The organism is Klebsiella sp. WP3-W18-ESBL-02, from assembly GCF_014168815.1.
In the GTDB taxonomy this organism is placed as follows: Bacteria; Pseudomonadota; Gammaproteobacteria; order Enterobacterales; family Enterobacteriaceae; genus Kluyvera; species Kluyvera ascorbata_B.
In genome coordinates this window covers 1-228434 of record NZ_AP021972.1, presented here as the reverse complement: position 1 = coordinate 228434, position 228434 = coordinate 1, and the positions used below count along the sequence as shown (strand labels likewise).

At 56.2% G+C, this 228434-nt stretch carries 215 protein-coding genes, 2 tRNA genes, 5 pseudogenes and 1 other annotated feature (1 of these 223 running past the window's edge); of the genes and pseudogenes, 103 read left to right on the top strand and 119 right to left on the bottom strand.

Going from position 1 to position 228434, the window contains the following annotated elements; genetic code table 11:
• The 12 genes from H7R56_RS01100 to H7R56_RS01045 form a co-directional block, all read left to right on the top strand.
• Positions 1–841: the 3' portion of a phage tail sheath subtilisin-like domain-containing protein gene (locus tag H7R56_RS01100; RefSeq protein ID WP_182928462.1), read on the top strand. 638 nt of this gene lie to the left of the window's left edge; 841 of the gene's 1479 nt are visible here — the last part of the coding sequence; its start codon lies off the left edge, out of view; its stop codon occupies positions 839–841.
• A 10-nt stretch (positions 842–851) separates the two neighbouring features.
• Positions 852–1205 (top strand): phage tail tube protein, encoded by a 354-nt coding sequence (locus H7R56_RS01095; RefSeq protein ID WP_182928461.1) that lies wholly within the window; start codon positions 852–854, stop codon positions 1203–1205.
• Positions 1206–1208: 3 nt separating this feature from the next.
• A complete protein-coding gene (locus tag H7R56_RS01090; RefSeq protein ID WP_182928460.1) occupies positions 1209–1592 on the top strand; it encodes a phage tail assembly protein in 384 nt (127 codons plus the stop codon).
• 98 nt (positions 1593–1690) lie between these two features.
• Positions 1691–3466, top strand: a complete 1776-nt coding sequence (locus H7R56_RS01085) for a phage tail tape measure protein (RefSeq protein ID WP_182928459.1) — start codon at positions 1691–1693, stop codon at positions 3464–3466.
• The gene (locus tag H7R56_RS01080) at positions 3466–4734 is read left to right on the top strand and encodes a DNA circularization protein (RefSeq protein WP_182928458.1); all 1269 of its coding nucleotides are present in this window, start codon (positions 3466–3468) and stop codon (positions 4732–4734) included. Before H7R56_RS01085 ends, H7R56_RS01080 begins: the two co-directional genes overlap by 1 nt.
• Positions 4734–5807 carry a phage baseplate assembly protein gene (locus tag H7R56_RS01075; protein WP_182928457.1) on the top strand — a complete coding sequence of 358 codons (1074 nt, stop codon included), beginning with the start codon at positions 4734–4736 and terminating at the stop codon, positions 5805–5807. The genes H7R56_RS01080 and H7R56_RS01075 overlap by 1 nt, the downstream gene beginning before the upstream one ends.
• Before the next feature lie 2 nt (positions 5808–5809).
• Positions 5810–6340, top strand: a complete 531-nt coding sequence (locus H7R56_RS01070) for a phage baseplate assembly protein V (RefSeq protein WP_182928456.1) — start codon at positions 5810–5812, stop codon at positions 6338–6340.
• Complete coding sequence (locus tag H7R56_RS01065) at positions 6337–6789, top strand: phage GP46 family protein (RefSeq protein ID WP_182928455.1); 453 nt, start codon at positions 6337–6339, stop codon at positions 6787–6789. Before H7R56_RS01070 ends, H7R56_RS01065 begins: the two co-directional genes overlap by 4 nt.
• Positions 6779–7855, top strand: a complete 1077-nt coding sequence (locus H7R56_RS01060) for a baseplate J/gp47 family protein (protein WP_182928454.1) — start codon at positions 6779–6781, stop codon at positions 7853–7855. Before H7R56_RS01065 ends, H7R56_RS01060 begins: the two co-directional genes overlap by 11 nt.
• Complete coding sequence (locus tag H7R56_RS01055) at positions 7840–8415, top strand: YmfQ family protein (RefSeq protein WP_182928453.1); 576 nt, start codon at positions 7840–7842, stop codon at positions 8413–8415. The genes H7R56_RS01060 and H7R56_RS01055 overlap by 16 nt, the downstream gene beginning before the upstream one ends.
• An 11-nt stretch (positions 8416–8426) precedes the next feature.
• The gene (locus tag H7R56_RS01050; protein WP_182928452.1) at positions 8427–10376 is read left to right on the top strand and encodes a hypothetical protein; all 1950 of its coding nucleotides are present in this window, start codon (positions 8427–8429) and stop codon (positions 10374–10376) included.
• Entirely contained in the window at positions 10373–10588 is a 216-nt protein-coding gene (locus H7R56_RS01045) for a hypothetical protein (RefSeq protein WP_182928451.1), read from the top strand. Before H7R56_RS01050 ends, H7R56_RS01045 begins: the two co-directional genes overlap by 4 nt.
• Positions 10589–10811: 223 nt before the next feature.
• On the opposite strand, the gene H7R56_RS01040 is transcribed toward H7R56_RS01045, so the two are convergent.
• Both H7R56_RS01040 and H7R56_RS01035 read right to left on the bottom strand, forming a co-directional pair.
• Positions 10812–11420 carry a glutathione S-transferase gene (locus H7R56_RS01040; RefSeq protein WP_106924982.1) on the bottom strand — a complete coding sequence of 203 codons (609 nt, stop codon included), beginning with the start codon at positions 11418–11420 and terminating at the stop codon, positions 10812–10814.
• 107 nt (positions 11421–11527) lie between these two features.
• Positions 11528–11737: a hypothetical protein gene (locus tag H7R56_RS01035; protein ID WP_106924981.1), complete on the bottom strand. Its 210-nt coding sequence runs from the start codon at positions 11735–11737 to the stop codon at positions 11528–11530.
• 274 nt (positions 11738–12011) lie between these two features.
• On the opposite strand from H7R56_RS01035, the gene H7R56_RS01030 reads away from it, so the two are divergent.
• The 5 genes from H7R56_RS01030 (at position 12012) to trmL (ending at position 16903) form a co-directional block, all read left to right on the top strand.
• Entirely contained in the window at positions 12012–12374 is a 363-nt protein-coding gene (locus H7R56_RS01030) for a YibL family ribosome-associated protein (protein ID WP_106924980.1), read from the top strand.
• 286 nt (positions 12375–12660) lie between these two features.
• Entirely contained in the window at positions 12661–14316 is a 1656-nt protein-coding gene (gene lldP, locus H7R56_RS01025) for an L-lactate permease (RefSeq protein ID WP_106924979.1), read from the top strand.
• Entirely contained in the window at positions 14313–15089 is a 777-nt protein-coding gene (gene lldR, locus H7R56_RS01020; RefSeq protein WP_106924978.1) for a transcriptional regulator LldR, read from the top strand. The genes lldP and lldR overlap by 4 nt, the downstream gene beginning before the upstream one ends.
• Positions 15086–16270 (top strand): FMN-dependent L-lactate dehydrogenase LldD, encoded by a 1185-nt coding sequence (gene lldD, locus H7R56_RS01015; protein WP_106924977.1) that lies wholly within the window; start codon positions 15086–15088, stop codon positions 16268–16270. Before lldR ends, lldD begins: the two co-directional genes overlap by 4 nt.
• A 159-nt stretch (positions 16271–16429) precedes the next feature.
• A complete protein-coding gene (gene trmL, locus H7R56_RS01010; protein WP_106924976.1) occupies positions 16430–16903 on the top strand; it encodes a tRNA (uridine(34)/cytosine(34)/5-carboxymethylaminomethyluridine(34)-2'-O)-methyltransferase TrmL in 474 nt (157 codons plus the stop codon).
• Positions 16904–16961: 58 nt separating this feature from the next.
• On the opposite strand, the gene cysE is transcribed toward trmL, so the two are convergent.
• The 5 genes from cysE to H7R56_RS00985 all read right to left on the bottom strand — a co-directional run bounded on the left by cysE (position 16962) and on the right by H7R56_RS00985 (position 20145).
• Positions 16962–17783, bottom strand: coding sequence for a serine O-acetyltransferase (gene cysE / locus H7R56_RS01005; protein ID WP_035894708.1), 822 nt, complete (start codon positions 17781–17783; stop codon positions 16962–16964).
• A gap of 77 nt (positions 17784–17860) precedes the next feature.
• Positions 17861–18880: an NAD(P)H-dependent glycerol-3-phosphate dehydrogenase gene (gpsA, locus tag H7R56_RS01000; RefSeq protein ID WP_106924975.1), complete on the bottom strand. Its 1020-nt coding sequence runs from the start codon at positions 18878–18880 to the stop codon at positions 17861–17863.
• A complete protein-coding gene (gene secB, locus H7R56_RS00995; protein WP_106924974.1) occupies positions 18880–19347 on the bottom strand; it encodes a protein-export chaperone SecB in 468 nt (155 codons plus the stop codon). The genes gpsA and secB overlap by 1 nt, the downstream gene beginning before the upstream one ends.
• An 84-nt stretch (positions 19348–19431) precedes the next feature.
• Complete coding sequence (gene grxC / locus H7R56_RS00990) at positions 19432–19683, bottom strand: glutaredoxin 3 (RefSeq protein ID WP_106924973.1); 252 nt, start codon at positions 19681–19683, stop codon at positions 19432–19434.
• A 30-nt stretch (positions 19684–19713) separates the two neighbouring features.
• Positions 19714–20145 carry a rhodanese-like domain-containing protein gene (locus H7R56_RS00985; RefSeq protein ID WP_106924972.1) on the bottom strand — a complete coding sequence of 144 codons (432 nt, stop codon included), beginning with the start codon at positions 20143–20145 and terminating at the stop codon, positions 19714–19716.
• A gap of 248 nt (positions 20146–20393) precedes the next feature.
• On the opposite strand from H7R56_RS00985, the gene gpmM reads away from it, so the two are divergent.
• From gpmM to H7R56_RS00970, 3 genes are read left to right on the top strand one after another with little or no spacing between them, the layout of a single operon-like run.
• Entirely contained in the window at positions 20394–21941 is a 1548-nt protein-coding gene (gpmM, locus tag H7R56_RS00980) for a 2,3-bisphosphoglycerate-independent phosphoglycerate mutase (protein WP_106924971.1), read from the top strand.
• Positions 21942–21950: 9 nt separating this feature from the next.
• Positions 21951–23222 carry a murein hydrolase activator EnvC gene (gene envC, locus H7R56_RS00975; RefSeq protein WP_106924970.1) on the top strand — a complete coding sequence of 424 codons (1272 nt, stop codon included), beginning with the start codon at positions 21951–21953 and terminating at the stop codon, positions 23220–23222.
• A 3-nt stretch (positions 23223–23225) separates the two neighbouring features.
• Positions 23226–24158 carry a divergent polysaccharide deacetylase family protein gene (locus H7R56_RS00970; protein WP_106924969.1) on the top strand — a complete coding sequence of 311 codons (933 nt, stop codon included), beginning with the start codon at positions 23226–23228 and terminating at the stop codon, positions 24156–24158.
• On the opposite strand, the gene H7R56_RS00965 is transcribed toward H7R56_RS00970, so the two are convergent.
• The 3 genes from H7R56_RS00965 to kbl form a co-directional block, all read right to left on the bottom strand.
• On the bottom strand, positions 24155–25192 hold the full coding sequence (locus H7R56_RS00965) for a glycosyltransferase (protein WP_106924968.1): 1038 nt from the start codon (positions 25190–25192) through the stop codon (positions 24155–24157). The genes H7R56_RS00970 and H7R56_RS00965 overlap by 4 nt on opposite strands.
• 158 nt (positions 25193–25350) lie before the next feature.
• Positions 25351–26376 carry an L-threonine 3-dehydrogenase gene (gene tdh, locus H7R56_RS00960; protein ID WP_106924967.1) on the bottom strand — a complete coding sequence of 342 codons (1026 nt, stop codon included), beginning with the start codon at positions 26374–26376 and terminating at the stop codon, positions 25351–25353.
• 9 nt (positions 26377–26385) lie between these two features.
• Positions 26386–27582, bottom strand: a complete 1197-nt coding sequence (gene kbl / locus H7R56_RS00955; RefSeq protein ID WP_106924966.1) for a glycine C-acetyltransferase — start codon at positions 27580–27582, stop codon at positions 26386–26388.
• Positions 27583–27798: 216 nt separating this feature from the next.
• Between kbl and rfaD the strand changes: the two genes are divergently transcribed.
• Genes rfaD through rfaL form a run of 4 tightly spaced genes read left to right on the top strand, consistent with a single transcriptional unit; the run spans position 27799 to position 31998 of the window.
• Positions 27799–28731 carry an ADP-glyceromanno-heptose 6-epimerase gene (gene rfaD, locus H7R56_RS00950; RefSeq protein WP_106924965.1) on the top strand — a complete coding sequence of 311 codons (933 nt, stop codon included), beginning with the start codon at positions 27799–27801 and terminating at the stop codon, positions 28729–28731.
• 9 nt (positions 28732–28740) lie between these two features.
• The gene (gene rfaF, locus H7R56_RS00945) at positions 28741–29787 is read left to right on the top strand and encodes an ADP-heptose--LPS heptosyltransferase RfaF (RefSeq protein WP_106924964.1); all 1047 of its coding nucleotides are present in this window, start codon (positions 28741–28743) and stop codon (positions 29785–29787) included.
• A gap of 3 nt (positions 29788–29790) precedes the next feature.
• Positions 29791–30759, top strand: a complete 969-nt coding sequence (gene rfaC / locus H7R56_RS00940; protein WP_106924963.1) for a lipopolysaccharide heptosyltransferase RfaC — start codon at positions 29791–29793, stop codon at positions 30757–30759.
• Between the two features lie 18 nt (positions 30760–30777).
• On the top strand, positions 30778–31998 hold the full coding sequence (gene rfaL, locus H7R56_RS00935) for an O-antigen ligase RfaL (RefSeq protein WP_106924962.1): 1221 nt from the start codon (positions 30778–30780) through the stop codon (positions 31996–31998).
• 45 nt (positions 31999–32043) lie between these two features.
• On the opposite strand, the gene waaZ is transcribed toward rfaL, so the two are convergent.
• From waaZ to rfaQ, 5 genes are all read right to left on the bottom strand, one after another.
• A complete protein-coding gene (gene waaZ / locus H7R56_RS00930) occupies positions 32044–32826 on the bottom strand; it encodes a 3-deoxy-D-manno-oct-2-ulosonate III transferase WaaZ (RefSeq protein ID WP_106924961.1) in 783 nt (260 codons plus the stop codon).
• A gap of 77 nt (positions 32827–32903) precedes the next feature.
• Positions 32904–33926 (bottom strand): lipopolysaccharide 3-alpha-galactosyltransferase, encoded by a 1023-nt coding sequence (gene waaO, locus H7R56_RS00925; protein ID WP_106924960.1) that lies wholly within the window; start codon positions 33924–33926, stop codon positions 32904–32906.
• 15 nt (positions 33927–33941) lie between these two features.
• Positions 33942–34739, bottom strand: coding sequence for a lipopolysaccharide core heptose(I) kinase RfaP (rfaP, locus tag H7R56_RS00920; RefSeq protein WP_106924959.1), 798 nt, complete (start codon positions 34737–34739; stop codon positions 33942–33944).
• The gene (locus H7R56_RS00915; RefSeq protein ID WP_106924958.1) at positions 34732–35856 is read right to left on the bottom strand and encodes a glycosyltransferase family 4 protein; all 1125 of its coding nucleotides are present in this window, start codon (positions 35854–35856) and stop codon (positions 34732–34734) included. Before H7R56_RS00915 ends, rfaP begins: the two co-directional genes overlap by 8 nt.
• Positions 35853–36923, bottom strand: a complete 1071-nt coding sequence (rfaQ, locus tag H7R56_RS00910; protein ID WP_106924957.1) for a lipopolysaccharide core heptosyltransferase RfaQ — start codon at positions 36921–36923, stop codon at positions 35853–35855. The genes H7R56_RS00915 and rfaQ overlap by 4 nt, the downstream gene beginning before the upstream one ends.
• A gap of 387 nt (positions 36924–37310) precedes the next feature.
• Here rfaQ and waaA point away from each other — a divergent pair, with 387 nt between their 5' ends.
• Positions 37311–38588: a lipid IV(A) 3-deoxy-D-manno-octulosonic acid transferase gene (waaA, locus tag H7R56_RS00905; protein WP_106924956.1), complete on the top strand. Its 1278-nt coding sequence runs from the start codon at positions 37311–37313 to the stop codon at positions 38586–38588.
• 8 nt (positions 38589–38596) lie between these two features.
• Positions 38597–39076, top strand: coding sequence for a pantetheine-phosphate adenylyltransferase (gene coaD, locus H7R56_RS00900; protein WP_106925183.1), 480 nt, complete (start codon positions 38597–38599; stop codon positions 39074–39076).
• 39 nt (positions 39077–39115) lie between these two features.
• Here the strand turns inward: coaD and mutM are convergent, their stop codons facing one another.
• From mutM to radC, 4 genes are all read right to left on the bottom strand, one after another.
• Complete coding sequence (gene mutM / locus H7R56_RS00895) at positions 39116–39925, bottom strand: bifunctional DNA-formamidopyrimidine glycosylase/DNA-(apurinic or apyrimidinic site) lyase (protein WP_106924955.1); 810 nt, start codon at positions 39923–39925, stop codon at positions 39116–39118.
• A gap of 98 nt (positions 39926–40023) precedes the next feature.
• Positions 40024–40191: a 50S ribosomal protein L33 gene (gene rpmG, locus H7R56_RS00890; RefSeq protein ID WP_003024094.1), complete on the bottom strand. Its 168-nt coding sequence runs from the start codon at positions 40189–40191 to the stop codon at positions 40024–40026.
• A 20-nt stretch (positions 40192–40211) separates the two neighbouring features.
• On the bottom strand, positions 40212–40448 hold the full coding sequence (rpmB, locus tag H7R56_RS00885; protein WP_106924954.1) for a 50S ribosomal protein L28: 237 nt from the start codon (positions 40446–40448) through the stop codon (positions 40212–40214).
• 217 nt (positions 40449–40665) lie between these two features.
• Entirely contained in the window at positions 40666–41313 is a 648-nt protein-coding gene (gene radC, locus H7R56_RS00880; protein WP_106924953.1) for a RadC family protein, read from the bottom strand.
• Positions 41314–41497: 184 nt separating this feature from the next.
• Between radC and coaBC the strand changes: the two genes are divergently transcribed.
• The 3 genes from coaBC (at position 41498) to slmA (ending at position 43904) form a co-directional block, all read left to right on the top strand.
• Positions 41498–42718 (top strand): bifunctional phosphopantothenoylcysteine decarboxylase/phosphopantothenate--cysteine ligase CoaBC, encoded by a 1221-nt coding sequence (gene coaBC, locus H7R56_RS00875; protein ID WP_182928669.1) that lies wholly within the window; start codon positions 41498–41500, stop codon positions 42716–42718.
• A complete protein-coding gene (dut, locus tag H7R56_RS00870) occupies positions 42696–43154 on the top strand; it encodes a dUTP diphosphatase (RefSeq protein WP_035895829.1) in 459 nt (152 codons plus the stop codon). The genes coaBC and dut overlap by 23 nt, the downstream gene beginning before the upstream one ends.
• A 153-nt stretch (positions 43155–43307) precedes the next feature.
• Complete coding sequence (gene slmA, locus H7R56_RS00865; RefSeq protein ID WP_106924952.1) at positions 43308–43904, top strand: nucleoid occlusion factor SlmA; 597 nt, start codon at positions 43308–43310, stop codon at positions 43902–43904.
• 178 nt (positions 43905–44082) lie between these two features.
• Here the strand turns inward: slmA and pyrE are convergent, their stop codons facing one another.
• Entirely contained in the window at positions 44083–44724 is a 642-nt protein-coding gene (gene pyrE / locus H7R56_RS00860) for an orotate phosphoribosyltransferase (protein WP_106924951.1), read from the bottom strand.
• A 63-nt stretch (positions 44725–44787) separates the two neighbouring features.
• Positions 44788–45504 (bottom strand): ribonuclease PH, encoded by a 717-nt coding sequence (gene rph / locus H7R56_RS00855; RefSeq protein ID WP_106925181.1) that lies wholly within the window; start codon positions 45502–45504, stop codon positions 44788–44790.
• A 230-nt stretch (positions 45505–45734) separates the two neighbouring features.
• Here rph and H7R56_RS00850 point away from each other — a divergent pair, with 230 nt between their 5' ends.
• The 3 genes from H7R56_RS00850 (at position 45735) to H7R56_RS00840 (ending at position 49467) form a co-directional block, all read left to right on the top strand.
• Positions 45735–46598 carry a YicC/YloC family endoribonuclease gene (locus H7R56_RS00850; protein WP_106924950.1) on the top strand — a complete coding sequence of 288 codons (864 nt, stop codon included), beginning with the start codon at positions 45735–45737 and terminating at the stop codon, positions 46596–46598.
• 284 nt (positions 46599–46882) lie between these two features.
• Positions 46883–48616: a phosphoethanolamine transferase CptA gene (locus tag H7R56_RS00845; RefSeq protein ID WP_106925180.1), complete on the top strand. Its 1734-nt coding sequence runs from the start codon at positions 46883–46885 to the stop codon at positions 48614–48616.
• A gap of 233 nt (positions 48617–48849) precedes the next feature.
• On the top strand, positions 48850–49467 hold the full coding sequence (locus H7R56_RS00840) for a trimeric intracellular cation channel family protein (RefSeq protein ID WP_106924949.1): 618 nt from the start codon (positions 48850–48852) through the stop codon (positions 49465–49467).
• Here H7R56_RS00840 and ligB read toward each other — a convergent pair.
• Positions 49464–51140, bottom strand: a complete 1677-nt coding sequence (gene ligB / locus H7R56_RS00835; protein ID WP_106924948.1) for an NAD-dependent DNA ligase LigB — start codon at positions 51138–51140, stop codon at positions 49464–49466. The two genes, H7R56_RS00840 and ligB, sit on opposite strands and share 4 nt — an antisense overlap.
• A 258-nt stretch (positions 51141–51398) precedes the next feature.
• Between ligB and gmk the strand changes: the two genes are divergently transcribed.
• The 7 genes from gmk to fpr all read left to right on the top strand — a co-directional run bounded on the left by gmk (position 51399) and on the right by fpr (position 59184).
• Positions 51399–52022 carry a guanylate kinase gene (gmk, locus tag H7R56_RS00830; RefSeq protein ID WP_106924947.1) on the top strand — a complete coding sequence of 208 codons (624 nt, stop codon included), beginning with the start codon at positions 51399–51401 and terminating at the stop codon, positions 52020–52022.
• Positions 52023–52076: 54 nt separating this feature from the next.
• Entirely contained in the window at positions 52077–52352 is a 276-nt protein-coding gene (rpoZ, locus tag H7R56_RS00825; protein ID WP_000135058.1) for a DNA-directed RNA polymerase subunit omega, read from the top strand.
• Between the two features lie 18 nt (positions 52353–52370).
• Entirely contained in the window at positions 52371–54485 is a 2115-nt protein-coding gene (gene spoT, locus H7R56_RS00820) for a bifunctional GTP diphosphokinase/guanosine-3',5'-bis pyrophosphate 3'-pyrophosphohydrolase (protein ID WP_106924946.1), read from the top strand.
• Positions 54486–54489: 4 nt separating this feature from the next.
• The gene (gene trmH / locus H7R56_RS00815) at positions 54490–55176 is read left to right on the top strand and encodes a tRNA (guanosine(18)-2'-O)-methyltransferase TrmH (protein ID WP_106924945.1); all 687 of its coding nucleotides are present in this window, start codon (positions 54490–54492) and stop codon (positions 55174–55176) included.
• 5 nt (positions 55177–55181) lie between these two features.
• Positions 55182–57263 carry an ATP-dependent DNA helicase RecG gene (recG, locus tag H7R56_RS00810; RefSeq protein ID WP_106924944.1) on the top strand — a complete coding sequence of 694 codons (2082 nt, stop codon included), beginning with the start codon at positions 55182–55184 and terminating at the stop codon, positions 57261–57263.
• Positions 57264–57331: 68 nt separating this feature from the next.
• Positions 57332–58342, top strand: a complete 1011-nt coding sequence (gene glpX / locus H7R56_RS00805; protein ID WP_106924943.1) for a class II fructose-bisphosphatase — start codon at positions 57332–57334, stop codon at positions 58340–58342.
• 95 nt (positions 58343–58437) lie between these two features.
• Positions 58438–59184, top strand: coding sequence for a ferredoxin--NADP(+) reductase (gene fpr / locus H7R56_RS00800; protein WP_106924942.1), 747 nt, complete (start codon positions 58438–58440; stop codon positions 59182–59184).
• On the opposite strand, the gene H7R56_RS00795 is transcribed toward fpr, so the two are convergent.
• Positions 59175–59606: a DUF805 domain-containing protein gene (locus H7R56_RS00795; protein ID WP_106924941.1), complete on the bottom strand. Its 432-nt coding sequence runs from the start codon at positions 59604–59606 to the stop codon at positions 59175–59177. The genes fpr and H7R56_RS00795 overlap by 10 nt on opposite strands.
• 111 nt (positions 59607–59717) lie before the next feature.
• Between H7R56_RS00795 and H7R56_RS00790 the strand changes: the two genes are divergently transcribed.
• Both H7R56_RS00790 and tpiA read left to right on the top strand, forming a co-directional pair.
• A complete protein-coding gene (locus H7R56_RS00790) occupies positions 59718–60314 on the top strand; it encodes a DUF1454 family protein (RefSeq protein ID WP_106924940.1) in 597 nt (198 codons plus the stop codon).
• 108 nt (positions 60315–60422) lie between these two features.
• On the top strand, positions 60423–61190 hold the full coding sequence (gene tpiA / locus H7R56_RS00785) for a triose-phosphate isomerase (RefSeq protein ID WP_106924939.1): 768 nt from the start codon (positions 60423–60425) through the stop codon (positions 61188–61190).
• Positions 61191–61286: 96 nt separating this feature from the next.
• Here tpiA and H7R56_RS00780 read toward each other — a convergent pair whose 3' ends face one another.
• From H7R56_RS00780 to zapB, 4 genes are all read right to left on the bottom strand, one after another.
• Positions 61287–62591 carry an SLC13 family permease gene (locus H7R56_RS00780; RefSeq protein WP_106924938.1) on the bottom strand — a complete coding sequence of 435 codons (1305 nt, stop codon included), beginning with the start codon at positions 62589–62591 and terminating at the stop codon, positions 61287–61289.
• Positions 62592–62664: 73 nt separating this feature from the next.
• Positions 62665–63420, bottom strand: coding sequence for a CDP-diacylglycerol diphosphatase (locus H7R56_RS00775; RefSeq protein ID WP_106924937.1), 756 nt, complete (start codon positions 63418–63420; stop codon positions 62665–62667).
• Positions 63421–63581: 161 nt separating this feature from the next.
• Entirely contained in the window at positions 63582–64571 is a 990-nt protein-coding gene (locus H7R56_RS00770) for a sulfate ABC transporter substrate-binding protein (protein ID WP_106924936.1), read from the bottom strand.
• Positions 64572–64776: 205 nt separating this feature from the next.
• Entirely contained in the window at positions 64777–65022 is a 246-nt protein-coding gene (gene zapB, locus H7R56_RS00765) for a septal ring assembly protein ZapB (protein WP_106924935.1), read from the bottom strand.
• A gap of 420 nt (positions 65023–65442) precedes the next feature.
• On the opposite strand from zapB, the gene H7R56_RS00760 reads away from it, so the two are divergent.
• Positions 65443–66291 (top strand): MIP/aquaporin family protein, encoded by an 849-nt coding sequence (locus tag H7R56_RS00760; protein WP_106924934.1) that lies wholly within the window; start codon positions 65443–65445, stop codon positions 66289–66291.
• A gap of 21 nt (positions 66292–66312) precedes the next feature.
• Positions 66313–67821, top strand: a complete 1509-nt coding sequence (gene glpK / locus H7R56_RS00755) for a glycerol kinase GlpK (protein WP_106924933.1) — start codon at positions 66313–66315, stop codon at positions 67819–67821.
• Between the two features lie 84 nt (positions 67822–67905).
• Here the strand turns inward: glpK and gltS are convergent, their stop codons facing one another.
• Entirely contained in the window at positions 67906–69108 is a 1203-nt protein-coding gene (gene gltS / locus H7R56_RS00750) for a sodium/glutamate symporter (protein WP_106924932.1), read from the bottom strand.
• 282 nt (positions 69109–69390) lie between these two features.
• Here gltS and H7R56_RS00745 point away from each other — a divergent pair, with 282 nt between their 5' ends.
• The 3 genes from H7R56_RS00745 (at position 69391) to H7R56_RS00735 (ending at position 74254) form a co-directional block, all read left to right on the top strand.
• Positions 69391–70782 (top strand): nucleobase:cation symporter-2 family protein, encoded by a 1392-nt coding sequence (locus H7R56_RS00745; RefSeq protein ID WP_106924931.1) that lies wholly within the window; start codon positions 69391–69393, stop codon positions 70780–70782.
• A 121-nt stretch (positions 70783–70903) separates the two neighbouring features.
• A complete protein-coding gene (locus H7R56_RS00740) occupies positions 70904–72607 on the top strand; it encodes an AsmA family protein (protein ID WP_182928450.1) in 1704 nt (567 codons plus the stop codon).
• 330 nt (positions 72608–72937) lie between these two features.
• The gene (locus H7R56_RS00735) at positions 72938–74254 is read left to right on the top strand and encodes an OprD family outer membrane porin (protein ID WP_106924929.1); all 1317 of its coding nucleotides are present in this window, start codon (positions 72938–72940) and stop codon (positions 74252–74254) included.
• A 56-nt stretch (positions 74255–74310) separates the two neighbouring features.
• Here H7R56_RS00735 and yicI read toward each other — a convergent pair whose 3' ends face one another.
• Positions 74311–76629, bottom strand: a complete 2319-nt coding sequence (gene yicI / locus H7R56_RS00730; RefSeq protein ID WP_106924928.1) for an alpha-xylosidase — start codon at positions 76627–76629, stop codon at positions 74311–74313.
• A gap of 326 nt (positions 76630–76955) precedes the next feature.
• On the opposite strand from yicI, the gene H7R56_RS00725 reads away from it, so the two are divergent.
• The 9 genes from H7R56_RS00725 (at position 76956) to H7R56_RS00685 (ending at position 87413) form a co-directional block, all read left to right on the top strand.
• A tRNA-Sec gene (locus tag H7R56_RS00725) sits at positions 76956–77049 on the top strand.
• Positions 77050–77432: 383 nt separating this feature from the next.
• Positions 77433–77527 (top strand) — tRNA-Sec (locus H7R56_RS00720).
• Between the two features lie 300 nt (positions 77528–77827).
• A complete protein-coding gene (locus tag H7R56_RS00715; RefSeq protein ID WP_032170224.1) occupies positions 77828–79042 on the top strand; it encodes a tyrosine-type recombinase/integrase in 1215 nt (404 codons plus the stop codon).
• A 194-nt stretch (positions 79043–79236) separates the two neighbouring features.
• On the top strand, positions 79237–81630 hold the full coding sequence (locus tag H7R56_RS00710) for a DNA methyltransferase (protein ID WP_182928449.1): 2394 nt from the start codon (positions 79237–79239) through the stop codon (positions 81628–81630).
• Between the two features lie 45 nt (positions 81631–81675).
• A complete protein-coding gene (locus H7R56_RS00705; RefSeq protein ID WP_000019402.1) occupies positions 81676–82656 on the top strand; it encodes an IS5-like element IS5 family transposase in 981 nt (326 codons plus the stop codon).
• A gap of 182 nt (positions 82657–82838) precedes the next feature.
• The gene (locus tag H7R56_RS00700) at positions 82839–83348 is read left to right on the top strand and encodes a Csu type fimbrial protein (RefSeq protein WP_106924924.1); all 510 of its coding nucleotides are present in this window, start codon (positions 82839–82841) and stop codon (positions 83346–83348) included.
• Positions 83349–83362: 14 nt separating this feature from the next.
• On the top strand, positions 83363–84070 hold the full coding sequence (locus H7R56_RS00695; RefSeq protein WP_106924923.1) for a fimbrial biogenesis chaperone: 708 nt from the start codon (positions 83363–83365) through the stop codon (positions 84068–84070).
• Positions 84071–84140: 70 nt separating this feature from the next.
• Positions 84141–86420, top strand: coding sequence for a fimbria/pilus outer membrane usher protein (locus H7R56_RS00690; RefSeq protein WP_223878914.1), 2280 nt, complete (start codon positions 84141–84143; stop codon positions 86418–86420).
• A 12-nt stretch (positions 86421–86432) separates the two neighbouring features.
• On the top strand, positions 86433–87413 hold the full coding sequence (locus H7R56_RS00685) for a Csu type fimbrial protein (RefSeq protein WP_106924921.1): 981 nt from the start codon (positions 86433–86435) through the stop codon (positions 87411–87413).
• 57 nt (positions 87414–87470) lie between these two features.
• On the opposite strand, the gene H7R56_RS00680 is transcribed toward H7R56_RS00685, so the two are convergent.
• The 17 genes from H7R56_RS00680 to H7R56_RS00600 all read right to left on the bottom strand — a co-directional run bounded on the left by H7R56_RS00680 (position 87471) and on the right by H7R56_RS00600 (position 102929).
• Positions 87471–88571, bottom strand: coding sequence for an alkene reductase (locus H7R56_RS00680; RefSeq protein ID WP_106924920.1), 1101 nt, complete (start codon positions 88569–88571; stop codon positions 87471–87473).
• A gap of 16 nt (positions 88572–88587) precedes the next feature.
• Complete coding sequence (locus H7R56_RS00675) at positions 88588–88800, bottom strand: YdgH/BhsA/McbA family protein (protein WP_106924919.1); 213 nt, start codon at positions 88798–88800, stop codon at positions 88588–88590.
• 196 nt (positions 88801–88996) lie between these two features.
• Positions 88997–90589 carry an EAL domain-containing protein gene (locus H7R56_RS00670; protein ID WP_106924918.1) on the bottom strand — a complete coding sequence of 531 codons (1593 nt, stop codon included), beginning with the start codon at positions 90587–90589 and terminating at the stop codon, positions 88997–88999.
• A 24-nt stretch (positions 90590–90613) separates the two neighbouring features.
• On the bottom strand, positions 90614–91405 hold the full coding sequence (locus tag H7R56_RS00665; protein WP_106924917.1) for an EAL domain-containing protein: 792 nt from the start codon (positions 91403–91405) through the stop codon (positions 90614–90616).
• A gap of 111 nt (positions 91406–91516) precedes the next feature.
• A complete protein-coding gene (locus H7R56_RS00660) occupies positions 91517–92179 on the bottom strand; it encodes a hypothetical protein (RefSeq protein WP_106924916.1) in 663 nt (220 codons plus the stop codon).
• Complete coding sequence (gene parM / locus H7R56_RS00655) at positions 92172–93206, bottom strand: plasmid segregation protein ParM domain-containing protein (RefSeq protein ID WP_197974859.1); 1035 nt, start codon at positions 93204–93206, stop codon at positions 92172–92174. The genes H7R56_RS00660 and parM overlap by 8 nt, the downstream gene beginning before the upstream one ends.
• Before the next feature lie 55 nt (positions 93207–93261).
• Positions 93262–93963 (bottom strand): C40 family peptidase, encoded by a 702-nt coding sequence (locus tag H7R56_RS00650; RefSeq protein WP_106924914.1) that lies wholly within the window; start codon positions 93961–93963, stop codon positions 93262–93264.
• 110 nt (positions 93964–94073) lie between these two features.
• A complete protein-coding gene (lafU, locus tag H7R56_RS00645) occupies positions 94074–95000 on the bottom strand; it encodes a putative lateral flagellar export/assembly protein LafU (protein ID WP_106924913.1) in 927 nt (308 codons plus the stop codon).
• Complete coding sequence (motA, locus tag H7R56_RS00640; RefSeq protein WP_106924912.1) at positions 95000–95863, bottom strand: flagellar motor stator protein MotA; 864 nt, start codon at positions 95861–95863, stop codon at positions 95000–95002. The genes lafU and motA overlap by 1 nt, the downstream gene beginning before the upstream one ends.
• Before the next feature lie 7 nt (positions 95864–95870).
• Complete coding sequence (locus H7R56_RS00635) at positions 95871–96566, bottom strand: FliA/WhiG family RNA polymerase sigma factor (RefSeq protein WP_106925179.1); 696 nt, start codon at positions 96564–96566, stop codon at positions 95871–95873.
• Positions 96567–96585: 19 nt separating this feature from the next.
• Positions 96586–97056, bottom strand: a complete 471-nt coding sequence (locus H7R56_RS00630; protein WP_106924911.1) for a flagellar basal body-associated FliL family protein — start codon at positions 97054–97056, stop codon at positions 96586–96588.
• Positions 97057–97069: 13 nt separating this feature from the next.
• Positions 97070–98122 carry a flagellar hook-length control protein FliK gene (locus H7R56_RS00625; RefSeq protein ID WP_223878913.1) on the bottom strand — a complete coding sequence of 351 codons (1053 nt, stop codon included), beginning with the start codon at positions 98120–98122 and terminating at the stop codon, positions 97070–97072.
• Entirely contained in the window at positions 98122–98427 is a 306-nt protein-coding gene (locus H7R56_RS00620; protein WP_106924910.1) for a hypothetical protein, read from the bottom strand. Before H7R56_RS00620 ends, H7R56_RS00625 begins: the two co-directional genes overlap by 1 nt.
• On the bottom strand, positions 98424–98816 hold the full coding sequence (fliS, locus tag H7R56_RS00615; RefSeq protein ID WP_106924909.1) for a flagellar export chaperone FliS: 393 nt from the start codon (positions 98814–98816) through the stop codon (positions 98424–98426). Before fliS ends, H7R56_RS00620 begins: the two co-directional genes overlap by 4 nt.
• Positions 98817–98839: 23 nt before the next feature.
• Positions 98840–100168 carry a flagellar filament capping protein FliD gene (fliD, locus tag H7R56_RS00610; RefSeq protein WP_106924908.1) on the bottom strand — a complete coding sequence of 443 codons (1329 nt, stop codon included), beginning with the start codon at positions 100166–100168 and terminating at the stop codon, positions 98840–98842.
• A gap of 203 nt (positions 100169–100371) precedes the next feature.
• Positions 100372–101229 (bottom strand): flagellin N-terminal helical domain-containing protein, encoded by an 858-nt coding sequence (locus H7R56_RS00605; RefSeq protein ID WP_106924907.1) that lies wholly within the window; start codon positions 101227–101229, stop codon positions 100372–100374.
• Between the two features lie 674 nt (positions 101230–101903).
• Complete coding sequence (locus tag H7R56_RS00600) at positions 101904–102929, bottom strand: IS630 family transposase (protein ID WP_040118421.1); 1026 nt, start codon at positions 102927–102929, stop codon at positions 101904–101906.
• A 264-nt stretch (positions 102930–103193) separates the two neighbouring features.
• Here H7R56_RS00600 and H7R56_RS00595 point away from each other — a divergent pair, with 264 nt between their 5' ends.
• Positions 103194–104135 (top strand): winged helix-turn-helix domain-containing protein, encoded by a 942-nt coding sequence (locus tag H7R56_RS00595; RefSeq protein WP_106924906.1) that lies wholly within the window; start codon positions 103194–103196, stop codon positions 104133–104135.
• Positions 104107–104577, top strand: a complete 471-nt coding sequence (locus tag H7R56_RS00590) for a hypothetical protein (protein ID WP_106924905.1) — start codon at positions 104107–104109, stop codon at positions 104575–104577. Before H7R56_RS00595 ends, H7R56_RS00590 begins: the two co-directional genes overlap by 29 nt.
• A 7-nt stretch (positions 104578–104584) precedes the next feature.
• Here H7R56_RS00590 and H7R56_RS00585 read toward each other — a convergent pair whose 3' ends face one another.
• The 12 genes from H7R56_RS00585 to flgB are packed head-to-tail and all read right to left on the bottom strand — an operon-like array spanning position 104585 to position 114343.
• On the bottom strand, positions 104585–105592 hold the full coding sequence (locus H7R56_RS00585; RefSeq protein ID WP_106924904.1) for a hypothetical protein: 1008 nt from the start codon (positions 105590–105592) through the stop codon (positions 104585–104587).
• A gap of 6 nt (positions 105593–105598) precedes the next feature.
• Complete coding sequence (flgL, locus tag H7R56_RS00580) at positions 105599–106510, bottom strand: flagellar hook-associated protein FlgL (protein WP_106924903.1); 912 nt, start codon at positions 106508–106510, stop codon at positions 105599–105601.
• Positions 106511–106532: 22 nt separating this feature from the next.
• Entirely contained in the window at positions 106533–107900 is a 1368-nt protein-coding gene (gene flgK, locus H7R56_RS00575) for a flagellar hook-associated protein FlgK (protein ID WP_106924902.1), read from the bottom strand.
• Entirely contained in the window at positions 107887–108294 is a 408-nt protein-coding gene (locus tag H7R56_RS00570) for a rod-binding protein (RefSeq protein ID WP_106924901.1), read from the bottom strand. The genes flgK and H7R56_RS00570 overlap by 14 nt, the downstream gene beginning before the upstream one ends.
• The gene (locus tag H7R56_RS00565; protein ID WP_106924900.1) at positions 108294–109385 is read right to left on the bottom strand and encodes a flagellar basal body P-ring protein FlgI; all 1092 of its coding nucleotides are present in this window, start codon (positions 109383–109385) and stop codon (positions 108294–108296) included. Before H7R56_RS00565 ends, H7R56_RS00570 begins: the two co-directional genes overlap by 1 nt.
• An 11-nt stretch (positions 109386–109396) precedes the next feature.
• The gene (gene flgH, locus H7R56_RS00560; RefSeq protein ID WP_106924899.1) at positions 109397–110062 is read right to left on the bottom strand and encodes a flagellar basal body L-ring protein FlgH; all 666 of its coding nucleotides are present in this window, start codon (positions 110060–110062) and stop codon (positions 109397–109399) included.
• Positions 110063–110086: 24 nt separating this feature from the next.
• Positions 110087–110872, bottom strand: coding sequence for a flagellar basal-body rod protein FlgG (gene flgG / locus H7R56_RS00555; protein WP_106924898.1), 786 nt, complete (start codon positions 110870–110872; stop codon positions 110087–110089).
• Between the two features lie 22 nt (positions 110873–110894).
• On the bottom strand, positions 110895–111626 hold the full coding sequence (locus H7R56_RS00550; RefSeq protein WP_106924897.1) for a flagellar basal body rod protein FlgF: 732 nt from the start codon (positions 111624–111626) through the stop codon (positions 110895–110897).
• 3 nt (positions 111627–111629) lie between these two features.
• Entirely contained in the window at positions 111630–112832 is a 1203-nt protein-coding gene (gene flgE, locus H7R56_RS00545; RefSeq protein WP_106924896.1) for a flagellar hook protein FlgE, read from the bottom strand.
• A gap of 34 nt (positions 112833–112866) precedes the next feature.
• The gene (gene flgD, locus H7R56_RS00540) at positions 112867–113541 is read right to left on the bottom strand and encodes a flagellar hook assembly protein FlgD (RefSeq protein WP_106924895.1); all 675 of its coding nucleotides are present in this window, start codon (positions 113539–113541) and stop codon (positions 112867–112869) included.
• A 2-nt stretch (positions 113542–113543) separates the two neighbouring features.
• Positions 113544–113969: a flagellar basal body rod protein FlgC gene (flgC, locus tag H7R56_RS00535; RefSeq protein ID WP_106924894.1), complete on the bottom strand. Its 426-nt coding sequence runs from the start codon at positions 113967–113969 to the stop codon at positions 113544–113546.
• 23 nt (positions 113970–113992) lie between these two features.
• A complete protein-coding gene (gene flgB / locus H7R56_RS00530) occupies positions 113993–114343 on the bottom strand; it encodes a flagellar basal body rod protein FlgB (protein WP_106924893.1) in 351 nt (116 codons plus the stop codon).
• 78 nt (positions 114344–114421) lie between these two features.
• On the opposite strand from flgB, the gene flgA reads away from it, so the two are divergent.
• The 3 genes from flgA to H7R56_RS00515 all read left to right on the top strand — a co-directional run bounded on the left by flgA (position 114422) and on the right by H7R56_RS00515 (position 116049).
• Positions 114422–115204 (top strand): flagellar basal body P-ring formation chaperone FlgA, encoded by a 783-nt coding sequence (gene flgA, locus H7R56_RS00525; protein WP_106924892.1) that lies wholly within the window; start codon positions 114422–114424, stop codon positions 115202–115204.
• Between the two features lie 104 nt (positions 115205–115308).
• Positions 115309–115608, top strand: a complete 300-nt coding sequence (flgM, locus tag H7R56_RS00520; RefSeq protein WP_223878915.1) for a flagellar biosynthesis anti-sigma factor FlgM — start codon at positions 115309–115311, stop codon at positions 115606–115608.
• 3 nt (positions 115609–115611) lie between these two features.
• Positions 115612–116049: a flagellar protein FlgN gene (locus tag H7R56_RS00515; protein WP_106924890.1), complete on the top strand. Its 438-nt coding sequence runs from the start codon at positions 115612–115614 to the stop codon at positions 116047–116049.
• A 45-nt stretch (positions 116050–116094) separates the two neighbouring features.
• On the opposite strand, the gene H7R56_RS00510 is transcribed toward H7R56_RS00515, so the two are convergent.
• From H7R56_RS00510 to H7R56_RS00460, 12 genes and pseudogenes are all read right to left on the bottom strand, one after another.
• Positions 116095–117495 carry a hypothetical protein gene (locus H7R56_RS00510; protein ID WP_106924889.1) on the bottom strand — a complete coding sequence of 467 codons (1401 nt, stop codon included), beginning with the start codon at positions 117493–117495 and terminating at the stop codon, positions 116095–116097.
• Between the two features lie 20 nt (positions 117496–117515).
• Complete coding sequence (locus tag H7R56_RS00505; RefSeq protein ID WP_182928448.1) at positions 117516–118640, bottom strand: capsular polysaccharide export protein, LipB/KpsS family; 1125 nt, start codon at positions 118638–118640, stop codon at positions 117516–117518.
• An 83-nt stretch (positions 118641–118723) separates the two neighbouring features.
• A complete protein-coding gene (locus tag H7R56_RS00500) occupies positions 118724–119665 on the bottom strand; it encodes a hypothetical protein (RefSeq protein ID WP_106924887.1) in 942 nt (313 codons plus the stop codon).
• Entirely contained in the window at positions 119652–121085 is a 1434-nt protein-coding gene (locus H7R56_RS00495) for a glycosyltransferase family 2 protein (protein WP_223878912.1), read from the bottom strand. Before H7R56_RS00495 ends, H7R56_RS00500 begins: the two co-directional genes overlap by 14 nt.
• A gap of 5 nt (positions 121086–121090) precedes the next feature.
• Positions 121091–121537: a flagellar export protein FliJ gene (gene fliJ / locus H7R56_RS00490; RefSeq protein WP_106924886.1), complete on the bottom strand. Its 447-nt coding sequence runs from the start codon at positions 121535–121537 to the stop codon at positions 121091–121093.
• Positions 121538–121543: 6 nt separating this feature from the next.
• Positions 121544–122863, bottom strand: a complete 1320-nt coding sequence (gene fliI, locus H7R56_RS00485; RefSeq protein WP_106924885.1) for a flagellar protein export ATPase FliI — start codon at positions 122861–122863, stop codon at positions 121544–121546.
• A complete protein-coding gene (gene fliH / locus H7R56_RS00480) occupies positions 122850–123599 on the bottom strand; it encodes a flagellar assembly protein FliH (RefSeq protein WP_106924884.1) in 750 nt (249 codons plus the stop codon). Before fliH ends, fliI begins: the two co-directional genes overlap by 14 nt.
• A gap of 3 nt (positions 123600–123602) precedes the next feature.
• Positions 123603–124628, bottom strand: coding sequence for a flagellar motor switch protein FliG (locus H7R56_RS00475; RefSeq protein WP_106924883.1), 1026 nt, complete (start codon positions 124626–124628; stop codon positions 123603–123605).
• Positions 124600–126288: a flagellar basal-body MS-ring/collar protein FliF gene (gene fliF / locus H7R56_RS00470; protein WP_106924882.1), complete on the bottom strand. Its 1689-nt coding sequence runs from the start codon at positions 126286–126288 to the stop codon at positions 124600–124602. The genes H7R56_RS00475 and fliF overlap by 29 nt, the downstream gene beginning before the upstream one ends.
• Positions 126289–126298: 10 nt before the next feature.
• The gene (locus H7R56_RS00465; protein ID WP_106924881.1) at positions 126299–126667 is read right to left on the bottom strand and encodes a flagellar hook-basal body complex protein FliE; all 369 of its coding nucleotides are present in this window, start codon (positions 126665–126667) and stop codon (positions 126299–126301) included.
• 19 nt (positions 126668–126686) lie between these two features.
• Positions 126687–126854 (bottom strand): annotated as a pseudogene (locus tag H7R56_RS27995) (helix-turn-helix domain-containing protein); the annotation flags it as partial.
• A gap of 93 nt (positions 126855–126947) precedes the next feature.
• Positions 126948–127718 (bottom strand): annotated as a pseudogene (locus H7R56_RS00460) (sigma-54 interaction domain-containing protein); the annotation flags it as partial.
• 514 nt (positions 127719–128232) lie between these two features.
• Between H7R56_RS00460 and H7R56_RS00455 the strand changes: the two are divergent.
• Genes H7R56_RS00455 through H7R56_RS00425 form a run of 7 tightly spaced genes read left to right on the top strand, consistent with a single transcriptional unit; the run spans position 128233 to position 134516 of the window.
• The gene (locus H7R56_RS00455) at positions 128233–129117 is read left to right on the top strand and encodes a FliM/FliN family flagellar motor switch protein (protein ID WP_106924879.1); all 885 of its coding nucleotides are present in this window, start codon (positions 128233–128235) and stop codon (positions 129115–129117) included.
• Positions 129110–129508 (top strand): flagellar motor switch protein FliN, encoded by a 399-nt coding sequence (gene fliN, locus H7R56_RS00450; RefSeq protein ID WP_106924878.1) that lies wholly within the window; start codon positions 129110–129112, stop codon positions 129506–129508. Before H7R56_RS00455 ends, fliN begins: the two co-directional genes overlap by 8 nt.
• On the top strand, positions 129505–130245 hold the full coding sequence (fliP, locus tag H7R56_RS00445; RefSeq protein WP_106924877.1) for a flagellar type III secretion system pore protein FliP: 741 nt from the start codon (positions 129505–129507) through the stop codon (positions 130243–130245). The genes fliN and fliP overlap by 4 nt, the downstream gene beginning before the upstream one ends.
• Before the next feature lie 2 nt (positions 130246–130247).
• On the top strand, positions 130248–130520 hold the full coding sequence (gene fliQ / locus H7R56_RS00440; protein WP_061280600.1) for a flagellar biosynthesis protein FliQ: 273 nt from the start codon (positions 130248–130250) through the stop codon (positions 130518–130520).
• A 6-nt stretch (positions 130521–130526) separates the two neighbouring features.
• Positions 130527–131300 carry a flagellar biosynthetic protein FliR gene (locus H7R56_RS00435; protein WP_106924876.1) on the top strand — a complete coding sequence of 258 codons (774 nt, stop codon included), beginning with the start codon at positions 130527–130529 and terminating at the stop codon, positions 131298–131300.
• The gene (flhB, locus tag H7R56_RS00430) at positions 131300–132433 is read left to right on the top strand and encodes a flagellar biosynthesis protein FlhB (RefSeq protein WP_106924875.1); all 1134 of its coding nucleotides are present in this window, start codon (positions 131300–131302) and stop codon (positions 132431–132433) included. Before H7R56_RS00435 ends, flhB begins: the two co-directional genes overlap by 1 nt.
• On the top strand, positions 132420–134516 hold the full coding sequence (locus tag H7R56_RS00425) for a flagellar biosynthesis protein FlhA (RefSeq protein WP_106924874.1): 2097 nt from the start codon (positions 132420–132422) through the stop codon (positions 134514–134516). Before flhB ends, H7R56_RS00425 begins: the two co-directional genes overlap by 14 nt.
• Positions 134517–134557: 41 nt before the next feature.
• On the opposite strand, the gene H7R56_RS00420 is transcribed toward H7R56_RS00425, so the two are convergent.
• The gene (locus H7R56_RS00420; protein ID WP_106924873.1) at positions 134558–135547 is read right to left on the bottom strand and encodes a lysozyme inhibitor LprI family protein; all 990 of its coding nucleotides are present in this window, start codon (positions 135545–135547) and stop codon (positions 134558–134560) included.
• A gap of 168 nt (positions 135548–135715) precedes the next feature.
• On the opposite strand from H7R56_RS00420, the gene H7R56_RS00415 reads away from it, so the two are divergent.
• On the top strand, positions 135716–135973 hold the full coding sequence (locus H7R56_RS00415; protein WP_106924872.1) for a hypothetical protein: 258 nt from the start codon (positions 135716–135718) through the stop codon (positions 135971–135973).
• A gap of 101 nt (positions 135974–136074) precedes the next feature.
• Here H7R56_RS00415 and H7R56_RS00410 read toward each other — a convergent pair whose 3' ends face one another.
• The 4 genes and pseudogenes from H7R56_RS00410 to H7R56_RS00395 all read right to left on the bottom strand — a co-directional run bounded on the left by H7R56_RS00410 (position 136075) and on the right by H7R56_RS00395 (position 139116).
• Entirely contained in the window at positions 136075–137037 is a 963-nt protein-coding gene (locus tag H7R56_RS00410) for a LacI family DNA-binding transcriptional regulator (RefSeq protein WP_106924871.1), read from the bottom strand.
• A gap of 95 nt (positions 137038–137132) precedes the next feature.
• Positions 137133–137441 (bottom strand): annotated as a pseudogene (locus H7R56_RS00405) (PTS lactose/cellobiose transporter subunit IIA); the annotation flags it as partial.
• A gap of 24 nt (positions 137442–137465) precedes the next feature.
• Positions 137466–138791 carry a PTS sugar transporter subunit IIC gene (locus H7R56_RS00400; protein WP_106924869.1) on the bottom strand — a complete coding sequence of 442 codons (1326 nt, stop codon included), beginning with the start codon at positions 138789–138791 and terminating at the stop codon, positions 137466–137468.
• A gap of 10 nt (positions 138792–138801) precedes the next feature.
• Positions 138802–139116: a PTS sugar transporter subunit IIB gene (locus H7R56_RS00395; protein ID WP_106924868.1), complete on the bottom strand. Its 315-nt coding sequence runs from the start codon at positions 139114–139116 to the stop codon at positions 138802–138804.
• Positions 139117–139292: 176 nt separating this feature from the next.
• Here H7R56_RS00395 and H7R56_RS00390 point away from each other — a divergent pair, with 176 nt between their 5' ends.
• From H7R56_RS00390 to H7R56_RS00375, 4 genes are all read left to right on the top strand, one after another.
• Complete coding sequence (locus H7R56_RS00390) at positions 139293–140552, top strand: PTS sugar transporter subunit IIC (RefSeq protein ID WP_106924867.1); 1260 nt, start codon at positions 139293–139295, stop codon at positions 140550–140552.
• Between the two features lie 245 nt (positions 140553–140797).
• Entirely contained in the window at positions 140798–142132 is a 1335-nt protein-coding gene (locus tag H7R56_RS00385) for a maltoporin (RefSeq protein WP_106924866.1), read from the top strand.
• An 11-nt stretch (positions 142133–142143) separates the two neighbouring features.
• Positions 142144–144336 carry a CBM35 domain-containing protein gene (locus tag H7R56_RS00380; RefSeq protein WP_106924865.1) on the top strand — a complete coding sequence of 731 codons (2193 nt, stop codon included), beginning with the start codon at positions 142144–142146 and terminating at the stop codon, positions 144334–144336.
• 50 nt (positions 144337–144386) lie between these two features.
• Complete coding sequence (locus H7R56_RS00375; protein WP_106924864.1) at positions 144387–145784, top strand: glycoside hydrolase family 1 protein; 1398 nt, start codon at positions 144387–144389, stop codon at positions 145782–145784.
• A 63-nt stretch (positions 145785–145847) separates the two neighbouring features.
• Here the strand turns inward: H7R56_RS00375 and H7R56_RS00370 are convergent, their stop codons facing one another.
• Entirely contained in the window at positions 145848–146519 is a 672-nt protein-coding gene (locus tag H7R56_RS00370) for a TetR/AcrR family transcriptional regulator (protein ID WP_182928447.1), read from the bottom strand.
• A 79-nt stretch (positions 146520–146598) separates the two neighbouring features.
• On the opposite strand from H7R56_RS00370, the gene H7R56_RS00365 reads away from it, so the two are divergent.
• Positions 146599–148113: an MDR family MFS transporter gene (locus H7R56_RS00365; RefSeq protein WP_106925175.1), complete on the top strand. Its 1515-nt coding sequence runs from the start codon at positions 146599–146601 to the stop codon at positions 148111–148113.
• A 116-nt stretch (positions 148114–148229) separates the two neighbouring features.
• Here the strand turns inward: H7R56_RS00365 and H7R56_RS00360 are convergent, their stop codons facing one another.
• Positions 148230–148646, bottom strand: coding sequence for a GNAT family N-acetyltransferase (locus H7R56_RS00360; RefSeq protein WP_106924862.1), 417 nt, complete (start codon positions 148644–148646; stop codon positions 148230–148232).
• 190 nt (positions 148647–148836) lie between these two features.
• Here H7R56_RS00360 and H7R56_RS00355 point away from each other — a divergent pair, with 190 nt between their 5' ends.
• The 8 genes from H7R56_RS00355 (at position 148837) to H7R56_RS00320 (ending at position 160058) form a co-directional block, all read left to right on the top strand.
• A complete protein-coding gene (locus tag H7R56_RS00355; RefSeq protein ID WP_106924861.1) occupies positions 148837–149406 on the top strand; it encodes a TetR/AcrR family transcriptional regulator in 570 nt (189 codons plus the stop codon).
• A gap of 135 nt (positions 149407–149541) precedes the next feature.
• A complete protein-coding gene (locus H7R56_RS00350) occupies positions 149542–150663 on the top strand; it encodes an efflux RND transporter periplasmic adaptor subunit (protein WP_106924860.1) in 1122 nt (373 codons plus the stop codon).
• Positions 150663–153770, top strand: a complete 3108-nt coding sequence (locus H7R56_RS00345) for an efflux RND transporter permease subunit (RefSeq protein WP_182928446.1) — start codon at positions 150663–150665, stop codon at positions 153768–153770. The genes H7R56_RS00350 and H7R56_RS00345 overlap by 1 nt, the downstream gene beginning before the upstream one ends.
• A 3-nt stretch (positions 153771–153773) precedes the next feature.
• Positions 153774–155144 carry an efflux transporter outer membrane subunit gene (locus tag H7R56_RS00340; protein WP_106924859.1) on the top strand — a complete coding sequence of 457 codons (1371 nt, stop codon included), beginning with the start codon at positions 153774–153776 and terminating at the stop codon, positions 155142–155144.
• Between the two features lie 219 nt (positions 155145–155363).
• Complete coding sequence (locus H7R56_RS00335; RefSeq protein WP_106924858.1) at positions 155364–156527, top strand: multidrug effflux MFS transporter; 1164 nt, start codon at positions 155364–155366, stop codon at positions 156525–156527.
• A gap of 160 nt (positions 156528–156687) precedes the next feature.
• Positions 156688–157596 carry an N-acetylmuramic acid 6-phosphate etherase gene (murQ, locus tag H7R56_RS00330; RefSeq protein WP_106924857.1) on the top strand — a complete coding sequence of 303 codons (909 nt, stop codon included), beginning with the start codon at positions 156688–156690 and terminating at the stop codon, positions 157594–157596.
• A 14-nt stretch (positions 157597–157610) separates the two neighbouring features.
• Positions 157611–159065 (top strand): PTS N-acetylmuramic acid transporter subunit IIBC, encoded by a 1455-nt coding sequence (gene murP, locus H7R56_RS00325; protein WP_106924856.1) that lies wholly within the window; start codon positions 157611–157613, stop codon positions 159063–159065.
• A gap of 90 nt (positions 159066–159155) precedes the next feature.
• Entirely contained in the window at positions 159156–160058 is a 903-nt protein-coding gene (locus tag H7R56_RS00320; protein ID WP_106924855.1) for an EamA family transporter, read from the top strand.
• Positions 160059–160095: 37 nt separating this feature from the next.
• On the opposite strand, the gene H7R56_RS00315 is transcribed toward H7R56_RS00320, so the two are convergent.
• The gene (locus H7R56_RS00315; RefSeq protein WP_106924854.1) at positions 160096–161010 is read right to left on the bottom strand and encodes an Rpn family recombination-promoting nuclease/putative transposase; all 915 of its coding nucleotides are present in this window, start codon (positions 161008–161010) and stop codon (positions 160096–160098) included.
• Between the two features lie 203 nt (positions 161011–161213).
• On the opposite strand from H7R56_RS00315, the gene H7R56_RS00310 reads away from it, so the two are divergent.
• A complete protein-coding gene (locus H7R56_RS00310; protein WP_106924853.1) occupies positions 161214–161501 on the top strand; it encodes a YicS family protein in 288 nt (95 codons plus the stop codon).
• A gap of 96 nt (positions 161502–161597) precedes the next feature.
• On the opposite strand, the gene H7R56_RS00305 is transcribed toward H7R56_RS00310, so the two are convergent.
• The 4 genes from H7R56_RS00305 to galB are packed head-to-tail and all read right to left on the bottom strand — an operon-like array spanning position 161598 to position 164998.
• Positions 161598–162470 carry an NAD(P)-dependent oxidoreductase gene (locus H7R56_RS00305; protein WP_106924852.1) on the bottom strand — a complete coding sequence of 291 codons (873 nt, stop codon included), beginning with the start codon at positions 162468–162470 and terminating at the stop codon, positions 161598–161600.
• Between the two features lie 2 nt (positions 162471–162472).
• The gene (locus tag H7R56_RS00300) at positions 162473–163546 is read right to left on the bottom strand and encodes a 4-oxalomesaconate tautomerase (RefSeq protein ID WP_106924851.1); all 1074 of its coding nucleotides are present in this window, start codon (positions 163544–163546) and stop codon (positions 162473–162475) included.
• Between the two features lies 1 nt (position 163547).
• Positions 163548–164261 carry a 4-carboxy-4-hydroxy-2-oxoadipate aldolase/oxaloacetate decarboxylase gene (locus tag H7R56_RS00295; RefSeq protein ID WP_106924850.1) on the bottom strand — a complete coding sequence of 238 codons (714 nt, stop codon included), beginning with the start codon at positions 164259–164261 and terminating at the stop codon, positions 163548–163550.
• The gene (gene galB, locus H7R56_RS00290) at positions 164258–164998 is read right to left on the bottom strand and encodes a 4-oxalmesaconate hydratase (RefSeq protein WP_106924849.1); all 741 of its coding nucleotides are present in this window, start codon (positions 164996–164998) and stop codon (positions 164258–164260) included. The genes H7R56_RS00295 and galB overlap by 4 nt, the downstream gene beginning before the upstream one ends.
• 132 nt (positions 164999–165130) lie before the next feature.
• Here galB and H7R56_RS00285 point away from each other — a divergent pair, with 132 nt between their 5' ends.
• The gene (locus H7R56_RS00285; protein ID WP_181357969.1) at positions 165131–166402 is read left to right on the top strand and encodes a LysR family transcriptional regulator; all 1272 of its coding nucleotides are present in this window, start codon (positions 165131–165133) and stop codon (positions 166400–166402) included.
• A gap of 36 nt (positions 166403–166438) precedes the next feature.
• Here H7R56_RS00285 and H7R56_RS00280 read toward each other — a convergent pair whose 3' ends face one another.
• From H7R56_RS00280 to H7R56_RS00270, 3 genes are all read right to left on the bottom strand, one after another.
• Positions 166439–167710 carry a gallate dioxygenase gene (locus tag H7R56_RS00280; protein ID WP_106924848.1) on the bottom strand — a complete coding sequence of 424 codons (1272 nt, stop codon included), beginning with the start codon at positions 167708–167710 and terminating at the stop codon, positions 166439–166441.
• A 12-nt stretch (positions 167711–167722) separates the two neighbouring features.
• On the bottom strand, positions 167723–169099 hold the full coding sequence (locus H7R56_RS00275) for an MFS transporter (protein WP_106924847.1): 1377 nt from the start codon (positions 169097–169099) through the stop codon (positions 167723–167725).
• Positions 169100–169301: 202 nt separating this feature from the next.
• On the bottom strand, positions 169302–170252 hold the full coding sequence (locus H7R56_RS00270; protein WP_106924846.1) for a LacI family DNA-binding transcriptional regulator: 951 nt from the start codon (positions 170250–170252) through the stop codon (positions 169302–169304).
• A gap of 296 nt (positions 170253–170548) precedes the next feature.
• Between H7R56_RS00270 and H7R56_RS00265 the strand changes: the two genes are divergently transcribed.
• The 4 genes from H7R56_RS00265 to H7R56_RS00250 all read left to right on the top strand — a co-directional run bounded on the left by H7R56_RS00265 (position 170549) and on the right by H7R56_RS00250 (position 174133).
• Positions 170549–170863: a PTS sugar transporter subunit IIB gene (locus H7R56_RS00265; RefSeq protein WP_106924845.1), complete on the top strand. Its 315-nt coding sequence runs from the start codon at positions 170549–170551 to the stop codon at positions 170861–170863.
• A 12-nt stretch (positions 170864–170875) separates the two neighbouring features.
• Positions 170876–172198, top strand: coding sequence for a PTS sugar transporter subunit IIC (locus tag H7R56_RS00260; protein WP_182928445.1), 1323 nt, complete (start codon positions 170876–170878; stop codon positions 172196–172198).
• 82 nt (positions 172199–172280) lie between these two features.
• Entirely contained in the window at positions 172281–172583 is a 303-nt protein-coding gene (locus H7R56_RS00255) for a PTS lactose/cellobiose transporter subunit IIA (RefSeq protein ID WP_181357968.1), read from the top strand.
• Positions 172584–172744: 161 nt separating this feature from the next.
• A complete protein-coding gene (locus H7R56_RS00250; RefSeq protein ID WP_106924842.1) occupies positions 172745–174133 on the top strand; it encodes a carbohydrate porin in 1389 nt (462 codons plus the stop codon).
• Between the two features lie 136 nt (positions 174134–174269).
• Here H7R56_RS00250 and phnV read toward each other — a convergent pair whose 3' ends face one another.
• The 5 genes from phnV to phnR all read right to left on the bottom strand — a co-directional run bounded on the left by phnV (position 174270) and on the right by phnR (position 178903).
• Entirely contained in the window at positions 174270–175067 is a 798-nt protein-coding gene (phnV, locus tag H7R56_RS00245; RefSeq protein ID WP_106924841.1) for a 2-aminoethylphosphonate ABC transport system, membrane component PhnV, read from the bottom strand.
• A gap of 2 nt (positions 175068–175069) precedes the next feature.
• Positions 175070–175930: a 2-aminoethylphosphonate ABC transporter permease subunit gene (gene phnU, locus H7R56_RS00240; protein WP_106924840.1), complete on the bottom strand. Its 861-nt coding sequence runs from the start codon at positions 175928–175930 to the stop codon at positions 175070–175072.
• A 2-nt stretch (positions 175931–175932) separates the two neighbouring features.
• The gene (phnT, locus tag H7R56_RS00235) at positions 175933–177042 is read right to left on the bottom strand and encodes a 2-aminoethylphosphonate ABC transport system ATP-binding subunit PhnT (protein ID WP_106924839.1); all 1110 of its coding nucleotides are present in this window, start codon (positions 177040–177042) and stop codon (positions 175933–175935) included.
• 5 nt (positions 177043–177047) lie between these two features.
• Complete coding sequence (gene phnS / locus H7R56_RS00230; protein ID WP_106924838.1) at positions 177048–178061, bottom strand: 2-aminoethylphosphonate ABC transporter substrate-binding protein; 1014 nt, start codon at positions 178059–178061, stop codon at positions 177048–177050.
• Positions 178062–178183: 122 nt separating this feature from the next.
• Positions 178184–178903, bottom strand: coding sequence for a phosphonate utilization transcriptional regulator PhnR (phnR, locus tag H7R56_RS00225; RefSeq protein ID WP_106924837.1), 720 nt, complete (start codon positions 178901–178903; stop codon positions 178184–178186).
• Between the two features lie 140 nt (positions 178904–179043).
• On the opposite strand from phnR, the gene phnW reads away from it, so the two are divergent.
• The gene (gene phnW, locus H7R56_RS00220; RefSeq protein WP_182928444.1) at positions 179044–180147 is read left to right on the top strand and encodes a 2-aminoethylphosphonate--pyruvate transaminase; all 1104 of its coding nucleotides are present in this window, start codon (positions 179044–179046) and stop codon (positions 180145–180147) included.
• A 9-nt stretch (positions 180148–180156) separates the two neighbouring features.
• The gene (phnX, locus tag H7R56_RS00215) at positions 180157–180966 is read left to right on the top strand and encodes a phosphonoacetaldehyde hydrolase (protein ID WP_106924835.1); all 810 of its coding nucleotides are present in this window, start codon (positions 180157–180159) and stop codon (positions 180964–180966) included.
• A gap of 337 nt (positions 180967–181303) precedes the next feature.
• On the opposite strand, the gene nepI is transcribed toward phnX, so the two are convergent.
• From nepI to H7R56_RS00195, 4 genes and pseudogenes are all read right to left on the bottom strand, one after another.
• Positions 181304–182488 (bottom strand): purine ribonucleoside efflux pump NepI, encoded by a 1185-nt coding sequence (gene nepI, locus H7R56_RS00210; protein ID WP_106924834.1) that lies wholly within the window; start codon positions 182486–182488, stop codon positions 181304–181306.
• A gap of 202 nt (positions 182489–182690) precedes the next feature.
• Positions 182691–182777, bottom strand: a pseudogene (locus tag H7R56_RS27575) (type II toxin-antitoxin system RelE/ParE family toxin); the annotation flags it as partial.
• Between the two features lie 84 nt (positions 182778–182861).
• Positions 182862–183374 (bottom strand): SRPBCC family protein, encoded by a 513-nt coding sequence (locus H7R56_RS00200; RefSeq protein ID WP_181357973.1) that lies wholly within the window; start codon positions 183372–183374, stop codon positions 182862–182864.
• 114 nt (positions 183375–183488) lie between these two features.
• Positions 183489–183941 (bottom strand): DUF1198 domain-containing protein, encoded by a 453-nt coding sequence (locus tag H7R56_RS00195; protein WP_106924832.1) that lies wholly within the window; start codon positions 183939–183941, stop codon positions 183489–183491.
• A 104-nt stretch (positions 183942–184045) separates the two neighbouring features.
• Between H7R56_RS00195 and H7R56_RS00190 the strand changes: the two genes are divergently transcribed.
• Complete coding sequence (locus tag H7R56_RS00190) at positions 184046–184948, top strand: LysR family transcriptional regulator (protein WP_106924831.1); 903 nt, start codon at positions 184046–184048, stop codon at positions 184946–184948.
• A 43-nt stretch (positions 184949–184991) separates the two neighbouring features.
• Here H7R56_RS00190 and uhpT read toward each other — a convergent pair whose 3' ends face one another.
• The 4 genes from uhpT to uhpA all read right to left on the bottom strand — a co-directional run bounded on the left by uhpT (position 184992) and on the right by uhpA (position 189945).
• The gene (gene uhpT / locus H7R56_RS00185; protein WP_106924830.1) at positions 184992–186383 is read right to left on the bottom strand and encodes a hexose-6-phosphate:phosphate antiporter; all 1392 of its coding nucleotides are present in this window, start codon (positions 186381–186383) and stop codon (positions 184992–184994) included.
• 140 nt (positions 186384–186523) lie between these two features.
• Entirely contained in the window at positions 186524–187843 is a 1320-nt protein-coding gene (locus H7R56_RS00180; protein ID WP_106924829.1) for an MFS transporter, read from the bottom strand.
• A 9-nt stretch (positions 187844–187852) separates the two neighbouring features.
• The gene (gene uhpB / locus H7R56_RS00175; protein ID WP_182928443.1) at positions 187853–189355 is read right to left on the bottom strand and encodes a signal transduction histidine-protein kinase/phosphatase UhpB; all 1503 of its coding nucleotides are present in this window, start codon (positions 189353–189355) and stop codon (positions 187853–187855) included.
• Entirely contained in the window at positions 189352–189945 is a 594-nt protein-coding gene (gene uhpA / locus H7R56_RS00170) for a transcriptional regulator UhpA (RefSeq protein WP_106924827.1), read from the bottom strand. Before uhpA ends, uhpB begins: the two co-directional genes overlap by 4 nt.
• Before the next feature lie 23 nt (positions 189946–189968).
• On the opposite strand from uhpA, the pseudogene H7R56_RS27990 reads away from it, so the two are divergent.
• Positions 189969–190064, top strand: a pseudogene (locus tag H7R56_RS27990) (hypothetical protein); the annotation flags it as partial.
• A 36-nt stretch (positions 190065–190100) separates the two neighbouring features.
• Here H7R56_RS27990 and ilvN read toward each other — a convergent pair.
• The 3 genes from ilvN to ivbL all read right to left on the bottom strand — a co-directional run bounded on the left by ilvN (position 190101) and on the right by ivbL (position 192285).
• Positions 190101–190391, bottom strand: a complete 291-nt coding sequence (ilvN, locus tag H7R56_RS00165) for an acetolactate synthase small subunit (RefSeq protein ID WP_065357373.1) — start codon at positions 190389–190391, stop codon at positions 190101–190103.
• A gap of 3 nt (positions 190392–190394) precedes the next feature.
• Complete coding sequence (gene ilvB / locus H7R56_RS00160) at positions 190395–192083, bottom strand: acetolactate synthase large subunit (RefSeq protein ID WP_106924826.1); 1689 nt, start codon at positions 192081–192083, stop codon at positions 190395–190397.
• Positions 192084–192186: 103 nt separating this feature from the next.
• A complete protein-coding gene (gene ivbL / locus H7R56_RS00155) occupies positions 192187–192285 on the bottom strand; it encodes an ilvB operon leader peptide IvbL (RefSeq protein WP_072011409.1) in 99 nt (32 codons plus the stop codon).
• A 220-nt stretch (positions 192286–192505) separates the two neighbouring features.
• Here ivbL and H7R56_RS00150 point away from each other — a divergent pair, with 220 nt between their 5' ends.
• Together H7R56_RS00150 and emrD are read left to right on the top strand one after the other, a co-directional pair.
• A complete protein-coding gene (locus H7R56_RS00150) occupies positions 192506–193339 on the top strand; it encodes a DMT family transporter (RefSeq protein WP_106924824.1) in 834 nt (277 codons plus the stop codon).
• Positions 193340–193513: 174 nt separating this feature from the next.
• A complete protein-coding gene (emrD, locus tag H7R56_RS00145) occupies positions 193514–194698 on the top strand; it encodes a multidrug efflux MFS transporter EmrD (protein WP_106925173.1) in 1185 nt (394 codons plus the stop codon).
• Between the two features lie 97 nt (positions 194699–194795).
• Here the strand turns inward: emrD and dsdC are convergent, their stop codons facing one another.
• Positions 194796–195722 carry a DNA-binding transcriptional regulator DsdC gene (gene dsdC, locus H7R56_RS00140; protein WP_035895021.1) on the bottom strand — a complete coding sequence of 309 codons (927 nt, stop codon included), beginning with the start codon at positions 195720–195722 and terminating at the stop codon, positions 194796–194798.
• Positions 195723–195948: 226 nt separating this feature from the next.
• On the opposite strand from dsdC, the gene dsdX reads away from it, so the two are divergent.
• The 4 genes from dsdX (at position 195949) to H7R56_RS00120 (ending at position 201362) form a co-directional block, all read left to right on the top strand.
• On the top strand, positions 195949–197286 hold the full coding sequence (gene dsdX / locus H7R56_RS00135; RefSeq protein WP_035895020.1) for a D-serine transporter DsdX: 1338 nt from the start codon (positions 195949–195951) through the stop codon (positions 197284–197286).
• A gap of 17 nt (positions 197287–197303) precedes the next feature.
• A complete protein-coding gene (gene dsdA / locus H7R56_RS00130) occupies positions 197304–198626 on the top strand; it encodes a D-serine ammonia-lyase (RefSeq protein WP_106924823.1) in 1323 nt (440 codons plus the stop codon).
• A 169-nt stretch (positions 198627–198795) separates the two neighbouring features.
• Positions 198796–200067: an MFS transporter gene (locus tag H7R56_RS00125; RefSeq protein ID WP_181357967.1), complete on the top strand. Its 1272-nt coding sequence runs from the start codon at positions 198796–198798 to the stop codon at positions 200065–200067.
• On the top strand, positions 200067–201362 hold the full coding sequence (locus tag H7R56_RS00120) for a BNR repeat-containing protein (RefSeq protein ID WP_106924821.1): 1296 nt from the start codon (positions 200067–200069) through the stop codon (positions 201360–201362). The genes H7R56_RS00125 and H7R56_RS00120 overlap by 1 nt, the downstream gene beginning before the upstream one ends.
• Positions 201363–201469: 107 nt before the next feature.
• Here the strand turns inward: H7R56_RS00120 and H7R56_RS00115 are convergent, their stop codons facing one another.
• From H7R56_RS00115 to H7R56_RS00095, 5 genes are all read right to left on the bottom strand, one after another.
• Entirely contained in the window at positions 201470–202282 is an 813-nt protein-coding gene (locus H7R56_RS00115) for a helix-turn-helix domain-containing protein (RefSeq protein ID WP_106924820.1), read from the bottom strand.
• A gap of 108 nt (positions 202283–202390) precedes the next feature.
• A complete protein-coding gene (locus H7R56_RS00110; RefSeq protein WP_181357966.1) occupies positions 202391–203512 on the bottom strand; it encodes an anaerobic sulfatase maturase in 1122 nt (373 codons plus the stop codon).
• Positions 203509–203871: a DUF202 domain-containing protein gene (locus H7R56_RS00105; RefSeq protein ID WP_106924818.1), complete on the bottom strand. Its 363-nt coding sequence runs from the start codon at positions 203869–203871 to the stop codon at positions 203509–203511. The genes H7R56_RS00110 and H7R56_RS00105 overlap by 4 nt, the downstream gene beginning before the upstream one ends.
• Complete coding sequence (locus H7R56_RS00100; protein ID WP_106924817.1) at positions 203861–204208, bottom strand: YidH family protein; 348 nt, start codon at positions 204206–204208, stop codon at positions 203861–203863. Before H7R56_RS00100 ends, H7R56_RS00105 begins: the two co-directional genes overlap by 11 nt.
• 32 nt (positions 204209–204240) lie before the next feature.
• Positions 204241–205590, bottom strand: a complete 1350-nt coding sequence (locus tag H7R56_RS00095; RefSeq protein WP_106924816.1) for a glycoside-pentoside-hexuronide (GPH):cation symporter — start codon at positions 205588–205590, stop codon at positions 204241–204243.
• 414 nt (positions 205591–206004) lie between these two features.
• Here H7R56_RS00095 and H7R56_RS00090 point away from each other — a divergent pair, with 414 nt between their 5' ends.
• Both H7R56_RS00090 and H7R56_RS00085 read left to right on the top strand, forming a co-directional pair.
• Positions 206005–207462: a sulfatase gene (locus H7R56_RS00090; protein WP_182928442.1), complete on the top strand. Its 1458-nt coding sequence runs from the start codon at positions 206005–206007 to the stop codon at positions 207460–207462.
• A gap of 6 nt (positions 207463–207468) precedes the next feature.
• A complete protein-coding gene (locus tag H7R56_RS00085) occupies positions 207469–208935 on the top strand; it encodes a sulfatase (RefSeq protein ID WP_106930195.1) in 1467 nt (488 codons plus the stop codon).
• Between the two features lie 37 nt (positions 208936–208972).
• Here H7R56_RS00085 and H7R56_RS00080 read toward each other — a convergent pair whose 3' ends face one another.
• Positions 208973–210295 (bottom strand): 6-phospho-alpha-glucosidase, encoded by a 1323-nt coding sequence (locus H7R56_RS00080; RefSeq protein WP_106930192.1) that lies wholly within the window; start codon positions 210293–210295, stop codon positions 208973–208975.
• On the bottom strand, positions 210292–211914 hold the full coding sequence (locus H7R56_RS00075; protein ID WP_106930189.1) for an alpha-glucoside-specific PTS transporter subunit IIBC: 1623 nt from the start codon (positions 211912–211914) through the stop codon (positions 210292–210294). Before H7R56_RS00075 ends, H7R56_RS00080 begins: the two co-directional genes overlap by 4 nt.
• Positions 211915–212212: 298 nt before the next feature.
• Here H7R56_RS00075 and H7R56_RS00070 point away from each other — a divergent pair, with 298 nt between their 5' ends.
• Positions 212213–212923, top strand: coding sequence for a GntR family transcriptional regulator (locus tag H7R56_RS00070; RefSeq protein WP_106930186.1), 711 nt, complete (start codon positions 212213–212215; stop codon positions 212921–212923).
• Here the strand turns inward: H7R56_RS00070 and H7R56_RS00065 are convergent.
• From H7R56_RS00065 to ibpA, 3 genes are all read right to left on the bottom strand, one after another.
• On the bottom strand, positions 212920–214581 hold the full coding sequence (locus H7R56_RS00065) for a putative transporter (RefSeq protein WP_106930183.1): 1662 nt from the start codon (positions 214579–214581) through the stop codon (positions 212920–212922). The two genes, H7R56_RS00070 and H7R56_RS00065, sit on opposite strands and share 4 nt — an antisense overlap.
• A gap of 156 nt (positions 214582–214737) precedes the next feature.
• On the bottom strand, positions 214738–215166 hold the full coding sequence (gene ibpB / locus H7R56_RS00060; RefSeq protein ID WP_106930181.1) for a small heat shock chaperone IbpB: 429 nt from the start codon (positions 215164–215166) through the stop codon (positions 214738–214740).
• Between the two features lie 113 nt (positions 215167–215279).
• Positions 215280–215693: a small heat shock chaperone IbpA gene (gene ibpA, locus H7R56_RS00055; protein WP_015343937.1), complete on the bottom strand. Its 414-nt coding sequence runs from the start codon at positions 215691–215693 to the stop codon at positions 215280–215282.
• Positions 215687–215762 (bottom strand) — a sequence feature (ROSE (Repression Of Heat Shock gene Expression) occurs in the 5'-region of heat shock genes and acts as an RNA thermometer to modulate expression.). Its footprint overlaps the gene before it by 7 nt.
• Positions 215763–216002: 240 nt before the next feature.
• Between ibpA and H7R56_RS00050 the strand changes: the two genes are divergently transcribed.
• Positions 216003–216335: a YceK/YidQ family lipoprotein gene (locus H7R56_RS00050; RefSeq protein ID WP_181358042.1), complete on the top strand. Its 333-nt coding sequence runs from the start codon at positions 216003–216005 to the stop codon at positions 216333–216335.
• A gap of 1 nt (position 216336) precedes the next feature.
• Here the strand turns inward: H7R56_RS00050 and H7R56_RS00045 are convergent, their stop codons facing one another.
• The 3 genes from H7R56_RS00045 to H7R56_RS00035 all read right to left on the bottom strand — a co-directional run bounded on the left by H7R56_RS00045 (position 216337) and on the right by H7R56_RS00035 (position 218990).
• Positions 216337–217563: a DUF3748 domain-containing protein gene (locus H7R56_RS00045; protein WP_106930179.1), complete on the bottom strand. Its 1227-nt coding sequence runs from the start codon at positions 217561–217563 to the stop codon at positions 216337–216339.
• A gap of 91 nt (positions 217564–217654) precedes the next feature.
• Positions 217655–218467 (bottom strand): sugar-phosphatase, encoded by an 813-nt coding sequence (yidA, locus tag H7R56_RS00040; RefSeq protein ID WP_106930177.1) that lies wholly within the window; start codon positions 218465–218467, stop codon positions 217655–217657.
• 121 nt (positions 218468–218588) lie between these two features.
• Positions 218589–218990, bottom strand: coding sequence for a YidB family protein (locus H7R56_RS00035; RefSeq protein WP_106930175.1), 402 nt, complete (start codon positions 218988–218990; stop codon positions 218589–218591).
• Positions 218991–219263: 273 nt separating this feature from the next.
• On the opposite strand from H7R56_RS00035, the gene H7R56_RS00030 reads away from it, so the two are divergent.
• Together H7R56_RS00030 and H7R56_RS00025 are read left to right on the top strand one after the other, a co-directional pair.
• Complete coding sequence (locus H7R56_RS00030; RefSeq protein WP_106930173.1) at positions 219264–220898, top strand: PTS transporter subunit EIIC; 1635 nt, start codon at positions 219264–219266, stop codon at positions 220896–220898.
• Entirely contained in the window at positions 220861–222153 is a 1293-nt protein-coding gene (locus H7R56_RS00025; protein ID WP_223878964.1) for an FAD-dependent oxidoreductase, read from the top strand. Before H7R56_RS00030 ends, H7R56_RS00025 begins: the two co-directional genes overlap by 38 nt.
• A gap of 54 nt (positions 222154–222207) precedes the next feature.
• Here H7R56_RS00025 and gyrB read toward each other — a convergent pair whose 3' ends face one another.
• Genes gyrB through dnaA form a run of 4 tightly spaced genes read right to left on the bottom strand, consistent with a single transcriptional unit; the run spans position 222208 to position 228226 of the window.
• Entirely contained in the window at positions 222208–224622 is a 2415-nt protein-coding gene (gene gyrB / locus H7R56_RS00020) for a DNA topoisomerase (ATP-hydrolyzing) subunit B (RefSeq protein ID WP_106930169.1), read from the bottom strand.
• A 28-nt stretch (positions 224623–224650) separates the two neighbouring features.
• A complete protein-coding gene (gene recF, locus H7R56_RS00015; RefSeq protein WP_106930167.1) occupies positions 224651–225724 on the bottom strand; it encodes a DNA replication/repair protein RecF in 1074 nt (357 codons plus the stop codon).
• The gene (gene dnaN / locus H7R56_RS00010; protein ID WP_182928441.1) at positions 225724–226824 is read right to left on the bottom strand and encodes a DNA polymerase III subunit beta; all 1101 of its coding nucleotides are present in this window, start codon (positions 226822–226824) and stop codon (positions 225724–225726) included. The genes recF and dnaN overlap by 1 nt, the downstream gene beginning before the upstream one ends.
• 4 nt (positions 226825–226828) lie before the next feature.
• On the bottom strand, positions 226829–228226 hold the full coding sequence (dnaA, locus tag H7R56_RS00005; protein ID WP_106930201.1) for a chromosomal replication initiator protein DnaA: 1398 nt from the start codon (positions 228224–228226) through the stop codon (positions 226829–226831).
• Positions 228227–228434: the final 208 nt, after the last annotated feature.

The following is a 228434-nucleotide window of genomic DNA, read 5'->3' as shown; positions in this document are numbered from 1 at the left end:
TTCGGCGGTTGTCGCGTCGCTGGGTGATGACTGGTACACCGATATCATTTTTCCCTATAACGACACCCAGAGTCTCAACACCATCCGTGACGAACTGGTGACCCGCTGGGGCCCGCTCAAGATGATGGAGGCACAGCTCTGGACGGCATTTCGCGGCACCCATGCGGCGAGCGGTACGTTCGGTAATACCCGTAATGACTGGCTGATTTCCTGCATGGGGACAAATATTGCGCCCCAGCCATCATGGCAGTGGGCGGCTTCCTATGGCGGTGTGGCCGCGTACTATCTGGCGAATGACCCGGCGCGACCGCTCCAGACTCTGGTGATGACCGGCATCCTGCCACCGGCCAAAGGTGTGCGCTGGGATATGACTGAGCGCAACCTGCTATTGCATGACGGCATTGCCACCCATTATGTCGATGCCAGCAGCAACGTCTGTATCGAGCGTGAAATCACCATGTATCGCGTTAACCAGTACGGTGATGCTGATACGTCTTACCTCGATGTGCAGTCACCGGCCACGTTGGGCCGTATCCGCTACATCATCAAAAACCGTTTCACCACCCGCTACCCGCGTCACAAGCTGGCGGGTGATGACGTGCTGGATTTGCTCGACCCCGGCCAGGCAGTGATGACGCCGAAGATTGCCCGCGCTGAACTGCTGGACATTGCGCTGACCGAACTGGTGCCAGCGGGTCTGGTGGAAGACTTCGACGATTACAAAGACACGCTGGACGTCACTATCGACAGCAGCGATGCCAACCGCCTGAACTTCATTGCGCATCCTAACCTGGTCAATCAGTTGCGCGTTCTGGCTGGCCTCATCCAGTTCAAACTCTAAGGGGAAAATCATGTCAGTTCTGGGTCAAGCGTCGATTCGTATCAACGGTCGCGAAATCAAAACCGAAGGCAAGTCCACCCTTAATCCGGGGGGCGTGTCCCGCACGGCTCACATGGGTGGCGGTAAGGTCTGGGGCCTGTCCGGGAAGATGGCCGGGCCTTCCATCTCCCTGACCATCGCCGCAGCGGAAGACATGGACGTTGTCGAAATTAGCGGCTGGGAAGGCGTCACCGTCATGTTCGAAGGCGATAACGGCCTGAGCTATATGATGACCGGCGCGGCCACCGAAGGTCCGGCCACGCTGGAGGAGGACGGCGGCACCATCTCTGCAACCTTTATTGGCACCAAACTGGTGAAGGTGTAAGACATGGCGCAGACCATTATTCAACTTAAGCATGGTTATGTGACGGGGAAAGGGACAGCTGATGAGACCCGTCACACAGAGGTCACGCTGCGCGAGCTGGACTCGCGTGATGTGGTGGAGTCACAGCTTGCCGCCGAACGCGTGGTGATTGGTGATAACGGTAAGGCCGTGGCGTACTGCTCCGAGGTGCTGATGGGGCTTGAGCTATTACGCCGGCAGATTTTAAAGGTGGGTGAAATCCCCGGCCCGCTGTCCCAGAAGCAGCTCTACAGCTTCCACCCCGAAGACCTGGAATTGTTGTCCAGCAAGGCCAGTAGCCTGGACGATATGCTCGCGGGGACGACGTCACGGGGGCGAACTGATGCCGCTGGCGACGGCAGTCAATAGTCTTATCGTCAACCTTTCGCAGCGCTTCGATGCGCAGTACCTCCAGCAGTTGCCCTTGCGGCAGCTGCTTCGCCTCACTGAGCAACTGAGGAAGCAACATGGCCGACCGCCTCACCACTGAAATCCTGATTAACCTGGCCGGGAACCTGACGGCCAAAGCCCGCCAGTACGGTGCCAATATGTCGGAGTTCGCCCGCACCAATGAGCGGGCCATGTCCGTTGTCAGGGCGTCGACGGCGGCAGCGGGTCGCGGGCTGGATGCTCTCGGCAATCGCTATACGGGGATGATTGCGGGTTTTGCGGGTGGTGCCATGCTGAGAGAGTTTGCTCAGACTGACCGTCGTATCACGCGTATGGGCCTCGCGGCCGAGAAAACCCGGTCAGAAATGTCGCAGATGTTCAACGGTATGCAGGATGCGGCAATCAAGTTCAGGGTTGATGATAGCGAGGTTATTGGCGCCGTCGAAAAAATAGGCACAGTAACCGGTGATATCGACTTTGGTTTCAAAAATAAAGATAACCTTGCTGCTTCAATCGCAGCATCCGGTGGTTCCGGAGAGTCTATCGGTGGGCTGTTCGCGCAGTTCCCTAAATATCAGGTGACGTCAGAAAAGCAAACCCTGGAAGCGATGGACACCCTCAACAAGCTGGGTAAAGAAGGTGCTTTCGAATTAAAAGATATTGCAGAGAAAGGTGTCAGAGCACTGTCGATGTATTCTGCTGCCGGTGGTAAAGGCGTTGCAGGAATCAAGGACGTGGGCGTCGCGCTTGAGTCAGCGATCAGCGCTACCGGTGACAGGGACACAGCGGCAACTGCAGTTGAAAACCTTATTCGTGATTTACAAGCGCCAAAAGTAGTCAAGGAGCTTGGACGTAATGGTATTGACGTCTTTGGTAAAGATGGGCGGATGCGTGCTCTGCCTAAGTTAATGGAGGAAATTGCCAAACGGTCAGGCAATAAAGGTGCCAAAGAACAAAATAAACGTCTTGTAGAAGCAGGTTTTAATCAGGACAGTATCCTGCTTCTGAGCAGCGTAACGTCTGGAAAAGGGGCTGATGACCTACGTCGGTATAACGGGATTGTTGCAGACGGTTCAGGAATCTTGGCTGATGCGAAATATGCAGCCCAGGACTTCACCTCTGCGATGTCCAGCCTGAATGTGACCTGGACGAAGTTTACCAACAATAATCTTGCTAAACCCGTTCAGGAATTAGCTGACGCATTAAATTCAGTGGATCAGGAGACCGTTCAGAACTGGCTTGAAGTCGGCAAAAATATTGCCATCGCGACGGGGGGCATTATCGCTGCCCGTAAAGTCTTTCAGGTCGGTAAAGGTGCATGGGATTTATTCGGCGGTGGCAAATCAAAAGGTATTCCTAAAGGTGTGGCTGATGTTTTTGGCTCCGGCGTGATGCCCGTATATGTCGTTAATATGGGGGCCGGTGGCTTTGGCAGCGGACCGGATGTTATTCCAACTGGTGCGCCACAAGGGAGCTGGTTTACTCGCGCATTACCCTTTCTGAAAACTGCCGCAATGGGGGCGACAATACCATTTCTTGATGCATCCCCCAATCTGAGTGATGAACAAAAAGCGGAGATGGTGCAATGGGCGAAGGACCGCGCTAACGGACCTTCCGTCTGGTCTCAGATTGCTGATTTCTTTACTTCTGCAAGTAGTGACCCGCAAGTTGTCGACCCTAGACCGTGGGCATCTTCTCAACAGTCACCACAATATCCTTTTGTCCCGCAGCAGCTGCGTGGCGAGATTCGCGTGGTGGTGGAAGGCGATGCCCGAGTGAAAAGCGTCTCAACTAACCAGCCGGGCGTGACCCTGAGCGCCTCTGCTGGCAAAACCAGTGTGGGGCAAAACTGATGGCGAACAATTACTGGGCGTCCCTGCGCGAGGCATCCTTTCGTAACGCGCCGTTTTACCTGGTCGATGATGAGGGGGTCAGTGGTCGTCGTGCTATCCCCCGCGCGTATCCCAAGAAAGAAACCGGCTGGACGGAAGATAACGGCGCAATACTCACCCAGCAGCAGATTAACGCCAAGCTGGTCGGCGATGATTTTCAGAGCGCATTAGACGCCCTTTTAAACGCGCTTAATCAGCCAGGTCCAGGCGAGCTTGTACACCCGTGGTATGGCATCCAGAAAGTCCAGATTGGCCGCGTCACGCACCGCCTGTCGACCGAAGAAGGCGGCGTTGCCTACGTCAGCTTTGAGGTATTCGAAGCGGGCGAACGGCTCTATCCGGTATCTAAGGAAAACACCAGTCTCACCACGCTGTCGGCAGCGGATAAGGTCAAAGCGGCGCTGGAGGATGGCGACTATTTTGCAGCCCTCGACGGCCTTGGCGATATGGTGGACACATGGCTCGGGGATATGGAGTCGCTGGTCGCAAACCTGCCGACAATCCCGACCGCCATCACTGACTGGATTGACCGGGCCAGCCGTTTCAAAGACCTTGCCAGCGTCATCATCGCTAAACCCGGCGAGCTGGCCCGGCAGGTTCTCAGTCTGACCAGTACAGTGCGCGATATCGTCAGCGAATCGCCCTGGGCGCTCCGGGTCTATGACCAGCTCCGCAACCAGTGGGCGAATGACCGTGCAGAGAAAGCGGCCACCCGAACCCGTGATTCAGACATGGTGGTCACCCCCTCATCGCCGGAGGCCGGGGTCTTTGGTGTGGCGACCAGCGTTCCCGCATCCACCATCGCCATCACCGATGAGATGCAGGCCAACATTGATGATTTTCGCCAACTGGTGACGCTGGCCGCGCTGGTTGCGCAGGCCGAAGCGATAGCGACCACCGAATTTGAAACCAGTGCTGACGCTCTCGATGCCGGAGACCGCCTTGCTGGCTGGTTGTCTGATGCTGCGATCAGCGCAGTTGAGGCCGGGCGGCGTGAGTTGTGGCGCACGCTTCGTGATCTGCGTTTTGCGGTGGTCAACGACGTCCGCGTTCGTGGTGCTCAGTTGCCTGACCTTCGCCAGCTCGTCCCCACGGAAACCTCGACAGTGGCCCTTCTGGCCTGGCGTGAAACCGGTGATACCGAAAACCGGGACGCCATCGTACTGCGTAACCGTCTGCGTGATCCGTCCTTCATCCTGCCGTCATCCACCATTGAGGTTATCGAATAATGGAGAGCGTCACTCTGACCGTCGACGGTCAGGCCTGGGAAGGCTGGACCGATATGTCGTTTACCCGGTCGCTGGAAGCGATTGCCGGTGAGTTTGATCTCACGGTGACAACGCAGTGGTCTGAGGCAGCGCCGCGCGTCATCAAAGAGGGGCTGGCCTGCACCATCAGCATCGGCAGCGAAACGATTCTGACAGGCTACATCGACGATTTTATCCCGTCCTATGATGCCGAGAACGTCAGTATTCGTGTGATGGGCCGTGACAAGACCGGTGACCTTGTGGACAGCTCCGTCGTCCATAAGTCCGGGCAGTGGAAAGGCGTGAAGCTGGAAGCGCTGGCCGCAGAGATTGCACAGCCCTATGGCATCACCGTCGTTAATGAAACAGATACCGGCGAGGCGTTCGGCAGCGTTGTGCTTGAACAGGGTGAGACCGGCTTCGAGCTGCTGGAGCGCCTGGCGAAACAACGTGGCGTTCTGCTGACCTCGGACGCGCAGGGGCGACTGGTTATTACCCGCGCCTCGACGCAGCGGGTCAGTGTGGCACTGGTGCTGGGTGAGAACATCCTCGCGGCGCGTGGCCGTTTCAGCTGGCGTGAGCGGGCCAGTGAATACATCGTCAAAGGTTCGGCCAGTGCCGGAGGTGCGACGTGGGGGGCTCAGCCAGTTCAGGCCGTTGGTGGACGAGCCGCCACAGTGACGGACCCGACCATCACCCGCTACCGCCCGAAGATACTCGTCAACGAGGACAACCTGACCGTTGGTGGCGCATCCATCCGGGGCGACTGGTATAAATCCAGGATGCTGGGCGAGGCCAATACCAGCGAAGTCACGGTAGCGGGCTGGCGCGAGAATGGTGATACCGGCGCGTTGTGGCAGACCAACCGGCTGGCAGAGATTCGGGACCCGATTCAGAACCTCGACACCACCTGGCTCATCAAGAGCGTCACTTTTACCGAGGGTGACGGCGGTCGCATTACCGTGCTGGCACTTGTGCCGCCTGAATCCCTTGACCTGCCGGAGACAAAAGCGAAATCCAAGGGTAAGAAAAAAGCGGTGGCAACATGGAATTGAGAATGCTTGAACAACTCGCCCGTCGTCTTCGCCTGCTTGTTGATCGTGCCGTGGTACGTATCGTCACCGACAGTCTGGGTCGCCAGAACTTGCAGGTTCAGACTCTGGCGGATGCGACGAACGACGATGTCGAGCGTTTCCAGCAGTACGGATTTACCTCTTTCCCACCTGCGGGCTCAGAGGCGATTGTCCTCGCGGTCGGCGGCAGGCGTGAAGGTATGGTGGCGATTGCCGTTGAAGATAAGCGCTGTCGACCAACCGGTCTTGATGAGGGTGACGTCTGTCTTTATCATGGCGACGGCCAGTCCCGTATTATTCTCAAGGCGGATGGCGTAATTCAAATAACAGGGAAAACGGTAAATTACACCGCCAGCGAATTATTTGAGATTAATACGGCTCAATTAAAAATCGCTGGCCCTGCTGAATTTTCTGAGGACGTTACTGTTCGTGGTGATATTAACGCGAAAGGTAAATCCTTCATTGAACATATTCATAAGGACGGCGACGGTGAAAACACTACTGAGCCCTTATGACTATCGGACTGAGCTGGAACAATCGCTTATCACAGGGTGATATCACCTTCACACATGACGGCCTGTCGCTCGACGACGGGCTTGTCACTTTAGTCCTTATCTGCCTTTTCACCGATGCCCGCGCTGATGCCGACGATGAACTGCCTGACGGCTCAGATGACCCTCGTGGCTGGCCGGGTGACACGTTCAGCGATTTACCCTGGGGCTCAAAGCTCTGGTTACTCGACCGTCAGAAGCTGACCGAATCCGTGCGCCAGCGTGTCGAGGATTACGCCACGCTCTCGATGCAGCCGTTGCTTCGCGAGGGATATGCGCGTACCGCCGCAGTGACGGCCACCATCGCCAGCCGTGAGCGTATCGACTTTACCGTCATCCTGACCCGCCCGGACAAATCCACCCTGACGATTGAAATCAGCAAACGCTGGGAGGCAACTGCCAATGCCATTTAGTACCCCGACATTACGCAAGCTGATTCAGGACGGTGAAGCGGATATTGCGATTGAACTCGATATCCAGAAATTACCGCCTGTCGGTGTCGAAAAGGCGGTTAATATTTCCGTCAGTAGCCAGTTACGTGATTTATATGACCACCAGAGCTGGATTGCCGACCAGATAATTCCCACCACGAAATCAGATGACCAGACCATTATTGATACGGCGGTCACTGAGGGGGTTATTCGCAAGCAGGCAACGTTTGCCACCGGCCCTGTTACGTTCACTGGCTCAGCCACTATTCCCGCCGATACCGAAATGCAGAGCGCTGACAATATCGTCTGGCGTGTAACAGCAGATGCGCTGCCATCCGGTGGTCAGATAACGGCAAATGTTCAGGCCGATGAGGCCGGGGTGGATGGCAATCTGGCCGCAGGCGAAACGCTGACGCTACTGTCTCCCATTGCTGGTGTCGGTAGCACCGGCGCGGTCGCTTCCGGCAGCATCACTGGAGGCTCCGATATCGAGCCCATTTCAGAGCTGCTTGACCGTCTGCTGTTCCGCAAGCGCAATCCCCCGGTCGGCGGGGCGCTGCATGATTACGTTATCTGGGCTCGCGAACTGGCAGGCGTGACCCGCGCATGGGCTTATGACTGCTGGCACGGCACCGGCACAGTGGGGTTAGCCTGGCTCTATGATGACCGTGACGACATTATCCCGACCGATGCCGACAAGGTGACGATGGAGAACTACCTGTTTCGTCACGCCGACCCGGCCACGGGTAACTACGTCGGCAAGCCCGGTGGCATTGAGTGCTGGCCCGTCATTATCAGTCTGCACCCGGTCGATATGTCCATCAAGCTGACGCCTGACACTACCGCGACCCGCTCAGCGGTGCAGGCCAGCCTGCTGGCGCTCCAGAAGCAAATGTCACCGGGTAAGACCCTGCAAATATCGGCCTTACGCACGGCCATTGGTTCATCGTCCGGCGTGACCGACTACACCCTTTCAGTCAACGCTGATATCACCGTTCCTTCGGACGAACTCGTCACCATTGGAGTGCTCACATGGCTCACAACGTAGACGACTGGCTCCATGCACTCCAGCAGGTCATGCCCCGTGGTAAAGCATGGCCCCGCGATTTAAACGTCAATTTAACGAAGTTTTTACGGGCCTTTGCAGCCCGTTTAAGTCGTGTGGAAGGTGACGCGGATTCGCTACTGGCTGAAATGCGCCCGGAAACGACGACGCAGATGCTGACCGACTGGGAAGCGTATCTGGGGTTACCTGAATGTCTGCCGTTGTCTTCCACCATTTCGGCACGACGTCGTGACGCAGCAGAGAAACACCATCGCAAAGGTGGGCTTGCTCCCTGGCAGATAGAGGTCGTTGCGGCAAAACTGGGCTTCAAAATTAAGGTCAACGTCATTCTGCCGCATCACTGCCTGCGCAGTTGCACCTATCCGTTATGGCCCGCCCGTTACCGCTGGCTTCTGCAAATTGTTGTGCTGGATATAGAGGATGGTCGTTTCACCTGTATTGATAACGTCCTTGTCCCTTTGCTCACCGGACGGGCTCGCAATCTTGAGTGTGTATTAAATCAATATCGCCTGGCTGGTTCAGGTTATGAATTCATCTATTAAGGGAAACCGTTATGTTTCATCTCGATAACAGCTCCGGCGTCTCAGTAATGCCGACTCTGAAACCAGAAACGAGCAGTGAGCCTTTATTTTTTACAGAAGGTGGCGCTGGTATTCCTCCATCATATCCTGGTGCTGACTGGTTCAATATTGTCCAGAGTGAGCTATTGAATATTGTTCAGCAAAGTGGGATGGAACCAGATAAATTCAAACTGAATCAGCTCTTTGAAGCAATGAGCGTACTCTTTATGAGTAGGTTAGACCCTGACATTAGCGACGAAAAACTGAAGGTGTCTCTTCCATACACTGATGCGATTCAACAGGTTCAGCACGATCTGAATCTGGAAAAAGTGTATGTAAAAACCTTTGGTGCAAAGGGCAATTACAACCCTGTCGATGGTTCCGGGCAAGATGATACTTTGGCGTTCCGGCGTGCTACTGCGTATTGCGGTGCAGATGCAAGACGCAAGCTTTGTCTCGGTCATGGTACGTTTTTGATCACTGATACGGTACTTAGTAAACCTCTACTTGTTGAGGGGGAGCATGGTAATTCTCGTATTGTTGCGAAAAACATGACGGGTAAGGCTGTCTTCGATATGACAACCCCTACAGAGGATGTGGGGCGGGTTATTGGATCGAAGGATATTGAGTGGATTGTGGAAGGTGCTGATATTGATTGCGCCGTGCTGGGTCCAAAGGATGAAACGCAATACTTTACGAAATACCTGCGTTATGTAATTAGTGGCAACTATTGCCATGGGGCTAACCGCAACCTGGATGCATACAGTTTTGCCTGGGATCACAGCGCCAGCCGTTGGTTCAGGGTTGGTGATTGTGTCGGCGCACTTGTCGCATTTAACTGCATCCAGGGGAAGTTTGATATTCAACAAAATTTCGACACACAATTCAGTGATGTGGGGGTTGAGTTTGATGCTGCCGGGGGCGTTTTATCGGCTCGCGTCCATTACAACAATATTGGTCCAATCAAAACAGGTATTAAAATTTTAAATAATACCTTTGCTTCAATCCATGATAACGACTTGATCGGAACGATGGATGGCATCGACTGGGCGGGTTTAGTCCCATTCAACGAACCGAAAGTACATCACAACAACATCAATTCCCAAAAGCAGGGTATCGTTTTCTCAGGTCCAGATACCATGTCATTTGTCGATAATACTGTTCGCCGTCATGCCATGGGCTGGAAAGATAGCCCCTATGACTGGTATGGATTCAGAATCAGTAATAGCTTTGATATCAAGCTTATAGGTAACACAGTTCAGCCTGATACGAGTCTGGGGGCCTTTCCCAAAACAAATTATGGCTATGCCATGAGCACTTGCTCACTCAGCACGCTTACTGGTAATCATGTTGGTGTTGGTTGTAATCAAGGTATCAGCCTTGCTGATTGCACCGGGATAAATATTTCAGACACCGTTTCAACACAAAACGCCACGACTGACATTTTGTTCCGTCTTACTCAAAACGCCCGAAATATCAATATTGGATTGTATTCTCTCGTGTCCTCTTACGTCGGTACAGTCCTGTCCAAAGACTCCACTATCACCTTCCCTGTTAGTATGTTTAACAACCAGTTTGACCTGCAAAGCACGGGTAACGTTGTTTCTGAAAAAACCAGAGTCACCGCGCCTACTGACAGTAAAAAATGGCGACAAACAATTGGTAACACTCAACTGAGTAAGTCAATTGTGAACGATGCCGGGGTCGCGTTGAATTACCAAGTTATCACCAGGAATACTGCCGCTTCGGTAGCGCTATACGAAATCAGAGCGGAGCGAATCCGGGTGAACAATGGCCCTGACATCATCACTGGAACGGGAAATCCCGAAGGTGTAGTAACCGCCACCAAAGCCTCTCAATTCTGGCGTGTTGACTCAGGGGCCACGGCGTCACTTTACGTTAAAGAAACAACCACTGGAAATACAGGATGGGTAGCTAAATGAAAATGAAAGTTTTTCGTGATGACACCGGGCGGGTAGTTAACATTGGTGAATGGGACTACCTCATAAGTATTGAAATGGATGCTAACGGAGAAGAAATCGAGGTTGCCAGAAACCCTATGCCTGATGGTCTGATTGAGTCAGAAGAGGAAGTCGTAGTCGGATGGGATGGCGGGTTATATGTGGAAGGAGACCCAAGAGCTACCCAGCCTTAATTCGCACACAATTAAATGACACTTAAATTTGGATCATATGAAGCGATCTAAAGATAAGTGTCATAGTTTCGCGATTTATGTGCCGCGCTACACTGGCTGTAAAGCGAACGGGTATCGGTAGTCATGAATAGGCCTGACGGTTAAATGTTACCCCTCCCGACGGGAGAGGGAGTCATGGGAAGGGATTGTACAACGGACTGCGGTTAGGCGTTATAGCGTTCAATCAAGCCTTTGGCGGTTCGGTGCGCGCAAAGCTCTCGCGCAGGAACAGCGTTTCGGCCAGCTTCACCAGACGTGGGCGATCGACACACCAACCTGGCGCAATGCGGCGAAAGTTCAGGTAGCCAATCGCGCAGGCAATGGCGATGGTCGCCAGATTGAGGGTGTCAGCCTTCAGCGTGCCGTCGGCTAAATAGCCTTCCAGCGCGTCAAGGCTGCGGGCAATTTTTTCGCGCTGGCGCAGGACTTCCGCTTCCGACTGCTGCGCTGCCGGACGGGCGAGCTCACGCACCGAGGCCAGGCCGGCGTCCATAATGCCGTCGGCCAGCGCTTCCATCTGGCGTACCTTTAACGCTTCATGGGGATCGTTCGGCACCATTTCCGGTGCAATATTCAGTTGCTCAATGTACTGAGCAATAATCGGCGAATCGAACCAGCATTCTCCGCTATCGGTGACTAGCGCAGGCACTTTCCCTAACGGGTTAAATTGCGCCACACCGTTTTCAGCGTTATAGGGCTGCTCGTTGATAAATTCGAAGGCGATCCCCTTTTCCAGTAAGAGGATCGAGATTTTTCGGACAAATGGACTCGTGTAGCTGCCAACCAGTTTCATGTTCAACTCCTTTGCGCCAACAAAGCTATCAGTATGGCTCAGGCAGCCGCATTCGCCCTCTGGTTTTTATCCATTGAGCGATCGGGATAAAATAAAGAGCAGACAGACTACTTATGCAAAGTCTCCACGGGCCTGTACAGCTGACGGTAGTACGCCAGTCTTTCGAGAAACATCTCCGCTTTTTCTTCGGGGATATCGGTAGGAACCCGATCCGAACGCGACCGTTTGTTCAGATACTCCATGAACGCCTGGCTTGAAGCCATAAAGTCCACTGCTTTATCAATAAGTTGTGGAACATTTTCTCCGATCTTTCTCATCGTGCGCTCCTTCTCTTAAAAACCCTCTTATAAGAATGGATACTTAATCAAAAGCCCGTTGAGGAAAACGTGCGCATTTTGCGTAGAAATTTTAGAAAATGTGGCCTGGAGGAGAAATTACAAAAATAATCATAACAATCAAATTATTATGAAAATAATAAACGTATTGTCACGCAAAGAAACTACCGCATTTTGTATAATTAACTACCAGAAATGAGCGACAACGCGCATACTAGAAGCTATTACGCCTATTTTGTTATCAGATATCAGCAAGATGAAAGAAATCGAAAAAAATGAAATTAAGCGCCTGAGCGACCTGCTCGACGCTATTCGCCACCAGCAGGCAGCTCTGTCCCTGGTTGAAAGCGCAGAAAAATATGCCGAGCTGGAAGCAGAAAAAGCTAAGCTCGAAACTGAAATCGCGCGCCTGCGCGAAGTCCATACCCAGAAGCTCAGCAAAGAAGCGAAGAAGCTGGTCAAAATGGGTTTCAGCCGCCCTATCACGAAAAAAGAACAGGCCGACATGGGCAAGCTGAAGAAAAGCGTGCGCGGTCTGGTTGTTGTTCACCCAATGACGGCGCTAGGCCGTGAAATGGGTCTGCAGGTCATGACCGGGTTCGCAAAGAGCGAATTCTGATGCGACCCCCCTGAACCTTCTCCCGCCCGGGGGAAGGTTTTGTTCTACGCCTTCCATTGCTACCCCTCTGAATTGGCCCAACCAATTTCACAACCAAATTGCTATTGGTTCACAATTCCATCATTAAACATCACATTCGCATTGCTAACGCATAACATTTAGTTAACCATTCATTGTCATTAACCCTACACCACCCTATTGGCAGGGCCAATTTTACACAAACTGTGACGCAGAGATGAGCACAGACTCACCGCCGAGCAGCGCGTATGGCCCCCTGGAGACCTGCATGAGCCTCTGGCAACAAAACTACGATCCGGCCGGGAATATCTGGCTATCGAGCCTGATCGCATCGCTCCCGATCCTGTTCTTCTTCTTCGCGCTGATTAAGCTCAAGCTGAAAGGCTATGTGGCGGCTAGCTGGACAGTAGCTATCGCCCTGGGCGTCGCGCTGCTGTTCTATAAGATGCCCGTCGATCGCGCGCTGGCGTCGGTGGTTTACGGCTTCTTCTACGGCCTGTGGCCGATTGCCTGGATTATTATCGCTGCCGTTTTCGTCTACAAAATTTCGGTGAAAACCGGGCAGTTCGATATTATTCGTGCGTCGATTCTTTCGATCACCCCGGACCAGCGTTTGCAGATGCTGATTGTCGGTTTCTCCTTCGGGGCCTTCCTCGAAGGGGCGGCGGGCTTCGGCGCACCGGTGGCGATTACCGCAGCGCTGTTGGTCGGCCTGGGCTTTAACCCACTGTATGCCGCAGGGCTATGTCTGATTGTCAACACCGCGCCGGTCGCCTTTGGCGCGATGGGTATTCCGATTCTGGTTGCCGGTCAGGTTACCGGGCTGGACAGCTTCCACATTGGCCAGATGGTCGGCCGCCAGCTACCGTTCCTGACCATTATCGTGCTGTTCTGGATCATGGCGATTATGGACGGCTGGCGCGGTATCAAAGAGACCTGGCCTGCGGTTATGGTGGCGGGAGGATCGTTCGCTATCGCCCAGTACCTCAGCTCCAACTTCCTCGGCCCAGAGCTGCCGGACATCATCTCCTCGCTGGTGTCGCTGGTGTGCCTGACGCTGTTCCTCAAGCGCTGGCAGCCGGTACGCATTTTCCGCTTTGCCGACATGGGCGCGTCACAGGTCGATATGAATCTGGCACGCACCGGTTATACCGCCGGCCAGGTTATCCGCGCCTGGTCACCGTTCCTGTTCCTGACTGCGACCGTTACGCTGTGGAGCATTCCGCCGTTTAAAGCGTTATTCGCCCCGGGTGGCGCAATGTACGATCTGGTGATCAACATCTCGGTACCGTTCCTCGACAAAATGGTTGCGCGCATGCCACCGGTTGTTAGCCAGGCGACCGCCTACGCGGCGGTGTATAAGTTCGACTGGCTTTCTGCCACCGGCACCGCAATTCTGTTTGCCGCCCTGCTGTCTATTGTCTGGCTGCGCATGAAGCCAAAAGATGCCATCAGCACCTTCGGCTCCACGCTGAAAGAGCTGGCGTTACCGATTTACTCCATCGGTATGGTGTTGGCGTTCGCTTTTATCTCGAACTATTCCGGCCTGTCATCGACGCTGGCACTGGCGCTGGCGCATACCGGCCATGCCTTTACCTTCTTCTCACCGTTCCTGGGTTGGCTTGGCGTGTTCCTGACCGGTTCAGACACCTCTTCCAACGCCCTGTTCGCCGCGCTTCAGGCCACCGCCGCGCAGCAGATTGGGGTATCGGACGTGCTGCTGGTTGCCGCGAATACGACCGGCGGCGTCACCGGCAAGATGATTTCACCACAGTCCATCGCAATTGCCTGTGCGGCGGTGGGCCTGGTGGGTAAAGAGTCCGATCTGTTCCGCTTTACGGTCAAACACAGCCTGATTTTCACCTGTATGGTGGGCGTCATCACCACGCTGCAGGCTTATGTCTTAACCTGGATGATTCCGTGATAACACTGCCCAAACGTCTGTCAGACGATGTCGCCTGCCGCGTGCGGGCGCTGATTGAAGAACAACAGCTGGAGGCGGGCATGCGATTGCCCGCTGAACGCAAGCTGGCAAGCCAGCTCGGCGTGTCGCGCAACTCACTGCGCGAAGCGCTGGCGAAATTGGTTAGCGAAGGTTTGCTCCTGAGCCGCCGCGGCGGCGGCACCTTCGTGCGCTGGCAGCATGAGGGCTGGTCCGAACAAAATATTGTCCAGCCGCTGAGAACGCTGCTGGCCGATGATCCGGGCTACAGCTTCGATATTCTGGAAGCTCGCCACGCCATCGAAGCCAGCACCGCGTGGTACGCCGCGATGCGCGCCACCGATGCCGACAAAGAAAAAATCCGCCTCTGCTTTGAAGCCACCCAGAGCGACGACCCGGACCTTGCCTCACAGGCCGACGTGCGTTTCCACCTGGCCATTGCCGAGGCATCCCACAACGTGGTGCTGCTGCAAACCATGCGCGGATTTTTCGATCTGCTGCAATCTTCGGTTATCCAGAGCCGCGAACGCATGTATCTGGTGCCGCCGGTGTTTGCGAAATTGACCGAACAGCATCTGGCCATCCTCAACGCCATTACCCACGGTGACGCTGAAGGCGCTCGCCAGGCGATGATGGCGCATCTCGGGTTTGTCCACACCACGATTAAACGTTTTGACGAAGACCTGGCCCGCCAGGCGCGGATCACCCGCCTGCCCGACGACCACACTGATATTTCCAGGGAGAAAAAAGCATGATTATTTCCGCCGCGAGTGACTATCGCGCTGCTGCCCAGCGCATTCTGCCGCCGTTTCTGTTCCACTACATCGACGGCGGCGCCTACGCCGAGCACACCCTGCGCCGTAACGTAGAAGACCTGTCCGACGTGGCCCTGCGCCAGCGCGTGCTGAAGAATATGTCTGACCTGAGCCTGGAAACCACGTTGTTTAAAGAGCAGCTGTCGATGCCGGTGGCGCTGGCACCGGTTGGGCTGTGCGGCATGTACGCCCGTCGCGGTGAGGTGCAGGCCGCCGCCGCCGCCGATGCTAAAGGTATTCCGTTTACCCTTTCCACCGTGTCAGTCTGCCCGATTGAAGAGGTCGCACCGACCATTAAGCGCCCGATGTGGTTCCAGCTGTACGTCCTGCGCGATCGCGGCTTTATGCGCAACGCGCTGGAGCGCGCCAAAGCGGCGGGTTGCTCAACGCTGGTCTTTACCGTTGATATGCCGACGCCGGGCGCGCGCTACCGCGATGCCCACTCCGGTATGAGCGGCCCGAACGCTGCGATACGCCGCTACTGGCAGGCCGCCACCCATCCGCAGTGGGCGTGGGATGTGGGCCTGAATGGTCGCCCACACGACTTAGGCAATATTTCCACCTACCTCGGTAAACCAACCGGGTTAGAAGATTACATCGGCTGGCTGGCGAATAACTTCGATCCGTCTATTTCGTGGAAAGACCTCGAGTGGATCCGTGAGTTCTGGGATGGTCCGATGGTGATCAAAGGGATCCTCGATCCAGAGGATGCGCGGGACGCGGTGCGCTTTGGCGCCGACGGGATTGTGGTTTCGAACCACGGTGGCCGTCAGCTTGACGGCGTACTCTCCTCCGCCCGCGCGCTGCCGGCAATTGCTGACGCAGTAAAAGGCGATATTACGATCCTTGCCGATAGCGGCATTCGTAACGGTCTGGACGTGGTGCGCATGATTGCGCTGGGCGCAGATAGCGTGCTGCTGGGACGTGCATATTTGTATGCGCTGGCGACTCACGGCCAGGCGGGTGTGGCTAACCTGCTGAATCTGGTTGAGAAAGAGATGAAGGTGGCGATGACGCTGACCGGAGCGAAAACCATTAAGGATATTAGCGGTGATTCGCTGGTGCAGCAGGCGGACGTGGCGCAGACGTTCCGTGCGATTCAGCGCGGCGACGCGGCGTAGCACGCTCTGGCTGTTCAGCAATGTAGGCCGGATAAGGCGTTTACGCCGCCATCCGGCAACGTGCTCAATATTGCCTGATGGCGCTACGCTTATCAGTCCTACAGGATGAGGGTGACTGCGTTTTCTGCTATCCTGCCCCCCGCAATCCAAGGGGGCAGCATGCTTAACATCGTTTTATTCGAACCAGAAATCCCACCCAATACCGGCAATATCATCCGCCTGTGCGCCAATACCGGTTTCAATCTCCATATCATCGAACCAATGGGCTTTGCCTGGGACGATAAGCGCCTGCGTCGCGCCGGGCTGGATTACCATGAGTTTACCGCCGTTCAGCGCCATGCCGACTATGCGGCGTTTCTCGAAAGCGCCAAACCGCAGCGGCTGTTTGCCCTCACGACCAAAGGCACGCCTGCGCACAGCGCGGTGAGCTATCAGGACGGTGATTTTCTGATGTTTGGCCCAGAAACGCGCGGGCTGCCCGCGACCATTCTGGACGCGCTGCCGCCCGAGCAAAAAATTCGTATTCCTATGATGCCGGACAGCCGCAGCATGAACCTGTCGAACGCGGTGTCGGTGGTGGTGTATGAAGCATGGCGCCAGTTGGGGTATCCGGGCGCGGTATTACGGAGCTGATAGATTGCCGGATGGCGGCTCCGCCTTATCCGGCCTACGTCTGGCAACGTGAATGCCGTTAAATCCCGTCGCCGTACTCAAACCCGTGATTGATACCGTTAAAGTGCTGGTCCATATCCATCGCCGGTTTATCTGACTCCGGCTTGCCGACGATGCGCGCCGGAACACCTGCAGCCGTGGTATGCGGCGGAACGGGTTGTAAAACCACGGAGCCCGCGCCAATCTTCGCGCCGCGCCCCACTTCGATGTTGCCGAGAATTTTAGCACCCGCGCCAATCATGACGCCTTCGCGAATTTTCGGGTGACGGTCGCCGCTGGTTTTCCCGGTCCCCCCCAGGGTGACGGATTGCAGGATGGAGACATCGTTTTCAATGACCGCCGTTTCGCCCACCACGATGCCGGTCGCGTGGTCAAGCATGATGCCGCGGCCAATCTTCGCCGCCGGGTGGATGTCCACCTGGAACGATACCGACACCTGGTTTTGCAGGAAAATCGCCAGCGCGCGACGCCCTTGCCCCCACAGCCAATGGCCGATGCGGTAAGCCTGCAGCGCGTGGAAACCTTTCAGATACAGCAACGGGGTTGAATATTTGTCGACCGCCGGGTCACGGGTGCGAACGGCCTGAATATCACAGGCGGCGGAGGCGATCATTTCCGGATCGGCGGCGTAGGCTTCTTCCACCACTTCACGAATAGCGATAGCAGGCATAATGGGTGAAGCCAGCTTATTCGCCAGCATATAGCTTAATGCGCTGCCAAGATTTTCATGTTTGAGTAGCGTGGCGTGATAGAAACTGGCGAGCATTGGCTCACAGTCGGCCAGAGCCCTGGCTTCCGCTTTAATGTTGTTCCAGACAATTTCCAGTTCTTCACACGACATTGCATACTCCAGACGTATTGGAACGATCGGCCAGTCTCTGCTAGCCGGATCGTCGGGATGACAAAGGTTTCCTGCGATTAGTTGCCGCTATGCTCATCCTTGCGTGCACGACCTAACAAGGTCAATGCTGCCTCGCGCGCACTTTTTCCGCAATATAATACCTGATAAATTTCCTCGGTTATTGGCATTTCGACACCTACACGGTGCGCCAACTCGCGGACTTCTTTGGTATTACGGTAACCCTCAACCACCTGGCCAATAGCGTCCTGCGCTTCCTGCACCTGCGCCCCTTTCCCCAGCGCCATACCGAAACGACGGTTACGCGACTGGTTGTCGGTACAGGTCAGCACTAAGTCTCCCAGCCCCGCCATGCCCATAAAGGTCACCGGGTCAGCGCCCAGCGCCACGCCCAGGCGTGACATTTCGGTCAACCCACGGGTAATCAGCGCCGTACGCGCGTTCGCGCCAAAGCCGATGCCGTCGGAGATACCCGCGCCAATCGCAATCACGTTTTTCACCGCACCGCCCAGCTGGACGCCGATGAAGTCAGGATTACTGTAAACGCGGAAACTTTTGCCACAGTGCAGCAGCTGCTGTAAATCGTCGGCAAAGGTCGGGTCGGTGGCCGCCAGTGAAATCGCCGTTGGCAGACCTGCCGCCAGTTCTTTAGCGAACGTCGGGCCAGAGATCACCGCCAGCGGGATTTCATCACCCAGCGCTTCGCGCGCCACATCCTGCAGCAGACGACCGGTTTCTGCTTCCAGCCCTTTTGTCGCCCAGACCAGGCGCGCATCAGGACGAAGCAACGGTTTCATCTGACGAAGTACGTCGCCGAACACGTGGCTTGGCACCACCACCAGAATATCGCGGCTGGCAGCCAGCGCGGTCGCAAGGTCGCTTTCCAGGTGCAGCGTATCGGGGAACGGAACGTCGGGAAGGAATGCCGCGTTGCAGCGATCGTGCTGCAAGGTTGCGACATGCTTGGGATCGTGGCCCCACAGTACAACCGGGTGGCCGTTTCTTGCCACGGTGATGGCAAGAGCGGTGCCGTACGAGCCGGCACCGATCACAGTCATTGAAGCATTAAGTGCGTTCATCAGGCATCCTGATGTTGTTCTGCACCTTCGCCAGACTGCTGTTGCAGATAGTTCATGAACAGCGCATCAAAGTTAACCGGCGCAAGGTTCAGCTGTGGGAAGGTCCCACGGGAAACCAGGCTGGTGATGCATTCACGCGCATACGGGAACAGGATGTTCGGGCAGTAGGCACCCAGGCAATGAGCCATCTGGGTTCCTTCGATACCTTCGATAGAGAAGATACCCGCCTGCTGAGTTTCGCACAGGAACGCAGTTTCTTCGCCCAGCGTCGCCGTTACGGTGACACGCAGCACCACTTCATACACGCCTTCAGCCAGCTGGTTGGAAGCGGTATCAAGATCAAGTTTAACCTCTGGCTGCCAATCTTTCTGGAAAACATGCGGTGCATTCGGCGCTTCGAAGGAAACGTCTTTGGTGTAGATGCGCTGAATCTGGAAAGCCATTTCTGCGTTGTTTTGTTCTGACATGTGTAAAAACCCTTTCGTGTTGTCCTTAAAAAAAGCGGTACGCTTCACGCCCGCCGAAGTCAGGCGTGAACGCTTCGCAAAGCATTAGCGCAGCAGGGGATCAAGTCCACCACGCGCATCAAGCGCATACAAGTCGTCGCAGCCGCCAATGTGCTGTGCATCAATAAAAATCTGCGGCACCGTGGTGCGGCCGCTGCGCTGAATCATCTCTTCACGCTTTTCCGCGTTGCCGTCGATAGGCAGTTCCTGGAAGGTGACGCCTTTTTCAGACAGCAGCGCTTTTGCACGGTGGCAATAAGGGCACGTCGCTTTGGTGTAAATCTCAATCTTCGCCATGACAGCTCTCCTGACTTTACCCGAGAAATCTTATTTGCCGCGAACCAGCGGCAGGTTTTCACCGCTCCAGCCAGCAATACCTTCTTTCAGTACGAAAACTTTTTCAAAACCCGCTTTCAGCAGCGCGTTGGCAGACTCGCTCGCCTGCATACCGGAGCCATCGGCAACGATAATCGGTTTGTCTTTGTGCTTTTCCAGCTCGCCGACGTTGTTGGCTTTGATTTCGCTCGCCAGCAGATTCACAGAACCGGCAATGTGGCCTTTACGGAAATCGTCGCGCTGGCGCAGGTCAACGACCACGGCGTCTTCTTTGTTAATCAGGCGCGTCGCTTCGCCACGGTTGATGACCTTAACTTTCGACATCAGCCCTTTAAAGGTGGTGAACAGCACGGCCGCCAGCAGCGCGATCCACGCGATGCTCAGGACAGGGTGACGACCAACAAATTGCATAATCTCTTGCATGGGGGGTAACAGCTCCCGACGTGTAATGTTTAAAAACCAGGGAAGGAGTATACCTGCGGCGTGGCGCAAATACAGCCAGCGCGCGCGATGTAATGCGTTTTCTGCGGAGTGCCACGGAAAAAAGGGCGAAAATGTGCGTATTTCCTCGTGCATCTCCCCGCTTTCTTTGATCTCTCATTGTTATTTTATCGATTCAGCTGTAGTAAAATTACGCAAATTTTCTGTCTTTAGAGCATGAGGTTGTCGCAATGTCGGTTTCTAAAAAACCTATGGTACTGGTGATCCTGGATGGCTACGGCTACCGCGAAGAGCAGCAGGATAACGCTATTTTCAGTGCAAAAACCCCGGTAATGGATGCGCTGTGGGCAAAACGTCCGCACACCCTGATTCACGCATCTGGCCTCGAAGTGGGCCTGCCGGACGGTCAGATGGGTAACTCCGAAGTGGGTCACGTTAACCTGGGCGCAGGTCGTATCGTGTATCAGGACCTGACCCGTCTTGACGTGGAAATCAAAGATCGCCAGTTCTTCGCTAACCCGGTGCTGTCCGGCGCGGTAGACAAAGCGGTTGCCGCCGGTAAAGCGGTACACATCATGGGCCTGCTGTCCGCCGGTGGCGTTCACAGCCACGAAGATCACATCATGGCAATGGTAGAGCTGGCCGCTGAACGCGGTGCAGAAAAAATCTACCTGCACGCGTTCCTCGACGGTCGCGACACCCCACCGCGCAGCGCCAACGGCTCCCTGCAGAAGTTTGAAGAGAAATTTGCCGCGCTGGGCAAAGGCCGCGTCGCCTCCATCATTGGTCGTTACTATGCGATGGACCGTGACAACCGTTGGGATCGCGTTGAACAAGCTTACAACCTGCTGGTTGAAGCCAAAGGCGAGTTCCAGGCTGACACCGCGGTTGCCGCATTGGAAGCAGCCTACGCTCGCGATGAAAACGATGAATTCGTCAAAGCCACCGTTATCCGTGCAGCCGGCCAGGCCGATGCCGCAATGGAAGACGGCGATGCGCTGATCTTCATGAACTTCCGTGCTGACCGTGCGCGTGAAATCACCCGTGCATTCGTGAACGCTGACTTCGACGGCTTCAAACGCCACAAAGAAGTCAAACTGGGTGACTTCATCATGCTGACCGAATACGCAGCAGACATCAAAGCACCGTGCGCTTATCCACCAGCCTCCCTGGAAAATACTTTCGGTGAGTGGATGGCGAAGCATGACAAAACGCAGCTGCGCATCTCCGAAACTGAAAAATATGCACACGTGACCTTCTTCTTTAACGGCGGCGTAGAAGAGCCGTTCAAAGGTGAAGATCGCATTCTGATCAACTCCCCGAAAGTGGCGACCTACGACCTGCAACCGGAAATGAGCTCCGCCGAGCTGACCGAAAAACTGGTTGCCGCCATCGAAAGCGGTAAGTACGACACCATCATCTGTAACTACCCGAACGGCGATATGGTTGGCCATACTGGCGTGATGGAAGCCGCGGTGAAAGCCGTTGAAGCCCTGGACCACTGCCTGGATGAAGTGACCCGTGCGGTTGAAAAAGTGGGCGGCCAGATGCTGGTCACCGCTGACCACGGCAACGCCGAGCAGATGCGCGATCCGGCTACCGGCCAGGCACACACCGCACACACCAGCCTGCCGGTTCCGCTGATCTACGTTGGCGACAAAACCGTCAAAGCGGTGGAAGGCGGCAAGCTTTCCGACCTCGCGCCGACCATGCTGTCGCTGATGGGCATGGAAATCCCGCAACAGATGACTGGTAAGCCGCTGTTCATCGTGGAATAATCCTTCCCCATGAGGGGAAAGGCGATTTATTCCATTAAATGGGCCGGGGCAACGCTTCGGTCCACGTTGTACGCCAGCGCACTCAGCGCTGGCGTATTGCTGTGCGCGGCATCCGCCCATGCGGACGACCGCTCGCAGCTGCAATCTATTCAGGCCGATATCGCCGCCAAAGAGCGCGCGGTACGTCAGCAGCAGCAGCAGCGCGCTACCCTTCTCGCCCAGCTCAAAGCGCAGGAACAGGCCATTGCCGCCGCCGCGCGCCAGCTGCGCGAAACGCAGAACTCGCTGGCGCAGCTTAACGCGCAAATCGCCGAGATGAACGCCAATATTGCGAAGCTGGAAAAACAGCGCGCCATGCAGGAGCGTAACCTCGCAGCCCAGCTCGATGCCGCGTTTCGTCAGGGCGAACATACCGGTATTCAGCTCATTCTCAGCGGCGAAGAGAGCCAGCGCGGCCAGCGCCTTCAGGCCTATTTTGGCTACCTGAACCAGGCGCGCCAGGAAACTATCGCCGAACTCAAACAAACGCGCGAAGACGTCGCAGCGCAAAAATCCGAGCTGGAAGAGAAGCAGAGCCAACAGCAAACGCTGCTTTATGAGCAAAAGGCGCAGCAGGCTAAGCTCGAAGCGGCGCGCAATGAACGTCAGAAAACAATCTCCGGGCTGGAATCTTCGATTCAGCAGGGCCAGCAGCAGCTCAGCGAGCTGCGGGCCAACGAATCCCGCCTGCGCAACAGCATTGCCCGTGCCGAAGCCGCTGCGAAAGCCCGCGCCGAACGCGAAGCCAAAGAGGCTGACGCGGTGCGCAACCGCCAGCAGGAGGCCACCCGTAAAGGCACCACCTATAAACCTTCCGAAAGCGAACGCTCGCTGATGGCGCGCACCGGCGGCCTGGGCGCACCGCGCGGCCAGGCGTACTGGCCGGTTCGCGGGACGACGCTGCATCGCTATGGCGAACAGCTGCAAGGTGAGCTACGTTGGAAGGGGATGGTCATCAGCGCATCGGAAGGGACCGAAGTCAAAGCCATTGCCGATGGGCGCGTCATCCTGGCCGACTGGCTACAGGGCTATGGTCTCGTGGTGGTCGTCGAGCACGGTAAAGGTGATATGAGCCTTTACGGTTATAACCAGAGCGCGCTGGTCAGCGTCGGCACTCAGGTCCGCGCCGGGCAGCCCATCGCCCTGGTGGGCAACAGCGGCGGTCAGGGCCGACCATCGCTCTATTTCGAAATTCGCCGCCAGGGTCAGGCGGTCAATCCACTGCCGTGGTTGGGAAGATAAGTTTTGCTTCAATTTCGTCAGGTTGTACTACTTGGTGCGCTGGCATTAACCGCACCAGGCTATGCCGGTAAGCTCGCCATTGTTATCGATGACTTCGGTTATCGCCCACAGCAGGAAAATCAAGTGCTGGCGATGCCGTCCACGATTTCCGTTGCGGTGCTCCCTAACGCGCCTCACGCCCGTGAAATGGCCACCAAGGCCCATAACGCAGGGCACGAGGTGCTGATTCACCTGCCGATGGCCCCCATCAGCAAGCAGCCGCTGGAAAAAGACACGCTGCGCCCGGATATGAGCAGCGATGAGATCGAGCGCATTATCCGTGAAGCGGTAGAGAAAGTGCCGTACGCCGTGGGCCTGAACAACCATATGGGCAGCGCCATGACCTCCAGCCTGTTCGGCATGCAGAAAGTGATGCAGGCGCTCAGCCGCTACAACCTTTACTTCCTCGACAGCATGACCATCGGCAACAGCCAGGCCATGCGCGCCGCCAACGGCACCGGCGTGAAGGTGATTAAACGCAGAGTGTTCCTCGACGATACCCAGAACGAAGCGGATATTCGCCGCCAGTTTAACCGGGCTATCGATCTGGCGCGCCGCAACGGTTCCGCCATTGCTATCGGCCACCCGCATCCCACCACCGTGCGCGTGCTGCAGCAAATGGTTTATAGCCTGCCGCCGGATATTACGCTGGTCCGCCCGAGCAGCCTGCTCAATGAGCCGCAGACTGATACCTCTACGCCAAACCGGGGAATGCCGTCCTCCGTTGAGCCGACGTCACCGCGCAATCCGTTCCGCGGCGTGAAGCTCTGCAAGCCGAAGAAACCGCTGGAGCCGGTCTACGCCAGCCGCTTCTTCAACGTGTTAAGCGAGAGCATCACCCACAGCACGCTGGTGCAGTATATGCAGCTGCAGTGGCAGGGGTGGCAGAACGGTTAGTCTTTCAGATCTAACGTCAGATGGGCCAGACGGCGTGGCGTCAGCGATTTATCGCGCCACTTATTGAAGCGAATGGCCCACAGCATGACCTGATACGCCAGCTTCACGCTGCAAATATTGCTTACCATCCGTTTAAACATGCCGGAGACTTCCGCTTCGGCAATCATCCGCTCGCGAATCTTTTGGTCCGGTTCTTTACGAATGCAGTGGCAGACGCGCAGCGCTTCGTAAATCACCTGCTGCTTAAACTCAGGATAAATCGGAATACGCCCGGCGTAGTCGCGGTTCATCTTGTCGAGCAGACGGGTAATTTTGATGTAATGGCGCTGGTAGATAAGGTTCTTCAGCCCGGTGCGCGGCAGGCGGCTGACGGACGCGCCGTGCAGGAAGTATTTATACAACGGCACTTCCGTATAACGCGCGCGTTTGGCGTTAAACATAAACTCGGTCGACCAGATGATATCCTGGTGATGCAGGCCGGGGATAAAGCTCAGCCCCGCATCACGGATGGTCTGATGGCGGTAAACGCCCATCCACACGACATGGCGCCAGCGGCGGCTGGCGAGCCCTTTACGTAGCCATTCCGGCCCGGTCATGACCTCCGTAGAACGAATCCGGTCGACGGGGATTGAAGCCCAGGTCTTGCCCGTCTCGGCAATACACCAGTCGGCGTTGCACTGCGCCACGTCCAGGTTATCCTTCAGCGCCATCGTCATCAGCGTTTCGTACATTTCCGGGTAGGCAATATCGTCGCCGTCAACGTAGGCAATGTATTCGCCTTTCGCCACCTTCATGCCGGTATTGCGCGCCGCCGAGACGCCCCCGTTACGCTGATGCAGCAGGTGAACATGCGGGTAGCGATCGACGTAAGACTGCGCCAACTCCGCTGAGTTATCCGTCGACCCATCGTTAACAATGATAATCTCGATGTTCTTCCAGGTTTGCGCGATCAGCGAATCCATACAGGCGATGAACGGTTCGCCCGTGTTGTAAAGCGGCATAATGACGCTCAGGAGACCGGGGGTATAGGTCATATAAAATCCTGCCAGACTGTGTAATTAACGGCAATTTTTAACATAGATAGCCATAAAAGGTCAGCGAAAGTTATTGCTGACTGCGCTGCGTAAGGGCAAAAAAAATCCCCGGGTATTTAACGCTAATAAATACCCGGGGACAACTTACGTGAAGCCGATTAATCCCAACTCAGTACGACTTTACCGGACTGGCCGGAACGCATCGCATCAAAGCCTTTCTGGAAGTCATCAATGCCAAAGCGGTGGGTGATAATCGGGGACAGATCCAGCCCGGACTGAATCAGCGCGGCCATCTTGTACCAGGTTTCGAACATTTCACGACCATAGATACCTTTAATAAACAGCCCCTTAAAGATAACTTTGGTCCAATCGATGGACATATCCGACGGAGGGATCCCCAGCATGGCAATGCGCCCACCGTGGTTCATGGTGTCGAGCATTGAGCGGAAGGCTGGCGGCGCGCCGGACATTTCCAGCCCCACGTCGAAGCCTTCGGTCATGCCCAACTCTGCCATGACGTCGTTGAGATTTTCTTTCGCGACGTTAACCGCGCGGGTAACGCCCATTTTGCGCGCCAGCTCCAGACGGTATTCATTCACGTCGGTAATAACCACGTTACGCGCGCCGACGTGTTTCGCCACCGCTGCGGCCATGACGCCGATCGGGCCCGCACCGGACACCAGCACATCCTCGCCAACCAGGTCGAAGGACAGCGCGGTGTGTACCGCGTTGCCGAACGGATCGAAGATGGAGGCCAGATCGTCGGAAATATTATCCGGAATTTTGAAGGCGTTGAACGCCGGGATCACCAGCTGTTCCGCAAAACAGCCCTGACGGTTCACGCCGACGCCAATCGTGTTACGGCACAGGTGCGTACGACCCGCGCGACAGTTACGGCAGTGCCCGCAGGTGATGTGGCCTTCACCGGAGACGCGGTCACCGATCTTAAAGCCACGCACTTCCTGACCGATGCCGATAACTTCGCCAACGTATTCGTGCCCAACGACCATCGGTACCGGGATGGTCTTCTGCGACCATTCATCCCAGTTATAAATATGCACGTCGGTGCCGCAAATCGCGGTTTTGCGAATCTTAATCAGCAGGTCGTTATGGCCGAGCTCCGGTTCTGGAACGTCGGTCATCCAGATCCCTTCTTCCGCTTTCAGTTTGGATAACGCTTTCATCTCACACCCTTAGGCAATGACGCCCAGTTGTTTACCGATGCGGGTAAAGGCTTCCACCGCACGTTCAATTTGTTCCGTCGTATGCGCCGCCGACATCTGGGTGCGAATACGCGCCTGGCCTTTTGGTACCACCGGGAAGAAGAACCCGGTCACGTAGATGCCTTCTTTTTGCAGTTCACGTGCGAAGTTTTGCGCCACCACCGCGTCGCCCAGCATGACCGGGATAATCGCGTGATCGGCACCCGCCAGCGTAAAGCCTGCGGCGGTCATTTTTTCACGGAACAGGCGAGCGTTGGCCCACAGTTGGTCGCGCAACGCCGCGCCAGACTCGACCATCTCCAGCACTTTGATGGACGCCGCCACAATTGCGGGTGCCAGCGAGTTGGAGAACAGGTAAGGGCGCGAGCGCTGACGCAGCCACTCCACCACTTCTTTACGCGCGGCGGTATAGCCGCCGGACGCCCCGCCGAGCGCTTTGCCCAGAGTACCGGTAATGATATCCACGCGGCCCATCACATCGCAGTATTCATGGGAGCCACGGCCGTTTTCGCCGACAAAACCGACGGCGTGGGAGTCATCGACCATCACCAGCGCATCGTATTTATCCGCCAGATCGCACACGCCTTTCAGGTTGGCAATCACGCCGTCCATGGAGAACACGCCGTCGGTGGCGATCAGGACATGACGAGCACCGGCCGCGCGCGCTTCTTTCAAGCGTTCTTCCAGTTCAGCCATATCGTTGTTGGCATAGCGGAAACGCTTCGCTTTGCACAGGCGCACACCGTCAATGATGGAGGCATGGTTCAGCGCATCGGAAATAATCGCATCTTCAGCGCCCAGCAGCGTTTCAAACAGGCCGCCGTTGGCATCGAAACAGGAGGAGTACAGAATGGCATCTTCCATACCGAGGAAGCTCGCCAGCTTTTTCTCCAGCGCTTTGTGGCTGTCCTGAGTCCCGCAGATGAAACGCACCGACGCCATACCAAAACCGTGGCTGTCCATACCCGCTTTCGCGGCGTTAATCAGCGCTGGATGGTTCGCCAGACCCAGATAGTTGTTGGCGCAGAAGTTGATAACGTGGCTGCCATCGCCCACGGTGATATCCGCCTGCTGAGCGGAGGTGATGATACGTTCTTCTTTAAACAACCCTTCCGCACGAGCGGTGTCCAGGTCGCTGGTTAACTGTTTGTAGAAATCACCACGCATTGCAACTCTCCAGATTCGGTAAAATTTGGCACATATTACCCAAAGCTATACGCTGATACGAGATGATGCATGTCTGAATGAATTATTTGCAGCATAAATCACGCGCCCCCGTCTCGCTACGCGGTGAAAGGCTGAAGGCTGGCAAATGTGATGGTATGATAAGAGGTATTCGTGCCCGGGATACTCCAGGGCCCACCTATCTCAAAGGTTACAGTTATGATTATCGTTACCGGCGGCGCTGGCTTTATCGGCAGCAACATCGTGAAAGCGCTTAATGACAAAGGCATTACCGACATTCTGGTAGTGGACAACCTGAAAGACGGCACCAAGTTCGTGAACCTGGTTGACCTTGATATCACCGACTATATGGATAAAGAAGATTTTCTGATCCAGATTCTGGCCGGTGAAGAGTTCGGTGATATTGAAGCCGTGTTCCATGAAGGCGCCTGCTCCTCCACCACCGAGTGGGACGGTAAGTACGTGATGGACAACAACTATCAGTACTCCAAAGAGCTGCTGCACTACTGCCTGGAGCGTGAAATCCCGTTCCTGTACGCCTCTTCCGCCGCCACCTACGGCGGCCGTACCAGCGACTTCATCGAGTCCCGCGAGTTTGAAAAACCGCTGAACGTCTACGGCTACTCTAAATTCCTGTTTGACGAGTACGTGCGCCGCATCATGCCGGAAGCCAACTCGCCGATCGTCGGTTTTCGCTACTTCAACGTCTACGGCCCGCGCGAAGGGCATAAAGGCAGCATGGCGAGCGTCGCGTTCCACCTGAACACTCAGTTGAACAACGGCGAAAGCCCGAAACTGTTTGAAGGCAGCGACGGCTTTAAGCGCGACTTCGTCTACGTCGGCGACGTGGCAGCGGTAAACCTGTGGTTCTGGGAAAACGGTAAATCCGGCATCTTCAACCTCGGTACCGGCCGTGCGGAATCCTTCCAGGCGGTGGCAGATGCCACGCTGGCGTTCCACAAAAAAGGCAGCATTGAGTACATTCCGTTCCCGGATAAATTGAAAGGTCGCTACCAGGCGTTTACTCAGGCCGACCTGACGAATCTGCGCGCCGCTGGCTACGATAAGCCGTTCAAGACCGTCGCCGAAGGCGTAACGGAATATATGGCCTGGTTGAACCGCGACGCGTAAGAAGTCAGCATGAAAATTCTGGTGGTCGGCCCGTCATGGGTGGGCGACATGATGATGTCGCAAAGTCTCTATCGCACGCTCAAGGCGCGCTATCCCCAGGCGATAATCGACGTGATGGCACCCGCGTGGTGCCGTCCGCTGTTATCGCGGATGCCGGAAGTCAATGAAGCGATCGCCATGCCGCTCGGGCACGGCGCGCTGGAAATTGGCGAACGGCGCAAGCTCGGTCATAGCCTGCGCGAACGGCGCTATGACCGCGCTTATGTTCTGCCTAACTCCTTTAAATCGGCACTGGTGCCGTTCTTTGCCGGCATCCCGCTGCGCACCGGCTGGCGCGGCGAGATGCGCTATGGCCTGCTGAACGATGCACGGGTACTGGACAAAGCGGCCTGGCCGCTGATGGTCGAGCGCTACGTGGCGCTGGCCTATGACAAAGGCGTAATGCGCTGCGCGAAAGATCTGCCACAGCCGCTGCTGTGGCCACAATTACAGGTGAATGAGGGCGAGAAATCGCTGGCCTGTAACGCATTTTCGCTCTCCGGCGATCGCCCGATGATCGGTTTTTGTCCCGGCGCCGAGTTTGGCCCGGCTAAACGCTGGCCGCACTATCACTACGCCTCGCTGGCAAAACAGCTGATTGACGAAGGCAATCAGATTGTCCTGTTCGGCTCGGCGAAAGATCACGACGCGGGTAATGAGATTATCGCCGCGCTGAGCGACGAACAAAAAGGCTGGTGCCGCAATCTGGCCGGGGAAACCCAGCTGGAGCAGGCCGTGGTGCTGATTGCCGCCTGTAAGGCGATCGTGACCAACGACTCAGGCCTGATGCACGTGGCCGCAGCGCTTAACCGCCCGCTGGTCGCGCTGTACGGCCCCAGCAGCCCGGACTTTACGCCGCCGTTGTCTAACAAAGCGCGCGTCATCCGACTCATTACCGGCTACCACAAGGTGCGTAAAGGCGACGCTGCGCAGGGTTATCATCAGAGCCTGATCGATATCACCCCGGCGCGCGTTCGCGAAGAGCTCAACGCGCTGCTGTCGAGTGAGGAAGCCTGACGCATGCGGGTGTTGATTGTCAAAACCTCTTCGATGGGCGACGTCCTGCACACGCTACCGGCGTTAACCGACGCGCAGCACGCCATTCCCGGCATCCGCTTTGACTGGGTCGTGGAAGAAGGCTTCGCCCAAATCCCTTCCTGGCACGATGCCGTCGACCGCGTGATTCCGGTCGCCATTCGCCGCTGGCGTAAAGCGTGGTTCTCTGCCCCCATCAAGGCCGAGCGCAAAGCCTTTCGCGACGCCGTTCAGGCGGTGAATTATGACGCCATCATCGATGCCCAAGGGCTGGTAAAAAGCGCCGCGCTGGTCACCCGGCTGGCGCACGGCGTGAAGCACGGCATGGACTGGAGCAGCGCCCGCGAACCGCTGGCCAGCCTGTTCTATAACCGTCGTCACCCTATTGCCAAACAGCAGCACGCCGTAGAGCGCACCCGCGAGCTGTTTGCCAAAAGCCTCGGTTATGCCAAGCCCGATACGCAGGGTGACTACGCGATCGCCCAGCATTTTCTGGCAACGCTTGCGCCAGCAGAAGCGCCTTACTGCGTCTTCCTGCACGCCACCACTCGCGACGATAAACACTGGCCGGAGAGCCACTGGCGCGAACTGATTGGCCTGTTAAAAGAGAGCGGGCTGCGCATCAAGCTCCCCTGGGGCGCGCCGCACGAGGAAGCTCGCGCAAAACGCCTGGCAGAGGGATTTGATTATGTAGAAGTCCTGCCGCGCCTGAGCCTGGAGAAAGTGGCACACGAGCTGGCAGGGGCAGAATTTGTTGTCTCAGTGGATACCGGATTAAGCCACTTAACCGCGGCGCTGGATCGCCCAAATATCACGCTGTATGGGCCAACCGACCCTGGATTAATTGGGGGATACGGTAAGAACCAGGTGGCGTGCTGTTCAGCATCACAAGATTTAACAACGCTTGACGCGCTCGCGGTACTTCACGAGCTGCGGAAAATACAGTCCTGGTGATCTTTTTAGGGTATTTTGATGAATTTTTTAGCATTCGTTAAGCATAAGGAAGCATGCTGGCAATCCATATGGAATCGTGGGTTAGTTTCATTATTTATTATAATGAACTTTTTTGACCATATTACCCGTTATAAGCATGCAGTCACCGGGTTAATGCTGATTACTGCACTATATTATGTAGCTAAGAAAAAAACACAGCTGCTAAGTATTTTTAAAAATAACCTGACCTATGCCCTTCTGTGCTTTGTGGCCGTGTGTGTCTATGCCGTGGCAATTTCCGTCGATCCGGCCTACAGCTTGAGTAAATTTGCCAATACCGTGCTGGAAAAACTGCTGCTGATGACGCTGCTTATCCCCATCCTGCTGCATGAGGAAAGTAAAGAGAATGTCGCCAGGACCCTGATTTACTCGCTGATCGTCGGCATTCTGCCGCTGGCGATAGCCGACGGCTGGCAGTACTACCGCGAATATCAGCAAGGGATTATGCCGTTAACCGACTTTGCGCATAAGTACCGCTCAGATATTTTAATCTTTATGGCTCCCGCATTTTTATTCCTCTGGAATTTCAAAACGACCAAAGCCAGAGTACTGTTCTTTGCGATCGCCTGCGTGATGGGCTTTATGATTGTGGGTACGCTGCAGCGTGGTACCTGGTTAGCCATCCTAATCCCAGCATTTATCTGGTGCGTCATTAAGCGAGAATGGAAACTACCGCTGCTTGCCGCCGTGCTGCTCGGTGGCGTGCTGGTCACCGGCTATCTGAAAGATCGGGACGCCTTTAAGTTGTTGTTCCATAAGATGCAGCAAACCTCCAGCTCCTACCGCTACGGCGGCGGTACGCAGGGTTCGGCGCTGGATCTCATTATGGAAAACCCAATAAAGGGCTACGGCTACGGTGAAGATATCTTCTACCGGGTATATAACAGCCGGGTCCACGACTATCCGCAGTGGTTCTTTAAACAGTCCATCGGGCCGCACAACCTGACGCTGTCGATGTGGTATGCCGGTGGTTTATTGGGCCTGTTTGCCGTTTGGTATTTGCTGATCTCACTGCTGACGGAAGCAGTCAAAGGCTACCGGGCAAGCCAGGGCATTATTAAAGAGGCGTGGCTCCTGATCGGGTTAATCCTGGTCGGCAACCTGTTCGTCCGCGGTGCCTTTGAGACCGTCAGCATAGAGAACCTGACGATGCTGTTGGGCATTGCGCTCACGCTGAAGGCGCGAAGCCAACAGCACTAAATAAAAAAGGCTGCGAATGCAGCCTTTTTTATTTTTCTGACCCGGCTACACCTCTTCCGGCGTAATAAAAGGCACCAGATCATAGCTGACGGCGGTGTTGTCAGAGAGGTTGTAGACGTTAATATCCGGCACCTTCTCCCGCATAAAGGCATAAAATGGCAGGATTTTACCTAAATCACGGCTCAACTCCGACGGCTGCGGGTTATGTTCTTCGTCATAAAAACGCGTGCAGGTATCCACTAAATCCAGCCCGGAGTGAACGATTTTCTTATAGCCCAGGCTGTAGGCAACCTGCAGCGCAGCAAACGCCACCGTATGGCACGAGCAATAGCCGTGAGAGATATCGCGGCTAAAGCCCACCAGACGTTTCTTTTTCGACATGGGGACCGAAATCAGGATGTTTTCATCCAGCTTCGCCATCAGCGTAAATTTCAGTTTCTTAAAGAAGCCGCCTTTCTCCCGCTGATATAAAGAGCGAATCACGAAACCGCGATCGTCAATGAAGCGCTTATCCTCCGCGGAGGCGTTATCGTAAACCTCGCCATTGACAATGGTGTATTTACTCTTTTGCACAAACTCGCGGAAATCATCGTTACGCTGCAGAGAAAAACGCGAATCCGTCAGCACATAAATAAACGGCTGAATATTGTTATCCAGCAGGTAGCGGGCCGAACCGTTGACCGAAATAACGTCTGATGCCGCCAGTAGGCTCAATGGCGTTTTCAGTGAGGAGGGACCAGAAAGGAAAATAATGCTGCTTTCAGCGGTCCTGTGACGTTTGATTTCGTTAATGTCTTCGGTTGTGATGCCGTGCAATTTGCCGCTCATAAGACTGCCACCAAAATAGGATTATGACCCAACTGCCAATGTGCTGATTTACCCCTGCCAGGCGTGCGCTACGTAGCCTAACGCGACTTCACCAGCCGCAGATAAAAATAGTAAATGTAGTTCATAACGCCAGCAACAGGCTGATTATTCTTGAAATTATGCTTAGCACAATAGCGCGCGTAGTTTGCGTTATTCGGCTTGAGCAACGGCGTAGATTGCCACGGCGAAGCCGCCTTTGCCTTGAGGAACGGCGTTGCGCTGGGGTAGTTAGCCCAGTTATGCCACGGCTTGGTGGGCCCAACGTAGTGGATCAACACGGTGCCATCGTTAATGGGGTTAACAAAGGCCGTCTTCAGCTCATAGTTAAGGCTGAACTGCGTGTTGTATTTCCCCTCGATAAAAGTCACTTTCCCGGCCAGAATGATGTTCAGAATATCCTGATCCATAAAGCTCAGCTTGCGCGTCACGTTTTTATCGGACAGCAGCGACATAGCCTTGCTGGATACTGACTCGCTGGCCCATGCCGGAATATTCAGCAGCAACACGCCCGAGTTAAAATAACCGTTCTCAATCGCCGGGCATTCCAGACTCTGGCTGCGTGACCGCCACCACTTTTTATCACGTTCCGGTACCACGCCCGCTACGCTATCGCCTAATAACAGCGTAGCCAGCGGCTTAATGCTTCCCTGGCACACAATATCGGCATCCAGATACAGCACGCGCGGCTGCTGACCGATGAAATAGTCGCCGATGATAAAGCGGAAATACATCGCCACGGACCAGTTCTTGGTGGTCGGAAAAGCCTTCAGACGATCGCAGTTGACAATATGAATCTGAATGCAGGTTTTATAGTCCTTCGCCAACTGGGCAAAATGCTGCTTTTCGGCTTCCGGAACGGTGTCGATAAAGACATGGAAAATAAAATCGCTGTCGCGGTTATGCAGCAGAACGGAAGCAATCGAGACGCCGCAGCCAAAAAGAAAGTTCTTATCAATCCCGTAAGCAACCGGCAGCGGTGACGTGCCCTCTGCCGTTTCGCGCTCATCAAAGATGATGCTTTCTTTGATCATCTCCTGCGCATTTAAATACGTATTTGCCATGCTCTGCCTCAGCGTTTACAACGACTTTCTTATCGTTCTTTCTTTGATTTTATTCGCGTTTTCTTCGGTTTTAGCCAGAAGCGCCTGCTCTTCTCGCAGCGCCTCTCTCAGCGGCTTAGCAAAATACACCCGCATAAAGCGCAGAACATCGCGCTGGGTCAGCCCGATATTCATTGACGAAAAATAGAGCCCGATAAGATCTTTATCGCGCCAGCGGCGCGGCACACGATCGCGAATTTGCGCACGGTGCAGGTCAATCACCGAAATCTTTAACGTTTCTTCGGCGCCGCTAAACGGCAGGTGCAGCAGAAAATGGCAGATATAGCAGTCGCGATGGTTAATGCCGCTCAGATGCATTTTTCGCACCATCGTCGCCACACGCTTAATCAGCATGCGTTTCAGCGCGGGCGCAGGCGGATTCGCTAACCAGTCGGCGCAGTAATCCTCAAGGCTGATGGTGGGCGTCAGGTCTTCGGTAATGATAAATGAGGTGCGGGTCAGAGGATTCAACCCTTTCTCCCCAAAACCAACGCCGTGCATAGTATCAACCCCCACGTCGTGCAGGCGATGAATCGCGTTCCACTCGCGATCGGCGCCCAGCACCGGCATACGCAGCGAAATCAGGTTCTTCACGATCTCTTTAAGGGAGGTGCCGCGGTGCCATTTCAGAAAATAGCTGCCGCCCGCCAGCTCGAAGCGCAGCGTACGGCGCGTTTCCAGCTCGCGGAAGACTTCACCCTGCAGGTGTTTCACTTCCTCAAAGGCATCTTTTCCGCGCCACAGCGTGGCCAGCGGTTCATTCAGCTCAACCATCCAAATCACCTATTATGATATCTGCCGCTTTGTCCGCCAGACTGTACAAATCTTGTGTATCGGCATAATTGCGCGCATTTTCCGCCCATGCTGCGCGCAGCGCCGGCTGGGTTAACGCCTTGAGGAGAACCTCATTTAAGGCTTCCTGGCGGAAAGGCTCATCCATTACCGCGCCGCAGTTGGCGTCCGCAATGTAGTGGGCATAGCCGCATACGCGGGTTGTTAATACCGGCAGGCCGGCCGTCACGGCCTCCAGCAGCACAATTCCCGCGGCTTCCTGATAGGCCGGATGCAACAGCAAATCAGCTGCCGCCATCAGCTCCGCCACGTCGTTGCGGCCGGAAAAGAAATGCACATTGCGCTGAATACCGTATTTTTCGGCCTGCGCGGCAAATTTCCCCGGTTTGTCCTGCCCGACAATAAACAGCTGCGTGTTATGGCGCACGCTTTCCGGCAGCGAGGCCATCGCGGCCAGCGTACGATCAACGCCTTTACGCGTGAAGTCCGAACCCACCTGTAACAGCACGTTTTGCGACTCGGTCAGACCATTCTTCTGCCGGTACACCTGACGGGCGTCCGGGATCTGCTGGCTGTATTTTCTGTCTGGATAGATGCCCGGCGGCAGAATATGAAAGCGTGCTGACTCGGTCTGATAGTGTTTCTGGAAATCGGCAATTTGCTTGTCCGTCAGCATCAACAGCTGCGTGTTTTTGCCGTGCTCGAACGTTGCCCGCTCAAAGGCCGCATAGTGACGATAGCGCGAAGTCAGGCGATAAAAGAACCCTTTTTCCTGCGCGACTTTTTCGGCATAGCACACGTCGGCGGCGTAATAGACGTCCAGACCGGGCATTTTATTGAAGCCCACGACTCTACTCACCGGATGTTCACGCAGATGGTTTTGCACCCACGTATAATATTGCGCGTTACGGCCGTGGTTAGTATGGGATTTGACCGGAACCTTGATGAGCTCAAACGCCTGCGGGCACTCTCCCTCCCAGGATTGCGTATATACGCGCACCTGATGACCGCGGGCCGCCACGGTCTGCGCAATGCGCATAAAATCGCGCTGCAGGCCGCCGAAGGGGAAATACTTATACAAACAGAAAGCAACGATCATAATTCCTCGCCGGTTACAGGCTCGCCGTGACCCGCGAGCAGTATTTTATCAATCGCGGCAATCACATCTTCTGCCGGGATAACCGAAAGGTACATTTCATTACGGTCACGCTGCTCACGCGGCGGCATAGGGCGATAGTCGCCGGCCCAGAACTGGATCATATTGTCCGACCACGGGCGCCAGAAGATATGATTAGTGGCACCAAATAGCGCAATCAACGGCGTTTTTACCGCCGCCGCAATATGGCCCGGCGCGGAGTCAACGCCGATAAACAGCGCCGCATGGTCGATAAGCGCCCCCAGTTCGGGAAACGTCATTTTTCCGGCTAAAGCGGTGACCGGCGGCCGCTCGCAGCCCTGTGCGATCGCCTTGATACAGGCTAAATCCTCGGCGCTCGGGCCCGACGTCAGCACTACCTCAACGCCGCGCTGATGAAGTGCATCCACCACCTTTGCGAACTTCTCATTTTCCCAGCATTTAAAAATCTGCCGTGCCGTCGGTTGGATCACCACGTAGCGCTCGCCAACGCCGGCCTTATCCAGCTCGCCGCGCACGCGCGTCCAGCACGCCGGGTTGTAGCTCATGGTCGTTTCGGCAACAGACGAATCAAGCCCCAGCGGTGCCAGCACTGACAGATTCGCTTCCACGACATTCTCGCCCTTCTGCGGGGCCAGGTGAGTAAAACTGTTGCGCCAGAACGCCGACTGCCGATGCTGATAATTCTGCGAAATGCTCATCGGGACATTCAGCAAGCGCACCAGCACGGCCACCATCCATTGGTCGGCCATATTGACGACCAGATCGTATTTATTCGACCGCAGTACTCTGATTAAACTGACGAAGTTGGTAATTTTCTCTGTCGTTTTTGCTTTCTTGTTTTTAATACCATACAGCGCGTTAATTTCAGGGTTTTCAGACAAAATAGGGATCGTATCCTGATACAACAGGACGTCGATTTTCGCCTCAGGATAATGGCGCTTCAGCGTGCTAATAACGGGGGTCGTTAATAACATATCCCCGTGAAAACGCATTTTAATGACCAGTATTTTTCGAAATGGCTTATCCACACGCGACTCTTTGGTTGAGGTTTTCCGCTAAAAACAGGCACAAAGCGCGCTTACGGCCAATGACCGGAAATGCACGCTTTTTGCCGCGCTAGTGTACCACTTCTTGCGCCGCAATCCGAACCGGATGCATTTTGCCTTTATAAAGTCATTTTTCTTTATAAATCATGGCAGTAATACCTTATCCATCGCGATAACTTCCGCGACGTTCATCCCCACATATCCAGAGGCGTTAACCGCAATGAACAGCATAAAAAAGGGTGATAAGTAGTGATATCCACGGCAAGCCCCTGCACTGTGGATAATTTAGACCAAAAACAGCAAAAGTAATGGTAAAGCCTCAGTTAAATACTTAGAATCCACAGCACATTCATAACTCAGCTATTTATTATGCTTGAACTGCTTTACACCGCCCTTCTCTACCTTATTCAGCCCCTTATCTGGATACGGCTTTGGGTGCGCGGACGTAAGGCTCCGGCCTACCGAAAACGCTGGGGTGAACGTTACGGTTTTTATCGCCAGCCGCTTAAGCCCGGCGGGATTATGCTGCACTCCGTTTCCGTAGGTGAAACGCTGGCGGCCATTCCGCTCGTGCGCGCGCTGCGCCACCGTTACCCCGATTTGCCGATTACTGTGACCACGATGACCCCCACCGGTTCCGAGCGCGTCCAGTCAGCATTTGGCAAAGACGTGCAGCACGTTTATCTGCCGTACGATTTACCCGATGCCCTTAACCGTTTCCTCGATAAAATCGACCCTAAGCTGGTGCTGATTATGGAAACGGAGCTGTGGCCAAACCTGATTGCCGCACTGCATCGCCGCCATATTCCGCTGGTGATCGCCAACGCGCGCCTTTCCGAGCGCTCGGCTGCCGGGTACGCCAAATTAGGGTCATTCGTGCGGACGCTGCTGCAGCGTATTACGCTGATTGCGGCGCAGAATGAAGAAGACGGCCAGCGTTTTGTGGCGCTGGGCGCGAAAAATAATCAGGTCACCATCACTGGCAGCCTGAAGTTTGATATTTCCGTCACGCCGCAGCTGGCTGCCAAAGCGGTAACGCTGCGCCGCCAGTGGGCACCGCGCCGGCCGGTGTGGATTGCCACCAGCACGCATGAAGGCGAAGAGAGTATCGTCATTGCCGCCCACAAAGCGCTGCTGAAGCACTACCCGGATCTGCTGCTGATTCTGGTGCCGCGCCATCCGGAACGTTTTCCGGACGCCATCAATCTCACCCGTCAGGCTGGCCTGAGCTACACAACCCGTTCCTCCGGCGAAGTCCCTTCCGCCGCGACGCAGGTGGTAATTGGCGATACTATGGGCGAGCTGATGCTGCTGTACGGAATTGCCGACCTGGCGTTCGTTGGCGGCTCGCTGGTCGAACGCGGCGGCCATAACCCGCTGGAAGCCGCAGCGCACGCCATTCCCGTGCTGATGGGGCCGCATACGTTTAACTTCAAAGACATTTGCGCGCGTCTGGAACAGGCGAGCGGTCTTATCACCGTTACCGATGCCGAAAGCCTTGAAAAAGAGGTTTCCTCTTTGCTGGGCGACGCGGATTACCGCAGTTTCTATGGCCGTCATGCCGTTGAGGTCCTGTATCAGAACCAGGGCGCGCTGCAGCGCTTGCTACAACTCCTGGAGCCGTACCTGCCACCGAAAACGCATTGAGGATGATTATGCAAAAACGGGCAATTTATCCGGGCACTTTCGATCCCTTCACTAACGGTCACCTTGATATCGTGACCCGCGCAGCCTGCATGTTCGATCGGGTGATCCTCGCCATTGCGGCCAGCCCCAGCAAAAAACCGATGTTCGACTTAAACGAACGCGTTGCCCTGGCCCAGCAGGCTACCGCGCACCTGGGCAACGTCGAGGTACTCGGGTTCAGCGATTTGATGGCCAATTTTGCCCGCAGCCAGCAGGCCAATATTCTGATTCGCGGCCTGCGCGCCGTGGCCGACTTTGAATACGAAATGCAGCTAGCGCACATGAACCGCCACCTGATGCCTGAACTGGAAAGCGTCTTCCTGATGCCGTCAAAAGAGTGGTCGTTTATTTCATCGTCGCTGGTGAAAGAGGTCGCGCGCCACGCCGGTGACGTGACGCACTTCCTGCCACAGCACGTGCATCAGGCGCTGATGGAAAAGCTTAAGTAACAACGCGTCAACGCTGGCCGGGCATCGCCCCGGCGGGCGCTACTTCTGACACTGTCGACAATAAAACGTCGCCCGCTGCGCATGTTTACTGGCAATAATTGGCGTACCGCACACCCGACACGGCTCGCCTTTCCGTCCGTACACCTGTAGCTCCTGTGCAAAATAGCCCGGCTTACCGTCGCTTTGCAGGAAATCCTTCAGCGTGGTTCCGCCCTGCTCAATCGATCGTTGCAGCACGGCTTTGATCGCCGCGACCAGCCGCTCGCACTCTTCCGCCGATAACGAACAGGCCAGCCGATCAGGATGGATCCGTGCGGCAAACAGCGATTCGCTGGCGTAAATATTACCCACGCCCACCACCAGCTTGTTATCCATCAGCCAGGGCTTAATCGCCGTTTTCTTCTTCGCGCACTTCGCCAGCAGGTAGCCCGCGTTAAATTCGTCGCTGAGCGGCTCAGGGCCCAGATGAGCGAGCGCGCTGTGGCCTTCCAGCACCGGCGTCCATAGCCAGGCGCCAAAACGGCGCGGGTCGGTGTAACGCAGCACTTTGCCGTTACTCAACACCAGGTCTACATGATCGTGTTTTTCTGCCGGTAGCTCGTGCGTCAAAATTCGCAGGCTCCCCGACATCCCCAGATGGATAATAATCCAGCCGTCAGGCAACTCCAGCAGCAGGTACTTGGCGCGTCGCTGGACGCTGAGTACGGGTTTATCGCTCAGGCGGTAGATTTCATCGGAGACGGGCCAGCGCAGGCGACCGTTGCGAATGACAGCATACTGGATGGTCGCACCGACCAGGTGAGGCTCAATACCCCGGCGGCTGGTTTCTACTTCGGGTAATTCAGGCATAGCGTCTCCGTCACAAATACAGATGCTTCTATTATGGGGACGCGCAGAAAACAAAAAACCCCGCCGAAGCGAGGTTTTTCGTGACATCGAAACTAAAATTATTTGATTTTAGCTTCTTTGTACAGAACGTGCTGACGGACAACTGGATCGAACTTTTTCAGTTCCAGTTTTTCCGGTTTAGTACGTTTGTTCTTCGTGGTGGTATAGAAGTGACCAGTACCAGCAGAAGAAACCAGCTTGATTTTCTCACGAATACCTTTAGCCATGATTTATTTCCTCTAAGTACTTAGTACTTTTCGCCACGGGCACGCAGTTCAGCCAGGACTGAATCGATGCCTTTTTTATCGATTACACGCATACCTTTAGCAGATACGCGCAGGGTGACAAAACGCTTCTCGCTCTCAACCCAGAAACGGTGAGAGTGCAGGTTCGGCAGGAAACGGCGTTTAGTCGCGTTCAGTGCGTGGGAACGGTTGTTACCGGTCACCGGACGCTTGCCAGTAACTTGGCAGACTCGGGACATGTCTATTCTCCAAAAATCAAATTAGCTCGAGCTTCGTATGGGGTATCGGCGCCTCGTCAGGCTGTAAAGCCCGGTCACGACGGTTCTAAGTGAACCCCCGATTGCCAGGCCCAAATGCCAAACCCGAGATTCTCAAAGGTGGCGTAGTATACGCTGACCCGGCGATATGCTCAAGTCCCGAACAGACAAAGATCCCGGTGGATCGCGTAATAATCCGCTAAATCCAGCCGCGTTCGGCAAAAGAAACGTATTCACCGCGGCCAATAACCAGATGGTCCAGCACACGTACATCCATGAATTGGCAACATTTTACCACCCTTTCGGTAATAAGTCTGTCTGATTTACTGGGTTCTGCATTACCCGATGGATGATTATGTGCAAGGATCACCGCCGCCGCGTTCACTTTGATGGCTTCTCGTACAATTTCGCGCGGATGCACCTCAACATGGCTCAAGGTGCCAGAAAAAAGTCGGCAGTGCTTGAGCACCTTATGCTGGTTATCGAGGAAGATAACCACAAAAATTTCTCGTTCTTCGTCGGCAAGCTGGCTTTGCAGAAACTCGCGGGTCATCTCCGGGCTCAACAGCGACTCCTCTGACAGCACGCGTAGGCTAAAGTAGCGGCGCGCCAGTTCGGCAATGCCCTTCAACTGAGCATACTTGGCAATCCCCATACCATCGATATGCGTTATCTCTTTTTCCGACGCCGAAAGCAGGCCGTACAGCGATCCAAAATGGCGCAGCAGGTCATGAGAGTAGCGCATGACGCTTTTTTCACGCGTGCCGGTGCGTAAAAAAAGCGCTAATAATTCAACATCCGTCAGCGTCTCAATACCGTATCGCTGCATTTTCTCGCGCGGCATCATGGTCGTAAGCTCTCCATTTCAATAGGGCTGCCTTCATCCTGACATTGCAGGGCCAACGCGGCGAGGCGCAGATTCCGGCCTTGCGTAACGCCTCGCAAAGTGTCGTTGCCGTAAGCGCACGACCCCGCCAGGATTGTGATAAAATGCGCGAATTCTGGTGTCCCTCTAACAGGAAAGAATCATGATGAGCCTGGCCGGTAAGAAAATTGTTCTTGGCGTCAGCGGCGGTATTGCTGCTTATAAAACGCCAGAGCTGGTGCGTCGCCTGCGCGAACGCGGCGCAGATGTGCGCGTTGCCATGACCGACGCGGCGAAAGCCTTCATCACCCCGCTGAGCCTGCAGGCGGTTTCCGGCTACCCGGTCTCCGACAGCCTGCTCGATACGGCCGCAGAAGCCGCAATGGGCCATATTGAGCTGGGCAAATGGGCGGACCTCGTCATCCTCGCCCCCGCCACGGCCGACCTGATTGCCCGCGTCGCCGCCGGGATGGCGAACGACCTGGTATCGACCATCTGCCTTGCCACGCCATCGCCGGTGGCGGTAGTGCCGGCAATGAACCAGCAGATGTACCGCGCCGCAGCGACGCAGCACAACCTTAGCGTACTCGCCTCGCGCAATTTGCTTATCTGGGGGCCGGACAGCGGCAGCCAGGCCTGTGGTGATATCGGCCCCGGCCGAATGCTCGACCCGATGACCATCGTCGACATGACCGCCGCCCATTTTGCCCCCGTCAAAGATCTGCAACATCTGCATATCATGATTACCGCCGGCCCGACTCGCGAGCCGCTGGACCCGGTGCGATACATCACCAACCACAGCTCCGGCAAGATGGGGTTTGCGATTGCCGAGGCCGCCGCCCAACGCGGGGCGAACGTTACGCTGGTCAGCGGGCCGGTGTCGCTGCCGACGCCAGCCTTCGTGCAACGTATTGATGTGACAACGGCTGAAGAGATGAACGCCGCCGTCCAGGCTGGCGTTACGCAGCAGCAGATTTTTATCGGCTGTGCCGCCGTTGCAGACTATCGTGCGGCGGTCATTGCAGAAGAAAAAATTAAGAAACAAGATACCCAGGGTGATGAATTCACAATAAAAATGGTGAAAAACCCGGATATCGTCGCCGGCGTTGCAGCGCTGAAAGAGCACCGTCCCTATGTCGTAGGGTTTGCCGCCGAAACGCATAATGTGGAAGAATATGCGCGGCAAAAGCGTAGCCGCAAAAACCTTGATCTGATTTGCGCCAATGATGTATCGCAGTCAAATCAAGGCTTTAATAGCGATAACAATGCATTGCACCTTTTCTGGCAGGACGGCGAGAAGCGTTTACCGCTCGCCAGTAAGTCACTCCTGGGCCAACTATTATTGGACGAGATCGTTACCCGTTATGATGAAAAAAATCGACGTTAAGATTCTGGACTCGCGTATTGGCCAGCAGTTCCCGCTGCCGACCTATGCCACCGCTGGCTCAGCAGGCCTCGACCTGCGCGCCTGTCTTGATGACGCCGTAGAGCTGGCGCCGGGTGAAACCACCTTACTGCCGACCGGTCTGGCGATTCATATTGCCGACCCGTCTCTGGCAGCAGTAATGCTGCCGCGCTCCGGCCTGGGCCACAAGCACGGTATCGTGCTGGGTAACCTGGTGGGGCTTATTGACTCTGACTACCAGGGTCAGCTGATGGTGTCTATCTGGAACCGCGGTCAGACGACCTTCACCATCGAGCCGGGCGAGCGCGTCGCGCAAATGGTATTTGTTCCTGTCGTACAGGCCGAGTTTAATCTGGTCGAATCGTTTGAAGCCACCGACCGTGGCGAAGGTGGCTTCGGCCACTCCGGGCGTCAGTAAACCGCCCTCAGGCGCATCACGCAGGATGTGATGCGCCCGTTTTTTACGTATCTCACGGCGTCATAATGTAAAAACAACACTGCACGTTATGGTTGCGGTCACCGTGTGGATGCTCGCCTGACAAGTGTTTTATTTTCAGGGGTATTTTAGAACATGGCAGAAAAGCAAACTGCGAAAAGGAATCGTCGCGAGGAAATACTTCAATCCCTGGCGTTGATGCTGGAGTCCAGCGATGGTAGCCAGCGCATCACGACGGCAAAACTGGCCGCTTCCGTAGGCGTTTCCGAAGCGGCGCTATACCGGCATTTCCCAAGCAAGACCCGCATGTTCGATAGCCTTATCGAGTTTATCGAAGATAGCCTGATTACCCGTATCAACCTGATTCTGAAAGATGAAAAAGACACCACTGCGCGCTTGCGGCTGATTGTGCTGTTGATTCTGGGCTTCGGTGAACGCAACCCTGGACTCACCCGCATCCTGACCGGCCACGCGCTCATGTTCGAGCAGGATCGCTTACAGGGCCGCATTAATCAGCTCTTTGAGCGCATTGAGGCGCAGCTGCGCCAGGTACTGCGCGAGCGGAGAATGCGCGAAGGTGAAGGCTATGAAACCGATGAAACGCTGCTGGCAAGCCAGCTGCTGGCCTTCTGTGAAGGGATGCTGTCGCGCTTTGTGCGCAGCGAATTTAAATACCGGCCCACGGATGATTTTGACGCCCGCTGGCCGCTGATTGTCGCTCAGCTGCAATAGCGCAAAATGGCCCGCGCAGTGCCGGATGACGTCGCAAGCGACTTATTCGGCCTACAAAGGATGTCGATTTCAATCAGTTAGGCAGTCCGCGTAGGCCCGATAAGCGTAGCGCCATCGGGCATTTCGGGCTTTGTCATCAGTCTCAAAAAAATAGCCCGGCCTGCGCCGGGCTATTTTTTTACACGCCGTATGCTTCGCGATAGGCGCGCACGGACGCCAGATGCGCCGCCATTTCTGGCTTCTCTTCCAGATAGGCAATCAGATCTTTCAGGGTGATTATCGAGATGACCTCACAGCCATAGTCGCGCTCCACTTCCTGAATGGCTGAAATGTCGCCGCGGCCGCGTTCCTGACGATCTAACGAGATCAGCACGCCAGCGAGCTGCGCACCGTTAGCCTGAATAATTTCCATCGATTCGCGGATTGCCGTCCCGGCGGTGATCACGTCATCCACCAGCATCACGCGGCCGGTCAGCGTGCTGCCCACCAGATTGCCGCCTTCACCGTGGTCTTTGGCCTCTTTACGATTGAAGCAGTACGGATAATCACGATCGTGGTGTTCCGCCAGCGCGACGGCGGTCGTGGTGGCAATCGGAATGCCTTTATACGCCGGTCCAAACAGCAGATCGAACTCGATACCGGAATCCACCAGCGCTTCGGCATAAAAACGGCCTAACAGTGCCAGATCGCGCCCGGTATTAAACAGCCCGGCGTTGAAGAAATAGGGGCTCTTGCGCCCGGATTTCAGCGTAAATTCGCCAAACTTAAGTACCTGCTTGTTAAGCGCAAACTCAATAAACTGGCGCTGATACGGTTTCATGGATTCGCTCCTCATCTCACTTATTTCAGACAAAAAAAAGGGCGACTACGTCGCCCTTAAAAATCAGTTTTCTAACGCCGCCTTCTGCGTCGCAATAATAGATTCGATTCCCCCTCTGGCGAGGGCCAATAGGGTGAGTAGCTCTTCGTGGCTGAACGGCTCGCCTTCGGCGGTGCCCTGCACTTCAATAATGCGGCCGTCTTCGGTCATCACCACGTTCATGTCGGTTTCTGCCGCAGAATCTTCGACGTATTCCAGGTCACACAGCGCTTCACCACCCACAATGCCCACGGAAACCGCCGCGACCATCCCTTTCATCGGATTGGTTTTCAGCTTGCCAGCAGCAACCAGTTTACCCAACGCATCCGCCAGCGCCACGCAGGCACCGGTAATGGACGCGGTGCGGGTGCCGCCGTCGGCCTGAATAACGTCACAATCCAGCGTAATGGTGAATTCGCCCAGCGCTTTCAGGTCAACTGCGGCGCGCAGCGCGCGCGCAATCAGGCGCTGAATCTCCATGGTGCGGCCGCCCTGCTTGCCTTTTGCCGCTTCGCGGGCGTTACGGGTGTGAGTCGCGCGCGGCAGCATGCCGTATTCCGCGGTGATCCAGCCCTGGCCCTGGCCTTTCAGGAAACGCGGTACGCCTTCGTCAATCGAGGCGGTGCACAGCACTTTGGTATCACCAAATTCGACCAGCACGGAGCCTTCAGCGTGTTTTGTATAATTACGGGTCAGGGTGACGGGACGCACCTGGTTGGCACTACGACCTGCTGGACGCATGATAGAAATCTCCGGCTTGAAACGAATGTGGCTGCGCATTATACACAAAATCATTCCCGCTGTATCAGGGCAGCAGGGGAGCAACGAATTCATCGGGCGCGAGCCGTGCGAAGCGTGCAGGAATGGTGAAAAGGATGGCGCATCACGGGTATTAAAGGTGCTTATTCCTATCCTGATAAGCCCTCGAAGGCTATAATCCCCCCATCTCTCCTTTAGAAACAGGAACGTCTATGATCCGCAGTATGACCGCCTATGCCCGCCGTGAAATCAAGGGCTCGTGGGGCAGCGCCGCCTGGGAACTGCGCTCGGTTAACCAGCGTTATCTCGAAACTTATTTTCGTCTGCCGGAACAGTTTCGCAGCCTCGAGCCTGTTGTGCGCGAGCGCCTGCGTACCCGTCTTACGCGCGGGAAAGTAGAGTGTACTTTGCGCTTTGAGCCCGATGCGAGCGCGCAGGGCGAGATGATCCTTAACGAAACGCTGGCTAAACAGCTGGTTAATGCCGCGAACTGGGTCAAAATGCAAAGCGACGAAGGTGAAATTAATCCGGTCGATATTCTGCGCTGGCCGGGCGTCATGGCCGCTCAGGAACAAGATCTGGACGCCATTGCTGCCGAAATCCTGACCGCGCTCGATGCGACGCTGGACGACTTTATCGTTGCTCGCGAAACCGAAGGCCAGGCGCTGAAAGCGCTGATTGAGCAGCGCCTCGCAGGCGTCAGCGATGAAGTAGCGAAAGTGCGCGCACATATGCCGGAAATTCTGCAATGGCAGCGCGACCGCCTTGTCGCCAAGCTGGAAGACGCAGAGGTACAGCTGGAAAACAACCGTCTGGAACAAGAGCTGGTGCTGATGGCGCAGCGTATCGACGTGGCCGAAGAGCTGGACCGCCTGGAAGCTCATGTAAAAGAAACCTATAACATCCTGAAGAAAAAAGAGGCTGTGGGTCGCCGTCTGGACTTCATGATGCAGGAATTTAACCGTGAGTCGAACACCCTGGCATCAAAATCGATCAATGCCGATGTCACAAATTCCGCCATTGAGCTGAAGGTGTTGATCGAGCAAATGCGCGAACAGATTCAGAATATCGAATAAAAGCAGACGGTTAAACTGAAACACCATGCCCGCCACGTTGCGGGCATTTTTATATCAGGTAGTTTCTTTTTTTTCACCGTCATTGCATGATGAGCCACCCTTCCAGGAAGGGCGATTATGGAAAAGATACGATATTGCAGAACGGTATTGCTCAGATAATTTCGCCGCACCTTTATCCCTTTAGATAATGGGCTTATCTGTTTTTACGCCCTGATATCGATCTAATTATATCTTAAGCATTGGTCGCTAAACTGGCCGCCTTTACTGCAAATAAAGTTAAACTTATGCAATTCACGACTACTCAGAGTACGCCAGCTTTCAGTTGGAAAGCCCTTGGCTGGGCCGTATTGTATTTTTGCTTCTTTTCTACCGCCTTACAGGTTGTCATCTATGCCACAGGCTACAGCGGTTCCACCGGCCTGAGAGATTCCATTCTCTTTAGCCTGTTATGGCTGGCGCCGGTATTCCTCTTCCCGAATAAAACCCGCCTTATTGGTGCGGTTATTGGCGTCGTACTGTGGGCCGCATCACTTGCCGCAATCAGCTATTACGTCATTTATGGGCAGGAGTTCTCGCAAAGCGTTTTATTTGTGATGTTTGAAACCAACACCAATGAAGCCGGAGAATTCTTCAGCCAGTATTTCAGCCTCAAGATTGTGCTGGTTGCGCTGGTGTATACGGCGGCTGCCATTTTGCTTTGGACACGTCTGCGCCCGGTGTACATCCCAACGCCCTGGCGCTGGCTGGTCTCCTTTGCACTGGTGTATGGTCTGATTCTGAACCCCATTGTTAACGGGGTCGTGATGAAAGATAAGCCCCTTGCCGACGTTCTGGACGGCGTATCAACGCGTCTGGCACCTGCTGCACCGTGGCAATTTATTACCGGCTACTATCAGTATCGCCATCAGTTGAATAGCCTGACGCAGTTGCTGAACGACAACCACGCTCTGCCGCCGCTGGCAAATTTAAAAGACAGCACCGGCGATGCGCCGCGTACGCTGGTATTGGTGATTGGCGAATCAACACAGCGTGGCCATATGAGCCTTTACGGCTATCCTCGTGAAACCACGCCGGAGCTGGATGCGCTGCATAAATCAGATCCGAACTTCACGGTCTTCAATGACGTCGTGACGTCTCGTCCTTATACCATTGAGATTCTGCAACAGGCACTGACCTTCGCTAACGAGCAGAACCCGGATCTGTACCTGACTAAACCGTCGCTGATGAACCTGATGAAACAAGCGGGCTATAAGACCTTCTGGATCACCAACCAGCAGACGATGACCTCGCGCAATACCATGCTGACGGTCTTCTCACGGCAGACGGATCAGCAGTTCTACATGAACCAGCAGCGTACCCAGAGCGCCCGCGAATACGATACCAACGTCCTGGCACCGTTCAAGCAGGTACTGGCCGACCCGGCACCGAAGAAGTTTATTATCGTTCACCTGCTGGGCACGCATATTAACTACGAGTACCGCTACCCTGAAAGCTGGAACAAGTTCGCGGGTCGAACTGACGGCATGCCGGCTGGGTTGAGTAAGGATCAGCAAGATACCTACAACAACTACGACAACGCCAACTTGTATAATGACTTTGTCGTTTCCAGCCTGATTAAGGACTACAAGGCGACAGATCCAAACGGCTTCCTGCTGTACTTCTCCGATCACGGGGAAGAGGTTTACGACACGCCGCCGCATAAAACGCAGGGTCGTAATGAGCAAGATCCTACGCGCCACATGTACACCATTCCGTTCCTGCTGTGGACATCAGAAAAGTGGCATGCCGCGCACCCGCGTGATTTCTCACAGGACGTCAACCGCAAATACAGCAGTTCAGAGCTGATCCACACCTGGTCCGATCTGGCCGGTCTGAGCTACGACGGTTTTGATCCAACCCGCGCGCTGACCAGCCCGCAATTTGTAGAAAGCACCCGCTGGATTGGCAACCCTTACAACAAGAAAGCGTTGACGGATTACGACAAGCTGCCGTACGGCGAGCAAACCGGTAATCAGTAATCTTCATTCAGGCCACTTCAACAGAAGTGGCCTTTTCATCTCGCCGGCGTAATGGAGACTTATATTTTCTAATGATGAAAATCATCATCTAAGAACACAAAACCCCATACCACAACGCCAATTAAGCCAGCATAAATTAGTTTTACTAATCTAAATCAACTCACCTTAGAAAATCTCAATCGTGACCAAGCGCACAAATCGCTACTCTCCGCTCGTTCATTTTGGGAGCCTCTATGTTACTGCATATCCTTTATTTGATTGGCATCACCGCCGAAGCCATGACCGGCGCACTGGCTGCCGGACGTCGCCGCATGGACACGTTTGGCGTCATTATCATTGCCACAGCCACCGCTCTGGGCGGCGGGTCGGTACGCGATATGCTGCTGGGGCACTATCCGCTCGGCTGGGTACAACACCCTGAATACATCATCATCGTTGCCGTCGCCGCGGTGCTCACCACTATCGTCGCGCCAGTGATGCCGCACCTGCGCCGCCTGTTCCTGGTGCTCGACGCCGTCGGGCTGATTGTCTTTTCGATCATTGGGGCGCAAATCGCGCTGGATATGGGCGAAGGCCCGATTATCGCCGTGATTGCCGCCGTTGTTACCGGCGTATTCGGTGGCGTACTGCGCGATATGTTCTGCAAGCGTATCCCGCTGGTGTTCCAGAAAGAGCTCTATGCGGGCATTTCCTTCGCCGCCGCCGTGCTCTACGTGGCGCTACAGCATTATGTCAGCAACCACGACGTGGTGGTGATTTCTACGCTTCTGTTCGGCTTTACCGCCCGTATGCTGGCGCTGAGATTACGTCTTGGCCTACCGGTATTTTACTACCGGCACGAACCACACTAATCAAACCCCGCTACGCCCAGCGCACGCAGTTTCGCCGCCAGCGACACGATGGTGGGATGATGAAGAAAAGCCACCAGGCTACGCGCTTTCTCCCAGCCAACGCCGGGTAGCGTTTGCCAGCTCAGTTCATCCCGCGCGATGAGCTGCCGCCATGAGGCGTCGCCAGACGCCCTGAGCGCCGCCTCAGGCAACGGTACACCCAGCGCCCTCACCCACTGGCGAAAGGGCTGGCGACGAGCCATATCAAAACGGTGCCACAGCATACCGGCACGTTCCGGCGTCATTCCCGGCGTCGCCTTGAGCTCCGCAACCGTCAGCTCAAGCCATGAAAACAGGTGGCTGAACGGCTGCGCTATCATCAGCCGACGCCATGCCGACTCGCCCATCCCTGGGAAATTAAGCGCCTGTGGAGAAGACAGCCAGCCCAGGCGAGCGAGAAACTGCGCTCGGCAGCTGTCCGTCAGGAAATAACAGGTTAGCGAATGATATTCCCCCGTCGGCGGCTCGGGTTTGGTGCGATCCAGCCCGCGCCAGACCACGCGATCCAGCCGTGGAATGCCCTGCCCGGCCAGACTGACCAGCAGTTGATCGCCGACGGTGAAATCGAGGCCTCGCCAGCGCGATACCGAACCCACATTCACCCTCCGTACCCATTTATCATCCAGCAGCACCGGTTCCAGCGTTGCCACTACCGAGACTTTCCCGCTGCGCCCAATGGCAAAACGGATGCCGTTAACCTGCGCGACCTGGCCAACCGGCGAGTATTTCCACGCCGCGACCCAACTCCCCTTTGTGGGCTGCCATTGAACGCCGGCCGGCTCTTTGTCCGTGCGCAGTACAATACCGTCGGTAGCGAACGGCAGCGGCGTGGTTACCCAGCGTGCACGCCAGTCCACCGCGTCCTGAGCGCGGGCAAGGGGATGAGAATAACGCTGAGCTAGTTCGAATCCGGACTCGGCCAGCAACCTCAGGCGCTCGGACATCGCCGTGGGGCCGTCTGGCCACGCCCAGATAAACAGCGACAGCATGGAAAGTGGCGTATCCTGCCCACGGCGCATCAGCAAACCGGCGACCTTCGCGCGCGCGTTCATCCCGCCCATTTGTTGCTGCACATGCCCTTCGGCGCGTAAAAATATCTCGCCCTGTAAAACGCTGTTTGCCAGCGCCCCTTGAACCCGCTTCGGTAACGATGGGATACGCCTGGCCTGCGGCGTCCAGTCCTCACCCGCCAGACCGTCTCCCCGGCTGATGGCCTGATATAGCAGCCCATCGCGATAAACCAGCGTCACCGCCACGCCGTCGACCTTAGGCTGCACCCACAGCCCCGTTTTACCCTGCATCCACTGCTTTACCGCACGCTCATCGGCCAGCTTACGCACGCCCGTATGGGCAACGGGGTGTCTCAGCGTTCCGTTCAACGGCGATAGCGTGCCGCTTTCCGGTGGCCCTGCGCCAAAACAGCGCTGCCACTGCGCCAGACGCGCCGCAAGCTGATCGTAAACGTCGTCGCTTACCTCACTGGCGCCTTGCCGCCAGTATGCCTCGTTCCAGCGCGCAATTTGCCCCTGTAGCAGGGCGATTTCCTGCCCGGCTCGCGCGGGCGACCAGGCGGGACAGACGGCCTGCGCCGGTCCCATTAACAGCATAACCAGACCCATAATCCATGGCTTCATATGTGTTCTCCGTCGATACGAACGCGCCGTTTGTAGCGCAGCCGTTTTCAGGGAGCGAGCGTCCGTGCGCCGTTTTCCGAGCAGGCTTCAGAGAAAATGGGTTTATTGCTGCAACGCAGGGATAATTCAGGAAAGCAACGCGCAAAATGAAAGAAACTGGCGCAAAAAGTGTGACAAAGGCTACGTCGTGCAGCGCCACCGTGTATAATAGGCCCGTATGTAAGTTCTCTTTCGATAATCACATACAAAAGACACACCATGGCTCAAGGCACGCTCTATATTGTTTCCGCCCCAAGTGGCGCGGGTAAATCCAGCCTGATTCAGGCTTTATTAAAAACCCAACCGTTGTACGACTCCCAGGTTTCTGTTTCACATACCACGCGCGCGCCGCGTCCGGGTGAAGTGCACGGTGAACACTATTTCTTTGTTAATCACGACGAATTCCGTTCGATGATTGGCGAAGGTGCGTTTCTGGAACACGCGGAAGTTTTTGGCAACTATTACGGCACCTCGCGTCAGGCTATCGAGCAGGTACTGGCGACCGGCGTTGATGTCTTCCTCGACATCGACTGGCAGGGCGCGCAGCAAATCCGTAAAAGCATGCCGGGCGCGCGCAGCATCTTTATTCTGCCGCCGTCTAAACTTGAGCTGGACCGTCGCCTGCGTGGCCGTGGCCAGGACAGCGAAGAAGTCATCGCAAAACGTATGGCTCAGGCAGTTGCAGAAATGAGCCATTACGCGGAATATGATTACCTTATCGTCAATGATGATTTCGATACCGCGCTGGGTGATTTTAAGACCATCCTTCGCGCTGAACGTCTGCGTATGAGCCGCCAAAAGCAGCGACATGACGCTTTAATCAGCAAATTATTGGCAGACTGAACCCACTTTCAGTATCATGCCCAGTCATTTCTTCACCTGTGGAGCATTTAAAGTATGGCACGCGTAACTGTTCAGGACGCTGTAGAGAAAATTGGTAACCGTTTTGACCTGGTACTGGTCGCCGCGCGTCGCGCTCGTCAGATGCAGGTAGGCGGCAAAGATCCGCTGGTACCGGAAGAAAACGATAAAACCACCGTAATCGCACTGCGCGAAATCGAAGAAGGTCTGATCAACAACCAGATCCTCGACGTGCGCGAGCGCCAGGAACAGCAAGAGCAGGAAGCCGCTGAATTACAAGCTGTTACCGCTATTGCTGAAGGTCGTCGTTAATTACATAGCGGGTCGCCCTTGTATCTGTTTGAGAGCCTGAATCAGCTGATTCAAAACTACCTGCCGGAAGACCAGATTAAGCGTCTTCGGCAGGCCTATCTCGTTGCACGTGACGCTCACGAGGGGCAAACACGTTCAAGCGGTGAACCCTATATCACGCACCCGGTAGCGGTAGCCTGCATTCTGGCCGAGATGAAACTCGACTATGAAACGCTGATGGCCGCCCTGCTGCACGACGTGATAGAAGATACCCCTGCCACCTACCAGGACATGGAGCAGCTCTTTGGTAAGAGCGTTGCTGAACTGGTAGAAGGGGTGTCTAAACTTGATAAGCTCAAGTTCCGCGATAAGAAAGAGGCGCAGGCCGAAAACTTTCGCAAAATGATTATGGCGATGGTGCAGGATATCCGCGTCATCCTCATCAAGCTTGCCGACCGTACCCACAACATGCGCACGTTGGGCTCATTGCGCCCGGACAAACGTCGCCGCATCGCCCGTGAAACGCTCGAAATCTACAGCCCGCTGGCGCACCGTTTAGGTATCCACCACATCAAAACCGAGCTCGAAGAGCTGGGCTTTGAAGCGCTGTACCCTAACCGTTATCGCGTCATCAAAGAAGTGGTGAAAGCCGCGCGCGGTAACCGTAAAGAGATGATTCAGAAGATCCTTTCTGAAATTGAAGGGCGTTTGCAGGAAGCGGGCATCCCGTGTCGCGTCAGCGGTCGCGAGAAACATCTGTACTCCATCTACTGCAAAATGGTGCTGAAAGAGCAGCGTTTTCACTCGATCATGGATATTTACGCGTTCCGCGTAATTGTCAACGATCTGGACACCTGCTACCGCGTGCTGGGCCAGATGCACAGCCTGTATAAGCCGCGTCCGGGTCGCGTAAAAGACTACATCGCGATTCCAAAGGCGAACGGCTATCAATCGCTGCACACCTCCATGATTGGGCCGCATGGCGTCCCGGTTGAAGTCCAGATCCGTACCGAAGACATGGATCAAATGGCAGAGATGGGGGTGGCCGCGCACTGGGCCTACAAAGAGCATGGCGGCGAAAGCAGCACTACCGCGCAAATCCGCGCTCAGCGCTGGATGCAGAGCCTGCTGGAACTGCAGCAGAGCGCCGGCAGCTCGTTTGAATTTATTGAGAGCGTTAAATCCGATCTCTTCCCGGATGAGATTTACGTTTTCACCCCGGAAGGCCGTATTGTCGAACTGCCCGCTGGCGCTACGCCGGTGGACTTTGCCTACGCCGTGCATACCGATATCGGCCATGCCTGCGTCGGCGCGCGCGTCGACCGCCAGCCTTACCCGCTGTCGCAGCCGCTTTCCAGCGGCCAGACGGTAGAAATCATCACCGCGCCGGGCGCTCGCCCGAACGCCGCGTGGCTCAACTTTGTCGTCAGCTCGAAAGCGCGCGCCAAAATTCGCCAGATGCTGAAAAACCTCAAGCGCGACGATTCCGTCAGCCTGGGTCGCCGTCTGCTGAACCACGCGCTGGGCGGCAGCCGTAAGCTTGCGGAAATCCCGCCGGATCATGTTCAGCGCGAACTTGACCGCATGCGTCTTGCCACCCTTGACGATCTGCTGGCTGAAATCGGCCTCGGCAACGCCATGAGCGTGGTCGTGGCGAAAAATCTCCAGCAGGGGGAAGCCACGCCATCGGCACCGGGCGCCTCCGGGCACACCCATCTGCCAATAAAAGGCGCTGACGGCGTACTGATCACCTTTGCCAAATGCTGTCGTCCTATCCCCGGCGACCCGATCATCGCCCACGTCAGCCCGGGTAAAGGGCTGGTTATCCACCATGAATCGTGCCGCAACATTCGCGGCTATCAGAAAGAACCTGAGAAGTTCATGGCAGTCGAGTGGGACAAAGAGACGGCGCAGGAATTTATCACCGAAATTAAGGTCGATATGTTCAACCACCAGGGGGCGCTGGCCAACCTGACGGCAGCCATCAATACCGCGACGTCCAACATTCAGAGCCTGAATACGGAAGAGAAAGACGGCCGCGTTTACAGCGCCTTTATCCGCCTGACCGCGCGCGACCGTGTGCATCTGGCGAATATCATGCGCAAAATCCGCGTAATGCCGGACGTTATCAAAGTCACCCGTAACCGAAACTAGCTTTATGAATCTACAGCGTTATGCGCGTATCCGTGAGATGCTCGCCAGGCGTCAGCCCGATCTGACCGTCTGCATGGAAGAGGTCCACAAACCTCATAATGTTTCGGCGATCGTCCGTACCGCTGATGCTGTAGGCGTTCATGAAGTTCACGCGGTCTGGCCCAGCACCCGAATGCGCCCTATGGCATCGGCAGCGGGCAGCAACAGCTGGGTACAGGTGATAACCCATCCCACTATTGGCGATGCGGTCGGCCATTTAAAGGGCCAGGGCATGCAAATCCTGGCAACACACCTGTCAGACAAATCGGTCGATTTCCGTGAAATCGACTACACCCGCCCGACCTGTATTCTGATGGGGCAGGAAAAAACCGGTATCACCCAGGAAGCGTTAGCGCTCGCAGACCAGGACATCATTATTCCAATGATCGGCATGGTGCAGTCGCTCAACGTCTCCGTCGCCTCCGCCCTCATTCTTTACGAAGCTCAGCGCCAGCGTCAAAACGCGGGCATGTACAGCCGCGATAACAGCATGCTGGCTGACGAAGAGCAGCAGCGTCTGCTGTTTGAAGGCGGCTATCCGGTGCTGGCGAACGTCGCCAAACGCAAAGGCCTTCCCTACCCCCACGTTAACGAGCAGGGCGAAATCGAAGCCGATGCTGCGTGGTGGTCCACTATGCAGGCCACGGAGTAACCGCTATGCAAAGCCGTCTGCTGGATGCCGTTCCGCTCAACACGTTGACCGGCGTAGGCGCCGCGCAGAGCAGCCGGCTGGCAAAAATTGGCCTGCACACGGTGCAGGATTTGCTCCTGCACCTGCCGCTGCGCTACGAAGACCGCACCCAGCTTTATCCTATCGGTGAACTGCTTCCCGGCATCTACGTGACCGTGGAAGGCGAAGTCCTGAACTGCAATATCACCTTCGGCGGCCGCCGGATGATGACCTGCCAGATTAGCGACGGCACCGGCATCCTGACGATGCGCTTTTTCAACTTCAACGCGGCGATGAAAAACAGCCTCGCCACCGGGCGACGCGTGCTGGCCTACGGCGAAGCGAAGCGCGGTAAGTACGGCGCGGAGATGATCCACCCGGAATATCGGGTGCAGGGTGACCTCAGCACGCCGGATTTACAGGAGACCTTAACGCCGGTCTATCCCACCACCGAAGGCATCAAACAGGCCACGCTGCGTAAACTGACCGATCAAGCGCTGGATTTACTCGATACCTGCGCCATCAGCGAGCTGCTGCCGCCGGAACTGGCACAGGGGATGATGAGCCTGCCGGAAGCGCTGCGCACGCTGCACCGCCCGCCGCCGACGCTCCAGCTCGCCGATTTAGAAACCGGTAAACACCCGGCGCAGCAGCGTTTAATCCTGGAAGAGCTGCTGGCGCACAATCTCAGCATGCTGGCCTTGCGCGCGGGCGCGCAGCGTTTTCACGCTCAGCCTCTCAGCGCAAGCCGCGAGCTGAAAGATAAGTTTCTGGCTAATTTGCCGTTTAAGCCTACCGGTGCGCAGGCGCGGGTGACGGCTGAAATTGAACACGATATGGCGCTGGATATACCGATGATGCGCCTGGTGCAGGGTGACGTCGGATCCGGTAAAACGCTGGTTGCCGCGCTGGCGGCGCTGCGCGCGATTGCCCACGGCAAGCAGGTCGCGCTGATGGCGCCGACCGAGCTGCTCGCCGAACAGCACGCTAATAACTTCCGCAGCTGGTTTGCGCCACTCGGCATTGAAGTCGGCTGGTTAGCGGGCAAGCAGAAAGGTAAAGCCCGTCAGGCACAGCAGGAGGCCATTTCCAGCGGCCAGGTGCAGATGATTGTCGGCACCCACGCCATTTTCCAGGAACAGGTGCAGTTTAACGGCCTGGCACTGGTCATCATCGATGAACAGCACCGCTTCGGCGTGCATCAGCGTCTGGCGCTGTGGGAAAAAGGCCAGCAGCAGGGCTTCCACCCACATCAGCTGATCATGACCGCTACGCCAATCCCGCGTACGCTGGCAATGACCGCCTACGCCGATCTCGACACGTCAGTCATTGATGAGCTACCGCCTGGCCGAACGCCGGTCACCACCGTCGCCATCCCGGATACCCGCCGTCATGACATTATCGACCGCGTACGCAACGCCTGCACCAGCGAAGGCCGCCAGGCCTACTGGGTGTGTACGCTGATTGAAGAGTCGGATCTACTGGAAGCCCAGGCGGCGGAAGCCACCTGTGAAGAGCTGAAGCTGGCGCTGCCGGAGCTGAATATTGGCCTCGTCCACGGGCGCATGAAGCCCGCCGAAAAGCAGGCCGTCATGCAGGCCTTCAAGCAAGGTGAACTGCATCTGCTGATTGCCACCACCGTCATTGAAGTGGGCGTGGATGTCCCCAACGCCAGCCTGATGATTATTGAAAACCCGGAGCGCCTGGGTCTGGCGCAGCTCCATCAGCTGCGTGGCCGCGTCGGCCGTGGTGCGGTGGCATCCCACTGCGTACTGCTGTATAAAGCGCCGCTGTCGAAAACCGCGCAAATGCGTCTGCAGGTGTTGCGCGACAGCAACGACGGCTTCGTGATCGCCCAGAAGGATCTCGAGATTCGCGGCCCCGGCGAGCTGCTCGGCACCCGCCAGACCGGCAATGCCGAATTTAAGGTGGCTGACCTGCTGCGCGATCAGGCGATGATCCCCGAAGTTCAGCGCCTGGCACGCCATATTCACGACCGTTATCCGCAGCAGGCGAACGCGCTTATTGAGCGCTGGATGCCGGAAACCGAACGTTATTCCAACGCGTAGCGATACCCACAGCCCGTTAAGGGCTGTGCTAAACTTCGCACAATTTCACTTCCCTGGACGAGTTTGTAATGAGACGAGAACTGGCTATCGAATTTTCGCGCGTCACCGAAGCGGCGGCGCTGGCAGGCTATAAATGGCTGGGCCGCGGCGACAAGAACACCGCCGACGGCGCGGCGGTCAACGCCATGCGTATTATGCTCAACAAGGTCAACATTGACGGCACCATCGTCATTGGCGAAGGCGAAATCGATGAAGCGCCAATGCTCTACATCGGCGAGTCCGTCGGTACCGGGAACGGCGATGCGGTAGATATCGCCGTTGACCCCATCGAAGGCACCCGCATGACGGCGATGGGTCAGGCCAACGCGCTGGCGGTGCTGGCGGTAGGCGATAAAGGCTGCTTCCTCAACGCGCCGGACATGTACATGGAAAAGCTGATTGTCGGCCCTGGCGCGAAAGGGACTATCGACCTCAACAAACCGTTGGAAGAAAACCTGCGTAATATCGCCCGCGCGCTGGATAAGCCGCTGAGCGAACTGACGGTCACCATTCTGGCGAAACCACGCCACGATGGCGTGATTGCCGATCTGCAAAAACTGGGCGTGCGCGTGTTCGCTATTCCGGACGGTGACGTTGCGGCCTCGATTCTGACCTGCATGCCGGACAGCGAAGTCGACGTGATGTACGGTATCGGCGGTGCGCCGGAAGGCGTTGTCTCCGCCGCGGTCATTCGCGCACTGGACGGCGACATGCACGGCCGCCTGCTGGCCCGCCATCACGTCAAAGGCGATAGCGAAGAGAACCGCCGCATTGGTGAAAACGAACTGGAGCGTTGTAAAGCGATGGGCATTGAGGCCGGTATCGTACTGACGCTGGACGACATGGCGCGCAGCGACAACGTGATTTTCTCCGCGACCGGCATTACCAAAGGTGACCTGCTGGACGGCATTACCCGCAAGGGCAATATCGCCACCACCGAGACGCTGCTGATTCGCGGTAAATCCCGCACCATCCGCCGCATTCAGTCGATTCACTACCTCGATCGCAAAGACACTGAAATCCAGCGTCACATTCTTTAACCCGTTTGATCAATTGAGCTTTCCAGCCTTTTCGGGCTGGAAATCTTCTCTCGTCGCGGTGAAGATAAGATAACGAGAATGAGAGGAGATTCGCCATGGCAGATTGGGTTACGGGCAAAGTCGTTAAAGTACAGAACTGGACCGACGCACTGTTTAGCCTTACCGTCCACGCGCCGGTTCACCCGTTTACCGCCGGACAGTTCGCCAAGCTGGGGCTCGACATCGACGGCGAGCGGGTACAACGCGCCTACTCTTACGTTAACGCCCCCAGCAATCCCGATCTTGAGTTCTATCTGGTCACCGTTCCGGACGGCAAGCTCAGCCCACGCCTGGCCGCGTTAAAGCCGGGTGATGAAGTGCAGGTCGTCAGTGAAGCCGCAGGATTTTTCGTGCTGGAAGAGGTGCCCGACTGCGAAACCCTGTGGATGCTGGCAACCGGTACGGCGATTGGCCCCTACCTCTCGATTCTCGAAGAAGGGAAAGACCTGGAACGCTTTAAAAATCTGGTGCTGGTCCACGCCGCGCGCTACGCCGCCGACCTCAGCTACCTGCCGCAGATGCGAGCGCTGGCAGAGCGCTATGCCGGAAAGCTACGCATTCAGACGGTCGTCAGCCGCGAAACAACGCCGGGGATGCTGACCGGGCGCGTTCCCGCGCTGATTGAAAGCGGTGCGCTGGAAGCCGCCGTTGGTTTACCGATGAATGCGCAGACCAGCCATGTGATGCTGTGCGGTAACCCGCAGATGGTGCGCGATACCCAACAGCTGCTGAAAGAGACCCGCCAGATGACCAAGCACCTGCGCCGTCGGCCGGGCCACATGACCGCCGAACACTACTGGTGATCGGCGCGGTACTTCACGGCCTGCGTGTCTTTACCGTATTTATTTTCGCCCTGGGTGCCAACAAATGCGCCCAGGTCTATCAGCATCATGACGATAATCAGCGTAGGAATAAACCGCCCTACGCCCCACTGCCATACGCCGGGCAGCATTGACCAATTACCCGCCAGCAGCATCCACGCCAGCACCATCAGTAGCGCCCAGAGGCCTGATTTCCCGCGGTCATGCAGACGCTTAATCGTCACCGCCGCTGTCGGCCACAGCAGACACACCAGCATAAATGCCGCCGTTTGCAGATCGACCAGCCCGCCGCCGGCAAGGCTGAACAGCGCCACCATCGTGACGGCCCATATGGCAATCCAAATCCAGAAGTCGCGGCGCCCAATACGCCCTTTAATGGAAAACAACCATTGCTGTAGAGTCATGTAGCCTTTCCTTTATCGTTGTGCCGCGTAGTTTACCCCGAAGTGGGCACATTTTGACAAGCGAGGCGGTTCCCGTTTTAATCGTCATCTGCAAAGAAGAGGACAATTGGCATGAAACACTGGATCACGCTCTGTCTGGCAGGGCTCATCACGCTGAGCTTCAGCCAGGCTTCGCTGTCGGCGGAAAAGCCCGCCGCCGTTGCCCCATACCTGTTGGCGGGCGCTCCGGCGTTTGACCTCTCCATCAGCCAGTTCCGGGAACAATTCAATACGCAGAATCCCGGCCTGCCGCTCGGTGAATTTCGCTCGATTGCCTCCAGCCGGGACCAGCTCACGATTACCCGCGCCGCCAGCAAGATAAATGAAAACCTCTACGCCTCAACGGCGCTGGAGCGCGGCACCCTGAAGATTAAATCTATCCAGATAACCTGGCTGCCCATTCAGGGGCCGGAGCAGAAGGCGGCAAAAAACAAAGCGCTGGAGTACATGAGCGCCCTGATGCGCGCGGTCCTCCCGACGCTAACCAAACCGCAAAGCCAGCAAAAACTGCAAAAGCTGCTATCGCAGGGGAAGGGAAAACATTACTTCGCCAGCACTGAAGGCGCCGTGCGCTATGTTGTCGCAGATAATGGCGAAAAAGGGCTGACCTTCGCCGTTGAACCGATTAAGCTGGCGCTATCTGAAAATCTTGAAGGGGACAATAAATGATAAAAAGCAAAGCCTTCAAAGCGATCAATCTCTATACTGTTTCACAGACCATGCTGCCCTGACGGGCGGCCATATTCCTTAATTCGCTGACAAGCGTGGAGAATCGAAATGCGACATCCTTTAGTGATGGGTAACTGGAAACTGAACGGCAGCCGCCACATGGTACACGAGCTGATTGCTAACCTGCGTACCGAGCTGGCCGGCGTAGCTGGCTGCGGCGTGGCTATCGCGCCGCCGGAAATGTATATCGATATGGCTAAGCATGCCGCTGCCGGCAGCCACATCCACCTGGGCGCGCAAAACGTTGACCTGAACCTGTCCGGCGCATTCACCGGTGAAACCTCCGCTGAAATGCTGAAAGATGTTGGCGCAACCTACATCATCATCGGTCACTCTGAGCGTCGTACCTACCACAAAGAATCTGACGAGCTGATCGCGAAGAAATTTGCCGTGCTGAAAGAACAGGGTCTGATCCCGGTTCTGTGCATCGGTGAAACCGAAGCTGAAAACGAAGCGGGCAAAACTGAAGAAGTGTGCGCACGTCAGATCGACGCTGTGCTGAAAACTCAGGGCGCTGCGGCCTTCGAAGGCGCGGTTATTGCTTACGAACCGGTATGGGCTATCGGTACCGGCAAATCTGCTACCCCAGCTCAGGCTCAGGCGGTTCACAAATTCATTCGTGACCACATCGCGAAAGCTGACGCGAAAATCGCTGAACAGGTTATCATCCAGTACGGCGGTTCCGTGAACGCGGGCAACGCAGCAGAACTGTTCACCCAGCCGGACATCGACGGCGCGCTGGTTGGCGGCGCATCCCTGAAAGCAGACGCTTTCGCGGTGATCGTTAAAGCAGCAGAAGCAGCGAAAAACGCGTAAGATTTTGAACCTGGCCACCGCGCCAGGTTTTAATAAACCGGCCCTATGGCCGGTTTTTTTGTAGGCCGGATAAGCGCAGCGCCATCCGGCAGATGCTCATAGCTTGCCCAGCACCTGATACCACACATAGTCCAGCGGCAACAGCAGCAGATAACTCACCGCTGCCAGCGCCAGACACAGCAACATCCCCGCGCGCGCGGGCACTTTCCCTAGCGCCATCGCCACCACAATCGGTGATGCCTGATACGGCAGCAGCGGCGTCGAGTAGCCCAGTACCTGAATCATGATCACGCTCAGCAGCGGGAAGCCGGTGGCATCCGAGAAGCTCTGAGCAAAGGTGGTATACAGCGCCGGTACGCCGTTGGCGGTCATAATAAAGTTCAGCGCGCTGGTAATGCCGGTCAACGCCAGGAAGCTGGTAAACGGCGCATCCTCACTCAGCGGCATAATATGCAGCAGCGCATTGCCCACCTCATCGCCAATTCCCGTTTGGGTAACGGTGATCGCCAGCCCAAGGATCCCGGCCACATAAATACAGGTACGCATATTCACGCCGCTGGCAAATTCATCGCCGGAAATAAACCCAACGCGCGGCAACAGCGTGACAACCGCCGCCACCAGCCCCGTCCAGGCGGGCCCAATGCCGTGCCAGCTCTCCGTCACCCACAACGTCAGCACCACCGCCAGCAGCCACGCCAGACGCTTCTCCTCACCGCTCATCGGCGGCAGTGGGTCAAGATCGCGGGGCGGATGCGGTTTACCGGGAAACAGCCAGCAGATCAGGCCAATCAGCACCGCGCCTTTCAGCCAGCCCAGCACCGGAGTATGCAGCAGCAGATAAGGTACATAGTTCAGGTGGATCCCATAGGCCCCTTCCGCCGCCCCGCTCATCACCAGGTTAGGTACGTTGGCGGGCAAAATAGTGGCCGAAAGCTGGAAAGTACCGAAACCGACCGCCAGCGCCAGGCCGTACCACGCACGGGTACCGTCCTCAATACCGGCGCGTTTCGCCATCGCCGCCACAATCGGCATCAGCAGCGCGATACGTCCCATATTGGAAGGCATCACAAACGCCAGCGCATAGCTCAGCAGCACGACGCTCGCGACCATCAGTGGCCAGGAGTCCGTCAGCCGCGCCGACAACGCCCGCGCCGCCCGGTCGGCCAGCCCCGTCTTGCGGATGGCAATGCCGAGCACAAACCCGCTAAAAACTAGCCAGAAGGCCGAAGAGGCAAAGCCGCCAAAAATAACGTCCGGCGGGGCAATTTTCGCCGTCATCGCTGCCGCGAAAAACAGCAGCGCGGTAATAAACTCCGGCAGCAGCGACGTCGCCCACAGCAGGATAGTCACGCCAACGATCAGTGAAGGGAGGAAAAGAGGGTGAGAAAACCAGAGCGACATACCTGTCTCCTGTCGTTTTTTTCAGCAAGCATACGACGACAGGCCAGACAGGTAAACGCCAGATTAGGTGGGGTTATTGCAGAATCTCGCAGCGATGATCCTGGATTTCTTCGGCGGAGGCGCGGTTCAGCGTCAGCAGGTTGCGCTCGGTTGCCAGCAGCAACAGCGAGTCATCGCTTTGCTTAACCAACGCCAGCGCAAAACGCCCCATATGATCACGTGCTTCCGGTACTTCTTCCGCCAGCATCAGGAACGGGCTACGCTGCGCCAGCTCATTTTCGGTGACGCGACGCGCCAGATATTCATGCCCCATCAACCCACCCGGCAGCGGTAGCCAGCGGCTGCTAATGGCGGCGATATCACCGTCTAACTGCTCACGAACGTCTTTGCGCAGGCAGGAAATATGGATATGAAAATGGTTTTGCGTCCGCCCGGTACGGGAGTTTATGGTCAGAGAGATCGCGCTATCGGGGACTTCCGCGCCCCGCTTGTCGCTCATGATCATACGACGCTGCCACGCTTGCCAGAAAAAGTTCGGCGTCAGCGGGTCAAGCAGCAGCGGGCTTTCAGTACCATTGATACGGTAGGTTGGCATCAGCAGATACTGCAACGGACCGTTGCGATCTTTAAACAGCACGTAGCCACCCTTCGGGTTCACGTCAGCGCACGGCTTCGGGGTCTGATGCTCGAGCTGGTTGGGTACGCACTGCTCCAGCACAATCTGGCGTAGGGCGTCCGGGTTGCCGGCGTTCAGCCAGTACCAGCCGCCGGCGCCTGCCGCAATGGCCATCACCAGCAGCGCGGCCAGCAGGTATTTTAACCTTGTCATGTGTTCTCCCCATGTTAAACCGAGGGGGAAGAGTAACGCAGTTTTGTGACCAACAGAACATTGGCAGTCTGGCGTGCATTGCCGAATGGCGGCGTAAACGCCTTATCCGGCCTACGAGGCACAAAAAAATGCCCGGCAGATTAGCCGGGCGTTTTTCGAGATTAACGCTTACTGATTTGGTCGAAGGTGCCGCCGTTGGAGAAATGCTCTTTCTGCGCTTTCGTCCAGCCGCCGAACTCATCGTCGATGGTAAACAGCTTCAGTTTCGGGAACGCGTTTTCATACTTCTTCGCCACCGCCGGGTCACGCGGACGGTAGAAGTTCTTCGCCGCAATCTCCTGGCCTTCAGGCGAGTAGAGGTACTTCAGGTAGGCTTCCGCCACCGCGGTCGTGCCTTTTTTCTCCGCCACTTTGTCGACCACGGAAACGGTCGGCTCGGCGAGAATCGACTCGCTCGGGGTGACTATCTCGAACTTGTCTTTACCCAGCTCGGTTGTCGCCAGCAGCGCTTCGTTTTCCCACGCAATCAGCACGTCGCCAATGCCGCGTTCTACGAAGGTGTTGGTGGAGCCGCGCGCGCCGGAGTCCAGCACTTCCACGTTCTTATACAGCGCCTTCACGAAGTCCTGCGCTTTAGCCTGGTCGTTGTTGTTGTGGTGCAGGGCGTAGCCCCAGGCCGCCAGGTAGTTCCAGCGAGCGCCGCCGGAGCTTTTCGGGTTCGGGGTAATCACGGAAACGCCCGGTTTGATCAGATCGTTCCAGTCATGAATCTGTTTCGGGTTGCCTTTACGCACCAGGAACACGATGGTGGAGGTGTACGGCGCAGAGTTATCCGGCAGGCGTTTGATCCAGTTTTTGTCAATACGCCCGCGCTCGGCGATGGCGTCAACGTCATAGGCCAGCGCCAGGGTCACCACGTCGGCATCAATACCGTTGATGACGGAGGTCGCCTGCTTACCGGAGCCACCGTGGGACTGACGAATCAGCACGTTATCAGCGGTTTCTTTTTTCCAGTGCGCGCTGAACGCCTTGTTATATTGCTCATACAGTTCACGCGTCGGATCGTAAGACACGTTCAGTAATTGAATATCCTTAGCCAGTACGCTGGTGGAAGCCAGCAAAAGAGTCAACCCTACGCCCCACTTGTTCATCGCCCGCTCTCTTATCTGTTGTGTTGTAATGGGGCTAGCCTGCCAGAAATCTAACCAATGATTAAAGAATAAAAAAAGATTGATTATGCAGTTTTGAAATATATGAAAGCGGACTCAGCGCGGATGCGCGAAATCACTCAGCGGGGGAAAATCAGAAGGGAAAAGCTTCCCCAGGAAGTTAGCAACCGCCCGGGGAGAGGTGGAATCAGACTTCTTCCATGCGGCCCAGCAGCGCCTGCAGACGATCCTGCCAGCCGCTCTGCTGTTCTTTCAGCTGGTTGTTTTCACGTTCCAGCTCTTCACGGCTATGCTGTGCAGCCTGTACATCCTGCGCCAGCGTGTTGTTCTTTTCTTTCAGCTCTTCGATTTCCATCTGCAACAGCGTGATGGTATCAATCGCCTGCTGAACTTTCGCTTCCAGTTTCTCAAACACTTCTAATGACATCGTCATACCTCTCCTGATCTTGCAAGGCGTTGATATCGTCCCGGAACCCCGGTGACGCCTTAACGTAAATAAGCGCACGGCTTGTGGTCGATTGTATGAAGCCCAGTAGCCCCTGTCCAGCGCCAGAGCCTGTAGATTGCGGTTCTCCGCAATTTTCGGTCTAGACCTGGAGCATAGACATCAATACTCATTAAATTGTTTACTGTTTAACAAGCGAAATGTTCCCTTCCTCACACTTTTCGTTCCAAAACTGTGCGTTTTTTGGCGCGAAAACGCTCATTTCTTGACGTGACACACACATTTCAATTTCGATATTTCTCGTTTACGCTCGTTAACGATAAATTAACACTATGCCTACAAGGCAACATGAGCGTCGCGAACGCTTATGCACACAATAATCATCAATTAGTCTTCAGGATTCCGATTATGAGCCAGACATCAACCTTAAAAGGCCAGTGCATCGCAGAGTTTCTCGGTACCGGGTTGTTGATATTTTTCGGCGTGGGATGTGTTGCTGCGCTGAAGGTCGCCGGTGCGAGCTTCGGCCAGTGGGAAATCAGTATCATCTGGGGTCTGGGCGTGGCGATGGCCATCTACCTGACCGCTGGGGTTTCCGGCGCGCATCTTAATCCGGCAGTGACCATTGCCCTGTGGCTGTTCGCCTGCTTCGACGGCCGCAAAGTCGTGCCGTTTATCGTTGCCCAGTTTGCTGGCGCCTTCTGCGCCGCCGCGCTGGTCTACGGTCTGTACTACAACCTTTTCATCGACTTCGAACACACGCACAATATGGTGCGCGGCAGCGTAGAAAGCCTTGAGCTGGCGGGTATTTTCTCCACCTATCCAAACCCGCATATCAATTTTGTGCAGGCATTCGCGGTAGAAATGGTGATTACCGCTATCCTGATGGGCGTTATCCTGGCGCTGACCGACGATGGCAACGGTATTCCGCGTGGGCCGCTGGCACCGCTGCTGATTGGCCTACTGATTGCAGTTATCGGCGCCTCCATGGGCCCGTTGACCGGCTTTGCGATGAACCCGGCGCGTGACATTGGGCCAAAAGCCTTCGCCTGGCTGGCAGGCTGGGGCGACGTCGCCTTCACCGGCGGCAAAGATATCCCGTATTTCCTGGTGCCGCTGTGTGCGCCAATCGTGGGCGCGGCGCTGGGCGCATTCAGCTACCGCAAGCTGATTGGCCGTCACCTGCCCTGCGACACCTGCGAGGTTGAAGAGCCGAAAGCGGCCTCCAGCCAGAATCAACACAATGCTTCGCTGTAATCTGACTACGGAACGTTCATTATGACTGACAAAAAATATATCGTTGCGCTCGACCAGGGCACCACCAGCTCCCGCGCCGTCGTTATGGATCATGACGCCAATATCATCAGTGTTTCACAGCGCGAATTTGAACAAATTTATCCAAAGCCAGGCTGGGTTGAGCATGACCCTATGGAGATTTGGGCGACCCAGAGCTCCACGCTCGTCGAAGTGCTGGCAAAAGCCGACATTAGCTCTGACCAGATTGCCGCTATCGGTATTACCAACCAGCGTGAAACGACCGTCGTGTGGGAACGCGAAACCGGTAAGCCGATTTACAACGCCATCGTCTGGCAGTGCCGCCGTACGGCGGATATCTGCGAGCAGCTCAAGCGCGACGGTATGGAAGAGTACGTGCGTAGCGCCACCGGCCTGGTGGTCGACCCGTACTTCTCCGGAACCAAAGTGAAGTGGATCCTCGACCACGTTGAAGGCTCCCGCGAGCGCGCAAGACGCGGCGAACTGTTGTTCGGCACCGTCGACACCTGGCTTATCTGGAAAATGACCCAGGGCCGCGTGCACGTTACCGATTACACCAACGCTTCGCGCACCATGCTGTTCAACATCAACACCCTTGAGTGGGATGACAAAATGCTGGACGCGCTGGATATTCCGCGCGCCATGCTGCCGGAAGTGCGCAAGTCATCCGAAGTGTACGGCCAGACCAACATCGGCGGCAAAGGCGGTACCCGTATTCCTATCGCCGGGATTGCCGGTGACCAGCAGGCGGCGCTGTTCGGCCAGCTGTGCGTGAAGGAAGGGATGGCGAAAAACACCTACGGCACCGGCTGCTTTATGCTGATGAACACCGGTGAAAAAGCGGTGGCTTCCAGCCACGGCCTGCTAACCACCATCGCCTGCGGCCCGCGCGGTGAGGTGAACTACGCGCTGGAAGGTGCGGTGTTTATGGCTGGCGCTTCTATTCAGTGGCTGCGCGACGAGATGAAGCTGATTAGCGACGCCTTCGACTCCGAATACTTCGCCACCAAAGTGAAGGACACCAACGGCGTGTACGTGGTACCTGCGTTTACCGGCCTCGGCGCACCGTACTGGGACCCGTACGCTCGCGGTGCCATCTTCGGTCTGACCCGCGGCGTGAACTCGAATCACATTATCCGCGCGACGCTGGAGTCTATCGCCTACCAGACGCGTGACGTGCTGGAGGCAATGCAGGCCGACTCCGGCATTCGTCTGCACGCCCTGCGCGTCGACGGCGGTGCGGTTGCCAACAACTTCCTGATGCAGTTCCAGTCCGACATTCTGGGCACCCGCGTAGAACGCCCGGAAGTCCGTGAAGTCACGGCGCTGGGCGCGGCCTACCTTGCTGGCCTGGCGGTCGGCTTCTGGCAGAATCTGGATGAGCTGCAGGAGAAAGCGGTCATTGAGCGCGAATTCCGCCCGGGCATTGAGACAACCGAGCGTAACTTCCGCTACAGCGGCTGGAAAAAAGCGGTGAAACGCGCGCTGGCGTGGGAAGAGCACGAAGAATAAGACAACGTGCAGAGGTATGTAGGCCTGATAAGCGAAGCGCCATCAGGCAAAAAAATGCCGGAGCCGACCTCCGGCATTTTCACATTAAGCAAACATCGGCAGCATCAAATACAGCTTAATCACCAGGGCATTGACGATATCAATAAAGAACGCGCCGACCATCGGCACCACCAGGAACGCCGTATGCGACGGTCCAAAACGCTCGGTAATAGCCTGCATATTGGCAATCGCCGTAGGCGTCGCGCCTAAACCAAAACCACAGTGCCCCGCGGCCAGCACCGCCGCATCGTAGTTTTTGCCCATCATCCGGTAGGTCACGAAAATGGCGTACAGCCCCATTGCCATTGCCTGCGTGGCCAGAATCACCAGCATCGGCAGCGCCAGCGACGCCAGCTCCCACAGCTTCAGGCTCATCAGCGCCATCGCCAGAAACAGCGACAGGCTCACGTTGCCCATCACCGAAACCGCGCGTTCAAACACGCGATAAAAGCCCAAAAGCGCCATCCCGTTGCTGAGGATCACCCCCACAAACAGCACGCAGACGAAGGTTGGCAGCTCCAGCGCCGTGCCTGCCAGCAGTTGCGCAATGACTTTACCTGCCGTCAGACAAATAGCGATCATGGCGATCGTTTCAATCAGCACCAGCGAGGTAATGCTGCGCCCGACGTCCGGTTTTTCAAACGCCGTCGGTACGGCCTGGTCATCCGGCGTTCCATTCGGCGACGACGAATGCTTCACCAGATAACGCGCCACCGGGCCGCCAATCAGGCCGCCGAGCACCAGACCAAACGTGGCACAGGCCATCGCCACTTCGGTAGCATTGGCAAACCCGTAGCGCTCGATAAACAGTTTACTCCACGCCGCGCCGGTACCATGACCGCCGGAGAGAGTAATAGAACCGGCCAGCAGACCCATCAGCGGGTCCAGCCCCAGCAGCTTCGCCATACCGATGCCCAGCGCGTTTTGCAGCAGCAGCAGCCCGACCACCACGATCAGGAACGTACCCAGCACTTTGCCGCCCGCGCGCAGGCTGGCGATATTAGCATTCAGGCCAATGGTGGCGAAGAACGCCAGCATAAGCGGGTCCTTCAGGCTCATGTCGAAGTCAATCTCCCAGCCGATACTCTGCTTTAATACCAGCAGCGCGAGCGCGACCAGCAGGCCGCCCGCAACGGGCTCGGGGATAGTGTATTTTTTGAGAAGGGGGACACTCTGGACCAGCTTGCGTCCGAGCAGCAACACCAGCGTTGCGGCAACGAGCGTCGATAAGGTATCAAGATGAAACATAATTACAGCTCCTTACTAAACGCATGATCCATTCATACGCGACCAATTTCCGATGTCGAGATCGCCTCCTCATGAGACGTCGGCCCAAAGTTTAAGCTCGAAAAGCGCGAAAGTGATAGAAAAAGGTACGATTTGTCCTCATTTTCGTTAAGCGACCCGATTAAGCCCTGCTTTTTGTCCGCCTATTTTCCGCAATTTTTCATGGTTACTGAATGCAACCGTTTGCTTTTACCAACCAGTCGGCTAAAATCGCCACTTTTCCACCACGAGATAGCCTCTGAGATGTCCTCTAACACACTCGATCAAGCCAATGCGCAACCGATTGCGCATAAGCAAACCAGCGAACTGATTTACCGCCTGGAAGACCGTCCGCCGCTTCCGCAAACCCTGTTTGCCGCGCTCCAGCACCTGCTGGCGATGTTTGTGGCGGTGATCACCCCAGCGCTGCTGATCTGCCAGGCTCTCGGCCTCCCGGCTCAGGATACCCAGCACATTATCAGCATGTCGTTATTCGCTTCCGGTGTGGCATCTATCATTCAGATTAAAGCCTGGGGCCCGGTGGGTTCCGGTCTGCTGTCGATTCAGGGCACCAGCTTCAACTTCGTGGCGCCGCTGATTATGGGCGGCACGGCGCTGAAAACCGGCGGTGCGGACGTGCCAACCATGATGGCAGCGCTGTTCGGTACCCTGATGCTGGCCAGCTGTACAGAGATGGTGTTATCTCGCGTACTGCATCTGGCACGTCGCGTGATTACGCCGCTGGTCTCCGGCGTGGTGGTAATGATTATCGGCCTGTCGCTGATTCAGGTCGGCCTGACCTCCATCGGCGGCGGCTACGCGGCGATGGCCAACAATACCTTCGGCGCGCCGAAAAACCTGCTGCTGGCGGGCGTGGTGCTGGGCATGATTATTCTGCTTAACCGTCAGCGTAACCCGTACCTGCGCATCGCCTCACTGGTCATCGCCATGGCGGCGGGCTACCTGCTGGCATGGTTCCTCGGCATGCTGCCGGAAAACACCACGCCGTCGAACACCAGCCTGATTATGGTACCGACGCCGTTGTACTATGGCTTAGGCATCGACTGGAACCTGCTGCTGCCGCTGATGCTGGTGTTTATGATCACCTCGCTGGAAACTATCGGCGACATTACCGCCACCTCTGACGTTTCCGAGCAGCCGGTCTCAGGCCCGGTCTATATGAAACGCCTGAAGGGCGGCGTGCTGGCAAACGGCCTCAATTCCTGCGTCTCTGCGGTGTTCAATACCTTCCCGAACTCCTGCTTTGGCCAGAATAACGGTGTGATTCAGCTAACCGGCGTCGCCAGCCGCTATGTGGGCTTCGTGGTGGCGCTGATGCTGATCGTCCTCGGCCTGTTCCCGGCGGTCAGCGGCTTTGTGCAGCACATTCCGGAACCGGTACTCGGCGGGGCAACGCTGGTGATGTTCGGCACGATCGCCGCGTCGGGCGTGCGCATTGTCTCGCGCGAACCGCTGAACCGCCGCGCCATCCTGATTATTGCGCTGTCGCTGGCCGTGGGTCTGGGCGTTTCTCAGCAGCCGCAGATCCTGCAGTTCGCCCCGGACTGGCTGAAAAACCTGCTTTCTTCCGGCATCGCAGCCGGCGGTATCACCGCTATTATCCTGAACCTGATCTTCCCGGCCGAAAAAGAGTAACCCTCTGCGCGGCAGTGGCAACGCCCACTGCCGCCGACATCGAATAATACGATTCCCGCCTTGAGGATTGCGCATAAATCATGCATAACAGGTTTATGTGCCCTTCTCAGGACGGAAGATCATGAAATTTCTTGGAAAGCTCATTATCTGGCTGCTTATCGCCCTGCTGCTGGTGATTCTGGCCTTCTACTTTCTGCTGCAAACGCGCTGGGGCGCGCGCCATATCAGCCAGTGGCTAAGCGACAACACGGCATGGCAGGTGACGTTCGACGCCATGGATCACCGCTTCTCCTCCCCTTCGCACATCCTGCTGCAAAACGTCACCTTTGGCCGCGACGGTAAACCCGCCACGCTGGTCGCGAAAAGCGTGGATATTGGCCTGAGCTCACGGCAGATTACCGATCCGCTGCACGTCGACACCATTCTGTTACAGGACGGTACGCTGAACCTGCCGCCCGCCGCCGCGCCGCTGCCGTTTGCCGCCGATCGCCTACAGCTCAGTAATATGGCGCTAAACAGCCCGGAAACCGGCTGGGCGCTCAGCGCACAGCGCGTTTCGGGCGGCGTGATGCCGTGGGCGCCAGAAGCGGGTAACGTGCTGGGGAAAAAAGCGCGGATTCAAATGAGCGCCGGTTCGCTATCGCTGAACGGCGTGCCCGCCACCCAGGTACTGATTGAAGGCGAGATTAACGGCGGCGAAGTCACCCTGACCACCGTCGGCGCGGATATTGCGCGCGGTTCACTCACCGGCAACGCCCGCCGTAGCGCCGACGGCAGCTGGGTCGTGGACAATCTGCGCCTCAACGACATCCGCATGCAAAGCGATAAACCGCTGCGCGACTTCCTTGCTCCCCTGGCCACCGTGCCATCGCTACAGATTGGCCGCCTCGACGTCACCGATGCCCGCCTGCAGGGGCCAGACTGGGCGGTGACCGACCTCGACCTGAACCTGCGCAACCTGACGCTCAGCCAGGGCAGCTGGCAGAGCACCGACGGTAAAATATCACTCAACGCCAGCGAATTCATTTACGGCTCGCTGCACCTGTTCGACCCGATCCTCAACGCCGAATTCTCGCCGCAGGGCATTGACCTGCGCCAGTTTACCTCACGCTGGGAGGGCGGCATGGTGCGCAGCGCTGGCCACTGGTACCGTAACGCCAATGCGCTGGTGCTGGATGACGCGGTGTTCGCCGGGCTGGAGTACACGCTGCCGGAAAACTGGAAAACGCTGTGGATGGAACAGCTGCCGCCGTGGCTGGAGAGCGTCACGCTGAAAAAATTTGGCGCCAGCCGCAACCTGGTGATTGATATCGACCCTGACTTTCCATGGCAGGTGACCGCATTAGACGGCTACGGCGCCAATCTGCAGCTGGTGAAGGGCCACCGGTGGGGCGTATGGGGCGGTAGCGCAACGCTCAACGGCGCGGCGGCAACCTTCAACCGCATTGACGTGCGTCGCCCGTCAATGCGGTTGAACGCCGATGCGTCGAACGTGAATATCAGCGAACTGAGCGCCTTTACCGAGAAAGGGATTCTGGAAGCCACCGCCACGGTATCACAGCAGCCGCAGCGCCAGACAAGTATCACGCTCAACGGCCGCGGCGTACCGCTGAATATTCTCCAGCTGTGGGGGTGGCCTGCGCTGCCTATCGACGGCGATGGCAATATTCAGCTTACCGCCAGCGGCAGCGTACAGGCGGACGCGCCGCTGAAACCCACGGTGAACGCAAAGCTGCATGCGGTGAATATGGCGAAGCAGGAAGTTACCCAGCAGATGCAGGGTGGCGTGGTTTCGGTCGCTGCCGGCGCGCCGGTTACGCCATAACCTAAGGGGGCGGAAACGTCCCCACCCTGCACGATTGACTATCCAATCAGTGCGGTTTAGCGCTAGCGCGGCAATCAGTGCTATCTTTCGCTAATAAGCCACATAGATAGCACTTTCCTCTTTATTTTAATCGCCCTTATCGTGGTTAAACCAACATCAATCACGAATCCAGTGTCAACCGCCAACACAGAAAAGCAAACGTTTGCTTTTGGGTCTGGATCACAACCATCCCGATGACGATAATCGCAGCCCTGCACGCTGCCGCCGCGTCTACCAACCCGCGGCGCACGCGCACTTTTCTTTTTTTATCTCTGTAGACAAGGTATTAGCATGAAGACGTATCGGGCAGCAGGTGCCGTCAAACCATCACGATTCGCCGGTGGTCTCACCGCCCTGGCCGCACTTGCCGCACTGGCGCTTCCCGCCAGCGCAGAAGCCGCCCTCTCATTTAAGCCCGACAGCGCCTGTTTTGATGCCGAAGGCAACGTCAGCAGCCTGAGCGACGCATTCAGCTGCGGTAAAGTCAGCGGCAGCGTTCGTGCACTGTATTACACCACCCACAATGCGTACTTCGCCAAAGGGTTTAACCAGGACACCGTGAGTTACGGCGGCTTCGTGAAGTATGAAACGGCCCCGCTGTATGGCTTCAACGTTGGCGTTAGCGGTCTGTTCCTGCGAGGGATCGACCACCCGCCGGAAGATCGCGTCATCAGCGATATCGGCGACAACCAGACCAACATCGGTGAAGCCTACCTCAACTGGCGCTACGGTGATTTTCGTCTCACCGGCGGCAACCAGCGCCTGGATTTACCGTTCGTCGGCGATTACGACTGGCGCATCACGCCAATTCTCTATCAGGCGCTGGATATGCAGTACGGTAGCGGCGACGACTTCCTGCACGCCACCAAAATCTGGCGTTACAAGGGCTGGGGGAGCGACCAGGTTCAGCGCACCACCGCCTACAGCGACGTGACCGAAGAAACCAACGGCATGTGGGCCGTCGGCGCGGGCCGTCACCTGATGTGGGATGACAAAAAGCTGACCGGCCAGATGTGGTACGAAAGCTACGCCGACTTCTCCAACATCTTCTACGCCGAAGGCCACCTCCAGTGGCAGCAGGCGCTGTTTACGCCGGACGTGGCGCTGCAATACATTCGCGGCACCAGCGAAGGCAAAGCGCTGGCGGGCGAAGTAGACAACCATTCTTACGGTGCGCAGCTGTCGCTGAACTTTACGCCTTCACTCTCCTGGGCGGCGGGTTATAACCACATTGCCGCCAGCGGTGACAGCTATGGTAACGGCTCGCTGGTGACGCCCTATGCCCACAACAGTTCATCCGGTCCGTACTTTGCACAGCCGTACTTCACCAGCACCCAGGACCTGGGCAGCGGCGATGCCTATGCCACCAACGTGAACTGGAATGCGAACGACAACCTGACGCTGGGCGCACGCTACTCCTGGATGGATCTGACGCCAACGGTGAATTCCGGCAGCCTGCGCCAGTCCGAGTACGTGATGTACTTTATCTGGAATTTCCAGGGCGCGCTGAAAGGGCTGAGCCTGAACGATTTCGTCGGCGTGCAGACGTCGCCGCTGTATGAGAAGGATTTCTGGCAGAACCGCTTAACGCTGCAATATGACTTCTAACCGGCGCTAAACAATCCCCTCTCCCCACCGGGGAGAGGGTTAGGGGGCTCACAGAATTAGAGCGTAATCACCAGCTCATTGCCCTGCGCGGTCACCACCACGCCCAGCTCGCTGCCTGCCGGGCTTCCGCCCTGCACGCCCGCTACCTGCTGGATATTGCGCAGGCACAGCGTCCAGCCGCTGGCTTTGCCGTTGCCTTTCACCGTTATCACCTTACCCTGACGTCTCGCGCTCAGCGTATACACCACGGTGCCATCGGCCGCAGGCACTTCACATACCGCTTCATGCCCGTCCTCAAGGTGGAACAGCTGGAACGCGGTGCCTTCATGCCATGCGTAGTTCGGCACCTGGCTGTTATTACCCAGCGCCAGCAGGGTGTTGTCGCGCACATAGACCGGCAGGCTCATAAAATCATGCTGCTGTTTATGCCAGCGGCTGCCCTGCACTTCGTCGTTGTGCCACAGGTGCGTCCAGCGGCCTTCCGGCAGGTAGAACTGCACGTCGCCCGCCTCCGAGAACACCGGCGCCACCGCCAGCGAGTCGCCGAGCATGTACTGGCGGTCGAGGTAATCGCACGCCGGGTCGTCCGGGAACTCCAGCATCATCGCACGCAGCATTGGCGTGCCCTGCTCGTTGGCCAGCGCCGCCTGACGATACAGGTACGGCATCATGCGGCACTTCATTTCGGTAAAGTAGCGCACCACATCGCAGGACTCTTCGTCATACGCCCACGGCACACGATAGGATTTGCTGCCGTGCAGGCGGCTGTGGCTGGAGAACAGGCCGAAGGCGCACCAGCGTTTATAGACATCCGCCGGGGCAGTGTTTTCGAAGCCGCCAATATCGTGGCTCCAGAAACCGAAACCGGACAGGCCAATCGACAGGCCACCGCGCAGGCTTTCCGCCATCGATTCGTAGTTGGCGTAGCAGTCGCCGCCCCAGTGCACCGGGAACTGTTGCGCGCCCACGGAAGCGGAACGGGCGAACAGCACAGCCTCTTCCACACCGACGGTCTCTTTGAGCACGTTCCACACCAGTTCGTTGTAGATATAGGCATAGTGGTTGTGCATTTTCTGCGGGTCGGCGTCGTTGAACCATCGCACATCGGTCGGGATACGCTCGCCGAAGTCGGTTTTAAAGCAGTCGACGCCCATCGCCACCAGGCCTTTCAGCTTGTCGGCATACCACCGGCAGGCTTCCGGGTTGGTGAAGTCATAAATCGCCAGCCCCGGCTGCCATTTGTCCCACTGCCAGACGGAACCGTCCGGGCGCTTGAGCAGATAGCCTTTCTCTTTCAGCTCTTTGAATATTGGCGATTTCTGGCCAATATACGGGTTAATCCACACGCAGACCTTCAGCCCTTTGTCTTTCAGGCGCTGAATCATGCCTTTCGGGTCCGGGAAGGTCACCGGGTCCCACTCGAAGTCGCACCACTGGAAGGCCTTCATCCAGAAGCAGTCAAAGTGGAAGACGTGCAGCGGCAGGTTGCGCTCGGCCATACCATCGATAAAGCTGTTGACCGTCGCTTCGTCGTAGTTGGTGGTGAACGAGGTGGTCAGCCACAGGCCGAAAGACCACGCCGGCGGCAGCGCCGGGCGGCCGGTGAACTGGGTATAGCGGTTCAACACCTCTTTCGGGGTTGGGCCGTCGATGACAAAGTATTCCAGATACTCGCCTTCGACGCTGAACTGCACTTTGGACACCTTCTCTGAGCCAATCTCAAAGGAGACGTTTTCCGGGTGATTCACCAGCACGCCGTAGCCGCGGTTGGTCAGGTAGAACGGGATGTTTTTATAGGACTGTTCGGTGCTGGTGCCACCGTCTTTATTCCAGGTTTCAACGTTCTGGCCGTTGCGCACCAGCGCGGTAAAGCGCTCGCCCAGGCCATACACGGTTTCGCCGACGCCCAGATCCAGACGCTCGAACATGTAGTTGCGATTGTCATTGCTGTCCTGCACATAGCCGTTGTTTTTCAGCTGGCTGCCGGTGATCCGCACGCCGTTGCGCAGGAAATCCAGCGACCAGAACTCACCTTTGGTCACGCGCACGCTGAGGTTGCCGCTTTTCAGCTCGGCAAACCCGGCGGTGTTTTGCATCTGTACCTTCACGTCTTTCAGCACGTTCAGCGGGTAGTGCGGGCCGTTATCCAGCACGCCCTGGAAATGCTCGATGCGTACGCCCACCACGCCCTCTTGCGGTGAGAAAAAACGCAGGGTAAACATCGGTGTATCCAGTTGCCACGTGCGCTCGCGGACGTCGCGCGGCGCCACGTAGACCACCATTTCATTCCCTTGCTGTTCAACATCAAACACCTGAACAGGATGAATTAAATTCAGACCCGGCTGGGTCAACCAGTTTCCATCACTGATCTTCATGGTTCGTCCTCTTAATTGCCTGTGTTCTGATTTGTAGGTACGCGCCATTGCTGCCGTTCGCGGCGCGCTGATACCGGTTACTCTTTTGTAAACCATCCGCTCAGCAAGGTGAATTGCGATATCTCGTTATCAAATTACGTTTCTTGATTTATGTGATCTGGGTTGGCGAGAAGAGTATGTACAGGTGTAACTCACGGATTTATCAGATATTTCTCACGCTAACGCACGCAGGTGAGTAAAAAGATGCTGAAAAATGTAAGTAAAGATGTGGTAAGCGGTTGAAAGTAGCTATAATGCGCCCCGCCTCCATGTAGCAATCGAGGCGCGGAAGATCGTCGTCTCCGGTGAGACGATTGGACTTCATTTCCAGTGGTAGCCGCCTGCGGCTCCCGGCAGGTTCGACTCCTGCGGTCTCCGCCAAAATTCACGCGTATCTCCCCCAAATCATCTCCCCGTTTTATCTATACGCTTTCTTAGCGATGCCCTTTGTGACTGATACTGTCCCGGTTCGTTTACGCCGTAAGCCTGCGCGTCCAGCGGTCTATAAACACGAGGCTAAATGCCCGCCAGAGGGTCAAATATTCGGTCATCGTGATGTTTTTTACGCCATTCAACGGGCAAGACGTGCGGTAAAGCGCGCGCTGCGCGGCAGACGAAAAATGTAACCATAGGAAAAATAATGGTTTTATCTGGAATGCCAGAGAGCGCAACGGCAACAGGGCGAAAAATGTGCCCTTGGGGGATGTGGTAAATGATTGAAAGTAGATATAATGCGCCCCGCCTCCATGTAGCAATGTAGGCGCGGAAGATCGTCGTCTCCGGTGAGGCGGCTGGACTTCAAATCCAGTTGGGGCCGCCAGCGGTCCCGGGCAGGTTCGACTCCTGTGATCTTCCGCCAGTTTGCCTCTACTGAAATCTCCCGACGTCAACAAAACCCCTTGTAATCCCTTATATATCAAGCCTTCTTTGTATCCTGAGGTCAACCAGCTTCAACCTGCATCAAGCGGTTTTTGGGGGTGCATTCGGGGGTGTCATTTCCCTCTTAAAATATCGGCACCCCCATAATGGTAAAAATGTGAGATATAACAAGGGGTTTTAAAGACATCTTTGCTATACAAGGGGTGCATTGGGGGTATCAGGTCGGTTACTGGCGGAAATCCCCCCAGGAAGATGGATTCATCAAAAGCCGGAGGATGTCATGGCGCTGACCGATGTTAAAGTGAAAACTGCGAAGCCAAAAGAAAAGCCCTATAAGCTGGCTGATGGCGGCGGTATGTATCTGCTGATTAACGCTAATGGTTCCAAATACTGGCGAATGAAGTACCGCTTCGCCGGTAAAGAAAAGATGCTGTCTATTGGCGTCTACCCCGATGTTTCACTGGCCGACGCGCGCGAGAAACGCAGCGAAGCCAGAAAAATTCTCACTGCTGGAGGCGATCCGGGTGAAGTAAAGAAAGAAGAGAAAGTGGCCCAGCAAATGAGTTTGAAAAACACTTTCGAGGCCGTTGCTCGCGAGTGGCATCAGACTAAAGCCGATCGCTGGTCATTACGCTATCGTGATGAAATCATCGACACCTTTGAGAAAGATATCTTCCCCTATATCGGTAAACGTCCTATAGCCGAAATCAAACCAATGGAGCTACTGGAAGCACTGCGTAAGATGGAGAAACGTGGAGCGCTGGAGAAAATGCGCAAAGTCCGCCAGCGCTGTGGCGAGGTATATCGATATGCAATTGTCACTGGTAGGGCTGACTACAACCCCGCCCCCGATCTTGCCAGCGCTTTAGCTACGCCGAAAAAAGTACACTTCCCCTTCCTTACTGCCAATGAACTTCCTCACTTCCTCAACGATCTGGCGGGTTATACCGGCAGTATCATCACGAAGACAGCCACTCAAATCATTATGTTAACCGGTGTACGCACGCAAGAACTGCGTTTCGCACGCTGGGATGATATCGATTTTGAGACAAAATTGTGGGAGATCCCGGCGGAAGTAATGAAAATGAAGCGGCCCCATATTGTACCGCTATCAGAGCAAGTCATTGCGCTATTTAAGCAACTTGAGCCGATATCAAAACATCACCCCCTGGTGTTTATTGGCAGGAATGATCCTCGCAAGCCGATCAGTAAAGAAAGCATTAACCAAGTCATTGAGTTGCTGGGGTATAAAGGCAGACTGACGGGGCATGGTTTCCGCCACACAATGAGTACTATTCTGCATGAGCAGGGCTTTAACTCAGCGTGGATTGAAACGCAGCTTGCGCATGTTGATAAGAACGCCATTCGCGGAACATACAACCATGCACAATATCTTGATGGCCGTAGGGAGATGATGCAGTGGTATGCAGATTATATAGGTGAGTTGCATAAAAGCCGGGAAGTAATCAAAGAGTCGATTAGGCAAACAGCATAGATCAAGATAGCAGCCACCTAGATGTAAAGATGGCTGATTTAAGCCTACCACCGTAAGGTGGTAGGAGGATAGCAAGAGTTTTTTTATTTTTTTGATATATTTTGGGTAATGTATTGGAACTGCTTGATAAAGTTTCCTTCGGGTAGAATGAGTGCATAATCCTTTACGGGCACTTTAGTTTTTAAGGAATAGCAATGGCAGTTAATCAGGCGAAGATTTTTGAACAGCTCGAACAACTTGTTGAAAATCCTGAGCAAGGCGAATTTATTTACGGCTTTTTAACTGCCTTTGAGTTCCCTAAAGCTACGCTGAGTCAGATTCGGCAAGGTGGGGCACGTAATGTTGCGAAAGAGCCAGCACACGTTGCATTAAAAAATAAACTCTACTACCAGCCAGTGGCGGATACTGATGATCTTGAATCTGCTTTTGAGCAACGTGTTGCCGACGCGGCTGTTGCAAAAAATAAGATCCGCTTTGTTCTAGTAACAAATTTTGTTCGCTTTTTAGCCTGGGACACACTGACACAGGAACGTCTCGATATTGAGTTTGAAGAGTTACCACGTAACTACGGTTTTTTCTTACCGCTGGTAGGGTTGGAGAAGGCTATTCTCAATAGTGAAAACCCGGCCGATGTGAAAGCCGCTGAGAAGATGGGAAAGCTGTTTGATCTTATCAAGGAGCGTAATGATTTAAGTAAAGCAGAAGATATTCACGCGCTTAATGTTTTCCTCACTCGTTTGTTGTTTTGCTTTTTTGCCGAAGACACAGGCATCTTTGAAAAAGGTCAGTTTACTTCCGCAGTTAAGAGCTACACCGCCGAAGATGGCAGTGATTTAGATCAGTTTCTGACAGACCTGTTTGCCGTGATGAACAGCAAACCGAATAGTAAATTACGCCTGTCACTTCCGATTCATTTAACCGCATTCCCGTATGTTAATGGTGGCTTATTCGCCAGTGATGAGCCTGTTCCAGAGTTGGGGTTGAAAGGTAGACGTATCTTACTTGAATGCAGTGCAATGGACTGGAGCGAGATTAACCCTGACATTTTCGGCAGCATGTTCCAAGCTGTGATAGATGTGGAGCAGCGTAGCCGCTTAGGACAGCATTACACTTCATACAGCAATATCATGAAGGTTATACAACCATTATTTCTGGAGCCATTGCGTTCAGAGCTTGAAAAACAACGCACAAACACGAATGGTCTCAAACGGTTGCTTCTCCGTCTGGGGAAAATGAAAGTTTTTGATCCTGCGTGTGGTTCAGGGAACTTCTTGATTGTCGCCTATAAAGAACTGCGTCTTTTGGAGATGGATGTTATTCAAGCACTTTTAGAAAGTGATCCGCAATCGATCTTTATGAGTAGTATCCATCTTGATCAGTTCTATGGTATTGAAATTGATGATTTTGCCTGTGAGATAGCACGTCTATCTCTCTGGCTTGCGGAGCATCAGTTAAATAAACAATGGGAAGAACACATTGGTTCAGCACCACCAGCATTACCGTTGCGTTCATCAGGTAAAATTTGGAGCGGTAACAGTCTGCAAAAAGACTGGCAGGAAGTATGTCCAAAAAAGGTTGATGATGAAGTTTATGTGATTGGTAATCCTCCCTTTTTAGGGACGGTTGGTCGTTCGGAGCTACAGCGTTCTGATATGCAGAAAGTGTTTAGCAATTTCAAAACAATAGGTGGTTTGGATTTTGTTGCATGTTGGTTCTGGAAGGGTGCGCAATATATCCAAAATAGCCACGCTGAACTAGCTTTAGTGGCCACTAATTCTCTTTGTCAAGGGGAGCAAGTTGCAACTCTATGGCCACCGATTTTCGCGCTAGGGTTACATATTCATATTGCGTATCAGACATTTACTTGGGCGAACAATGCACGTGATAAGGCCGCAGTGCACGTAGTTGTTATTGGTTTATCAGGAAAAAGTAAAACGCGCCAACTTTACCAATTAGTGGATGCTAATTGGCACAGTAAACTGGTCGGTAATATAAGCCCTTATCTTGTTGAAGGAAGCAATATCGTTGTGGAGCCGAAATCCAAACCAATAATAAAAGATGTTCCTCAATTATTATTTGGAAATAAACCTACTGACGGTGGTCATTTGCTGATGAATAGTCACGAACGGGATAAGCTTCTTGAAGTGGAGCCACAAGCTGCCCGTTGGATAAAGAAGGTTCTGGGAGCTGATGAATTTCTAAATGCGAAAGAGCGTTGGTGCTTATGGCTAGCAGACATAACGGATGCTGAGCTTAGAGCTATGCCGCACGTTTTCAACCGGGTTCAAAAGGTGGCTGAAGCTCGACGGAAAAGCCCTGATAAAGGAGCTCAAAAAATGGCTGAGCGTCCTCATCAATTCAGGGATTTAAACAATCCTGATGATTATATATTGATTCCAAGTGTTTCATCGGAGAGAAGAACATATATACCTATAGGTTTTTATGATGCAAATGTGATTTCAACTAATGCAAACTACATTATTCCTAATGGTACATTGTACGAATTTTCCATCCTCACCTCTTTAATACACAACGACTGGATGCGGTTAGTCGCCGGGCGTCTAAGGAAGGTGCGAACAAGTCCCTGATATGAGATCATGTTTGTCATCTGGAGCCATGGAACAGGGTTCATCATGAGTCATCAACTCACCTTCGCCGACAGTGAATTCAGCAGTAAGCGCCGTCAGACCAGAAAAGAGATTTTCTTGTCCCGCATGGAGCAGATTCTGCCATGGCAAAACATGGTGGAAGTCATCGAGCCGTTTTACCCCAAGGCTGGTAATGGCCGGCGACCTTATCCGCTGGAAACCATGCTACGCATTCACTGCATGCAGCATTGGTACAACCTGAGCGATGGCGCGATGGAAGATGCTCTGTACGAAATCGCCTCCATGCGTCTGTTTGCCCGGTTATCCCTGGATAGCGCCTTGCCTGACCGCACCACCATCATGAATTTCCGCCACCTGCTGGAGCAGCATCAACTGGCCCGCCAATTGTTCAAGACCATCAATCGCTGGCTGGCCGAAGCAGGCGTCATGATGACTCAAGGCACCTTGGTCGATGCCACCATCATTGAGGCACCCAGCTCGACCAAGAACAAAGAGCAGCAACGCGATCCGGAGATGCATCAGACCAAGAAAGGCAATCAGTGGCACTTTGGCATGAAGGCCCACATTGGTGTCGATGCCAAGAGTGGCCTGACCCACAGCCTGGTCACCACCGCGGCCAACGAGCATGACCTCAATCAGCTGGGTAATCTGCTTCATGGAGAGGAGCAATTTGTCTCAGCCGATGCCGGCTACCAAGGGGCGCCACAGCGCGAGGAGCTGGCCGAGGTGGATGTGGACTGGCTGATCGCCGAGCGCCCCGGCAAGGTAAGAACCTTGAAACAGCATCCACGCAAGAACAAAACGGCCATCAACATCGAATACATGAAAGCCAGCATCCGGGCCAAGGTGGAGCACCCATTTCGCATCATCAAGCGACAGTTCGGCTTCGTGAAAGCCAGATACAAGGGGTTGCTGAAAAACGATAACCAACTGGCGATGTTATTCACGCTGGCCAACCTGTTTCGGGCGGACCAAATGATACGTCAGTGGGAGAGATCTCACTAAAAACTGGGAATAACGCCTTAAATGGCGAAGAAACGGTCTAAATAGGCTGATTCAAGGCATTTACGGGAGAAAAAATCGGCTCAAACATGAAGAAATGAAATGGCTGAGTCAGCCGAGAAGAATTTCCCCGCTTATTCGCACCTTCCCTAGGGAAAAATAATACCTGCGTAGAGGTCAATACGATGAACACATCTATTAGGTTCATTTTATTCAATCTGGCAGCCGCACTTATTCCATCGGCGAATGCGGCGGTAGCCACAAATACATTTCAGGTGCAGATTATTATTCAAAGTACCTGCTCCGTCACGCAGCCTGCACTGCTAAACCTGGGTACCGTATTATCCAGCGCGACGAATACCAGCGGCTCTACCGTCATGGCCGTAACCTGTTCCAAATCGACGCCTTACAATATTGGCCTGTCGCCATCCAGCGCTAACGGCGGAACGACCACCGGCTCTGGTTCCATGTCGGGCACCACCGGAAATACCGATAAAGTCCCTTACCAGCTCAACCAGGACTCAGCCGGTACTAAACCGTGGGGCAATACCGCAACGTCCATCAGCGAGGGGAACGGGGTCGCCGGGATCGGAACGGGCGCGGCGCAGAACGTCACCGTTTACGCCGTGGCCGCTAACGCCAACTTCAAGCCCGATACCTATACCGATACGGTCACCATCAACGTTAACTACTAGTTCAAGGATGACGCATGAATGGGAAAACGTGTGCGCTTGCCTTTGTCTGCGGTTTAGCCCTTGCCAGCGGTAATGCCGCCGCAAGTGGCCTGCAGGTCACGCCGGTCAGTCTGACGCTGCAGCAAACTCAGCGCGCGGAAGGGATCTGGCTGAGTAATTCAGGAAGCCTGCCAATCAACGCGCAGGTGCGCGTGTTTCGCTGGAGCCAAAGCGGCTATAACGACCAGCTCTCAGCATCGCAAGGGCTGGTGATTAGCCCACCGATGCTGACGTTGCCCCCCGGCGGGCGGCAGCTTATTCGCGTTATTCGTACCGGCTCAACGGCCAACGTTGAAGACGCTTACCGCCTATCAATCAATGAATTGCCGCCAACTTCCGGACAAAAAAATGCGCTGCAGTTTGTCCTGCATTACTCCGTTCCCGTCTTTATCCAGCCGCCCGGTGTGACGGACACCTTTGCCAAATTGCAATGGCAAATCCATCGCAGCGACGGCAAGGTCTTTCTGGAAGCAAACAATCAGGGGGACGGGCACGCTCAGCTCTCTGAAGTCAGCGTGATTACGGCGGCAGGTAGCCGAAAACAGATTACCCCCGGGTTACTGGGCTATGTCCTTCCCGGCTCGACCATGCGCTGGGCTATCCCCGCGGGCGCAGGTGACGTAGGCCTGGGAGGGCAGCTTGAAGTCACGGTCAATGGAAAAAAAACGCGACAAGCGCTATAACGGGCCTAACCGTCTTATTATTTTATTACTATTCAACGTGTTATTTGTAGCAAGGGAGACGTCTGCGGAAATGAAAAGCACCGATTCATCGCAGGATGAGGTGATTTCTGACGGCAAACCGCTGGTCGGCGTCGATCTCTATCTCGATGTCACCCTCAACCAGACGCACATCGGGCTGGCGCACTTTGGCTACGATAACAATACGCTGTACGCCAGCGCCGATAGCCTGCGCAGGATTGGTTTACGGATCGACCCGAAAACCCCAGACCCGGTTAGCCTCAGCGCCATTCCGCAGCTGCGTGTCGACTACGATGCGAAGCTGCAAACATTAGGGCTGACGGCACCGCTCGCGCTGCTGGACATGGGCACCACGCAGCTCAATGAGAAGGATACCACCAACCCGCAGGCTACCACCTCGCGCGGGCTGGTGCTCAATTATGACCTCTATGCCTCACAGGAAAAAAGTACGCAAAATAGCGCCAGCGCCTACAGCGAACTGCGCGCGTTTAGCGGCCTTGGCGTGCTCAGCTCCACGCAAATAGCGCGCTATACCAACAATAACGAAGACTACGACCAGCACAATGGCGTCACCCGGCTGGACACCAGCTGGCGCTCCTCTTTCCCTGACAAGGTGCTCTCGGTCACCGTGGGTGATACGTTCACCAGCTCGCTGAACTGGTCGCGGCCCACTCGTATCGCCGGTCTGCAGATCGGTACCGATTACAGCCTCCAGCCGTACACCCCGACTACGCCGCTGCCCTCGTTTTTCGGCTCCGCAACGCTGCCGTCCAGCGTTGAGCTGTATATGAACGGCGTGAAGTATTACAACGGTGAAGTCCCGGCGGGGAATTTTGAAATCAATACGCTGCCGAATATTAACGGCGTCGGCACCGGGCAGGTCGCCATGACCGATGCGCTAGGTAAAACCACGCTCCAGAGCTTCTCGTTTTATAACGACCAATCGTTGCTGCGTAAGGGGATCACCGAATGGTCCGCAGAAGTGGGCGTGGTGCGCAACGACTACGGCTATTCGTCCTTCGATTACGCCAGCACGCCCGCCTTGAGCGGAACCTGGCGGCACGGTTTTACAAACGGTTTTACCGCCGGGGCACACGCTGAGGCCACCGACAGCCTGGTAAACGGTGGCTTCAGCACCGATTGGGTGCCAGGCACGCGCAGCGGTACCTTCTCAGCGGCGCTGGCAATGAGCGCCGACTCGGGGAAACATGGCCTTCTCTACAGCCTGGGCTATCGCTGGAGCGATAACCGCTTTAGCTTCAGCACATCAACCATTGCCACGATCAATGACTACCACGACGTTGCCACCCGCTACGGCCAGGCGCCCCCCGCCCTTAACCAAAGCACCGTGGTGGGCTACAGCACCGACGCCTTCGGCAGCTTTAGCGTGGGTTATTTGCAATTTCGTACGCCCGGCGAAAGCACCCAGCGTTATAGCAACGCAAGCTGGTATAAACCATTGACGGATAACATCTATCTCAACGCGGGACTCAATCAGAACATTGACCGTAGCCGCGATCGCAGCCTGTATTTGATGGTGAGCATCTCGCTTGAAAATGGCATCAACGCCAGCAGCACCGTGCAGCAAAACAATGACCAGATGAGCTACACGCTCAACGCCAGCAAAACGCAGCCGTCCGAAGGCGGATGGGGGTGGAACATGGCGCTCAACCGGCAGGAATCTCAGCAAAATGGTCAGGGCGAGCTGGGCTATCTGGGCCGCTATGGAAAAGTGTACGGCGGGTACAGCCGTTTGTCAGACAACCAGACGGCCTACGCGGGCGCCGATGGCGCGTTGGTGCTGATGGGCGGCGGCCTGTTTGCGTCGCGAAACATCACCAATGGTTTTGCGGTGGTCTCCACCGACGGTATCCCGGATGTCCCGGTGTTATTGCAAAACAACCCTATTGGCACCAGCAATAGCAGCGGCCTGCTGCTGGTTACGCCGCTGAACAGCTATCAGGAAAATGAGATCAGCATTAACCCGCTGAATCTGCCCGCAAACATGCGGATCGATCCGGTCAATGCGATCGCGATCCCCGCCGATCGATCCGGTGCGATGGTGAACTTTACGGTTAAAACCGTGCGTTCAGCGCTGATCGTCGTGAAAGATGCAAAAGGGAGTGTTATCCCGGAAGGTTCAACCGCCATCGTCAACGGCGATCGCGCGCAGCAGGCGATGGTGGGCTTTGATGGCATGGTCTATTTCGACACCCTTAAAGCGCACAACACGCTGAATGTCACCACCAGCGCGGGCGTGTGCACAGCCCAATTCGACTATCCGGATAAGGCGCGGGACATTCCGCAAATCGGACCGTTAACGTGCCAGTAAGGAGCTGAAACCATGTGGCTAAGAGTGCTGATTTTATTCGCGGGGCTCTGTTTTTTCCCGCTGAAAAGCTTCGCCGTGAGCTGCACGGTGAATGCGGTCTCCAGCGTCAATTTCAGCGCGGTTAACCCGATAGCCAATACCGATGCCACCACCTCCATGACCTTTAACTATACCTGCACCAAGGTCCTGATTGTGGATACGCTGGCCGGCTACACCATTTGCTTTAACGTCGGCGCAAACGGCACCAATACCATCAATACTCGCAAAATGACGGGGCCCGGCGGCGGAACGCTCAATTATCAGCTCTATTACCAGGACTCCGGCGGCGCAAAAATTATCTGGGGAAATGAGTCAGCAGGAAGCGGCACCTCGCCGAAGGATTACATGAACCTGTTAAACCTTGTCACCATTACCGGTAGCCTGACCGTTTACGCCACGATTCCGTCCGGGCAAACCAGCGTAGTTCCAGGAACCTACACCGATACCTACAGCGCCGCAACGGCCAGCATTACCGTCAACGGCTCACTGATCGCCGCGCCGACGACCTGTGGTCAAACCATTATCGGCAGTTTCCCGTTTACCGTCACTGCCACCGTCAACAAGCAGTGCAACGTCAGCGCAACCAACACCATAAACATGGGATCGGTGCTGTTTAACCAAACCAACGTGCCCGGGCAAAACGTCTTCACCATGGCCTGCACTAACACCACGCCTTACACTATCGGTCTTTCACCGTCGAATGGCAGCGCCACCGGCAGCGGCGTGATGAAAAGCCAAACGTCCTCCACAACCAATACCGACCTTGTCCCCTATCAGCTAAATTCAACGGCGAGTGTACCGGGCACCGCATGGGGGAATATCACATCATCAAATACGATTGCGGGAACCGGCACCGGCCAGTCGGTCAACCAGAAGGTATACGCCGTGGTGCCGAGCGCCAACTATCGCCCGGACACCTATACCGACACGGTGACCATCAACGTGACCTACTAAAGAGAATCTGTCCCGAGCGCACCGCGTAGAAAAACTCTCCTGGGCTGCTGAGCCCCCTCACCCCACCGTCGGGTAATCTACATACCCCGCCTTCCCACCGCCGAAGAACTGCTCCTTCACCGGCGCATTCAGCGGCAAATCATGCTGCAGACGATACGGTAAATCCGGGTTGGCGATAAACGGGCGGCCAAAGCCAATCAGGTCCGCCCAGCCCTTCGCCAGCGCCTCTTCCGCGCGGGCTTTGGTGTATTTAGCGGAATAGATCAGCGTGCCGTGGAAGATAATGCGCAGCGCTTCTTTAAACGCCGCCGGCATCACCGGCGCATCTTCCCAGTCGGCTTCGGCGATATGAATATAGGCGATGCCCATCTCGCTCAGCACGCTGGCGGCGGCCAGATAGGTGGCTTCCGGCGTGTCGTCACGCGAGCCCATCAGCGTGGTGAGCGGTGCCAGGCGGATCCCCACCCGCTCTTTACCAATCGCCTCGGATACCGCGGCCACCACCTCTTTCATAAAGCGCAGGCGATTTTGCAGCGAGCCGCCGTATTCGTCGTCGCGCAGGTTAGCCTGTGAATCGATAAACTGGTTGATCAGATAGCCGTTGGCACCGTGCAGCTCAATGCCGTCAAAACCAGCAGCAATCGCATTACGCGCCGCCTGCGCATAGTCGTTGACGATAGCGGGGATCTCATCGGTACGCAGCGCGCGCGGCATATCATGCTGAAGCATCGCGCCCACGCCGCTTTGCGGGCCGCGGCCTTCTACGTCCACGAAGACCTTCACGCCTTCGGCCTGAATGGCGGACGAAGACACCGGCTGTGCGCCGTTCGGCTGTAATGCCGCATGTGAAACGCGGCCCACATGCCACAGCTGGGCAAAGATTTTACCGCCCGCCCGGTGTACCGCGTCGGTCACTTTTTTCCAGCCGGCAATCTGCGCCTCGGAGTACATGCCCGGCGTCCAGGCGTAGCCCTGGCCCTGCGGGCTAATCTGCGTGCCTTCGCTGATGATGAGCCCCGCGCTGGCGCGCTGGGCATAGTAGTCGGCCATCATGTCGGTGGCGACATCGCCGTCACCGGCGCGTGAGCGGGTCATCGGCGGCATCACGATGCGGTTGGCCAGCGACAGGTCATTAAGTGCGTATTGATTGAATAACATGCTGTTGTCCCCCCTCTTATTGATACAGTTCAGCGCTCATGGTCACGGTGTTGCCCATGCGGGCGCTGGTGATTTTGTATTCAGAGGCGTGCATCTGTTTTGCTTTCTGGGCAATCACCGCTTCGGCGGAGTCCAGCGTGGAGCCCGTGGCGGTGACGCTTTGCGCCGAGGCGCTAAAAGCAGTGGCAGACAGCAGAGAGGCAGCAAAAATCGCGGTAAGCATTTTCATCATCATATCCTGTTCGGTTTAGGGCGTTACGCTCGGTAACGTGATGCGAAGAAGGATACGACCGCTGACTAATTACATAAATGGTATAAATAGCAATAGACTGTTATCAATAAAGCAATAATAGGCAGGCACCTCCCGGCTGCCCCGCGGATGCATTTTGCGGGCCCAGCCGGAGAGGTTGGCGACGCCGACGGCCTCAGGCCTGGTGCGGCAAAGAGGTGTCGTGCGGATGCGGCGGCATTCGCAGATGCTGAGTCATCACGTCATGGCGGAAATAGTCGATAAATGCCGTAAAGGTGAGCGGTCTGGAATAGAAATATCCCTGGAAACAATCGATGTTGTTTTCCTGTAGCCACGAGACCTGATAGTCGTGTTCAACCCCTTCCGCCACCGTCTGAATGCCCATCTGCTTGGCCATGTCGATCACACAGTTAATCAGCGGCGTGGAGGCATCCGGCGAAATCTGGTTGATAAACATGCGGTCAATCTTGATGCTGTCCGGGTTCAGGCTGGCAATCCACGACAGATTCGAGAACCCGGTCCCAAAGTCATCCAGCGAGATAGCGATACCGCTATCGCGGATCACCTTGATCTTATTGAGCAAATCGCCGTTAAGATCGAGCTGCTCGTTTTCCGTAAACTCAAACGCCAGCCGCAGCCCCAGCCGCTTAAAGCGCGCGGCAAACGCCCGGGTAAATGCGCCGAAATCTTCCGCTGCCAGGTGCGTGTGGCTGATATTGACGTTAAAGATAAACCCGTCCGGCAGCATGCTATCCGGGCGCTGGTAGTCGGCAAGCACCCGTTTGAGCAGGTTTTCGGTCATCAGGCCAATCATCTGGGTCTTTTCGGCGACCGGGATGAAAATATCCGGCGGCACAAAACCAATCTCAGGGTGATCCCAGCGGGCCAAAACTTCTGCGCCAATCACCCGGTTACTGTGGGCACAAATAATCGGCTGATAGTAAGGCATGATGCGGTCTTCGTGCACCGCGTTAATCAAATACTGGTACAGCGAACGGCGACGCGTCAGCAGCGACCAGACCAGCGCCGTCAATAATAGCGGCGTGGCGATGATAACCAACAAATAGAACCAGGAACCCAGAATTTCACGCCAGACCTCTTGCGCGCTGGGCATGCGCCAGACCAGCGTATAGTCTTCGCCGGTCAGGCGCTGCTGATAGTCCAGTGCGCCGCGCTGCGCCTCAGAACCGGCAAAAATGCCCTTATTGGTGAGCAGCTTGTTATTGACCAACAGCGCAAAACGCTCATCGCGGTTGCTGTTGCCGGTGATGCCCCACAGGTAGCGCAGATCTGCAGCAACCACGATACCTTCACCGTTGAGGCCACGTTGATAGATTGAAAAAACCGGGATGCCTGCCGATGCCACGGAATCATCAATCTTCACCCCCTGCGCGCTGAAGCCGTTGAGGTCTATGCGTACGCCCTGATTTGCCAGCAGTGAAGAACAGGTGATGCGGTTACCGTCCAGCAGGTTGATCGCCAGCATGCTCAACTCACGCGTCTGTAACCCATTCAGGCGGCTTTCCATCTGCCGATTACAGCTTTTGCCCATCCATCCCTTCGCTTCGAGCACGACGCTGCGCGTCTCGCCCAGCAGGTTTTCCACCGCGCTACGAATAGGCATTGCCTGGCGTCCAATCTGCGCGTTCAGCTGCTGCTGCGCAATAGAGAACGTCATCCAGATGGCCAGGGCCACGGCGGCCACAAAAACCAAAATCACCAGCACAGTATTTCTGTGCTCGGCTTTACCGGCGTACGTTTTGTTCATCGCTCGTTAATTCCATCCGCACGCTTAACGCTGCGCGTGAGCAGCGCGCGTTTGCGCCTGCTGGTGCTGCATGTATTCACGCTGGAAGCTCTCTTTGCTGATCGGCCGGGAAAACAGGTATCCCTGCCCATATTTCACGCCCTGCTTCAGCATGCTGGATATTTGCGTATAGTTTTCAACGCCTTCAATAATGACGTCGATATCATGCTGGGCAATCAGCTGGAGGATGCTCGCGGTTTCCTCTTGCCGGTTGCAGGCCAGACAGCTGCGATCGAGCTTGATATAGTCTGGCTCCCAGCAGGCCAACCGCTCGCGCAGGATCTCCAGCGAACCGACGCCGTCCCAGGCAATGTTGATACCTTCATCCTGCAATGCCTGTAGATTCTTCAATCCCGCCTCGTTTAGCGCGATCGGGCCAGGCGTAATTTCAAAGACCAACTGTGCCGCGTGCAGCTGGCGCGTTTCGACAATGCCCAGCGCGTGGTCGGCAAACTCGGGGTCGTTAAGCTGCACGGCGGAAATGTTCAGCGTGTACATAAACGCTTCGTGCGCGTCCGCCTGCTTCTGCGCGATAAACGACAACGCTTTTTCCATCACGTAGTAGCCCATCTCAACGATGGTGCCGTTCTCTTCAAGGTGCTGAATAAAAGCGACCGGCGGCACGACGTTGCGGCGGTGCGTACCGCGAACCAGCACTTCGCCGCCGATGCAGGCCACCCGGGATAAATCGAAGATAGGCTGAATGACAAAATCAATCCCCACATCGAATTTGGCGTTCTCTACGCAGCGCACCACATAATTTGCACTCTTTTCCATACCGGCCTCATACCGCGATAACTGTCCAGAAAAGGCGACGCCTGCACCGAATAACTTAAGCCTCGCCGGCAATAAAACCCTGCGAACCCGCTTCTGACGTGCCTTTGTGTCTTAAAAAATGCCTTTCTGGCGGATTTGCTTCATCTTTTGCGCCGGGGCCGCGAGGGTGCTCAGGTCCACTTCTTCGGTGAGACCGTTTTTCACATTCTCCGCCGCCGGCGCGGTGCGGCCGGACAGGCGCAGCTGCTGTAGCAACAGGTGCTGCTGGTTCAGCAGCGCTTTTAGCTGGGCGACTTCACTGCGCAGCTGGCCGAGCGTTTCGTGCATGCCGTCATCCGGTTCGGCCGGCGCTGGAGCCGGCTGGCGCTGGAGCGCGTCCGACATCAGCGCGCGCATCTGCCGCAGCTGCTGCTTGCTGAAATCGACGCTGGGCGCAGGCGCGTCTGCTACCGATTCAGCGGCGACGCTGGCGGGCAGCAGCTGTGCCGCGGTCAGCTCGCTGCACAGCGCGTCCAGGGTCAGCGTTTCACGCCCCATGGATTCGGCCACGTGGCTGCACAGCTGCGGGTTCAGCAGCTGCAATTGCAGCCCGGCAAGATAGACGTTGCGGTGAAAACGGCGCATTTCCATACTCGCATCGCCCGGGTTGTTGCCCGCCTGGCTCAACGTCTGATGCCACTTTTTCAGTTGCAGCATGGCGCGCAGATCCGCGCGCGAATGTTCCGGCGACAAATGCAGCGAGAGATTAACGCGGCGAATGTGCCTGTTACTCATCGTCGCCCACCTCGGCCATGTGCGGTGCCGCTACCGTCTCCACGCTGGTATCCGCGTGATAGAGGCAAATCTCGCGCGACAGCGCGCTCTGCGGAGCGTCGATGGTAATCACGCGATCGCCGAGGGTGGCGTAGGTTTCGCGCACCGCGCTCTCAATCAGATGTGCGCCGCCGCCCACCAGGTACACGCGGTTCGGGTTCTTGGCAAACTTCTTCGCCTCATAGGCCACCTGGTCGCCCAACTCCTGAATTTTAATCTCGATACGCTCGAGAATGTCGGCAATGCGCGATTCATCGTTAATCACGCTTTTCACAAATTCATCGTCATGGCGGCGTTTAATCAGCTCATTAGCCACCAGATAGCTGGAGTCGCTGTCAGCAGCGGCCAGCAGTTTACGCGTGGCGTCGGTCACCATAGCTACGCCGATTTCGTTATTGCCGTAAATCGCGGAGACATCGTCAAATTCGCCGACAATCACCCCCATATCCAGCGTGGTGCCGCCGCAGTCGATCACCAGTGATTTGGTGAATTCGGTCACGTTGGAGTTCAGCAGATGCGACAGCGCGGCCGGCAGGCTTTCCGGCATGACCTGCACGTCGACGATACGGAACAGTTCACCTTTGTTCAGCGCGATATCACGCATCAGGTTGCGGCGCTTGGCTTCAATGCGGCTTTCGTTGCGCTGGCAGTCGTCCGGGTTGTAGTACTGGGTAATCGGCAGCGTCACAATCACTTCAACATCGCACGGCGTCATGCCGGTCAGCAGCAGCGCGTGGTGCACCGCCAGCAGATTGAGATCGTCATACTGATAATCGATGTGGGTCGTCGATAGCGCCTTATCGGAGGTTGCATCGTAGGTGTATTTGGTGGTGCCGATGGTGTAGTTATACACCGCCTGGCCGCGCAGCAGCGCCGCGCTCTTCCAGTCTTTACGGAACGAGTTCGGCGACACCACGGTTTTCAGAGTGCCATTTTCAATCCAGCTAATTTTTACGTTGGTCGAGCCATCATCAATGGCAAATTTCATACGCGTCATGGTCAAAGTCTCAGTTCAGAAGGTGTTTTTAACGCGCCACGCCGTTCTACAGAACGCGGCGGGCGCCAAGATAATGGGACTGCCAGAAATCGTCCGACAGCTTGCTGATACGGATATTCAGCCCGGTGCGCGGCGCTTCAATAAAGCGCCCATCGCCGAGATAGACGCCGACATGATCGGCGCCAGGTCGCTGATTAATGTTGAAGAACACCAAATCGCCCTGCTTCAGGCTGCCCCGGTGAATCGACTTCAGATGGTTATCCTGATACATGCCGTTAGCGGTGCGCGGCAGCTTGCGGTCCAGCACGTGGTTAAAGGCGTAGAACACCAGCCCGCTACAGTCGAAGCCCTCGGTCGGGCTCTTACCGCCCCACAGATAGGGTTTACCGAGCTGGCTTTGCAGACGATGCAACACCGTGCGCAGGCGGAAACTGCCGTGTGGAAGCGCGGTTTTTTTCGCCACTTTACCTTCCTGCACGTCATCCCACAGCGCTTGCGATCCCCCCAGCTGGCCCGGCGTCCAGCGGCCATGCATCGCCAGCACTTCGCGGTTTTTGGCGCGCTCGGCGATTCTTTTCGCTATCTCACGTCGCTTTTGCTCCGGCATCGGCGGCACCGCTACGGCGCGCTTTTTGGCCTTCGCCAGCAGCCGTTCGCGGTTCAGCTTGCGCTTTTGCGCTTCGCTGACGGATTTTGCCTGCGCGGTCTTTGCGGGCTGCGGCTTGGCATTGGCGTAACCTGACGCCATCAGTAGCGCCAGCAAAAAAAGGGAAAAAAAGCGTACCTGTCGGGACAGGGTCGCCCGAGCAGGTACAAAGGGGATGGTAATCAGGAAACGTTTCACGGCGTTATATCGGGTTATCGGTTGTGACTGATCTTATCGACCAGCGGCTTAATCACCTTCTCGCCATGCTGGCCAAAGAACTGGTACAACGAATCGCTCGCGGAATTCGTCAGCACCATAATCTCAATGCGGCGGTTCGCGGAGCTCAGCGGATTTTCCGGGTCCAGCAGCATCTGATCGGCCATGCCGCTGACCTGTAAAATCTTGCTGGCATCCAGTCCGCTGCGGGTCAGCACGCTACGCGCCTGCATTGCACGCTCGCCGGAGAGATTCCAGTTGTTGTACAGCTCCTGGTCGCGGAAGCGGGTGGCATCGGTATGCCCGGTGATGATGATCTTGTTATCTATCTTGTTCAGTTCAGGCGCGAACTCGGTCAGCAGACGGCGGAAAAACGGCGTCAGAATGGCGCTGCTGCGCTGGAACATCTCACGCTTCTGGTCGTCGGTGACCAGAATACGCAGCCCCTGCGGCACAATTTCCATCTTCAGGTTGGCCTGGGCATCGTAGGCCGAAGTGATCTTCATGATCGTGCGCGCCAGATCCTCAATCTCGCTCTGCGAGCGGGCCTTAACGTCGCTCAGGCTCTCGGCACCGTTCATTTGACTCGCCAACGCGGCGTCTTTCTGCGCCTGTTCTTTCAACGCGTCTTTCTTTGCATGCCGCGTGTCCAGCAGCGCTATCTTGCCGCCGTTGCCCTCTTTCTGGGTCACCGGCGTCAACGCGTTTCCTTCAAAAATCGACTCGCCGTGCAGCAGCGAAACAATCTCTTTACGCTCTTCTTCCGTCACCGCACCCATAATCCACAGCACCATAAACAGCGCCATCATCGCCAGCGTAAAGTCGGCAAAAGCCACCTTCCACGCGCCGCCATGAAAGGCATCATGGCTTTTGCGCGAGGAGCGTTTGATGATCGTGGTATGTTCTTTGTTGCGGCTGCGCATCAGACTTCACCAATCATCTGGTTAACCCAGCCGTCCAGGGTGGCGAAGGTCGGCTTGGTGTCCATCGGCAGCATTTTGCGACCGGCATCCACCGCCAGCAGCGTGGGTTTGCCCGCAACGTGGTTAACCAGCACCGTACGCACGCACTCCAGCACCGCCAGCTGTTTCTTGGTGCGCTGTTCCATGGCGTTCGCCACCGGGTCCATTAAGCAGTAGCAGAAGAAAACGCCGAGGAAGGTGCCGACCAGCGCAGCGGCGACCTTCACGCCGATCACCGCAATCGAGCCGTCGATCGATTGCATGGTAATGATGATCCCCAGTACCGCCGCGCAGATCCCGAAGCCCGGCATCGCTTCTGCCGTACGCTGGAGCGAGCGAGACGGCTGCAGCAGGTTCTCTTCCATCGCCACCAGCTCCTGCTCCAGGATGCCTTCCAGCTCGTGTTCGTTAATCTTGCCCATCGCCATCAGGCGGAAGTTATCGGAGATAAACGTCACCAGCGCTTTGTCGCGCAGCATCAGCGGGTATTTCTGGAACAGCGCGCTGTTTTCCGGCGCTTCAATGTGTTCGTCCAGCACCTTCAGGCCGCCGTCCTGCACCAGTTCAAGCAGTTCATACAGCAGCATCAGCAACTGGCGCTGGTATTCGTTGGTGTATTCGTTTTTGCGCATAATGCCGCGAAACTGGCGGTACATTTCCGCCAGCACGGCGCGGGGGTTGGCGAGCACCATCGCCCCCAGGCCAGCACCCAGAATGATGATAATTTCACCCGGCTGCCAGAAAGAAGAGAGCTGGCCGCCGGACATAAGAAAGCCGCCAACCACGCACCCCATGATGATCACGATACCGAAGAATTTCTGCATAAACCTTTCACTTCCGGAAAAAAGACTGAATTTTTTGGGCGATTTTTTTATTGAGCTGGCAGACCCTGGCCTCGGTTAACTCGAGAACCAGCGCGATTTCTTTCAGGCTCATTTCATGCTGGTAATACAGCGTCAGGATCAGCTGCTCGCGTTCATCCAGCGAGGCGAGCGCGCTGCGCAGCGTCCGACTCACCACGACTTCATCCTCCAGCGGGCGGCTGTTCAGCGCCCCGGTGTGAACATCGTTGCCTAACAGCTCATCCAGGCTCTCTATCGTTTTGGCGCAGTCCAGCAATAAATATTCCTGGTACTCCTCCGCCGTAATCGACAGGTGGCGGTTGATATCCTCGAAGCTGGGCGTCCGCCCCAGTTGGCGCGCAATTTCTCGGATACCGTCATTCAGTTTGTGGGTCTTCTGCCGCAGGCGGCGAGGACGCCAGTCCAGCAGGCGCAGTTCGTCCAGTACCGCACCGCGAATACGCTGTACGGCATAGGCAGCAAACTGTTCGTCCGGATGCCCATAGCGGCGCAGCGACGAGAGCAGACCCATCAGGGCTATCTGCTCCATGTCTTCCCGGTCGATGACGCTGCTGGTCTGGTAGGCGAGCTGCTTAACCACCCTGTTAACCAGCGGCAGGTAGGCGCGTACATAGCGCGCCTCATCAACCGGGCTCAGGGTGTCACTCGCGATAAAGTCCATCATTTCCATTGCGGCGTATCTATCACTGGAAGACCATTTTGCTGATGATGACGTCATCAAACGGGACGCTCATCTTCAGGCTGCTGAAACGGTCGGCGTAGGCCGCCATCAGCTTGTCGTGCAGCGTATTCACGCTCATTGCGCGCACGTCGTCGTAATCCATGTCGGACAGCAGGCTGACCGTCGCACCGCGTACCGCCGGGATCATGTCCTGCGCTTTACGCGCATTTTCCGCACCTTTGGCCGCCAGGTTCAGCTCCAGCAGCAAATAGCGTTCGGTCTGCCCTTTACCTTTGAGCGTGATCACCACGTTTTTAATCTCCACGAACTCCACGGACTCCTTAGATGAGCTGGAGAACATCCCCGATAAGAAGCTGCTGCCCGTGGCTTCATCCATACGCAGCAAATGCGTGCCCACGACCGTCATACCGGCCGCCAGCATGGCGGTGACGAGCGCGATAATGAGCCCGAAAGAGAGAGTTTTTGCGTTCATAATGTTGTGTGCCTTACACCGTCATCAGGACCGAGTCATCGCTGCGGGAGTCCTGCGCGGTCAATGCATCGGCCGTCAGCTCCGCGCCCGCCTGAATGGCATCGCGCTGCTCGGTGAAAGAGTGTCCTCTGCCCTGCTGCTGTCCACCCGACTGGGAGGACACCTGCACGTTGACCTGGACAAAATTCTGCTCGGTCAGACTCTGGCGGAGGTCGTTACTGGTCTGCTGAAGCGCGCGATAAACGTCGGCGTGGCTGGCGTTGATCTGCACCTGCACGCGGCCGTTATCGACCTGCATCGAAATATCAATTTTGCCCATATCCGGTGGATCGAGTCGGATGGTGGCATGCTGAATCTGCTGCTTAACCTGCACCTGCAAACGCTCACCTAGCGCACTTTGCAGCTGTTCACTCCAGCGGGAAGGCTCGGGATCCATTTTCAGCGTGGCGCTCAGCGTTGCCGCGCTTGAGGTCGTCACAGAAGAAACACCGTGGCTGCTTTCCAGCGTCGGCGCTGGCGTAACCGGCGCCATCACGGTCATCAGCGTCGGCGACAGCGGCTGCGCGCTCGGCTGTAGGCTGACCGCCGTTTCCGGCGTGGCAATGTTCGTGTTCGTCGCGGCTACGGGCTGCTGCTGCAGCGACGGGGTAAAGCTCATCGCCAGCGTCTGCGGCGCCAGTATCGGCTGTGCGCTCACCCTAAGTGCGTCATCAGCAGGCTGCGCCACGTGGATATAGCTGGGGGCTTGCACCGGCATTTGGCTGGTCATCAGCAGCGTTTCCAGCAGCTGTTGCTGGGCGTCATCTTTCAACAGCGCACCGCTCAACTGCTGCGTATCGGCGCCGTCTTCATCGTCGTCCAGCGAAAGCGGCTGCGCGCTCACGGCCAGATCGCCCGGCAGCGTCTGCCCGGCCATCATCGAGTCGATCACGTTAAGGAGCGCATCGCTGAAGGCGGTCGGCGTCTGCGCCGTGCCGTTCTCACCCATCGATCCCACCATCGGCTCCGCCTGAGCTGGCAGGCCGGAGCCGTTCAGCGCACCCTGAGAGAGATTCAGAATATCCATCAGCGCATCCCCTCGGCGTCCATAAATTGCGCGTACGCCGTCGCCCCTTCGCGGTTGCGCGCGGCCAGGTTCATTTTGGCGGCCAGCATATCGCTCTGCCCCTGACAGTAGTCACGCGCCTGCTGGTGCACCTTCTTCAGATTGTCCAGCGCCTGGCGTTCTGCTTGCGTCAGCGTGTTGCCCTGCATAGCGGTCAACAGCTCAGCAATCTGGCCGTCAACGTTAGCCACAGAAGGCCAGTTATGATCTTCCGTGGCCTGCCGAAGCGCCTGCGTCAGCGTCTGAATGGCATGTTGCATACTCATGCCGCCTGACCCATTTTTTCCCAGCCGTCCTGAATGTTGCCGAGGATCACTTCCACCTCTTCAATGTGCTCAGCAGAGAGCTGGTTGCTGGCGTCATACAGACGATAGACGCAGTAGTCGTACAAATTCGCCAGGCTCAGCGCCAGTTCGCCACCCTTGTCAAAATCCAGTGAGCTGGTCAGCGCATTGAGGATATCGATGCACTTATTAATGCTCTGCGCCTTTCGCTCGTAGCGACGCGCCGCAATGTGGCTTTTGGCTCTGACCAGTTCATCCATCAGGCCACGAAACAGCATCAGCACCAGCTGGTGCGGGTTGGCGGCGGCGGCCTGAATGGCCAGATCGGATTGTTGATACAGGCCGAAGCCTTCCTGCTCATTCCCGTACATTGAACGTCGGTTCCCTTAAAAAATTAGCTAAACATACTCATGGTGTTGTTCATCTGCGTCATGAGCTTCTGCAACTGCGTGAACTGCTTGAGGTAGCGGTTGTAGGCAGACTCATAGCGCGTTTCCATTTTTGCGGTTTTGTTATCGATATCAGTCTGCTGGCGGTCGAGAGTCTCCTGACGCCCTTTCAGCAGCCCGGTAGAGGTGCTGAGGTATTTATCCAGCGACTTGTCCATCGCTTTGATCAGGCCGTCGTTGCCGTTAAAGAACTGCGCCACGGTCTGCGGGTCCTTTTTGAGCTGCTCTTCCATCTTTTCGGCGTCAAAGGAGAATTTGCCGTCTTTATCCGCGGTGATGCCGAACTTGCTCATGTTCTGATCGCCAAACGTGCCGCGCAGCAGATTGCTGAGCTCGGTATTTAACGCGGTAATGTTGGCATCACCGGCGAAAGCACCGCGATCGGAGGAACTGGTGCCGGTAGCGGTCAAGCCTGAGATGGTGTCACGTAAGGTGTTGTAGGCATCCAGGAACGCCTGGACCTGGTTCTTCGTTTCGGTGACGTCGGTGTCAACGCTGATAATCAGCGGCTTGCCGCCTTCGGTGGGGCTGGTCAGCTTGATGGACACGCCGTCAACCAGATCGTCCAGGTCATTGGAGCTGCTGTAATATTTCGCTGACGAGTCGCCCAGGGTGAAGATGGCATCTTTACCCTGGGTGATGACGTCTTGCGTATCGAAGATATTCTGGCCGCTGGTCATACCGCTGGTATCCATCTGGATATCGTATTTCACGCCGCTCTGATCGCTGTTGAGAATCAGCGAAACTTCACCGTTGATGCGCATCAGCGAAGCGGTAATGCCGTTCTGCCCGCTGGCCGTCGAGCTGGCGTTAGAAGCGCTCGGGAAATCGGTTTTGTTAATCTCGGCGGCAAAATCAGACAGGCTGTTAAGACCGTCCATCTCGATTTCGATATCTTCGCCATTCAGGCTGATCTTTAGCGTACCGGTGGCGCTTTTAATGGCGTCATCGTCCAGCCCGCCAAACGACTTCTGCTGCGCGGTGGCCAGCTGTTCCACGTGCAGGCTGTAAGTCCCTTTCCGCGCGCTGGCGCTGGCAGTGACGGTCGCGATGCCTTCCTGATTCAGGGTAGCGGTGTTTTTCAGCACGCTCGCCGTACTGGAGTTCAGCGCGGTAATGGAGCTGCGGAAGGTCGTCATTGCGGTCCGCAGCGAGGCCAGCGCTTTGTTTTGCGCTTCCAGCGACGAGGTTTGTTTGGCGATCGAGTTTTGCAGCGCAAGGATGTCATAGCTCGCCAGTTGGCTCGCCAGTGAGGTCGGGTCAAAATCAGACATAGTAGGTTCTCCAGGCACGCAAGCCACGATCGATATGCAATAGGTTTAGCAACTATTGTGCCAACTTTTAAGTTGTTATTTATCAATAGATTAATAAAAGGCAGGAACAAGGATTTCCGCATTTTCCGGCAGGGGGAAGGAGGGGCCGGATGCAAAAACACCGCCATACAGCGGTGTTTTTTCCTGCATGAATCCGCGAGGGATTAACCCAGCAGGGACATGACCATGCTGGACATGCTGTTGGACTGCTTCAGCATGGACATGCTGGTCTGCGCCAGCAGCTGGTTGCGGGTCATGGTGGACGCTTCGGTTGCGTAGTCAGCATCCTGGATGTTGCTCAGCGCCAGATCGGTGTTGTCTTTCATGTTCGCCAGGTTAGCCGCAGTGTGGCCCAGACGGTTGATGTTGGCACCCAGGGAAGAACGCAGCGTACCGACGTTGCCAATGGCGGTTTCCAGGTCGCTAATCATGCTCTGTGCGCTGTCGAAATCGTCAACGGAACCGCCAGACAGGGTCGTCAGGTCAGTTTTGATTGTCGCCAGGTCAGCTGCCACGTTCACCGTCAGCTTCTCATCAACGGAGGAGCCAATCTGGAAGTTCATGCTAGCAGTGAACTTCGCGCTCGCCGTGGAACCGCTGGCTGGCTCGAACAGGTTCTCACCCGCATACTTGGTGTTGCCCATGATGTTGTTGAGTTCGCTGTTCAGCTCTTTCATTTCAGCAGAGATTGCTGCGCGGTCTTCAGTACCGTTGGTGTCGTTCGCTGCCTGAGTCGCCAGGTCTTTCATGCGGTACATGATGTTGCTCACTTCATCGAACGCGCCTTCCGCCGTCTGCAGCAGAGCAGTCGCGTCAGAGATGTTGCGTTGCGCAACGGTCATACCGTTGGTCTGGCCCTGCAGACGGGTAGCAATCTGCAGACCGGCCGCATCGTCAGCCGCAGAGTTAATACGTTTACCGGTACCCAGACGTTCCATCGCGGTGGACAGCAGGTTGTTGGATTTGTTCATCGCATTGGTGGATGCCATGGAGGATGCGCTGGTAAAAATAGAAAGAGACATAAGGATTCCTTTTTTTCGTCCTGGTGATTCAGATGTTGTAATAACTCAAGACGACACGGCTGAAACAAAGATTAAATCCGCAAACATCGACCGCCTGTTTTTTCAGCATAAAAAATCGCAACACACTGATTTTTATCAGTATAAAAATTAATAAAAATCGCTTCACCTACCCTTAGGCTTATCCTGCGTTGCGCAAACCAGCAATAAAAACGGTTCACGGGGCCTTTTTGATTCTGCCTTAGCAAAAAAATCTCACTTTTTCCTTTTTATTTTCATCACTGACCATTCTTTACATTTCACTTATTTAATAAGCACTATTAACCCTTCACATATTATTACTAGAACATTATTACTGGTATTATCGATTTAAAATAAACCTGTTTTCAGGCGACCATGATTAATTAAAAATTAAGCCCCACTTTATATTTATTTTTTCAGCCCGCGCAAACAATAAACATCCGCATTTAGATCACAGCAATAACACATATAATTCACCAAACGATCACCTAATTAACATTAGTTTTATTTAACGATAGCTGTTAACTTCCCGTAAAACAGACACTGTTTATGCCGCCACTATTGTTAAAAAGCCTGTTGCGCATCACACTTTTATCGCGTAAAAAGGACGCAGGAAAAAATTATTCCTTCCTATTGGCGTATATACCCAATAAACCTCAAGATGCAGGTTTGAGCACCTGAAAATGATCGTTAATTCGGGACGTCAGAAAACCCGCTATCCCCGGTAACGTATGGCTGAAAAATTCAGATATTGCATCCCTGAACTCCCTGCTGTTGCTGAAGTAGCGGTTATTCCGGGCATGTTCGTTCATTAACTTCCACATTCGTTCTATCGGATTCAGGTTCGGGCTGTACGGCGGGAGGTAATGAAGTTTTATATTTACCACCTCCGCCCAGTCTTTCACTAACTGTGAACGGTGATAACCAGCACCATCCAGAATAACATGAACTTTCTGCTGATAATCTGGATAAATTTTACGTATCTCATTGAAAAAACGAGATACGTTGTATTCATTAACCGTTTTATATTCGCAGATTAGCGGATGTTCCGGGGCCTTCAGATTCAGCGCCCCCATGATATTCAGCCGTGTACGACTACCTGTTGTTTTTACCGCTTTTCTCTGGCCTTTACGTATCCAGCCATAACCTATTTTGGTGGCCTGAGTCGGATGGACAGCATCAATAAAAAGAACCGGTTCATCACCTGCGGTGGCTTTGAGTTCCTCATAATATTCAATGAATTGCTTTTGTTTCTCTTCACTGAATTTATGCGGGACGCCTGACGGTTTTTTATAGGTGAAGCCGTTCCGGTGCAGCCACTTATTCATTCCCGGAATGCTGAAAACGATGTTCCATGTCCGCGCGACAAACGCGACAATATCACGGGTATGGTAAAATAAATTGTCGGATAAGTGGCTGATTAAAAAAGCCGTTTGTTCAGCGCTGAGTTTGCTGTCTGAGCCGCCATTTTCGGGCTTCAGCTTGCCTTTGTTCAGAAACTCGCTGATATGGTGGTCAACAGTAGTCTGATGCAGGCGTAAAGCCTGAGCGATCATGGCCGAACTCCAGCCCTCGGAGGCCAGAAGAATGGCTTTAATGCGATCGCAAACGCGCTTATCACGACTGGAGTCATGAAGACGCTCAAGTTCAGCTTTTTGTTGGTCAGTGATAAAGATTTTCATGGGGACAGCATGATCTCCTGTTGCTGAAAAATCAAGCGTCTTCAATGATCACGGGTATATTACGGACGAAAAATTTTCCCAATACCGGTAATATTGACACCTCATCAGGAAGAAAATAACGTCCTCTTTTATCTCCCGCAGGCACGCGGCATTCATTAAGAATTCTAAATGGAGTTATCAACTCAATCAGATAATCGCTGAGGGTTTCAGGTACTCGCAGGATTATCACGGTATGGCTGGAGTGGTTGAATCCATAACGTATAAATGAATAAACGCTATTGCTCCGTAAACAACTGGCTGGTTGACGTCGCCTCAGGCTCGATTCTCCATTTAACCACCGGGGAACGTAAACGCCTGGGGGAATACCAGCTCAAGCTGCTGGATATCCTGGTTCAGGGCGCGGGTAAAATCTTCACCCGCGAAGAGCTGACGACCCTGGTCTGGGAGCGTCGGGTCATCGGCAATAACAGCCTGCCTAACGCCATCCACGCGCTGCGTACGGCGCTGGAAGACGATGGGAAAAACCAGAGAATTATCAAAACTATTCCGCGCAAAGGCTATCTGCTTGAGGCCGAGTATTGCTGCGTCGTGGAGAAAGATGAAGATGAGGTCAACGAGCCTGAAGAAGCCGTCGATGAGCAGGACGCACATCTGCCGCTTTCTGGTTCCGAAGAACCTGTCGCCGCATCCAGCCCGCTAGAGGCTGGCGTTGAAGACGCCCCGGCCGTGCAGACGGTGGCCCCCCGGGTCCCCCACAAACGCCGCTATGGTGTCATGCTCTTTGTGCTGGCGCTGCTGATCACCGCCAGCGCAACGGCAGGCTTCTGCTGGCAGCTGTTTGGCGGCTACAGCGAACGTCTGGTCGCGCGTGAAGTTCAGCCCGGGGTATACGGCAATATCCGTATCTATGCGGTTGAGGCAATAGGCGATCCAAGCTATATGTCGACCAATCTATACAGCAAGCTCAAGGACTCGCTGTATGCGCTAAACCAACAGATAAAAATGCAGTCCGCGACGATGAACGTGTACTTTCACAGCAATAACTCATCGTTAAACTACAGCTTCATGGTGAGCAACGGCTGCGACAAAAAGCAGCTATCCATGGCGATTTACCACTGGCGTACCGATACGGTGCAGCTGAACGATCTTATCCTGCGCGAGACCCGGAGAAAGCTCAATGAACTGGCGACATGCAAATCGAGTTAATCTGCTGATTGTATTGATAATCGCACTGACGGCGCTGGGCGGTCTGGCGTATAGCATGCTGGCGACAACCTCCGCACTCCCCACCGGGCCAGTGACGGGCGGCTTCCAGATGGGGTTTTACGATCTGATGTCGCAGCGTAAAGAGGTTTACAACGTCAATCTGAAAACCACCCGCAACGTGCTGATGGCAACCATCACTAACCCGGACGACAATCGTTTCGTGTTGAAGGGTAAATTCACCCCTACGCAGAAAAAGCAGGGGAGAATCTACTTTAACCTGACGCCCATCTTCTACAGCGCGGAGCAAAAGGGGCTCATGATTGAGGGGCTTGTCGACCAACTGATGTACTCCAACTACTGGATGGAGCCGATCTCACTGAACAACCAATCGCTGGTGGTCGGGCAAAACGGTTCGATTTTCCTCTACCCGATGCCGAAATAACGCGGGCCTATCCCAACAGGTTTTTGACCGTCGCCAGGCGCACGTTGGCCTGCGTTGCCAGCGCCTGCGACAACGCCGTATAGCTGCTGCCGCTGCGCGCCAGCGCCTCACCGAGGCCGCGCGAGGTTTCCAGCGCCTGCTTCGGGCTATAGGTCGTCGCCATGTCGTTTATCCGCGCGCTGACCCGTTCTTGCTGCTGACGCAGACGACTTCGCTGCCCGGTAATATGGTCGAGGGTGTGCTGTAGCTTCACCTGCCCTTCGCGCTCGCGGCGCGTTGACAGCGCCAGCATCTCGTCGCTGCTGGCGCTTTCCGCCTGCGGCGCAAGGAGCGTAAACGCATCCGCCGGATAATGTTTGCCCTCACCACGTACCGTAAGCTGCTGGCTGACCCGCTCCCAGCGGCTTTCGTCAACGCTGAAGGTCAGCTGGCCGCCGGCCTGAGTCGCGTGAATCCCCAACCGCCCGAGCCCCACGTTCAGCTTAATCAACGTCTGGCGCGGCGTCGCGTCTTCCGGCAAGGCAACGGCCACCATCTCACGCTGGCGGCCACCGAGCGAGAACACCAGCGTTTCGCCCCCCGGCTGACTCAGCAGTTTTTCGCTGCCCGGCAGGGTAAAATTGACCGTACTTTTCTGCTCCAGCGACGCCGTCATATGCCGATCGACCGTTCCGCCCGAAAGCTGGGTTCGGCGTGCCAGATGCGTTTGCAGCGCCTGAGCCTGCGCGCTGGCGTCACCGCCGCGCGCGGTGGACTGACGTAGCTGAAGCAGCTGCGTTTCGGTCTTGGCCAGATAGCTATCGGCCTGCTGCACCGCCGTGAGCTGCTGGTTGAGCTGCACGTTATAGCGCATCGGACGGCGCGAAAGCAGCGCCGCCTCGGGAAATGCGCTGCTTCTGGAAACGGCGTCAGGGGCGCTGACGCGGCCAACGCTGTGCGGAGCGTCAATACCGCCGCGCCCGGCGCTTGCCGGGGCGGAGGTGGTCAGAGAGGCTGTTTTTAAACCAACTTGCATAACCGATTACAACATGCTGAAGAGATTAAGCTGGCTGACCATGCTGTACGCCTTATTGGTGATCTGCATTGATGTCATGTACAGCTGAAGATTGATGGTGGTTGTGGCCGAGTCCGCTGCGTTAAGGTCGGTTTCCACCTGCGCATTCGACAGGCTAACGTCGGTGTGCGCATCGCCAATCAGCGTCAGGCGATTCTGACGGCCGCCAAGATCGGTAAACAGCGCGCCCAGGCTATCGCTGGTCGTTTGGGTCATACCGATCATCGCCGAAATATCATCCTGATAATCCGCATAGTTCATATTCGGATCCTGCATATTCTGGCTCAACTCTTTCAGCATATTCAGCATCTTGAGATCGTCGCCAGCGCCGGAAAATGCCTGCGCAACATGGGTGTTTTCCGTAATGGCCACGCCGTTGGCCACCAGAGTTTCACGCGATTGATCGTTCCCGCCAAAAACGTACTGACCGTCCACCAGCTCAACGGCCTTCGTGCCGGTCATGGTGCCGGAAAACAGATAGCTGCCGTTCTCATTTTTGCTATTCATTGTCGCGACCAGTGAGTCCAGCATCGACTCCAGCTCGGCGCCGTAGCTCGCCAGATCTTTCTGGCTCAGCGTACTGTTGTTCGCCAGCTTGAGCTTATCGCTTACCGCCAGCACCTGATTGCTCATTGCCGTAATGTGCGATTCCTGCACCGACAGCGCGCCGCTCAGGCTCGTGATATTGCTTTGATACTGCTTAATTGCCGACTGTTCGCGGCTCAGCTGCACCAGGCGGCTAGCCGCCACCGGGTCATCTGACGGGACGTTGACGCGCTTTTGCGTCGACAGCTGTTCCATCAGTTTGGCGACGCGATTGCCGTTTACGCCGAGCTGCGCCAGCATGGCGTTAGAATTGTTAAGACCGCTAATACGCATGGGTTAGTGCTCCTGATGGCGTTTAGAAAATACCGAGCAGATCGCTGAAGACCTGGTTCCCTGCGGCGATCACCTTCATGTTCGCCTGATAGGCCTGCATATAAACCTGCAGATTGATCGCCTCTTCATCCTGGTTTACCGCGCTCAGGTTGTCGCGCTGCGTCTGGGCTTCTGCGCTGACCGACGTCGCCGCTTCCATCTCGGTCTGGCTCTGTTTGCTGGCAATACCAATGGTGGAAATAATCGCCGCCGCGCCTTCGCTCAGGCTCATATTGCCGAGCCCCGGTATATCGGTTTTTTCGTTTTTCAGTTCGATCAGCGCGTTAAGGTTGTCGCCGTTACCCGGCTCCAGCGGATCGCCGGACAGCGCCAGCTCGTCCGGCGAGAGATCGTTAACCTGAAGCATCCCGGCCGGGTTTGACGGATCGAAGGTAAACAGCGGTTTACCGCTCTGCCCATTCAGATCGAAGCCATCAGCCAACTGATTGTTAAACATGTCGGCCACGGCGGATGCCATCCCCTGAACGGCGTCACTCATCTGCTTTAGCGTGCCCACTTCGTAATCGTAAAGCGCGCCCAGTTGGCCACCGGCCGACGGGTTGAGCGAAAATTCGCTGGTCGAGAACTTCAGCGTCAGCGTTGAGTTGCCGTTGCCGTCCGTGCCAACGCTCAGCTGACCGGCGGTTTTACCGCTGACCAGCGGCTGACCGTTGCTCAGCGCCACGGTGTAGCCGCTGCTGTCGTCGCTCACCTTCACGTCCGCCAGCGAGCTCAGCTGTTTCACCAGCTCATCGCGCTGATCGCGCAGCACGCTACTGTTGCCGCCGGTCGCATCCATCTCAACAATTTTCTTGTTGTAGTCGGCAATACCGCCGCTCAGCGTGTTGATCTGATCGACCATCGCCCCGCGCTGGGTGCCGATTGACGTTTTCTGGCTGGAGATAAAGTCGTTCATGCTGTTGAAGCGGGTCGCCAGGGAATTGGCCTGGTTCAGCAGCTGCTGGCGCAGCGCCTGAGACTCCGGCTGCTGCGTCAGCGCGCTCATGGCGCTGACAAATTCATCCAGACCGGCACCAAGACTGGTGGAGTCCGTACCGATCACCTTTTCCAGCGCGCCAATATACTGGTTGCCCATGCTGTAGTAGTTGGCCTTGGTATTGGTCTGCCACACCTGATTAACCAGATACTGGCTGGAGATACGGCGAATGCTATCCACCTGCACGCCGCTGCCGGGCGAAATGCCGGCTTCGCCCATTGGGCCAACGGCGCTCTGAATAATGCCCTGACGGCTATAGCCGGAGGTCAGATAGTTAGCCGTGTTCATCGACGTTACGTTCATGCCCAACTGGGCCGCCTGTAGACCACTATAGGCGATATTAATCATACTCATGGCTTACTCCTGCCCTTCGGGTCACGGGAACGACGGGCGTATTAAGTTCTTGCGGTTGCCCCTGTAAAGCGGCCACCTGCGCGTCATTCTTAAGCGGTGCCGCGGTTTGCGGCGTCAGTTGGTTTATGATCATCTGCGCGATACCGGTGCTGCGCTGAGAGGCCAGCTCGGACGCCATCTTGTCATCATAAAAATCACGCATCATGCGCTGCTGCTTACTGTTAAACGGGTTATCTTCTCCCAGCACGTCAGCGGCTTTACGCATCTGCGATAGCATCGATTTCAGCATCAGCGCTTCAAACTGTTCGGCCGCCTGCTCAAGATTCTGCGGCTTTACCTGCCCGGTCATATCGCCGGGCAGAATTGCGGTCTGGCGGTTAATGGCATCCAGCATTACATCACCACCAGTTCAGCATCCAGCGCGCCCGCTTCATGCAGCGCCTGCAAAATGGCCATGGTGTCATCCGGCGCGGCGCCCAGGCTGTTTAAGGTATTCACAATGCTGCGCAGGCTGGTACCGGCAGAAATGGTCACCATCTGGCCGCGACCGCGATTAACGCTGACGTCGCTCTCCGGCGTGACCACCGTCTGGCCCTGGCCGAACGCGTTCGGCTGGCTGACGTTGGAAGACTCGCGAATAGTGACCGTCAGGTTGCCGTGGGAGACCGCAGCGGCGCGCACGATCACGCCATCGCCAATCACCACCGTGCCGGTGCGGGCGTTAAACACCACGCGCGGCGGCTGCTTACCGGCGTTAATCTGCACGTCTTCCAGCGCCGACATAAAGGCGACGCGCGCACCGGCGCCCATCGGCGCGCGTACCGCGACGTTGGTCGCGCTCTGCGCCGTCGCCGTGCCCGAGCCAAAGGCGTTATTCAGCGCCACGGCAACGGTGTTGGCGGTTTTAAAGCTTGGCCGTTTGAGGTTAAGCATCACCATCGGCTCCTGCTGGAAGTCACTGGCGATTTCACGCTCAACGGAACCGCCGTTCGGCACGCGGCCTACGGTCGGGGTGTTAATCGTCACGCTGGAACCGCTGTTGCCCTCGGCCTTCACGCCGCCGACCACCACGTTCCCCTGCGCTAACGCGTACACTTCGCCATCGGCGCCGCGCAGTTGGGTAAGCAGCAGCGTACCGCCGCGCAGGCTTTTGGCATCGCCGATTGACGAGACGGTCACGTCAATACTCTGACCGAGGGAGTAGCCCGGCGGTAGCGTGGCGCTGATCGCCACCGCCGCCACGTTCTTCACCTTCGGATCGATTTTGGCCGGCAGCTGCACGCCGAACTGGCGCAGCATATTGGTGACCGATTGACTGGTGAACTTCACCTGGTTTTTATCACCGGTACCGTCAAGGCCGACCACCAGGCTGTAGCCAATCAGCTGGTTGCCGCGTACGCCCTGGATATCCACCACGTCACGCAGCGGCTGCGCCACGGCGCCCGCGCTGAAAAGACACAGCAAAAAGAGGATCCGTTTCAACATTATGGCCTCCGTCAGATAGGGAACAGCGGGTGGTTGAAGAAGCGCACCAGCCAGCCAGCGGCGTTGGCATCGCTCAACGCGCCGCGCCCGGCGTAGGAGATGCGCGCGTTGGCAATGCGCTGCGACGATACCGAGTTATCGCGCTCAATATCATCAGCGCGCACCAGCCCGGTGACGCGCATATACTCGTCGCCCTGGTTGAGGGTGAGCCACTTTTCACCGCGAATCGCCAGCACGCCGTTAGGCAGCACTTTATAGACCGCCACGGTGATCGCGCCGCGCAGGCTGTTTTGCTGCTGCGACGTGGCGCTGCCGTTGAAGTTACGGTTGCCGTCTACTGAACCAGAGAGCTTATCGACCGAGTGGCCGAAGGCTTCCGGCACCCCAAGGGAGACGTCGTTCTTCTTGCCGAAGTTGGTCCGCGCCTGCTTGCTGGCCTGCGTGGATTCGTCCAGCTTCACGGTCAGAATGTCACCCACGCGATAGGCGCGGCGATCCTGAATCAGCGACCAGTTATAGCCACTGTTGTAGACGCCGCCGCTGCGTACTTTGGTTTCCGGCATGGCAAAATCTTCCGGCGGCGCATACGCCGCGTCGTCTTTGTGCACCAGCAATGCCGGGCTTTCACAGCCCGACAGCAACAGTGCCAGCAAAACGACTACTACCTGCTTTTTCATTGCGTTCTCTTTACTGCCCTGCCGTTACATCGACTGCGTGACAAACTTCAGCATGTCGTCTGCGGCAGAGACCATTTTGGCGTTCATTTCATAGGCGCGCTGTACGGTGATCATGTCGACCATCTCTTCAACGACCTGCACGTTTGAGCCTTCCAGCGACCCCTGCTCCAACTGGCCAAACGCCTCTTCACCCGGCACGCCCTCTACCGCTTCACCGCTGGCGGCGGTTTCGAGATACAGGTTGCCGCCGATGGCTTCCAGGCCGGCCGGATTGACGAAATTCACCAGCGTTAGCTGGCCCAGCTCAACCGGATCGGCCTCGCCCGCAACGGTGGCAGTAATGGTGCCGTCTTTGCCAATCTGGATATCTTTGACGTTGTCCGGCAGCTCAATCTGCGGGATCAGCGGCAGGCCCTGGGCGTTGGTCAGCACGCCTTCCGGCGTTTTTTGCAGGTTGCCGGCGCGGGTATAGGCGATATCGCCGTTGGCAGTCTCGACCTGGAAAAAGCCCTGTCCGGAAATGGCAACGTCAAGGCTCTGCCCGGTGTTCTGAATGCTGCCAACGGTGAACTCTTTCTGGGTGCCGACAATCTTGACCCCGGTACCGTACTGAATACCGGTCGGGGAGACGTTGTTCTGATCGAGCTGGCCGCCCGGCGTACGCTGGTTCTGATAGAACAGATCGGCGAACATCGCACGGTCGCGTTTAAAACTGGTGGTGTTAACGTTCGCCAGGTTGTTGGAGATGGCGGTCATTTTGGCGTCCTGCGCCGCTAAACCAGTTTTACTAATCCATAAAGCGGGATTCATCTGTATTCCTTAATTCGTCTTCTTAGGTGCCGCGAATCAGGCGGTTGCCTGCGGTTGCCAAATCTTCTGCAGCCTTCATCATCTTGATCTGCGCTTCGAACTGACGGTTGAGCGCAATGCTGGAAACCATCTCACCGATAGCCGACACGTTGGCCGCCTCCAGATGTCCGGCGGCCACCGTGACGTCTTCATCACGGGGGGTGAACGCGGCGTTGCTGACCAGAAAACCGGCGTCGTTCTTACTGAGCTGGCTGGCCGGAATATTCACCAGCTTGACGCGGTCAACCTCCATCGGCGCGGCAATGTCGCCATCTTCCGGGACAATGGTGATGACCCCATCCTCGGCAATCGACACGGAAGAGAACGGCGGCAGCACGATAGGGCCATTGTCGCCCTCCAGCGGCAGGCCGCTTACCGACAACTCGCCGTCGGCGTTGACGTCAATCTGGCCGTTACGGGTGTAGACCTCACGCGGGCCGCTGCGCAGCGCAATCAGCCCGTCGCCTTTGACGGCAATGTCCAGATCGCGGCCGGTTTCCCGTACCGCGCCCGGCGCTAAATCCACGCCGCCCTGGGTAGGCTGCGCCAGATAGCGGGAGGCATACCCCTCGCCGCTGACCTGCTGGGTCAGCGCCTTATCGAGATCGCTGCGAAAGCCCTGGGTATTGACGTTTGCCAGGTTGTTAGCGTGAATCTCCTGCTGCGACAGGCTGCGCGAGGCGCCGCTGACCGCGGTGAAAAGTAGGCGATCCATCGATTACACCGCCTGGAACAGCGCGCTCATCATGCTGTCGTTGGTGCTGATAACTTTGGTGTTCGCCTGGTAGTTGCGCTGGGCGGTCATCAGCCCCACCAGCTCAGAGGTCAGGTCGACGTTGGAAGATTCCAGCGCGCCGGACACGATGGAGCCCAGCAGACCGGAACCCGGCGTGCCGGTCAGCGGTGTGCCGGAACTGGCGGTTTGCGCCCAGGTAGTGCCGTCCTGCGATTGCAGACCGTTCGGGTTGGTAAAGTTCGCCAGCACCAGCTGACCTTGCAGCAGGCGCTCCCCGTTGGAGAAGGTGGCGTAGACGCTGCCGTCTTCGTCAATCGCCTGGCCGGTACGCTCGCCGGAGGCATAGCCGTCGCCTTTATTTTTACTGACCGAGAAGTCGGAGCCGTACTGCGTGGTGCCGCTGTAGCTCATGTCCAGAGTAATCGCGTCAGCGCCCGCAATATCGGCGGTCAGGGCAACCGAGCCGCTCGGGTCCGTCAGAATACCCTGGCTGTTGAACGTCAGGTTTTGCACCTGATTCACACCACCGCTGGTCACCGGCTGATCGTCCATGTAGTAGTGCACTTGCCATTCGTTCTCGCCGGTTTTGACGAAGTACTGGTTCAGCGTGTGTTCACGGCCCAGCGAATCATAAACCTGCGTGGTGTAGGAGTTGTTGTAGGAGGTATTGTCTTTATAGTCGAACGGCGAGGTGGCCGGGACTTCCGCTCGCGCATCAATATTGGCGGTAAAGTCGATGCTCTCGGTGGCTTTTGCCGGAATGGAACCGCTGCTGATGGTCAGGTTGCTGATGGAACCCACCTGCAGCGTGCCGCTGGCGTCGACCGGATAGCCCTGAAGGTACATGCCCAGGTTATTCACCAGGTTGCCGTTGCTATCGGTACCGAAGTAGCCCGCACGGGTATAGGCGGTCGTCCCCGCGCTATCGCGAACCATAAAGAAACCGTTGCCGTTAATCGCCAGATCCAGCGCGGTGCCGGTAGAGGTGATGCTGCCCCCTTTGGTGATGCTCTGGGTCACGGCAGAGACGCCCACGCCCAGCGGCTGGCTTTCGGCGTACAGCGCGGAAAACTCAGCGCGGCCGGACTTAAAGCCCACGGTGCCGGAGTTGGCAATGTTGTTCGAGATAGCGTTCAGCTGTTCGGTAACGGCATTCAGACCGGAAGTTGCAATACTAAAGCTCATAATCGTTCCTGTTTAATTCGCTGCCTGATTCACTTCAGGCTGTATTTTTTGCGGTGGTGCCAAACTGGGTAATGTTGTTGTAGGCAATCTCGCCCAGACCGTTGATGTTCAGTACGGTCGAGCTGCCGTCGAGCGGAATGCGCACGTTGCTGACCACGCCGCCGACTTCAATCGGCACGTTCTCTTCGCCGGTATCGGTCACCACGCTCAGGGTGTATTTCCCCTCGCTCAGGCCCAGTTCTTCCGGGTCGATGGTAAAGTCCACCTGGCCCGCTTCCTGTTTGCCCAGCTCAATCTTGTGCTCCACGCCGGCAGAGTCTTTCACGATCACCGTCACCACGTTGGCGGCGTGCTCCAGGGTCAGACGGCCGTCGAGGACCGTTTCGCCGTCGCTTTCAATCGAGCCGGTCTGCACCATCACGTGCTGCCCGACCAGATTGCCGGTGGTGAGAGTCTGCAGGTTGTCCATCAGCACGGAGCTGTTGGCCATCAGCTGCGACATGGTTTCCATCGACTGCACCTGGGTGAGCTGCGCCAGCTGGCTGACGTACTCGGTGCCGTCAGTGGGGTTCAGCGGATCCTGATTCTGGATCTGCGCCACCAGCAGCTGCATAAACATGGTATTCATGCCGGAAGCGGTATTGCTGCTGACGACGCCGTCCGTACTGCTGGACGCGCGGCTGTCGGTGTAGGCGCTATCTACGTTCATCGTTATGCTTCTCCCAGTCGCAGCAGGCTTTGCTGCATGCTTTTAACGCTGTTCAGCACGTCGACGTTGGTTTCAAAACCACGCGACGCGGACATCATGTCGGCCATCTCTTCCACCACGTTGACGTCCGGGTAGTAGACGTAACCGTCGGTGCTGGCCATCGGGTTATGTGGCTCGTAACGCTGTACCGCACTGCCGGTTTCGATAACGTCCATCACCTGCACGCGCGCGCCGGTCAGCGCGCGGCTTTGCATCAACTCATCATTTTTATAAACCGCTGCAAAAACCGGGCGGCGCGCTTTATAGGTGCCGTCTTCGGTCGCAGAGGCGGTTTCCGCGTTAGCGAGGTTACTGGCGATGGTGTTAAGACGAACGGTTTGCGCCGTCATCGCCGATCCCGACACGCGATAGATATCCGAAAAAGCCATAATCCGTGGTTACCTGCGTTGGTTTACTTACCTTCAATGGCCTGCTTGAGGCCAGTGAACTTCATGTTTAAAAAAGCCAGGCTCATCTGATAGTCCTGGGTGTTCTTCGCAAACTCGGCCTGCTCAACGTTCAGCGACACGGTGTTCCCGTCCGAAGCGGGTTGATAGGGCACGCGATACATCTCCTGCGCTGACGTCTGCTGAGAAAAACTCGACCGCGAGCGTTGCATCTCAGAGGCAAAATCAATATCTTTAGCCTGGAAGTTGGGGGTATCGACGTTTGCCAGATTGGCTGACAGCAACTCTGCTCGGGAAAGTCGAAGTGCTACAGCCTGTGGATGAACGCCCAATGCTTTGTCAAAAGTAATACTCACAATTCACACCCTCGTGAAACTAAAACCTGCTCGATCTGCGCTTTCGTATAGCAATTTTCATGCCAAGGTTTTAACTACATGATTTATAATATTTTTGTTCATTTATTTCGCGCAGGTGTGAAACGGGATTTCCGCTTCCTCGCGGGCTTTTTCCTGCTGGCGCTGGCGAGCAGTGTGCCCGCCGCCGAACGCCCCACCAGCGCCCGCAAGCAAATTTACGTCGCCGTCCAGCTCCACGCGGCCGACATCGTTCGCCAGGAAGCCAAACGCCGTCAGTGGCCTGAATATCAGGCGAAGATGAACCTGTTTATTCCTGCGGAAGCCTCGCAGTACGCAACCTGTCGCCAGGAACCGGCGGTTTCTCTGCCCGGCGGCGACCGTCTCGACCTCAACCGCCTGCGTTTTGACGTCCGCTGCGCCGATGCCAGCGGCTGGGATATTGCCGTCACGGTCAAACCGGATATCTATCTGCCGGTCATCGTCGCCGACAGCGCCCTCGATCGCGGCCAGGTGATCACCGCCGACCGTATCGCCATCCGCAAATTCAACATCAGCAGCACCCGCGGCGACTACCTGACCAAACCAGAAGACGTTATCGGGATGACCGTCAAACGCCGCGTGCGCGATCGCCAGCCGATTATGCTCAGCCAGTTGGATTCGCCGACGCTGGTTGACCGCGGCCAGCGGGTCATGATGGTGGCGTCACAAAACGGCGTGGAGGCCCGTACCATGGGTGAAGCCATGAAGAAGGGTCGCAAAGGCGAGATGATTAAGGTGAAAAATGAGAGCAGCGGGCGCGTGGTCAGCGCCATCGTCGCCGATATCGGCGTGGTGAACATGGTGTACGCCAGCGGGCAGTAAAAAACTTCCTCTTCCGTTTAAGTTACCGGCCCCGCAGGCCGCTCTTTACTGACAACGGCGCAGGAAGTCCTGCTTCCGCAGGGCAAGGCTCATACGCAACCACAATAAACAATCAAAACGAGGGCGAAGCGATGAAAGTTAGCGCGACACAGTACAACCTGACCACCGCAATCAATAAAGCAAGCAGCGCGGAACAAACCCGCACCGTGGCGCAGGAAGGCTCCAGCGTGACGCGCAGCGCCGCCATCGATCCCGTACTGGGCGATGCACAAACCCAGCTGAGCACGCTGCCGGAAGTGGACATGGCGCGCGTGGCCGAAATGAAAGAGGCCATCAGCAGCGGCAAAATCAGCGTTAACGTTGATGCGCTGACTGACGCAATGCAGAAGTATTTTCAGAGGTAATTTATGACTCACGCAGCCCAGCGCGTTAAAGCACTGATTCAGGACATGACCGAGGACCGCAAGCGCTACCCCGCCCTGGCCGCCCTTCTTGAGAAGCAGCGCCACCATATTGTGGCACGCGACGCCGCGTCGTTGGACGCGGTTAACGAGCAGATTATGGCGCTGTACCAGCAGCTGTCGAAAAGCAGCCAGCAGCGCTACCAGCATCTGAACGGTCTGGGCATCGATCCCAACACCGAAGGCATGAAAACGCTGATCGCCCGCCTCCCCGTCACCCATCAGCCTTCCGTTTCTGCCCTCTGGCAAGGGCTGCAGCAGCAGGCCGCCGACTGCCAGATTGCCAACGACTACAACGGCGCGTTGATGAATATGCAGCAGGAGATTCTGGGGAATGTGCTGAATGCCAGCGCGCCGGAGAATTGGCTGTACCAGCAGGGGTAGGATCGTTGTCTGGCAAATTCGCCTTGCCAGACAACGAATGCAGATCTAAAGCTGAAGCCATTCCAGCTTACGCAGCAGTTTCCTGGCACCGCGAAAGTTCAAGTGATGCGCATCGGAATAATCCTCTGGCTCAAAATCCCGATCTTCGGACATGTCGATAAAAAACACGGATTCATTATCGGCAATAGCGCTCAGGAACGCTTTCGTCTGCTGCCGCATCTCCTTATGGAACAATGCGTTGTACTGCGGAGTAAAGGGCTGAATAACGAAATAAATATGCCCTTGAGCGACGCTCACCTGCTCAACCATCTGCTGGATGATGAGCTTATTGTATTCGGCGACCCCTTCACGATCATAAAACTGGGCAAAATAGTCAGCCTCACGACGCGCCAGAGCCTGACTATAATGGGAAGTGGTAGTGATTTTTTTTTCTGGTTTTAATGAGACGTGCGGGCGTAACCCCGCAATTTCACGCTTTGCTGCCCATGCAACAATATCAATATTGAGCAAATCAACGATCGGTTCACGCGCGTAATGAAAGGCGAACCGTTTATACGCTGATTGTCGACGGTAATCATACGGAATACTATTTTCATTAAAAAAACAGGAAGCCAAATGAAAATAGCTATTGGCCCCTTTTGAGAGCTCATGAAAGAGTTCGAAAAAGCCTGTCACGATGACGAAATCTCGCACATTGCACGCAGCAATGCAGTGCTCGACCAACGTTTTATTGTACGTTGCATCACCGCTCGCAATCGATAGATTCACCGAGTTATTCAATAGCGCATCGTGCATGCCGTAATATGCAAAAGACGAACCGAGGATCGCCTTATTAAATTGAGGATGGCTGTTCAGCTTTTGCAGATTGTTATTGAGGATCCCGACCATATCAATATGCTGACGGATAACGCCGAGAAAACCGTCAAGATGACCAGCGCATGCAGCCGCCGCTTCAATGTTGATAAGCCCAAGTCCATTTTCGCTGCCCACGTGGCGCTCACCCTGATTGTCCACCAGCAGTACTGGACGAGATAACGGCGGCACAGCCAATAAGTCTTCCGCTGCGCCCTCATCGGTGTAGATAACCCGCGCACAGCGCAGGGATTCCTTATCCAGAATACCCTCTATCAGCGCCACATTTTGCCGAGTACCAACATAAACAAAATCCCATGGTCGACGTTGTACCATCCATTGCCAGAAGGTCGACAAATATTCTGAAAAAGAGATTATCTCACTATCAGTCGCCTCTTTTTCAGCGGTGATAATTAACTGCTCGATAAAATCAATCGCAGGTTTTCCCTCAGGAATACAGTGCTGGTACAGCAGAACGCATTGTTTAATGGCATCAATAACCGCATCATCCTTTTTTCTGGATAGCGTTAACGCCAGATTTTTAATTTCGATCAGGAAAGCCAGTTCATCAGCAATCGCCGGGTTTTGCCCCATCGTATTATTCACTCCAGGCATTAACGGTTCAGAAACGCGATGGCCGTATTACGCGCAATAGGTTCATTACTAAAAAAATCAACGCCATCAAAAAGGTAGTGATGGATATACTTTTTCAACCTTTCATAATCGAATGTTTTATAGAAACAATGGCCGATCGCCGTGACCGGTTTATGCAGTAATAACCCTTCAAGGCCTACCGTCGAGTTAATCGTCACAACCTCTTCAGATTGCTTGATAAGTTCAGTCGTCAGTTCATTTGATAACATAAAGCCCAGCGTTTGTTGGAGCCGCACGATATGTTGCACCTCCTCGCGCTTTGGCTCAGCCGGGTGAATCTTGACCACCACGTGGTAGCCCCTTTGTTCTGCAAGATGTAACGCATATCGAATCACATCTTCATTTTTAAAGTCGGAATACAGCCACAGCTGCGCATCAGTTGAAACCTGGAGCGGAACAAAAAGATACGGTATCCCGGTATTGAGAACCTTATGCTGAGAACTTGCCTCAATAACGTCTGCCAGCGCGTTTCCCAGAGCCTGGCGTGGCGGTCGCGACTTAAAGGTATGGTAATGCGCCATCCAGGATTGATGCATACCCTCATCCACCGCCGGGTAACGATCGAGAATCTCCGGCGTCATTGCCAGCCGGGAATGCGCGTTGGTACCTTCAGGGTCGACAAAAATCTTGTCCGGTAGATTCGCCAGCTCTACAAACTGCGTGGGGATCGACGTCATCTCACAGAATGCTTTCGCCGCTTTTGCGCCAATTCCGCAGCCACTGCACATCACAACACGCGAAATCGTTGCGGGGTCAAACTGACTAATGAACACGAAGCATGACATCAGTACTTGCCAGCACACCTCTCGTTCACCGCCACCCACAACATACTCAAAGCACTCCTCGAGCGATTTTCCAAGCCGTTTGGCCAGCCGAGGACTGGATTGTCGAAACGCCGCCTCGACGGGCGCTGAAGTGAAAATCGGAATCTGAATAACCTGACACTGAGGAAGCTGATGCTTCACGAATTCGCAGATCGGCCGATCCCGGGAAACAAAGATCGCGTCTTTTTGCTTCTGTTCCGGCAGGGCGTTAACAATACGAGAGAAGAACTGAGCGTAGTTGATCCCCTCAATCAAAAACATGACCATGGCGAACCTATCAGGTTGTTACGTTCAAAGGCGAGGACGATAGATGCCGGAATGCCCCGGCATCGTGACGCATGGCATTACAACAATGCTAAACCACAGAGCAGGCTATAGTCGGAAGAGGTTCCCTCTTCCGCCGTCAGCGGGTTCTGCTGTTGCCAGCCGCGCAGCGCGCTAACCAGCAGCGCCACGTCGTCCTGGGTCAGCTCACCCTGCTCGGCGCGAATAGCGCACAGCATTTTGATGTGGAAGAACTGGCGCGCCAGACCCAGCAGCGCTTCGCCGTAATTGGTGCAGCCTACGCCGGGGAAAATATCGCTATACAGCTGATAAATAAGAATATTGCGCAGAGTATGCGGCTGATGATTAAACAGCGTAAGCGTGGACCAGGCCGCATCCAGCATCTGCTGACGCTCTGCCAGTCGGGCAGGCTGCATGATCGACAGCTCGCTCAGCTTCAACGTCATCCCCATTTTCTCAACCATCGGCAGGTTCAGATTCAGGCGCATCGTGCCCATCGCTTTTAACGCCGCAATACGATTTTCCGCGATCGGCGGCAGCATCGCGAACTGCTGCGCCAGTACGCCTTGTTCCGCCAGCGTAGCCAGCTGCTCGCCCAGGCTCACCAGCAGCGCCGGGTCGCTTTCCCCGCAGTCATGATGCTGCTGCGCTTTGCTCAGCAGCACGCCAATGGCGTACAGGCTGACGTCCAGCGTCAACGCCGGATGCACCGCCAGGTTGATGCACTGTTGGTTAAGCACCTCGCTCCACGCGCTCAGCAGATCATCACTCTGCGGCGCAGCCTGCGCAGTGTGCAGAATGAAGGCTTCCGGGTTGAACAACATCTCTTTGGCCGCCGTTTCACAGCCGATATCCAGCGTCTCGCGCTGCTGATTTTTCAGCTTCACGCTAATGTGCGGCCACGCTTCCTCAGCCTGCTGACAGGCAGGACAGTCGCAGGGCGTTTCTCGCGCATCAAAACGCGAAACAAATTCAGGGTGATAATGTTCAATCAGTTCCATGTTCATTCTCTTTCACGGGCACGGTTTCCCGATGCTTACGGAAAAACCAGTGGGTGCAGTCAATCGGTTCGCCGGTGGCAGGATCCGAATGACGCTGTAAGAAGGCGAAACTTGGGCTAAAGCCCAGCCATAGCGATGGCTGGCTCATCAGGGTGGTCCAGCAGCTATCAAGGCTGGCAGGGTGTGTCGTCTTATCCTGATAGGCGTCCAGCAGCGTGTCGTAGTAATTCGCATTCACCGCGTAGGCGCACGCGCAGCCTGCGTTATAGATTCGCGCCACCCCTTGTAAAGACTGGGTTGGCCGGAAGCTGTCATAGCGGCCGCCGAGCAGCAGCACCTGCCAGTCCAGCTGATCCAGGCCATTAAGCAGCTTGTTGATGTTGTTGACCGCATTTTCCTTCCTGACGAACTGCAGTTCGGCATCCAGTAGCGCCACGTTCCGCCAGCCCTGCCGTTTCGCCTGCGCGATGACCTGAACGTGGGTCTGGCGTTCATCAGCCACTTTCGCCACCGGCCAGATTTGGCCGGCCTGCACGCCTAGCGCCAGCAGCGCCTCACAGCGTGAGGACAGCGCTGATGCCTGCAGTGGATCGTAAAGAACGGCCACCTTCTCAAACACCGACCAGTTCACCTGCGCATTAAGCGGCGCGGTACTCAGACGGCGATAGTGCGCCAGCAGATTGGCATCGCTGACAAAATCATCGAGCGTCAGGTCCACGGCCGTAGAGGTGTCCAGGATGTAGTCTTTGTCGTAGGTATTGCTGCTGTGCGAAATGCACAGGATGGCCCGCTGCGGATCAAGCTGCTGAACCGGCGTCGTAAACCCTTTGAGAAAACCGTCCTCTTCCGCTCGGCTGGCATCATCGTCATAGCGGTGTGTTTTCAGCAGACTACGGTGATAACCAAACGTGCCGTTCAGCGCGTGGCATTGGCCGAACGGGTGCGTCAGGTAAATTTTGTCCAGATGGCTATACCAGATATAGATCTGGTCACTGCCGGAGAAGGGGGCGCGGTTGGCCTGCATCTGCGCCACCTGATAAGAAATTTTATCCGGCGCATAGTAGTCATCGTCATCAAAGCAGATGATGTATTCGCCTTTCGCCAGCGCATTGAGCCGATTGCGCTTATTGCCCAGCGTCAGGCGCGCCGGGCTGTGGATATAGCGCACGTTCGGCGTCGCCGGATCGCTCATCATCTCAACAAGATCGGCATTACTGCTTGCGGAGTCATCGAGAATAATCAGCTCGCGCCGGTCCGCCGGATAGTCCTGGTATTGCCAGATATAGAGCAGATAGGGCAGAAACTCGCGGCGGTTGTAGGTCGGGCAGACGACGCTGACAAACGGCGTTGTCTGCGGCCGCGGACGCTGCTGGCGAGCAATCAGCGCGGACATCAGGTTCGTTTTATTCGCGGTTTTCATCACAATTATCGCTGCCGTGCCGCGGCCTGCTGCTGGCGTAGCCAGCACTGGGCAGAAACCGCATCCGTCATTTTTTGCTCCCGACGGTTGAGCTCCATCCGGCGGTCGCTGCGTTTAGCATCCAGCACCAGCTCAAGGCTTTTCTCGCGCTTTGCCTCAGCCAGCAGGTTGCCCTGAATTTTATTGGCTTCAAGCGTTGCCAGCGCCTGCTCTTGTTTCTGCCAGTCGATAACACGCTGAATATTATGTTTATATTTCGACTGATTGATCATCATGACGGCGCTGTTCACGCTCTGCGACGCCAGCCCGGAGGCCAGCGAGGTCAGCGCATCTATATTCTTCTCAAAGCGTTGGCAGACCTGCTTTTGCGACGCCAGCTTCGCGCTAAGATCGTCCACCGCGCGGGTGCGCATCAGGTGAAGCTGTTCCAGCGTAGAAATCAGTTTGCTCATCGTGCATTACCCTGCTTGCGCCAGCGTGCGCAGGTCATTAATGGTGGCATCCATTAACGCTGCGTCCTGAACTTCCTGTTGTAAGAATTGCGTTATCGCCGGCGAGAGCCGCACGGCCCTGTCGGCCAGCGGGTCGGCCCCGGCCACGTAACCGCCGAGTGGAATCAACGGCTTAATACTCTGGTATTCGGCATACAGCTGCTTGAGCGTACGTGCGGCCAGCTGATGATCGCGGCTCGTGACCTGGCTCATACAGCGGCTGATAGACTGGCCAATATCGATAGCCGGGTAGTGTCCCGCCTCCGCCAGATGGCGCGAGAGAACGATATGACCGTCGAGTACCGCGCGCGCGCAGTCAACGATCGGATCCTGCTGATCGTCCCCTTCCGCCAGCACGGTATAGAGCGCCGTCATCGATCCGCGGCTTTCACTATTACCCGCGCTCTCCACCAGCCGGGGGATCATGCTGAACGCCGACGGCGGGTAGCCTTTGGTGGCCGGCGGCTCGCCGAGCGACAGCGCAATTTCACGCTGTGCCATGGCGTAGCGGGTCAATGAATCCACCAGCAGCAGTACGTCTTTGCCTTTATCGCGGTAGTAGCTGGCGATGGTGTGGCACAGCTCGGTGGCCTTAATACGCATCAGCGGCGATTCGTCCGCAGGCGCGGCAACAATCACCGACTTCGCCAGCCCTTCGGCCTGCAGGGCGTTCTCAATAAACTCTTTGACCTCACGACCGCGTTCGCCGATCAGCCCGACCACGACCACTTCAGCCTGGGTGTAGCGGGTAATCATCCCCAGCAGTACGCTTTTCCCTACGCCGCTGCCCGCCATCAGCCCCACGCGCTGGCCTTTGCCGATGGTCAGCAGGCCGTTTATCGCACGTACGCCAACGTCCAGCGGTGCTTCCACCGGCTGGCGTTTTAATGGATGCACCTGCGGTAGCTGCTGTGGCAACAGGGTGTCGCCGCCCAGCTTGCCTTTGTCGTCCAGCGGTTCGCCCAGACCGTTCACCACGCGCCCCAGCCACTGGTCGCCAATCATCACGCCTTCGCTTTTCCCGGCAGGGAACACGCGCGCACCGGCGATCAGACCGGAAGGCTGCTTAAACGGCATCAGGTAGGTGACGTCACGGTCGAAGCCGACGACCTGAGCGTCCATCATTTCTTGCTCGATGCTTTCAACATGGCACAGCTGGCCAATCGCCAGACGGCAGCCCACGCACTCCAGCAGAATGCCGTTTACCCGCACCAGACGCCCGGCAACGCGCGCCAGATCGATCTGCTCAATCGATCGCAGCGCCTGCTCGAAATCAAGGCTGCTCATGCGCGGTTTCCGGCAGCAGGTTGTCTTTTAGCACTGACATGCACTGATCGAGGCGATGCTGGCAGCCAACGTCCATCTCGGTCGTATCGGTCACCACGCGGCACTCGCCAGGTTCCAGCGCCGAATCGGCGGTCAGCCCCCATTCGCGGGCCTTTTCCGGCTCCGCTTCACTGATGCGGCGGAATTCTTCGGCGTTCAGCAGGACGCGAACCTGCTCAGGCGGCTGCGGCAGGCTGGTCACCGCCTCTTCCACCAGCGCCAGTAGCTGGGTCGGATGCAGCGCCAGTTCGCAGCGAATCACCTGCCGCGTCACTTTTTCCACCAGCTGCATCAGCTCTTCGCGACGACGCTGTTCGTAGCGGTCAAGAAACTGCTGCACGTTGGCGGTCATCTGCTCAAACGGCGCCGCGGCGTCCAGGAACTGCTGACGAGCCTGCTGTTTACCGTCGGCCAGGCCCTTACGCATCCCGTCTTCAAAGCCCAGACGTACGCCTTCCTGATAACCGTCTTCTTTGCCCTCTTCCCGTCCCTGCGCAAAGCCCTGGCTCACGCCTTCACGGAAGCCTTCCTCAAGCTGCTGCTGATATTCGGCCGGGTCCGGCGCCGCCACCGCGTTGTCTTCTAGCGGCGCATCGGGGGTCGCCCAGCGTTTACGCAGCGGCGGAAATCGATGCAGCTGCGGCTTGACGGCGGTCGATCGAGCGGCGGACAGCGGGAAGCTCCGTTTTTTGAACATGGCTTATTCCACCGTCTGCTCGGCGAACAGCTGAACCTGAATCTCGCCTTCTTCCACCAGCTGACGCAGGGTCTGCATGATCTCTTTACGCACCTGTTCGATACGGCTGACCGGCACCGGCCCCAGACGGGTGGTGGTGCTTTGCAGCAGCGTCACCTGACGTTTTGGCATAACGTTGAAAATGGCCTGACGCAGCACCGGCTCGGTACCCTTCAGCGCAACGGCCCATTCGTCGATAGGCACCTCATCCATCAGGCGCTGCAGCGTCATCGGCGTCTGGCGGCTGAGGATGTAGAATTCGTACATTTCGTCCTGCAAATCGTCCACCACGCTTTCGTCACGCTCGCGCAGCTGCTCCAGTAGCTCCTGCTGATTGCTCGGAATACGGTTGACGATGTTGGCGGCGTGCTTAATGCCTGCCACCTTCGAACCGTGCTCGGACAGCACCGCAATGCCGCGGTCTATCAGGCGGTCCAGTTCATCAATGACGTCACGGTTAACATCATCAAGCCGCGCGATGCGGTAGATGATTTCGTCCTGACGCTCTTTCGGCAGCACGCTCAGCACGCTGGCGGCAATATCCGGCGGCAGGAAGGCAAGGAACACCGCCTGCAGCTGCAGGTGCTCCTGCTCAATCAGCGCCGCCAGCTGTGGGGTATCGACCCACTGCAAGCGCGCCATGCGATAGCGGATCTCATCGCCGTAAATGCCGTTAATCACGCTGCGGGCGATTTCGCCGCCCAGCGCTTTTTCCAGAATGCTGCGCAGGTAGTAGCGCGAGGCACCGTTGATGCCGCTCTGCTCGCGATAGTCAGAGAAGAAGTTGTTCATCGCCTGACGCGCGTGGTTGACCTTTACGTCGTGCAAACGCGCCATGGTTTCGCTTAGCAGCACCACCTCTTCGCGGTTCAGCTTCTGCATCACCTGCGCCGCCGCTTCTTCACCCACGCTCATCAGCAGGATGGCCGCCTGCTCCAGGCGGCTACGGCTACCCGAACTGCTACTCCGACTTACTGTTGCTTCGGTCATTGCTGTTAATCCATTGTTTCAGAACTTCCGCTACGCGCTCAGTCTCACTCTGGGCCAGGACCTGGAGGTACTCCACTTTGGTTTCCAGGCCGGAACTTTGCGGCGGCAGCAGATCATCATTGTTATTGAAGGCCGTGCTCGGCAACCCGGTCAGGCTGTCCTGCACCACGTCAGATTCATCGGTCAGCAGGTCTTTGTCATTCTGCTCAACCTCATTGACCAGACGCTCACGACGGCCCAGACGTTGGGCCAGCGGGCGCACGCCAAACAGCAGCGTCAGCAGCGCCAGCAGGCCAATACCGCCGTTCTGCCCCCAGTACTGCATATCCGGGTCTTTCCACCATTTCTGACTCAGCGCGCCGTCGTTCACCGGGGCGGTAAAGGCCAGTACGTCCAGCGTCAGCGCATCGCCGCGCTGTTTATCAATCCCGGCGGCGCTCTCCACCAGACGGGTAATCGCGGTCAACTGCTCAGGGGCGATATTCGCCAGCGCGGGCGCCGTTTGGTTCAGCGCCACGGCCACGCTCAGTTTCTCCAGCTTGTAGCCGGGGTGACGGATATGGCGAATATCGCGGTCGAAGGCGTACTTGCGCTGCTCCTGGCTACGGCTGGTAAGGGAACGCGGATCGCTGGTGTTGTTTGCGGCCGTCGTTGCCGCAGCCGGAGCCGCTGCACCGGCAGCCTGTGCCGCCGCGGCCTGCGGGTTCTGGTTGACGGGACGGTTGCTCAGCGAGCCGGGAATGCCAAACGCCATCTCATTGGTGGTGTTTTCCTGACTCAGCTGCTCATCGCTGACGCGCGGATCTTTACCCAAGCGCTCCTGAGTTTCTTCCACGCGGCTTAGGTCTACGGTCGGCGCCACGCTGATACGGTAGTTGCCTGCGCCCACCAATGAAGTCAGCAGGCTGGCGATATTTTTACTGGTATCTTCGCGAATGCGCTGCGTAACGTCGTCACCCAGACGCTTGCCGGCAATACTGCCATCCGGGCCGGCGACGCCGTCCGACAGCAGGTTACCCGCCTGATCGACCACCCGCACGCTACCCGCCGCCATGCCCGGCACCGAACCGGAAACCAGCTGTACAATAGAGGCGACCTGTTGTTCATCTAACTGTCGCCCATAGCGCAGCTGCACCACGACCGAGGCGCTGCTATTCGGTTTATTCGTCAGGACGAACGAGCTGGACTCGCTCAGCCCAAGGTGCACGCGCGCGTGCTCTACCGGCTCCAGCGCCATAATGCTTTTTGCCAGCTCACCTTCCAGGCTGCGCTTGTAGCGCACGTTCTGGATGAACTGACTGCTGCCGAGCATTTCTTCTTTGTCCATCAGCTCGTAGCCGTCCGGCGTCGCCGCGCTGATGCCCTTTGCCGCCAGCGCCATGCGCGCCTGCGACAGTTTATTTTCGGTCACCAGCACCTGGCCGTTGTCAGGGTTAATGCGGTAGGCAATATTTTCTGCCCCCAGCACGTCCACAACCTGGGAAACGGGCACCTGTTCCTGCGCGCCGTACAGCGCGACATAGCCCTGATTGCGGTTCCACAGCGACGCAATGATGGCGATAGCCAGCACCACGCCGCCGGCAATCGCCAGCAGCTTAGGATTGTTTACGCCAGTGGGCAGAGAGATGGCAGGGAGGCGAGCTTTGATTTTGTTTAACACGGTACAGACCTTACAGCGAAATATTCATCACTTCGTCGAGCGCGCTGTTGAGCTTATTGCGCACCTGCATCATCGCCGAGAAGGCCACGCTGGCTTTCTGGCTTTCGATCATCGCGCCGGCTAAATCGTCGCTCTGACCCATATCAATGGCGGTCTGTTTGGCGCCCGCGCTATGCTGCAGGGCGTCAACGTTGTCGATGGCGTTGTTTAACACGCGGGAGAAAGAGACCGGGTTAGCGCTGGCGAACGCGCCGTTTGCGGGCGCAATCGTCTGGGCGGCGCTGGCCGAGCCGGCAGACGCCAGCATCGCCGTCTGCTGCATACGCTCCAGCAGCGCCTGTTGCGCGGTGTTAATACCTGCGGCGGCAATCTTATCCATTATTTGTTCCTTTCTGGCCTCAGGAATAACATTCGATATCAATGCCTTCATCACGCATTGACGCAAGGCGGTAGCGCAGAGCGCGCGGCGTAATACCTAAAAACTCCGCGGTTTTGGATTTATTGCCCTTATGGCGCTTAAGCAGATCGATAATGTACTGGTACTCCGCCAGGCGGCCGTGCAGCTTCACATCACGGATGGCGGAACTGCCGCTGTCCTGCTCGCGGTAAGCGGGCATCACGCCCACGGCCGGCGTTTCCGGTAGCGGCACGCGCGCTACCAGCCCAAAGTCGGCGGCTTTAATTTCATCGCCGTTGCCGAGAATCATGCCGCGCTGGATAACGTTCTCCAGCTCGCGCACATTGCCCGGCCAGTCGTAGCCCAACAGCGCATTGCGCGCATCGTCGCTCAGGCGAACCTCTCCTTTGTGGAAGGCACGGTATTTGGCGATAAAACGCTGCACCAGAGGCAGGATGTCCTGCTTACGTTCGCGCAGCGGCGTAATATGGATAGGCACGACGGAAATACGGTAGAACAGATCCTGACGGAATCGTCCTTCGGCAATTTCCTGCTGTAAGTCTTTATTCGTAGAAGCAATCAGGCGAATATCCAGCGGAATACGTTTATGGCTTCCCAGACGTTCAACTTCCTGTTCCTGTAATACGCGCAGGAGTTTTGCCTGTAACGGCAGCGGCATATCGCCGATTTCGTCCAGCAGCAGCGTACCACCGTTCGCCTGTTCGAATTTTCCGGCCACGCTGGCGACCGCACCGGTAAACGCACCCTTTTCATAACCAAATAAAACAGCTTCCAGCATACTCTCTGGAATAGCGGCACAGTTAACCCCGACGTACGGGGCTTCACTGCCGCAGGCATGCTCATGGATATATTTAGCGACACACTCTTTTCCGGTTCCTGTTTCACCGGTCACCAGCACAGACACATTATATTTAGCAACGCGTCGAGCTAATGAGATTACGCCCACGCTGGCAGGAGATGCGGCGACAAAGCCTTCCCCATGACGATCTTCACGTTCAATAATAATGCTCATTTTGGAGTACCAGTAAAAAATGACAAAAAAGATAACGCGCTAAATCTTTATTAAACGTGCGCTGCAATCACCTTGCTACATAGAAGATTAAAAGCGTTTTATAATGCTAATAAAGATTAAAGACTGCGGTATTATCACGAGGAAAGATTCCTTCCGTGAAAATATGTTGCCTAGTATACCCATCGACTAAGAATTGTCTCATTTTTAATGAATATTAAAACATTAATCTTTTAATTTCATACACTTAAAGAAGTTATTAATCAACGCAAAGGCGGAAAAATAATGGATTAATAACTGATGGATACTTGCAATAATAGTCAAGGAAAGGTCTAATTCACACCCTGAATAAAAGGCATTCGGGTTCTCGCCTCGCGATGAAGCTTCGATGTTGATGTAAAGCGTCACAACTTTCTCAAAACTCAAATGCTTCCAGGAAAAAAATTCGTGACCGTGATCAATAAATATCGCGGTGCACTCTTTTCACATCAGGTAACGTTATCAAACCGGAATAAATATGTACTCAGCTTCACATCGAATCAGAATTCATCAGCAGGATAGTCTCCCTGACCTGGTAAAACTTGATGTCAGCAAACTTGGTCGCCCATGGCATAAGCTGCCGAAATTAATGAACGACAGCTTTGACATTCTGGACGCGCGCCTGAGTATTTATTTTCTGAAGAAGCTACGTGTTAATGCCGCGTTAGAATCCATGACCTTTGCTATCGATCAGCATTATAAAAATGCACAGATATTCTCTACGCCTTATGGGAATATTGCCTTTGTAATCGACAGAATATTATTACTGAACATCCTCCATGATTATTATGGTCTGAGTAAAGACAGCAGCCATATTGAGCCGGATGAATCGTTACCGATCACCAAAACGGAAGAACGCCTGAAAAGCAAGCTGGGCCAGGAGCTGACCTCGCTGATTATTTGCAAAGAGACGTTTGGTGAAGACCTGGACATTAAAGTTGATTATTCCACGGTGATTAATCAGTGGGCCTGGTGCATTACCTTCACTCTGGAAGGCTACAGCCACGGCAGCTTTAGCGTCCTGCTCGACAGCCCGCATATTGACCAGATGCTGGCGGCGCTGCGCGCGCCGGATAACAGCGCGCGCGGCGTAGAAAAAAGCGTCAGCCTGAGCCCGGCGCAGATCGAACGCCTGTTCGACAGCCTGCCGCTGAAGCTCGACGGCCGCCTTGCCAGCCTCAACCTGACCGTCGCCCAGGTTGCCGACATCAAGCCCGGCGACATTATCCCGATCGCCATTAATGACCCTTTACCGGTATTTATCGGTAAAGAGCAGATTTTTGAAGCCACTATTGCCGAAGATCGCAGCAAGCTTTTCTTATGCGATATCCATGACAAGACAATCGAGAAGCCCTATGAGTGATTTACAACAAGAACTGAGCCAATCCTTGGATCTGGACGACCTGAACCTCAGCGATATGACCCAGGACGAGATGGTTGAAGGCAACATCCGCCACGATTTGCAGCCGGAAACACGCAATACGCCGCTGACTGACGTGCGTCGCATGGCGCTGTTCAGCCGTATCCCGGTAACGCTGACGCTGGAGGTCTCCTCCGTCAATATCTCGCTGGCCGAGCTGATGGCGGTGAACAGTGACTCGGTCATTGAGCTGGATAAAATGGCCGGCGAACCGCTGGATATCAAGGTCAACGGTATTGCGTTCGGTAAAGCGGAAGTGGTGGTGCTGAATGACAAATACGGCCTGCGTATTATCGAATTCAACGCCAAAGAGCTGGGCGAGCTGACCCGATGAACCGCGCGTTTTATCCGCTGCTGCTGATTGGCCTGCTGTTCGCACAGCCCGTGCTGGCGGCGAACGGCGACATCACGCTTTTTAGCACCACGGCAAACGGCGCCGGGCAGGATTACAACGTCAAAATTGAAATCCTGATCCTGATGACCCTGCTCGGCCTGCTGCCGATCATGGTGCTGATGATGACCTGCTTCACCCGATTTATCATCGTGCTGGCGATTCTGCGCCAGGCGCTGGGCTTACAGCAGAGTCCGCCGAACAAGATCCTCACCGGCATCGCGCTGGCCTTAACGCTGCTGGTGATGCGCCCGGTATGGACCACCATTTACGCCGACGCCATCGAGCCATTCCAGAATGACCAGATCACCCTCAAGCAGGCGCTGGTTAACGCCGAAGCGCCGCTGAAACGCTACATGCTGGCGCAGACCAACAATAAGGCGATGGCGCAAATCATGACCATTGCCGGCATTGAAGGCGATGCCCGCGAGCAGGATCTGACCATCGTCACCCCGGCCTACCTGCTGAGCGAGCTGAAAACGGCCTTCCAGATTGGCTTTATGATTTACATCCCGTTCCTGGTTATCGACCTGATTGTCGCCAGTATTCTGATGGCGATGGGGATGATGATGCTGTCACCGCTGATTGTCTCATTGCCGTTTAAGCTGATGCTGTTCGTACTGTGCGACGGCTGGACGCTGATTGTCGGCACGCTGACCTCCAGCGTACAAGGATTGTAGCGATGATGAATATGGACACCGCGGGAGACATCATGGCCTCCGGCATTCACCTGGTGTTGCTGATCTCCGCCGTGGCGATTATCCCGAGCCTGTTGGTGGGTCTGTGCGTGAGTATTTTCCAGGCCACCACCCAGATTAACGAACAGACGCTGAGCTTCCTGCCGCGCCTGGTGGTCACGCTCGGCGTGCTGATTTTCGCCGGAAAATGGATGTTGACGCAGCTGGTCGATTTTACCGTCCAGATTTTCCATCAGGCGGCGGCGCTGGTCGGTTAAGCCACAATGGGAATCGATATTCAGACGCTGTGGACGCCGATAATGGCGCTCGTACTGCCATTCTTCCGCATCCTCACGTTCCTGCATTTTGTGCCGGTGCTGGATAACCGCGTCTTTTCGCGCCGCATTAAAATTGGCACCGCGATGGCCCTGGCGATCATCATTACCCCGATGCTGCCCAATAACGTGGTGCTCAATGAGCTGCTGTCGGTACGCTCAATCCTGCTGATCGGCGAACAGCTGCTGTGGGGATTCTTCTTCGCCATGGCGCTCCAGCTGGTATTTGTGGCGCTGCAAACGGCGGGGAATATTCTGTCGATGAACATGGGGCTCGGGATGGCGATGATGAACGACCCGGTCAACGGCAGCTCGACGACGGTTATCTCGCAGATCATCTACGTCTTCTGCGCCCTGCTGTTTTTTATCATGGACGGGCACCTGCTGCTGGTAACGATTCTGTTTAAAGGCTTCAGCTACTGGCCTATCGGCCAGGCCATTAACCAGCCAACGCTGATGCTGATAGGCCAGGGGCTCGGCTGGATCATGGCCTCCGCCACGCTGATCGCGCTGCCCACCACCTTCGTGATGCTGATTGTACAGGGCGGTTTCGGCCTGCTGAACCGCGTCTCGCCGACGCTCAACCTGTTTTCCCTCGGCTTCCCAATCAGCATGCTGTTTGGCCTGCTGTGTATTTCGATGCTGGTCACCAACATTCCTGACCACTATCTCAATCTGACCAACGAAATTCTGGCGAAACTCGACGCCATAAGGGTGCAGTAATGGCCTCCAGCGGCGATAAAAGCGAAAAACCCACCGCCGGGAAGCTGCGCAAGGCGCGGCAGAAAGGGGATATTCCCCGTTCAAAAGATTTAACCATGGCGGTTGGGCTAGTGGCGTCATTCTTCACCCTGACCGCTTTTCTACCCTATTACCGGCAGCTGATTGGCGAGTCGTTTGCCGCCGTCGGCACGATGGCGCAAGACCTCGATAACCCAAACGTTTTGAACCAGTTTCTACTGCTGAACCTGTGGGTATTGCTGCGCTTTATTGCCACGCTTATCCCCATTCCCATGGCCTGCATGATTGCCAGCCTGGTGCCGGGAGGCTGGATTTTTACGCCGTCAAAACTTAAACCCGACTTTAAGAAGCTCAGCCCCATCAGCGGCCTTAAGCGCATGTTCTCCGCCAGCCATTACACGGAAGTGGGGAAGATGATGCTGAAATGCGCGACGATCCTCGCCGTTATCTACACGATGGTGCACGATCAAATGGACAGCCTCCTCCATCTCCAGCGGCTGTATCTGTATCAGGCCATCGGCCATGGATTCGGTATTTTCCATCACGTTGTCAGCCATTTTGTCGCCGTTATCGTTATTTTTGCCCTGCTTGATGTGCCGTTGAGCAAGTTCATGTTCACGAAGAAGATGCGCATGACCAAGCAGGAAGTCAAAGAAGAGTACAAAAATAACGACGGTAACCCGCAGATTAAGGGCCGTATTCGCCAGCTCCAGCGCCAGATGGCGATGGGGCAAATCTCGCGCACCGTACCCGAAGCCGATGTGATCATCACCAACCCAACCCATTACGCGGTGGCGCTGAAGTATGACCCACAGAAAGCGGAAGCGCCGTATATCGTCGCCAAAGGCATTGATGACGTTGCGCTATGGATTCGTGAAGTGGGCGCCAGCCACAACGTTGAAGTGGTGGAGTTTCCGCCGCTGGCGCGTGCGGTGTACTACACCACCCGCGTCAACCAACAAATTCCGGCGCAGCTGTTTCGCGCCATCGCTCACGTCCTGACCTACGTCATGCAGCTGAAGTCGTGGCGCGAAGGTCGCACTGAGCAAAAACCAAGCCTGAACAGGCATATAGACATTCCTCAAGAGGTATTAAAAGCCAATGGCGAACAGTAAGATGCACAACATGTTCGGCATGCTCCGTAAGGCGCAGATTGCCGTGCCTATCCTGCTTCTCTGCGTGCTGGCGATGGTGATCCTGCCGCTGTCACCGCTGATGCTGGATATCCTGTTTACCTTCAACATTGTACTGGCGGTCATCGTGCTGCTGGTTTCGGTGAATATGCAGCGTCCGCTGGACTTTGCCATCTTCCCGACGCTGCTGCTGATCACCACGCTGATGCGTCTGACGCTGAACGTGGCGTCCACGCGCGTGGTGCTGTTGAACGGTCATCAGGGGGAAGGCGCGGCCGGTAAGGTTATCGAAGCCTTTGGCCAGGTGGTGATCGGCGGCGATTTCGTTGTGGGTTTCGTGGTGTTTATCATCCTGATGATCATCAACTTCGTGGTGGTGACCAAAGGTGCCGAACGTATCTCGGAAGTGTCGGCTCGCTTCACGCTGGATGCACTGCCGGGTAAACAGATGGCGATTGACGCCGACCTGAACGCCGGGCTGATCAACCAGCAGCAGGCGCGTACCCGCCGTCAGGAAGTGGCGAAAGAAGCCGACTTCTACGGAGCCATGGACGGTGCGTCGAAGTTCGTGCGCGGCGACGCCATCGCCGGCATTATGGTACTGATCATCAACGTCATTGGCGGTATCTGTATCGGTATCTTTAAATACGATCTCGATGCCAGCCACGCCTTCCGCCAGTACGTCCTGTTAACCATCGGTGACGGCCTGGTCGCCCAGATCCCGTCCCTGCTGCTGGCGACCGCCGCCGCCATCATCGTCACCCGCGTCAGCGAAGGTAACGACGTCAGCGACGAAATCAAAACCCAGCTGCTCTCCAAGCCGAAGGTGCTGTACACCGCGGCATTCGTGATGTTCACCCTCGCGATCGTGCCGGGTATGCCGCATATCGCCTTCCTGAGCTTTACCGCGCTGCTGCTGTTCGCGGCATGGCGACAAAGCAAAGCGGTTCAGCCCGCACCGCAGGAAACGGACATGGAGGCGATCGGCGAAGCGCTGGCGCCGGACGCCAACCCGGCGATTACCTGGGACAGCATTCCGCTGGTTGAGCCAATTGGCCTGAACCTCGGCTACAAGCTGGTGACTATGGTCGATGAGTCCAAGGGCAGCCCGCTGTCGCTACGCGTGCGCGGGGTGCGTCAGGTCATTTCGGAGGTGTGCGGCGTGCTGCTGCCGGAGATTCGCATTCGCGAAAACTTCCGCCTCAAGCCCGCCCAGTATGCTATTCACATCAACGGCATCCGCACGGCGATGGGTGAGGTGAACGCGGACAAACTGATGGCGATCCCCGGTACCGAGCTCTACGGTGAAATCGACGGCGTACTGGATACCGACCCGGCCTACGGCATGGCCATTGTCTGGATCGATCAGGACCAGAAGGCTAAGGCGCTAAACCTGGGCTATCAGGTTGTGGACTGCGCCAGCGTCGTGGCAACGCACGTCAACAAAGTGGCGCGCGAGCACCTGCCGGAACTGTTCAACTATGATGACATTACCCATCTGCACGCCCGTCTGGCGCAGCAGGCACCGAAGCTGGCGGAAGATTTAAACGCTGCGCTCAACTACAGCCAACTGCTGCGTATCTATCGCCAGCTGCTGCTGGAGCAGGTCTCGCTGAAGGATATTGTCACCATCGCCTCCACCCTGCTGGAAAGCGCGGCGGTCACCAAAGATCCGGTGCTGCTGACCTCGGACGTGCGCTACGCGTTGCGCCGCGCCATTGTGCACAACATCAACGGCGATCGCCCACAGTTGGCGGCATATACCATTGATAATCAGCTGGAAAATATGCTGCTGGGGGCGCTTAATCAAGCACAGCAGGCGGGCAAAGTGGCGCTGGACAGCTTCCCGGTCGACCCGAATATTCTGACCCAGCTGCAAAATACGATGCCGATGATTTATGAGCAGATGAAAGCAAAAAGCCTGCCGCCGCTGCTGCTGGTGACGCCACAGCTACGGCCGGTCATTTCACGCTACGGACGCCTGTTTGCCAGCGGGCTACACGTGCTGTCATACAATGAAGTGCCGGACGATGCCGACCTGAACGTGGTGGGCACGCTGGCGTAAATGCCCCCAACCGGGGGCCTCGATCGCCCCCGGAACAGTGGCTACTGCTCCATATAGCGCAGCTTCCACTCAGCGATGGTGCGCGGCATTTTTGCCACGGCGTTTCCCTGGGTGCTGAAGTACGAGAACGTCAGCTTACCATTGCCGTCCGGCTCAACCCGCGCCGCCCAGATATTGCTCTTCGTAAACATGATAATCGCCGTGCGGGTATTCGCTGCGCCGCGTACCCACATGGAGAGCACCGTGGCACCAATATTATCTATATCTTCATGATAAATGTAGACATTAGCACTATCGACGAAACGCTGATAGTCATCACCCACCAACGTACGGAAGCGTGCATCCATCTGCGGATCGGTAAATATTTCCAGCGACAGCAGCGTTGCCTTCGGCCGGGGATCGGTTTCCGACTTCAGATAGCGGCCATCGATAAACGCGCCGTTGGGCAGCGATAAACGACAGCCCCACTCCGCGTTGCTGTAGGCCTGAATCGCCCCGCTTTTACGCGGAATAAACAGCACCTTACACTGTTTACTGTCGACCATACTTTCAATCAGCACCATGCCGTTAATCTTGCGGGCCTCGGCGGTAAACTCATCTTTATTCAAGCCGGCCCAGATACGAATATCGGCGATAATCGACCAGTCGGCGCTGTGGCTGAACTGCACCACGCCGCCGCTCATGTTCGCGGCGCTGGTGTTCCACCAGCGGCCTTCCCAGGAAAATCCCGGCTGCGCTTCGGCTATTTTACCGATCCCGGCGTAATAGGCGCGCTCGATACATTCATCGGACGAACACCACTCCAGCGATTTCTCCCAGGTTTCATATTCCTGATGCACCTGCCGCGCATCCCGCGTCACCAGCATTGCGCGATAGACGGTCGACATGGTGTTATCCAGCCAGTTCAGGTTGTCGTTATTACAGATGGTATTTTCCAACGGCGTCTTGGCACGCTGGCAGTTCACCGCCAGTGCGCTGGACGCGAAACAGGCCGTAATAAGAATGAGTAAATTAATCAGGTGCTTAATCATTTAGAATATTTTTTAACCAGTACGGGCGCTTATTTTGGCTAAAACAAAAATTTATTGCAATAAAACGCCATTATTTATTCACTATATGAATAATTCACCACGTTTTTAAGTTGTATCAATAAATTGTCGCTTTTGTATAACGTGTATTCATTTTTGGATTATCACGTTATGAAGATAGACAATCGTCATTACACGCTCTCGGTACTTTCTTCTTACTCGTCTCAGGAAAACACCGACCGCAAGCCGCTGGGCATCATCCGCAACAGCGGACAGTACAGCCCGCAGGGCGGCAACTGGAAGCTTTCCGATCCGACCATTTCCGCCGTTGTTAGCCTGCGTAGAGGGGACGTTATGCCTTATTACCAGGGCAAGCCGGTCGCATGGGCATTAATTGAATATGATATGGCGCAGGAGGTCGAGATCTAATATTTAACTAAGATTTTACGCATTAAATATTTCGGCTTTATTTTTATAACTCATTGTTGCCACGCGGTGAGAATAATAATACTCACCGCGTATTACTCATATTAACTAATATCCGCAACCGACGAACGGGCGACCAGACGACCGGTAAACGCACGCCCCTCGGGAACAAACAGCGAATGGCCGTCAATTAACGCCCGAATCCGCTGCACACAGTTCTCAAGCAGCTGCTCAACGGGATAGGCAATACATGTCAGCGGCGGGTAGAGTAGCGGTGCCAACGGCGAATCTTCCAGACTCACCAACGACACTTCCTGCGGGATGGCAATATTAAACTCGCGTAATAAGCGCATTGCTTCGGCGGCATAGCAGTCACGTTTGGCGATAATCGCCGTATATTTCGTAAAGCTATTAATCAGCGTCAGCAGCGCCTGCTCGATGTTGTTGTCGGCCATCACCAACAGTTGACGATTAAACGGCAGGGAGTAGTTTTGCAACACGCTGCGATAGCCATCAAGCATCTGTCTGCTGGCGACATCATTTTCATTGTCCATCAACAGCGCAATATTGCGGTGCCCCTTACCCAGAACATAACGGCAGGCGCTTTCCGTAGCAAATGCATAGTTATAGCCCTGGCCAGCGCTGCCCTTCGTAGAAAACTCGTCGAAAGCAATCACGTTACTGGCAACGTCACCGCTGCTGCGGGTGAGCGTTACCACGGCAACGCACTGATGCTGCAGGCTTTCCACCGCAGCCTGCTGTTCTGCAGCATCGTTCACGTACTGGATCATCAACGATTTATTCAGCGATTTTACCGCCTGAGACAGCTGCGGCAACAGCGTCGCGCTAAACCCGGCCTCGTTGGCAGGCAGCACCATACCGACGTAGCTGGAGGTATTGCTCGCCAGGTTTTGTGCGGCAAAACTGGGGCGGTAGTTCAGCTCTTCTACCGCGCGTAATACGGCCTCGCGGCTCTCTTCACGAACGCCACGGGTTCCCGTCAGCACGCGCGAAACGGTGGCTCGAGAAACGTTGGCTAACTTTGAAACATCATCAATAGTAGGCATGGTGTCGTCTGTATTACGGTTTTCTCCCTATAGTAACATAAATGCGTACAGGTATTCGCCAACTCCCCGGCACAAACGGCCGGGGAGGCAGGGACTTAGCGGCGGGAGCGGTAGAGTTCGATCAGCTCGCCAACCAGCTCTTTTGCCAGGATGGAAGTCATCAGATGATCCTGCGCATGTACCATCACCAACGTCATTTTGGTTTTTCCCTCGCCTTCATCGGCTTCAATAAGCTGGGTTTGCACAAGATGCGCCTCGCGAGCAAAATGCTGCGCCTGTAGCATCTTTTCATCCGCATCGGCAAAGTCGCCGGCTTTGGCGCTGCTAAGCGCTTCGTAGCACAGGCTGCGCGACTGCCCGGCGTTGATGATAATACCCATTACCTGCTCTTCTAATTCCATGACGTTCTCACTTTTTCTTTCAACGGATTATGCGGTTTCAGATTGCCCGACGCGGCCTGCCGTTTCGCTTTCGTGACGTTCCTGTGAAAGCAGCTGTTTCTCATAAGCCTTCAGGAACGGAAAGTACATGACGGCCGCTGTTGCCATACAAATCAGGCACATAATGATGGGGCTGAACGACCAGTTAGCGGCCCACGAGGCGCCAATCGGCGCTGGCGTCGTCCACGGTGTCATCGACACCACGCGGGAAACCAACCCGAAATCAAGAGCGAAGTAGGCCAGCGTGGCGTTAACCATCGGCACCAGTACAAACGGAATAAAGAACAGCGGGTTCATAATAATTGGCGCACCGAACAGAATCGGTTCGTTAATATTGAACAGCCCCGGGACCACCCCCATACGGCCAATGGTGCGCAGATGCACCGCTTTACTGCGCATCAGCAAAATGGCCAGCGGCAGCGTAGAACCCACGCCGCCAATCAGCAGATAGTGGTCCCAGAAGCCCTGCACGTAGATATGCGGAATGACGGTACCCGCGGCCATCGCGGCCTGGTTAACCGACAGGTTTGCCATCCAGAACGGGTTCATGATGCCGGTGACGATAAGCGCCCCGTGAATCCCGGCAAACCACAGAATCTGACACACCAGCACCGACAGCAGAATCGCCGGTAAGGTATCAGATGCAGCCACCAGCGGTTTAACCAGCGACATGATCGCTTCGGGAATGATCATCCCCAGCTGTGCTTCAATAAACAGGTTCAGCGGATGGAGCGTCAGCGCCACCGCCAGCACGGGGATCAGAATCTCGAACGAGCGCGCTACGCCAGTAGGGACTTCGGGCGGCAGGCGAATGGTGATGTTGTGGCGACGGAGGAAGGCATACAGCTCGGTGGTGTAAATCGCCACCAGCAGCGCGGTAAAAATGCCCTGACCGGAAAAATAGGCCACAGAAATCTGCCCATCTTTCAGCGGCGCAGCCACCAACAAAAAGCCCATGAGCGACAGCATTCCGGAGGTCAGCGGGTCCAGCTCATGATGTCGCGCCAGGCTGGCGGCGACCCCGACAGAAATAAATAGCGTCATAATGCCCATGCTGAAATTGAACGGCAGCATCAGACTTTCACGGTGATCGAGTGAAAATTGCAGCCAGGCACGGGCAAAGCCCCAGCTGGTATCCGGCGAGAACGGCGGAAAGATAAACACCAGCATAAATGAACCGACGATCATAAACGGCAGTGCGAGGATAAAGCCGTCACGGATAGACGTGACGTACTTTTGCTGGCCAATGGCTCCGGCCATCGGCGTGATTTTCTGTTCAATCACGCTGATTAATTTCGCGTACAGAGAGCTCATTTTTTATCCCTTAGTTATTGTTATTTATTAATGACAGGGCAAAATCTAAAACCGCACCACCTTTCTGCATGCCGTAATCCATCATGTTGATAGGCTCGACTTTGATGCCGTAGGCGTTGGCTTTCTGCTGTAAATCTTTCTGCATGTACTTCACCTGCGGCCCCAACAGCACGACCTGATAATGGCCGACCTGCTGCTCAAATTCAGCCACGCCAAAAGCCTTGATATCGACGTCCAGACCGCGTTTACCCGCCTCTTCCACCATTTTTTTAACCAGCAGACTGGTAGACATCCCAGCGGAACAGCAAAGCATGATTTTCTTCATGGAAAACTCCTGACTGAGTCATAACGATGAGCGGACTATAATCAGGAGGAAACAAAACGGAAAGCGCTTTCCATTTATGAATCCATTAAATGTGAGCGCGATCACCGGATGCAGGCTTTCACTTTGCGGGGATGTAGGCGATGATCCCGTCACCTCCGTTCGATATAAGGTTCGCCATGAACATTCAGTTTATGAATGTTGCTGTAACGCTGATTGAGCAACGCGTGACGCCTTTCGCCAATCTTTTAACCCGCAGCCAGCACATTACCGCCATGCGCGACAGCTTTGCGTTGGCCATGCCCTTTGTCATCGTAGGCAGCCTGATGGTGCCACTGATCTTCCCGCCGTTTGCCCTTAGCGGCGCTTGGTATCAGGCCATCCGCCCGATGCTGCTGCCCACTTTTGAGCTAACAATCGGCCTGATTGCGCTGATCATCGCCTTCGGTGCCAGCGCCAGCTTGGGCAAGCAGTATCAGCTCCCGGAGCGGCTGTCCGGTTTGACTGGATGCCTGGCTTTTCTGCTGTTCATTGGCTTCAAAGATAACGGCGGCAGCAACCTGTTTCTTGGCGGCATGGGAATATTTAGCGCTTTAGTTTCAAGTTTTTATTCCGTCGAGGTGATTCGATTTTTTTACCGCAAAGGCTGGTGTATTCGCCTGCCGGATGAAGTGCCGATCATGACCCGCAACGGCTTTCAGCTGCTGGCGCCGCTGCTTGTGATCATGCTCTCCATCACGGTGATGAATGCCGGGCTGAAGCTGAATACCGGCATGATTTTGCCGGAGCTCATCAGCGAAGCGCTGCGTCCACTGATCATCGCATCCGATACGCTGACCGCGCTGTTGATCTCCCTGCTTATCTGCAACGTACTGTGGTTTGTCGGGATCCACGGTGCGCTTATCGTCACCGGCATCATGAATCCATTCTGGATGACTTATCTGTTTGAAAATCAGCAGGCACTCGCGAATGGAATTACACCACTACCCCATATTTATCTGCAGGGGTTCTGGGATTTTTATCTGCTCATTGGCGGTATTGGCTCTACGCTGCCGCTGGTGTTTATGGCGCTGCGCAGCCGTTCTCGCCAGCTCAAAAGCGTAGGTAAAATTGGCCTGATCCCCTCGCTATTTAATATTAATGAGCCGATTCTTTTCGGCTTTCCGATCATACTTAACCCACTATTTTTAATACCCTTTATTGGTGTTCCACTGATTAACGCTTGCCTTGCCTGGTATCTGACACACCTTGGCGTGCTCGATCGCGCCGTGGCAATGCTACCCTGGTCAATGCCTTCACCGCTGGGTGCGGCCTGGTCGGCAAACGGCAGCTGGAAAAATATGTTTATGTGCCTGTTCGCCTTCTTCAATGCGTGGATGATATACCGTCCGTTTTTCAACGTTTATGAACGGCAACTGGCGGAATCTGAATCCCGCTAATCGATCTCTTTCACAGTTTTTCTCTTGCCAGCGCCATGCAAGCGCTGGCTTTTTTTTAGCTCTCAGAGAAAAAGTCGATCAACATCACGCTTTCAAGTGAACAATCTCCGGATCTGTGATTTGATCCGGCAATTATGGAAAGCGCTTTCCGTTTACGGATGTACATTTCCATTTTTGAACCGTAAATTTCCCATCGCATTAACAAAAGCGCTATTGCGTACAAAAATAAAAGGGAAAAGCGAACAATGAAACGACTTAACCGATTGATACCTCTGGCTATACTGATCAACATCGCCACAAGCGGTCTGGCACATGCAGAAAAATATGACTTTCAGCTCCACGGCTATATGCGCTCTGGCATCCTGGCAAACTCGGATGGCAACCGCGTCGATTCCGTCGGGTTGATGCCGGACGGGAAATGGCGTCTGGGCAACGAAGAAGACACCAAAATTGAGTTGATACCGACCGTTACCCTGAAGTCTGACTCCGGTGCGGTGGCAAAAATTCAGGCCAATATCACTCACCAGAGCAAATGCACCTCTGACTGGAACTGCCAGGATGACGATGGCCACGACGTGCAGTTCCGGGAAGGGTATGCCGAGCTAAGCAACCTCGACTTCGCACCGGAAATGACCTTCTGGGGCGGCAAACGTTACAGCAGCTCCAACACCTCCAGCCACCAGTTTGACTGGGAGTACATTCAGTACAACGGGACCGGCGGTGGCTTCGACAACATGGATTTGGGCTTCGCGCGCTTCGACGCCGGGGTTTACGCCTTCTCACCGACCGATGAAACCAAAGCCTACCCTGTCGATAAAGGCGATCAGGGCTACCCGGACGACTATTCGCTTAACCTGTGGTTTAAAAAGATCGCCGGCACAGGTCTGGATCTTGAGCTGATCGGCCACCGCATGAACCGCAACGAAAACCACCCGACTTCCGCAGAGAAAGGCTACGGCGTAACCGGCGTCTATAACTTTGACGGTTTCTGGGGTCTGACGGGCGGCTATTCCAAACTGGTGATGCAATATGGACGCGGTCTGGCGGCAGGCGACTCGCTGGGCAAAAACGGCTGGGGCTGGGCCAATCTTGAAGACACCCAGTCATGGCGTATCGTGCTCGACAGCCTGGCATCTATGGGGAACGTCGAAGTCTCAACCTTTGCCTACTTGCAGAAGGATAAAAACTACCGCTGGTGGAGCAGCGACGACAACGGCTGGGGCCGCACCAGCTGGGTTGCCGGAATTCGTCCGTATCATCAAATCACCAAAAACTTCGCCATGCAGTACGAGCTGGGATATGAGTACCTCGATGATGACAACTACAAGGGCGTCAACGGTAAAGGCAAAGGCGGGCTGACTAAAATCACCGTTGCGCCAACGCTGACCTTCGACTCTGGCTTCTGGAGCCGCCCACAGCTTCGCTTCTTTGTCACTTACGCCAAATGGGATAAAGGTGTTTCCGACGCGCTCGATGGTAACTACAACTGGAATACCAACACTATCGATGCTGGTGGATACAGCCGCAGTGGCGACACCGACACGGTGAACTTTGGCGTGCAGGCGGAAGTCTGGTTCTAAGGAGAGAGACGATGAAAATGCCCGTCAGAAAGTCACTGCTGATGTTCGTTATTGCCTCGCTAAGCAGCGCGGGTGCCATGGCGGCACAGCAATCGCACTTTGAAAACTTTATCACGCGCCAGGGCGCACAGCTAATGGACGGCAAGCAAGAATTCCGCTTCGCCGGCATTCACGCACCGGAGCTGCATCGTATTGAAAACGACGCCCGCGGCGTGTGTAAAGCCGATCCGCGCGGCTGGGGCCAGTACTTTAAATGGCCGACGCCGGAGGAACAGGAGAACTGGATTAAAGCCATCGTGCAAACGGGAGCAAAAGCCCAGCGCGTCTATGTACTTTCCGTACAGCAGGAGAGCGATGAAGCCTGCGAGCGCGAAACGCACATCCTGGCTCCGACAACATCGGACGGTATGCCACGCCTGAATGAGAAGGCGATGGTGGTATACGACAACATGATTGCTGAAGCTGACAAACAGGGTCTGCGACTGATTTTGCCGTTTATCGATCACTGGTGGTGGTGGGGAGGTCGGGAGCAACTGGCGGCCTTCTACCATGAAAAACCGGAAGATTTTTACCGCACAGACAGCCAGACCTACAAAGCGTATCTCGATGTGATTCGTCAGGTGATTACCCGGACCAACACCATTACCGGGCGCCCATACTATGACGAAAAAGCCATTATGGCCTGGGAAACCGGCAACGAACTGGAGGATACCAATGAAGAATTCCTCAGGCAGACGGCAGCATGGATTAAAAAACTCGCGCCGCATCAGCTGGTCGTTGACGGTACTTATAAGAAAATCAACGCGTTCTCCGTAAACGATCCCAATGTCGATATCGTCAGCAACCACTACTACACCAACGCCGGTAATAACCATCCGGATCAGGTGAAGAAAGACCTGACCGCTATCGGCGGCAAGAAAGTGTATCTGGTCGGTGAGTTTGGCCTGCTCGATAGCAAAGCACTGAACGACATAATGCAGTCAATTGTGCATACCGAGGTCAACGGCGCCAAAGCGGCGGGAGGATTCATATGGGGCTTCCGCGGCCATCGTCACGACGGCGGTTTCTACTGGCATAAAGAGTACACCGGCCACTATAGCTACCATCTGCCAGGCTTCCCGCAGGGGGATGGGAATCAGGAAACGGCGGTGGTTAACCTGGTGCGCACCGCTGCCGCGCAAATGGCGGGAGAGGAAAAAATGGCCCCATTGCCTGCGCCGGATGCGCCGAAGCTGCGCGCAACGACTTCGCCGTTCGCCATTAACTGGATGGGTGCCGCCGTCGGCCGCAGCTATGACGTAGAACGCGCGGAGTCGAAAACCGGTCCGTGGACCGTCGTTGGGCACAATATTTCTGATGGCATGCAGGAATGGAACCCGGCAACCATGGATCTGTTCAGCGATGACTATGCCTCGCTCACGCTTGGTAAAACCTATTACTACCGGGTTATCGCAAAAAATGAATCGGGACAGTCCACGCCATCCAATGTTATTGGCGTCACCCATACGCAGAAAAACCACGCACCGGTCATTACGCTTAGCGACAAGGCAACCACTACGCAAAATAACGGGCTGAGCCTCAATGCGCAGTGGCAGGATGACAATTTGCCGTCACGCAAGGTCAGCGAGAAATGGACCAGCACCGGTAAAAAACGCGCGCATTTCTGCCATGCGGATAAGGCCGCTACGCGCGCCTGGTTCCCGACGCCGGGCACCTACCAACTGACGTTTACCGCCGACGATGGTCTGCTGAAAAGCAGCAAAACGATGACCGTTGACGTCACGACCGCCACGGCACCAGCGCCCGCGGATTTCTGCCATTTTGACAGCCAGCCACTGGGTCTTTCGCAGAGCCAGAAAACGGTGATCAAGAGCGCGGAAAATGAACTGACAACCGGTGAAGATGGCTTCCTCGGTCCCTTTGCTAACGATGGCGATAAAGTCAGTTGGCAGGTTGTCGCGCCGTGGGACGGCCATTACCAGCTGCACCTCGACTTCAATGCAAAATGGGGCACTAAGAAAAACTCGGTGCAAATCAACAGTGACAAACCGATTCAGATTGAGTTTCCGCAAACCGACGAACACGGCCAGCGCTTAACTCTGTCGGTGCATCTTAAACAGGGTGAAAACACCATTAGCCTGGGGAAATTCCCTGGTGATTGGGGTTATGTTTTTATTAAAGCCATTCAGGTGAAGGCTGAGTAGCGATTTGCTGCGCCGCCAGCGGCGCAGTTTTTTATTTTTCAGGAGATTAAATGACCACTTATGCGTTTCCAAACCACTTCTTCTGGGGCGCGGCCGCCTCTGGCCCGCAAACTGAAGGCGCAGAAGGCAAGCCTCATCGTTCTATCTGGGACAGCTGGCACGCCGCGCAGCCGGAGCGTTTCTACCGGGAAATTGGTCCCGGGACGGTCTGCAATACGCTGCATCGTTACAAAGAAGACGTCGCGTTGATGAAGCATATTGGCTTCAATTCATTTCGCACCTCCATTCAGTGGTCCCGTCTGATTGACGATCTGGAAACCGGTGAACCGAATGCAGAAGCGGTACGCTTCTATAACGCCTATTTCGACGAAATGATCGCCAACGGCATCGAACCGATGGTCAACCTCTATCATTTTGATATGCCGGAGGGTTTGCAAAATCGCTACGGTGGGTTCGAGTCAAAACACGTTACCGATCTGTTCGCCCGCTTTGCCGCCACGGCGTTTCGCCTGTTCGGCCATAAAATAAAATACTGGATCACCTTCAACGAGCCGATTGTGCCGGTCGAAGGCGGCTATCTGTACGACTTCCACTACCCATGCAAAAAGGACGGCAAGCTGGCCGCGCAGGTGGCGTTCAACATCATGCTGGCACACGCGAAAGCGGTGCAATGCTACCGTGAACAGCAGTTGCCGGGTGAAATCGGCGTGGTGCTGAACCTGACGCCATCCTATACCCGCAGCGACTCAGCGGAAGATAAAAAAGCGGCGTGGTACGCCGATTTGTTGTTCAACCGCAGCTTCCTCGACCCACTGGTGAAACACCAGTTCCCGAAGGAACTGTGTGAACTGCTGGCGCTACATAACTGCCTGCCGGAAACCAGCAAAGAAGAGGTTTCGCTGATTACCGACTCGCGCATCGACTTCCTCGGCGTGAACTACTACGTGCCGCGTCGCGTACAGGCGCGCGAAACGCCGTACACCCTCGACTATTTCTCGCCGGAGTATTACTTCGAAAACTACGTAGACCCGCACGGCCGCTTCAATCCGTACCGCGATAACAACGAAATTCACCCGCAGGCAATTTACGACATTGCCGCCAATATCCGCGACAATTACGGCAATATTAAGTGGTATCTCGCCGAAATCGGTATCGCGATGGATCTGCAATCCGAAGGCCCGGTGCAGGCGGACGGCGTGATTGACGATGGTTTCCGTATTGGCCTGATGGAAGAGCATCTGGTGCAGCTACACCGCGCGATCGCCGACGGGGCAAACTGTTTCGGCGTGCATCAGTGGACATTCATCGACAACTGGTCGTGGCTTAATTCGTTCAAGCGCCGCTACGGGTTCTACCGTCTCGATCTTGAAACCGGAGAGCGGCAGATTAAGCGCAACGGACTGTGGTTTAAAGCGTTGGCGGAAAGTAACCAGTTCAGCCTCAGGTAGGCCGGATAAGACGTTTATGCCGCCATCCGGCAATGTGCCGTATCGTGCCCGATGGCGCTCCGCTTATCGGGCCGACGAACCACACGACGCCGGGCCAATCCCCTGCAACAGCACCGCAAGCGCGTTGCTGACAATTTGCTCTGGTGTCAGCATCGCCAATCGCTCGTCGTTACGCATCCGGGAAAACGGCACCAGCACCAGGCTTAATAGCGTGGTGAACAGCAGCTCCGCGCTCAGGTGCGGGTTGATTTTCCCCTCGGCCTGCCAGCGTTTCACCATCGCCAACGTGGCGTGATATTTGTCGTCACCAAAACGCTCGTGTAAATGCTGGCGCAGCACCGGCATCTCGCCAATGACTTCCTGCATCCACAGCGGGGCAAACCATTCATACTGCGCCGCGATGGCCGCCAGCGTTCTGACCATTTCAGTCAGCGCCTTCACCGGTTCATCGGGATAATCGCCAAACACACCGCTGATTCTGGCGCGTAGCGGCAAAAACCGCTCTTCGATCATCACATCGAGCAATTGCTCTCGTGAATTGAAGTAGTAGTGCAGCATCGCCGGCGTGACTCCCGCCTCCCGGGCAATCGCGTTCAGCGACGTGCGCGCAATGCCCTGCTGAGAAAACAGACGCAGCGCAATATTGATAAGCTGTTCGCGGTTCGCGGTATTCGGCTTACTGCCGCGCGGACGCCCAGGCTTACGCGGTTTGAGATTGTCTTTTTGTGCTGGCATAGAAACGGGATCCCTTGACCACTTAACGATCTTCAATAAATATTAATTATGCATTTAATTAATTTCAAGTGAGAACATGATGGCGTCCGATACAACGACGAACGCACAGCCCGTGCAACCGACTGGCGTCACCTCAATCCGTTTGCTGTTCAGCGCGCTGCTGTTGGTGATGCTGCTCTCCGCGCTCGACCAGACCATTGTCTCGACCGCGCTGCCGACCATTGTCGGCGAGCTGGGCGGCCTCGACAAGCTGTCGTGGGTGGTCACGGCTTACATCCTGACTTCCACGATTGTGGTACCGCTGTACGGCAAGTTTGGCGATCTGTTTGGCCGCAAGCGGGTGCTACAAATCGCGATCGTGCTGTTTCTCGTGGGTTCCGCACTGTGCGGGCTGGCGCAAAATATGACCCAGTTGGTACTCATGCGTGCGCTGCAAGGACTGGGCGGCGGCGGGCTGATGGTCATTAGCATGGCGGCCGTGGCCGACGTCATTCCGCCCGCCGAACGCGGGCGCTATCAGGGGCTATTCGGCGGCGTGTTTGGCCTGGCGACGGTTATCGGCCCGCTGATTGGCGGCTTTATTGTCCAGCACGCCTCGTGGCGCTGGATTTTCTACATCAACCTGCCGCTGGGGCTGTTCGCGCTGTTTGTCATCGGTGCCGTATTCCACTCCAGCAACAAACGCAGCCAGCATGAAATCGACTGGCTGGGCGCGCTGTACCTGACGATGGCGCTGGTGAGCATCATCCTGTTTACGACCGAAGGCGGCACGGTTCGCGCCTGGAGCGACCCGCAGCTCTGGTGCATCCTCGCCTTTGGGCTTATCGGCATTGCCGGGTTTATTTATGAGGAACGGCTGGCGTGGGAGCCGATAATCCCGCTGTCGCTGTTCCGCAATCGTAGCTTCCTGCTGTGCAGCTTGATTGGCTTTATCATCGGTATGTCGCTGTTTGGCTCGATCACCTTCCTGCCGCTTTACCTGCAGGTGGTGAAGAACGCCACGCCAACCGAGGCCGGGCTGCAATTAATTCCGCTGATGGGCGGGTTACTGCTGACCTCGATTATCAGCGGTAGAGCGATTAGCCGTACCGGAAAATATCGCCTCTATCCGATTGTTGGCACGCTGATGGGCTTTATTGGCATGCTGTTGCTAACGCGGATTACCCTGACCTCGCCGACCTGGCAGCTGTATCTGTTTACCGCCGTGCTGGGTATGGGTCTTGGGCTGGTGATGCAGGTGCTAGTGCTGGCGGTACAAAACTCGGTCAGCGCGAACCTCTACGGCGTCGCCACCTCCGGGGTCACGCTATTCCGCTCGATTGGCGGTTCCATTGGCGTGGCGCTGTTTGGCGCGGTGTTTACCTCGGTGCTGCAATCACGGCTGACCAGCCTGTTACCGGAAGGGGCGGCTATTCCTCCGGGGATGAACCCGGTGGCCATTCACCAGCTTCCTGAGGCCATTCGCACGGATTACCTCACCGCATTCGGTTCGGCGATTCACGCGGCGTTTATGATGGCGGCCTGCATTATGGTGCTGGCTTTCGCGCTGTCGTGGTTGTTAAAAGAAGCGCCGCTGAAAACCGGGCGCGAGTAGCCGATGCCGGATGGCGGCTACGCCTTATCCGGCCTACTCCGTTTTGTAGACCGGATAAACACCATCCCCCCGCACCGTCCCGTAGGCCGGATAAGCGCAGCGCCATCCGGCAACGCTCACAGCGTTTTCGTCAGGTAATGGCGCTGCATTCCCGTCAGCGGGAAATCGTCCAGCGTCGTTTTCAGCGTATAACCCTGCTTCTGATAAAACGGCAGCGCCTGGAAGCTAATGGTATCCACCAGCGCATATTTGCAGCCTTTCTCGCGCGCAAGATCCCCTGCACGCTTGATAATCTCGCTGCCGACCCCTTCACCGCGCACGGTGTCACACACCCACAGATAGTCGATGCTGAGCCAGTCGCCTTTACGCTGGCCTATCAGGCCGCCGCGCATCACTTCCTGTTCATCGCGCAGGTATACGCAAATATCGCCCCATCCGGTGGCATCGATAAACTGGCGGTTATAGGCACGTAGCCCGGTGATTAACTCGTCTTTATCTTCCTGCGTAATAATTTCTTTAATAACAAAAGGCATATCTTCTCCATTATTTTTATTGTCTTCCCTTATTTATTTCACAAAAAATTCTTTTTTTCTCCATTATTTTTTGTACCAATTAAAAAAGAAAAAATGGCATGAAGAAAATGCTTCTCATCATGCGCGAGCTACGTATAATGGGCAAAAACGAGAACGATCATTCTCACTCTTAACCCTCACGGAGACGCGCATGACCAGCAAGCTGGAAGCCAGGCAAAAAGCCCGCCAGGACGATATCATCGCCGCTGCCCGCCGCTGCTTTCGCAACAGCGGTTTTCACGCTGCCAGCATGTCGCAAATTGCCGCTGAAGCGAAGCTCAGCGTCGGGCAAATCTACCGTTATTTCAGTAACAAAGATGCCATTATTGAAGAGATGATCCGCCGGATTATCGACCACCGCATCGCCGAGATGGAAGGCAAAACCCAGACCCATCTGATGCCGCACATGCTGGCGTGGCGCATGACGCTGAGCGAAGATGACGATGCGCTGATGCTGGAGATGTCCGCTGAAGCCACCCGTAATCCGCAGGTTGCCGCCTGGCTGCAAGAGGCCGATGAGCGCATGTTTAACAACGCCTGCGAGCATCTGCGCAAAGCCTATCCCGCGCTGAGCGAAACGCGTATTCGCTGCTGCGTCGAGGTCATGGCGGTGATGGTGGAAGGCACCATTTATCGTCGTCAGATCCCCCAACAGGTGGCCTCTGACGAAATGGAAAAAATCTATCAGGAAATTATTAATATGCTCGTCACTGCAAAATAATTAATTTCATTTAGAAACCAGGGGATATTTCATCCCCCTTTTGTTGTTTCCGGACCTCCGGAGACGCAGGCTTTTTCGCACCTGTCATTCTCCCCCCTATTGGGCGAGAAGGGTGTCGTTCACCCTGAGAAAAATATGAAATACATCACAACCACCATCGCTGCATTATTTCTCCTGAGCGGATGCGATAATGCCCCCACCGCCTCTCCAGAACGTCCGGCACAGGAAGTCGGCATCGTTACATTAAAAAGCCAACCCGTTTCTGTGGTCAGCTCGCTGACCGGACGCACGGCCGCCGCCGCCAGCGCGGAAGTTCGCCCGCAGGTTTCCGGTATCATCCAGAAACGGCTTTTTAATGAGGGCGATGACGTTAAAGCAGGCCAGGCGCTGTACCAGATTGACCCAGCCAGCTTCCGCGCCGCTTACAATGAAGCCGCCGCCGCGCTGAAGCAGGCGCAGGCGCTGGTTGTCGCCGACTGCCAGAAGGCGCAGCGTTATGCGGCACTGGTCAAGGATAACGGCGTTTCACGCCAGGACGCCGACGACGCGCAGTCGACCTGCGCGCAGGACAAAGCCAGCGTCGAGTCCAAAAAAGCGGCGCTCGAGAGCGCGCGCATTAACCTTAACTGGACCACCGTCAGCGCCCCTATTGCCGGGCGCATCGGTATCTCCTCCGTCACGCCGGGCGCGCTGGTCACCGCCGAGCAAACCACGGCGCTGGCAACCATTCGTGGCCTGGATACCATGTACGTCGATCTTACCCGCTCCAGCGTCGACCTGCTGCGTCTGCGTAAGCAGTCGCTGGCGGCCAATAGCGATACGCTCGGCGTCACCCTGCAGCTTGAAGACGGCAGCACCTACGGCGAAAAAGGCCGCCTGGCGCTGACCGAAGTCGCCGTCGACGAATCCACCGGGTCGGTGACCCTGCGCGCCGTGTTCCCCAATACGCATCATCAGCTGCTGCCGGGTATGTTCGTACGAGCCAAAGTGGATGAAGGCATCATGAACGATGCCATTCTGGCGCCACAGCAGGGTGTCACCCGCGACGCAAAGGGCAACGCCACCGCGCTGGTGGTCACCGCCGACAACAAGGTCGAGCAGCGTGCGCTGGAAACCGGCGACACCTATGGCGACAAATGGCTGGTGCTCAATGGCCTGAAAGCGGGCGATAAGCTGATCGTCGAAGGGACGGCGAAAGTCGCCGTCGGCCAGCAGGTGAAACCGGTTGAAGTGAAAGCTAACGGAGGAAACGCCTGATGTTTGCCCGTTTCTTCGTGCGTCGCCCGGTCTTCGCCTGGGTTATCGCCATCCTGATTATGCTGGCCGGGATGCTGGCCATCAAAACGTTGCCGGTCGCGCAATACCCGAACGTCGCGCCGCCATCCATTAAAATTTCCGCCACCTACACCGGTGCGTCGGCACAAACGCTGGAAAACAGCGTCACCCAGGTCATTGAACAGCAGCTGACCGGGCTGGATAACCTGCTCTACTTCACCTCCACCAGCAGCTCCGACGGTTCGGTCAGTATCAACGTCACCTTTGAGCAAGGGACCGACCCGGATACCGCGCAGGTGCAGGTGCAGAACAAAGTGCAGCAGGCCGAATCCCGCCTGCCGAGCGAAGTGCAGCAGTCCGGCGTGACGGTGGTGAAATCCCAGAGCAACTTCTTGCTGATCATGGGGGTTTACGACAAAACCGATAAAGCCAGCAGCTCCGACATCGCCGACTGGCTGGTGAGCAATATGCAGGACCCGATGGCCCGTCTCGACGGCGTCGGCAGCCTGCAAGTGTTCGGCGCGGAATACGCCATGCGCATCTGGATGGATCCGGCGAAGCTGGCCTCCTATTCGCTGATGCCGTCCGACGTACAAAGCGCGATTGAAGCGCAGAACGTGCAGGTTTCCGCCGGTAAAATCGGCGCCCTGCCGTCGCCGGACACCCAGCAGCTGACCGCCACCGTGCGCGCGCAGTCGCGTCTGCAAACCGTCGACCAGTTCAAAGACATCATCATTAAAAGCCAGTCCAACGGCGCGGTGGTGCGCGTCGGTGACGTCGCCCGCGTCGAGATGGGCAGTGAAGACTACACCGCTGTCGCCAAATTGAACGGACACCCGGCCGCCGGTATGGCGGTAATGCTAGCGCCGGGGGCTAACGCCCTGAGCACCGCGACGCTGGTGAAGGATAAAATCAACGAGTACAAACGCAACATGCCGCAGGGCTACGATGTTGCATACCCGAAAGACAGCACTGAATTTATCAAGATCTCCGTCGAAGATGTGGTGAAAACGCTGTTTGAAGCCATCTTCCTCGTGGTCTGCGTGATGTATCTGTTCCTGCAAAACATCCGCGCGACGCTTATCCCCGCGCTGGCGGTGCCGGTGGTGCTGCTCGGCACGTTTGGCGTGCTGGCGCTATTCGGTTACTCAATCAATACCCTGACGCTGTTCGCCATGGTGCTGGCGATAGGGCTGCTGGTCGATGACGCCATCGTGGTGGTAGAAAACGTCGAGCGTATTATGCGCGACGAAGGGCTACCCGCCCGGGAAGCGACCGAAAAATCGATGGGCGAAATCTCCGGAGCGCTGGTCGCCATTGCGCTGGTGCTGTCCGCCGTGTTCCTGCCGATGGCCTTCTTTGGCGGTTCCACCGGGGTGATTTACCGTCAGTTCTCGGTCACCATTATCTCGGCAATGATGCTCTCCGTGGTGGTGGCGTTAACCCTTACGCCCGCACTGTGCGGCTCAATCCTGCAACATACGCCGCCGCACAAAAAAGGATTTTTCGGCGCATTTAACCGCTTTTATGCCTCTACTGAACGTAAATACAAGCACCGAGTGCTCAATACTCTGAGCCGCTCCGGGCTGGTTATGGTGGTCTATTTAGCCATCTGCGGCGGCATGGCGCTGGCGATGTGGAAACTGCCGGGGAGCTTCCTGCCGGTGGAAGACCAGGGCGAGATCATGGTGCAGTACACTCTGCCCGCCGGGGCCACAAACTCACGTACCGCCGAGGTCAGCAAGCAGGTAACCGACTGGTTCCTCAACAAAGAGAAAGCCAACACCGACGTTATCTTCACGGTTAACGGCTTTAGCTTTAGCGGCAGCGGGCAGAACGCCGGCATGGCCTTCGTCTCACTGAAAAACTGGTCCGAGCGTAAAGGCGCGGAAAATACCGCGCAGGCCATTGCCCTACGCGCCACCAAAGAGCTGGGGGCGATTCGCGATGCCACGCTGTTTGCGATGACGCCACCGTCGGTGGACGGCCTCGGCCAAAGCAACGGCTTTACCTTTGAACTGATGGCCAGCGGCGGCACCGACCGTGCCGAGCTGCTGAAAATGCGCGATCAGCTGATTGGCCAAGCCAATCAGGATGCCACTCTGCACGCCGTGCGCGCCAACGATATGCCGCAAACACCACAGCTACAGGTGGATATCGATAACAACAAAGCCGTGTCGCTGGGGCTGTCGCTGAGCGACGTCACCTCAACGCTCTCCAGCGCCTGGGGTGGTACCTACGTGAACGACTTTATCGACCGCGGACGCGTGAAAAAAGTCTATATCCAGGGCGATAGCGACTCTCGCGCCTCACCGTCCGATCTCGGAAAATGGTTCGTGCGCGGCAGCGATAACAGCATGACGCCGTTCTCCGCTTTTGCCACGACCCGCTGGGAATACGGCCCGGAAAGCCTGGTGCGCTACAACGGCGCGGCGGCCTATGAAATCCAGGGCGAAAACGCCACCGGCGCCAGTTCCGGTACCGCGATGACCACCATGGAAAACCTGGCCAATAACCTGCCGGCGGGCTCCACCTGGGCCTGGAGCGGACTGTCGTTGCAGGAAAAACTGGCCAGCGGCCAGGCGATGAGCCTGTATGCCATTTCCATTCTGGTGGTGTTCCTGTGCCTGGCGGCGCTGTATGAAAGCTGGTCGGTGCCAATTTCGGTCATCATGGTTATCCCGCTCGGCCTGCTGGGCGCGGCGCTGGCCGCATGGATGCGTGACCTGAGCAATGATGTCTACTTCCAGGTGGCGCTATTAACCACCATCGGGCTGTCATCGAAAAACGCCATTCTGATCGTCGAGTTCGCCGAAGCCGCGGTGGCGGAGGGCTATTCGCTTTCCCGCGCTGCGCTGCGTGCAGCGCAGACCCGTTTGCGTCCGATCATCATGACCTCGCTGGCGTTTATCGCCGGGGTCATGCCGCTAGCGGTGGCGACCGGTGCGGGTGCTAACAGCCGTATTGCCATCGGTACCGGGATTATCGGCGGGACGCTTACGGCAACCCTGCTGGCAATTTTCTTTGTTCCTCTGTTCTTTGTGCTGGTGAAACGTCTGTTCGCCGGTAAACGCAGCCGTCTGGAGTAAGTTATGTTCCGTTTATCCGTTTTATTTATTGCGCTTCTGAGCGTGGGCTGCGTGTCGATGGACCCCAACTATCAGCGCCCGGACGCGCCTATCCCGGCGACGCTGCCGGGCAGCCACGGTGAAGCGACCGCCGTGGTCGGTAACTGGCAGCAGGTGGTGAACGATGTGCGCCTGCAAAAGCTGGTGAGCCAGGCGCTCAGCAGCAACCGCGATGTGCAAAAAGCCATTGCCGATATTGACGCCGCTCGCGCGCAGTACGGCGAAACCCGCGCGTCGTTAATGCCGACCGTTAACGCCGAACTCAGCAATACCCGCAGCCGCACGCTGGCGAGCGGGGTGAGCACCACCGCGCAGGCCGACGGCGCGGTCTCCAGCTTCGAGCTGGATCTGTTTGGTCGTAATCAGAGTCTGTCCCGCGCGGCTCGTGAAACCTGGCTTGCCAGCGAATTCACCGCGCAGAACACCCGTCTGACGATGATTTCCGAGCTCACCACCGCGTGGGTGACGCTGGCGGCGGACAACAGCAACCTGGCGCTGGCGCAGCAAACCATGGCAAGCGCCGCCGACTCGCTGAAAATCGTCCAGCGTCAGCAGCAAATTGGCACCGCGGCGGCCACTGACGTGAGTGAGGCGATGAGCGTTTATCAGCAGGCGCGCGCCAGCGTCGCCAGCTACCAAACGCTGGTGATGCAGGATAAAAACGCCATTAACCTGCTGGCCGGCACCACCGTAGCGGATGCCTTGCTCCCGGGTACGCTGGAGAGCCTGGCCGCCAACACCATTTCACTGGTCCCGGCGGGCGTCTCGTCGTCCGTACTGCTAACGCGCCCGGATATTCAGGAAGCGGAGCACAATCTGAAGAGCGCCAACGCCAATATCGGCGCGGCGCGGGCAAACTTCTTCCCGACCATTTCACTCACCGCCAGCGCCGGGGTAGGCAGCGATGCGCTATCTTCACTGTTTAGCCACGGCATGAGCGTGTGGTCCTTCGCGCCGTCTATTTCGCTGCCGCTGTTTACCGGCGGCAGCAATCTGGCGCAACTTCGCTACGCCGAGGCGGAGAAAAAGGGGCTAATCGCCACCTACGAAAAAACGATTCAGAGCGCGTTTAAGGACGTAGCGGATGCGCTGGCGCGTCGCCAGACGCTGAGCGAACAGCTTGATGCGCAGAGGCAATACGTGGCGGCGGAGCAGCAGACGCTGGACGTGGCGATGAAACGCTACCAGGCGGGCGTTGGCGATTACCTGACCGCGCTGACGGCGCAGCGCACCCTGTGGTCAGCGCAGCAGACGCTGATTGCCTTACAGGAAACGGATCTGGCGAACCGTATTACGCTCTGGCAGTCGCTGGGCGGCGGGGTGCAGGCCGGATAAGGCGTTTCGCCGCCATCCGGCAATGTGCCCGCGATGCCTGATGACGCTGCGCTTATCAGGCCTACAAGACCCTCTCCCCAAAGGGGCGAGGGAACCGATTGGCGTCGTAGGTAAATACCGGCGCGGGTTTTCCCCCTCTCCCTTCCAGGAAGAGGGCCGGGGTGAGGGTGCAGCCAGCACCGTTCCCCTCATTGATTATGAAAAATAAAAGGAGCTTTCATGCCGCGCATCTCCCCCTCCTGGGTCGTGGTTCTGGGTCTGCTAACCGCTATTGGCCCACTGTGTACCGACTTTTATCTCCCGGCGCTGCCGGAAATCACCGAACAGCTAAACGCTACCGGCACGCAAACCCAGCTGTCGCTTACCGCCGCGCTGCTCGGTCTTGGCCTCGGCCAGCTGTTCTTTGGCCCGCTCAGTGACCGCATTGGCCGCCGCAAGCCGCTGGCGCTGTCGTTGCTGCTGTTTATCTTCTCATCGGCTATGTGCGCCATCACCCACGATATTCATCTGCTGATTGTCTGGCGCTTTTTGCAGGGCTTCGCCGGTGCCGGTGGTTCAGTGCTATCACGCTCGATCGCCCGCGACCGCTATCAGGGCACGCTGCTCACTCAGTTCTTCGCCCTGCTGATGACCGTTAACGGCATTGCGCCGGTGCTTTCGCCGGTGCTCGGCGGCTATATTATCACCGCGTTTGACTGGCGAATTTTGTTCTGGACGATGGCGGGAATCGGCGCGGTGCTGCTGCTTTTAAGCCTTGTCGTACTGCATGAAACCCTGCCAGCCAACGGCCCCGATGCAGCGACGCAGCCGAAAGGAACGCCGGTTCTCAAAAACCGCCGCTTTATGCGCTACTGCCTGATTCAGGCCTTTATGATGGCCGGGCTGTTTTCCTACATTGGCTCCTCTTCCTTCGTCATTCAGAGCGAATACGGCATGAGCGCGATGCAGTTCAGCCTGCTGTTTGGCCTGAACGGGATTGGGCTGATTATTGCCGCCCTGATCTTTTCAAAACTGGCGCGTCGCGTCGCCGCGGAAACGCTGCTGCGCCGGGGTTTATTATTGGCGGTGCTGTGCGCGCTGGTCACCCTACTGCTCGCCTGGCAGCAACAGCCGGTCATGGCGCTGATTGGCCTGTTCTTCACGGTGTCGTTTATGAGCGGGATCAGCACCGTCTCCGGTGCGGAAGCCATGAGCGCGGTCAGCAGCGCGCAATCGGGTACCGCGTCGGCGCTGATGGGTACGCTGATGTTCGTCTGCGGAGGCATTGCCGCGCCGCTGGCAGGACTGGGCGGTGAAACCATGCTGAAAATGAGTCTCGCGATGGCGATTTCCTACGCAATTGCGCTTTTTTTCGGGCTGCTTAAACCGCGCACCGCGCCCTAAAATTCACAGAGGTAATAAAATATTCCAATTTTATTACCTCAAAACTCCCCGCCACCGCTGTAAATCATGATTACCTCGTGCCTCTAATCGTGATAACCTTCACATGAATGGAATAATTAATTCCTTATACTACTCGCCACTGTGAATGATGAGGTTTCCTATGAGTATTGACTTGAGCAAATTGCTGACTGAACGACGCAACGCAAACAGCGCTAACATTGACACCCTCTCCACTGAAGAGATGCTGACGGTCATTAACAACGAAGATCAGCAGGTTGCTCACGCCATCACCCCGTATATTCCGCAGATAGCGCAGCTGGTTGATAGCGTGGCGAATGCTTTCCGTCACGGCGGCCGACTGATTTACATCGGCGCTGGCACCTCTGGCCGTCTGGGTATTCTTGACGCCAGCGAATGCCCGCCCACCTTCGGCACCCGTCCTGAGCAGGTTGTCGGCCTGATTGCCGGTGGCCACACCGCCATTTTGAAAGCGGTTGAAAACGTTGAAGATAACGCCGCACAGGGCGCGGAAGATTTACGTACGCTGGGCTTTAACGAGCATGACGTGCTGGTCGGTATCGCTGCCAGCGGCCGCACGCCGTACGTGCTGGGAGCAATGGAATACGCGCATCAGCAAAATGCGCTGGTCGCTATCGTCAGCTGCAACCCGCACGGCGAGATGGCGCAGCGCGCCGACATCGCCATTACGCCGGTTGTTGGCCCGGAAGTCGTGACCGGCTCGACCCGTCTGAAAGCAGGCACGGCGCAAAAACTGGTGCTGAATATGATCACTACCGGTTCGATGATCCGCAGCGGCAAGGTCTACAGCAACCTGATGGTCGACGTAGAGGCCACCAACGCCAAGCTGATTGAGCGACAGATTTCCATCGTGATGGAAGCCACCGAGTGCGATCGCCAGACCGCGCAGACGGCGCTGGATGCCAGCGGCCGCCACTGCAAAACCGCCATCGTGATGGTGCTGGCGAATCTGAGCGCCGACGACGCCAAAAAGCTGCTGGCCGACAACAACGGTTTTATCCGCAAAGCGCTTCAACACGCCTCCCACTGACGAGGGTTCGTAGAATGGCAAAAATAAATAAAGAGATGATAGCCCGCATTCTCACCCTGGTAGGCGGGGCGCCAAACGTCGTGCAGGCGGGTAACTGTATGACCCGTCTGCGCCTGACGCTGCGCAATGAGGACCATGCTGACGTCGCCGCCATCCGCCAGGTCGAAGGCGTCATGGGCGTGGTGGTCAGCAACGAGCAGTTCCAGATTATCCTCGGCCCGGGCAAAGCGCAGACCGCTTCAGAAATGATGAACCTGATGCTGGAAGAGGCCCCGCAAACGCCAGCGCATGAAGCTGACTCTGGTGCATCGCTGGCCGATATCGCGAATGCCAAAAAGCAGGAGCTCAAGGGTAAGCAAACCAGCAGCGTACAGAAATTCCTCGCCAAGTTTGCCACCATCTTTACGCCGCTGATCCCTGGCTTTATTGCCGTAGGCCTGCTGCTCGGCTTTGCGACCCTGGCCGAACAGCTGTTCGTACTGGAGAACGCGCATCCGAACGCCACGCTGGTGGATATCATCAGCTACATGAAAGTGTTCAGTAAGGGCATGTTTACCTTCCTGAGCATTCTGATTGGCTATAACGCGCAGAAAGCGTTCGGCGGTTCGGGCGTGAACGGGGCGATTATCGCCGCGCTGTTTATTCTGGGCTATGACCCCAAAGCGGCGGTGGGCTTCTACTCCGGAATCTCCGACTTCTTCGGCCACACCATTGACCCGCGCGGGAACATCATCGGCGTACTGATCGCTTCAATTATCGGCGCCTGGGTCGAAAAACAGGTGCGCCGCATCATGCCCGCCAACCTCGACATGATCCTCACGTCGGCAGTGACGCTGCTGATCATGGGCGCGGTTACCTTCGTGGTCATTATGCCTATTGGCGGCTATCTGTTTACCGGGATGTCCTGGCTGTTCCTGCACCTCAACGGTAACCCGTTCGGCTCTGCGGTGCTGGCCGGTCTGTTCCTGTTGGCGGTGATGTTTGGCGTGCATCAGGGCTTTGTGCCGGTCTATTTTGCGCTGATGGAAGCGCAGGGCTTCAACTCGCTGTTTACCATTCTGGCCATGGCGGGGGCGGGCCAGGTAGGCGCGGCGCTGGCGCTGTACTATCGGGCGAAGCAGGGCTCACTGCTGCGTACGCAGATTAAAGGAGCGATCATTCCCGGCCTGCTCGGCGTGGGCGAACCGCTGATTTATGGCGTGACGCTGCCGCGTATGAAGCCGTTTATCACCGCCTGCCTCGGCGGTGCCTGCGGCGGCTTCTTCATTGGCCTTGTCGCCTGGATGGGGCTGCCGGTTGGCCTGAATACGGTCTTCGGTCCGTCCGGCCTGGTGGCCATCCCGTTGATGACCTCAAACAGCGGCATCTATGCGGGGATGGCGGTTTACGCCGCGGGCCTCGCCGTCGCCTACCTTGGCGGCTTCCTGCTGACCTGGCTGTTCGGCAGCAAAAACGTCGATCTCAGCTAACCCTTTTGCCCCCGGCACGCCGCTGGGGGCAAGCTTTCCACCATGCTATGATGCCCGTCACAACAAAATACGATGACAGGGTTGAGGAAAATGGGTGCCACCAGAAAAGGGATGGTTAACGTCTTAATTGCCGCGATATTGTGGGGAAGTTCCGGCGTTTGCGCGCAGTACATTATGGAACACAGCCAGATGGGGTCGCCGTTTCTGACGATGATCCGCCTGCTCTCCGGCGGTTTTATTCTCCTCACCTTCTCTTTCCTGCACGGCGACGGTATTTTTCGCCTCTTCCGCAACCGCAAAGATACCTTCAGCCTGCTGATTTTTTCGCTGGTAGGCGCAATGACCGTGCAGCTGACCTTCCTGCTGGCGATTGAAAAATCGAACGCCGCCACCGCGACCATTTTGCAATTTTTATCGCCGACGATCATCGTGGCCTGGTTTGCCATCGTGCGTAAGGCACGACCGGGCGCGTTTGTCTTCGCCGCTATCGCCACCTCGCTAATCGGGACTTTTCTGCTGGTGACCCACGGCGACCCCACCTCGCTGTCTATCTCCGGCGCGGCGCTGTTCTGGGGGATTGCTTCCGCCTTTGCCGCCGCCTTCTACACCACCTATCCCTCAACGCTGATTGCCCGCTACGGTACGCTGCCGATCGTCGGCTGGAGCATGCTGCTCGGTGGCGCAATGCTGCTGCCGTTCTACGCCGGTCAGGGCACCCATATCGTGATTACCGGCAACCTGCTGCTGGCCTTTTTCTACCTGGTGGTGATCGGCACGTCTCTCACCTTCAGCCTGTACCTGAAAGGCGCACAGATGATCGGCGGGCCGAAAGCCAGCATTCTCAGCTGTGCCGAACCGCTCAGCAGCGCGTTTTTATCGCTGCTGCTGCTCGGCATCAGCTTTACCCTGCCAGACTGGCTGGGCACGCTGCTGATTTTATCCTCGGTGGTGCTGATTTCGCTGGATTCGCGACGCAGGGTGAAAACGGTGTAGTGAAATGGCCCGATAACGTCGGTTATCGGGTTAAAATTTAGTGACGAAGAGCAGCCAGTTCGTCGGCGGAAAGACCGGTGATAAGTTGAACCATGGCGCTGTCAATACCGTTTTCCAGCATCGTTTGAGCAATGCGTAACGCCTCCTGACGTATCCCCTGCTGTAACCCCTGTTGCACTCCCTCCCAATGCCCCTCTTCCCGCAACCTATCTGCAATGGTCATTATCTTATCCTTCTGTTCTGGTGCACGTTCAACCGCCGCCTGGAGAAACTCGTGAAAACGAACCGCATCTCCCGATCTCAGCAGATAATTAAACAACGCTTTCATTTGGCTGTCAGTAGCGCATCCCGTTACCAGCAGCTGGGCAATCTGGTCGACTAACGCTAACAGATCGCGCTGGCGAATATGCTTTTGCACCAGCTCCAGCAGCGCCACGCGGCGATGCTGCATAATCTCATCATCCGGCACCACGGTGATATCAACCAGCGGAAATGCCGAGCTATACAAACGGCGCGCTACCGTGGGATCGGCAAATTCATCCAGCCAGCACAATGAAAAGGGATAAGGGCTTTGCAGACCGTGATAAAACAGCATCGGGATCACCAGCGGCAAGTCTTTATGCCCGGCATCCAGATGCCGCTGCATGGCCGCTAATCCATAGCGCAACAACCGAAACGCCATGTGCGCATCCGCCGAACTCTGATGCTCAATCACCACGTAGATGTAACCGTCACCCGCCGTCGTTTGCAGTGACCATAGCACGTCGGAATAACGCGCGCGGAGATCCGGTTCAACAAAACTCGCAGATTCCAGCTTAAGCGTTTGCAGGTTACAGAGCGCCTGTAGCGATATCGGCAGGTGAATGGCGAGAAAATCACGTGCCGTTTCCGGGTGACACAAAAATTGTTTAAAAACCGCATCGTGCGGCGTTGAAGCTGCGCGCGTCGTCATGGCGTTCCATCGTCACCCAAAAAGCGAATAGACGCACTCTACGCCCGACACAGGCGAGTCACCGCCGTGTTTTCGCCTCTTTGCGAGCCACCACGGAGGATTTCGACGGATGGATGCAACGTCTACCTGTAGCTGGAAGCGGCGGCGCAAAATAACGGATACAGCTATAGTTAACGGTGCGTATCAACATAAGGACATCCGAGATGAAGACAATCCGTATCGCGATTTCGTTGGCCGCCTGCCTGGCGCTGCCGGTAGTCGCTTCGCCGCTCGAAGGGCTGAAGTTCGAGCAGCAAAAGCAGCAGGTGGTGAAAGACGTGAAGCAAAACTGCCCGACCCACGCCGGGCTGAGCGACACCCAGTTTGCCAACCGGATTCTGGACTCCGCTGTCAACAAAACGGCGGTGCAGAGCGCAACGCGGGCGCTGGATAAGAACGACCGCGCGGCCTATGAAAAGGCGATTAAAGACATTCAGTGCCCGACAAAATAACCTTGAAATCGTAGGCCGGATAAGGCGAAGCCGCCATCCGGCAATGTGCGGTAATATTGCCTGATGGCGCTACGCTTATCAGGCCTGCCTCATGTATCACCGCCCCTTAAGCGTATCCGCCAGCCGCTGCCAGCTGAACGGCTCAAGCCCGGCATAATCAAGCCCGTATGCCTGCATCTGTTGCGGCACCCCCCGCTGAACGCGTGATGTCGACTGACTCATCAGCCCTTCACCGCCCACATCACGCAGGGTTTTGACCACCTCTTCCATCTCTTCACTACGACGCACGCCGTGCTCGGCGACGCGGCTTATCAGGTAGCCCGGAAACGCAGCATCCCAGCCCAGCGAAGGAATACTGGCGTGCAACGAGGCCAGCACTTCCGCCTCCACGCCGTAGGCTCGCGCAGCAAACAGGCATTCGGTGGTCAGCGCCTCCAGCCCTTTAATCATCACGCTACGGCACATTTTGATCGCCGAGACGCTGCCTACCGCATCAGCGCCGTAGCGGGCGTTAAACCCGAGCTGGTTAAGCACATCGGTGACCGCCTGCGCCTGCGGGCCGCCCACCAGCAGCGGCGTTTTCATCCGCGCCGGGGGGACGGGGGCCATTACCGCAACGTCCACGTAAACACCGGGTGCAAAGGCTTCAGACGCCTGCCGTTTGGTATCCGGTGCAACGGAGTTAAGGTCGAGAAAATATTGTCCGGCCTGCATGAGTGCCGCACTGTGCAATGCCACTTCCCGCGCGGCGCCGGCGGTGACGGTCGAAAACACCCACGCCGCGCCGTCAAGCGCCTCCGCCAGCGACCCCGCCGCCTGAACACCCGCCCGCTCGGCTTTTGCCAGCATGGCCTCACGGTCGCCCCCGCGGAGCTTGCAATCCCACACGACAACGCGATGCTGATGCGCCAGCTCGCTTGCCAGAATGGTCCCCGCTTCGCCAAAACCGATAAACGCAATATGTCTCATTGTCACTCCTTTGCAGCCGGAATAAATACGTCGCCGGCAAACAGCAGCCTGGCGGTACGCAGCAGCCCGCAGCCCGCCAGCTCGCCGTCATCGCCACGCTGAAGCGCCACGCTAAACTCACCGGTTGGATGTTCAACGCTGACCATCAATTCACGCGCGTCAGCCACCTTCGCTAGCCCCTGCGCCACCGAGCCTTGCAGCAGGCAGGCGCTGGCCACGCTAACCGCGCCGAATACACCGATCGACGCATGGCAGCGGTGAGGAATAAAGGTGCGGCTGGTGATGGCCCCACCGTCGCGCGGTTCGGCGATGAGCGTCATTTTTGGTACGCTGCGCTGGGCCACATCACCCAGATTCATGCGCGGCCCGGCCTGAAGGCGGATGGACTCAAGCCGCTGTTTCAGTTCGTTATTGGCGTCAAGCTGCTCGCGGGTTTCATAACCCGATATCCCGAGATCGCTGGCACGTAACAGGATCACCGGCATACCGTTATCAATACAGGTGACGTCGACGCCGTCAAAGCGGTCAATCACGTTGCCGGTCGGCAGCAGCGCGCCGCAGGTTGAACCGGCAATATCCAGGAAGTTGAGAATGATGGGGCTGGCGGTGCCCGGCACGCCATCGATGCGCGCTTCGCCGCCGTATTCCACCCCTTCCGCCGAGCAACGCACCTCCGCCACCGCAATTTGCCCGGTATTCACCATATGCACCCGCACCTGAGTCACCGGCGCAGTTAACGGCACCAGCCCGCGTTCGATGGCCAACGGCCCCACCGCCGCGAGAATATTGCCGCAGTTCTGGCCGTAGTCGACCACCGCGCGTTCGACGTTCACCTGGGCAAAAAGATAATCCACATCGGCGTCCGGGCGCATTGAGCGCTGGATAATGGCGACCTTGCTGGTGAGCGGGTCGGCGCCGCCAATGCCGTCAATCTGCCTGACGTCCGGCGATCCCATCACCGCCAGCAGTACGGCATCGCGCTGTTTCGCGTCGGCAGGCAAGTCAGACGCCAGAAAGCAGGCCGCCTTTGACGTGCCGCCGCGCATCCATAAGCAGGGAATTCTGCGCTGAGACATGTTAATCCCTCACGTCTTCGGGCGAGTCGAAGTAGCGTAGCCCTTTTTCCGCCAGCCGCGGGCGCATGGCGTAGATATCCAGCCCCAGCTCACCGTTGCGCATCCGATCGCGTTTGGCCGTTTCATTGGCGATACGGCTTTGTGCTCTTGCCAGCACCGTGTCGGCCAGCGCGTGCGGCACCACCACCACACCGTCGTCATCCGCCACCACCACATCGCCCGGCGTCACCAGTTGCCCGCCGCAGGTGAGCGGCACGTTCACCGAGCCGAGCGTCTCTTTCACCGTGCCCTGGGCGTACACCTGGCGCGACCATACCGCAAAGCCCATCTCGCGCAGCGTCTGCGAGTCGCGAATACCGATATCGCCCACCAGGCCAATCACGCCGCGCGCCTGCAGCGAAGTTGCCAGCAGATCGCCGAAAAAACCGTCGCCGCAGGGCGAGGTCGGCGCCACCACCAGAATATCGCCCGGCTGGCACAGCTCAACAGCGACGTGGAACATCCAGTTATCGCCCGGCGTCACCAGCACCGTCACGGCGTTGCCCGCGCGGCTTACGTCCTGCTGAATCGGCCGAATATCCGGGTTCATCAGCCCCTGGCGTTCGTGGGATTCATGAATTGTCGCCACCCCCGCAGCGGCAAACTGGCGCAGTTTGCTGCCGTCGGTACGCGGAATATGGCGAATGGCGAGGCCTTTTTTATTAAGTAAACTCATGACAGATCTCCCGTCACACGCGGGAAGATGCTCTGGAAACCTTCCGCATGACTGATATCACGCGCGGCGGTAATACCGATATTGCGCTTCGCCTGCACGCCGCGCTGCAGGGCCACACGGGTGTAGTACTCCCACAGGTGTTCTTGTCCCTGCATGCACTGGATAGCGCGGTACTTTTTCTCCCACACGCGGGTGATATCCAGCAGAACGTCCGGCTTCCAGTTGCACTGCTCCGGCTGATGCGGCTCAAAGCAGTACACCGGCGGCGCGGCCACTACCGGCTCGCCGGGGCGATAGCCTTCGGCCTGGGCGATAATGCGCGCTTCCTGAGCCAGATTGGAGGCCAGCGGGTGATCGTAGTTGTAAGGATCGTGCATCGAGTGTGTCAGAACGAAGTGCGGCTGCACGCGGCGATAGACGTCCGCCAGGCGGAACAGCGTCTCTTTGTCGGCACGCAGCGGGTAGTCGCCAATATCAAAAAACTCCACGCTGGCACCGAGTATATCGGCCGCTGCCTGCGCTTCCTGCTGGCGATGCTGCTTCACTTTCTCTTCGTTCATATTGCCCTTGCGCCACAGCTTCGCAGACTCGCCGCGCTCGCCGAATGACAGGCAAACAATATGCACCTGGTAGCCTTGCTCTGCGTGCAGTGCAATAGCGCCGCCCGCGCGCCAGACGAAATCCGCCGAGTGAGCACTGACGACAAGGGCGCTTTTTGGGGTAATCAGAGTAGACATGTGGGCTTCCTTCTTGGTTTTTTTCCAGCTTGTCATGTCCACAACGCCGCGGGTAATTCGTTAACTTGCGAAGGCTATGATTTTTATTTATGTTGATGACAAATCACCCGGCAAGAGGCGGCCACAGGCTCGATGAATAAAAAACACAACAAAGACATGAATATCATGCAGTTGCGATTTTTCTGTCAGGTTGCCAGCCGCGGGAGCGTCTCCCGCGCCGCCGACGATTTATTCCGCACTCAGTCGGCCATTACCCGCGCCATTCGCGATCTGGAAGCGACGCTTGACGTGACGCTGTTTGAACGCCATTACAGCGGCATGGTGCTGACCGAATACGGCAAATGCATTTTGCCGCGCGCGCTGCGGGCGATAGGCGATTTACAGGCCATTCCGGCACTGATGCACCGGCTAAAAGAGCGCGCCGTTCCGCATAAAGAACTGCCCGATCCCGGCTGGCTGTTTAACACCCGGCGGCTGGAGATTTTTATCCAGCTCTATCACATCAATCATACCCAGACCGTCGCCAGCCAGCTTGGCGTCACGCAGCCCGCGATCAGCGCGGCGCTGAAGATTCTGGAGAAAGGGGCCGGATTTGCGCTGTTTCGCCGCACGCCGGAAGGCGTTCGCCCAACGCCCGCCGCCGATGCGCTGTACCCGAACATCAGCCGTGCGTTGAACGAACTGGCGCACATCTGGGACGATCTGGCGGCAAGACGCGGCGTTCTGGTGGGAAATGTACGTATTGGGGCGCTTCCGCTTAGCCGCACGCAATTGCTGCCCGCCGCCATCGGCGCGTTTCTGGCGCAGCATCCCGGCATTCGGGTCCTGACCAATGAGAGTCCGTATGAGTCCCTGGTGTCGGACATGCGGGCGGGGAATATTGATTTTATTATCGGCGCGCTGCGCCAGCACGACGCCCTGCCGGAGCTGACCTGCGAGGCGCTGTTTGAAGAAGAGATGCTGATCCTGGTGCGCAACGATCACCCATTGCTCAGCCATCCGGATCCGCTCAGCCAGCTGGCCAACGCGCAGTGGGTGCTGCCGCGCAGTAACGCCCCGGCGCGGCACCTGCTGGACAAAGCGTTTACCGCACTGGGCCTGCCGCAACCGCTGCCGGTGGTGGAAACCGGCGATGCGGCAATGGTGCGCGGGTTGCTGCTCGACTCACCGCTGCTGGCCGCCGTTTCCGCCAGCCAGATGCGATATGAAATCGACAACCATCTGCTGACCGTACTGCCGGTGAAGCTGCCCAATACGCAACGGCGAATCGGGCTGACCTTCCGCGAGGGCAGCCTGCCCTCGCCCGCCACCCAGGCGCTGGTGAACGTTATCCGTCAACGGGTAGCGGCCCCTGCGCCTGATGGCGCTACGCTTATCAGGCCAACAAAAAAGCAGGCCGGGTAAGCCGCAGCCGCTACCCGGCATAAACACCGCACAATGCTAGTTGGCCGGGGTTTGGATACCCGCCACCGAGTAAGTCACCTGCTGGTTACGGGTTTTCTGGAATTCTTCCAGCGTTTGCCCGCGCATCGCCGCGTAAATATGCAGATTCGACACACCGACCACCGCGCCCATTTTTTCCAGCAGGAAGAAGCTGGCGCCGTACTGAATCAGGCCTCGCCAGTCGCGTGCCGTCAGCAACTGCTGTTCTTTCTCACTCAGCGCCGCCTCGTCGTACAGCGCCTGCGGCGCATGCAGGAAGCGCTCGCGCCACGCGGGCTGCGTCAGTTTATGCAGGAAGGTATTCAGCCGCATCCCGTTAAGGCTGCGCTCATGGGTGAACGGGTAAGTGCCGGGCAGCTTTTCGACGCCCGCCAGCTGGCGCGCCATGTGCTGGCGATGCCGCGTCAGCGTATCCACCGGCGGCTGACGCGCATTATTTTCCAGAATCAGAGTGGCGATGCCGGTCATTGATGGCAGGTAGTAGTCGCGCCAGGTTTCCGTGACGTTGGCCGATAGCGCACCGCGCATCACCAGCCACATGATGACCTCCGACCCTTCCATGCCGCCCAGCTCGGCGTACTCCGCCAGCGTCATCTCGGCCAGCGTTTCCGGGTCGTTCACCAGCATATCAACGAACTGCGCATCCCATTCCGGGTTGTTGAAGCCGCAGCGTTCGCCGTGCACCTGATGCGACAGCCCGCCGGTCGCCACAATGGCGACGTTGATATCCTCCGGAAAGCTCTCAATGGCCCGACGCAGCGCCTGGCCGAGCTTATAGCAACGCCGTGCGCTCGGCACCGGGAATTGCAGCACGCCAATTTGCAGCGGCACCACTTTGGTCGGCCATTCCCCGCTTTGCCACGGCAGCAGCGCCGACAGCGGCGAGAACAGACCATGGTCGAGCTTTTTGTTCATAAAGAACGACATATCAAACTCATCGGCCATCAGGCTGCTGCCGATATGCCTTGAAAGCGCGGCATTGCCTTTGATGGGCGGCAGGCCGCGCGGGCCGCCGCCTTCGTCGGCCACGCCGTATTCATTATCAATCCCCAGCGCAAACGTGGAGTAGTGGTCGAAGAAAAAGGCGGTCACGTGATCGTTAAAGATATACACCAGCGCATCCGGTTTTTTCTCGTCGAGCCAGCGTTGCAGCGGCTCGAAGCTCTCAAAGATCGGCGCCCACGCCGCATCGTGCTGTTTATGATTATCGACCGCAAAACCGATGGTCGGGGTATGAGAGACGGCGATTCCGCCAATAATTCTGGCCATGGTTGACTCCACTTATCGATGAGAGGCGGTCTGCGATAACGCGACATCGCCCGCCACACGCGGCGCTTGCGCCACGTTACGCGAATTCATGCGGTGTAACAGAATGCAGCCCGCCGCCAGACAGGCCGGTAAGGCCAGTACCAGGAAAATCGACGAGTGCCCCGGCACCGCCAGCATAATCACCCCGCCTAAGGTGGAGCTTAAAATCGCCCCGGTACGACCGATACCGTGCATCCAGCTTACGCCGGTCGCGCGAATTTCAGTCTGGTAATAGGCCGGTGAATAAGCCTGCAGGCCGTTCTGCGCGCCGTTGATACACATCCCGCTGATGAAAATCAGCACCGACAGCGCCGCAGAGCCAAAGTCCATCAGCCCTTGCGACAGCAGGCACAGACAGCCGAGGAAATAGGTCGCCGCGATCACCACTTTCGCCGACGTACGATCCATCAGGTAACCGACCAGAATACCGCCCAGCGGGCCGCCAAGCTGGAACAGGCCGGTGATGATTGCCGCCTGCTGTAATGACAGCCCGCCAGAGCGCAGAATGGTCGGCAGCCAGCCGTTCAGCAGATAAATCACAAACAGGCCCATAAAGTAGGTCAACCACAGCGCCACCGTGCCGCGCGCGTAGCCGCCGCGGAACAGCTGAATCACCTTTGCATGACGGGAAATTTCCGGCGTACTGAGGGTAAACAGCGTGTTGGCAGCAAACTGGCCGCCCAGGCGATTCAGCACGCGGGCAATGTCGGCCGTGGGCACCCGCCGTGCCACCATGTTCATCGCCGATTCCGGCAGCATCACCATCATAAATGGCAGTACAAGCAGCGGCAGCGCGCCGCCAAAAATCAGCGCCGAGTGCCAGCTGTAGTGGGACAACAGCGCGGCGGCGATAAATCCGCCCAGCCCGGAGCCGACGTTAAACCCGCTGTACATTAGCGTAATCATCAGCCCTTTACGCCGTTCCGGCATGTATTCCGCCACCAGCGTCACACAGTTTGGCATCACCGCCCCCAGCCCCAGCCCGGTAAGAAAGCGCAGCAGCGCCAGCTGAGTCGGCGTTTGCGCCAGCGCCGCCGCCAGGCTGAAGACGGCAAACAGGGCCACCGAGGCCAGCAGAATACGCTTACGCCCGTAGCGGTCGGCCATCGGCCCGGCGATCAGCGCGCCCAGCGCGACGCCAAACATCGCCGCACCGAGAATCGGCCCCAGCGCCGCGCGGCTAATGCCCCAGTCTTCCAGCAGCGCAGGCGCAATAAAGCCCATGACGGCGGCGTCGTAGCCGTCGAGCATAATAATAACGAAGCAGAGAAACAGAATTTTCCACTGAAAGCGCGAGATCGGTCGGGCATCAATCCACGCTTTTACATCTACACCGGTAGAGAGACTCATAGGGTCACTTCCTTAAAGGGAGGTATGAATGTTCTGGTTTATGTTATTGGCTGAACGTTCAACTCACGTTAAGGCAGTCGCCCGGCGCTGTCTGGTTCGAAAATCCGGGGGTGGGTATGAGTTATTTTTATATTGTGAGCGGGGTGGCAAAAAGAGGGAGCCGGAAATGGCCCGCCGACGACAGCGCGGCGGGCGGTAAAAGTTAGCGCTGGCGAACGCCCGGGAGAATGAGATCGCCGCGAAACGCGGTGTGGACGGACGTCTGCGTTTTCTCTTCCAGCCAGTGGACAATCCGCGCAGCAATAGCGTCCATGGAATATTCAATCGCCGGGATGGTGGGGATCCCCGGCAGATGTAGCGAACCGGCAAGGCTAAAGACCATCACATCTTCCGGCACCCGCCTGTTGAAGGCCATAAGCTGCGGAATAACCCGCTGCGCCTCTTGATCGTCAGCCACCAGCAGGGCATTAAAGCTGACGATACCGGCATTATTCAGCAGCTCTTGCAGCGCTACGGTGGACGAGACGCTGTCCATAAACACCAGGTTGCGATTAAACGGCAGGAAGTTTTTCTCCAGCCCGTGTTTGTAGCCCAGCAGCACGTCGTCGGCAAAACCACAGCTCTGAGGTTGAATCAGCGCAATCTGCCGACGTCCCTGGCTGGCGAGGTAGTTGCAGGCGGTTTCCGCCGCAAACACGTGGTCAAACTGAATGCTGTTGGCCGTATCGGCCTCCGGGCAGTCGATCAACACCACGTTGTCGCTTTCGATCTCCAGCGGAAAACGCGCGCCGATAATCAGCACATCGTCACACAGGCCGCCGGAGAGCTCGTCCAACGCCGACATCACCCCCGTACGCGTGTTGGCAAAACGCAGCAGCAAATGTTTCTGATGCTGGCTGAACTGTTTTTCCAGCGCATACAGATACCCGGTCGTCTGGTTGATATTCTCCATCGCACAGATAACGCCAATGCAGCCGGTCGACTGGCTCAGCAGCGATTGGGCAATCACATTTGGCCGGTAGTTCAGCTCATCAACGGCCCGCAGCACCGCCAGCCGGCTGGCTTCCTTTACCCCTCGTGAACCGCTCAACACACGTGAAACCGTGGCCTTAGATACCCCGGCCAGACGTGATACATCGTTGATTGTAGACATCTTTCTCCCCTGAAAAAGCGTACTGCCTGCCGCAAAAAACCACTGCACCGCAACGGCTTAAATGATTCCATCTCCCAGTATATCCGTTTCTCTTTTTTCGTGGAAACCGATTATCCATATGATGTCCATATGAACGTAAAACGGCGAATTTTTGTGAGCCAGGACGAAATAATTAGCCTCATAAGCAGGAGAAATTGATGGCTATCACAGATCCTGTTTTTATGAATAGAAACCGGTTTCAGTTTCATATCAAATCAAACTCGCAACAACTTTTTACATTTAGAGGAGGGTTATCGATGTACAAAATTATGCTGTGCTGCTCCGCCGGAATGTCGACCAGCATGCTGGTCAGAAAAATGGTGGAAGCCGCGAAAGAACGGGACTTGCCGGTGAAAATTGATGCCTACGGCGTGTCCGAATTTGATATCCAGTACCCGCAGTATCAGGTGGTGTTGTTGGGCCCGCAGGTGAAGTACATGTTAAAAACCCTGTCTGATAAGGCCGCCGCCCAGAATATTCCCGTCCAGCCGATTGATACCATGGATTACGGCATGCAACGGGGTGACAAGGTACTCGATTACGCTCTGTCGCTGATTTCCGCGACGCACTAAAAGGGTTTCCAGATGAGTTCTCTTTATCAGTCAATGGTTGCCGTGATTGAGCAATCCATTACCCCGTTGGCCGGCCGTCTTGGGCAACAAAAATACGTCATCGCCATTCGCGACGGCTTTACCGCCGCGCTGCCGTTTATGATCATCGGCTCATTTATGCTGGTGTTTATTTTCCCGCCGTTCTCCCCGGATACCACCAACGGCTTCGCGCGTGGCTGGCTCGACTTCTCCACGCAGTACCGCGACCAGCTGATGCTGCCGTTTAACCTCAGCATGGGCGTGATGACGTTCTTCATTTCCGTGGGGATTGGCGCGAGCCTCGGCCGGCAGTTTAACCTCGACCCGGTGATGCCCGGCCTGCTGGCGTTTATGGCGTTTCTGCTGGTGGCCGCGCCGTACGCCGACGGTAAGATTTCCACCCAGTACCTCTCCGGTCAGGGGATCTTCACCGCGCTGATTACCGCCATTTACGCCACCCGCGTGTACGCCTGGCTGAAGCAGCATAACGTCACGATTCGCCTGCCGAAAGAAGTCCCGACCGGCGTGGCGCGCTCGTTCGAGATCCTGATTCCCGTACTGGTGGTCATCGGCACCCTGCACCCACTGAACCTGTTTATCGAAGCGCAGACCGGCATGATTTTGCCACAGGCGATTATGCACGTGCTGGCACCACTGGTTTCCGCCTCTGACTCCCTGCCGGCGATTCTGCTGTCGGTACTGATGTGCCAGATCTTCTGGTTTGCCGGGATTCACGGATCGCTGATTGTCACCGGCATTATGAACCCATTCTGGATGGCCAACCTTTCCGCCAACCAGGCCGCACTGGCCGCTGGCACCGTGCTGCCGCACGTTTACCTGCAAGGTTTCTGGGATCACTATCTGCTGATTGGCGGCGTAGGCTGCACCCTGCCGCTGGCGTTCCTGCTGCTGCGCAGCCGCGTGGCACATCTGCGGACCATTGGCAAAATGGGCGTGGTGCCGAGCTTCTTTAATATCAACGAACCGATTCTGTTCGGGGCGCCGATTATTATGAACCCGATGATGTTCATTCCGTTCGTCTGCATTCCTATGGTTAACGCGATTCTTGCCTATACCGCGACCCGCCTCGGCTGGCTGGCGCAGGTCGTTTCTCTGACGCCGTGGACCACGCCAGCACCGATTGGCGCATCCTGGGCCGCGAACTGGGCGTTAAGTCCGGTCATCATGTGTATTATTTGTATGCTCGTTTCGGCGGCAATGTATTTACCGTTCCTCCGCGCCTATGAACGTTCATTAATGAAAACAGAAGAACAGAAATTAAGATCGACTGCACCGCTGGCCGAAACCGCTAGCTGAATAATAAATATTTAATATTACGTAATCATTTATCTTTAACCCTTTATTACACGATGACTTTCACGAGTCAGGGGGACCTATTATGGTTAGGTTAGAAGATGCGGTAATGGAAATTATCATTAACGCCGGTCAATCCAGATCGCTGTGCTTTGAAGCGCTGCACGCCGCGCGAAAAGGCGAAATAACGGAAGCCAAAAACCTGCTGCGTGAGGCCGACGGCTACGCTCGCCAGGCGCACCAGATGCAGACCCAGCTGATTGAGCAGGATGCCGGCGAAGCCCGCCAGCCAATGACCTTGATTATGGTGCACGCGCAGGATCATCTGATGAACTCCCTGCTGGCGCGCGAACTTTCGGAAGAGATTATTCACCTTTATCAACGTTAACTTTTAATTATCCTGACTACGGAGATATTACTGACGATAATTATTTAACTGTACCTCTACGAGATAAAAATAAAATCAGCTTGTTTTGGTGGCGTCTTTTATATTGCACCGAAACGGGATGGTTATTGTCTGAAAATATAATTAATTAATTTGAGATAACCATGAAAACTGTTAAAAAACTTCCATTAGCCATGGCGGTTGTGGCCGCACTTTGCCCGCTTTCTTCAGCCCTGGCGCAAGAATTTACTCAGGAACAAATCGACGCCATTGTGGCCAAGGCCGTCGATAAAGCGCTGGCCGACCGCCAGGCCAAAATGGACGCCGCCGCCGCGAAAAAGGTCGACCTGGAAACCAACCCGCAGACCGCCGCCCAGTCGCCGGATATGGCGGTCCCGTTCGGCCTTAAATTCAGCGGCTACGCGCGCTACGGCGCCCACTTCCAGACCGGCGATCAGAAATACGTCGGCGTCGACGGCTCCTACAACGGCGCCTCGGCGATTGGCCGTCTCGGCAACGAAAGCAACGGCGGTGAATTCCAGATAACCAAAGCCTTTAAGAGCAGCAAAGGCGCCATCTGGGATATCAACGTGATGTTCGATCACTGGAGCGACGAGGTGAACCTGAAAAAGGCCTACGTCGGCGTCACCAACGTGCTGGAGTCGAACCCAAACGCCTATATCTGGGCCGGTCGCGACTTCCACCAGCGTCCGCAGCAGGGTATTAACGATTACTTCTGGATGAACCACGACGGCCAGGGTGCCGGGGTGAAAAACTTTGATATTGGCGGCGTGCAGTTTGACGTCGCGGCCGTATCGCAGGTGAAATCCTGTAGCCCGGAAGTGATGGCCGATGAAACCAACCCATCACGCATTACCTGTACCGGCAGTTCGGATACCGGCGATAACGGCCACTATGCGCTGACGACTAAAACCCATAACATCAAAGCCGGGCCAATCGACGTTGAGGTGTACGCCAACTACGGCTTTGATTCCAAAGCGGTGGATAACGACGCGCAGCTTGATGCCTGGCAGGGCGGCCTGCTGCTGAGCCACACCAACAGTGACGACAGCGGCGTCAACAAAGTGATCCTGCGCTACTCCGATAACGCGGATAACAGCGTTTACAACAAAACCGACGGTCTGACCGCCATCTACGCCAGCTTCGAGGGGAACTATAAGTTTACCCAGCAGGCGCAGGTCGAATATCTGCTGGCCTTCCACGACTACGACAACAGCAAGGACAAAACCGATAACCGTAAAAACTACGGCGCGATTATCCGCCCGATGTATTTCTGGAACGACGTGCACTCCACCTGGCTGGAAGCGGGCTATCAGCGCGTTGATTACGACCAGGGCGGGGATAACCACGGCTGGAAGCTGACGCTGTCGCAAAACATCGCCATCGGCATGGGCCCGGAGTTCCGCCCGATGCTGCGCTTCTACGTGACCGGCGGTCAGGTTGATAACAAGCGTACGGCGAGGGTGAACGGCACTGAAGACGAGCAGTTGGATTCGCTGAACGTGGGCGGTATGTTTGAGGCGTGGTTCTAAGTTAACCCCCCCTCACCCTAACCCTCTCCCTAGGGGAGAGGGAACCTTTTTGTAGGCCGGATAAGCGGAGCACCATCCGGCGGAATCTGTGCAGATTGCCGGATGGCGGCGTAAGCACCTTATCCGGCCTACCTTTTTATTTTTGCCCCAGCCTTTTCGCGATGCGCTCCAGCTTCATCATCAACAGCAGCGTCATCGCCACTAGCACAATCGTCAGCGCCGCACCGTCGGCAATATTACCGCGATCGGTCAGGCTAAATATGGTGACCGGAAGCGTGGTCCAGCCTGGCGGATAAATCATCATCGTCGCGCCCAGTTCCCCCATTGAGAGCGATAAGCTCAGCGCCAGCGCGGAAACCATCCACGGCATCAGCAGCGGTAGCGTGACGTGACGCAGGCGATACCACGGCGAAGCGCCCAGGCTTGAGGCGACGTTTTCGATATCGGCGGACACCCGCGCCAGCCCCGTCGACACGTTGCTGAAGGTAAAAGCAGAAATCAAAACAAAGTGCGCCGTCAGCACAATCCATAGCGTACCGTTCATCTGCAGCGGCCCCTGGCTGAAGGCCACCAGAATCCCCAGCCCCACGGACACCGACGGGATGGCGCTCGGCAGATAGAACATCATGCTTAGCCACTTTTGCGTTTTTGCCCTGTACTGACGCAGCGCCAGCGCGGCCCAGACGCCGCACAGCAGCGCAAACAGGCTGGCACAAAACCCGATCGTCAGGCTGGCGAGCAGCGCGTCCCACGCCGCGCCGCGCAGAGCGTTCACAAAGTGATTCAGGGTAAAACCGCTCGGCAGAATGCCGTTCCACTGCTGGCTAAGGCTCGACATCAGAATCACCGCCAACGGCAGCAAGAAGAAAGCGGTAAACAGCACGGTGGCGACAGCACCTGCCGCCGCACGCCCTTTGCGTGACCAAATCAGCATGGTTAGCTCCTTATACCGGTGCGCGAGGCCGCCAGGCGATACAGGGAGAACAGCCCCAGCGACAGCACAATGTTGATTAATGCGATCGTACAAGCGACGCCGTAGTCTGACTCCAGAATCGCTTTGCTATAGACCATCATCGGCAGGGTATTCACCCCTTTTGCGCCGATGAACAGTACGATGCCGAACTCATTGGTGGTCAGCAGCAAACACAGGCTGCCGCCGGCCATTAGCGCTGGCAGCGCCGCCGGGAAAATCACCTGGGCAATAACCCGCAGCGGACGCGCGCCCAGAATGCTGGCAGCCTCCAGCTGGCTTTTGTCGATTTGCCGCAGCGCCGCCATCAGCGGGCGCATCACCAGCGGCGTAAACACCGTAATTTCCGCCAGAATCACCCCTTGCAGGGAGTAGAGAAAATCAACCGGCGGCAGTTCAAAACTGAACAGCCGCATCAGCAAGCCGTTGAGCAGCCCCGCCGAGCCATAAATAAAGGTGAATGCCAGGGTAATGAGGAAAGTAGGCAGCGCGATAAAGGTATCCACCACCCGGCTAATCAGTTCGCTACCGGGGAAAGGAATAAACACCAGAATCAGAGACATTACGCTGCCGAGCAGCAGGCAGCCAGCGGTGGCGAAAAAGGCAATTTGCAGCGTATTGAGCAGCGCCCCCACAAAGCGTTTTGAGTCAACCACCTGCCAGAATGTCTCCAGGCCGAGCTGGCCGCTGGTATCGCGCAGCGCCTGGTCCACTATCAGCGACAAAGGCCAGAAGAACAGCGTTGCCAGCACAAACAACGGCAGCAGCAGCCACAGAAGCGGGCGCAGGCGACGCGCCGGTTTATCGAGCGTGAATGAAAGCGACATGGCTATACCTCGATCAGGACGGCATCATCCGGTTCGAACCACAGCGCCAGCGTATCGCCGGGGCGCGGTAGCGGATTCACGTGCGTCATGACTATCCGCACCGCCTCACCGGCTACGTCGCACAGCAGGTGGGTTAAATCCCCCTGCCAGTGCACCGATTGCAACGTGGCGTTAAAGCGATTGCTGCACGCCGAGCGCGGCGTCAGGCTCAGGTGCTGCGGGCGAATACACAGCAGTTTATGATGCCCATGATGGCTGCCCTGGCTGAACGCGCGAACGATCGCGCCGCCGCAGCTCACATCCACCAGCCCCGGCGTTTCACCCGCACCAAGCGAGGTGGCGCTGAGAATATTCGCGCGGCCTAAAAACTCGGCGGCAAAGCGATTCGGCGGATGCTGGTACAGCGCCCGGGTTTCACCATGGGCAATCATGGAGCCGTCCTTCATGATGCCGATTTTATCGGCCAAAGTTAGCGCTTCGGTCTGATCGTGAGTCACGTAGAGAATGGTCAGCTCCGGCAGTTCGCGGTGCAGACGGGCAATCTCTTCCACCATGTTATGGCGAATTTGCGCATCCAGCGCTGAAAGCGGCTCGTCCAGCAGCAGCACGCGCGGGCGCACGGCAATCGCACGGGCAATGGCCACGCGCTGCTGCTGGCCGCCGGACAGCTGATGCGGATAGCGGGTGGCATACTCGCTCATACCAACGGTTTTTAGCGCCTCGGTCACCCGTTCTTTAATCAGGGCCTTCGGCTGCTTCTGCGCGCGCAGGCCGAAGGCAACGTTATCCTCTACCTTCATATGCGGGAACAGCGCGTAGTTTTGTACCACCATCGCCAGACCCCGCTGATAGGGCGGCAGATGCGTGACGTCCGCGTCACCGATAAGAATACGACCGCCCGCAGGCTGGACAAATCCTGCCACCGCGCGCAGTACCGTGGTTTTTCCCGAACCGGAAGGGCCAATCAGCGCCAGCACTTCGCCGGGTTCAATGGTCAAAGAGAGCGGTTTAAGCACCACGTTGCCGTGATACGCCACGCGCAGCGAGTCGAGGACAATCCCCGACGCCCCTTGAGCAACAGGGGCGGGAATAGCGGTCGTTTTCATCAGCATCGGGATTACTCGCTTTCGGTCACTTTATGCCAGCGGGAAATATCCGCCGACAGCGAGACGGCCACGTCGTCCCAGTTCGGCTGCCAGCTCTGTACGCCTTCCAGCGCAGCGGTGGCGGCCTTGTAGTGCGCATCACTCGGCGTCACGTCACTACGCACCGGCATTCCCCAGGACAACGCGCTGACGCTGGTCTGCGCCTCTTTGCTGAGCAGGAAGTTAATCAGTTTTTTGCCGTTTTCACTTTGCGGCGCACCCTGGACTAAACCAATGACGTAAGGAATCGCCAGCGCGCTGCGCTCGCCTTTGTCATTGGCGGGCCAGAAGATCTTCACGTTCGGGTTACGTTCCCTCTGCGCGAGGTTCATTTGCAGGTCGCCGTTAGCGACGTAGATTTCACCTTTATTGACCAGCGCGGTCAGCTTGCCGGTTGAGGCGGATGGCCCAACGTTGTTAGCCTGCAGCTTGCCGAGATAGTCAAAACCGGCGTCTTTGCTGCCGAAGCTGTGGAAGGCTTGCAGCATCACCGCGGTGCCGTCTGCGGCCTGGCCCGGCGTGGAGTACTGGAGCTTATTCTTGAACTTACCGTCGAGCAGATCCTGCCAGCTGGCCGGCGCGGTTTTCAGCAGCTTCGCGTTGTAGATAAAGCTCAGGTAGTTTTTCACCAGCGGTGAATAGAAGTCGTTGGCACCCGGAATGGCAGCAGCGGCGTCGGTTTTGAAGTTGGCCAGTAGCTTGCCGGCAGCGGCACGCTGAATAAACGGCGGTGCAGTCACCAGGACATCAGCCTGCGGGTTGGTGTGCTCTTTCGCCAGACGCTCAACCACCACACCACCGCCGCCTTCAACGTAACGCACGGTAATGCCGGTGGCTTTGGTGAACGCATCAAACTGCGCCTGGTACCAGCTGTTATCACCGTCGTGTAAGCCGTCGATAGAGTAAACCGTCACCACCGATTCCGCCCAGGATGGGGCGCTGGCGAGGGCAAAAACATACAGCAAAGCAAGTCGGGTAAGTTTCATCGTAATAGCCTCATAGCGTTCGTTGCATTTTTCTGGCCTATACCAGATTTGCTTTTTACGCTAAACGGCTAATGTGACAAAACGATGAATGACGGCATAAATCTGTGAAATGCCGGATGGCGCTAGTGCGTATCGACCTCAATGCGCAGGCTGTCATGGCGCCAGTATTCGATATCCAGATCGAGCACACGACCGTACTGATCGTAGTTCAGGCGGCGCAGCAGCAGCGCCGGGCGCCCTTCCATCACCCCCAGCGCCTGCGCGGCCTGCGCGGGCATCGCGGTGGGATAGAACGACAGATGCATACTGGTATAGACAAGGTTGTAGTGTGACTCGTATACCTCGGTCAGGCTGCCGTTGAGATCGTACTGCAATAGCTCCGGTACCCGGGCCGGCAGGCAATGGTTTTCGCAATAGCAAACCGCACGACCGTCAGCAGAACGCAGGCGGGTCAACAGATAAATTTGATCGAACGGCTGGAGCTGAAGCGGCTCCATTGCCTCTACCGGCACGGTGGTTAACGCGCCGCTCAGCAGCGCCGTTTTTGGCTCCCGCCCCTGCTCGCGGCACAGCTTATGGAAGTTGGTGTTCTGAGTCGGATCAAGCCACAGACGTTCGGGCGTCACGAACCAGCCGCGGCGATCGGCGCGCCAGATAAGCCCGCTGGCCTCTAGCTGCGCCAGGCTTTCGCGAAGGGTAATGCGCGTGGTGTTAAAGATCGCGCACAGTTCACGTTCAGACGGCAGCTTATCGCCGCTTTTCAGCGCGCCGCTCTGAATGCGTGCCTGAAGCTGCGCCTTGATGAGCTGGTACTGCGGGAGATCGCCGGGGAGAGATTTCATGCTTGCTCGTTTCCAATTTTGTTGCCGCCATTATACAGAAGCAGATGAATTTTTTGTTGCAACGCGATTTTTCCTTTGACCCATCGCAAGGAAGATCGTCATGATAATAACAAATCTGGTATAGACCAAAGGTAAATAACATGACTTCGCGTAACTATCTGCTGCTGACTCCTGGCCCATTGACCACCTCACGCACCGTGAAAGAAGCGATGCTGTTCGATAGCTGTACCTGGGATGATGACTACAATATCGGCGTGGTGGAGCAGATCCGCCAACAGCTGACCGCGCTGGCAACGGCGTCTGAAGGCTACACTTCCGTATTACTGCAGGGCAGCGGCAGCTACGCCGTGGAAGCGGTGCTGGGCAGCACACTGGGCGCGCAGGATAAGGTGCTGATCGTCAGTAACGGCGCGTACGGCGCGCGGATGGTAGAAATGGCAAACCTGATGGGCATCGCTCACCATGCCTATGACTGCGGTGAAGTCGCCCGCCCGGACGCGCAGGCGATCGACGCGATCCTCAATGCTGACCCGGCGATCACCCATATCGCAATGGTACACAGCGAAACCACCACCGGCATGCTCAACCCGATTGCGGAAGTGGGTGCGCTGGCGCAGCAATACGGCAAAACCTATATCGTTGATGCCATGAGCAGCTTTGGCGGCATTCCCATGGATATCGCTGAACTGCATATCGATTTTTTGATCAGCTCCGCCAATAAATGTATTCAGGGCGTACCGGGCTTTGCCTTCGTGATTGCCCGCGCGGAAAAACTTGCCGCCTGCAAAGGCCGCTCCCGCTCGCTGTCGCTGGACCTCTACGCCCAGTGGCGCTGCATGGAAGATAACCACGGCAAGTGGCGTTTTACCTCGCCCACCCATACCGTACTGGCCTTCGCCCAGGCGCTGAAGGAGCTGGCGGAAGAAGGCGGCGTGGCGGCGCGTTTTCAGCGCTATCAGCAAAACCAGCGCCGCCTGGTTGCCGGTATGCGGGAATTGGGCTTTACCACCCTGCTGGACGATGCGCTGCATTCGCCGATCATCACCGCGTTCTATTCACCCGAGAACCCACAGTACCGCTTTAAAGAATTTTATAGCCGACTGAAAGATCAGGGGTTTGTTATCTATCCCGGCAAGGTGTCACAGAGCGACTGCTTCCGTATCGGCAACATTGGCGAGGTGTACGATGCCGATATTTCTGCCCTGCTTACCGCCATTCGTAATGCCATGTACTGGACGAAATAAGGAGCCATCATGAATCGTATTAACGCTGTTATTCTCGATTGGGCGGGCACCACCGTCGATTTCGGTTCCTTCGCGCCGACGCAGATTTTTGTCGAAGCTTTTCATCAGGCGTTTGATGTCGAGATCACGCTCGCTGAGGCCCGGGTGCCGATGGGGCTGGGAAAGTGGCAACATATTGAAGCGCTGGGCAAATTACCGACGGTGGACGCGCGCTGGCAGGCGAAATTTGGCCGCGCGATGACGGCGGCAGATATTGATGCCATTTACGCCGCCTTTATGCCGCTACAAATTGCCAAAGTTGTCGATTTTTCCGCACCAATTGCCGGGGTTATCGATACGATCGCCGCGCTTCGTGCAGAGGGAATTAAAATTGGTTCCTGCTCCGGCTACCCGCGCGCGGTGATGGAGCGGCTGGTCCCCGCCGCCGCCGAGCACGGCTATCGCCCCGATCACTGGGTGGCGACGGATGACCTTGCGGCGGGTGGGCGCCCAGGGCCGTGGATGGCGCTGCAAAACGTGATTACCCTGGGGATTGATGCCGTTGCCCACTGTGTGAAGGTCGATGACGCTGCGCCGGGTATTACCGAAGGGCTTAACGCCGGGATGTGGACGGTGGGTCTGGCGGTATCGGGTAATGAATTTGGTGCCACCTGGGAGGCGTATCAGGCGATGTCGCCAGAAGAGATTGCCAGCCGCCGCGAACTGGCGGCCAGCAAACTGTATGCAGCCGGGGCGCACTATGTAGTGGATTCGCTGGTGGAGCTGCCGGGGGTAATTGCCGATATCAACGCGCGTCTGGCGAAGGGCGAACGCCCGTAACGACATAGCCGGGGGCGCTGCGCTTGCCCGGCCTACAGGTTCACAGCTCGTAGGCCGGATAAGGCGTTTACGCCGCCATCCGGCGCATTGCCGGGGGCGCTGCGCTTGCCCGGCCTACAGGTTCACTGCACGTAGGCCGGATAAGGCGTTTACGCCGCCATCCGGCGCATTGCCGGGGGCGCTGCGCTTGCCCGGCCTACAGGTTTACAGCACGTAGGCCGGATAAGGCGTTTACGCCGCCATCCGGCGCATTGCCGGGGGCGCTGCGCTTGCCCGGCCTACAGGTTTACAGCACGTAGGCCGGATAAGGCGTTTACGCCGCCATCCGGCAACACCATCAGCGAATTCTGACCTTTGCGGTGACCAGCAGGGCCGTCAGCAACATCAATACGCCGGAAAGCATCAACGGCGACGTCAGCCCTAAATGGTCCAGCGCCAGGCCACCCACCGCCGCCCCACAGGTATTCGCCAGCTGAATCACCGCCACCTGAATGGAACCGGCTTTTTCCGCCTGATCGGCCAATGAGCGCGTGATCCACGTCGACCAGCCTACCGGCACCAGCGCGAACGCCAGCCCCCAGATAATCGCAATGCCTGCGGCGACCACTTTCTCACTGCCCCATAACGTAAGCACCAGCGCGCTGATCGCCAGTACCAGCGGCGCACCGGCCAGCGCCAGTTTGACCGAGCGCTTGAGAATCACCGACGAGAACGAGGTACCGACAAAGCTGGCGATACCGAAGCTCAGCAGCACCAGCGTCAGGCCGTCAACGTCAAAACCCGCCAGATTCATATACACCGGGCGAATATAAGTGAAGAAGGCGAACTGTCCGGCAAAGGACATAAAGATAGCAATCATCCCGGCCATCACGCCGGGACGTTGCAGCAGGCTAAACATGTTTTGCTTGTGGTGCGCCGGTTCACCCGGCAGAGAAGGCAATGCTTTCAGCACCCAAAACGTACACAGCACGCCCATCACCGCTGCGCCGTTAAAAACGTTACGCCAGCCGATAATGCCGCCCAAAAAACTGCCCAGCGGCGCAGCAATCACCAGCGCGATGGACACCGCACCAAAGATCACCGACAGCGCTTTTGGCACCGTACGCGCCGGCACCAGCCGCATCGTCAACGATGCCGACATCGCCCAAAACCCGCCGAGCGCCAGCCCCAGACAGGCGCGGCCAAGCAGTAGCAGCGTGAAGGAGCTGGAGAACGACACCAGCAGGCAAGAGAGCGTCAGCAAAACGGAGAACAAAATCACCACATAGCGGCGATTGGTGGCGCCAATGGCCTGGGTAATGAACAGGCTGGAGAACATGGCGACAAACGCCGTCACAGTCACCGACTGCCCGGCAACGCCCTCGGAAATACCCAAATCCTGCGCCATCGGCGTCAGCAGGCTGACCGGCAAAAATTCAACGGTAATCAGGCAGGCGACGCAAAACGCCACGGCAAAAACCGCCGACCAGTTGGGCCGCGCAACGACGTCGGCGCGGTTTTTTTCTTCGATATGTGCACTCATTTTGTTACCTGCGGAGGGTCTTTGCGAAAAGGTCACGCAGTGTAGCATTTAAAGTGTGACGCATTTAACGTTTTGATAACTGTTTGGCCGACGCTTCGCTGACTGTCGTCTGACGCATCTCTTCAACCTTCTCAGCAATACGTTTCTGACTTTCCGAGCTCTGTTTAGCCATTAACTCTTTAAGGGTCGCCATCATCATTCCTTATTTTTTAAGGTGCTTACGGTGCTCGGAATCAGCAAGTTTAATCATCTCTTTATAGAATTTCTTTTCATTTAACCCGATTTTATCCCGGGGAATAACACGCTCCCTCATCGCCAATATGATTATTTTCCGTATGGTTTGCCGGATGGCAGCTGCGCCATCCTGCAAAACTCACTCGCCGCGCGCGGATTTCACCAGCCCGGTGATCCACTCCTGGTGGCCGTTAATCATCGGGTTTGGCACGGTGCGCGCCAGCTCCTGCGCCGGGACGCCAATCTGTGACTCCTGGGTCAGAATACGCACGCGGTTACCCGGTAAATCTTCGAACAGCCAGGCGTGAATGACATCCAGGCGGGTGGTGGCATCGCCTTCTGCCCAGCCGTGCCAGGCAATGCGTGCGGCCTGACCGTCGGCCGGCGGCACGTATTCGGTAATCTGCGCTTCAATCGGGAAGCCGAAGGTAGAGAAGCGGAAGCGAGCATTGGCGCTCAGCATCGGGCCGCTGCCGTCGTGGAAATGGATATCCGCCACGTTGCTGTAGTAGGTTGGCCACAGGGTAGTGTCGTCGAGCTGCGCCCAAATGTCTTTTGCGCTCAGGCCGCTGACGATAATTTCGTTAGAGGCAAAGTTGTCGGTGGTGCCCGGCAGGTAGCCTTCCGGCCAGACGATTGCGCTTTGCTGCATTGACTGTTTCATGATGAACCTCGTGAGTAAGTGTGTTGACGAGGTTCATCATGCGCCCACGAGTGATATAAATATAATCATCAATATTGATAAACAACATCACGTCAAATGATATCAATGCAGCCAGTGGACGCCGTTTTCATCGTGGAACAGGGCGTTGTAGCGACACTGGAAGGCATTCAGCTCGCTCATATCCGGCTCCAGCTCGCGTAAAAAGCTCAGCGCCAGCCGTATCTGGGCATCGGTGATCGGCGCGGCCAGGCGGGCCTTTTGCAGCCGACGGTGCCATCCCTGCATATTGGCTTCGCTGCCATCAACGATGCACACCTGCCAGATCAGCAGCATCTGCGCCGCATTCTGCAAATGGGCTTCGTTCGGGCGCTCCAGATAACGTAAAAACTCTTCGCCCTGCGCTTTCCCTAGCTGGTCGATCATCGATTCGACCGGCTCTGGCGTGATCGCCAGTCGCTCACTCAGACGGCGGATGGCCCGTCGTGAACTGGAGGTCAGGATCCGAAATCCGACAACAAATACCACCGCCAGGGTGGCCAGAATTAACCAGATCATGCACGCTCTCACTTAGCTAAACCCCGACATAATAATGGGATTTCGCGCCCTGTCGATATTCGAACATGCCATAATGTGCGTTACCTCCCTGAAGGAAGCCGCCGATGAAACCGGATCTCAGAACGCTTGACCTCAACCTGCTGAAAACGCTGGATGCGCTGCTGGATGAACGCAGCGTGACCCGCGCGGCGACAAGGCTGTCGCTCACCCAGCCCGCCGTCAGCGGTATGTTGACCCGGCTGCGGGATAACTTTAACGATCCGCTGTTTATCCGCGCCCCGCACGGTATGGTGCCCACGCTGCGCGCCCAGCAGCTAGCGCCCGCGGTAAAGCAAATTCTTCGTGATATCGACACGCTGTTACAGCCAGCCCGCTTCGATCCGCTGACCGCCAGCTTCACCTTTACCCTCGCCGCCACCGATTACGCGCTGAAAGCGGTAGTCGTGCCATTTATCGCCGCGTTGAAAGTCCGCGCGCCGGGGATTCGTGTGCGGGTCATTCCGGTTGAGCCGGAGCGGCTGACCGCACAGTTTGAGCAGGGGAAAATCGACCTCGCGCTGCTGACCCCCAGCACCACGCCGGGCGATCTGCACAGCCGTACACTGTATGATGAACGCTATGTCTGTATGCTCCGCGCCGACCACCCCGATGCACAGCAGCCGTTAAGCCTCGACCGCTTCTGCGCGCTGGAACATATTCTGGTCTCTTACGAAGGCGAGAGTTTCTGGGGCGTGACCGACGACGCGCTGGCGAAAGTGGGCCGTCAGCGGCGGATTGGGCTGTCGGTAAGCAGCTTCCTGGTGCTGCCGGAAGTGCTGGCCGTCAGCGAAATGATTGCCGTCGTGCCGAGCCGTCTTGCCAGCGCGCGCGCGTCAATCTGCGTGCAGGATCCGCCGGTGGCGATTCACGGCTTTACCAAAAGCATGGCCTGGCATGAGCGTACGCATCGCGACCCGGCGCAGCAGTGGCTGCGTGAATTGCTGCATGAGACCAGCCAGCAGGCATAAAAAAGCCCGGTGCAGAACCGGGCAAAGAAGTGACCAAACACACTTACGCCATTTTTAACTGCTGAATCTTTTTCTCGCGGCGAATTTTACGTTCTTCAAATATCGCGACGATGGCCATCAGGCAGATACAGCCGATAGCGGCGGTATCCAGCGCGGCGAAGGTGCCCGCCCAGCCGGTGAGGCCGAAGATTGGCGTACCGTCGGCAATCATCCCCAGACCCAGCTTGGCAAAGCTGTCGCCAATCAGGTAGGCGAAGGTGCCTTTGATGCCATCGGCTGCACCGATCGCTTTTTTCGGTACAAATCCGACTGCCGCCACGCCGATTAACAGCTGCGGGCCGAAGACCAGGAAGCCGAGGGCAAACAACGACGCCAGATAGACATACTGATTGCTGGCGTGCTGATAAACGCCGAGCGTGGCAATGATCAATGCCAGCGCCACGCAGGCCACCAGCGCACGACGACCGTTGGCCAGATCGGAGAGCCAGCCCCACAGCAGGGTGCCCACCAGCGCGCCGACTTCAAACAGAGTAAAGCCCTGAATCGCCACTTCTTTGGAGAGCTTCAGCTCCTGGAAGGCGTAGACGGTGGACCACTGGTCAATACCGATACGCACCACGTACAGGAAGATGTTCGAGAAACATAACAACCAAATCACTTTGTTTTTCAGCACGTACTCAACAAAGATCTGCCATTTGGTCATCTCGTTTTCTTCAGTCTCTTTGTCCTCTTCGCTGATCTCTTCACCGAACAGCTCTTCCGCTTTGCCGAGGCCGTAAGATTCCGGGGAGTCGCTACCGTAGCGCAGGCCGATAAAGCCCACTACCAGCGCAATAATCGACGGGAAGATAAACATGCCGATGACGTGACCGTCGAACAGGTAGTTGGCGCCAAACAGCGCCACGCCTGCCGCACCCGCGCCGCCGAGGTTGTGGGAGATGTTCCACATGCCGAGGTAAGAACCGCGCTTGCGACGCGGCGTCCATTTGGTGATGGTCGAATAGCTACACGAGCCACCGGTACTCTGGAAGAAACCGCTCAGCGCGTAGAAGGCAATCATCAGGAACAGGCTGGTCGAACCCGCGCCCATACTGGCGCTGAAGCCGAGCATACAAATGGCGGAGAGAATCAGCATAAACGGCAGGAACTGCTTGGTGTTCTTACCGTCGGCATAGTAGGAGACCAGCGTTTTACCCACGCCGTAGGTGATGGAGAAGCCGAGACCAATCATACCGAGCTGAGTCATGCTCAGCCCGTAGGTGGAGATCATGTCGTTCTGCGCGATGTTAAAGTTCTTACGAATCAGATACATCGTCAGGTAGCCGATAAAGACCACCAGATAGGACTGCATGAACGGTTTGAACCACATTTTGCGCCGCACATCGAGCGGCAGATCCAGGGTCGGCTTGCGCACCTGGTTTAAGAAGGCCAGCATGGGTATCTCCTGATTTTTATATACCTGCGTGATAGCCGGTATTGTAAAAATCAGCGGCGCGGCTGGCCTGAGACAGCGTCCAGGTGAAACCGGGAAAATTTCCTAGTTTTAGGTCATTCGTCTTAGAAAAGTGAAGCGGGTCACGCTTCTCGCGGCGCCTGGGCGTTTAAGAACGGCAGCAGCAGCAGCGCGGAGATGCCCGCCGCAATGGCAATCACCACGAAAAAGCCCGTCCAGTGCCACACTTCCATCACCTTCGCCAGCGGCCAGCCGGAAAGCGACGCGCCAAGGTAGGCAAACAGCCCGACGAAACCGGTGGCGGCGCCCGCCGCCTCTTTGTGCGAGCACTCCGCCGCCGCCATGCCGATCAGCATCTGCGGGCCGAAGACGAAGAAGCCGGTGGTGAAGAAGCACGCCGCCTGCATGACGTAGCTGGCAAACGGCATCAGCCACAGCGAGCCCACCGAGAGCAAAATCCCGGCGGCGAAGATCAGGTTCATCGGCCCACGGTTACCATTAAACAGTTTGTCCGAGCCCCAGCCCGCCACCAGCGCGCCGATGAAACCGCCTAGCTCAAACATGGTCACTGCGGTATTCGCCGTCACCAGATCGACGCCCAGCGTCTCGGACATGTATAAATTGCCCCAATCGTTGATCGCCGCGCGCACCACGTACACCAGCACATAGCACAGCGACAGCAGCCAGATGTAAGGGTTGAGCAGCACGTAGCGGGTGAAGATCTCTTTACGCGTCAGCCCAGCCCCTTCCTGCTGTTGGGCTATCTCCAGTTCGTCGTGCCGCCAGTCGCCAATCGGCGGCAGACCAATGGCCTGTGGACGGTCGCGCAGTCGCCAGCAGAGGAACAGGCCGACCACAATCGCCATGGTTCCCGCGATGGTCATCCCCGCACGCCAGCCGTAGTGCAGCGCCGCCGCGCCCATCACGATAGGGATCAGCGCCCCGCCGACGTTGTGCGCGGTATTCCAGATGGCCCACCAGCCGCCGCGCTCGTTGCGCGAGTACCAGGCGGTGAGCAGGCGGGCGCAGACCGGCGCGCCCCAGCCCTGGAAGAAGGCGTTCAGCGCCCACAGCAGGGCAAAGGCCCATAACGAAGTGGAGAAGCCGAACAGAATATTGACCACCCCGGTGGCAATCAGCCCGATCCCCATAAAATAGCGGGCGTTGGAGCGGTCGCTGACGATGCCCGAGATAAACTTCGACAGCCCGTAGGTGATGTAAAACAGCGTCGCCAGCAGGCCAATATCGCTGCGGGTCAGCACGCCGGTGGTGAGAATTTCCGGCACCGCGGCGTTGAAGCTTTTACGGGTGAAGTAAAACAGCGCGTAGCCAAGCCAGATGGTCAGCAGGATATGCCGCCGCCAGTAGCGGTACTGGGCATCCACTTCCTGCTTGTCGGTGATGCGCGGGGCATTAGCCGGCGCCTTGAGAAATTGAAACATTGCCGTTCCTTACACGTAGCGCAGAGGCAAAGAGACGCTGACCCGCGTGCCGTGCATGCAGGAAATCGTGAGCGAGCCGCCGAGCGCGGTCACGCGTTCGCGCATGCCGGTGAGGCCAAAGCCCTGTTGATTCGACCCCGGCGGCAGGCCGCTGCCGTCATCTTCCATCACCAGCATCAGCCGTTCATCCTGCTGCCAGCCCTGTAGCGTCACCGCGCTGGCGTTCGCGTGCTTCACAATGTTGTTGAGCCCTTCCTGGCAGACGCGGAACAGCGTTACCCGTTGGCTTTCGCTCAGCGTTGATTCATCAATTCGCCAGTCGAGGTGGCTGACGATGCCCCGGCTTTCCAGCTCCATTTCGCGCATCAGCGAGCGAATGGCCTGTTCCAGCGAGAGGTCATCGAGCTGGCGCGGGCGCAGCCGACCCAGCAGGCGGCGTACGGCGTCGTAAACGCCCAGCGACAGCTGCTCAATATGCGCCCTGCTCTGCTTCACACCCGCGTTTTCAGGCGCCAACCGCTGGACGATGCCCGCCTGGGTGCGAATGGCGGTGATGGTCTGGCCGATATCGTCATGCAGCTCACGCGCCACGTCGCGCCGCACGCTCTCTTCGGTTTCCAGCAGGCGTTCCGCCAGCCGGTGGTTGCGCGCCAGTTCGTTTTGCAGCGACTGGTTTAGCTCGCGCAGTCGCTGGATGCCCGCGCCGAGCAGCAGCCCGGTCAGGCTTTGCGCCAGCAGCGAAAGCAATAAATCAACGGGGTGATCGTGCCAGGTCTGGCTGGCAATCAGGGCGATGGCGTTCATCAGGGTGGCGATCAGCGCCCCCTGCCAGCCGTAGTGCCAGGCCAGCGCGATAATCGGTAAAGCGAGACAAAACGGGGTAAAGCGCGAGAGTTCTGCGGGCAAACCGAGCTGTAGCCACAGGCTGACGGTAAACAGCAGCAGATACCAGACCAGATGCCGCCCGCGCCAGTTCACCGGCTGCGACACCAGCGCCGGGCCAAGCGGCAGCCAGGTGGTGCTGGTGAGGTAGTGCCAGAACACGAGGCAGATAGGGGCCAGCGTCAGCCCGCCGGTGAGGGTCAGCAGCAGCGCGGTCCATGCGGTTTCCCCTTGCCCCAGCCAGGGCAGCGATTGCAGCAGCGCTGCCGCCGTGAGCGCCGCGCCCTGTAACAACAATGTTCGCCAATCGCGTTGATGGCGGTAGCGCGAGATCAGCGTCACCGGCAGCAGCGTGAGGAAACTACCGATCATCAAAATAGGCAGATGCGCCAGCGCCACCTCCTGCGCCAGCCAGTAGACCAGCAGACACTCAGCGCCCACCAGCACCGGCCAGTAGCCGCGCGGACATTGCAGCATCAGCCCTAGCCTGAGACCAAACGGGAACAGCAGTACCGCCAGCTCCGGGCGCTCAACCAGGTGAAGGCTGATACTCCACAGGCAAAACCAGGCGGCGGAGAAAATAAAAAAGCAGGCGACAACGGTGATCAGCCGGGAGAAAAGTGCGTTCATTGCCAGCCATCAAACATGCGGCGCGCCAGCTCAACGTCGTTGCTGACGCCCAACTTTTCCATCAGGTTAGCGCGGTGGACGTGTACCGTTTTCGGCGACAGGCCCAGTTCGGCGGCAATCTCTTTGACCGCCATCCCCTGCGCCAGCTTTTCCGCCACCTGGCGTTCGCGTTTGGTCAGCGGGTCCTGACGCCCGGCCGCCAGCTTGACGGCGATGTCCGGCGTCAAATAACAGCCGCCGGTTGCTACAGTATGCACGGCGGCAATCAGTTCATCCGGACTACAGCGTTTGGAAAGGAAGCCGCGTGCGCCTGCGTTAAGCGCCTGTTCCACCAGCGCCGGGCTGTCGTGGACGGAGAGCATGATAATCGCCATGCCTTTTGGCAACTGGCTTAACAGTTCAAGACCGGAGATATCCGGCATTGAGATATCACAGATACACACCTGCACGCCGCGCCCCGGCAACCCAGCCAGCGCCTCGCGCCCTGAACCGAATTCGGCGACGACCTGCAAATCAGCTTCGAGCCCCAGCAGTTGGGCAAAGCCGGAGCGGACGATAGTGTGGTCGTCGATAAGGGCGATGGTGATCATGGATGTTGTCCTGGTGCTTGAAAATGCCTGATGGCGCTGCGCTTATCAGGCCTACGGGCGGGAGCCGTGGTAGGCCGGATAAGGCGTTTACGCCGCCATCCGGCAAAAGCGCTTACCTTAACGATAAGCGCGTGACTGTTCAAGCCTTGAGCGGATTACTCGAAGAAGACGCTGATTTTGTTAAACATCGACGGGTCGGACTGATTTCGCGCCACTTTCACCACATCTTCCAGCTTGTCGATCTGGCTCATCATCTGCTCAAGGCGCTGATCGTCGTTCACCAACAGCCAGATGCGGCTATGGTCGCTGCCGTGAATCGGTAGGCATAGGATGCCTTCGACGTTGAACGCTCGGCGAGCAAAGAGCCCGCAGACGTGAGTCATTACGCCCGGGTGGTTGCGCACGGTGAGTTCCAGGATAACGTTGTCATGAGTTTGTTTTTGCATGGCTTATTCCCCCACCATTTCGCTATTTGCCGCACCCGGAGGCACCATCGGATACACCTTTTCTTCTGCATCGATTCGCACGTGAATCAACGCCGGGCCCGGGCGATTGATAATCGCCTGCAGCGCCGCCTGCGGGTCTGTTTCATTGTTTAAATCGCAGGTTTCCAGACCGAAACCGGCGGCAATCTGCATAAAGTTAATCATGCCTGGGTAGGTGGCGGCAAATACGCCCTGTTTGTAGAACAGGCTCTGCTGCTGGTGTACCAGACCCAGCGCCTGGTTGTTCATCAGGATGATTTTCACATCCAGCTGATTTTCCGCCGCGGTCGCCATCTCCTGAATGTTCATCATCAGGCTGCCGTCACCGGAGAAGCACAGCACTTTTTTGTCCGGGTTCGCCAGCGCCGCGCCGATGGCCGCAGGCAGGCCAAAGCCCATGGTGCCGAGGCCGCCGGAGGTCAGCCACTGGCGCGGACGGTTCAGCGGGTAAGCCTGCGCCGTCCACATCTGATGCTGGCCCACGTCGGTGGTGATAATCGCGCTGTCGTCCACGCAGGCGGCAACGGCGTTGATCAGGCCGTAATGGCTGAGCGGGTCGCCCGCTTGAGGAATCGCCCCCGGGAACTCTTGTTGCAATTCCGCCACTTTGCCGCGCCATTCAGCGCGCGGCTGGGCGTCAATTTGCGGCAGCAGCTGCGCCAGTACGTCGTCAACGTCGGCCTGAATCGCCACGTGCGCCTGTTTGATTTTACCCAGCTCGGCGCGGTCGATATCAACGTGGATAATCTTCGCATTCGGGCAGAATTCAGCCACTTTACCCGTCGCCCGGTCATCAAAACGCGCACCTAAAACAACCAGTAAATCAGACTGTTGCAGAATAAAGTTAGTACTGCGCGCACCGTGCATTCCCAGCATACCTAATGACAGCGGGTGGGCTTTTGGCAGCATGCCCAGCGCCATCAGGGTCATGGTGGTGGGCAGGTTGGCTTTTTCCGCCAGCTCGCGAACGCGTTCCGGCGCGTTGATAACGCCGCCGCCCAGATAGAGCACCGGACGCTGTGCGGCGTTGATCATCGCTGCCGCTTCGCTCACGCTCTCTGCGCTGAATTCCGGCGTTGCCGCGCGGCCGCCGGGCTCTGGCAATTCGCTGATATCGATTTCCGCGGTCTGAACGTCCTTAGGAATGTCTATCCACACCGGGCCTGGGCGGCCAGACTGTGCAATCCGGAAAGCATCAGCAATAACCTTCGGTAATTCATTGATGTTGCGGACTAAGTAGTTGTGTTTAGTGATGGGGATAGAGATGCCGTAGGTGTCGACTTCCTGAAACGCGTCGGTACCGATTAACGAGGAGGCCACCTGGCCGGTGATACACACCAGCGGGATGGAGTCGAGACGCGCATCGGCAATGGCGGTAACCAGGTTGGTCGCGCCCGGCCCGCTACAGGCCATGCATACCGCCGGTTTGCCGTGGGTACGCGCCATGCCCTGGGCAATAAAGCCTGCGCCCTGCTCGTGTCGCGCCAGAATATGACGGATCTGGGTGCTTTGGCTCAAGGCGTCATACAGCGGCAGAACCGTGCCGCCGGGAATGCCGGTGACCATGGTAATACCCTGGCGTTCCAGTAAATGAACGATTAATTGCGCGCCGGTAAAACGCGTGGTCTTTGATGTGGTGCCCGAAATTGCCATGCTCCAGTCCTTTCAACTAGGCCGACTATCCGGAGGGGGCTAGAAACTAAAAACCCCGCCCGGTTTGCGCCGGCGGGGTTTGGAATCGTGTGTGTTCCTGACCCTACGGCGCATTGCCGACGACCACCACCACACGCACGACGACCACCGCGGCTGGTAGCGCGGTTTTTAGTAGGGTCGAAGTCAGCATTGATGGGGTCATTAAGGGTCTTCTCTCAATTCGTTTAGTGAATTCATACAAACACAGCTTTTTCAGGCTGACAATGGAAATATTTTCATCCGCACAAAAATGCAGCAGCGATCACACTTCCACACGGAGGAGAATCCTCTAATCTGTCCCGGCATTTCCCTATTTCTGGCCCTGTTCGTTGCCCATCGGCTGTGTTACGTTTTGGTTAAAACTTGTCAGGCCACGTATTATCATGACGCTCTCTGTTTTCTGCATTTTGCTATTTGCCGCACTTTTGCACGCGAGCTGGAACGCCATCGTTAAGGCGGGAAACGATAAACTCTATTCGGCTATCGGCGTCACCGGCTCCGCTGCGCTTATCGCGCTGCTGCTTTTACCCTTCGCCCCAACGCCCTCGGCGGCCAGCGTGCCGTTTATGATCGCCTCTACCGTTTTGCAGGTGATTTACACCGTGCTGGTCGCGCGTACCTATCAGATTGCCGACATGAGCCAGACCTACCCGCTGATGCGCGGCACCGCGCCGCTTCTGGTGGCCACCATCAGCGTGCTGTGTCTTGGCGACCACCTTTCTCCGTTGGCCTGGGGCGGTATTGCGGTCATCTGTTCGGCCATTCTGGCGATGGCCTTCAACGGCCGCTCGGGGTCTCAGGCGGGTATTGTGTTGTCGTTGCTCAACGCCTGTATCATTGCGAGCTACACCCTGATTGACGGCACCGGCGTGCGGCTTTCCGGCACCGCGCTGGGCTATACGCTGTGGTCGTTTTTCCTCAACGGTTCCAGCCTGCTGTGCTGGGCAATAATCGCCCGCCGCCGTGAAGCCGCACGCTATCTGGCAACGCACTGGAAAAAAGGCATTTTAGGCGGCATGGGAACGATGGGCTCCTACGGCCTGGCGCTGTGGGCGATGACCCAGGCCCCGCTAGCGGTGGTCGCCGCGCTACGTGAAAGCTCAATTTTGTTCGGCGCGCTGATTGCCTGGCTGCTGCTCAAAGAGCGGGTCGCCGGGCTGCGCATGGTCGCCGCCTGCGGGATTGCCGCTGGCGCTATCCTGCTGCGGCTGTCCTGATAAACTGGCAACTATTGTTGCCGTTTACGTGTATAAATCCTGCCTGCATCACACATTTCATTTACATGACGCATGGTTAAATTGCGACCTCAGTGTGGTAGATTCCTCTCCGATTTGGCGTCTTGCCTGGATATTTATTCTTATAAACTCAATTTCCATAAAGTAATCAGCGAAATGAAAAGAGATAGAAACGTCAACATCCTGGTGATGCTGGTGCTGCTTGTGGCCGTCGGTCAGATGGCGCAAACCATATACATCCCCGCCATTGCCCAGATGGCGAGCGATCTGAACGTTCGCGAAGGCGCAGTGCAGAGCGTAATGGCCGCGTATCTGTTGACCTACGGCGTTTCGCAGCTGTTTTACGGCCCGCTGTCCGACCGCGTGGGCCGCCGCCCGGTGATCCTCACCGGGATGTCGATTTTTATGCTGGCGACTCTGGTTGCCGTGACAACCCATAGCCTGACGGTGCTGATTGCCGCCAGCGCCCTACAGGGTATGGGAACCGGAGTTGGCGGCGTAATGGCGCGAACGCTGCCGCGCGATCTGTACGAGGGCAGCCAGCTTCGCCACGCCAACAGTCTGTTAAATATGGGTATTCTGGTGAGCCCGCTGCTGGCGCCGCTGATTGGCGGCGTGCTGGAGACACTCATCAACTGGCGCGCCTGCTATGGTTTCCTGCTGGTGCTCTGCGCAGGTGTCACTTTCAGCATGGCGCGCTGGATGCCGGAAACGCGCCCGACCGGCGCACCGAAAACCCGGCTTATCAGCAACTACAAAACGCTGTTCGGTAATAGCGGCTTTAACTGCTACCTGCTGATGCTGATTGGCGGCCTGGCCGGTATTGCGGTATTTGAAGCCAGCTCCGGCGTGCTAATGGGCGGCGTGCTGGGCTTGAGCAGTATGACGGTTAGTATCCTGTTTATTCTGCCGATTCCGGCCGCATTCTTCGGCGCCTGGTTTGCCGGACGGCCGAAAAAACGCTTCCCGACCATGATGTGGCAATCGGTGGTGAGCTGCCTGCTGGCGGGTCTGATGATGTGGATTCCGGGGCTATTAGGCGTGATGAATATCTGGACGCTGCTGGTGCCCGCCGCGTTGTTCTTCTTCGGCGCAGGTATGCTGTTCCCGCTGGCCACCAGCGGTGCAATGGAGCCCTTCCCGTTCCTCGCCGGTACCGCCGGGGCGCTGGTTGGCGGCCTGCAAAATATCGGCTCCGGCGTGCTGGCCTGGCTGTCGGCGATGATGCCGCAAACCGGTCAGGCCAGCATCGGGCTGCTGATGACGCTGATGGGGCTGCTGATTTTCCTCTGCTGGCTGCCGCTGGCGTCGCGCTTTGCGCATCAGGGTCAGGCGGTGTAATCGCGTCTGACCGTTGCCTGATGGCGCTTCGCTTATCAGGCCTACGTTGGGCATGAGTAGGCCGGGTAAGGCGGAGCCGCCACCCGGCATAAAACGCCTATTTAACCTGCTCCTGAAGCCAACCAATAAACGCCTCAATTTTCGGCCACTGCCTGCCGGGCAGCGTGGTGACGTAATAATGCTGATGACATTTCAGCGCCTTATCACCAAAAGGCGCCACCAGCTCCCCGCTGTCGAGGCGCTTTTGCACCAGCCGCTTTCGCCCCATCGCCACGCCGATGTGGTTCATCGCCGCAATCACCGCTAAATCAGAACGATCGAAACCAATGCCCGACGATGTCGGCAAATTCACCGCATACTGCTGCGCCCAGCTGTGCCATTCATCGGTCCCTGAGTCGTTGCTCCACGCCTGCCTGTCGTGCAGTAGCGTACAGTGTGGCAGGTTTACCAGCGAGCCGGTCAGAGCGTAGCGGCGGGCGTATTCCGGGCTGCATACCGGCAGAATTTCTTCATCCATCAGGAAGTGATGCGCGAGCTGTGCGGAAGGCGCATCGTCAAAATAGAGAGCCAAATCAACCCCGGCGCGCTGTAAATTGACGTTGTCGTTGCCGGTCAGGATGGTCAGTGAAATGGACGGGTAGCGGCGGGTAAAGTCGCCGAGCGCCGGAACCAGCCAGCACTGGGCGATAGAAGGCCGCGAGTAGACGGTGAGCGTCCCCGATAGCTCCTGATTTTTAATATCAAGAATCTCCTGGTTGAGCGTATCCAGCGATGATTTCAGCGCCCAGAACACGCGTTTACCTTCGTGGGTGAGCTCTACTTTACGATGCGAGCGGACAAAGAGCTGAATACCCAGCTCCTCTTCCAGCTGGTTAATGCGATGGCTGACGGCGCTGGGGCTTAATGACAGCTCGTCTGCCGCCAGCGCAAACGACTGATGCCGGGCCGCCACTTCGAAGGTATACAGCTTTGATAGCTGCCAGCCGTTCAGCAGACGATTTCTGCCCTCGCGCAGGGGTTCCATATTCCTCTCCGTATTGCCTGTTTTCGCCGGAGTGTAAAAAAAATCACCGGCAAAATCAGCACAAAGATGAATCAGAATGATTCATGTCGCATAAATTACCGGTAATAAGACGTAAATCACCATTTTGATTCAATCTGGCTCATGTGAAGGACGATTTATATCGTTTGTCAGCGGGTGCCTTATTTTTGTCCAATAAACCCATATTAATCACAGGGCAAGGTGAGCTATGCACTCTCAGATCTGGGTTGTGAGCACGCTGCTGATAAGCATCGTGTTAATCGTTTTGACCATCGTGAAGTTCAAATTCCACCCGTTTCTGGCGCTGCTGTTAGCCAGTTTCTTCGTGGGGACGATGATGGGTATGGGGCCGCTGGATATGGTCAATGCCATCGAGAACGGCATCGGCGGTACGCTGGGCTTCCTCGCGGCGGTTATTGGCCTTGGGACTATCCTTGGAAAAATGATGGAAGTCTCCGGCGCGGCCGAACGCATCGGCCTGACGCTACAGCGCTGCCGCTGGCTTTCCGCCGACGTCATTATGGTGCTGGTCGGGCTGATTTGCGGGATCACGCTGTTCGTTGAAGTGGGCGTGGTGCTATTAATTCCACTGGCATTCTCAATTGCCAAAAAGACCAATACTTCGCTGCTAAAGCTGGCGATCCCGCTGTGTACCGCGCTGATGGCTGTGCACTGCGTCGTACCACCGCATCCGGCGGCGCTGTTCGTGGCCAACAAGCTGGGCGCAGACATTGGCACCGTGATTGTCTACGGTTTACTGGTGGGCTTAATGGCATCGCTAATCGGCGGGCCGCTGTACCTGAAGTTTCTCGGTAATCGTCTGCCGTTTAAGCCAGTACCGGCTGAGTTTTCCGACCTGAAAGTGCGTGATGAAAGCACGCTGCCATCGCTGGGCGCGACGCTGTTTACCGTACTGCTGCCAATTGGCCTGATGCTGGTGAAAACCGTCGCGGAACTGAACATGGCAAAAGGCAGTACGGTGTATACGCTGCTGGAGTTTATTGGTAACCCGATCACCGCGATGTTTATCGCCGTTTTCGTGGCCTATTACATTCTCGGCCTGCGCCAGCACATTGGCATGGGTGCGCTGCTGACCCACACCGAAAACGGTTTTGGCTCGATTGCTAACATTTTGCTGATTATCGGCGCAGGCGGCGCATTCAACGCTATCCTCAAGAGCAGCGGGCTGGCGGATACCCTCGCGCTGATCCTTTCGAACATGCATATGCACCCGATTCTGCTGGCCTGGCTGGTTGCGCTGATTCTGCACGCAGCGGTAGGCTCTGCCACGGTGGCGATGATGGGCGCGACGGCAATCGTGGCACCGATGCTGCCACTCTACCCTAACGTAAGCCCGGAGATCATCGCTATTGCCATCGGTTCCGGCGCTATTGGTTGCACGATCGTCACCGATTCCCTGTTCTGGCTGGTGAAGCAGTACTGTGGCGCCACCCTGAATGAGACGTTCAAATACTATACGACTGCGACATTTATCGCGTCGGTGATTGCACTGGCGTGCACATTCCTGCTTTCCTTTATTATCTAAGCGCGAAGAGACTGACTATGGAAAACATTCAAACACTTATCGCCCAGCATCCTTTAGTGGAAGATCTGGTGGCTCTGAAAGAGACAACCTGGTTTAACCCTGGCACCACCTCTCTTGCGGAAGGTTTACCGTATGTTGGCCTGACAGCACACGACGTTGAGGACGCCCACGCGCGTCTGACGCGCTTCGCACCGTATCTGGCGCAGGCCTTCCCGGAAACCGCCGCCACCGGGGGCATTATCGAATCTGAGCTGGCCGCAATCCCTGCCATGCAAAAACGGTTGGAAAAAGCGTTCGGGCAGCACATTAACGGCGAACTCCTGCTGAAGAAAGACAGTCATTTGCCGATTTCAGGCTCGATTAAAGCGCGTGGCGGCATTTACGAAGTACTGACCCATGCGGAAAAACTGGCGCTGGAAGCCGGTCTGCTGACCACCAAAGACGATTACCGCGTTCTGCTTTCGCCTGAATTTAAACAGTTCTTCAGCCAGTACAGCATCGCGGTTGGCTCCACCGGCAACCTGGGGATGTCGATTGGTATCATGAGTGCCCGCATCGGCTTTAACGTTACGGTGCATATGTCTGCAGACGCCCGCGCGTGGAAAAAAGCCAAGCTGCGCAGCCACGGCGTGACGGTGGTGGAGTACGAAGAAGATTATGGCGTGGCGGTTGAACAAGGTCGTAAGGCGGCAGAGTCCGATCCGAACTGCTTCTTTATCGATGATGAAAATTCCCGCACGCTGTTCTTAGGCTATGCGGTCGCCGGTCAGCGTCTGAAAGCGCAGTTTGCCCAGCAGGGGCGCGTGGTGGATGCCGATCATCCTCTGTTTGTCTACCTGCCTTGCGGCGTCGGTGGCGGCCCTGGCGGCGTGGCGTTTGGCCTTAAGCTGGCGTTTGGCGATAATGTGCACTGCTTCTTCGCTGAACCGACTCATTCACCGTGCATGCTGCTGGGGATTTACACCGGGCTACACGATACCCTTTCTGTGCAGGATATCGGCATCGATAACCTGACGGCGGCGGATGGGCTAGCGGTCGGTCGCGCCTCGGGCTTTGTCGGCCGGGCGATGGAGCGTCTGCTCGACGGTCTGTACACCCTGGACGATCAGACAATGTACGACATGCTGGGCTGGCTGGCGCAGGAAGAAGGCATTCGTCTTGAGCCGTCGGCGCTGGCAGGCATGGCTGGCCCTCAGCACGTTTGTGCCTCCAGGGCTTACCAGCAGATGCATGACTTCAGCACAGAGCAGCTCAATCACGCCACCCATCTGGTATGGGCGACGGGCGGCGGCATGGTGCCAGAAGCCGAAATGGCGCAGTACCTGGCCAAAGGCCGCTAACCCCACGCCGCAGAAGAGGGACATTCATGCCAGATCCCGCGCCATTTTGGCGCGGGAAGTCAAAGCGTATTGTCTTACGTCACACTCCGTCAGCCCTTCTCTCCCGCATAAAAAACACACCGATATACTCCGGATTACCTCGTATTTCTACGATAAACCGGAGAACACAATGCAACAGGCTGACAAAAATATCAGCCGGGGCGGCTTCACCCTGCTCATCTGGGTGCTGCTATTGCTTCTCGGCTGCGTGCTGTTTTTCTTCTCGCTCGACCGACAAATTGTTTCCATCCTGAAAACCACGCTGATGCAGGAGCTGGGGCTCGATAACAGCGATTATTCGGTGCTGATCAGCGCCTTTATGATCCCCTATACCTTCATGTATTTCTTTGTGGGCGGTATCGTTGACCGATTCGGCAGCCGCTACGTGCTGTGCGCACTCATGATACTGATGTCGCTGGCTACGCTGATTACCGGCCTGTCGCACTCGATGACCGGGCTTATTGTCGGGCGCGTGATGCTGGGGCTGGCGGAGTCCGGGATCGTACCGGCGCTAACGCTGGCGGTGTTTACCTGGTTTCGCGCCGAGCAGCGCGCCTTTGCCTTCCAGCTCACCAATATTATTCAGTCATTAGGGCTGATTCTTGCGCCACCGTTTGTCGCCTGGGTGACGATATCTACCGGCTGGCGCTGGGCGTTCTTTATTCCAGCCATGGCGGGGGTGGCGGTCGGGGTGATGTGGTATTTCTCCAGCCGTAAAACACCGCCTGCAGCCGACGACACGCCGCAGGTGAGCGCCGTCAGCGTGCCGCTGGTTGAGCGCTACAGGATGGTGCTGACCTCAAAACCTATCTGGGCGCTGTTGATTGCACGCCTGCTCACCGACCCGTTCTGGTTTTTCTATCAGTACTGGCAGGTCGGCTTTATGCAGGAAAAAATCGGCCTGACGCTGGCGGAAGTCGGCAAGTTGATGTGGCTGCCGCCGCTGGTTGCCGTCTTTGGCGTGCTGGCAGTCTGCTGGGCCTCCGACCGCCTCGTTGCGCGCGGTATGGATGCCACCCGCGCCCGCTTAACCATTATCTGGTCCGTCACCTGCCTGGCGCCGCTGGTCTTTCTGCTGCCATCCATCAGCAACGCCTACGCGGCGGTGGCGATCATGACGGTGATTAACTTTATGTGCACCGCCTGGCTCAGTATGGCCACCATCATGATGGGCGGGCTGGCACCGCGCGTGGCCATCGCCACCGCTATCGGCGTGATGAGCGCGCTGGGCGGCGTGACCTCCATTATCTTTAACGGCTTTGTCGGCACTATTATCGACCACTTTGGTTATTCGATGCCGATTTATGCCGGTGCGACCCTGCACCCCATCGGCGCGCTGGTGCTGGCCGCCTTCTTCCTGCGTCGTAAAAAATCGTTTGTTTCTCGTCCGGAGACCGTCTGATGACCGATATCGTTGTTGCGCCCGTGGCACACGCCTGCGCAGATTTCACCGTACTTTACTGTCTGATTAATCACGACAACCACCAGTTCGCCGCCTGGTATGACGCCGAGCACCGCATCACCGTGGGCCAGCGTGAATTGCCCGACGGCCCATGGCAGACGTTTCAGCCAGAGGGCGTTTGGCTACCAGAGCGCGAACGCTACTCGCATATCACCGAGTTTGATTCGCACAATTATCTGACGATGGCGGTTGATAGCGGCGGATTCCTGCATCTTTCCGGCAATATGCATGTTGATCCGCTTATTTACTTCCGCAGCCGCCAGCCGCTGGACATCACCACGCTGGAATGCATACCGGCGATGACCGGCAAACGCGAAGCGCGTGCAACCTACCCGGTGTTTTTTAAGGATGCGCAGGGGCGGCTGATCTTCCGCTATCGCGATGGTTGTAGCGGCAATGGTGACGATCTGTATAACATTTACGACGTTGACCGCCAGCGCTGGACGCGCCTGTTAGAGACCCCGCTACTCAACGGAGAAGGCGCGCGCAACGGCTATGCCCGCCAGCCGCTGTTGGGGCCAGACGGTTACTGGCATATGATCTGGATGTGGCGCGAAACGCCGCACTGCGAGACCAACAATAATCTTTCCTACGCCCGCAGCCGCGACCTGCAGCGCTGGGAGAAATCAGACGGTACGCCGCTCGCCCTGCCGATTGCCCGCCATCAGGGTGAAATTGTCGATGACGCCGGTTTCGGCGGCGGGCTTATCAATATGGTGCAGGAAGTCGGTTTTGATAATCAGGCGCGCCCGGTGCTGATTTACCATCGTTATGATGATCGGGGGCTGTCGCAGGCTTATCTGGCGCGCCCGGACGGTAAGGGAAGCTGGCAAAAGGCGCAGATTAGCCAGTGGGCGTTCCGCTGGGATTTCAGCGGCGGCGGCTCGATTCCACCGGACGTCACCCTCAGCGCGCCGCGCGCGATCGGTAACGGGCAAATGGCCGTGGACTGGAGCACCGCCGGGGCCGGAAGCGGTGAGTGGATTATTGATGACCGGACGCTTAGCGTTGTCGCTCACCGCACGCCCACACCGCCGCTGCCAGCCGAACAATGGCGGCCCCGGCAGAACGTTGCGCCACGGGCCGAAGTGCAGCTGGTCGCCGCGCAGAACAGTGATTACAGCCCGCAAAGCCGCTATTGGCTACGCTGGGAGGCTCTGCCGATTTTCCGCGATGTGCCGCACGAAGAAAGGCCCGGCGCTACGCAGTTGGAAGTGATTGAAAGGAAAATATAAGGCGACAACAAAACCAAAATGCCGGATGGCGCTGCGCTTATCCGGCCTGCTCATCCCGTGCAATGATTGACACCGGTGGCGCAGCGAATCACCCGCCAGCCTGATAGCTAGCGGCACTGATTGGGCGAAACGCCAAACTGACGGCGAAACGCGCGCGAAAAGTAGCTAACGTCGCCAAATCCGCAGCGTATGGCTATTTCATTGACCGTATCTTGCGTAAAACGCAGCTGGTAGCGTGCCTGCAGCAGCCGCACACGGGCCAGATACTGCTGCGGCGAAACGCCGGTGTAGTCGCTAAATCCACGCTGAAGCGTACGCCGTGAAATAGCAAACATCTGACATAAACCGTCGAGATCGAGCGGCTGCTGCCAGCGACCGTTCAGGTGAATCAGCACCTGGCTAATGCGGTCTTCGCTGGAGTGAAACGCCTGCGTTTTGTAGCGCCAGAGGTTCAGCGTATGTAACACTTCCAGGAAAATCATCTCCTTATGGCTTTCCGCCAGCAGAGGGTCGCTAAACTCTTCTTCGCGATGACTCGCCAGACGGTCAAATATGCGCTGCATAATGCCGACATCCAGCTGCCAGACGTTGCTCTCCCCTTCCTGCGGCAGCAGATAATCGATGTGCTTGATAAAATTGAAGCTATCGCGCCCCAGATACAGCAGGTTCACCTGCTGCAAATCCTTCATCTCTTCAAACAGGTGATAATCCTGCCGGTTCAGATAGCACAGCGTGCCGCTGCTCAACAGGTAGGGCTTTTCATTGATAACATGAATTCCGCTTCCGCTGCCGACCAGGAACAGCTCGCAGTATTCGTGCGTATGTTCATGGCTGATGCTTTTCTCCGGATGCCAGAAATGGAACACCACGCTCTCCTGCGGGTGGCGGAAATGGGTATCACGGGGCAGCACAAGCGACATAGACACTCCTGACGGGTTATCACTCAGTACGCTAGTGATACCAGAACAGACGGCGTTCGCCTTGACCTGTTTGCCATTCGTCTTCGGCGGCTGGCAAACAGAGAAAGCTTATCGGCTCTGATTTAACATCACCATTAATTCCACCGGTGAGCGGCGTTGTTTCAGGAGATCGCGCATCGCTTTCATATACGGCGCGCTGTGGGTAAAGAACTGGCGATAGCCCTCACACAGTGCGCTTTTTCCATCGGCGTTTCGGTGCTTTGGGCAATCGCCCTGGCAGAACGGCAGCACGGTGCACTGGCGGCACGCGTCTGTTAGCCCACGCTGTTTTTGCTGGCTGAAGGCGGCGGCTTGCGGCGTAGCATTCAGCGCCTGTAACGTCTGCTGATGGATGTTTCCCAGATAAAACTCGGGGTAAACGAAGTGATCGCACTGGTAGAGATCGCCGTTGGCCTCCAGCGCAAAAGCGTGACCGCAGGTTTCGCTGAACGCGCACATCTGCGACCGATGGCCGCTCCAGACGCCTAATGTTGAATCAAACAGCTGTATATAAACACGGCCAATATCTTCATGGACCCACTGGTTAAACACGCCCGTCAGGAATGCGCCCCACGCATCGGCGGTAACCGACTCCGCGCTGAGCTTGCCATGCTCATCGCGCTCAACCAGCGGAATAAACTGTAAAAAGGCGGTGCCGAGACCGCGCAGGTAACGATAGAGACGTTGAGGCTGCTGGCTATTCAGACGATTGACCACCACCAGCAGATTAAATTCGACGCCGTGTTGAGAGAGCATCTCAATGGCTTTCATCACTTTGTGGTGGCTCGGCTTACCGCTGCGGTTAACACGATAGGTATCGTGGAGATCGGCCGGACCGTCCAGTGAGATCCCGACCAGCCAGCCGTTCTCCCTAAAGAAGCGACACCAGCTGTCATTGAGCAGCAGACCGTTGGTCTGGAAGGCATTGTGGATCTGTTTGCCGTTAGCGTACTGCTTTTGCAGCGCCAGCGCGCGCTGGAAAAACGCCAGCCCGCACAGCGTTGGCTCCCCGCCCTGCCAGGCAAAAGTGACTTCTGGCCCAGGCTGCGCCGCAATGTGTTGGCTGACAAAGCGCTCCAGCGTGGCCTCATCCATCATCGGCTGTTCGGGTTTTTCGAGGTAAAAGCAGTAGCGGCAGTTGAGGTTACAGCGAGAGCTGGCCGGTTTGGCCATCACCTGACATCCTGTCATGTAAAATCCCTTAGAAAAATAATAAGTTGGCGAATGTGGGTAATAGCAAACAATATTGCGAGGGATAACACCGCGAGGGAGATCAAGAATTTGTCACGTACCGCGCGCGATTGCGCAAAATCATCCTGCGTTACATCCATCACGTTACGGTTGCGGGTATATTGCCACAGGATAACGGCGACAATCGCCAGCACGCCAAGCGATACCCAGAACAGCATACCCGCCTGATGCCAGTTGTGTTTAAGCGCTAACGCCATCAGCGCGCCATAGCCGAGCAGGGTGCGCAACCATGCCAGCGACGTGCGCTCAGGCTGCAAGCCCGGGTCAGCCTGACGCCGGGCTTTGCGACTATCCGGCATACAGCACCAGCAGCATCACCACCGCCGCCACGAAGGTAAGCATGAGGCTTATCACCAGCAGACTGCGGGTATAGGGTAAATCTTCCTTCAGCCGCATCGCCTTTTCGTTACGCAACCAGCGCAGGTAGCCGTAGATAGCCAGCCCGCCGGCAAACAGGCACAACAGCAGCGCCAGCGCTTCGCGGATAGCCGGGGTCGCGAAGTCTGGCGCCAGCTGATCGAGCCCGACTCCCGCCGCCAGAAAGCCCAGCGACGTGCGAATCCAGGCCAGAAACGTACGCTCGTTGGCCAGTGAGAAACGGTAATCAGGCGCTTCTCCGAGGCGGGAAATTTTCATGACGGCTCCTTTTGTATCTTTATCTCAGCTGATTATGCTCTGCTTTTGAGAGTGGCATTAACGCGCACCATCGCTTCGCTGTCTAGTTTATAGAACGCTTTTGCCGTTACCGCGCACAGTAAATAGCAAATACCCGGTGCCACGGTAAACAGCAGCGTGATGGTGGTCAGCGTCGCAGCAGACTGCGACGTGGCCCCCGCCTGATAGCCCCCGGCCGCCAGCATCCAACCGATAACCGCCCCGCCAACGGCTAGCCCCATTTTCAGCACAAACAGGGTTCCCGCAAAGCTGATTCCGGTCAGACGTTTGCCATTGCAGGCTTCGCCATAGTCAACGGTATCCGCCATCATTACCCACTTGATCGGCGTCATCACCTGGTGCAGAACACCGATGATAAAGATCAGGCAAAACATCAACGTGACGGTATCCATCGGGGCAAAGAACATACAAAAACTCAGTAACGTCAGCGCCACGTTACAGCTAATAAACACCTTCACTTTGCAGAAGTGACCGGTAAGCGGTTTGGCTATCGCACTGCCGATAATATTACCGACGCAGTAAGTCGTCAGAAATAGAGAAAATAGCTTAGGCGACTCCATAATCCACGTGACGTAATACATCATCGCGCCGCCGCGCACCGAAGTCCCAATAATCGCGAAGACCGTTAAATAGCCCACCACGCGCCATTGGCTGTTCTGCCAGATATCTTTCAGGTCGCTGAGCATCCCTTTAAAGCCATCACTGGTTGGCGGCGCAACGACTCGCTCCTTCGTTGTCGCAAAACAGATAAAAAACATCACGATCGCCAGCACGGCCAGAATGGCGATACTCATCTGAAAACCATAAGCTTTATCGTCCCCGCCAATCCACTCCACCATTTTCATCATCAGCGCTGTAGACAACATGCCGCCAGCCGTAGCCAGCACAAAGCGCCATGACTGCATGGAAATACGCTGCTGCGGATCGTTAGTAATCACCGCACCGAGCGCGCAATAGGGAATGTTCACTATCGTATAAAGCAGCGTGAGTACAATATAAGTCACTGTGGCATAGACCATTTTTCCGCCAAGAGACAGGTCTGGTACGGTATAGGTAAAGTAGCAGCTGATGCCAAAGGGAATAGCGGCCCAGAGGATCCAGGGGCGGAATTTCCCCCAGCGTGACCGCGTGCGGTCGGCAAGCAGCCCCATACACGGATCGGAGATTGCATCCAGGATACGGGTGACTAAAAACATGGTGCCAACAAAGGCCGCAGGTAAACCCGCGATATCGGTATAAAAAAACATGAGATATAGCATGACGTTGTCAAAGACGATATGGCTTGCCGCATCGCCAAGGCTATAACCTATTTTTTCTTTTAAAGAGAGTGTGTTATCGCTCATACCACTTCCTGTGTTGTGAATTAAAGTGGTGACATAGTAGAGATAGCATTTCTGATGTCGTTATTATGATTTTTAATTAGCTGGTTATGTTTATTTTTATTTGTGAAGCCACTCCCATATATTTCTAATGCATTCATGGATTTGATATTATTATTATTCAGAAAATATATATCTCCAGCGAAACAAAAACGTCCCTCAGAAAGATATTACACAATCTCTCGCTTCAAATGAAATCCAGCACTCTTCACAAACCCAACATTATTAGCAATTAACGCAGTACCCTATTCCCTTCCCGTTCGAGTTACGATTTTCCACAAGCCATTTATGATTACTCTTATTTGTGATCGTTCTCTAATACAAATAACCATTACAACGATTAGTTTCACATAAATAACAATATCATCAGGAGATATCATGAAAGCCATTATGGTTATGTATGATTCATTAAACAGACATTACCTCGGGCCATATAATTCCAGCCGCAGCGACACGCCGAATTTTACCCGTCTGGCAAACAACTGCATGGTTTTCGACAAAAGCTACGTAGGAAGCCTGCCCTGTATGCCCGCCAGGCGCGAGCTGCATACCGGGCGCTACAACTTTCTGCACCGTAGCTGGGGCCCGCTGGAACCTTTCGATGACTCCTGCTTTGAGATCATGAAAAATAATGGCGTACACAGTCATCTCATCAGCGACCATTATCATTATTGGGAGGACGGTGGCTGTACTTACCATAATCGCTATGCATCGTGGGAAATCGTGCGCGGTCAGGAAGGTGACCACTGGGAACCCAATATTAAAAAACGCGAGTTTCCACCGCACCTTGGACAAATGATGTCGCAAGACCAGGCAAACCGGGAAAAAATACTTCAACAGGATAAATTCCCCATCGAAAAAACATTTGATCTGGGAATGAAATTTATCGAAAAATTCCACGCTGAGGATAACTGGTTTTTGCAAATTGAAACATTCGATCCACACGAACCCTTTTTCCATCGACGACAGAAAGAAAAAATCGCTGGGCCGGAATTCGACTGGCCTCATTATGCGCAGGTTACGGATGCAGAACGCCCGTGGAAAAATAATCTTCGTGAAGAATATCGTGGCCTATTAAATATGTGCGACGTCGGTATTGGCCGCGTACTCGACATGATGGATAAATACAATTTGTGGGAAGACACCTTACTGATTATTAATACCGATCACGGTTATTTACTGGGTGAGCACGACTGGTGGGCCAAAGCCAACGATGCCAATTTCTATGAAGAAGTCTCGCATACGCCTTTATTTATCTACGATCCGCGCAGTAAGAAAACGGGCCGAAGCCAACAGCTAGTACAGACCATCGATTTAGCCCCCACGCTGCTGGATTACTTTAATCTTTCTATCCCGCAGGACATGCAGGGGAAAGCGCTGAAAGAGACTATCGCTAATGATGTCGCGGTACGAGAAACCGCGCTCTTTGGCGTCTATGGCGCGCAGGTCAGCTGCACCGATGGTACATGGGTTTATACGCACGCCCCAACCAAAGCGAACCGCCCGCTGAATCACTACACGCTGATGCCAACGCATATGCGTCACCCGTTCACGCCGCAGGAGTTGCAGCAAACGGAGCTTGTGGAGTCCTTTAGTTTCACCAAAGGCTGTCGCCTGATGAAAATCGCTGATATTGGCCTCGGCATGGTACCGCTGGAACATAACTGGCAGAGCGTACTGTTTAACGTAACTGACGATCCGCGCCAGTCAACGCCTCAGCATAATCCCGAAGTCGTCGCCCGGTTGCAAAAAGAAATCACCCGGCTGATGGCCGAGAACGATGCGCCGGAGGAACAATACGAACGCTTAGGGCTGAAAAAACCGGAGCTGAGGTAAGACCGTATGAAAGCCATCATGGTTATGTTTGATTCCCTCTGCCGCCGCATGCTGTCGCCCTACGGCGCGACCGATGTGCAGACCCCGGGTTTTCAGCGTCTGGCGGAACATAGCCTGCGCTTCGACCAATCGTGGATTGGCTCAATGCCCTGTATGCCCGCTCGCCGCGATCTGCACACCGGTCGCTATAACTTTCTGCATCGGGCCCGGGGGCCGATTGAACCGTTCGACGATTCACTGCCGGAAATACTGAAAAATAACGGTATTTATAGCCATTTAATTACCGATCACTACCACTACTGGCAGGATGGTGGCGCTACTTACCACAACCGCTACGCCTCGGCGGAGTTTGTTCGCGGGCAGGAGGTCGACGAGTACAAAGCGGCGATTATCGACCCGGTCTTTCCCGATAACTACGACCCGTCGCTGTCAGGCTGGCGTAAAGATCTTGAGAAGCGTGATTTCATTAACCGTTCCTATATGGATAGCGAAGAAAAAATGTGTACGCCGCAGGTTTTCTCGCTGGCTGAAGAGTTTTTAGAAAAGCACCACGCCGAAGATAACTGGTTTTTACATCTGGAAGCCTTCGACCCGCATGAGCCGTACTTCTCCTCACCAGAATGTCAGGCGCTGTATCCGGAAAACTACGATGGGCCGCACTTTGACTGGCCATTCTACCGCCAGGTTGAAGAGAGCCCGGAGATGGTTGAACACTATAAAAATCGTGCGCGTGCCATGTTTTCACTGTGCGATAAATATCTGAATCACCTGCTGGATGTGATGGATAAACACAATCTATGGGATGACACCATGCTGATTGTGAATACCGATCACGGCTTTATGTTCGGCGAGCACGGGTGGTGGGCAAAGAACCTGCCCCCAAGCTACTGCGAAGTGGCCCATACGCCCCTGTTTATCTGGGATCCGCGCGGCCAGCATAAAAATGAGAGCCGCCAGGGGTTGGCATCAATGATTGATATGGCGCCAACGCTGCTGAAATTCTTCAATCTTGAACCCACTGCCGATATGGACGGTAAAGATCTACAGCCGGTCATCGATAATGATACCCCGGTTCACAACTCGCTGATTTTTGGCTACTTTGGCAAAGAGGTCAACGTCACCGACGGCCGCTATGTCTATATGCACGGCGGGAAAAATGGACAAACGGTCAACGAGTACACGCTGATGCCATGCTATATGAATTACCGCATGTCGCCGGCGCTGCTGGCCACCGCCACATTCGTGCCGCCGACCGAAAGTTTCCCGTTTGCGAAAGGCTGCCCATTACTGAAAATACCGCAATTATCACAGGGGCTGGAAGGTACGCTGTTGTTTGATTTACAGGAGGATTATCAGCAGCTCCATCCGCTGAATGCGCCGGAAACGGAAGCCCTATTCGCGGCTGAAATTAAGCGCTGGATGATAAAAAATCAGGCACCGGAGGAGCAGTTTACCCGCTTGAATCTAGCCTGAATGAGGCCCGCCGATGTCCAGTCGGCGGGCATTTTTATCAATGCAGCTCAGGCCAATAATCCTTATTCGCCGCAATTAAATCATCCAGAATCGCCTTCGCTACCGATGCGCTTGGCACGGTTTTCGACAGCGTAATGGCCTGCCACAGTTTATGGTAAGAACGATGTTCCCAGGCATCCACCACCAGTTTTTCCACCGCCACCTGCTGGCTCATCATCCCTTTCTGGAAGTTCGGAATATCGCCCACCGTCAGCGGCTCCGGCCCGTTATGGCCCACCAGACAGGGAATCTCCACCATCGCATCGGCGTCGAAGTTATGAATCGCGCCGTTGTTCGGCACAATCAGCAGCATTCGTTCCTGCGTGTTGAAGGCAATGGCCGTCGCCAGATCGACAATGTAGGACGCGTGCTCATCAATTTCGAGGTCGCCAGCCGATGATTTTCCGGCGGCAATAATCGCCCGGCAGGCGCTGAAAACGTTCTTCTCGCGGTGATCCATCACCTCGTTAGCGCGGGTACGTTCCGGGTTAGAGTGCGCCACAACGTAGTCCGGGAACAGATAGTATTTCAGGTAAGTGTTCGGCATGGTGTCCGGATCCAGCGCCTGCACATCTTTCGCCTTCGCGAAGGTGTCGTTCCAGCTTGCTTCAGTATGCGGGTCGTTAGAAGGGGGAACATAGCCGTATTTCGCCACATGTTCGCGCAGTTTTGGCATCAGATCGTTCCCTTCAAGGTCTTCAATCGATGTCCACCAGCCAAAGTGGTTCAGGCCGTAGTAGCGCACGCGCATCTGCTTGCGGTCCTTCAGGCCGACGATCTGCGCCATCCGGCCTTCGATACCAATCGGCATATCGCAGATGTTGAGAATTTTCGCGTTCGGACGCAGGCGACGGGTGGCTTCCGCCACGATTGCCGCCGGGTTGGAGTAGTTCAGCATCCAGGCGTCAGGCGAGTATTTTTCCATGTAATCCACCAGTTCCAGCACGCCGCCGATAGAACGCATACCGTAGGCAATTCCGCCCGGCCCGCAGGTTTCCTGGCCCAGCACCCCGTGACGCAGCGGGATTTTTTCGTCTTTTTCACGCATCAGGTATTTACCCACGCGAATATGCGCCATCACAAAATCCACGTCGGTGAAGGCTTCCTTCGGGTCAGTGGTGTAGCTGAACGCGATCTCCGGCGCCTGCTCTTTGAGGATAACCTTACAGGCTTCGGCGATTGTCTCCTGACGCGCGCCGTCGTTATCGTAAAATTTCAGCGACCGCAGCGGGAAACGATCCTGGTTTGCCAACAGCATCAGCACGATGCCGGGTGTAAAAGTACTGCCGCCGCCTGCGATAACAACTGAGAATTTTTTCATGATACTGCCTCCGTCATGGTGGGATGTTCGGTCTGTAGAGAATCTTTCATCAGGCGTTCCAGCTGATCGCGTACCTGCGGGACATGCAGGCCAACAATCACCTGAATACCGTTTCCGCGGCGCACGACGCCGTGTGCGCCAAGTGCTTTAAAGACGTCGTCGCTTTGTGTTTTCGCCATATCGACCAGCGCAATGCGCAATCGGGTAGCACAGTTATTGATGCTCTCGATATTGGCAGTACCGCCCAACGCCTGGAGAATACCGACCGCCTGGCCCTGCTGACCGGCTGGCGCCCCTGCGGCAGAGGTTTTACCGCGTGCGGCCTGATAGTCGGCCTTACTGTAGAGTTTGACTTCGCTATCTTCGCGACCCGGCGTTTTGAGGTTAAAACGCAGGATCAGCGTGCGAAACACCACGAAATAGAGGGCGGTAAAGCAAACGCCGATGCCGATTTGGGTAAACATCATTGCGGCATGGTTATGGAACATCGGTATCCAGTTCTGCGGCAGGAACTGATCCAACAGGCCGCCACCGAAATTCCCGACGACGCCACAGATATACATCACGGTCGCCATGGTGGCCGCCAGCACCGCATGAATGGCGAACAGCAGCGGGGAAATAAACAGGAAGGTGAATTCCAGCGGCTCGGTAATCCCCACCAGCATCGCCGTAAGCGTGGCCGGGATCAGCAGGCCAGCGACTTTTACACGGTTCTCCGGCGAAGCGGTGAAGTACAGCGCCAGCGCGATACCGACAGAGCCAAACACTTTCGAGTTACCGTGCAGCGCAAAGCCTCCTTCCGGGAACAGCGCTTTCAGCGGCTCAGTGCTCTGGCTAAACGCCTGCAGATGCTCCGCCCAGTAAACCTGAATGCCCCCTTCTACCGCCGCAGGGCCGAAAATAAAGGGACCGTAAACGAAGTGGTGTAAGCCCGTTGGGATCAGGATGCGTTCAAGGAAGGTGTAAACCCATACTCCCAGCGCCCCGGCGCCGCGCAGGAAGGCCTGTAGCGACTCAATACCCATCTGGACTTTAGGCCAGCCAAGCAGCGTCAGCCATGCGCAGGGGATCATGACCAGGAACGCGACAATCACCACAAAGGACGATCCCTGGAAAATCCCGAGGAATACCGGCAGCGGTTTATCGAAGTAGCGGTTATGCAGCGCGGTCACGATGCCGGAAATCACGATCGCCCCGATAATGCTGGTATCGAGCGTTTTAATACCGGCTATCATCGTTAAACCGCTGCCGGCAGTGGGATCGACGCTGAAATCAACGCCAAAGAAGTGGCCCCAGGTCATGCCCATGGCGTTAATAAAGTAGTTCCAGGTCAGGAAGCTCACCAGAACGGCAAGGCACGCACGCCCCTGCGCCTGTTTTGCCAAACCGATTGGCAGACCGACGGCAAAAATCAGCGGCATGTTGCGGAACACCGTCCAGCCGCCTTCTTCGATAATGTGAACAATCTGCGCAAACAGGCTATCAGGTGCGGTCAGCGCTTCGCCAACAAACAGCGGGTTGCGCAGCATAATGGCGATACCCACCACAATCCCCGCAAACGGAAACAATAAAACCGGGGTGAACATGGCGCCGCCAAAGCGTTGTATTTGACTGAGCATTTGGGAATCCTCATATAACAACTCGTAGGGTAAGTGGCCTTATTCATGTTGATCTCTGGCCTGATACGAGGATAGGAATTTGCTTGCCCAACAACATGCAACGCCGCGACGATTCGTGATCGCTTTCATGGTTTTAATTAACGCAATGTTGTCTAATTTTTTTAATAAAAATAGACAACTTAATCAGCGTAATTTTTCCTCGTGCTTTGAATTCACGTTAGCTGTATGTAATAAGCTACTTTTTAATAAGAAACGCTGGTTCAATATTCATCCAGATGCGGACGATAGAGGTCTACTTGTGATCTATAAATCTATTGCAGAAAGGCTGCGTCTGCGGCTCAACTCTTCCGATTTCAACATCGGTAGCCCGCTGCCGGGGGAGAAAAAGCTGGCGGATGAGTTTGGCGTGGCGCGGATGACCATCCGCAAAGCCATCGACCTGCTGGTTGAATGGGGGCTGGTCGTGCGGCGACACGGCAGCGGCACCTACGTTGCCCACAAAGATATTCATCATGAAACAACCAACCTGACCGGCCTGGCTGAAGTGCTGCGCAAGCAGGGAAAAGAGGTGGTCAGTAAAGTATTAATCTTCGAAATGATGCCAGCGCCGCCCGCGATTGCCAGCCAGCTGCGTATTCAGATTAATGAGCGGATCTATTTTTCCCGGCGCGTGCGCTATGTCGACGGTAAGCCGTTGATGCTGGAAGACAGCTATATGCCAGTCAAACTGTTTCGCAACCTGTCGCTGGTCCACCTTGAAGGGTCAAAATTCGATTACATCGAAAAAGAGTGCGGTATAACCATCAGCGGTAACTATGAAAGCCTGACGCCGGTGCTGGCAGACAAGCAGCTGGCGCAGTCGATGAACGTACCGGAACAAACGCCGCTGCTGCGTATTACCTCCTTGTCTTACAGCGACAGCGGCGAATTTCTTAACTACTCGGTGATGTTCCGTAACGCCAGTGAATACCAGGTGGATTATCACCTGAGGCGCGTCCAGACATCCTAGCCCATCCCCCAGAAGAGCACGGCCAGCAGCTGCGGCGTGATAATACGCAGGAACATCACCAGCGGATAAACCGTCGCGTAGGACAACGCCGCCGCGCCGCTGGTGGCATGCAGGTTGTTGGCAAAGGCCAACGCTGGCGGATCGGTCATAGAGCCAGCCAGCATGCCGCACAGCGTCAGATAGTTCATCCCGGCGAAAATTCGCGCCAGAATCCCCACCGTCAGCAGCGGAATCCCGGTAATAAAGATGCCGTAGCCAATCCAGCTGAGCCCCTCGCCGTTAACCAGCGTCTCGACAAAATCACCGCCAGACTTCAGCCCCACCACCGACAGAAACAGCACGATCCCCAGCTCGCGCAGTGCCAAGTTAGCGCTGGGCGGCATAAACCAGTACAGCTTACCGATGCTGCCAATACGCCCGAGGATCAGCGCCATGATGAGCGGCCCGCCCGCCAGACCCAGCTTCAGCGCAACCGGGAATCCCGGGATAAACAGCGGGACCGAGCCCAGCAGCACGCCCAGACCAATACCGATAAAGACCGGCAGCATTTGCACCTGCTGCAATTTTTGCTGTGCGTTACCGAGGTCCGACGCCACCGCGTCAATCGCCGCCGGGCGGCCAACCAGATTGAGAATATCGCCGAACTGCAGGCTGGCATTGCTGCTGGCCACCAGCTCTACCCCCGCGCGGTTAAGACGAGAGATCACCACGTCATAGCGCTGTTTATAGTGCAAATCGCGGATTTTCTTTCCTAACACCTTCTCATTGGTGACGACAACCCTTTCAACTTTCAGGTCCGTCCCACGCGTGGAGAGCGAGGTTTCTACCTCTTTACCAATCACTAACTGCGCATTGTGCAAATCGGCGGCTTCCCCCACCAGATGCAGCAAATCGCCGGTTTCAATCACCGTGGTCGGCGACGGTACCATCAGCGTGTCACCGCGTTTGAGGCGCGAGCAGATAATTTTATCGCTGTTAATCACCGGGACATCCTGAATCGCCATGCGGTTCAGGTTCGGGTTTTCCACGCGAATGTTGATGGTCTTGAGGTGCGAATGGCCGGAGCCGGCCTGCTCATCAAACCGCTGGGCCTCTTTCTCAACGTTAATACGGAAAAACAGGCGCACCAGCCACATGGTCAGCAAAATGCCGCAAATCCCAAACGGATAAGCCATCGCGTAGCTCATGCCCATCTGGTCCACAACGCTGAACGGTTCGCCGAGATCGCGCAGTATTTGCTGACCAGCACCCAGCGCAGGGGTGTTAGTGACGGCACCGGAGAAGATACCAAGCACCACCGGTAGGGGAATGGCAAAGATTTTATGCAGCAGCGTGGTCACCAGACCGCCGAGGATAACGATCAGAATAGCGAACAGGTTCAGCCGTAGCCCCGAAACGCGCAGCGAAGCAAAAAAGCCCGGCCCGACCTGAATACCAATGGTATAAACGAACAGGATCAGGCCAAACTCCTGAATGAAATGCAGCATCGGGCTGCTCAGGGTAATCCCTGCCTGATCGACAAAGTGACCGACGATAATGCCGCCGAACAGCACCCCGCCGATACCAAAACCAATGCCGCGAATCTTGATATTGCCGATCCACAGCCCGACTACCGCCACCAGCGCCAACACGCTGACCGTCAATGCTATATCACTCATCGTCTTATTCCCTGTGAATAACATTAATAACAATGAGGATTATGGCCGAAGGAGGGCGGGTTGTATGCAGGACTGCGCACAATAATAGGCGGATTACCGCGGGGAAACAGGATAAAAAAAAGCCCCGATGACTCGGGGCTAATTGGGCAAATCGAGTTAGCTATTCAGCGCAGGGCGCTCGCTAATTGCGATACGCTGTGGGGCAATGGCTTCCGGCTCATTGCGGGTTAAATCAATATGCAGCAGGCCGTTAGTGAAGGTTGCTCCGGAGACTTCCATATTTTCGGCCAGCGTAAAGCTCAGGCTAAAGGCCTGGGTCACCAGCCCCTGGTGCAGCCATTTGGTCTCTTTCTCCTGCGGCTGCGGCGTGCCCTTCACGGTCAGGCGGGTACCTTCCAGCTGCACGTCCAGATCTTCCTGACGGAACCCCGCCAGCGCCAGCGTAATGCGGTAGTGGTTATCGTCACTTTTTTCGATGTTATACGGCGGGAAGCTCTGGCCTTCACTGCTGGTTTGCAGCGCGTTCGCCAGTTTGTCAAAGCCGATCCATTGACGCAGCAGAGGGGATAAATCGTAGTTACGCATTGTGTTTCTCCTTCTAAGAAGCGAGTAAGTACCTGCAAATCCTGAGGATTCGCATCTGGCTCCCTGACGGCAAGCCGGGTGATTAACGGGGCCGCAGGCGCGGCCCGGCAGAATTAATTAATTTCGATACGGCGCGGTTTATTCGCTTCCGGAATCACGCGTTCCAGTTCGATATACAGCAGGCCGTTAACCAGGTTGGCGCCACGAACGTGGATGTTTTCCGCTAACTGGAATTTGCGTTCAAAGTTGCGCTCGGCAATGCCCTGGTAGAGATAGGTACGTTCTTTCTGTTCCGCAGCATGCGCGCCTTTTACCACCAGCATGTTGTCCTGCGCGGTAATTTCCAGCTCGCTTTCCGCAAAACCCGCCACGGCAATCGCGATGCGATAATGGTTTTCATCAACCAGCTCAACGTTGTACGGAGGATAGCCACCGTTGCTTTGTGTTTGATTGTTTTCTAACAGGTTGAACAGACGGTCAAAACCAATGGCAGAACGGTATAACGGGGATAAGTCAAAGTTACGCATAATCAAATAGCTCCTGGAAATCAGCGAGAAATTATCGACCTTCCATCGTGGACAGGCCATGAAGCCAGAACACCCCGCAGGCATGTTCTCTTCGGCTACACCTATAAAATGAGGGGGGAAAGATCTTTTTCAAGACCTTCTGGCCGACTTTTTTTGCACTTTCCCCGATAAGGCTTACACTGGGTGATAGCACGAAAGGCTAAATTGCGACAGCCGCCACAGAGCGGTGAGCCTGGGCTTTCTATTTTGGCAACGGGTGGCTATAACCCGGAGGACGAGCTTTTTTATGCTCATAACAATGAAGAGCTCATGATGAAAAATCTGCTGATTAAAACGACGCTGGTTGGGGGGATCCTCTTGTCAGTAGGATGTTCCAGCGTCATGTCGCACACCGGCGGCAAAGACGGTACCTATCCCGGTACGCGCGCCAGCGCAGAAATGCTGAGCGACGGTGAAAACGGCTGGGCCACCAAATCGCTGGTTGCCCTGGATATGCCGTTTACGGCGGTCATGGATACCGTGCTGCTTCCGTGGGACTTCTTCCGTAAGGACAGCTCGGTCCGTTCACGGGTTGAAAAAAGCGAGCAAGAGACGCTGGCCACCAATTCGGTGATCCCACCGGCCCCGATGCCCGCTCAATAACTTAGTCGCCGATCTCGGTGACCCACAGCTGGCGGAAGCCAGCCGTATCTTCCATCCAGGCAATCCATCGCCCATCGGGCGAAAAGACCACCGCATCCGCTGACGGCGGATTCGCGTGTCCTGTGGTTAAAAAAATCATGTCACCGCTCGTGGCGTCACACCAGGCAATACGCCCGTCCAGGACCACACCGAGTCCGTTTCCAGATGGGTGCCAGTTAAAGGCCGACTGAATATCTGAAGCGTTGTGCGTGAGCTGCAGCGGTGCTCCGCCTTGCGGCGATATCAGCCACAGCTGCACGATGCCTTTATCATCACGCATCAGGAAGGCAATTTGCGTGCCCTGTGGGTTACTGCGTACCCAGTGGCGCGGCACGTTCACCAACCCGGGAAAAGCACGCTGATGGGTAAAGGTTAAACGCCGTTGGCGTACGCCCGCAGGCGGCGCGGGAAGCGCGGTTGCCGTGCCCTGCAATGGTCTGTCGCCGGCCTGTTTCCAGCCGCGCTCGTCGTGCGGCAGTTCAACCAGGAACAGTTCCGGCACTTTGTCACCGGTTTGCGAGACGGTATCACCAATAAACGCCAGCGCTCGTGAGCCCACCCAGCCCTCTTCATAGGCGCGGTTAATCTCATCGCTACCGGGCCGTGGATCAACGGTGGTCTGGCTGACCAGCACGCACCAGTGGCTACCGCCGTATTCGCGCGGGTGCTGGCCGCGCGGTGCGACCGGGCCGTAAGGTACGGCCACGCCGACGTTGCGCTGATCACGTACCGGATCGTATTCGTGCATCACGTGGTCGTTATAGGTAAAGCTGACGAACTGCCCGCAGGGGCTATAGACGTGAACGTGACTACCGCCGCGCAGCGCGCCGGGCGTGAAGGGCGCGGTAATGTCCATGGCATCGAGATTGTGGGTATTACCGCGCGCCGCCACCACGCCGCGGCGATGGTGGAAGTCATATTGCCAGTTGGCGTCCGGGTTTTCCGGGCCGTGGATGAAGACGTATTGTTCATCGCGGGGGTGTACCGTCACGACACCAACATGGGCGCCTGCACTCGCCCGATAAATCACCTCGACCTCGCCGCTATGGACGTTCACGCGCTCGATGGTTTCACCAGTAAACGAGGCTCCGGACGGGCGCACATCGTAGACCAGCCACTGGCTGTCTGGCGTCCACGTACGGGTGTTGGTTAACTGATGATGGTGCGGCGCAAAGGTGACTTGTTTCATGGCGGTGTCCGGATAGAAAGATACCGCCTGGTTTTACCACGCTAAAGGCTTATCCCACAAGCCTTTAGCGGAAGTGCTAAAGAGGGCAGTCTTAGCTAAGCACGTATTTCTCTATCGCCCAGGCGACGCCGTCTTCCAGATTGGATTTGGTGATAAAGTTTGCCGCTTCTTTCACCGCCGGAATAGCGTTATCCATCGCCACGCCGACGCCGGCGAACTCAATCATCGCGATGTCGTTCTCCTGGTCGCCAATGGCCATAATTTCTTCTGGCTTGATGCCCAACACGTCGGCCAGCGACTTCACGCCGGTGCCTTTGTTAACGCGCTTATCGAGGATTTCGAGGAAGTATGGTGAGCTTTTCAGCACCGTGTATTTTTCTTTCACTTCCGCCGGAATACGGGCAATCGCTTTGTCGAGGATGGCCGGTTCGTCGATCATCATCACCTTCAGGAACTCAATCGAGGGGTCCATCTTCTCGGCTTCGCAGAACACCAGCGGAATCGTGGCGACAAAGGATTCATGCACGGTGTAGTAGCTGATATCACGGTTAGCGGTATAAAGCGTGTTGCGATCCAGCGCGTGGAAGTGGGAGCCGACCTTGCGAGAAAGTTCTTCCAGGAAGCGGTAGTCTTCATACTTCAGCGCCGTTTGCGCCACCGTACTGCCGTCGCCCGCTTTCTGCACCAGCGCGCCGTTATAGGTAATGCAGTAATCTCCCGGCTCGTTCATGCCCAGCTCTTTCAGATAGCTGTGCACGCCGGCATAGGGACGCCCGGTGGTCAGCACCACGTTAACCCCTTTTGCGCGTGCCGCCGCGAGGGCGTTTTTCACCGCAGGAGAGATAGTGTGGTCCGGCAACAGCAACGTTCCGTCCATGTCGATTGCAATCAGTTTAATAGCCATGAGATCCCCAGGTTAAATGAGCCTGTCCTCATGCTAACTCGGTTTAGCTCAAAAAACAGCACTAAAGGGTGCCGAAAAGGGGGATACAACGCGTTATGCATGCTCCCCTTTTGTTAGCTGCTCAACCAAAGAGTTTGCCGCCCTTCAGCAGGTTCATACCGGCCGACAGCAGGTCGCTGTGCGCCTGCGGGTCAACTTCACCCTGTGGGGAAAGCGCATCAACAATTTTCGGCAAATATTCCGCCAGCATCGTTGAAGCGGAGCTGGCATCGGTGCCGAGCTTTTCCCCCAGATCCGACACCGCAGGTGCGCCCAGCGCCGAGACGACCTGGTCGCTGCTAATGGATTGGTTACTTTGTTGGTTACTGATCCAGGATGACACAATGTCACTGAGCCCGCCGCTTTGCAGCTTCTCCAGTAGCGCCTGAATGCCGCCCTGCTCATTTACCCAACTCAGGATTGCTTGATATTTCCCCGCATCACCGCTAAGCAGCGAGCCGACTACATCATCAAAAAGCCCCATTTTTCACTCCTCATAGCAATCAATCATAACGCTGTTTGAAGTATAGATGCGCCGCAGGAATACCGCTCTACAGCGGTTTCGATGGCGGTTCAACCATTCGATATAAATTGTGATCACGAACGAAAAAGGGGAACGTTCCCATTTGTATTTAAACCGATGCTGTTATTCTCCACTAATAATATTAGCACCTGCGCAAAACTCACGAAAAGAATACATAAGAGATAAATATAATTACCACAATTAATATTCATAATTTTAATAACGGATATATTCATGAGAGCTAAAATACAGGATTACTTCTCTTCTCTTGGCCGCTCGTTTATTCCTGCCGTCGCAGTGATGAGCTGTTTTGCTTTACTCCTTTCGATTGGCGCCGTGCTAAAAAACCCACATTTTATCAACGATATTCCGGCACTGCAGTCCACTCCTGTCGCATTTCTGGCGAATTTACTCACCCAAACAGGCATGGTGATTATTGCTTATATGCCGCTTATTTTTTGTCTGGCGATTGCTATCGGAATGGCAGAAAAAGGTAAAAAAGAAACGGCAGCGCTGTCGGCACTTATTGCCTACATTTTTATGCTCGTCTTTTCCGGTTTGATGCTGAGCGCCTCAGGCATGCTGCTGAAACCCGACGTCGGCATTAACGCGCAAAGCAACGTTCTGGCAATTTCCCAGACGCTTGCGATGCGCCAGGCGATGCAGAACGTGGTGCTTGGCATTCAGACCGTTGATACCGGTGTACTGGGCGGCATCATTATCGGTGCGCTATCGGCCGTTATCACCAACCGTAATAGCGCCCGTAAACTACCGCTGATTTTCGGTTTTTACCAGGGCCGGCATCTTCCGCCGATCCTTAGCGGCCTTGCCGGCCTGACCATTGGATTAATCGTTCCCTTTATCTGGCCGTGGATCGGCGGCGGGCTTTACTATGCGGCGTCGGCGCTGGCAAAAGCCGGTATATTCGGTTCATTTATGTTCGGATTTATTGAGAAACTGCTGCTACCAACCGGGCTACAGCACGTCTGGTACTCTCTGGTGCATTACACGCAGGTCGGCGGTACGTTAGAAATTAGCGGGCAGACCTATGTGGGTACAAAGGCCATCACCATGGCGGCGCTGGCAACGCCAGACTTTAATGACAATATTCACCAGATTACGCGGTTGTGGTTGGGCCAGGGAGATACGCCGGGCAAAGTCTTTGGTATTCCCGGCGCGTTGCTGGGTATTTATCTGGCGGCCAAAGACCGCGATCGCGTAAAAACAGTCTTAATCTCTGCCGCCGTGGCGGCGATGTTTGCGGGCGTGGTGGAACCGTTCACCTTTATGTATCTGTTTCTTGCCCCGCCGCTATTTTTAATTGATTGCACCCTTCAGGGCCTATCGTTTGCCATTCTTGACGCAACCCATGCCTCTTATCTCGGCGGCAGCACGCTGATTGAAATATTATTTAACGGTATTTTACAGGGGCACAAATCAACGTGGATACCGATTGTTTTATTAGGTATTGCCCTGTTCTTTATCTACCTCATCACCTTTAAATGGTATATCGAAAAATTTAACGTTCTGACCCCAGGCCGGGAAGGCACTGCCGATAACGATGAGACTAAAGCGGCAGAAATTCTCTCGTCCAGACTGCTGCGGCAAAATAAATCAACGGATGACGTTGCCGCAGAAATCCTTCGCAAACTCGGTGGCAAAGCGAATATTAAAGAAATCAATAATTGTATCTCACGTCTGCGAATAAAGATTAATGCACCGCAGCACGTTGATGCCGCCGGAATGAAGACCATTAGTGATGCCTTAGGCGTCACCCAACCCGCCCCCGATGAATACCATATTATTTTTGGCATGCGCGTTGGGGAATATCGTGACGCTTTCGATCGCGCCGTTGAATCAGTGGAGTAAGCAAAAAATGAATGAAATGATGCAAATAGCGCTTCAGGCCCCCGTTTATGCGACAGCAGATGTTGTGGTTGTGGGGGGAGGGCCAGCCGGGGTCGCTGCAGCGATTGCGGCGGCGCGCAGTCACGCGCGCGTCATCCTGATTGAACGTTCAGGGCAGCTCGGCGGTATGGCAACACTTGGCAACGTGAGTATTTTTATGACCGTTGGCAACCTGACGGGGATCTATAAAGAGATTATCGCCGCCATACGACCCGATTTTCTGGCACAACACACCCAGCCGGAGAAACTCAAAATTCAGTTTAACCCGCTGCTGCTGCGTTACCATCTTCATCGCATGGTAGAAAGCGAAAATATCCAGCTCATGCTACATACCGATTTCATTACGCCGATTGTGAGCCATGGCGCAGTGACCGCCGTCGTGGTCAAAACACGCGAAGGTGTGAAAGTGATTCAAGGTTCTCAGTTTATCGACTGCACCGGTAATGCGGAGCTGGCTATTTCTGCCGGTGTACCTTATGAAACGGGAAGAGTATCCGATGGTCTGACTCAGCCCATGACGCTGATGTTTCAGATGCAAAATACCGGTCAACCGGTGCAGCAGATATTACCAGAAGGTTGCTACCACTATGAAACAGTTGCCGATCTACCGCAGGGGCGACGTCTGCTGTGGGAGCTCCAACCCGACGGTACGCTCATCGTCAATATGACCCGGATCAAGGGCAACGGCGCCACCATTGCCGACAGTAGCTATGCTGAAACCGAAGGGATAAAACAAGTCTTCTCCGTCGCTAACTATCTCCAGCGTAACGGCTTCGAAAACTATATTCTTTCCCATATTGCCGCTGAAACCGGCGTTCGCGAAAGTCACCGTATTTGCGGGCGCTACACCCTTACCGAGGACGACCTGCTGCATGCTCGCCGCTTTCCCGACGTGGTGGCGCAAACGAATTATGAGATTGATATTCACAGCCCGCAGGGAGAAAAGGTCTGTGATGAACGAAAAATCAATGGTTACGATATTCCCTATCGCTGCCTCGTGCCACAAGGCGTCGACCGGCTGCTGGTCGCGGGAAGAATCCTCTCGGCAAGCCATGTTGCACTCTCTTCCGCCCGCGTTATGCCTACCTGTTTTGCTCTGGGGCAAGCCGCTGGGGTGGCCGCCGCACTGGCGGTGGAGACAGAGTGTCCGGTCGGTAATATTCCACCAAAGCAACTGCATCAGCATATGAAAGAACAGGGCGTCACGTTTTATTAGGCAAAAAAAAACGGGCGGAGATCGGTCCGCCCGTTTGCAACATACATAAGGTGATTAGATATCGATGTTCGCCGCTTTCAGGGCGTTCTCTTCGATAAACGCACGACGCGGTTCAACGGCGTCGCCCATCAGCGTGGTGAACAGCTGGTCGGCAGCAATCGCATCCTTCACGGTCACGCGCAGCATGCGGCGGCTGTCCGGGTCCATGGTGGTTTCCCACAGCTGATCCGGGTTCATCTCGCCCAGACCTTTATAACGCTGAATCGCGAGACCACGACGGGACTCTTTCACCAGCCAATCCAGCGCCTGCTCGAAGCTGGTCACCGGCTGACGGCGTTCGCCACGTTCGATGAACGCGTCTTCTTCCACCAGGCCACGCAGCTTCTCGCCCAGCGTGAAGATACGACGGTATTCGCCACCGTTAACGAACTCGCTGTCCAGCACATAGTCGGTATCCACGCCGTGGGTACGCACGCGAATAATCGGCTCGAAATGCTGTTGTTCAGCATTGTGCTGAATATCAAACTTCCACTGGCTGCCGTGCTGCTCTTTTTCGTTCAGCTCGGTCACCAGCGCGTTCACCCAGCGAGTGACTTTCTGCTCGTCGGACAGGTCCGCTTCCACCAGCGTTGGCTGATAGATGAGTTCTTTCAGCAGCGCTTTCGGGAAGCGACGCTCCATGCGGTTAATCATTTTCTGCGTGCCGTTGAACTCGGCCACCAGGCGTTCCAGCGGTTCGCCAGCCAGGGCCGGAGCACTGGCGTTGGTGTGCAGGGTCGCGCCGTCGAGGGCGATGGAGATCTGATACTGGTCCATCGCTTCGTCGTCTTTAATGTACTGTTCCTGCTTGCCTTTTTTCACTTTGTACAGCGGCGGCTGAGCAATATAGACATGGCCACGTTCAACGATTTCCGGCATCTGACGGTAGAAGAAGGTCAACAGCAGCGTACGGATGTGCGAGCCGTCGACGTCCGCATCGGTCATGATGATGATGCTGTGATAACGCAGTTTGTCCGGGTTGTACTCGTCACGACCGATACCGCAGCCCAGCGCGGTAATCAGCGTTGCGACTTCCTGAGAAGAGAGCATCTTGTCGAAGCGCGCTTTCTCAACGTTGAGGATTTTACCCTTCAGCGGCAGAATCGCCTGGTTCTTACGGTTACGCCCCTGCTTCGCAGAGCCGCCCGCGGAGTCCCCTTCCACCAGGTACAGTTCGGACAGCGCCGGGTCGCGTTCCTGGCAGTCGGCCAGTTTGCCCGGCAGGCCTGCTAAGTCCAGCGCGCCTTTACGGCGGGTCATTTCACGGGCTTTACGTGCCGCTTCACGCGCACGCGCCGCGTCGATAATCTTGCCGACGACGATTTTCGCGTCGGACGGGTTTTCCAGCAGGTACTCGGCCAGCAGTTCGTTCATCTGCTGTTCAACCGCTGATTTCACCTCAGAAGAGACCAGCTTGTCTTTGGTCTGGGAGGAGAATTTCGGATCCGGCACCTTCACGGACACTACAGCAATCAGACCTTCACGGGCATCGTCACCGGTGGCACTGACTTTGGCTTTTTTGCTGTAGCCTTCTTTGTCCATGTAGGCGTTCAGGGTACGGGTCATCGCCGCACGGAAGCCCGCCAGGTGGGTACCGCCATCGCGCTGCGGAATGTTGTTGGTGAAGCAGTAGATGTTTTCCTGGAAGCCATCGTTCCACTGCAGCGCCACTTCAACGCCGATACCGTCTTTTTCGGTGGAGAAGTAGAAGATATTCGGGTGGATCGGCGTTTTGTTCTTGTTGAGATACTCAACAAACGCCTTGATGCCGCCTTCGTAGTGGAAATGGTCTTCTTTGCCGTCGCGCTTGTCTTTCAGGCGGATAGAGACGCCGGAGTTCAGGAATGACAGCTCGCGCAGACGTTTTGCCAGAATGTCGTATTCAAATTCAGTGACGTTGGTGAAGGTTTCATAGCTCGGCCAGAAACGCACCATCGTCCCGGTTTTGTCGGTATCACCGGTGACGGCCAGCGGCGCCTGCGGCACGCCGTGAGCGTAGATCTGACGATGAATTTTGTTATCGCGCTGGATAACCAGCTCCAGTTTCTGCGACAGGGCGTTAACTACGGAGACGCCTACGCCGTGCAGACCGCCGGACACTTTATAGGAGTTATCATCGAATTTACCGCCGGCGTGCAGGACGGTCATGATAACTTCCGCCGCAGAGACGCCCTCTTCCGGGTGAATACCGGTTGGGATGCCGCGGCCATCATCCTGTACGGAGACGGAGTTGTCGCTGTGGATGGTGACAACGATATCTTTGCAGTAACCAGCGAGCGCTTCGTCGATAGCGTTATCCACAACCTCAAATACCATGTGGTGCAGACCGGTGCCGTCATCCGTGTCGCCGATATACATACCCGGGCGCTTACGCACCGCATCCAGCCCTTTCAGGACTTTGATACTGGAGGAGTCATAAGAATTCGACATCAACGTTTCTCGCTCATTTAATCTTGGGTTAATCCGTTATTTTACCCTTTTCCACGGTAAACATCTTCGAATTTTCATCGGACATGTCCAGAACGTGTTCAGCGCTAATCGCGCTGACGAAAACCTGTGACTGCGTGGCTTTTAAACGACTGGCCAGCAGGCCGCGCCGCGCGTCATCAAGCTCCGAGGCAAAATCATCTATCAGGTACAGGCAGCGTCTGCCGCTTTCGCGGGTCAGAAACTCACCCTGCGCCAGGCGTAACGCGCACATCAGCAGCTTTAGCTGCCCGCGCGATAAGGTGTCTTCCACCGGCGCGCCGTCGGCGCGAATGCGGAAGTCCGCCTTGTGCGGGCCGTGTGCCGTGTAGGTCAGCATACGGTCGCGCTCGAAATTTCTCTCCAGCACCTCTGCATAATCGGTTTCTTTCTCCCAGCCGCGCTGGAAGGAGAAGGTGAGAGAGAATTCCGGGAGAAATTGTTTACAGGTATCAGCCATATCCTCAGCGATACCGGTACTGTATTCCGCCCGCCAGCGGCTGATTTGCTCGGCTAGCGGGATAAGTTCCTGATCCCACGGCCGCAGCTGCGCGTAGCGGCTCACCTGGCGTAGCGCGGCGTTGCGCTGCTTGAGCAAACGCTTGAGATTACTCCAGGCGGTGAAGAATCCGGCTTCATTGTGGAAGCATCCCCAATCAAGGAATGCTCTTCTGTATTTGGGGCCGCCGTTGAGCAAAGTAAACCCCTCGGGCGTAATCAGCTGCATCGGCATCAGCAGCGCCAGCTCGGCGACCTTATGGCCGTCGGTGCCGTCAATACGCACTTTGCTGTCGCCCAGTTTGTCTTTGGTCAAACCGATGGACGTTTCACGCTCGGCGCCCTGTAAACGGCCGTGCAGCACGAAAGCGTCCTGCTCATGGCGAATGACGCGCCCAATCTGCAAGCTGCGAAACGCCCGGCCGTGACCGAGCGTATAGATGGCCTCCAGCACGCTGGTTTTGCCGCTGCCGTTGGCACCAACCAGGAAGTTAAAGCCGGGGGATAAGGCAAGATCCGCGTTTTCGATATTGCGAAAATCGCGGATCAACAGACGGGAGAGCGACATTACAGTCTCATTGGCATAACAACATATGCAGCACTCTGAGACGCCGCATCTTCAATTTGTACGCTGGAGACGGAGTCGGTCAGCAGAATACGGACGTTTTCGCACTTCAGCGCGTTCAGCACATCCAGCACATAGCTCACGTTAAAGCCGATTTCCATCTCCGTACCGCCGTAGGTCACGTCGAGGATCTCTTCCGCTTCTTCCTGTTCCGGGTTATTCGCGGTAATTTTCAGCTGGTTTTCGCTGACGTACAGACGCACGCCGCGGAATTTCTCGTTGGAGAGAATCGCCGCGCGAGCAAACGCCTGCTTGAGAATATCGCAGCCGGCTTCCAGATGTTTATCCGGGTTCTTCGGCAATACGCGGCGATAATCCGGGAAACGACCATCAACCAGCTTGGAAGTAAAGATAAAGTCGCCAACGTGTGCGCGGATATTGTTACTGCCGATCTGCACGCGCAGCGGCGTATCGCCGCCGTCGAGCATACGCATCAGTTCAATCACGCCTTTACGCGGTACGATCACCGAATGGCTCGGCAGCGACTGCCCAACCGGCATTGAGCACACCGCCAGGCGGTGACCGTCGGTCGCGACGGTACGCAGCTCTTCACCTTCGGTTTCAAACAGCATGCCGTTTAAGTAATAACGGACGTCCTGATGCGCCATCGAGAACTGGGTGGCTTCAATCAGACGTTTCATCGTCGCCTGCGGCAGCGTGAACTCGACGTCACTCTGCCAGTCGTCGAGATTCGGGAAATCGGCGGCAGGCAGCGTAGACAGCGAGAAACGGCTACGGCCGGAGCGCACCAGGATGCGGTCACCTTCCAGCTGTACGGCGATTTCCGCGCCTTCCGGCAGGCCACGGCAGATGTCGAAGAATTTACGCGCCGGGACGGTAGTCGCGCCCGGTTCATGCGCCTGCAGCAGCGCCACGCGCGCTACCATTTCCATTTCCAAATCGGTACCGGTCAGCGACAGCGTGCCGTCCGCCACCTGCAGCAGCAGGTTACCCAGAATCGGCAATGTCGGACGCCCGCCTAACGGGCCACTCACCTGTTGTAACGGTTTTAATAAATGTTCACGTTCTACGGTAAATTTCATAGGATCACGACGACAGTGTTCTGATTAAATTGGAAAAATCTTCTTTGATATCGTGGCTTTCTTCACGCAGCTGCTCAATCTTACGGCAGGCGTGCAGCACGGTGGTATGGTCACGGCCACCAAACGCATCACCAATCTCCGGCAGACTGTGGTTGGTGAGCTCTTTCGCCAACGCCATCGCCATCTGACGCGGACGTGCTACCGAGCGAGAGCGTCGCTTGGAGAGCAGATCCGCCACTTTAATCTTGTAATACTCCGCCACCGTCTTCTGAATATTGTCGATGGTGACCAGCTTTTCCTGCAACGCCAGCAGATCGCGCAGCGCTTCACGCACGAAATCGATGGTGATCGCCCGGCCGGTAAAGTTGGCGTTGGCGATAACGCGGTTCAGTGCGCCTTCCAGCTCACGCACGTTAGAGCGTAGACGCTTGGCGATAAAGAACGCCACCTCACCGGGCAGACGAATGTCGTTTTCGTCAGCTTTTTTCATCAGGATAGCGACGCGGGTCTCAAGCTCAGGCGGCTCGATGGCGACCGTCAGGCCCCAGCCAAAGCGGGATTTCAGACGATCTTCAACGCCGTTGATCTCTTTCGGATAGCGATCCGAGGTGAGGATAATCTGTTGATTACCTTCCAGCAGGGCGTTGAAGGTGTGGAAAAACTCTTCCTGCGAACGCTCTTTATTGGCAAAGAATTGGATGTCATCGATCAGCAGCGCATCAACGGAACGGTAATAGCGTTTAAACTCTTCGATCGCATTGTTTTGCAGGGCTTTTACCATGTCCTGGACAAAGCGCTCGGAGTGCATATACACCACTTTGGCGTTCGGTTTGCGGGCGATAATGCCGTTACCCACCGCGTGCAGCAGGTGCGTTTTACCTAAACCCGTACCGCCGTACAGGAACAGCGGGTTGTAGGCACCGCCTGGGTTATCCGCCACCTGGCGTGCCGCTGCGCGGGCAAGCTGGTTCGATTTACCTTCGACGAAGTTGTCAAAGGTATGTTTAACGTTGACGTTGGATCGGTAAGAAGGCTCAGCGGGTGCCGGAACGTTGTCCCAGCCGGCGCGCGGGGCTGGCGCAACGCGCGGGGCGTGCACCTGTGCCGTTTGCGCCGGGGCGCTGACGTTCGCCGTTTCTCTTAGCGTTTGGGTTACCGGCTTGGTGCCCACCTCAAAACGCAGCTGCGGGGCATCCGCACCGCAGAAATCATTCAACAGGCCGTTGATGTTATTGAGGTATTTATCTCTCACCCAATCAAGCACAAAACGATTTGGCGCATACAGGGCCAGCGTGTTATCGCTCAGTTCCGCCTGCAACGGGCGGATCCACATGCTGAATTCTGTGGCTGGTAACTCATCCTGCAATCGGACAAGACATTGCTGCCAAAGCGAAAGTGACACGGCGGACTCCACTCGAAAAAAGTCGATACACATCATCCTCAGGCAAGCCTGTAGGCGACCCTCTGACGATCCTGCCACCAGAAAAACAGAATGCTGGCGGGGATTCATTCAGCCGCTGCGCAAATGCAGCCCGAACGATGCTGTGTATAAGATTAAAAATTCGTGATTTTTGGCACACGTCGAAAAGACCCGATGCAAGCGGGTGACG

Excerpts from the sequence above, each read along its gene's own strand:
- zapB (WP_106924935.1), bottom strand. The coding sequence starts at position 65,022 with ATGACGATGTCATTAGAAGTGTTTGAGAAACTGGAAGCGAAAGTTCAG.
- H7R56_RS00270 (WP_106924846.1), bottom strand. The coding sequence starts at position 170,252 with ATGTCTACAATCAACGATGTATCACGTCTGGCCGGGGTATCTAAGGCC.
- cysE (WP_035894708.1), bottom strand. The coding sequence starts at position 17,783 with ATGTCGTGTGAAGAACTGGAAATTGTCTGGAACAACATTAAAGCGGAA.
- H7R56_RS00840 (WP_106924949.1), top strand. The coding sequence starts at position 48,850 with ATGTTACTGCATATCCTTTATTTGATTGGCATCACCGCCGAAGCCATG.
- pyrE (WP_106924951.1), bottom strand. The coding sequence starts at position 44,724 with ATGAAACCGTATCAGCGCCAGTTTATTGAGTTTGCGCTTAACAAGCAG.
- H7R56_RS01080 (WP_182928458.1), top strand. The coding sequence starts at position 3,466 with ATGGCGAACAATTACTGGGCGTCCCTGCGCGAGGCATCCTTTCGTAAC.
- H7R56_RS00435 (WP_106924876.1), top strand. The coding sequence starts at position 130,527 with ATGGGAATCGATATTCAGACGCTGTGGACGCCGATAATGGCGCTCGTA.
- H7R56_RS00690 (WP_223878914.1), top strand. The coding sequence starts at position 84,141 with ATGAAAAGCACCGATTCATCGCAGGATGAGGTGATTTCTGACGGCAAA.
- phnV (WP_106924841.1), bottom strand. The coding sequence starts at position 175,067 with ATGCTGATTTGGTCACGCAAAGGGCGTGCGGCGGCAGGTGCTGTCGCC.
- galB (WP_106924849.1), bottom strand. The coding sequence starts at position 164,998 with ATGTCTACTCTGATTACCCCAAAAAGCGCCCTTGTCGTCAGTGCTCAC.
- parM (WP_197974859.1), bottom strand. The coding sequence starts at position 93,206 with ATGAAATTTGCCATTGATGATGGCTCGACCAACGTAAAAATTAGCTGG.
- H7R56_RS00635 (WP_106925179.1), bottom strand. The coding sequence starts at position 96,566 with ATGATGGACTTTATCGCGAGTGACACCCTGAGCCCGGTTGATGAGGCG.
- H7R56_RS00795 (WP_106924941.1), bottom strand. The coding sequence starts at position 59,606 with ATGACTCTACAGCAATGGTTGTTTTCCATTAAAGGGCGTATTGGGCGC.
- H7R56_RS00265 (WP_106924845.1), top strand. The coding sequence starts at position 170,549 with ATGTACAAAATTATGCTGTGCTGCTCCGCCGGAATGTCGACCAGCATG.
- ivbL (WP_072011409.1), bottom strand. The coding sequence starts at position 192,285 with ATGACCCCATCAATGCTGACTTCGACCCTACTAAAAACCGCGCTACCA.
- yidA (WP_106930177.1), bottom strand. The coding sequence starts at position 218,467 with ATGGCTATTAAACTGATTGCAATCGACATGGACGGAACGTTGCTGTTG.
- H7R56_RS00600 (WP_040118421.1), bottom strand. The coding sequence starts at position 102,929 with ATGAAAATCTTTATCACTGACCAACAAAAAGCTGAACTTGAGCGTCTT.
- H7R56_RS00360 (WP_106924862.1), bottom strand. The coding sequence starts at position 148,646 with ATGCCTTTTGTTATTAAAGAAATTATTACGCAGGAAGATAAAGACGAG.
- flgA (WP_106924892.1), top strand. The coding sequence starts at position 114,422 with ATGATTTATAATATTTTTGTTCATTTATTTCGCGCAGGTGTGAAACGG.
- H7R56_RS00100 (WP_106924817.1), bottom strand. The coding sequence starts at position 204,208 with ATGAAAATTTCCCGCCTCGGAGAAGCGCCTGATTACCGTTTCTCACTG.
- H7R56_RS01060 (WP_182928454.1), top strand. The coding sequence starts at position 6,779 with ATGCCATTTAGTACCCCGACATTACGCAAGCTGATTCAGGACGGTGAA.
- H7R56_RS01040 (WP_106924982.1), bottom strand. The coding sequence starts at position 11,420 with ATGAAACTGGTTGGCAGCTACACGAGTCCATTTGTCCGAAAAATCTCG.
- H7R56_RS00375 (WP_106924864.1), top strand. The coding sequence starts at position 144,387 with ATGACCACTTATGCGTTTCCAAACCACTTCTTCTGGGGCGCGGCCGCC.
- flgH (WP_106924899.1), bottom strand. The coding sequence starts at position 110,062 with ATGAAAAAGCAGGTAGTAGTCGTTTTGCTGGCACTGTTGCTGTCGGGC.
- H7R56_RS00660 (WP_106924916.1), bottom strand. The coding sequence starts at position 92,179 with ATGAGTAACAGGCACATTCGCCGCGTTAATCTCTCGCTGCATTTGTCG.
- H7R56_RS00590 (WP_106924905.1), top strand. The coding sequence starts at position 104,107 with ATGAACTGGCGACATGCAAATCGAGTTAATCTGCTGATTGTATTGATA.
- H7R56_RS00915 (WP_106924958.1), bottom strand. The coding sequence starts at position 35,856 with ATGATCGTTGCTTTCTGTTTGTATAAGTATTTCCCCTTCGGCGGCCTG.
- H7R56_RS00195 (WP_106924832.1), bottom strand. The coding sequence starts at position 183,941 with ATGATCTGGTTAATTCTGGCCACCCTGGCGGTGGTATTTGTTGTCGGA.
- H7R56_RS00305 (WP_106924852.1), bottom strand. The coding sequence starts at position 162,470 with ATGAGACATATTGCGTTTATCGGTTTTGGCGAAGCGGGGACCATTCTG.
- H7R56_RS00065 (WP_106930183.1), bottom strand. The coding sequence starts at position 214,581 with ATGAGTGATATAGCATTGACGGTCAGCGTGTTGGCGCTGGTGGCGGTA.
- rpmB (WP_106924954.1), bottom strand. The coding sequence starts at position 40,448 with ATGTCCCGAGTCTGCCAAGTTACTGGCAAGCGTCCGGTGACCGGTAAC.
- flgD (WP_106924895.1), bottom strand. The coding sequence starts at position 113,541 with ATGAACGTAGATAGCGCCTACACCGACAGCCGCGCGTCCAGCAGTACG.
- murQ (WP_106924857.1), top strand. The coding sequence starts at position 156,688 with ATGAGTATTGACTTGAGCAAATTGCTGACTGAACGACGCAACGCAAAC.
- fliJ (WP_106924886.1), bottom strand. The coding sequence starts at position 121,537 with ATGAGCAAACTGATTTCTACGCTGGAACAGCTTCACCTGATGCGCACC.
- H7R56_RS00570 (WP_106924901.1), bottom strand. The coding sequence starts at position 108,294 with ATGCTGGATGCCATTAACCGCCAGACCGCAATTCTGCCCGGCGATATG.
- H7R56_RS01030 (WP_106924980.1), top strand. The coding sequence starts at position 12,012 with ATGAAAGAAATCGAAAAAAATGAAATTAAGCGCCTGAGCGACCTGCTC.
- H7R56_RS00745 (WP_106924931.1), top strand. The coding sequence starts at position 69,391 with ATGTCCTCTAACACACTCGATCAAGCCAATGCGCAACCGATTGCGCAT.
- H7R56_RS00415 (WP_106924872.1), top strand. The coding sequence starts at position 135,716 with ATGAAGATAGACAATCGTCATTACACGCTCTCGGTACTTTCTTCTTAC.
- H7R56_RS00675 (WP_106924919.1), bottom strand. The coding sequence starts at position 88,800 with ATGAAAATGCTTACCGCGATTTTTGCTGCCTCTCTGCTGTCTGCCACT.
- coaBC (WP_182928669.1), top strand. The coding sequence starts at position 41,498 with ATGAGCCTGGCCGGTAAGAAAATTGTTCTTGGCGTCAGCGGCGGTATT.
- H7R56_RS00085 (WP_106930195.1), top strand. The coding sequence starts at position 207,469 with ATGAAAGCCATCATGGTTATGTTTGATTCCCTCTGCCGCCGCATGCTG.
- phnR (WP_106924837.1), bottom strand. The coding sequence starts at position 178,903 with ATGAAATCTCTCCCCGGCGATCTCCCGCAGTACCAGCTCATCAAGGCG.
- H7R56_RS00115 (WP_106924820.1), bottom strand. The coding sequence starts at position 202,282 with ATGTCGCTTGTGCTGCCCCGTGATACCCATTTCCGCCACCCGCAGGAG.
- gltS (WP_106924932.1), bottom strand. The coding sequence starts at position 69,108 with ATGTTTCATCTTGATACCTTATCGACGCTCGTTGCCGCAACGCTGGTG.
- tdh (WP_106924967.1), bottom strand. The coding sequence starts at position 26,376 with ATGAAAGCGTTATCCAAACTGAAAGCGGAAGAAGGGATCTGGATGACC.
- H7R56_RS00770 (WP_106924936.1), bottom strand. The coding sequence starts at position 64,571 with ATGAACAAGTGGGGCGTAGGGTTGACTCTTTTGCTGGCTTCCACCAGC.
- H7R56_RS00740 (WP_182928450.1), top strand. The coding sequence starts at position 70,904 with ATGAAATTTCTTGGAAAGCTCATTATCTGGCTGCTTATCGCCCTGCTG.
- H7R56_RS00505 (WP_182928448.1), bottom strand. The coding sequence starts at position 118,640 with ATGTTTTTGATTGAGGGGATCAACTACGCTCAGTTCTTCTCTCGTATT.
- uhpB (WP_182928443.1), bottom strand. The coding sequence starts at position 189,355 with ATGAACGCACTTTTCTCCCGGCTGATCACCGTTGTCGCCTGCTTTTTT.
- H7R56_RS01090 (WP_182928460.1), top strand. The coding sequence starts at position 1,209 with ATGGCGCAGACCATTATTCAACTTAAGCATGGTTATGTGACGGGGAAA.
- flgC (WP_106924894.1), bottom strand. The coding sequence starts at position 113,969 with ATGGCTTTTTCGGATATCTATCGCGTGTCGGGATCGGCGATGACGGCG.
- H7R56_RS00285 (WP_181357969.1), top strand. The coding sequence starts at position 165,131 with ATGAATAAAAAACACAACAAAGACATGAATATCATGCAGTTGCGATTT.
- phnT (WP_106924839.1), bottom strand. The coding sequence starts at position 177,042 with ATGCTGATGAAAACGACCGCTATTCCCGCCCCTGTTGCTCAAGGGGCG.
- H7R56_RS00565 (WP_106924900.1), bottom strand. The coding sequence starts at position 109,385 with ATGTTGAAACGGATCCTCTTTTTGCTGTGTCTTTTCAGCGCGGGCGCC.
- H7R56_RS00310 (WP_106924853.1), top strand. The coding sequence starts at position 161,214 with ATGAAGACAATCCGTATCGCGATTTCGTTGGCCGCCTGCCTGGCGCTG.
- H7R56_RS00455 (WP_106924879.1), top strand. The coding sequence starts at position 128,233 with ATGTACTCAGCTTCACATCGAATCAGAATTCATCAGCAGGATAGTCTC.
- radC (WP_106924953.1), bottom strand. The coding sequence starts at position 41,313 with ATGATGCCGCGCGAGAAAATGCAGCGATACGGTATTGAGACGCTGACG.
- H7R56_RS00400 (WP_106924869.1), bottom strand. The coding sequence starts at position 138,791 with ATGAGCTCTCTGTACGCGAAATTAATCAGCGTGATTGAACAGAAAATC.
- H7R56_RS01050 (WP_182928452.1), top strand. The coding sequence starts at position 8,427 with ATGTTTCATCTCGATAACAGCTCCGGCGTCTCAGTAATGCCGACTCTG.
- H7R56_RS00625 (WP_223878913.1), bottom strand. The coding sequence starts at position 98,122 with ATGGATATTCTGAATCTCTCTCAGGGTGCGCTGAACGGCTCCGGCCTG.
- uhpT (WP_106924830.1), bottom strand. The coding sequence starts at position 186,383 with ATGCTGGCCTTCTTAAACCAGGTGCGCAAGCCGACCCTGGATCTGCCG.
- rpmG (WP_003024094.1), bottom strand. The coding sequence starts at position 40,191 with ATGGCTAAAGGTATTCGTGAGAAAATCAAGCTGGTTTCTTCTGCTGGT.
- H7R56_RS00595 (WP_106924906.1), top strand. The coding sequence starts at position 103,194 with ATGAATAAACGCTATTGCTCCGTAAACAACTGGCTGGTTGACGTCGCC.
- ilvB (WP_106924826.1), bottom strand. The coding sequence starts at position 192,083 with ATGGCAATTTCGGGCACCACATCAAAGACCACGCGTTTTACCGGCGCG.
- H7R56_RS00550 (WP_106924897.1), bottom strand. The coding sequence starts at position 111,626 with ATGGATCGCCTACTTTTCACCGCGGTCAGCGGCGCCTCGCGCAGCCTG.
- ibpB (WP_106930181.1), bottom strand. The coding sequence starts at position 215,166 with ATGCGTAACTACGATTTATCCCCTCTGCTGCGTCAATGGATCGGCTTT.
- emrD (WP_106925173.1), top strand. The coding sequence starts at position 193,514 with ATGAAAAGAGATAGAAACGTCAACATCCTGGTGATGCTGGTGCTGCTT.
- H7R56_RS00340 (WP_106924859.1), top strand. The coding sequence starts at position 153,774 with ATGTTCCGTTTATCCGTTTTATTTATTGCGCTTCTGAGCGTGGGCTGC.
- coaD (WP_106925183.1), top strand. The coding sequence starts at position 38,597 with ATGCAAAAACGGGCAATTTATCCGGGCACTTTCGATCCCTTCACTAAC.
- gpsA (WP_106924975.1), bottom strand. The coding sequence starts at position 18,880 with ATGAACGCACTTAATGCTTCAATGACTGTGATCGGTGCCGGCTCGTAC.
- H7R56_RS00380 (WP_106924865.1), top strand. The coding sequence starts at position 142,144 with ATGAAAATGCCCGTCAGAAAGTCACTGCTGATGTTCGTTATTGCCTCG.
- yicI (WP_106924928.1), bottom strand. The coding sequence starts at position 76,629 with ATGAAGATCAGTGATGGAAACTGGTTGACCCAGCCGGGTCTGAATTTA.
- H7R56_RS00650 (WP_106924914.1), bottom strand. The coding sequence starts at position 93,963 with ATGGCGTCAGGTTACGCCAATGCCAAGCCGCAGCCCGCAAAGACCGCG.
- uhpA (WP_106924827.1), bottom strand. The coding sequence starts at position 189,945 with ATGATCACCATCGCCCTTATCGACGACCACACTATCGTCCGCTCCGGC.
- H7R56_RS00255 (WP_181357968.1), top strand. The coding sequence starts at position 172,281 with ATGGTTAGGTTAGAAGATGCGGTAATGGAAATTATCATTAACGCCGGT.
- H7R56_RS00350 (WP_106924860.1), top strand. The coding sequence starts at position 149,542 with ATGAAATACATCACAACCACCATCGCTGCATTATTTCTCCTGAGCGGA.
- H7R56_RS00630 (WP_106924911.1), bottom strand. The coding sequence starts at position 97,056 with ATGAACGCAAAAACTCTCTCTTTCGGGCTCATTATCGCGCTCGTCACC.
- rfaL (WP_106924962.1), top strand. The coding sequence starts at position 30,778 with ATGAATTTTTTAGCATTCGTTAAGCATAAGGAAGCATGCTGGCAATCC.
- H7R56_RS00680 (WP_106924920.1), bottom strand. The coding sequence starts at position 88,571 with ATGTTATTCAATCAATACGCACTTAATGACCTGTCGCTGGCCAACCGC.
- H7R56_RS00715 (WP_032170224.1), top strand. The coding sequence starts at position 77,828 with ATGGCGCTGACCGATGTTAAAGTGAAAACTGCGAAGCCAAAAGAAAAG.
- mutM (WP_106924955.1), bottom strand. The coding sequence starts at position 39,925 with ATGCCTGAATTACCCGAAGTAGAAACCAGCCGCCGGGGTATTGAGCCT.
- H7R56_RS00335 (WP_106924858.1), top strand. The coding sequence starts at position 155,364 with ATGCCGCGCATCTCCCCCTCCTGGGTCGTGGTTCTGGGTCTGCTAACC.
- H7R56_RS00035 (WP_106930175.1), bottom strand. The coding sequence starts at position 218,990 with ATGGGGCTTTTTGATGATGTAGTCGGCTCGCTGCTTAGCGGTGATGCG.
- H7R56_RS00080 (WP_106930192.1), bottom strand. The coding sequence starts at position 210,295 with ATGAAAAAATTCTCAGTTGTTATCGCAGGCGGCGGCAGTACTTTTACA.
- lldD (WP_106924977.1), top strand. The coding sequence starts at position 15,086 with ATGATTATTTCCGCCGCGAGTGACTATCGCGCTGCTGCCCAGCGCATT.
- dsdA (WP_106924823.1), top strand. The coding sequence starts at position 197,304 with ATGGAAAACATTCAAACACTTATCGCCCAGCATCCTTTAGTGGAAGAT.
- fliP (WP_106924877.1), top strand. The coding sequence starts at position 129,505 with ATGAACCGCGCGTTTTATCCGCTGCTGCTGATTGGCCTGCTGTTCGCA.
- rfaC (WP_106924963.1), top strand. The coding sequence starts at position 29,791 with ATGCGGGTGTTGATTGTCAAAACCTCTTCGATGGGCGACGTCCTGCAC.
- H7R56_RS00775 (WP_106924937.1), bottom strand. The coding sequence starts at position 63,420 with ATGACAAGGTTAAAATACCTGCTGGCCGCGCTGCTGGTGATGGCCATT.
- H7R56_RS00670 (WP_106924918.1), bottom strand. The coding sequence starts at position 90,589 with ATGAACAAAACGTACGCCGGTAAAGCCGAGCACAGAAATACTGTGCTG.
- fliS (WP_106924909.1), bottom strand. The coding sequence starts at position 98,816 with ATGTACGGGAATGAGCAGGAAGGCTTCGGCCTGTATCAACAATCCGAT.
- H7R56_RS00190 (WP_106924831.1), top strand. The coding sequence starts at position 184,046 with ATGAAACCGGATCTCAGAACGCTTGACCTCAACCTGCTGAAAACGCTG.
- H7R56_RS00965 (WP_106924968.1), bottom strand. The coding sequence starts at position 25,192 with ATGACCTATACCCCCGGTCTCCTGAGCGTCATTATGCCGCTTTACAAC.
- H7R56_RS00685 (WP_106924921.1), top strand. The coding sequence starts at position 86,433 with ATGTGGCTAAGAGTGCTGATTTTATTCGCGGGGCTCTGTTTTTTCCCG.
- flgE (WP_106924896.1), bottom strand. The coding sequence starts at position 112,832 with ATGAGCTTTAGTATTGCAACTTCCGGTCTGAATGCCGTTACCGAACAG.
- ilvN (WP_065357373.1), bottom strand. The coding sequence starts at position 190,391 with ATGCAAAAACAAACTCATGACAACGTTATCCTGGAACTCACCGTGCGC.
- H7R56_RS00295 (WP_106924850.1), bottom strand. The coding sequence starts at position 164,261 with ATGAGTTTACTTAATAAAAAAGGCCTCGCCATTCGCCATATTCCGCGT.
- H7R56_RS00275 (WP_106924847.1), bottom strand. The coding sequence starts at position 169,099 with ATGAGTCTCTCTACCGGTGTAGATGTAAAAGCGTGGATTGATGCCCGA.
- H7R56_RS00395 (WP_106924868.1), bottom strand. The coding sequence starts at position 139,116 with ATGAAGAAAATCATGCTTTGCTGTTCCGCTGGGATGTCTACCAGTCTG.
- H7R56_RS01055 (WP_182928453.1), top strand. The coding sequence starts at position 7,840 with ATGGCTCACAACGTAGACGACTGGCTCCATGCACTCCAGCAGGTCATG.
- motA (WP_106924912.1), bottom strand. The coding sequence starts at position 95,863 with ATGCAGAAATTCTTCGGTATCGTGATCATCATGGGGTGCGTGGTTGGC.
- rpoZ (WP_000135058.1), top strand. The coding sequence starts at position 52,077 with ATGGCACGCGTAACTGTTCAGGACGCTGTAGAGAAAATTGGTAACCGT.
- rph (WP_106925181.1), bottom strand. The coding sequence starts at position 45,504 with ATGCGTCCAGCAGGTCGTAGTGCCAACCAGGTGCGTCCCGTCACCCTG.
- phnU (WP_106924840.1), bottom strand. The coding sequence starts at position 175,930 with ATGTCGCTTTCATTCACGCTCGATAAACCGGCGCGTCGCCTGCGCCCG.
- H7R56_RS00030 (WP_106930173.1), top strand. The coding sequence starts at position 219,264 with ATGAGAGCTAAAATACAGGATTACTTCTCTTCTCTTGGCCGCTCGTTT.
- H7R56_RS00090 (WP_182928442.1), top strand. The coding sequence starts at position 206,005 with ATGAAAGCCATTATGGTTATGTATGATTCATTAAACAGACATTACCTC.
- H7R56_RS00760 (WP_106924934.1), top strand. The coding sequence starts at position 65,443 with ATGAGCCAGACATCAACCTTAAAAGGCCAGTGCATCGCAGAGTTTCTC.
- flgG (WP_106924898.1), bottom strand. The coding sequence starts at position 110,872 with ATGAATCCCGCTTTATGGATTAGTAAAACTGGTTTAGCGGCGCAGGAC.
- dsdC (WP_035895021.1), bottom strand. The coding sequence starts at position 195,722 with ATGGAACCCCTGCGCGAGGGCAGAAATCGTCTGCTGAACGGCTGGCAG.
- rfaP (WP_106924959.1), bottom strand. The coding sequence starts at position 34,739 with ATGGTTGAGCTGAATGAACCGCTGGCCACGCTGTGGCGCGGAAAAGAT.
- H7R56_RS00695 (WP_106924923.1), top strand. The coding sequence starts at position 83,363 with ATGAATGGGAAAACGTGTGCGCTTGCCTTTGTCTGCGGTTTAGCCCTT.
- H7R56_RS00585 (WP_106924904.1), bottom strand. The coding sequence starts at position 105,592 with ATGCAAGTTGGTTTAAAAACAGCCTCTCTGACCACCTCCGCCCCGGCA.
- H7R56_RS00300 (WP_106924851.1), bottom strand. The coding sequence starts at position 163,546 with ATGTCTCAGCGCAGAATTCCCTGCTTATGGATGCGCGGCGGCACGTCA.
- tpiA (WP_106924939.1), top strand. The coding sequence starts at position 60,423 with ATGCGACATCCTTTAGTGATGGGTAACTGGAAACTGAACGGCAGCCGC.
- rfaD (WP_106924965.1), top strand. The coding sequence starts at position 27,799 with ATGATTATCGTTACCGGCGGCGCTGGCTTTATCGGCAGCAACATCGTG.
- H7R56_RS01065 (WP_182928455.1), top strand. The coding sequence starts at position 6,337 with ATGACTATCGGACTGAGCTGGAACAATCGCTTATCACAGGGTGATATC.
- lldP (WP_106924979.1), top strand. The coding sequence starts at position 12,661 with ATGAGCCTCTGGCAACAAAACTACGATCCGGCCGGGAATATCTGGCTA.
- murP (WP_106924856.1), top strand. The coding sequence starts at position 157,611 with ATGGCAAAAATAAATAAAGAGATGATAGCCCGCATTCTCACCCTGGTA.
- flgL (WP_106924903.1), bottom strand. The coding sequence starts at position 106,510 with ATGCGTATTAGCGGTCTTAACAATTCTAACGCCATGCTGGCGCAGCTC.
- slmA (WP_106924952.1), top strand. The coding sequence starts at position 43,308 with ATGGCAGAAAAGCAAACTGCGAAAAGGAATCGTCGCGAGGAAATACTT.
- H7R56_RS00260 (WP_182928445.1), top strand. The coding sequence starts at position 170,876 with ATGAGTTCTCTTTATCAGTCAATGGTTGCCGTGATTGAGCAATCCATT.
- fliQ (WP_061280600.1), top strand. The coding sequence starts at position 130,248 with ATGATGAATATGGACACCGCGGGAGACATCATGGCCTCCGGCATTCAC.
- H7R56_RS00710 (WP_182928449.1), top strand. The coding sequence starts at position 79,237 with ATGGCAGTTAATCAGGCGAAGATTTTTGAACAGCTCGAACAACTTGTT.
- recG (WP_106924944.1), top strand. The coding sequence starts at position 55,182 with ATGCAAAGCCGTCTGCTGGATGCCGTTCCGCTCAACACGTTGACCGGC.
- ligB (WP_106924948.1), bottom strand. The coding sequence starts at position 51,140 with ATGAAGCCATGGATTATGGGTCTGGTTATGCTGTTAATGGGACCGGCG.
- H7R56_RS01085 (WP_182928459.1), top strand. The coding sequence starts at position 1,691 with ATGGCCGACCGCCTCACCACTGAAATCCTGATTAACCTGGCCGGGAAC.
- phnX (WP_106924835.1), top strand. The coding sequence starts at position 180,157 with ATGAATCGTATTAACGCTGTTATTCTCGATTGGGCGGGCACCACCGTC.
- recF (WP_106930167.1), bottom strand. The coding sequence starts at position 225,724 with ATGTCGCTCTCCCGTCTGTTGATCCGCGATTTTCGCAATATCGAAAAC.
- H7R56_RS00045 (WP_106930179.1), bottom strand. The coding sequence starts at position 217,563 with ATGAAACAAGTCACCTTTGCGCCGCACCATCATCAGTTAACCAACACC.
- kbl (WP_106924966.1), bottom strand. The coding sequence starts at position 27,582 with ATGCGTGGTGATTTCTACAAACAGTTAACCAGCGACCTGGACACCGCT.
- waaA (WP_106924956.1), top strand. The coding sequence starts at position 37,311 with ATGCTTGAACTGCTTTACACCGCCCTTCTCTACCTTATTCAGCCCCTT.
- H7R56_RS00425 (WP_106924874.1), top strand. The coding sequence starts at position 132,420 with ATGGCGAACAGTAAGATGCACAACATGTTCGGCATGCTCCGTAAGGCG.
- H7R56_RS00120 (WP_106924821.1), top strand. The coding sequence starts at position 200,067 with ATGACCGATATCGTTGTTGCGCCCGTGGCACACGCCTGCGCAGATTTC.
- H7R56_RS00845 (WP_106925180.1), top strand. The coding sequence starts at position 46,883 with ATGCAATTCACGACTACTCAGAGTACGCCAGCTTTCAGTTGGAAAGCC.
- H7R56_RS00315 (WP_106924854.1), bottom strand. The coding sequence starts at position 161,010 with ATGACGACGCGCGCAGCTTCAACGCCGCACGATGCGGTTTTTAAACAA.
- flhB (WP_106924875.1), top strand. The coding sequence starts at position 131,300 with ATGGCCTCCAGCGGCGATAAAAGCGAAAAACCCACCGCCGGGAAGCTG.
- H7R56_RS00075 (WP_106930189.1), bottom strand. The coding sequence starts at position 211,914 with ATGCTCAGTCAAATACAACGCTTTGGCGGCGCCATGTTCACCCCGGTT.
- H7R56_RS00280 (WP_106924848.1), bottom strand. The coding sequence starts at position 167,710 with ATGGCCAGAATTATTGGCGGAATCGCCGTCTCTCATACCCCGACCATC.
- gmk (WP_106924947.1), top strand. The coding sequence starts at position 51,399 with ATGGCTCAAGGCACGCTCTATATTGTTTCCGCCCCAAGTGGCGCGGGT.
- H7R56_RS00105 (WP_106924818.1), bottom strand. The coding sequence starts at position 203,871 with ATGCCGGATAGTCGCAAAGCCCGGCGTCAGGCTGACCCGGGCTTGCAG.
- H7R56_RS00605 (WP_106924907.1), bottom strand. The coding sequence starts at position 101,229 with ATGTCTCTTTCTATTTTTACCAGCGCATCCTCCATGGCATCCACCAAT.
- H7R56_RS00420 (WP_106924873.1), bottom strand. The coding sequence starts at position 135,547 with ATGATTAAGCACCTGATTAATTTACTCATTCTTATTACGGCCTGTTTC.
- waaZ (WP_106924961.1), bottom strand. The coding sequence starts at position 32,826 with ATGAGCGGCAAATTGCACGGCATCACAACCGAAGACATTAACGAAATC.
- H7R56_RS00345 (WP_182928446.1), top strand. The coding sequence starts at position 150,663 with ATGTTTGCCCGTTTCTTCGTGCGTCGCCCGGTCTTCGCCTGGGTTATC.
- H7R56_RS00705 (WP_000019402.1), top strand. The coding sequence starts at position 81,676 with ATGAGTCATCAACTCACCTTCGCCGACAGTGAATTCAGCAGTAAGCGC.
- dut (WP_035895829.1), top strand. The coding sequence starts at position 42,696 with ATGATGAAAAAAATCGACGTTAAGATTCTGGACTCGCGTATTGGCCAG.
- gpmM (WP_106924971.1), top strand. The coding sequence starts at position 20,394 with ATGTCGGTTTCTAAAAAACCTATGGTACTGGTGATCCTGGATGGCTAC.
- H7R56_RS00355 (WP_106924861.1), top strand. The coding sequence starts at position 148,837 with ATGACCAGCAAGCTGGAAGCCAGGCAAAAAGCCCGCCAGGACGATATC.
- H7R56_RS01070 (WP_182928456.1), top strand. The coding sequence starts at position 5,810 with ATGCTTGAACAACTCGCCCGTCGTCTTCGCCTGCTTGTTGATCGTGCC.
- dnaN (WP_182928441.1), bottom strand. The coding sequence starts at position 226,824 with ATGAAATTTACCGTAGAACGTGAACATTTATTAAAACCGTTACAACAG.
- trmL (WP_106924976.1), top strand. The coding sequence starts at position 16,430 with ATGCTTAACATCGTTTTATTCGAACCAGAAATCCCACCCAATACCGGC.
- H7R56_RS00735 (WP_106924929.1), top strand. The coding sequence starts at position 72,938 with ATGAAGACGTATCGGGCAGCAGGTGCCGTCAAACCATCACGATTCGCC.
- glpX (WP_106924943.1), top strand. The coding sequence starts at position 57,332 with ATGAGACGAGAACTGGCTATCGAATTTTCGCGCGTCACCGAAGCGGCG.
- fliI (WP_106924885.1), bottom strand. The coding sequence starts at position 122,863 with ATGAGCAGCCTTGATTTCGAGCAGGCGCTGCGATCGATTGAGCAGATC.
- H7R56_RS01045 (WP_182928451.1), top strand. The coding sequence starts at position 10,373 with ATGAAAATGAAAGTTTTTCGTGATGACACCGGGCGGGTAGTTAACATT.
- fliD (WP_106924908.1), bottom strand. The coding sequence starts at position 100,168 with ATGTCTGATTTTGACCCGACCTCACTGGCGAGCCAACTGGCGAGCTAT.
- H7R56_RS00465 (WP_106924881.1), bottom strand. The coding sequence starts at position 126,667 with ATGGATAAGATTGCCGCCGCAGGTATTAACACCGCGCAACAGGCGCTG.
- H7R56_RS00385 (WP_106924866.1), top strand. The coding sequence starts at position 140,798 with ATGAAACGACTTAACCGATTGATACCTCTGGCTATACTGATCAACATC.
- rfaF (WP_106924964.1), top strand. The coding sequence starts at position 28,741 with ATGAAAATTCTGGTGGTCGGCCCGTCATGGGTGGGCGACATGATGATG.
- H7R56_RS00250 (WP_106924842.1), top strand. The coding sequence starts at position 172,745 with ATGAAAACTGTTAAAAAACTTCCATTAGCCATGGCGGTTGTGGCCGCA.
- dsdX (WP_035895020.1), top strand. The coding sequence starts at position 195,949 with ATGCACTCTCAGATCTGGGTTGTGAGCACGCTGCTGATAAGCATCGTG.
- ibpA (WP_015343937.1), bottom strand. The coding sequence starts at position 215,693 with ATGCGTAACTTTGACTTATCCCCGTTATACCGTTCTGCCATTGGTTTT.
- glpK (WP_106924933.1), top strand. The coding sequence starts at position 66,313 with ATGACTGACAAAAAATATATCGTTGCGCTCGACCAGGGCACCACCAGC.
- H7R56_RS00365 (WP_106925175.1), top strand. The coding sequence starts at position 146,599 with ATGGCGTCCGATACAACGACGAACGCACAGCCCGTGCAACCGACTGGC.
- H7R56_RS01095 (WP_182928461.1), top strand. The coding sequence starts at position 852 with ATGTCAGTTCTGGGTCAAGCGTCGATTCGTATCAACGGTCGCGAAATC.
- trmH (WP_106924945.1), top strand. The coding sequence starts at position 54,490 with ATGAATCTACAGCGTTATGCGCGTATCCGTGAGATGCTCGCCAGGCGT.
- grxC (WP_106924973.1), bottom strand. The coding sequence starts at position 19,683 with ATGGCGAAGATTGAGATTTACACCAAAGCGACGTGCCCTTATTGCCAC.
- H7R56_RS00620 (WP_106924910.1), bottom strand. The coding sequence starts at position 98,427 with ATGAGTATGCAACATGCCATTCAGACGCTGACGCAGGCGCTTCGGCAG.
- phnW (WP_182928444.1), top strand. The coding sequence starts at position 179,044 with ATGACTTCGCGTAACTATCTGCTGCTGACTCCTGGCCCATTGACCACC.
- flgK (WP_106924902.1), bottom strand. The coding sequence starts at position 107,900 with ATGAGTATGATTAATATCGCCTATAGTGGTCTACAGGCGGCCCAGTTG.
- H7R56_RS00790 (WP_106924940.1), top strand. The coding sequence starts at position 59,718 with ATGAAACACTGGATCACGCTCTGTCTGGCAGGGCTCATCACGCTGAGC.
- envC (WP_106924970.1), top strand. The coding sequence starts at position 21,951 with ATGAGGGGAAAGGCGATTTATTCCATTAAATGGGCCGGGGCAACGCTT.
- H7R56_RS00475 (WP_106924883.1), bottom strand. The coding sequence starts at position 124,628 with ATGACCGAAGCAACAGTAAGTCGGAGTAGCAGTTCGGGTAGCCGTAGC.
- H7R56_RS00515 (WP_106924890.1), top strand. The coding sequence starts at position 115,612 with ATGACTCACGCAGCCCAGCGCGTTAAAGCACTGATTCAGGACATGACC.
- waaO (WP_106924960.1), bottom strand. The coding sequence starts at position 33,926 with ATGGCAAATACGTATTTAAATGCGCAGGAGATGATCAAAGAAAGCATC.
- gyrB (WP_106930169.1), bottom strand. The coding sequence starts at position 224,622 with ATGTCGAATTCTTATGACTCCTCCAGTATCAAAGTCCTGAAAGGGCTG.
- H7R56_RS00110 (WP_181357966.1), bottom strand. The coding sequence starts at position 203,512 with ATGACAGGATGTCAGGTGATGGCCAAACCGGCCAGCTCTCGCTGTAAC.
- H7R56_RS00495 (WP_223878912.1), bottom strand. The coding sequence starts at position 121,085 with ATGAAAACCGCGAATAAAACGAACCTGATGTCCGCGCTGATTGCTCGC.
- H7R56_RS00850 (WP_106924950.1), top strand. The coding sequence starts at position 45,735 with ATGATCCGCAGTATGACCGCCTATGCCCGCCGTGAAATCAAGGGCTCG.
- H7R56_RS00510 (WP_106924889.1), bottom strand. The coding sequence starts at position 117,495 with ATGGGGCAAAACCCGGCGATTGCTGATGAACTGGCTTTCCTGATCGAA.
- fliN (WP_106924878.1), top strand. The coding sequence starts at position 129,110 with ATGAGTGATTTACAACAAGAACTGAGCCAATCCTTGGATCTGGACGAC.
- H7R56_RS01035 (WP_106924981.1), bottom strand. The coding sequence starts at position 11,737 with ATGAGAAAGATCGGAGAAAATGTTCCACAACTTATTGATAAAGCAGTG.
- H7R56_RS00780 (WP_106924938.1), bottom strand. The coding sequence starts at position 62,591 with ATGTCGCTCTGGTTTTCTCACCCTCTTTTCCTCCCTTCACTGATCGTT.
- H7R56_RS00125 (WP_181357967.1), top strand. The coding sequence starts at position 198,796 with ATGCAACAGGCTGACAAAAATATCAGCCGGGGCGGCTTCACCCTGCTC.
- H7R56_RS00665 (WP_106924917.1), bottom strand. The coding sequence starts at position 91,405 with ATGGAAAAGAGTGCAAATTATGTGGTGCGCTGCGTAGAGAACGCCAAA.
- nepI (WP_106924834.1), bottom strand. The coding sequence starts at position 182,488 with ATGAGTGCACATATCGAAGAAAAAAACCGCGCCGACGTCGTTGCGCGG.
- H7R56_RS00200 (WP_181357973.1), bottom strand. The coding sequence starts at position 183,374 with ATGCAGCAAAGCGCAATCGTCTGGCCGGAAGGCTACCTGCCGGGCACC.
- H7R56_RS00180 (WP_106924829.1), bottom strand. The coding sequence starts at position 187,843 with ATGTTTCAATTTCTCAAGGCGCCGGCTAATGCCCCGCGCATCACCGAC.
- H7R56_RS00500 (WP_106924887.1), bottom strand. The coding sequence starts at position 119,665 with ATGGAACTGATTGAACATTATCACCCTGAATTTGTTTCGCGTTTTGAT.
- secB (WP_106924974.1), bottom strand. The coding sequence starts at position 19,347 with ATGTCAGAACAAAACAACGCAGAAATGGCTTTCCAGATTCAGCGCATC.
- fliH (WP_106924884.1), bottom strand. The coding sequence starts at position 123,599 with ATGTTCAAAAAACGGAGCTTCCCGCTGTCCGCCGCTCGATCGACCGCC.
- H7R56_RS00320 (WP_106924855.1), top strand. The coding sequence starts at position 159,156 with ATGGGTGCCACCAGAAAAGGGATGGTTAACGTCTTAATTGCCGCGATA.
- fpr (WP_106924942.1), top strand. The coding sequence starts at position 58,438 with ATGGCAGATTGGGTTACGGGCAAAGTCGTTAAAGTACAGAACTGGACC.
- H7R56_RS00095 (WP_106924816.1), bottom strand. The coding sequence starts at position 205,590 with ATGAGCGATAACACACTCTCTTTAAAAGAAAAAATAGGTTATAGCCTT.
- H7R56_RS00050 (WP_181358042.1), top strand. The coding sequence starts at position 216,003 with ATGATGAAAAATCTGCTGATTAAAACGACGCTGGTTGGGGGGATCCTC.
- H7R56_RS00370 (WP_182928447.1), bottom strand. The coding sequence starts at position 146,519 with ATGCCAGCACAAAAAGACAATCTCAAACCGCGTAAGCCTGGGCGTCCG.
- H7R56_RS00390 (WP_106924867.1), top strand. The coding sequence starts at position 139,293 with ATGAACATTCAGTTTATGAATGTTGCTGTAACGCTGATTGAGCAACGC.
- H7R56_RS00985 (WP_106924972.1), bottom strand. The coding sequence starts at position 20,145 with ATGCAAGAGATTATGCAATTTGTTGGTCGTCACCCTGTCCTGAGCATC.
- H7R56_RS01075 (WP_182928457.1), top strand. The coding sequence starts at position 4,734 with ATGGAGAGCGTCACTCTGACCGTCGACGGTCAGGCCTGGGAAGGCTGG.
- phnS (WP_106924838.1), bottom strand. The coding sequence starts at position 178,061 with ATGAAACTTACCCGACTTGCTTTGCTGTATGTTTTTGCCCTCGCCAGC.
- H7R56_RS00150 (WP_106924824.1), top strand. The coding sequence starts at position 192,506 with ATGACGCTCTCTGTTTTCTGCATTTTGCTATTTGCCGCACTTTTGCAC.
- lafU (WP_106924913.1), bottom strand. The coding sequence starts at position 95,000 with ATGCGCAGCCGCAACAAAGAACATACCACGATCATCAAACGCTCCTCG.
- H7R56_RS00700 (WP_106924924.1), top strand. The coding sequence starts at position 82,839 with ATGAACACATCTATTAGGTTCATTTTATTCAATCTGGCAGCCGCACTT.
- H7R56_RS00410 (WP_106924871.1), bottom strand. The coding sequence starts at position 137,037 with ATGCCTACTATTGATGATGTTTCAAAGTTAGCCAACGTTTCTCGAGCC.